Below are 224756 nucleotides of genomic sequence, written 5' to 3'. Positions count from 1 at the left end.
CGTGTAGCCTCCGACGATGGTGCGGAGGATGTAGAGCAGCTGCCACTGGTCCTGCTGGTCGCCGCCCGGCGAACCGAGGGCGACGACGGGCCTGCCGTCCTTCAGGATCAGCGTGGGCGTGAGCGTGGTGCGCGGGCGCTTGCCGGGGTGCAGGGTGGACGGTGCGCCGTCCTCGAGCCACGTCATCTGGAGCCGCGAGCCGAGGCAGAAGCCCAGTTCGGGGATGGTCGGGGAGGACTGCAGCCAGCCGCCGCTCGGCGTCGCGGAGACCATGTTGCCGGCCGCGTCGACGACGTCGATGTGGCACGTGTCGCCGCGCGTCTCGCCGCTGCGCGACACCGTCGGTTCGCCCACCCCGGCGAAGCCGCCGCTGCCGACGAGGGCGGGCGGCGTGTAGTCGGTGCGCAGCGGCGGGGTGAAGGGCTGCATGCCTGGCACGGTCCCGGGCCTGAACTCGAGCGACGCCTCATCGGTGATGAGGGCGCGGCGCCCGGCGGCGTACTCCGCGGAGAGCAGGTACTCCATGGGGACCTCGGCGTCACCGTAGTAGGCCTCGCGGTCGGCGATAGCGAGCTTCTGCGCCTCGAGGATGGTGTGGGCGCCGAGCGCCGTGGACGGGTCGAGACGGTCGTCGTCGAACCCGTCGAGGATCGCGAGGGTCTGCAGCAGGGCTGGGCCCTGTCCCCACGGGCCGGTCTTGGCGATGGTGTGGCCGCGGAACTCGAGCGTCGTCGCGTCCTCGTAACCGGCCTCGAAACCGGCGAAGTCCTCGGTGGTGATCACGCCCGCATGGTCGAGTCCCGAGGAGTGCCGGTGCGGCGTCGCGACGAAGGCGGCGGAGGCCTGCGCCACGAGCCCGGTGCGCCACTCGAGCCGGGCGGCGTCGATGCGTTCCGCCCTGCCGGCGCCGCCCGCAGCCGCGGCGACGAGGGAGCCGAGAACCCGGGCGTAGGCCTCGTTCCGGATGACCTCGCCCTCGCGCGGCGGCCGGCCCTCGGGCATCCAGAGGGCCGCGGACGTGGGCCAGTGCTCGGTGAAGAGATCCGCCACGGCGGCGATGGTCGCACCCACGCGCCCGACGACCGGGTGGCCGTCGCGTGCGTAGCCGATCGCGAACGCGAGGACGTCCGCGAGTTCCCACGTGCCGTGGTCGCGCAGCAGCAGGAGCCAGGCGTCGACGGCGGCAGGGACGGCCGCGGCGAGGGCACCCGCGCCGGGGACGAGCTCGAGGCCCTCGGCGAGGTAGTGCTCGCGGGTGGCGGCGGCCGGGGCGGGGCCCTGGCCCATGAGGACCACCGGGCGGCCCGGCTCCTCGGCGGTGGCGAAGACGCCGGTCATGTCGCCGCCGGGTCCGTTGAGGTGCGGTTCGACGACGTGCAGGACGAAGGCGCCGGCGACGGCGGCGTCGAACGCGTTGCCGCCGCGCTCGAGAACGGCCTGCGCGGAGGCGGTGGCGAGCCAATGGGTGGACGCGGTCATGCCGAACGTGCCCTGGAGGGTGGGCCGGGTGGTGAAGGAGGGTGGGGCCGTGTACGTCATTCTTGTCACTTCCGGGTGGTGTTCGTCGGGTCGAAGGCGTCGCGCAGGGCGTCACCGAACAGGTTGAAGGCGAGGCAGATCAGGGCGATCGCGACGCCCGGGAAGATGGCCGCGCTGGGTGCGCGGAAGAGGTACTGCTGGGCGTCGGAGAGCATGATGCCGAGGCTCGGGGTGGGCGGCTGGATGCCGAGGCCGAGGAAGGACAGCAGGGCCTCGCCGATGACCGCGACCGGCATGATCACCGTGGCCTGCACGATGATCGCGGAGGTGGCGTTGGGCAGGACGTGCCGCAGCATGATCCACGTCGGCGAGGCGTCCATGGTGCGGGCGCCGAGCACGAAGTCGCTCTCCTTGATGCGCAGCGTCTCGCCGCGCACCACCCGGATCATGGTGGGGATCTGCGCGATGCCGAGCGCGATCGCCGCGTTGCCGAGGCTGGGTCCGCTGATGGCGGCGAGGCCGACGGCGATGATGAGGAACGGGAAGGCGAGCGTGACGTCCGTGAGCCGGGAGATGACGGCGTCGAACCCGCGGGAGTAGCCCGCGAGCAGGCCGAGCGGCGTGCCGATGACCACGGCGAGGAGCACGGAGAGCACCCCGACCTGCAGCGAGGTCTGGATCCCGAACAGCAGGCGCGAGAGGATGTCCCGGCCGAGGTCGTCGGTGCCGAGCGGGAAGCCCTCGGTGAGCGGGCGCTGGAACGGGGTGGCGAAGTGCACCTCGGTGGGCGGGTAGGGCGCGAGGACCGGGGCGAGGAGCGCGGCCAGCACCACGAGCACGAGCATGATGCCGCCGGTGATGCCGAGTGGGTTGGAGCGCAGGGAGGACAGGATGCGGCCGCGGCCGGAGCCGAGGCCCTCGCCGCCCGTCCCTGTTCCGGCGGGCAGTGTCTCGACGGCCATCAGTTTGCTCCTCCGACGCGGATCTTGGGGTTGACCACCGAGTACAGGACGTCCACGGCGAGGTTGATGAGGATGTAGCTGACGGTGATGATCAGCACCACGGCCTGGATCACGGGGTAGTCGCGCGTGAAGACGGCGTCGAGCGTGAGCTTCCCGAAGCCCGGCAGCGCGAAGATGCGCTCGGTGACCACGGCACCCGAGATGAGGCCGCCGAGTTGCAGGCCCACGATGGTCACGACGACGATCAGCGAGTTCCGCAGCCCGTAGCGCACGAGCACGCGGCCCCGGCCGAGGCCCTTGGCGCGCGCCGTCCGCACGTAGTCCGTGGTCATGGTCTCGATCATCGACGCTCGGGTCTGGCGCATGATGACGGCGGCGAGCCCGGTACCGAGGATCAGGGCCGGCAGCGTGAGGTAGTAGAGGCCCCGCAGCGGGTCCGAGAGCACATCCACGTACCCGGAAGCGGGGAACCACCCGAGGGTCACCGAGAGGTACAGGATCGCGAGGATGCCGAGCCAGAAGTTGGGCACGGACAGGCCGATGAGGGCGAAGGCGTTCGCGATCCATTCGGGCCAGCGTCCGCGGAACCGTTCGGCGATCACGCCGAAGACGATCCCGACGACGATCGCCACCACGATCGCGTACGCCGAGAGCCACAGCGTGACGGGCAGCGTGGTGGCGATCAGCTCCGTGACGGGCGTGCCCGTCCGGGTGGACTCGCCGAAGTCGCCGCGGAACATGTTCCCCACGAACGCGAAGTACTGGGTGACGAGGGGCTGGTCGAGGCCCATCTCCGCCCGCACGGCGGCGAGCTGCTCGGGGGTCGCCTCCTCCCCCGCCATGGCGAGCGCGGGATCGCCGGGCAGCTGCCGCACCCCGATGAAGACCACGATCGAGGCGAGGATCAGGGTGACGGCCGACTGCCAGAGCCGGGTGACGAGATAGCGGCCCATGTCAGTTCTCCTCGGCGGACGGCTCGATGAAGGCGGCGCTGCTCAGGTGCACCACGCCGTCGGCGAAGGTCTCCACACCGGCCACGTCAGTGCTGTAGGCGGTGAGGTTCCGCTGCCGGTACAGGTAGATCAGGGGGTTGTCCTGCTGCACGAGCTCCACGGCCCGGCCGTAGAGGGCCGCGCGCTCCTCGACGTCGTTGATCTGGGCCGCGCTGGTGAGCAGGTCGTCCACGGCGGGGTTGCTGTAGCCGGAGTAGTTGTTGCCGCCCCCGGTCGAGAGGAAGTTGAACATGTTGCCGTGCGGGTCGATCCGCCCGGACCAGCCCAGCTGCAGGGCCTCGAAATCACCCTGGGACTGCACGTCCAGGAGCGTGGAGTACTCCACGGGCACCACGGTGAGCTCGAAGCCGCCGTCGGCCACGGCGGCCTGGAGCGCCTGCCCGTAGCGCAGGGTGTCCGGCGTGTTCGTCACCTGCATCCGCACGGGGTACGGGGTCTCCAGGCCGGCGTCCGCGAGGAGCTTCTTCGCGCCCTCCGGATCGTACGGCGGGCAGGCCTCACTCGCTGCGGAGGCGTACGGGCTGTCGGGTGAGATGGGCGAGCAGGCGGGCTCGAACCAGCTGTTGAACACGGTGTTGACGAGGGCCTCGCGGTCGATCGACATGGACAGGGCCATGCGGACCGCCTTCTCCTGCGCGAGCGGGGTGTCGATGCTGCCCGTGGGCTCCCCCACGCCCTCGGTGTTGCCCACGTTGACCGTGAGCCCCTGGTAGCCGAGGGAACCGACCTGCAGCACGCCGACGCCGTCCTCCTTGAGCAGCGCGTCGACGTCCTGCGGCGAGATGGTGTCGGCCACCTGCACGTCACCGGAGCGCAGGTTCGCGGCGCGGATGTTCGCGTCGGTGATGATCCGGTAGGTGATCGTATCCAGGTGCACGCTGTCGGCGTCGTAGTAGAGCGGGTCGCGCTCCACGGTGATGGACGTCTGCGGCACGCGGTTCACGAACTTGAACGGCCCCACGCACACCGGGCTGGTGCCGAAGTCGGCGCCCTGCTCCGCGATCGCCTTCGGCGAGAGCATCATGCCGGCGCGGTCGGCGAGCGCGGCGGTGAGCGGTGCGAACGGCTTCTCGTAGCTGATCTGGACGCGGTCTGGGCTGACGGCCCGGATCCCGCTGATCGGTCCGAGCTCGCTCCTGCGCGTGGAACCCTCGAGGGTGAGGTGGCGCTCGAGGGTCGCACGGACGGCATCGGCGTCGAACGGCTCGCCGTCCGCGAACACCGCGTCGGTGCGCACGGGGATGGTGACGGTCAGGCCGTCCTCGGAGATCTCCGGGAGTGCCGTGGCGAGCTGCGGGACGAGCTCGCCCTCCGCGTCGATGTCGTAGAGCTTCTGGCACATGGTCTGCATGACATAGCGCGTGTAGAGGGACGACGACGTCGTCGGATCCAGGCGGTCCGGCTCGGCGGAGAGCGCCATGACGAGGTCGCCGCCCTCCCGGACGGCGGTGTCCCCGACGGGCACGCCCGTCACGTCGTCTCGCACGGGTGCCGCCGGGAGCGGCTGCACCGGCTGGCAGGCGGTCAGGGCTGCCAGGGCGACGGCGGCCGCGGCGAGCAGGCGCACCTGCCTCCCGGGACGGCGGGGCATCGGGCCCCGGGGGTACTGCGGGTAGTGCTGCATGGGGTTCCTCACGGGAGGGCGGACGGAACTGCTTCTGCACTGCAACGGGTACTCAGATTGAATACAATCACGGGTACGACGATAAGCTTCGTATACATTCGTTTCAAGGTTATTACCGAAGGAAAACATCGTGAAGAAGAACAGGGTGGCGACGGACCGCCTGCATCTGTGGCTCATGCTGGCGCTCACCTTCTCCACGGGCGTGATCGACGCCGTCGGCTACCTGGGGCTCGACCGCGTCTTCACGGGCAATATGACCGGCAACGTCGTGCTCCTGGGCATGGCCTTCGCCGGCGGCGCGGACCTCCCGATCCTGCGGCCGGCCCTCGCCCTCGTCTTCTTCATGGTCGGCGCTGCGCTCGCCGGCCGGGTGCTGAGGAAGGCGCCGGAAGGATGGTCCGGTCGAACCTCGGGCACCCTGCTGGCTGTGACGGTCGGCCTGACGGCGCTCGCGGTGTACGTGGCGCTCGTGGACGTCCACGCCGAGGAGGTGCTCGGCAGCATCACGACGTCGGTGCTCGCCACCGTGATGGGCGTCCAGGCCGCGACGGCGAAGCGCCTCAAGGTCGCGGAGATCACGACCGTCGTGGTCACCTCCACGATCACCGGCCTCGCGTCGGACTCACGGCTCGCCGGCGGGAAGAGCCCGTTCTGGGCGCGCCGTGCCTCCGCGATCGTGCTCATCATGGCGGGTGCCGTGGTGGGCGCGCTGGCCCTCTCCGTGGGCCTCTGGCTCGGGGTGGCCGTGTCCGCGCTGCTCTCCGCCATCGTCACCCTCCTCGGCCACCTGCGCCACCGGCATGACCGCAGGGAAAACAGCGCAGAGAGCGCCAAGGAATCCGCACTACGGTAGAACCATGCAACAGGTCGACGGACAGTACGAATACCACCGCCTGGCCCTCTCGTGGCCGCGTCACCGATGGTGGAAACCGCTCCTCACGGCACTGCTCGGCTTCGTGTTCTACATCGTGTTCCTCCTGGTGGTCCTGGTGGCGGGCCTGGGCCTGGCGTTCCTCTCGCCCACGGGGGTGGGTCCCTACCTCGACGCCCTGACCGTGCTGGACCTCAGCAACCCGGTGATGTTCGCCTTCACCCTGGTGTCGCTCATCCTGATGATCCCGGCGCTCGCCCTCGCGGCGCTGATCATGGGGCCGAGACCCATCGGTCTGCTGTCCTCAGTGGCCGGCCGGATCCGCTGGCGCTGGCTCGCGATCTGCACGGGCGCCGCCCTGGCCGTCTTCCTCGCCAGCCTCGCCGTCTCGACCGGGATCGGGTTCTTCTTCCCCGAGGAGGCCGCCGCAGCACCCGTCCAGCAGGACACCACGATCCTCCTCGTCATGCTGGCGCTGTCCCTCCTCGCCGTCCCGTTCCAGGCCGCCGCGGAGGAGTACGTCTTCCGGGGCTTCCTGATGCAGGCCATCGGCAGCTGGCTGCGACACCCGGCCTTCGCGATCCTGCTCCCCGTGCCCCTGTTCGTCCTCGGTCACGGCTACGACCCGCTCGGCCAGACGGACGTGGCGATCTTCGCGATCTTCGCCGGCTGGATCAGCTGGCGCACGGGCGGGCTCGAGGCCGCGATCGCCGTCCATGCCATCAACAACATGACGATCTTCGTGCTCGGCGCCTTCGGACTCGTGGACGTGAACTCCACCGAGGGCTCGGTGGGCGGCCTGGTCGTGTCGGCCCTGACCATGGGGGTCACGGCCGTCGTCATCGTGCGCCTCGCGGACCGCCTGGGCATCGACCGCACGCGCACGGTCGCGCCGCAGCCGGTGGCGCAGCCGGTTGCTCCGTACCCCGGGGGGTGGGGCGCCTACCCCACGCTCCTGCCGGCGGACCCGGGCGTGCCGCCGTGGACGCGGGCGCCGGAGCCGGCGTCGCTGCAGACGCAGTCCCCGGCAGGGCCGCCCCTCGCGCCGTTCCGACCGCCCGTACACCGTTCCGCGGCCGGACCCGCCCCGAGCGCCGTCCAGAAGCCCGCACCTGCACCTGCTGCTGCACCTGCTCCTGCTCCTGCTCCTGCTCCTGCACGGGACCACGACGACGACCGCCACCCCTCCGGCCCTGCCCACCCGGGCGGGCCCGGCTATCCCCCGGGCGTCGCGCACCCCACCGGCCCGGGCCACCCCAAGTAGGACTGCGGGCCTGACCCGATCCTGACCGGGGTCAGTCCTCGATCCGCAGGCCCATGCTCTCGGCGAGGAAGGGCGCCAGCAGCTGCAGCTGGTACTCGTCGATGGTGGCGCCGCGCAGCCCGTCGAGCCCCTGGATACTGCGGAAGCTGCTGGTGCGCAGGTCCACGTCCCGGAGCTGCGCGCCGTCGAGGGTTAGCGTGCCGATGGTGCAGTCCGCCAGGGCGAGCCGCGTCGCCTTCGCGCCGGTGAGGTCCAGCTCCCCGATGATGCATCCGCTCACGAGCACGTCCGTCAGCCGCGCGCTGCGGAGGTTCACGTAGTCGAGCTTCCCGCCGTCGAGGTGGACGGCGTCGAACCGGCTGTCGTAGAGCTCCGCGGACCCCCAGCGCGTGCTCCGCAGCGATGTCTCCCGCCAGCTGCTGCGCGGGGCGCGGAGGACCGGGGCGAAGAGGTCCTCGAACGCGCACTCGATGATCCGGGCGCCTCGCAGCTCGGTGTCGTTCAGCGAGACCCCGTCGAGCACGCACTCCTGCAGGGTGATACCGGCGATCTCCTCGCCGTCGAGGGCCAGCCGCTCGTAGTGCTCGCCCTCGCGGTGGTCGCCGTCGAGCAGATGCGGCTCGTCCACGCGCGTCACGCCCTGCGGGGGCCGGAGGGACAGGCGCGGCGGGTTCGTCGTGCTGCGGGCAGGACGCGCTGGCATTCGCGACTCCGATCGTGGTCCGGGCCGCACGGGTCTGCGGTCAGAAGATCATTCCATCATCCGCCGTCGCCCGGACACTCCCCACGGGCCCGTCGATCACCTACAGTGGGTCACCCGGAGTCCAGCGGAGGGACGGCCGACCGGGACCGTTTACCGGCGACCCGGATCCCGCATCAGCAGTGGACCCGCAGAGGACGGAGCAATCATGCCGACACCGGAGAGCCCCAAGGGCACGACGCATGGGGAGGACACCTCGCTCCTGAAGGTCCTCGGGAACTGGGACGCCCTCGCCCTCGGGTTCGGCGCGATGATCGGTTTCGGCTGGGTGGTGCTCACCGGCGGGTGGATCGCCTCGGCGGGAACCGGCGGAGCGGTGCTCGCGATGGTGACAGGAGGAATCATCATGGGCGTCGTCGGACTCACCTACGCCGAGCTGACGGCCGCGATGCCGAAGGCCGGCGGCGAGCACAACTTCCTGCTGCGGGGCATGGGCCCGCGATGGTCCTTCGTGGGGTCCTGGGCCATCACCGGGGGCTACGTCACGATCGTCGCCTTCGAGGCCGTCGCCCTCCCCCGGACCGCGGAGTACATCTTCCCCGGTCTCAGCCGCATCCCGCTCTGGACCGTGGCGGGTGACGAGGTGCACCTCACGTGGGCACTCGTCGGCGCCGTCGCCGCGGTCGTGATCACGCTCATCAACATCCGAGGCGTCAAGATCGCCGGTGCAGCGCAGACGTTCGTCGTCGTCTTTCTCCTCGTCATCGGACTGATCCTGATCTTCGGCAGCATCACCGGTGGCTCGTCGACGAACATGCAGCCCTTCTTCACGGGCGGATCGGCGGGCTTCTTCGCCGTCCTCGTCGTCGTGCCGTTCCTGTTCGTCGGCTTCGACGTCATCCCGCAGTCCGCGGAGGAGGTCGACATCCCGGCGCGGCAGATCGGCCGGCTCGTCGTCGTCGCCGTCGTCCTCGCGACCATCTGGTACGTGATGACGATCCTGACGACGTCCTCCGCCATGCCGGCGGACGAACTCGCCGGTGCGGACATCGCGACGGCGGACGCGATGGGCGCGATGTTCGGGTCCGACGTGATGGCGAACATCCTGATCGCCGGCGGGATCGCCGGCATCCTGACCTCCTGGAACTCGCTGCTGCTCGGCGCATCCCGACTGATGTACTCGATGTCACGCTCGGGCATGCTCCCCCGATGGTTCGGCGTCCTGCACCCCCGCTACCGGACACCCGTCAACGCGCTGATCTTCATCGGTGCGCTGTCCTTCGCAGCGCCGTTCTTCGGCACGCAGATGCTCGGCTGGCTCGTCGACTCCGGTGCTCCCAGCATCGTCCTCGCCTACATCCTCGTGGCGCTCGTCTTCGTGATCCTGCGTCGGCGCGAACCCGCCATGGAGCGGCCACTGCGCATCGGCGGGGCCGGAAACGGTGGCACCGTGATCGGCTGGATCGCCGTCGTGCTCTGCGTCGGCCTGCTCAGCCTATACCTGCCCGGCATGCCGGCGGCGCTCACTCCGCCGCCGTGGATCCTGTTCGGTCTCTGGTGGGTGCTCGGCGTGATCTTCCTGCTGCGTATCCCCCGCGGGATCACACCGGGGCACGACGCCGAGGAGCGGCTGCTCCACAGCCTCGCCACCCGGCGCTGACCACGCCGGTGCCAGGGACCGGGGCGCCGTTCCCTCGCCCGGGCCACCGTGCTTTACTGGGTCATCCATCAAACCAGGGGGAGGGACGATCGATGAGCGACCGCGTGCAGTCCACGTACGACCCGCGCTACGAGGGCATCTACCAGCGCGGCGGTGCCACGGAGTCGGCCTCGCGCATGGCGACACCGGCGCCGCTCGCCCCCGCGCTGCCCGACGAACCGGCTCCGGCGGTCGAGACCTCCGCCATCCGCGAGGTGGCGGCTCCCGCGCAGCAGGTCGAGGCACCGCCACGGAACCCGTACGACCGATGGGCCTGGATCACCGCCGGCGTCCTCGCCGCGCTCGGGGTGTTCCTCCTCGCCGCGCCGTCGATCTACGCGCAGCAGTCCATGGAGGCCCTCACCGCGGGCCAAAGCTATGTCGCCCCGTGGTACGACAGGACGATCTTCGCCGCACCCGTGCTGCTGCTGCTCGGCATCACGACCGCCGTCGCCCAGCTCTTCGTGCTGTCCGTCCGCCACACCCTGAGCACCATGACCAGCCGCTGACCATCGGCTGAACATCCTCCGACCACCCGCTGCCCCGACGGAGGCCCCCGCTCCCGCACCGTAGGGTGGAGAGCATGGAATCACCGATCGAGACCTACCTGCGGACCATCCACCGGGAGATCTCGGATCTGAAGGACGGCAAGCCGTACAGCACCATCCCCGCCATGGCGAACGTGGACCCGGACAACTTCGGCATCTGCCTGACCACCGTGGACGGCTACATGTACGAGATCGGTGACACGCGCGAGGAATTCACCATCCAGTCCATCTCGAAGCCCTTCACCTACGGGCTGGCGCTCTCCGACCTCGGGATGGACGCCGTGGACGCGAAGGTGGACGTTGAGCCCTCGGGCAACTCGTTCAACGAGATCTCGCTCGCGCCGGGCACGGGCCGCCCCGCGAACGCGATGATCAACGCCGGCGCCCTGACGGCCACCTCCCTCGTGCAGTCCCGCGGCGGCAACCGGCGCTTCAAGCGCATCCTCAGCACCTACTCGCACTTCGCCGGACGCCAGCTCGGCGTCGACGAGGAGATCTTCCGGTCCGAGCTGGAGCACGGCCACCGCAACCGTGCCCTGGCCTATCTCCTGCGGTCGTTCGGCATCATCGAGGACGATCCGACACCCGTCATCGAGGACTACTTCCGGCAGTGCTCGGTGATGGTCAACTGCATCGACCTGTCCGTCATGGCGGCCACGCTGGCCAATTCGGGCCGCAACCCCCTGACCGGGGTCGAGGCCATGGACATCCTCGCCGTCGAGCGGGTCCTGTCCGTGATGACCACGTGCGGCATGTACGACGACGCCGGCACGTGGATCAGCACCGTGGGCATGCCCGCCAAGAGCGGCGTGGGTGGCGGGACGATCGCCGTCCTGCCCGGCCAGGTGGGGCTCGCCGTGTACTCGCCGCCGCTCGACGACCACGGCAGCAGCGTGCGCGGCATGGCGACGAGCCAGCGCCTGTCCCGTGACATGGAGCTGCACTTCGTGCGCGCGGCTCGGGCGGGCCGCTCGGCCATCCGCGCCAGCTACGACATCCTGGCCGCACCCTCGGGGATCCGCCGCACCGACGAGGCCATGGACGTGCTGCGCGAGCACGGGCACCAGGCGATGGTGATCGAGCTCAACGGCGACCTCCTCTTCGCCGGCACCGAGTCCATGGTGCGCGAGCTGAGCGGGCTCGACGACGACGTCGACTTCGTGGTCCTCGACCTGCGCCGCGTCGACGAGGTGGCCGACGTCTCCCTCCGCCTGCTCGGCGAGGTGCGCGAGAACCTCGCGAAGGTCGACTGCGACCTGGTGCTGATCGACGGCGAGGGCACCCTCGCCGAGACATTCAGGGACGTCGACCGTCCCGTCCCCACCTTCGACACCCGGACCGCCGCCGTCGAATGGTGCGAGAACGAACTGATCATGCGGTACGGCGGCGACCTCCTGCTCCCGTCGACGGTGGAGGTTGCGCAGTGCCCGGCGCTCAGCCCGCTCTCCGACGAGGACGTCGAGGCCCTCACCAGGCACATGGAGGACCGCACCTACGAGAAGGGCCACGTGGTGCGGCGCGTCGGGCAGACGTTCGGCGGCGTGTTCTTCATCCTCTCCGGGAGGATCGTCACCTCGGCACCCGGGCCCACCGGCGAGCGCCTCAAGCTGACCACCCTGAGCGCCGGGATGACGTTCGGCGAGCTGGCGCTCGGCAGCGACGACCGCCAGGAGACGACCGTCAAGGCCCTGGAGGACGTCCACGTCAAGGTGCTCACCGCCCAGGCCATCCGGACCGTGGAGAAGGAGGAACCGCGGCTCGCCGTCGAACTCTGGAAGGCGCTCACCCGGGACGCCTACTCGCGGGTGGACCTGTACCTGCGGGAGACGGCGGTGCGGATCCGCGACTAGCGGCCCTGCCGGGGTGTGCCGGACTCGGCCGCCGCCTTCAGGTTCCGCAGGGTGCGCCGGATGTTGCCGCGCTGGAACGCGGCGAACGTCGTCCCGCCGGTCGCCACGTAGTCGAACGCCTGCGCGGCGGCGTCGTGCCAGGGCCGGTCGTCCGTCCACGTCTCGGTGACGAGCGTGCCGCCGTCGTGCTCCTCGAAGGTGTACTGCCACGACGCGATGCGGGCGGGGATCCGGCGCTTCGTACCGCCGATCGCGTGCACGCGGAACGCGAACTCGCGCCCGGGCTCGGCCACGGTCACGGTGCAGCGCGTGGTCCAGCTGACGCGGCCGCGCGTGTTGGCGCCGTCGAAGACCGTGCCGACAGTGACGCCCGCCCTACCGTCCGTCGCCCCGGCCAGCACAGCGCCGCTGTTCTCGGGGCTCCACTCGCCCATCCTCGTGACGTCGCTGACCATGGCGTAGAGCGTCCCCGGCGACCGTGCGATCACCACACTGTCCGAGACCGAGATGACCCGCCCCACGTGTCCCCCTCGCTCGTTCCTCCGCCCGGCACTCCCCGGCACGCTGCGGGCCAGTCTACGGCCGGCGGCTGGGAGCCCGGCCGGGATCGGCGCCCTAGACTGGCGACGTGCGCGGCCGCCCGGGCCGGCGAGCAGGAGGGCTGGATCGATGACGGTGCTGATAGCGGGCTGCGGGGACCTCGGGACCGAGGTGGGGCTGCGGCTCGCCGCCGCGGGCGGGCGTGTGGTCGGCTTGCGCCGCTCCCCCGACCGGCTCCCCCGAACCATCGAGGGCGTGGCCGCGGACCTGACCCGGCCGCTGCCGCCGGTCCCGGAGGACACCGACGTCGTCGTCATCGCCACGGCGGCCGGCGAGCGCACCGAGGCCGCCTACCGCAGCGCCTACGTGGACGCGACGGCCAACGTGCTGGACGCCCTCGAGCGCGACGGCGTCTCACCGCGGCGCATCCTCTTCGTCTCCTCCACCGCGGTGTACGGGGACTTCGACGGCGCACTCGTCACGGAGGACTCACCCGCGCAGAGCACGACGCCGACGGCGCGGCTCGTGCGCGAGGCCGAGCAGGTGCTCCTGGACCGGTCGAACCGCGGGACGGTCCTCCGGCTCTCGGGGATCTACGGGCCGGGCCGGACGCGCCTGATCGACCAGGTGACCAGCGGGGCGGCCCTGCTGCCGGCGGAACCACAGTGGACCAACCGGATCCACCGCGACGACGCCGCGGCGGCGATCGTGCACCTCGTCACGGAGGTCGCGGAGCCCGCGCCGATCTACCTCGGCAGCGACGAGCTGCCCGTGGACCTCGGGGAGGTGCTGCGGTTCATCGCCGCCGAGCTCGGCCTGCCGGAGCCGCCCCGCGGCGAAGCGGCGCCGACCCGCGGCGGTGCGCGCCGCGTGGACAGCGGACTGCTGCGCTCCACGGGGTTCTCCTTCACCTACCCGACGTACCGGGAGGGCTACCGCGCCGTCCTTGCGGGGCAGGGCGTCAGGCACCCGTAGTCGCGGCGGCCGGGATGCGGGCGCGCGCCGTCAGGCGTCCGAGGCGCACGAGCGACCAGACGAAGATGCTCACCACGAGCAGGTTCCGGAACGTGAGCAGGACGGCGACGGCGGGGTTGAGCTCGTAGCGCAGGGCGTCGTAGAACACGGGGTACACGAGCGTGGTGAGGGCCGCGCAGCCGAGCATCGCGATCGCCGGGTAGCGCCACTCGGCGGCGCGGTCGAGGACCAGCCCCGCGGCGATCACGGCCGCGATCCACAGCATGAACTGCGGGGAGCCCACCTTGTTGAAGACCACGAGGGTGCTCACGAGCGCCAGCGACCCCGTGGCGAGCAGGGCGTCCGCACGGGCACCGCGGTGCAGCGCGATCGCGAGGAACGCGGCGACGAGGACGACGGTGAGGGCGAGCAGCGGTGTCATGAGGTCGCCGACGAGCCCGCTCAGCGCGCCCCGGACCTCCATGGTGTTGATGACCTCGTCCTCGAAGAAGTAGGCGCCCGAGGTCCCCGTGATCGCCTGCCAGACGCCGGGTGTGCTGAGGGGCGCCTCGAGCTGCATGCCGCGGGCGCCCTGCGCGCTGAGGAAGCCCGTGAGGTTGCGGACGTCTCCGGCCACGGCCACCACGGCGGCGATCCCGGCCGTCAGCGCGATCCCTGCGCCCAGGATACGCAGCCGTCCATGCCGGACCACGACGAGCGCCGCGAGCACGACGGCGGCCGGCCACACCTTCATCCAGGTGGCGGCGCTGAGCAGGAGCGATGCGAGGAACGGACGCGCGGCGACCAGGAGCAGCCCTGTGATGACCATCGGCGCCGTCAGGCCGTCGATCCTGCCGACCGCGACCGGCCCGAGCAGCGCCGTCGCCGTCAGCCACCAGTAGGCGGCGGTGGACGACGACGCGGTGCCCCGCCGGAGGAGGGCCGCCGTGCCGAGGGCGTTGAGGCCGGCGAACAGCACGAACCAGGCGAGCTGGTAGAGGTAGGGGCCGAACACCGTGGCGGCGATCATCGGCGCGAGCGCCCCGACGGGGTACACCCACGCCGTGTCGATGCCCTGCCAGGTGCCGTCGTCGAGCGCGAGGTAGGCCCACTCGCGGTAGAAGCGGATGTCGCTGAGCACTCCCCCGCCGAGGATGAAGGGCAGCAGCCGGGCAAGGAACCCGAGGTGGATGAGGCCGAAGTACAGCCAGACCGAGCGGGCGCTGCTGCGGATCTCCGGTCGGAGGAGGCGGATGCGCACGGGTGGCTCCTGGTCGGTCTGGGTGGCGGCAGCGCCATCGTCTCACCCGCCGCGCGGCCCGCGCCAATCCCCGACGACCTCGCGGGCCGCTCCCTGCGAGGCGGAGGTCCATGGGCCTACGCTGGGGCGAGACCGTGGCGTACGTCCGTGATCCCGAGGGGACCATGCTGCTCGTCATCCAGGCCCAGGCGCCGGCGGATCAGCCCGTCGAGGGCACGTAGCCGAGCATCTTGTCGACGACGCCGGGCAGCGGCCGGCCGTCCATCCAGAGCAGGAGGTTCCGCTCGAACTGTGCCGCGAGGTCGTCGAGCCAGGAATCGGCGTTGCTCGCCATGTGGGGGGTCACGAGCACCGAGGGCAGCGACCACAGCGGGCTCTCCTGCGGCAGGGGCTCGACGGCGAACGTGTCGAGCACCGCGCCGGCGAGCGTCCCGTCGCTCAGCCGGTCCACGAGGGCGCCCTCGTCCACAAGCCGGCCGCGCCCTGCGTTGATGAGGACGGCGGTGGACTTCAGGGCGGCGACGACCTCTGCGCTGAGGAGGTTCTCGGTCGCCGGCGTCAGCGGCGCCAGGAGGATCACGTAGTCGAACGCGCCGACCACGGCCGCCAGGTCCGCCGTCGCGTGCACGCGGCCGAAGTCGTCGTCGTGTTCCCTCGCGGTGCGTCCTGCACCCTCGACGCGCACTCCGACGGCCCGCAGCAGCCGGGCGGTGGCGCGGCCGATGCTGCCCGTCCCCACCACGAGCGCCCGGCTGCCGGCGACGTTGCGGCCCTCGCGCCACGCCCACCGCGCCTCCCGCTGGGCGTCGCGCAGCGGGCCGAAGCCCTTCGCGGCGTTCAGCATGGCGCCCAGCACGTACTCGGCCATCGGCTGGTCGAAGACGCCGTGCGCGTTGGTCACGACGACGTCGGAGGCCACCAGCTCGGGGAACAGGAGCTTGTCCACGCCGGCCGCCGCCACATGCAGCCAGCGCAGGGACCCGGCGGCGTGCCACGCGGCGGGCAGGGCACCGGAGAAGTAGTCCCAGAGGTACAGCACGTCGGCGCCGTCGAGCGCCCGGGCGAGGCCCTCCGCCCCGGTGACGCGCACGTCGGCGAGCCCGGCGACGCGCTCGAGCCCCCGCACCGGACGCCCGCCCTCCAGCACGGCGATCACGGGGCGGATCACGGGGCGCCTAGTCACCGGGCTGCTCCGCGCGGTGCCCGACGGGCCCGGGCTCGGCCGGCGTCTCCGCGGCGGGCCCGCCACCGCCCGCGTCGGGCGGGGCATGGGCAGGCACGGCGTCGGGGTTGCCGGACGCCACGCCGGTCTCCGGGCGGTTCTCGATCGAGAGGTCACGCAGGTACCGCAGGACGACGATCGCCACGGCCGTGGTGGGCACGGCGAGGAACGCCCCGACGATGCCGAAGAGCGTGCCGCCCGCCGTGACGGAGGCCAGGACGACGGCGGGATGGATCTCGAGCGTGCGGCCCACCAGGAGCGGCTGGATGAAGTTGCTCTCGAGCTGCTGCACGAGGATCACCAGTCCGAGCACGATCAGCGCCGTCACCCAGCCGTAGGCGAGGAACGCCACGAGGGTTGCCACGAGTCCGGAGACGATGGCTCCGACCACCGGCACGAAGGCGGAGAAGAACACGAGCACGGCCAGCGGGACGGCGAGCGGGATGTCCAGCAGCACGAGGCCCAGGCCGATGAACACGGAGTCCACCAGCGCCACGGTGGCCTGCGCGAAGATGTAGGAGGAGAGCGTCCGCCAGGTGCCGCTGGCGATCATCGAGGCGTGGCCGTAGGCCGCGGAGTTGGTCCAGCGGGACGCCCACGGCATGAAGCGGTCGCCGTCCTTGAGGCAGAAGAACGTGAACACGAGCGCCAGCAGCACCACGATGGTGGCCGAGGTCACCTCGCTGAGGCCCGCCGTGATCCCGCTGACGATGTTCCCCACGTTCGCCTGCAGCTGGGCCAGGGCGGTGTCCACGATCCCGTCGAGGTTCACCGCGTCGAGGTTGAGCGGCGGGCGGGCCACGAAGGCCGCGAGGTCCGCGACGTTGTCCCGGGCCAAGCCTGAGAGGTCGGTGATGCCGCTCGCGATGGCGGGGACGGTCAGTGCCCCGATCCCCACGACCACGCCGACGAACCCGAGCAGCGTGGCGAGGGCGGCGAGGACCTTGGGCAGGCCCCGACGCAGGAACCGGTTGACGGGCCAAAGGACCGAGGCGAGAAGCAGCGCGAACAGCGTCGGCAGGACGATCGACCACAGCGCCCGCGTCAGGTACCAGAGGATGACGAGGCCGGCGAGGACGATGATGCAGCGCGCCGTCCAGGCAGCGCTGGCCCGCAGGCCGTCGGCGAACGCGTGCGGGCGGAACCGCCGGGCCACGGAGGAACCGTGCGGCTCCGGGGCCGGTGCCTGCGGCTGCCGCCGCCGCAGGGGTCGGCGCGGGGCGGGTGTCTGATCGTCCGGGTTGCCGGATCCTGAGCGTGTCACGTAGCCATCCTGCCCTAGCCGGGCGCAACATCCGGTGTGCCGCTTGCCATCTGGCGGACAATTGGAGCATGAAGCGAGCATCCGGATCCGGCGGCGCCTGATGGTGCAGCAGGAGCGCGCGCGGTCCACGCGCACGGCGATCATCGGCGCCGCCGCCCGCATCTTCCAGGAGCAGGGCTACGGCGGCACCGCCCTGGCTGCCGTCGCCACCGAGGCCGGCGTCACCAAGGGCGCGCTGTACTTCCACTTCCCTGCGAAGGAGGACCTCGCCGTCGCCGTCATCGGGGAGCAGCACGCGATGGCCTCCGCCGAGGGTGCGCGGGTCCAGGCACTGGGCCGACCGGCGATGGAGACCATGGTCCTGGTCTGCCGCGGATTCACGCTGCAGCTCATCGAGCACCCGCTGATGCGCGCCGGCATCCGCCTGACCTTCGAGGCGTCGGCCTTCGGGCATGACGTCCGGCAGCCCTACCTGGACTGGTCGACGAGCTTCGCGGAGCTCGCACGCGCGGCGCAGGACGACGGCGACCTGCGCCGGGAACTCGATGCGGAGACGTTCGCCCGCCTGGTCGTGGGTTCCTACACGGGCGTGCAGATGGTGTCCGACATCCTGACGGGACGGCAGGACGTGCTGGAACGCCTCGGGGACCTGTGGCGGATGCTGCTGCCCGGCGTCATGGCCGCCGACCGGCAGGAGCGGGTGCCGCGGCTGGTGGATCTCTTCCTCGATTCGCCATAAACCGGTCATGCGGTTTGTTTTCCGCCGGTACACGGCTACAGTTGCTGCTGGCATGGTAGGGGCTCCGTGGGGGAAGCCCCCTGCCCGATCCGCAAGGGTCACGCCCGCGGGCGCCCACGGTAGCGAACGGCTTCACTGGGCGCCCGCTCCTTACCTCCCTGGAAGGGAGGGCCCTGACTAGAGTGGAACCATGCGCTACGTGAAACTCGGCTCCACCGGCCTCGACATCTCGCCCCTCGCACTCGGCTGCATGAGCTACGGCACCCCGGACCGGGGCAACCACGCGTGGACGCTGCCCGAGGAGGAGAGCCGGCCCCTGATCCGCGCCGCCGTCGACGCCGGGATCAACTTTTTCGACACCGCCAACGTCTACTCGGACGGCTCGAGCGAGGAGATCGTCGGACGGGCCCTGGCCGACTTCACGCGCCGCGAGGACACCGTCATCGCCACCAAGGTGCACGGGCGCATGCACGAGGGACCCAACGGAGCCGGCCTCTCCCGCAAGGCGATCCTCGCGGAACTGGACAACAGCCTCCGCCGCCTCGGCACCGACTACGTGGACCTGTACCAGATCCACCGCTTCGACCCCGCGACGCCCCTCGAGGAGACCCTCGAGGCCCTGCACGACGTCGTGAAGGCGGGCAAGGTGCGCTACATCGGCGCGTCCTCGATGTTCGCGTGGCAGTTCTCCAAGGCCCTCTACCTCCAGCGCCTGAACGGGTGGACGCGGTTCGTCACCATGCAGGACCACTACAACCTCATCAATCGTGAGGAGGAACGCGAGATGTACGGACTGTGCGCCGACCAGGGCATCGGCGTCCTCCCCTGGAGCCCGCTCGCACGCGGCAAGCTCACGCGGGCGTGGGACGAGACGACGTCGCGCTCGGAGTCCGACCAGTTCGGCAAGACCCTCTACGGCACCGTCGATGCCGACCGCCGCGTCTCCGACGCCGTCGGCACGGTGGCCGAGGCACGCGGCGTGACCCGGGCGCAGGTGGCCCTCGCCTGGGTGTCCCGCAATCCCGTGGTGTCGGCGCCGATCGTCGGCGTCGGCAAGCCGCACCACCTCGAGGACGCCCTCGCGTCGCTCGACCTCGAGCTGACCGGGGACGAGGTCGCGGCCCTCGAGGAGCACTACGTGCCGCACGCCGTCGTCGGCTTCTGACACCCGCGCCGGCCGCCCTACCGTGATAGGCCCCGCGTAGCAAGAGCTGGAGCGGCGTCGGTGGGGTGCTGTACGTTGTGACCACCCTGACCCGGAAGGCACAACGATGACCATTTCCAGACGGCAGATCCTCGGCGGCGCAGGTTTCCTCGCAGCGGCGGCGGCACTCAACGGCTGCGCCGGATTCGGCGGCGGGGGCGGAGGGGACGGCGGGGGCGGAGGGGGCGGAGGGGGCGACGGCGACGCCGACACCCTCACCTTCACCACGTGGGGCAGCCCGGCCGAGGAGGAGGGCTTCCGGAACGGCATCGCCGCCTTCGAGGCCGCGAATTCCGGCGCGAAGGTGGAGCTCAACCTCGTCCCCTACGAACAGATCTTCCAGAACATCGATGCGCAGCTGCAGGCAGGCACGGCCCCCGATCTGTTCCGCGTGGACTACGGCACCATCGGCGCCTACAGCAGCCAGGACCAGCTCCTGGACCTCAGCAGCTACTTCGACACCGCGGCCGCCGAGGAATTCCTGCCGTCGATGTGGCAGGCGGTGCAGTTCGACGGCAAGCCCTTCGGCGTCCCCCACCAGACGGACACCTCGGCCCTCGTGTACCGCACGGACCTCTTCGAGCAGGCCGGCATCGGGAGCGTCCCCGACAGCCTCGACTCCGCCTGGACGTGGGACGAGTTCCGGCAGGTGGCGGAGCAGCTGCGCGGGTCCCTCCCCGACGACCTCTACCCCTTCGTGTACAACTGGCAGCTCGGCGGTTCCACGCGGTGGCTGAGCTGGCTGTTCCAGGCGGGCGGACGCCTCTTCAATGACGACCTCACCGGGTCGGCCATCGACTCCGACGCCGGCAGGAAGGCGCTCGAGTTCACGCAGGGCTTCTTCACCGACGGCCTCGTGCCTCCCAGCAGTTCCGTGAAGTCCTCGACGTACGCCGACGACGCGTTCTCCGCGGGCACCACGGCCATGGCCTTCGTGGGCAACTTCGTCCTGCCCGGTCTCGAGGAGAACATCCAGGGCTTCGAGTGGGGCGCCACCTACCTCCCGCGCGACGAGCGCGGCGCCTGCGACCTCGGTGGCAACGCCCTCGTCGCCACCAGGAGCGCCCGCAACCCCGAGCTCGCGGCCGAGTTCCTGAAGTTCATGACGCAGCCGGACCAGATGTCCGACTTCTGCGCCCGCGCCATGGAGCTGCCCACCCTCAACAGCCTCGTCGGCACCGAACTGGACTACCAGACGCGGCCCGACATCGCCGGCATCTTCGTGGAGCAGGCCACCACGCTGGAGCCGGGTGACGTCCAGCAGCTCACCTCACCGGCCATGGCGACCATCAACCCGAAGCTCCGGGACCAGCTGGAGGCCGCCTTCACCCAGGGCCAGCCCGTGGAGCAGACGCTCGCCAACATCGCTGCGGCCGTCGACGAGGCAGCCGGCTGATGTCCGCCGACACCTCGGCCCGCGAGGAGTCGACCGGCAGCACCCCTCCACCGCCCTCCCCGGCGGCCACCTACACGGCCAGGCCCGGCAGGACCTCGCGGCAGCAGCGCTCCACAGGCGCTGCCGCGGGGTTCCTCGGCCCCAACCTGATCCTGCTCGGCATCTTCCTCTTCCTCCCGCTCGGCTGGGCGTTCCTCATCAGCTTCCAGGAGTCCAGCGGCTTCGGGGCCAGCGGCTGGGTGGGCCTCGAGAACTACCGGCGCCTCGTCACGGACCCCACGTTCTGGCAGTCGGCGCTCAACACGGCCGCCTTCACGCTGATCACGGTGCCGCTGAGCCTGGCCCTCGGGCTCGGTCTCGCCGTGCTCATGAACTCGGTGCTGCCCGGCCGGAAGCTGTTCCGCACACTGATCTACCTGCCCATGGTCATCTCGGGCATCGCGACGGCCCTCATGGGCGTCCTGCTGTTCGACGAGGCCACGGGCATCATCAACAAGCTGCTCCGGGAGGGCGGGCTCGCCACCGTCCCGTGGCAGTCGCAGGGTACGGCGGCCTTTACCTCGATCATCCTGGTGACCCTGTGGATCCGGGTGGGGTTCAACATGGTCATCTACCTCGCCGGGCTCCAGGGCATCTCGCCGGAACTGTACGAGGCCGCGCGGCTGGAGGGGGCGAGCTCGTGGCAGCAGTTCCGCTACCTCACGGTGCCGCTCGTGGGCCCGTCCACGTTCTTCCTCCTGATCATGGACGTCATCTATTCGTTCCAGGTCTTCGACACCATCTTCGTGATGACGGGCGGCGGGCCCGGGCGGTCGACGTCGGTGCTCGTCACCTACGCCTACGAGAACGGCTTCGTGACCCGCGACCAGAGCTACGCCGCGGCCATCGGGATCGTGATCTTCCTGGTCACGCTCGTCTTCACGGCCATCCAGTGGCGGGGCAACCGCTCGCGCGACACCGTCGGCTAGCCCTCCAGGACAGGACAGGATCCCCATGGCACACCCCCTTCCCGCCCGCGAGCGGGCAGCCGCCCCGGCAGGCTTCACACCCCGCGCCCGGCGCGTGTCACCCGCGCAGCGGGCCTCCGCGGTCGCGCGGTTGGTGACCGCCGCCGTCGTGGGCCTCGTGATGATGTTCCCGCTGTACTGGATGATCACGATCGCCTTCTCACCGAGCGCCGACGTCGTGAGCCGCGAGCTGCAGCTCTGGCCGTCCGAGTGGACCCTCGACAACTTCCGGACCATCTTCGGCACCTTCCCCGCGGCCACCTGGTTCGGAAATTCGGTGGTGGTCACCGCGATCATCACGGTCCTCACCGTCTCGGTGAACCTGCTCGCCGGCTACGCCTTCGCGAAGCTCGACTTCAGGGCCAAGGGCTTCGTCTTCCTGCTGGTCCTCAGCACCATGATGGTGCCCGTCCAGGTGCTGATGGTGGCGCAGTTCCGCCTCGTCACCGAGCTCGGGATCTACGGCACGTTCTGGGCGGTCATCTTCCCGTCGGCGGCGTCCGCCTTCGGGATCTTCCTCGCCCGGCAGTTCATCATCGCCATCCCGGACGAACTCCTGGAGGCAGCCAGGATGGACGGCGCCGGGACCGTGCGCATCTTCCTGCAGATCATCCTGCCCCTGTGCAAGCCGCTCATCGCCGTGCTGGTGCTGCTGACGGTGATGTACCAGTGGAACGACTTCGCGTGGCCGCTGATCGCCCTGAAGGACGCCCAGCTGTTCACGCTGCCCATCGGGCTGCTGTACCTGCAGGGTCAGTACGGCGCCGACTACGGGGCCATCATGGCGCTCGCGCTGCTCTCCATCACACCGATCATCATCATGTTCCTCGCGTTCCAGAAGTACTTCGTACAGGGCCTGGCGCGGAGCGGCATCCGCTAGGCCCAGCGCCGGAAGCCGCCCTCCGTGCTCAGCACCTGACCCACCATCCAGCGCCCCTCGTCGCTCAGCAGCCAGGCGATGAGCCGCGCGGGGTCGTCGGGTTCACCGAAGCGCCCCGACGGGAAGTGCGCGAGGACGTCCCGCAGGGTCTCGGGTGGCCGGTCCGCCGTGTCGTCGTCGAGGTAGCCGGTGTTGACCGGACCCGGGTTCACGGTGTTCAGCAGGATGCGCCGGTCCACGAGGTGGTCGGCGACGGAGGCCGTGAGTCCCGCGAGCGCCGCCTTGGACGCCGCGTATGCGATCTCCCCCGGCATGGGGCCGGTGACCTGCCCGGACGTCATCCAGATGACGCGCCCGCCCTCCCGGCCGTCGTGCTGGTCGGCGAAGTGCTGCGTCGCGAGGATGGTGGAGCGCGTGTTGACCTGCCAGTGCGCATCGAGGTCCTCCCAGGAGATCCCGTCGAGCCGGCCGTCTCCCCCGCTCCTCGCGTGGTTGCAGACCAGCCCGTCGAGATGGCCGAGCGCCGAGCGGGCCTCTCCGACGAGCAGCTCACCGCCGTCGTGCCGCGCGAGGTCGATGCTCGCGTGGGCCAGGCCCGCCCCGTCCCGCAGCCGGCCGCGCAGGGAGGCCACGACGTCGTCGATGCTGTCGGCACCCCAGGGCTGATCGGCGTCATGCGGTGCGTAGTGGTGCAGGAAGAGGCTCGCGCCCATGCCGGCGAGGCGCGAGGCGACGGCGTAGCCGATGCCCTTGCGCCGGCTGACACCGGTGACCACGAACGTGCGCCCTGCCAGCGAAGTGGAGTTCATGGCCTCCACCCTAGCCGCGGTGCTTCGCTAGGCTGGGACCGCCACCTCCCGTTCCGTCCCCAGGAGTCCCATGCGCCGCCTGCCGTCCCGTCTCCTGCTGCCGGCCGCATGGAGCGGCGCGGCGGTGCTCGCCCTCACGGGCTGCACGGGACCGGTGATCGGGCTGCTGGATCAGGAGCAGACGGAGCAGGACGTCCTGACCATCCGGACGGACCTCGACGGCATCGACCTCGACAGCACGCGCTTCCTGGCCGAACGCGACGGCGTCGAGTACTTCGCGGCGACGCCCGTGGACGGGACGGGCACCGAGGGCACCGTATGCCTCCTGGTCGAGGAGGGCATCGGGGTGGGTCTCGAATGCACGCCCCTCGAATCCGGGACGGCGGGCCCCAGCATCCGCGACAGCAGGGCCACCGTAGTCCTGCTGCCGGACGCGTTCGACAGGGATGCCCTCACCGCCGAGGGCTTCGAACTGCTGCACCCGAATCTCGCCCTGCGCCCGGCCGAGGCGGGCGCCTAGCATGGGAGGAGCAATCCGACCGAGGAGGAGCCATGGCCATTGCAGAGGATGACGGCGGCGAGCTGATCGTCGGGGACGTGACGCGAACCGGGGGCCGTGCCCTCGCCGTCGGGCTGTCCCACACCGCGGACGCGCAGGACCGGCCGATGATCAGGATCGGCTGGGTGGAACAGGACCAGCATCTCGAGATCACGGTCGACGAGGCGCGGGTGCTCCGGGACGAGCTCTCGCGCATCATCGAGGACGCGGGAGCCTAGGCCGAGACCTGCGTCTGCCCGACCGTGACCCGGTGGTCCTGCTCGCACTGGAACACGGCGATCGTCCCGGCCGGCACAGGCCCTTCGGCCGGCCACTGGCCCTCGTCGAGCTCGGTCAGGGCAGACCCGCAGCTGGGGCATCGGGTTTCCATCGCATACGTCCTCTCCTCGCAGGGGCGGGCAACGCCGCTCCACCCAGTACACACCGACGCGCGGCCCGCGGCCACCCTGCACCGCAGCGGTCTGAAGCTGGACGCGGCACGCCGGAGCCCTATCCGCGCCGGCGTACCGACCGGCGCAGGGCGACGACGACGAGCCCGGCGGCGGCGGCACCGAGCACCGCGGCCCCCCAAGGGAACGGCGGCCTGCCTGCGACGGCGCGCGTGGAGGGATCCTCGCCGGACCGCATGATGGGCAGCAGTTCGACGGCGTGCGAGGCCGCGGCGAGCGCGGAACTGGCCCGGTGGAGTGCCGGCGTCGCGGAGTCGGGAGCGCCGAGGAGCGCGCGGTCCACGGCGTCGCGGCAGCGGTCGAGGACCGACAGCGGCAGGGCGGCGACGACGTTGCCCGGCGGGCGGCGGGCGACCACCGGGTGGGCGCGTGTGGGGGCGATCCGCCGCACGAGTTCCCAGAGCACGCCGAGCACCTGCAGCTCCCGCCGGGTGACCCGGGCCTGGAGTCGCGGGAACAGGGCGTCCTCCTCGTCGCGGACGTCGTCGTCGAGGACCTCCGTGAGGCGACCGAGCACGTCCGCCCGCTCGGGAGACCCGTCCTCGAGCCCTTCGAGCTTGGTGACGAGTTCGTTGACCTCCTGGTGCTCGCGCTCCACCTCGAGCGTCAGCTCCTCGCCATCCGGGAGGACCCGGCGCATCACGGGCCACAGTACCGACTCCTCGGCGAAGGCGTGGGGGAACACCAGGCGGTAGATGTCCAGCAGGACCGCAGCCTGGTCCTCGCCGGTGGTCCCCCTCAGGCGCTCCATCAGCGCGCTGAGCCTCACATGGTCCCGCTTCTGCCGCACGAGCACGCTGAGGGGTCCGCCGAGCTGGTCCGTGGTCTGGTCTGCTACCGAGGTGTACAAGGAATCTCCTGGGACGGGGGGACATCGAGCTGTGCGGGGCACCTCTTCCATCTCTACCCGCCGGTGGACGATCCACACAGGTCAAATGGTGCTGGTTCCCCGGGGCCCCGGTGCCTATAATCGGGCGTGCTCGCAGCCGGGTGGATCCCGCTCCCGGGCGACGCACCGCGGGCCGGACGGAAGGACGCAGCACCATGGACCTCGTGGACCAGGCCTCGGCCCTCTATGCGCTGCCGCTCGACCGGTTCACGGAGGCGCGCAACGCCGCCGCGAAGCAGGCCTCGCAGGCAGGCGAAAAGGATCTCGCCGCCGTACTGCGCAAACTCCCCAAGCCCGCCTCCGCCGCCTGGCTCGTCAACCTGCTCGTCACCCGCCGCAGGGACGAGGTGGAGCAGGTACTGGAGCTCGGAGCCTCGCTGAAGGAGGCGCAGGCCGACCTCGACCGGGCGCAGCTCCACGCGCTCGGCCAGCAGCGCCAACGGCTGCTCGCCGCCGTCGCCCGCCAGTCGCTCGAGGCAGCTGCGGAGGCCGGGGTCGACGCCGGGTCCGGCGCCCTGCCCGGCGTCGAACAGACGCTGCGTGCCGCCCTCGCGGACCCGGCGGCAGCCGCGGCGGTGCTGACCGGGCGGCTCGTCCGCACACTGGAGGCGTCGGGCTGGGATCCTGTGGACCTGACGGGCGCCGTGGGCGGCCCGTTCACCGCGCCCGGGCAGGACGGCGACAGCGTGGACGACACGACCCCGGGCCACGAGCGGAGCCCGAAGAAGCCGGGCGCACGCGAGCGCAAGGAGGCCGAGGCACGTCTCGCAGTGGCACGCGACGCACTCGCGGAAGCCGAGGACGCCGCCGCGGATCTGCAGCGGAGATCGCAGCGCCTGGCGGTGCGGCGCGACGGGGTGGCCGCGTCGATCGAGGATCTCGAGGAGCGCCTGGAGGCGCTGCGCAGGGAACACGCCGACATCGATTCGGAGGCGGCCGACCTGGAACGGGCGGCCCGTGAGGCGGACGACGCCGTCGCCGGGGCGAAGGAGGAAGTGGACCGCGCCGCGGCGGACCGCTCAACCCTCGGTGACTGAACCGGCGCCGGCACACGCGGCGTAGACTGCGGAGCGCCATGTCGGCCGGGCCGGGGGAACGATATGAAAGAGCAGCAGGAACTGAGCAGTGTCAGCGACGAGCTGTTCGCGCTGCTGACCGGGACGGCCGATATCCAGGCCTTCCTCGACGAGTTCGCCGGCATCGCCGCGCGCCGGCTGTCGACGACGGGGGGACGTCTCCTGCGCGATCACACTGGTGCGCCGGCGGAAAGCGGGCACGCTGGCTGCGAGCGACGAGATCGCACGGAGAGCCGACGAGTTCCAGAACCGTTTCCAGGAGGGGCCGTGTCTCGAAGCGGCCGTGACGGGGACGACGGTGTACTGCTCCGACACGGCGCTGGACCCGCGCTGGCCCACCTATCTCGGCCGGCTCGACACCGGGCGCATCCGGTCGATCCTCGGGGTCCCCATCGCCCTCGGGGACGAGGGGCAGGCGGCGTTGAACGTCGATGCGGCTCAGCCCCATGCCTTCGACCGCGCGGGCAGCGAGGCGGCCGAGGCACTCGCCGTGTCCGCGTCCGCCTCCCTGCGGTTCGCGGTGCGGGCAGCGTACCTGGACGACCGGCAGAAGGACCTCGAGACGGCCCTGACGCGACCAGGCGTACGGCTCAGTCGAAGTGCGTGCTGACCGGGGCCTCGACGGTGCTCGCGAGGACGTCCGACGCGACGTCCCGGAGCCGCATGTTCCGCGCGCTCGAGGCCGCGCGCAGGAGCCCGATCGCCTCGTCCTGCGTGCACCCCCTGCGCGCCATGATCACTCCCGCCGCCAGGTCGATGGTCGTGCGGGACTCCATGGCAGCGGTGAGCTGTTCGGTCCTGTCGGTGAGCCCTGCGAGCCGGACCGTGAGTCCCAGCGGCGTGGCCGCCATGGCCGTGAACTGCTCCACCCGGTGGACCGCCTCCCCGGGGAAGGCACGGGGTTCACGCGCATAGTAGGTGAGGACGGCCGTCTCCGGGCCGTCCAGCGGGACCGGCACCCCGAGAGCGGAGCGGATGCCGCGCTGCAGTGCCGCTGCGCCGTAGAGCGGGAAGTCGGCGCTTCGCAGGAAATCCTCCACCTCCACCGTCCCGCCGTTGGCCGCCTGCACGGCGGGACCGTCGCCGAACCGGTACTGGATGGCGGTGAGGGTGCGTGCCGTCGGGCAGGTACCTGTGATCGCGGCCTTCGCGCGCTGCCGCAGGACGGTGACGCCCACCATGACACGCCCCGGATCTCCCGTAAGTGCCCCGGTTGCGAGCTCGACGAGCCGTTGGAGGAAGTCGTCGAGCCCCGTACTGGTCATCACCAGGTCCTGCAGGAGGTGCTGCGTGTGTTCGAGGGACCGGAGAGCGGGCCCTTCCTTCATCGCAGATCCCTTCGAAGCGAGACGCCGACCGGACAACTGCACCCATGGTACAAACCATGCTCCGGCCCGGCCATGGTGCCGACCCTGGATACCGGATGAGGAGATTTCCCACGCGCGGGCGCGGCCGCTATCTTGGAACCGGTCCAGTAGTGGGCTGGATCTTCCGTCGGTTCTGACCGGCACAGGATTTCTGAAGGCACACCATGAACTCCGAACCCACTCTCAACGACCTCGCCGCGGCTTTCGGCCGTATCCGCGGGTTGCTCCTCACCGAGGAAACCGTCCAGCACGCCGTGGACCTCCTCGCCGAAGCGGCGAGGGATCTCATTCCCGGCGCCACCGGTGCCGGCGTCTCCCTCATCCACCATGGCCGACGGACGAGCAGCGGCGCGACCGACGGATCGGTCCTGCGAGCCGACGAGCTGCAGTACGAACTCTCCGAGGGGCCCTGCCTCGACGCGTGGGCCACGAGCAGCCCCGCACGGGCCGACGACACGACCGCTCCCGGTCAGCGCTGGCCGCGGTGGGCTGCGGCGGCCGCCGAGATGTCGGTGCGCTCCTGCCAGAGCGTTCCGCTGATCCAGGGGCAGACCACGATCGGCGCCATGAAGGTCTACTCGACGGAGGCGCATGCCTTCGACGAGGCGACCGAGCGCGCGCTGTCGCGTTTCGCAGCCTCCGCCGCCGCCCTGCTCGGTCATGTGCAGACAACGGAGACGCCCCTGCGCATCCGGACCGAACTGGCCGGCGCCCTGCAGACACGTGACCGCATCGGCATGGCCAAGGGCATCCTCATGGCGCAGCGCGGCATCGACGACCGCGCGGCCCTGCGGGAGCTCGTCGCCCGTGCGCAGGAGGGCCGGCGCACCGTGGCAGAGGTCGCCCTGGAACTGACCGGCGGCCTGGACTCCTCCGCGTCCTAGGCAGCCGGACCGCCTCGCCACGGGCCGGGTGACGTCAGCGCAGGCCGGCTGCTGGGCCCACCAACCTGACGATGTTCCCGAGGAGCGCTGCGTTGAACTCGACGCCGAGCTGGTTGGGGATCGTCACCAGCACCGTGTCGGCGGCCTGCACAGCTGCGTCTGCCGCGAGCTGGTCGGCGATGACGTCGGGGGGCCCGATGTAGCTTCGCCCGAAGCGGGACCGTGCGCCGTCGAGGATCCCTACCTGGTCCGTCGTCTCCCGCTGAGCACGGACGCCGAAGTAGTACTCGTCCGTCTCGCTGACGATGGGCAGGATGCTGCGGCTCACGGAGACCCTCCCCGTCCCCTCGTGGCCTGCCTGCGCCCACGCCTTCCGGAAGACGTCGATCTGCTCGGCCTGCAGTTCGTTGAACGGCACGCCCGTGTCCTCGGTCAGCAGCGTCGAGCTCATCAGGTTCATGCCCTGCTCCCCCGTCCACCGGGCCGTCGCCCTGGTGCCCGAGCCCCACCAGATGCGCTCGGAGAGTCCGGGTGAGAGTGGATCGACGGGCAGCTTACCCGTGCTGCCCGTCATGCGGGGGTTGGCCTCCGCGATACCGTGCCCGGCGATCGCCGCGCGGAACAGGGCCGTCTTGTCACGGGCGAGATCGGCGTCGGTGGAGCCTTCCCCGGGTACGTAGCCGAAGCTGCGGAAGCCGTCCAGGGCTGTCTCGGGCGAGCCGCGGCTGATACCGAGCTGCAGCCGCCTGTTGCTGATGAGGTCGGTGACCGCGGCTTCTTCGGCCATGTAGAGCGGGTTCTCGTACCGCATGTCGATCACGCCGGTTCCGAGCTCGATCGTCTTCGTCCGTGCGGCCATCGCCGCCAGCAGCGGGAAGGGCGCGGAGTACTGCGGGGCGAAGTGGTGCACGCGCATGTAGGCGCCGTCGACGCCGAGCTCCTCCGCGGCCACGGCGAGTTCCACGGCCTGGACGAGGGCTTCGCGGGCCGTCGGGACGAGGGAGCCACGCACGTCCTGGTAGTGGCCGAAGGACAGGAATCCGATCTTCTTCATGGTTGCTGTAGCGCTGGGGAGCGTGTCCCCATTCCCGGGACCGGTGCCGCGCCGTTCATCCGGGAGGATGCGGCGCGACGGGATCCGGGACGGCCGGCTCCCCAGCGGCGTCGGGCAGCGCAAGGCGCTGGCCAGGACGCAGGCCCTCGGGCTCGACGTCGTCGTTGAGGTCGGCGATCTCCTTCCAGTCGGCGATACCGAGACGCGTCGCGATGCCGGACAGGGTGTCCCCCGCGACCACGGTGTGGGTGCGGCTCGGGGAGGGCAGCGGAATCGGGAGGACGGGCGGCAGGGTCGTCTCGGGAACACCGATCTTCACGAGGGGGCCGATGTCCGTGGCGAACGGCCAGCCCAGTCCCTCGTCGATCGACAAGGACCAGTTGAAGGCGCCCCGGAGCTCGGGATGGCGGGCAGCCACGGTCTTCCACGCGCCCTCGACGACGGCGCGGGTGGAGTAGTTGGCCGCATTGCCCAGGCCGAAGCCGACGCCGACACGGCCGGCGTCGCCCATCCGCGCCACCCATTCGTCGACGGAGCGCACGATGTAGTTCTCGGCGGAGAGGTCGGGGCCGTCGTAGTACTGGGGGCTGACCATGTCCAGGACGCCCGCGTCGATCATCGCCCTGCAGTGGACCATGTCGACCGCACGCCAGGGCGCCGGTGGGCTGGTGATCGCGAAGTCCTGCCCGTACATGGCCTTGAGCTGCCGGGAGACCCAGATCATCTGCTCGGTGTTGGGCTGCTGGTCGCCCTCGTAGTTGTTCCAGTCGAGCCCGTCGAATCCGCCGAGCTCGCCGTAGATGCGCTCGATGCTGTCCAGGAAGGTCTGGGCGCGCGCACGCGTGGAGATGTCCACGTTGGCCTGTGCGCCTCCGACCGTGAGGATCGCCGTGCGCGTCCTGCGGAACTCGGCCAGGTCCGCCGCGAAGTGGGTGGCCGCTCCGCGCCCGTCACCCGGATCGTTCCACTGCACGGCACCGGTGGTGCCCGGTGCGCCGCCCACCGGGGTGGCGTAGAACAGGAAGACGGTGTTGTAGTGCGCCGGGATCTCCTTGAGCCGGAGCGGCGAGCCCCAGTGCGTCCAGTAGCCGGCGACCACGCGGCTCGGCAGTGGCGTCATGACCTTGCTCCTGAATGTCGGGAGGGGCTTGTCGTGGGGATGGGTCAGGGAGGGAAGTGCGGCAGCCCAGGCTGCTCCAAGGACGAACGAGCGGCGGGTGACCATGTGCTGCCTTCCCGCCGCTCGTCCGTGTTGTCTGCCTGTCATCGTCCTACTTGGCGTCGTCACCCGCGCCGCAGGCGATGCCGTCCCCGTTGGAGTCGAGCCCGAGCGGGTCCTCCTCCGTGGCCAGGCCGTCGGGGATCAGGGCCCGGACATCCTCGCAGGTGTAGAACATGGCCATCTCCGGCCCGTCCATCCCCGCATGACCGGCGTGCTCGGCCACCAGCCGGGGCGGGATGGGCGGAAGGCACCGCCCGTCCGTGCCGTAGCCCGGTACGCATCCGCCGGCCAGCGCCGTGTCCGACACATCACCCGCCTCCAGGCCCTTGACCGTGTCGGAGGTCATCGTGATGCCCTGCGCCTGCTCAGGCCCGGGCTCGTTGACCTCCGCGGCCTCGGGAGCGACGTCCGCGATCGGGACGTCGGCCTCGGGGATCTGCGCATCCGGCCGGGCGTCCGCCGCCTGTACCGGGGGCGCCTCCACGCCCGGAGCGCCAGGGGCGCCTACGGCGGACTCGATTGCGCACCCGCTGAGCAGCAGCAGTCCTGCTGCTGCCGCTGCCATGATCTTTGCTCTCATCGGACATTCACCATCCTGGCGACGGAGGGGGTACCGCTGGCATCCAGGACCGTGAGCATGTACGGGCCGGGCGGCAGCAGCGCGGAGTTGGACGGCACGGAGGCACGACGCGTCGTGCCGGTGCCGGTGATGGGCAGGTCCACCAGGCGGGCGTTGGTGTCCGTCTGGTGGGTGGCCGACCCGACGGCGGTGAGCGAGGCGCTGACCACGTCACCGGTGACGCCGAGGTCGAACCCCGCACCGTAGGTGGTGGCCCCCGGAGCTGCCGTGATCGTCGGGCGCGTGCCCTTGAACAGGTAGCCCGGTTCGTAGACCGACACGCGCATCTCGAACGAGCCGTCGGCCGGGTTGGAGCCGAAGACCGCCACGCGACCGTCCATCAGCACCAGCGAGGAGGAGTGGTAGTTACGTCCCACCGGATCCGCCGCGACCGTGGTCCAGGCGTTGGTCGCGGGGTTGTACGTCGCCGCCCGCAGCACGTTGCCCGCACGGGGTCCCGTGCTGCCGTTGGAGGCAAGGACGGTCCGGTCCGGCAGCGTCGTGAGGTTGACGTACATCCGGCCCTCCGACCCGGGCAGCGCCGGTCCGGGAGTCCAGGCGGGGTTGGCCGAGTTGAGGTTGATCAGGTCGACGCTGTTGGTCGCCCCGCCTCGGTCGGTCGAGCCGCCACCGGCGATCATGAAGGTCTGGTTCTGCGCCGGAGGAAGCAGGACCGAGCTGGCCTGGTCACGCAGCTGCCGGTTTCGCAGGCCGGGGACGTCGCCGCTGGTGGCGTTGCGCCAGTTGTGGATGACCGACCCCGTGGCCGACGGCGAATTGCCGAAGGTGTAGCCACCCGTGAAGAACAGATTGCCATTGGCCATGAGGAAGAAGTGCGGGTAGGTACCCCAGTACCGGTTGGTCTGGGGGGTGGCCGCACGGGACTGCCACTGGTTGGTCGTGGCGTTGAACATCTCCACGGCCGTAGAACCCTTGGCCACGCCGTCGCGGTTATCGTAACCGCCGACGGACCAGATGTTGCCGTTCTCGAGCTTGGTCAGCGTCGGGTACCAGTGGCCCTCGATGGTGTCGTTGACCTTGGTGTAGCTGTCGGTGGCCGGGTCGAAGATGTAGGACTGCTTGGACCCCACGTATCCGACCGCATTCTTGTGGCCTGCGTAACCATCGGTGCCACCGCTGATGAGCACCCGGCCGTCCGGCAGGGTGACGTGCCCCGCGCAGAACATGTCGTAGGGCACCCGGATCTCCTTGAACGCCCCGGTGGAGGGGTTCCACACGGCGCTCTTGAAGGTGCCGGCGTCGAAGTCGCCGGTGTTGTTGCCGGAGCCCGCGAGCAGCAGGACCCTGCCATCGCGCAGCAGCGTCGAGTGGATCGCCCGGGCAGGCAGTGGGGCATTCGCGATGCTCCAGCGCCCTGTCGCCGCCAGGCCGGTGGCCGGTGGCGGGGTGGTGGGCGGCGGCGTCGTGGGTGTCGTCGTCGGCGGCGGCGTTCCGCCCGGCAGGGTGACCGTCGCGCCGACCGGCGCGTTGAGTTCGAGCCAGCGCTCGGACTCGCCGTGGCCGGACAGGACGTAGCCTCCGCCCGGGATGGCCATACCCGGCTGGCGCCTGCTGATCGAGGCGACCTTGCCGTCGGCTCCGACGGCGACCTCGAAGCCCCACATGTTGGCCGGGCTCGCGGTGCCGGTGTAGCGCACCAGGTAGTCGGCCTCACGCGCCACGTTGGTGCCGTTCAGGACATGTTTCGCCGTCCCGATCCGGATCTCGTTGGCGGCCGGCGGGGTCGTCGGCGGTGGGGTGGTCGGCGCCGGAGTCGGGCTCGGCGTCGGAGTCGGGGTCGGCGTCGGAGTCGGGGTCGGCGTCGGAGTCGGCGTGGGCGGCGGCGGCGTCGTCGTGCCACCACCCACCTGAACCGTCGCGCCGACCGGGGCGTTGGCGTCCAGCCAGGCAGCGGAGGCCTCATGTCCGGACAGCACGTAGCCTCCAGCCGGGATCGCCATGCCCGGCTGGTAGCGCGAGACGGCCGTGACCTTGTTGTCGGGTCCGACGGCCACCTCCACACCGTACGGGTTGGCCGGGCTCCGCGTGCCGGTGTAGCGCACGAGGGCTCCCGCCGCGCGGTAGATGTTCGTGCCGGTCAGGGTGCGGACGGCGGCTCCGATGCGGACCTCGTTGGCGGCCGGAGGGGTCGTCGTCGGTGGAGGCGTGGTGGTGCCACCGAAGTTTATGGTGACATTGGCCGCCGGGCTGCGGCCGGGAGGCCCGCCCCAGGTACGCACCCACTCCTCGTCGAGGACGTGCGCTTCAACGGTATACCCCGCCGTGTTCGGCAGGGTATAGGTACGCGTGCCCGGCAGCTCGTAGGCCCCGTCCCTGGTGGTCATCCGGTTGGCGACGACCCAGGAACTGCGCCAGGTGCCGTCCGTGCGGGTACCTGCGGCCGGTGTGGTCGACTCGGCTAGCAGGATCTTGCCCTCACCGTTCTCGGGGACCTGCCGGGTGAAGTCGGGGTGGTAGAGCCACCATTCGACCTTGACGATCGCACCGCGGGCGGGCTGGGTGGCCCGCGCGGTCGCCTCCAGTGGCACGGTGCCGCTGAGGGTGGCACCGGAGGCGGGTGCGGACATGCTGACGGCGACGCACTGCGTCCCCCAGGTACACGGCGCGGCACTCGCGGGCGAGACACCGACCAGACCGACCAGAAGCACGGTGGTCAGCACGGCCAGGCCCCGGACGCGGAGAGCCCGTAGAGCATTCATTCGATCCCTTTCTTTTCCCATGACGAATCAGCCACGGGTGTAGATGAGCCAGTTGTCGCCCGGGGCGGGCGACGCAGGGAATGGCTCGAAGGCCAGAGAGTAGACGGAGCTTTCCTCGAGGGCGTCCAGGAGCACGGCCTGTGCGGCGTCCTGCTCCGGGTTCCCCAGGGTGGAGCTGCGGAGGATCACCGCCTGGTAGCGCTCGTCATCGATGGCGGAGCGGATGCTGCCCTCGCCCTCGAAGTAGAGCTCGAACGTCGTCTCCCAGGCCAGGCCCGGAAGGTCGCTCGTGTGGTAGTCGAGGGCGTCGGTGGATGAGCTGATGTAGAGCCCCTCCCGGGGGTCGGACTCGATCGCCGCCACCACGCTCTGGACGTTGGTCCAGCGATACATCGCATCGGCACGCACCAGGGGGAACAACGCCATGATCATCACTGTGATCACGACGGGAGTGACCATCAGCGGGTAGCGGGAGAAGCGCGCCAGGCCCCACCCGACGGGGAGCGCGAGGAGCATGACCGAGTAGGCCAGGTGCTTCTCGAACGAGACCGCCTCACCCAGGATCATCTGGCCGATGGGCAGCGCCATCGACGCGAGCACCAAACCGGAGCCCAGGATCAGCAGCCGCCGGTCGCCGGCTCGGACCATGAGTACAAGTGACACCACTGCGAGCAGCAGGACGACGATCAGGTGATCGCCGACCAGACCCAGGAGGGTCCCCGTGGTGGTCGGGGACAGGGCGGTCCGATCGGTGGTGGTGAAGGCGACGTCCCGGGCGATGCTCTCCCCCCATGCCGCCCACAGGGTGGCCAGGATGCCGAGCGCCACTCCGGCGGCGACGAGTGCGCGACGCGCTCCGAAAACGCCCAGGACGAGCGTCGCTGCGAGCACGACCGGCACGAAGATGCCGGCCGTGTACTTGGTCATGGCGGCCAGGGCCAGCAGGGCGCCGAGCAGGACGGCCGAAGGGTAGCCCTTCCGGGTGAGGCCGATCCACAGACCCGCGGCGAGCAGGAAGATCACCGGGGCATCGAACGTGCCGAGCCAGCCGGTGAAGATCACCGGGCCGGACAGCATGAAGGTGGCCGCGGCCAGCAGGCCTGCGCGCTTGCCCCACAGGTGCCGCGCCGTGCCGTAGAGGGCCATAGCCGTGCCGAGTACGCACAGCAGGCTGAACGCCCGCACGAGGTAGAGGCCCCCCACGGAGTCCAGCAGCGCTGCCAGCACGGGATAGAGCGCGGGCAGACCCGAGAAGAAGGCACCGGCGTCACCGAGTGGACGGCCCTCGAACCAGTAGTCCAGATAAGCATTGCCCGCATTGATGTACAGCGCCTCGTCGATGAAGGCGGTGTTGCGCAGACGGACCGCGAGCGCGACGCCGTAGGCGAGGACGAGGCCCAGGAGCAGCCATTGCCTCTTCGCGCGGCTCATGGGCGGGCGGGCTGCTGGGGTGATCTGCGATGCTTCGGAACGCATCAGGGTCGCTGTGGTCATGGCTCCTGCTTGCTTGCTCGTGCCCGGTGGGTCAAGCCGAACCAGGCAGTGGGAATTTCTGTGTCAGCGGTGACGACCTGGCCGAAGCACAGGTTCTGCGCCCAGTAGTGCTCGATGATCAGGGGCAGCGCGTCCACGGTGAGGGCTTTGCCGTCGTGCAGGAGGAGGATCCCGCCGTCCGTCATGCCCTTGGATTGCTCGGCCACCTGCTCCGCGGTCGTGGCTTCGAAGTCCTTGGAGTCGACGGTCCACAGGACCTCGATCATTCCCCGGCCCTCGACGGCTGCCCTGAGTTCGGGGCTGGTGTTGCCGAACGGCGGGCGGAACATCGTCGGGGGTTCATGCCCGAGGTCGCGGTGCACGACCGTCGACGCGTCGATATCGGCGAGGGCCGCCTCCAGATCCATGGACAGCAGGTCGGGGTGGGTCATGCTGTGGTTGCCCAGCTGATGACCCGCAGTCTTCGTGCGCTCCACTTCGCGGGGGCGTGCCCGCTCCTGGACGCCGTTGTTGAAGAACACCGCAGGGACCTCGTAGTGGGCGAGCACGGCCAGGAGGTCCGAGGTGAACTCCGTGGGTCCGTCGTCGAACGTCAGCGCCACATAGCCGGCACAAGCGGTGGGAGCCGTCAGCTCCGGCAGGTGACTCATGTCCGCGGCCTCGGCCGGATTCTCGGACCGGGGAATGGGAATGGGTGGTAGTGGTTCCTGGCTCGCGCAGCCCATGACGGTCAGCACGAGCACCGCGACGGCGGCCCTGACACGCAGGGCCGCCGAGCGGCTCAAAACTCCTCCTTGGGGCGCAGCCGCGTCAACACGACGCCGGCCATGATGAACGCCACGCCGGAGACGATGATCCAGAACACATCCAGCCCGGTGGCTGCAAGTGCGGTGGCCGAGGCGCCGGTTGCAGCGAGACTTCCGTTTGCTCCGTACATTTGGTTTTCCTCCTCTCAGGTGATCCAGACGCGCGCCTCGCGGCGCACGGCTCCTAGCAGGGAACGCCAGTACACGATGAACATGGCGTTGTCATAGAGCCACAGAGGGACGAAGAAGATGGCCGTCCGGATCGACGCCCTGTCCTTGGTCCGGTACGCGGTGACGATGTTCTCCGCCATGAAGATGGGCAGGAGGAACCAGTAGTACGGATTGGGGGTGATGTCCCACAGCAGCCAGCTCAGGACCAGCGCGAGCAGCGCGGCCGGGAAGAGCAGGGAAGAGAAGAACGTGAACGCGACCCCACCCCAGGTGCGGCGGGTGATCTTGTTCCAGCCGTAGAGCCACAGCGACTCCATGGCCCCTCGGTACCAGCGCAGGCGCTGGACCTCGAGGTCCCGGATCGTCGGCATGACGTCGGTGACCACCGGGCAGCGCTTGGTGCTGGTGCAGTCGAAGCCGAGGTGCCTGATCGCGAGAGTCAACTCGTAGTCCTCGGTGAGCGAGTCCTCCATGTAGACGCTCCCGGCGGCGCCCGGAAGCGTCGTGCCGCGTGCGTCGGCGATCGCCCGGAAGACGTGCACGGGGAAGAGCGAGGCGGCACCGGACAGGACGTGCACCTTGCCACCCTGACGCCCCATGAGGCGGGTGCCACGGGCGTACTCGATGGCCTGGGCGCGTTCGATGAAGTTGTTGGGAGTCCGGGCGATGATGCATCCCGACACCCCGCCCAGGTTCGGCTTCACGTCGTAGGCCCACAGGGCGTTCTTGACGAAGTCGTTACTGAGTTCGCCGTCCGCGTCCTGGGCCAGGATGTAGTCCCCGTCGTCGAGCAGCGGCATGACCAGGGCCAGTCCCTGGTTGAGTGCGCCGGCCTTCTTGGCCTTGTTGCCCACCGTCTCCACCACCTGCGCGCCGGCCTCGCGGGCCAGTCGCACGGTGTCGTCGGTGCAGTTGTCCGCCATGACGATGACCAGCGCGGGTTCGATGGTCTGTGCGAACTGGCTGCGGACGGTCTTGACGATGCCGTCCTGCTCGTTGTGCGCCGGGATGAGCGACACGATGCGGGGCCCCGGCCGGTTCAGGCCGGACAGGTCCAGGCCGTGAGTTCCAGGGTCGACGGGGTGTTCGGTACCCCCGACGGAGAACTGGTCCGCTGTCAGTTGCACGACGGGCCTCCATGTTGAACCTCCGCGCAGCGGCTGCACGGGACCCTGGGCCGTTCCTGCTCCGGCCGGGGACTCTCCTGCGGTTCAGAGGCCCGGGCGGGGGGCGTAGCGGTAGTGGCAGTCATGACTGCGCTCCTCTTGAAGTGAGACCACGAGCCCAAGGGCTCGCGACGAGACAGAATGCGCTTGTGCGCAATCAGGAAAGCGCTTCACGACTGCCCTCTCGACAGCCGGACTACAGCTGATTGGACAATTGATTTGCGTTCACGACAAAGCTTGTGCCGGTTCTCCGACTCGATCACCAGTAGGTGCTACTCCACTTCCGTCGGGGACTACTTGCCCGACTGAACCGCTTTACTCGGTACGCCTGCGACGGCCCGACAAACGAATGGCAGTCCCTTCCCTGTCCTTTCCGGGTTATTTGCCCCGATACGCCTGGCGCCTCCTACTCGTATCCGCGTAGCCGAACCATCAATGGACAGGGGGCAATTCTTCCCTGGCGCTCGGAGTGTCGTTCATCACAAATGGGACGGACCTCGGGACGGAATGGTTCGAACCATTCCCGGCGTGAATAGGCGCCGGGTCACGACGTCGTTGCACGGTGCGACAGCGCAGGTGCCAGGGCTCCACGAGGACACACAGCCAGCGGCCGGCGGCAACTCGCAATGGGGCGGAGGGCAACGTCAACTGCGCCCTGACCTGCGCAATCGATCCGGCGCCGGCCCTTCATGGCCGTGATGGATGGACCCCTGCGGAGTGATCCTGAAGAAATTTCCTCAGTACTCGACGGCCAGACGGTGATGGGAGCACGGCCCCGATGAAACACCGAAGAGTTGAAGCAGGAGTACCCATTCAGGGCGCCCGCAATTGCGCAGTCGGCCCTATCGCGCGGCGACCACCGACCGACTCGGCGCTCGCTTCGGAGCCACGTCGTACATGCGTGATTCCATCGGGTCTTTCACCGAGAATGCGTTTCCGGTGGGTTGATTCCACCCCTGGGATTCACGGCCTCGATCGAGTGCATCGATTCACGGGACACGTGATTCATGCCAACCTTGGGGGTTTATCCGGGGTGCCGAATTCTGCCTCTTGGAGGATTGGTAGGAGCTGGAAGTACCGAAATGGGGGAATTGAAGGGGATTTGCGAGTAGTTCGAATTCGGGAACAGGTAGACGAAGTTGCTGATTCCGAGTGTGCTTGTCCTGACCCGTCTGATATCCCGCGCGGACGATCTCGCATCGGCTCCTCACTGTGTCCGGCGAGCACGCTCAGCAGGTGCGGCCGGACCGCTCCCCCGCCGGCGCCTCACATGCCTTCACGGTCGAGGATCGGGGCGGGCTACATCCTGGAGTTCCGCGACCCGGACGACATCGCACCCGAGCTGTTCGCGCGAACGCCTGGGGCAGTCGCCGGTGCTGCGGGGGCCTCCCGCAGAGCAGAATTAGCCATTGTGTTCTAAATCACAAAGAGTACAATAGAATACATGTTCCACAACGGCGGAGGCGCTCAGGACAACCACTCCCCCGGTGCCTACGTGCCGGCCGTGGACACGTCCGTGGTACACGGATGGATAGCGAGCCTCGCAGCCCCGAAGAACCTCTCGGCGTCGCTTCCCGCTGGTACCCCGCCGGGTGATGCTGCGGACCCCGATCCCGACGTGGCCTGCGCGTCCTGCGGCAGACCGACCACCGTTGCCGTCCCGGATGCAATCCCTGATGCCATCCCGGAGGGGCACGAGGAGGCGCTCATCTCGCACCTGCGGGCGCTCGAGGACCTGAAGAGTGCGATAGCGGCCGACCAGGCCCTCGCGGCCCTGGCGCTGGACACCGCTCGACGACGAGCGGAGGCAGCCGCCGGCGTGCCGGCCAATCAGCGCGGGCGGGGCGTAGGCGCGGAAGTCGCGCTGGCACGGCGCGAATCCCCGCACCAGGGCTCGCGGCTGCTGGGCTTCGCTCGAATCCTGGTGGCCGATATGCCACGCACGCTCAGGGCTCTGCAGACGGGTGTCCTAAACGAGTGGCGCGCCACGCAGATCGTCCGCGAGACCGTCTGCCTCAGCACCGGGAACAGGCACGCTGTGGATTCGGAGTTGGCGGCCGATACCGGCGCGCTCGATGGCGTCGGCACCCGGGGCCTGAGGAACAGGACACGCACGATCGCCTACCGCCTCGAGCCGGAGGCCGCCGTGGCTCGAGCCCGCAAGGCCGTCGGTGAGCGCCACGTCAGTTGCCGGCCCGCTCCGGACACCATGGCCTACCTGACAGCCCTGCTCCCCGCCGCCGACGCCATCAGCGCGTACTCCGCCCTGTCCCGCCATGCCGACGCCGAGATCGGCGGGGGCGGCAGCCACGGGCGCGGCCGCGGCCAGTTGATGGCCGACGCCTTCGTCGGACGTCTCACCGGTTCGCCCGCAGGAGTGGGGCGGACGGAGGTCCAGCTGATCATGACCGATCGCACCCTGCTCCAGGGCGACAGCGAGCCGGCCTATCTCCCCGGCTACGGAACCGTCCCGGCCCAGGTAGCCCGAGATCTCGTTCGGGGCGGCGCACAGAAGCGCATGGAGGGCACCGGTAACCCATCGGACGGAACGGAATCGACCGACGCCGCCCTTCAGGCGTGGCTGCGCCGGCTCTACACCGCCCCGGAGACCGGCCGGCTGGTGGCGATGGACTCCCGTGCCCGCCTGTTCCCACCCGGGCTTCGGCGCCTGATTGCCACGAGGGACGCGACCTGCCGCACGCCGTACTGTGATGCGCCGATCCGGCATGCCGACCACATCGTCCCGTGGCGCATCACCGGGACCACGGACGCCGACGGCGGGCAGGGCCTGTGCGAGAGCTGCAACTACGTCAAGGAAGCTCCCGGCTGGTCATCTCGGCCCCTGCCCGGCCCACGGCACGCGATCGAGTACCGCACCCCCACCGGGCACACCTACGTCTCCAACGCGCCTCCACTGCCCGGCTCGCCTCGGCTCCGGCGGACGCGGCCGTTCACCCACTCGGTGGTCGACTTCATCGTGGACCTCGTCGCCGCCTAGGGACCGGGCAGAGCAACGACCCGGCAGTCGTGCCTTCGCACGGCCGCCGGGTCGCGGGCGCTTACATCACGGAGGATCCCACCGCGGACGATCACCGCGTCAGAGCTTGACCGCCAGGACGTTGCACGGCGCCGACAGCAGGATGGTCTGCGCCGTCGACCCCATGATGAGCTTGCCGACCGGCGTGCGATGCCTCAGCCCGATCACGATCAGCTCCGCGGACAGTTCCTCCGCCGTGTCGACGACCTCCTCCGCCGCCGTCGCCTCCGAGATGCTGTGGCGGATGGAGTAGGGCACTCCGGTGGTGCTGAGCATGCCTTCCAGCTTCAAGACATCCTCGGAGTCGGCGTAGGCCGGGTTGACGAGGCGGTCGGCCCGCGTGGTGTTGATGACCACCAGCTCGGCCCCACGGCGTCGTGCCTCCTCCACCGCCTCGGCGACGGCGGCCTCCCCCAGGGCGTTGGGCACGTAGCCCACCACGATGGCGCTCATCGGTCGGTGTCCTTCCGGTCGGGGGTGCTCGAGGTCGTCGGAGCAGTTGTGGTCGTCGCCGCCGTCGCTTCCGTCGGAACTCCTTCGGACGGCTCCGCGGAACCGCGGACGACGTCCGACGCGTCGGCGTTCGCCGCAACCATCGCCTCGAACTGGCGCTGACGCCGCTTGAGCAGGAACGAGAGGGCGAAGATGACGATCAGGACCACGTAGATGGTCGCTGCGACCGGCGACTGGATGAGGGCCACCGGATCACCCTGCGAGATGGCGAGCGACCGGCGCAGCTGGCTCTCGAAGATCGGACCCAGGATCAGGCCCACCACCATCGGCGCGATCGGGTAGCCGAAGCGCCGCATGAAGAACCCGAGGATGCCGACGATCAGCAGGATGATCACGTCGATCGGCGTGAAGTTCACCGAGAACGCGCCCAGCACGGCGAACACAAGGATGCCCGCGTACAGGTAGGGCCGCGGGATCTGGAGGATCTTGACCCAGATGCCCACGAGCGGCAGGTTCAGGACGAGGAGCATGAGGTTGCCGACGTAGAGGCTCGCGATGAGCGCCCAGACGAGTGTGCTGTTCGATTCGAAGAGCTGCGGGCCCACCGGGATCTGGTACCGCTGGAACGCCACGAGCATCATGGCGGCCGTCGCGGTCGTCGGGATGCCGAGCGTCAGCAGGGGCACCAGCACGCCGGCAGCGGCCGCGTTGTTCGCGGCCTCCGGACCGGCGACACCCTCGATGGCGCCCTTGCCGAACTGCTTCTTGTTCTCGCCCTTGGCGAGCTTGCGCTCGGAGGCGTAGGACAGGAAGGTCGCGACGTCGGCGCCGCCGGCCGGGATGGTGCCCACCGGGAAGCCGATGAACGTCCCGCGGAGCCAGGGCCTCCAGGAACGGCGGAGGTCGTCCTTGCGGAGCCAGCTCGTCCAGCCGCCCGTCACCGGGATCACCTTGATGGGCCCGTGCCGCAGCCGAGAGGCCACGTAGAGCGCCTCGCCGACGGCGAAGAGCGCCACAGCCACGAGGACGACGTCGATCCCGTCCGCCAGGAACGGGCTGCCGAAGGTGTACCGCTGCTGGGCGGTCAGGGCATCGAAGCCCACGAGGGCGATGAACAGGCCGAGGCCGAGGGACGCGAGTCCGCGCAGCACCGACGAACCGAGGAGCGCACCGACCGTCAGGAAGGCGACGATCATCAGGGCCACGTACTCGACGGGGCCGATCTGCACGGCGAAGGCGGCGACGTACGGGGCCAGGAAGCTCAGCAGGACGGTCGCGATGGTGCCGGCGACGAACGAGCCGACCGCCGCGGTCGCGAGCGCTGCCGCTCCCCGGCCGGCCTTGGCCATCTTGTTGCCCTCGAGCGCCGTGACGATCGAGGATGATTCGCCGGGCGTGTTGAGCAGGATCGATGTGGTGGACCCGCCGTACATGCCGCCGTAGTAGATGCCGGCGAACACGATGATCGCCGCCGTCGGCTCAAGGCTGTACGTGATGGGCATGAGCAGGGCGACCGTCATGGCCGGGCCGATGCCGGGCAGCACGCCGACGGCGGTGCCGACGAGCACCCCGCCGAGTGCGAAGAGGAGGTACATGGGCTGCATCGCCGTGGCGAAGCCCTCCATCAGCAGGAAGAAGCTATCCACCGAAGACACCCAGCCCTTCGAGGAAGCCCGGAGGCAGGGAGACGCCGAGGAGGCCGCCGAACACGAACTGCACCACCAGGGCGAGGACGATCGCGGTCACGAGGTTCCGCCACCAGGGGCGGGCCCCGAGGGACCAGGCGGCACCGAAGAAGAGGATGGCCGCGGCGAGGGGCCACCCGAGCGGGACGATCAGGAACGCATGCAGCAGGACGAACCCGGCGAGCTTCCCGACGGTCAGCCAGTCGGTCTTCGCGTCGGGGTCCACGTCCTCGCCCTCGTCCGCGGAGCCGCGGTGGCCGCGGAGCACCTGGATCACCAGGCCCACGCCGACGGCGACGAGCAGCGCCGAGACGGCGTAGGGGAACGCGCGGGGTCCGATGTCGCTGGCCGAGGTGGGGGTCTGGATCCCCGCACCGGCCACGAATCCGACGACGCCGATGCTGACGATCAGGAGCGCGAAGACCAGCTCACCGATCGGCTTGCCGGGAGCGGTGGTGGTGCCGCTCCCGGGGTTGTTCTGGATGGAGGTACTCATGGGCTACAGCAGTCCGATGTCGGTGAGGGTCGTCTTGACGCTCGTGATGTCCTCGTCGAGGAAGGTCTGGAACTCCTCGCCGGACAGGAACGCGTCCGACCAGTTGTTCTCCTCGAGCGTGGCCTTCCAGGTGTCGGTCGCGTGCAGGTCGGTCACGAGCTGCGTGAGCTTCTCGGCCTGGGCCTCGTCGATGTTCCCGGGAGCGACGACGCCACGCCAGTTGGTGAGCACGACGTCCACGCCCTCCTCGGTGAGGGTCGGGGTGTCGGGCAGCTGCGGGGCGGCCTCGTCACCGGACACCGCGAGCGCCCGGAGCTTGCCGGCCTCGACCTGCTCCGCGTACTCGCCGACGCCGGAGACGCCGGCGTTGACCTTGTTGCCGAGCAGCGCTGCGAGGGACTCACCGCCGCCGGAGTAGGGGATGTAGTTGAGGCTGTCCGGGGAGATGCCGGCCTCCTTGAGGACCGAGCCGGCGAGGATGTGGTCCGCGCCGCCCGCCGAGCCGCCCGTGATGGAGACGCCCTTGCCCTTGGCCTCGATGTCGTCGAGGAGGTCCTGGATGGTCTGGTACGGCGAGTCCGCGGGGACCACGATCACGAGGGGCTCCTCGGTGAGCCGGGCGATCGGGGTGGTGTCCTCGATGCGGGTGGCGGCCTTGTTGGTCTCCACGGCCCCGACCATGACGTAGCCCATGACCATCAGCGTGTTCGGGTCGGTCTCGGTGGCGAGCTGGGCGAGGCCGTTGGTGCCGCCGGCGCCGCCGACGTTGACCACGGAGGCGTTGCCCACGAGGTCGTTCTCCTTGAGGTCGGCCTCCATGGCCCGGCCCGTCTGGTCCCAGCCTCCACCCGGATCGGCGGGAACCACGATGTTGAGTTTCTCGATGGTGCCTTCCGCGTCCCCGGCGGTGGTGCTCTCCGTCATCGAGCCGCAGGCCGAGAGGGCGAGCGCGGAGACGAGGGCGAGGGATGCGAGGGCCGAGCGGCGCGTCGTCGTGCGTTCGATCATCATGGTGTTCTCTTCCTTGAGATGTGATGGGGGTCACCACTGCTGGTTTCAGGCTAGGGAGGCTGCTGACGGACGGTAAAGCATGCGGTCGTAGTGCTCGTATTGGTCTTTGTGGTCCCACGGGCCAGGCAGGGTCCGACGCCGCCCCGGTGTGACGCGCCCAGGCGTGTCACACTATGGAGATGATCAGGTCGATGTCGCTTCGATCACAGCTGTTCCTCCTGCAGCTGGCCATCGTGCTCGTGATCGTCGCCGTCGCCGGTTCCACCGCCGTCGCCATGCAGCGCCAGCAGATCCGGGAGCAGTACCAGGACCGCATGGTGGGCGTCGCGCAGTCGGTGGCGCAACTGCCCTCGGTCATCGATGCTTTCGACGAGGCGGATCCCAGCGCGACGATCCAGCCCATCGCCGACCTGATCCGCCAGTCCACGGGCGTCACCTACGTGGTCGTCACGGACGAGGACGGCATCCGCTACTCCCACCCCAATCCGGAGCTCATCGGCCAGGTCGTCTCCACCGATCCGTCGGTGCCTCTCTCCGGTGCCACCTTCGTGGGCACGCAGACCGGCACGCTCGGTAAGTCCTGGCGCGTGAAGGTCCCCATCTTCGACAGCGACGGCGCCATCATCGGCACGGCGTCGGTCGGCACCCTGGAGTCCGAGCTCGACGCCGACCTCTACGAGGACCTCCCCCGCCTGCTGGCGTGGCTGATCGTGGCCGCGCTCGTCGGTTCGGCGGGAGCGATCTGGATCTCCCGGCTCGTCTGGCGGCGGATCTACCGCCTCGAACCGGAGCAGATCGCGTCCCTCCTGGAGACGCGCGACGCCATGATCCACGGCATCAGCGAGGGCGTGGTCGCCATTGACGAGCACCACCGGATCGCGCTGCTCAACGACGAGGCGAAGAGGCTGCTGGAGCTCGACGACGCCGCGACGGGCAGGCCGGCGGCGGACGTCATGGAACCGGCCCTCGCCCGGGTGCTCACCGACCCCGCCGACACGGACGAGACCGTCCTGTCCGGCGAGCGCGTGCTCCTCGCCCGTACGACGGACGCCCTCGTGGACGGCAAGCGCGTGGGCCGCGTCATGATCCTCCGCGACCGCACCGAGCTCTACCAGCTGCTCACGGACCTCGACGGCGAGCGCGACGCCACACAGGCACTGCGGGCCCAGGCCCACGAGTTCGCGAACCGGATGCACACCATCTCCGGGTTGCTCGAGCTCGGCCGCACGGCGCAGGCCGTCGACTTCATCTCCCGCTCCGGGCACGGCGGATCGCTCGTGTCCGGGAGCATCGCACCCGGCATCCAGGATCCGGACGCCGCGAGCCTGCTCATGACCAAGAGCACCATCGCAGCGGAGAAGGGCATCACCCTGACCATCGACGACACCTCGGTGCTCGAACCCGACGGCACCACCGACGTCGTCACAGTGCTCGGCATCCTCATCGACAACGCGATGGAGGCCGTGACCGGCAGCGGACGACCCGATGGGCTCATCGCGGTGCACCTCGCCGACGAGGACCACACCAGGATCACCGTGGCCGACAACGGTCCCGGCGTCGCCCCCGAGGACGTCGACGGCATCTTCTCCTCGGGCTACTCCACCAAGGACGGCGGCTCCACCGGGACGCGCGGCTTCGGCCTCGCGCTCGTGGACCGGATCGCCCGCCGCCGGTCGGGACACGTGGTCGTCGACGAATCCGACCTCGGCGGAGCCGAATTCACGGTCTGGCTCGCACCGTCGCTCGTCGACGCCCCGAGACCCCACCTGCAGGTGCCATGACCGCCGCGCCTGCCCCGATCCCCACCCTGGTGGTCGACGACGACCACGAGGTGGCCGGGATCCATACCGGGTTCCTGCTCGCGCACGGCGCGTTCGACGTCGTCGGCGCCGCGCACACCGGTGCGCGGGCGCTGGAGCTCGCCGAGACCCTGCGGCCGCGCCTCGTGCTGCTGGACATCCACCTGCCCGACATGACGGGCATCGACGTGCTGCGCGCACTGCGGAACCGGCCCGGCGACCCGCTGGACGTCATCGCCATCACTGCCGCCCGGGAGCTCGACACCGTCCGCGCGGCCGTCGCCGGCGGGGTGCTGCACTACCTCGTGAAGCCGTTCAGCGCTGCAGTGCTGAACCAGCGGCTGGATTCCTATGTGGCCTACCGCCGCGACCTCGACACCCACGCGGCGGACGGCTCGGCGGCCCTCGACCAGGGGCGTATCGACCAGCTCCTGCGCACGACGGCGGGAACCCGGGCGGGCGGAGCGCCGTCGGCCACCGCCACGATCACCACGCCCAAGGGCCTCTCCGCGCCGACGCTCGACGCCGTCATGCTGGACCTGCGCAGCCAGGGCCGCGGGACCTCGGCGTCCGACGTGGCCGAGCGCCTCGGAATGGCGCGCGTGAGCGCCCGTCGGTACCTGGAATTCCTCGTGGCGCGGGGGCAGGCGCGGATCGTCCCGCAGTACGGATCGGCGGGGCGTCCGGAGAAGTTCTACGTCTGGACGGACGGCGCCGCCCGCGGGTGAGCGGGCAGGAGGAATAACTGCCGACCAGGACGGTTGTGCTGGACATGAGCGAGAACAGGACGAACCGGACGGATGCCCGGCGCAGCACCATCGGCTTCATCGGCAGCGGCCATATCGGCTCGCAGCTCGCACGCCTCGCGGTCGGGCGCGGATACCAGGTCATCATGAGCAACTCCCGCGGCCCGGATACCCTCTCCGACCTGATCGGCGAGCTCGGCGACGCGGCGCGCGCCGGGACCACGCAGGAGGCGGCGACCGAGGGGGACGTCGTCGTCGTCACCATCCCGCTGAAGGCCCTCGACACCGTGCCGGTGGAGCCCCTCGTGGGCAAGCTGGTGATCGACACCTGCAACTACTACGAGTCCAGGGACGGCCGGATCGCCGAGCTGGACGACGAGCGCACGACGACGAGCGAGCTCGTGCAGCGCCACCTGCCGGGCTCGTCCGTGGTCAAGGTCTTCAACAACATCGCCGCCTCGCAGCTGACCACGGACGGGGCACCGGCCGGCACACCGAACCGCCGGGCGCTGCCCGTCGCGGGCGACGATTCGGACGCGAAGCAGGCAGTCGTGGAGCTCCTCGACGAGTTCGGCTTCGACGCGGTGGACGCGGGTCCCCTCGCCGAGGGCTGGCGCTACCAGCGCGACACCCCCGCGTACGGGACGGTGCACGACGCCGCAGGGATGCGCGAGGCGCTCGCGCAGGCCAGGCGCTACGCCGACATGTAGCCCCTGGCTCGGTCCTGCCCTGTCAGTTCCTGCCGCGCCAGATCCGCCGCCAGAAGGACGCCTTCGGAGGCTCGGGCGGCGCCTCGGCCTCGGCTGCCCGGCGGGCCGCTTCCCTTCGGTCGCGCCAGCGCTCCACCTCGGCGTCGACGTCGCGGAGCTTGGTGATGACGGGCGGCCCGCCGAGGAGCTGGCGCCGTGCGTCGATCACTCGGTAGTTGAAGTCGTCGAGGATCTCGCGGACCTGCTGCTCGGTGTACTGGCGGTCGAGTCGGCCGTCCAGTTCGGAGTCCTCCCTGCGCAGCATGATGGCCGCGGGGCCGAGCCCCGTGATGTTCTCGCGCTGGATCAGGCCCTTGACCCACCAGTCGGGGTCGTGCGCCTCGCCCAGTCCAGGGATGGGCTTGCCGGCGAGGACCAGGTTGTCGAAGTCGCCGCGGGCCACGGCGCGGTCCACGATCAGGCGGGCCCGCTTGACCTCGTCCTCGCCCTCACGCAGCGGTGCCATCTCGCCGTCGGCGGCGTCCTCGTCATCCTGCCGTTCCAGTTCGGCCAGCGCATCGCTCGCGTCCCCCGTCCCGCGGGCAGCCCGGACCTGGGCCGCCCTGCGCAGCCTCTCCTCGTTCTCCCGGAATCCGCTGATACCGCTACCCCTCCGCCTGGTGCTGCCGGTCCTCCCAGTATCCCGAGGTCGCAGGCGGCCCCGCAACCGATTCTCCCGGCGCCGGACCCTGGATCAGCCGGTCGGACGCTGGACCAGCCACGCCGTCGTGTCGCCCGGCAGCCTGCCGTCCTCGAGCGGTGAGCTGCTCAGCAGCACGGTCCCCTCGGGCAGGTCGACCGGCACGGACCCGAAGTTGGTGATGCTGTGCCAGCCGTTCGGACGCGTGAAGTGCAGGACGTCGTCGGACGGCTCGTCGACCCATGCGAAGTCCTCCTCCCCCTGCAGTTCGCGCCGCAGTGCAAGCGCCCGGCGGTAGAAGCTGAGGTGGGAAGACGGGTTTGCCTCCTGCACCTCGACGGCGTACTCGCCGAACCATCCGGGCTGCGGCAGGTGCGCGCCGCCGAAGCCGAAGCCGAAGGAGCTGCCGTCCCGCGTCCAGGGCAGCGGCACCCGGCAGCCGTCCCGGCCCACGTCGACCCCCTTGTTGCGGAAGAACGTGGGGTCCTGGCGGTCCTCGTCGGCGATGTCGGCGACCTCGTGCAGGCCCAGCTCCTCGCCCTGGTAGAGGTAGGCGGAGCCGGGCAGGGCGAGCATGAGCTGCGAGACGGCGCGCGCGCGGCGTTCCCCGAGCTCACGGTCGAGCTGCGGCTCGGTGCCGCCGCTCATGAGCCACGCCGCGCCGTCCTGGCCGTCCTCGTTCTCGGGGCCGGCGGGCGGCAGACCGTAGCGCGTGGCGTGCCGGACGACGTCGTGGTTGGAGAAGACCCACGTGGACGACGCGCCGGAGGACGTGGCCTCGATAAGGTTCTTCGTGATGATCTCGCGGAACTGGTAGGGGTTCCAGTCGGCCTTCAGGAGGTCGAAGTTGAACGCCTGGCCGAGCCCCTCGGGACTGGCGTAGCGGGCGCGGCGGTCCGCGTGCACCCACGCCTCGGCCACCGCGGTGCGCGGCGGCGTGTACTCGTTGAACACCGTGCGCCACTCGGCGAACACCTCGTGCACCTCGTCGCGGTCCCAGAAGGGGTGCTTCCCGCGGTTGTTGCCGCCCTCGGGTCCCAGCTCCGCCTTGGACGGCAGCGGCTCGCTCATGTCCTTCGTCAGGGCGTGGGCCACGTCCACGCGGAACCCGTCAACGCCGCGGTCGGACCAGAAGCGCAGGGTCTTCAGGAAGTCGTCGCGCACCTCCCTGTTGTCCCAGTTCAGGTCCGGCTGCTCGCGGGCGAAGATGTGCATGTACCACTGGCCGTCCTCCGTGCGCTCCCAGGCCGGGCCGCCGAACACGGAGTCCCAGTCCGAGGGCGGCTCGGCGCCGTCGGGGCCGAGCCCGTCACGGAAGATGTACCGCTCGCGGGCAGCCGATCCCCGGGGTGAGGCCAGCGCCTCCCGGAACCATGCATGGCGGTCGGAGGTGTGGTTGGGCACGATGTCCGCGACGAGCTTGATGCCGGCCGCGTGCAGCGCGGCGATCATGGCGTCGAAGTCCTCGAGCGTGCCGAGCTTGGGGTCCACGTCGCGGTAGTCGTCGACGTCGTACCCGCCGTCGGCGAGCGCCGACGGGTAGAACGGGCTGAGCCAGACGGCGTCCACGCCGAGCGACGCGAGGTACGGGATCCGGGATGTGATGCCCTTCAGGTCACCGATGCCGTCGCCGTCGGAGTCGGCGAAGCTGCGCGGGTAGATCTGGTACACGGCCGCCTGCCGCCACCAGTGCGGGTCCTGCATGCGCTCGGCGAGAGCATCGGCGGAGAGCTCCGCAGTGGCGTCGACGGCGGATTCGACGTCGGGATCGACGGTGGAAGTCACGGGGGCGGGCCTTTCGACGGTGGTTCGGAGAACGATCGGGGAAGGGTGCTACCTGGACGATCCGCGCATCACGCCCGAGATCACCCAGCGCTGTGCGAACAGGTACACCACCAACAACGGTGCCATCGCCATGAGGTACTACGCGAATGCCACCGGGTAGTCGGTATTGGATTGCCCCTGCAAGGTGAACTGTGCCAGCGGCGGTGTCCGGGCCGACGGTCCCGGGGGGAAGCATCAGCGCTAACCTGAAAATAAGTCCCCTCGTGTGAACGGAAACCCATGGACGCGGTCACCTCCCTCGCCCCCTCCAGCCCCGCCAGGGCGCTCGCGCGCGAAGTCCTCATCCGCGGCCCCATCTCGCGCGGCGACCTCGCGGCACGCCTCGGCCTGTCCGTCGCGAGCCTCACGCGCCTCAGCAAGCCCCTGCTCGACTCCGGCATGCTCCGCGAAGCGGACGGAGCCTCCGTCGCCTCGATCGGGCGGCCCATCCGCCCCCTGGAGATCAGCCCCGACTCCCACCGGTTCGTCGGCGTCAAGCTCACCGGGGACACCGCCGCCTCGGTCGCCACCAACCTGAAGTCCGACGTCGTCGGTGCGAGCGAACGGGCGCTGCCCGGCCACGACGTGCAGGACGTCCTCGGGGCCATCCTCGACGCCGTCGCGGACCTCGGCCCTCTCGACGGCCTCAGCGGCATCGGCATCAGCATCGGCGGCAAGGTGGGTCCCGACGGGATGGTGCTGCGCGCCCCGTTCCTCGGGTGGCGCGACGTCCCCCTCGCCGAACTCCTGCAGCAGCGGACCGGGCTGCCCGTCGCCGTGGAGAACGACGTCGTGGCGCTCACGGTCGCCGAGCAGTGGTTCGGCGCCGGGCGTGGGGAGCGGAACTTCGCCGTCCTGACGGTGGGTGCGGGTGTGGGCTACGGCCTCGTCATCAACGACGTGGTCATCGCCCCGCCCGACGCCGGCCTGGGCCTCGTGGGCCACTATCCCCTCGACCCGTCCGGGCCCCGGTGCATGGAGGGGCACCGCGGGTGCTCCTCGGCGGTGCTCACCATCCCCGCCATCCGCTCCCGGTTCGCCGCGACCACCGGGGAGCAGCTGTCGTACGCGGAGATCCTCGACCTCGCGGCAGCGGGCCATCCGGTGGCGGGCGCCGTCGTCGAGTCGGCCGGCCTGTCGCTGGGCCTGCTGGTCTCGGCGGTCGCGAACCTGACGATGGTGGACCTCGTGGTCCTCTCGGGTGAGGGCATGGACCTCGCGGACGTCGCGGAGACCGCGCTCCGGGACGCCATCGCCTACCACCGTGATCCCGAGGCCTCACCCCTCCGCCTGAGCCGCCGGCCCTCGGACTTCGCCCAGTGGGCGCGCGGTGCCGCCGCCGTGGTCATCCAGCGCATCATCCTCGGCACGCTGCACTAGGACGGGGCCCTCGGCGGGTCACGGAATGATTACGGCCCGGATGCTCTTGAACCGGACATGACAACTCTCGCAATCATCGGAGCAGGACGCGGCCTCGGAGCCGCAGTGGCACGGCGTTTCGGAGCCGAGGGATTCTCCGTCGCGCTCATCTCCCGCAACCAGGGCAAGCTCGACGCCCTCGCGGAGGATCTCGGCAAGGAAGGGATCCACGCTCGCGGCTTCACGGCCGACGTCCGAAACCCCGATTCCATCACCGCCGCACTCGAGGCGGCGACCGAGACCCTCGGCCCCATCGAGGTGCTGCAGTACAGCCCCCTCCCCCAGAAGGACTTCATGCGGCCCGTCCTCGAGACGACACCCGCCGACCTTCGCGGTCCCATCGAGTTCTCCATCTACGGACCCGTCGCCGCCGTCCACCAGGTGCTGCCCGGCATGCGGTTCCTCGGCGAGAACCGCGGCACCATCCTCTTCGTCAACGGCGGATCCGCAGTGAAGCCCGGACGGTCCGTCACGGGGACGTCGGTGGCGTTCGCCGGCCAGGCCGCCTACGCGCAGCTCCTCCACGAGGTGCTCGGCGAAGAGGGCATCCAGGTGTCGCAGCTCATCATCGGCGGACGGATCATCGAGGGCGACCCGGAGAAGGACCCGAACGTCCTCGCCGACCTCCTCTGGGGCCTGCACACCAGGCGGGACACATTCCGCCATCAAGTCAGCGCCGACTGACACCCCTCGCGCTCGCGTCCGGCCTCGCGCTACTTCCCGACGCCGTCCGCGAGTCCCTTGACGAAGTACTTCTGGGTGAGGAAGAAGAGCAGGATGACCGGGACGGCCGCGATGGTCATGCCCGCGAAGACCACGGGGTACTCGGTCCCGTGCTTGCTCATCAGGTTGGTCAGCCCGATGGGCAGCGTCTGCAGGTCTCCCCCGCTGGTGAAGACCATCGCGAACAGGTACTCGTTCCAGGTGAAGAGGATGTTCAGGATCACGCTGGAGACGAGGATCGGCTTGCACATGGGCAGGACGATGCTCCAGAACGCCCTCGCCTTGCCGGCCCCGTCCACGGCCGCCGCCTCGTCGATCTCCAGCGGCAGGTCGACCATGTACGCGCGGATCAGGAACGTGGTGAACGGGATCCGGAAGGCCACGTACAGGATCAGCAGCGCCCAGAACGTGTTGTAGAGGCCGAGCGCCTGGAACATCCGGACGAGCGGGATCAGCGCTACGGCGGGGGCCAGCATCAGGCCGCCGAGGATCAGCGCGAGGACCGTCCGGCTGAAGGGGATCTGCATCCGCGTGAGGCCGTACGCGGCCCAGGCGCTGATGAAGACGGTGGCGACCGTCGACGTCACGGTCACGAGGATGCTGGTCATCAGATAGCTGCTCACACCGCGGTTCCACGCCTTGGCGTAGTTCTCCCAGGTGAACTGGAGCGGCAGCGCGAAGGGGTTCCCGAAGAGCTCGCTGTTGGTCTTGAAGCCGTTCAGGACCATCCAGAGCAGCGGGTAGACCACGACGACGGCCAGGGCGAGCAGGAAGGACGCGACGAAGGTCCGCAGGATCACGCCGAGGACAGTCGATCGGCTCACCATTCCACTCTCCTCTTCCGTGTGATGGCCAGTTGCAGCAGTGCGATGCCGAGCGTCAGCACGAAGATCACCGTGGCGATGGCCGCCGCGTAGCCGAAGTCGTTCCGGCCGAACCCCATGCGGTAGAGCCACGTCACCAGGACCTGGCTCGAGTTGTTGGGACCGCCGCTGGTCATGACCATGACCTCGTTGAACACCTGGAACGCCCCCGAGAGCGTGACGATGATCATCAGTCCGGTCATCTCGCGGGTGAGGGGGACGGTGACCTGGAAGAACCGCCGGATCGGGCCGACGCCGTCGAGCGACGCCGCGTCGAAGAGGTCCTGCGGGATCCGCTGGATGGCGATCGCGAACAGCAGCGTGGAGTAGCCGAAGCCCTGCCACTGGCTCATCGCGATCACGGCCCAGATCGCCGTGCCCTCCTGCCCCAGCCAGGCCTGCGTCAGGGTGTCCAGCCCCACGCCCCTCAGGAGCGCGTTGAGGATGCCCAGTTCCGGTTCGTAGACGAAGTAGAACAGCAGCCCTGCGACCGTCAGGGAGATCGCGGACGGGACGAAGTAGATGGCCCGGAGCGCCCGCCGCCACCGCTCGGACCGCAGGCCCTCCACCAGCGCGGCCAGGAGCAGCGCACCGAAGACCTGGCAGGCCAGGGAGACGGCGGCATAGGCCGAGTTGTTGAACAGTGCGCGCCAGAACACCGGGTCGCCGACGAGCTTCTCGTAGTTCGCCAGCCCGACGAAGGTGGAGCCCCCTGCGTAGATGTCCCACTTCATGACGCTGTACTGCAGGTTCTGCAGCAGCGGGAGGTACACGAACACACCCAGCAGCAGGAGCACCGGTGCGACCCATGCCCAGCCGCGGGGCCTGCGGCGGCGCCGCACCGCTGCCTCCACGGCGTGGAGAGGCAGTGGTGCGGCCGCCGTCCTATTCGGCGCTGTCCGAAGCGGCGCGGACATTGCTCAGGACCTCTTCGGGGGTTTCGGATCCGGACACGAGGGCCTCGCCGCCGGCGAGCCATGCGTCGGCGACATCGGGCACGGTGACGGCGTCGAGCCAGCCGAGGAGGTAGCCGGCCTCGTTCAGCTGGGTGACACCCTCGACGACGGCGGGGCTCGCCGTCGCGTCCGACACGGCGCCGACGATCGTGCTCGGCTGGCTGTAGGGAGCACCGGCGAGCGTCTCGGCGTTGGCCTTGCTGGTGACGAACCGGAGGAAGTCGACGGCGAGGGCCTGGCGCGGGGACTTGGCGTTGACCATCATGCCCTCGGGTGAGCCCTCGAGCGCAGTGGGATCGCCCTCGGCTCCCTCGGGTGCCGGGAGCGCGAAGATCCCGAAGTCCTCGGCCGTGATCGCGGAGGACTCGGTGACCACCGAGTCGAACTCGAGGATCTCCTGGAAGTACATGGCGGCCTGACCGGACGACTGCGCCTGCTGCGCCGTCGAGTACAGCACGCCGTTGGAGTCGGTCCCGGTACCGGTGCAGTCCTGCACCACCGTCTGGAACTCCTCGAGCGACTTCACGTACCCCGGGTGGTCCCAGGTGGCCGTGGCGGGGTCGAAGTCCTTCTCGAGGACGTCCTGCGGGACGTTGTAGGCGAAGAGCTGCTGGAGGAAGTGCAGCCCGGGCCAGCCGTCCTTGTTCCCGAACGCCAGCGGCTCCACGCCCTGCGCCTCGAGCTTCGGGCAGGCGGCGATCAGCTCCTCGAACGTCGTGGGGACGGCGACGCCCGCCGCGTCGAAGACTGCCTTGTTGTAGCCCATGAACTTGCCGTTGTTGTAGAGGGGGACGGCGAAGTACTTCCCGTCCTTCGCGAACGCATCCAGCGACGCGGCCCCGAAGGTGCTCCCCCACTCGGAATCCGGCGCCAGCACGGAGGTGAGGTCCGTGGCCAGGCCGCCCTCGATGAACTTGTCCGCGTAGTCGCCGGTCCACGAGAAGTAGATGTCCGGGAGTGCGGACGAGGCGACGAGCGTCTTCGTCTTGTCCTTGATGCTCTGGTCGGTCTCCTGGATGATCTCGAAATCGACCTCCGGGTGCATGGACGTGTATTCGGCTGCCAGGTCCTCGAAGTACGGCGAGAGCGGCTCGCCGCCGAACTTCGTGAGGATCGAGAGGGTGCCCTCGTACTCGGGCTCGGCCGTGAGGTCGGCCGCCTCGACGTCGGTCCCCCCTCCGCAGGCCGTGAGGCCGATCATTACCGCAGCGGATACCGCGCACACTCTCAGTCGGACGTTGTTCATGGCCGAGCCTCCTTCATGGACCGGGACCTCCCCGGAAGCTTCCCTGCGGACGGCGGCTGCCCGATCGGCCCGCCCTTTCCACGTGGTGCGGATCACAGTAGCGCAACTTTGATACCGGTACCAGACTCTTCGGCACAAAGTTTGTCCGCACGCGTTCCGATACCTGGATCTCGCCGGGAATGGTTGACGCCCGCGAATTCACCGTGCAACGATGTGCTGGTGATACCGGTATCAACTGGTCACTCTCGCCTCTTTCGAAGGGATCGCCATGCTGAAGTTCGATGAGGACCAGTTCCTCACACGCGCCCAGAGTTTCCTCGCCCTCCAGCCGCAGATCGAGGACATCGTCGGCGGCCTCGGCGGCGTCGAAGCGGTCTTCCTCGTCGGGTCGGGAGGAACCTACGCCGCCATGTGGCCCTACGAACACCTGATGCGCCGCAGCACCACCGTCCCCGTCCGCTCGGCCATCGCCGCGGAACTGGTCCTCTCCGGCGATGCCCTGCTGAACGAGCGCGCGGTAGCCGTCTTCACCTCGGCGTCGGGCACCACCGAGGACGTCGTCCGATGCATCGAGTACTGCCGGGACCGCGGTGTCCGCACCGTCGGCTTCACGGGGATCGCGGACAGCCCGATCGCGCGGGCGGTGGATCACGCGCTCATCACCGAGCCGGACGCCTGGCCCTTCGATCTCGGCCTGCTGCTCTTCACCACGCGCTTCCTCTCGGAGCGCGGCGAGTTCGCCGGCTACGACAAGCTGGTTGACCAGCTGCCGGCCGTACCGAAGGCCCTCGTCGCCGTGGCCCGCCAGGCCGAACCGATGGCGGAGGCCTTCGCGGAACGCCACAGGGACACCGACTTCCACTTCGTGGTGGGCAGCGGGAACCTCTGGGGCCACGCGTACCTGTACTCGATGTGCATCCTCGAGGAGATGCAGTGGCTGCACACCACGAGGGTGCACGGAGCGGAGTTCTTCCACGGCTCGCTCGAGCTGATCGAGGAGGACACGAGCGTCCTGCTCTTCGTCGGCGAGGACGAGACGCGCCCCCTCATGGAGCGCGTCGTCGCGTTCTCCGAGAAGTACTCGAAGGCCACCACCGTCCTCGACACGGCGGACTACCCGCTGGAAGGGATCGACGACGAGTTCCGGGGCCTGCTCGGCCCGCTGGTCATGGACACGATCACGAGCCGGATCAGCAAGCACCTCGAGAAGCAGCGCGACCACTCGCTCGACCTGCGCCGGTACTACCGGGTCGTGGAGTACTGAGCCGGCCTCCGGCATGATCCCACCATCGGCCGGGTGCACGGCACCCGGCCGATGGTCCCTCCTTCGAGCAGCAAGGCACCCATGCGCGTTCTCGGCCTCGGCGACAACATCGTCGACCGCTTCATCGACCGCCGCACCTCCTATCCGGGCGGCAACAGCGTCAACTTTTCCGTCTTCGCGCGCCGCCTCGGGGCCGAGTCGGCGTACCTCGGCGTGTTCGGCGCCGACCGGTTCGGCGACCTCCTCAAGGAGTCCCTGCTGGCCGAGTCCGTTGACATCTCGCACGCCGTCACCCGCGACGGACCGAGCGGCTGGACCAACATCCGGCTCGAGGAGGGCGAACGGAGGTTCCTGGACTGGAACGGCGGAGGGATCACCCTGAGCGCGCCCTTGCGGCCGTCCCCGGAGGACCTCGACTACATCGGCCGGTTCGACGTCGTGCACTCGAGTGTCTATTCCGGCATCGAGGAGCACCTCCCGGCCGTTCGGGCCGCCGTCCCCCGCGTGAGTTTCGACTTCTCCGCCGACGACGACCGGCGCTCGGATGCCTATCTCGCCGCCGTGTGCCCCTCCGTGGATCTGGGCCAGTTCTCCTGCGCCGACCTCAGCGACCGCGAGTCGCGCGAACTCCTCCTGACGGCGGTCCGCCACGGCGCCGGCTCCGCGCTCGCGACGCGGGGCACCGACGGCGCCCTCTTCCTCGACGGGGGTGTGTTCCACGAGGGCGGCGCGGAGTTCGTCCCACCGTCGTCGATCGTCGACACGATGGGCTGCGGGGACGCGTACCTGACCGCCTTCCTCCTCGACCTGGTGGGGGCCGGCTGGTCCCGGGACCGGCGAGTGAATGCCGTGGACGTGGCGGCCGCGATGCGGACGGCCGCCCTGTACTCCGCGCGGCAGTGCACCGTGGAGGGGGCGTTCGGACGCGGCTGGCCGTTCTCGGAGGCGGACCCGGACGGCGCGCGGGCCGCGCTGGCCGACTCCGGCGTCCCGCTCCCTCGCTACCATTAGCCCATGGCGTCCGAGCATCCTTCCAGCAGCGCGCCCACCATCTCCGACGTCGCGGCGGAGGCCGGCGTCGGGCGGGCGACGGCGGCGCGCACGCTGGGCGGCTACGGGTCGGTCAGCGCCGTGGCCCGCGAGCGTGTCCTCGCCGCGGCCGAGCGCCTCGGGTACCGGTCCAACATCCTGGCACGGAGCATGACCACCGGCGTCACGAACTCGCTCGGGATCGTCGTCGCGGACATCGGCAACACCTTCTTCTCGGGCCTGATCCGCGGCGCCTCCGACGCGGCGAACGCGCGGAACCTCGACGTGATCGTCATCAGCACCTACGAGGACCTGGCGGCCGAGCGACACGCCGTGGGGGTCCTCCTCGACAAGCAGGTGGACGGCATCGTGGTGTCCTCCGCGGCGGTCGGCGCCCCAGAGGCAGAGCACCTCACCGAGGCGACCCGGCGCGGCACGCCGGTGGTGCTGATCGACCGGCTGATCCCCGGGCTGCATCTCGACGCCGTGGTCGTCGACAACCGGGCCGAGGCGCGGCGCGTGACCCGCGCACTCATCGAGGCCGGCCATCGGCGCATCGGGTTCCTGTGGGGCCCCACCACCGACGCCGGCATCGAGACCCTGGACGAACTCCTGACCGTCAACACGCGGAGCCTGTGGAGCGATGCCGAGCGGCTGCGCGGATACCTGGATGCGCTGCAGGATGCCGGGATCCCCTACGCGCCGGCCCTGGTCACCACCGGGATGAAGACGGAGGAGTCCGCGGCGAAGGCCGCCCATGCGATGCTCCAGTCGGAAGACCCTCCCACCGCTCTCTTCGCGTCGGAGGCGGAGGCGCTCATCGGCGCCCTTCACGCGGTCCAGGGCCTGGGTCTCTCCTACCCGGGGGACGTCTCCCTCGTGGGCTTCGACGACACGAGCTGGGCGACGGTCATGCAGCCGCCGCTGACCATGGTCGCCCAGCCCGTGGACGAGATGGGACGGCTCGCCGTCGACCAGGTGGTGTCGCGCATCGGCGCGTCCGAGTACGAGCCGCGCCTGCACATGCTCCCGGCAGAGCTCAGGACCCGCTCGTCCATCGGGCCGCCCCCGCGGATGCCCTGATCTCAGGACGCACCGGCGGAAAAGGGTCAGGCGAAGCGGCCCGGGCGGAAAGTCTCCAGCATCGGGTGCCTGCGGCCCGTCATGATCTCGCCCGCCAGCAGTTCGCCCGCGATCAGCCCGAGCGTCGCGCCGGAGTGCGTGAAGGCCACGAAGCAGCCGGGGACGGCGTCGAGCTCGCCGAGCACGGGCTCCCCGTCGCCGGGGACAGGCTTGCGCCCGATCTTCCACGACGCCGCCGTGAGCTGCGGCCGACCCTCGAGCAGGGCGGCCGCTTCGTCGGCCAGTTCGCCCACGACCTCCACGGGGATCGAGTACGTGCCGTCCGCGTCCTGCGTGATGCTCTGCTCGTACCAGTCGTGGTCGAGCGCGAGGGTATTGCCCGGGTTCGGCCGGACGGCCGCCCGCGGCGTGTTGAGGACCGCGCGGACAGGGTGCTCCACGGGAGCGGTCGTCACGAGCATGGACACCGGCGAGGCGTCGGGGATCTCCACCCCCAGCTCGGCCACGACGGCGGGGGTCTGCGGTCCGCAGGCGATGACGACGCCGTCCGCGGCGAAGGACCCGGCGGGAGTGACGGCACCGGCGGCGCGCCCCTGGTCGACCAGGACGCGGGCCGCGCCGGCGTTCGTCACGAGCTCGCCGCCACGGGCCGTGAACTCCCCCATCAGGAAGTCGATCAGGTGCGGCAGGCTCACCCAGCCCTCGCCGGGATTGAAGATCGCAACGGCCCCGACGGCCTCCGGACTGATACCCGGGGAGTGGTCAGCCACCGCGGCGGGCGCCACGAGGACCGAGTCATAGGCATGCGCCTTCTCGTACTCATGGCGTGCCACCGTGTCCTGGTCCGCGCCGTTACCCGCCCAGTGGAGTCCACCGTCGAAGCGGAGCCAGTCGCGGGTCGGATCGGCGGCGAACAGCGTCCGGTACCGGTCGATCCCCGCGATGCGCAGCTGGTGGTACGGCGTGGCCCGCTCGCCGGCACTGTTGAGCCAGGACAGCGACCTGCCCGAGGCTCCGCTCGCGAGGTCGGACTCCGTGATCAGGACGACGGACGCACCCTCCCGCAGGAGGTGCACCGCCGTCGAGACTCCGAGGATGCCGCCGCCGAGGACTGCGACGCGGCGTGCTGCGGGGGCCGTACTCATGGTCTGGTTCCTTCTCTCCGTGATCTTGCCGGGCTCGTGTGAGACCGGTCTCACTCCTCTCGTCGAATCTATCCCGGGCCCTCGTCCGGGACAATGGCGACAACACATCAACCAGCAACCGGAGGACTCATGAAGATTGCACTGCTCGGCGTCGGACGCATGGGATACGAACTCGGCGTGCACCTCCTCGCCGCTGGCCACGAAGTGACCGCCTGGAACCGGACGGCGGCCGCCGTCGGCCGGCTGCGCGACGCGGGGGCCACGCAGGCCGATTCGCCCGAGGACGCCGTCCGCGACGCCGACGTGGTGCTGACGGTCCTCTTCGGACCGGACACCGTGCGCGCCGTGGTGCTCTCCGGGCTGGAGATCCCCGCCGAAGCGGTATGGCTGGATGTCACCACGGTCTCCCCCGAGGACGCCCGCGAGTTCGCCGACTACGCCGCCGCGGCCGGCGTCCGCTACGTGCACGGGCCCGTGGTCGGGAGCCTCGCCCCCGCCCGGGCGGGCCAGCTGGGCGTGCTGCTCGGCGGTGCGCCGGAGGACGTCGACGTCGTCGAGCTGCTGGCCGCGCTGTGGGCCGACGCCGAACGGCTCCGCCGGGTCGCCACGCCGTCGGACGCGGCGACCGGCAAGCTGCTCGCCAACCTCGCGCTCGGCGTCACCCTGCAGGGACTCGTGGAGGCGCTGCGCCTCGGCCGAGCCAACGGCCTCGACGCCGCGGGCGTCCTGGACCTCCTCAAGGGCACAGGCCTCGGCGTCATCGCCGGCATGAAGGGGCCCGTCATCACCGACGGGACGTTCGGGGACACCCAGTTCTCGGCAGACCTCCTCGCCAAGGATGCGCGCCTCATGCTGCGCTCCACCCCCGATCCGCTGCCCGCCGTGACCGCCGTGCTGCAGTCCCTCACCGACGCCCAGCGTACGGGCTCGGGCGACGACGACATCGCTGTGATCACGAAGCCCGAACTGGGCTGAGCGGAAGTCCGAGCCGGGCCGGGCACGGCTGTCTGGACACCGGGCAGTCTGGGTACGTACGAAGTATGGCTACCCTCGACACCCCCGGTCCCGATGCACACCACCAGCGCCCCGACGGGGTCTCCGACATCACGGTCGAAGCCCTCGGAAAACTCTCCGAGGCCCTCGAGGTCCTGGAACACGCCCGCGGCTACCTCTACGGCTTCCACCGCCTCACCGGCACGGCCGACCTGAACCTCTCCGATGCCGAGGAGCTGTTCCGCAAGGCCGGCCACACCGGGATCGCAGACAAGCTGGCGAACGAGATCATCGGCCGCAACGTGATCGAGGGGCGGTGGACGTTCCAGATCGTGGAGGACTACGACGACCACTACTACGCCGAGTTCAAGGCCTTCGAGAAGGAGGCCCGCGATGCGCTCGTCGACGGCAAGCGCCACCTCTTCGAAGCGGAGATGAAGGAGGACCGCCGGTCCAAGGGCAAGGAGCACCACGAGGCCCTGCCACCCGAGGCCTGAGACCCGCTCCCGCGGCATGCCAGCAGCAGATGTGTACAAGCGTACGTAAGATGCGTACGCTTGTACACGAACGATGACGGCGGACGCGAGGAGCGGTGGATGCACACGGAGTATCTCCAGGACGACGGGCGGAGCATGCGGCAGCGCATGCTCGACGGCGACGACTACGTCGCCGACGACCCCGACCTCGCGGCGGCGAGTCGGCGCGCCATCCGGCTGGCGGCGCAGTACGCCTCCGTCTGGCCGGGCGACCCCGAGGCCGGCCGGTCGATCCTCACCGAGCTCCTCGGCTCCCTCGGAGAAGGTACGGAGGTCCGTGCGCCACTGGCCGTCGACTACGGAAGCCATCTCTCCATCGGCGCCCGCACCTTCATCAACTTCAATCTGACCGCCCTGGACGTCGCACCCATCACCATCGGCGACGACGTGCAGATCGGCCCCAACGTGCAGCTCCTGACCCCCACCCACCCCGTGTCGCCGGGACCCCGGAGGGCGAAGATCGAGGCAGCCCGGCCGATCACCATCGCGGACAACGTCTGGATCGGTGGAGGCGCAATCATCCTGGCCGGAGTCACCGTGGGCGAGAACTCCGTCGTGGGTGCCGGCGCCGTGGTGACACGGGACGTCCCGGCCGGCGTCGTGGTCGTCGGGAATCCCGCACGCGTCACCCGCGAGGTCGGACCATGACCGTCGAACGACGCCACGATCCTGAGGCCCGGTCGCGTCGTCACGATCCCGGCCGGCGCGACCGGCTGATCGACGTCGCCATCCGGGTACTCGCAGAGCATGGCGTCGCCGGCACCACACATCGCCGTGTCGCTGCTGCCGCGGACGTGCCCCTCGGCTCCATGACGTACCACTTCGACAGCATGGACGACCTCCTGCAGGCCGCCTTCACGCGGCTCGCCGAGCGCACGGCCGACGCGTTCGACCAGGCCCTGACGGAGGCCGAGACCGTCCAGGCGGCGGGCGACGCCGTCGTCGGCCTCATCGCCGGGCCGACGCTCAATGACCCGGAGACGATGCTCGCCGGCCTGGAGCTCTACGCCCTGGCGGCACGGCGGCCGGAGTTCCGCGCGATCACCGACGCGTGGATGGCGCGCAGCCGCGAGGCCCTGCACGCCCATTTCGACCCCGAGACCGCCTTCATGCTCGATGCGCTGATCGAGGGCACCACGTTGCACCGCGCGCTGTCGCTCGATCCCATGCCCGTGCGCACGGTCCGTGCGGCCGTCGAGAGGATCGTCCGACCATGAGTCTCCACGCGCCGACGCTGCCCGTGGAGTACACCGCGCAGCGGCTGGGCCGGGCGCGCTTCGCCGTGAGCGCGCTGTTCCTGACCAACGGGGCGATGTTCGCGAACATCCTCCCGCATTACCCGGCCATCAAGGACGGGCTGGAGCTCAGCAACGCCGCGTTCGGCGTCTCCGTCGCGGCGTTCCCCCTCGGGGCGATCACGGCGGGACTCGCCTCGGGCTTCCTCGTGCGCCGCTTCCGGTCCTCGCGGGTCGCGACGGTGGGCACGTGGCTCATCGGACTGTCGATCCTCCTGGCAGGCATCGCGCCGTCGTGGGCCGTCCTGACGGGCACCCTGTTCCTCGCGGGTGCCATGGACGCCATCACGGACGTGGCGCAGAACTCGCACGGGCTGCGGGTCCAGAAGCTGTACCGGCGCTCCATCCTCAACTCGTTCCATGCGGTGTGGAGCATCGGCGCCGTGCTGGGCGGCCTGATGGGCGCGACGGCGGCGGGTCTCGAAATCCCGCGCGGACTGCACCTGTCGGTGTCCTTCGTCCTCTTCAGCGCGCTCACCCTCGTGTGCTACCGGTTCCTCCTGCCCGGCCCCGAGCCGACCGAGCCGCAGCAGCCCGACGGCGCGTCCACCGCATCGGGCAGCCGTAGCGCCGGCCCGAAGCTGCTTGTCACGATCGGCACCCTCGCCGCGCTCGTGGTGATCGGCATCGCCGGGGCACTCGTCGAGGACGCCGGCAGCACATGGGCAGCCGTCTACCTGTCCGGCTCCCTCGGAGCGACGCCCACCATCGCGGGTCTCGGCTTCGTAGCCCTCGTCGCCTTCCAGTTCGTGGGCCGCCTCTTCGGCGACCGTCTCGTGGACCGGTTCGGCCAGCGTGCCGTGGCACAGGCGGGCGGGGCACTGGCGGCCATCGGCATGGGGGTGGCCCTGCTGTTCCCTTCGGTCCCGCTGACCATCCTCGGCTTCGGCCTGGCGGGTCTCGGCGTCGCCACACTCGTGCCCGCCGCCATGCACTCCGCGGACGAACTGCCCGGGCTCCGAGCCGGAACCGGGTTGACCGTGATCAGCTGGCTGCTGCGCCTCGGGTTCCTGTTCTCCCCGCCGATCGTCGGTGCCGTCGCCGATGCCTCCTCGCTGCGGGCCGGGCTGATCGTGGTTCCCCTGGCCGGCATCCTGACGCTACTGGCTTCCCCCGTCCTCCCGAAGCGGGTCCCGACTCGGCACCTCTGACGCTCGCGCCGTTCCCGAATATCCGGAGGATCTGCTAGACAGGGAGGATCACTCGTCGGACCCTGCAGTGCGGGTCGCAGTGACAGCACATCTGGGGGACGGGGAACACATGCGATTCGGGGAGATGCTGCGCCATGCGCGTACTGCCAAGGGACTCACGCAGGTCGAGCTGGGTTCAGGGGTGTACTCCACCCATTTCATCTCCCTGCTCGAGCGCGGACTGCGCCAGCCGACACCGGACATGGTGCAGCACTTCGCCTCGCGGCTGGGCATGGACGTGCAGACGCTGAAGTGGTGGGTCGAGCCGCCGGACGCCGAGGACCAGTCGGCCCTGGCCGGTGCGATGTTCGCCGTGAACTACGCGCGCGACCTGCAGGACAACGCCCTGGTGACGTCGGAGGCCGAGCATGCGGCCAACATCGCCTACGAGCAGCGCAATGCTCCCGCCTGGTGGGACATGTCCATGCTCCAGGCGCAGTCATTGATCGCCCTGCGGCGCATGGAGGAGGCGGAGTCCGTCCTGCTGCAGATGGAGAAGTCGTCGCTGACGATCGCCTCGGCCGAGCTGCGCTCCATCGTGCAGGGCCGGCTGTCCATGATCGCGCGCACCACAGGGCGCCTGTCCGAGGCCGTCGATCTCGCGCACCGGTCCATCGCGTCCGCGGCCGAGCTGCCGGAGCTGGCTCCGGCCCGCCTGGAGGCCGCCTTCATCCTCATCGCCGCGCTGGCGGTCAGGGGCGACCTCGACGAGGCCTGGGAGGTGGCGACGGCCCTCGACCTCACCGAGGGCGCCCCCTCCGTGCCGTCCCTCCAGGTCGCCCGCGGCGCCTGGGCCATCGGCAACGTCGCCTTCCGCCGCGGGGAGGTGGAGATAGGACAGGAGCAGCACGCCCTGGCGGCCAAACTGCTGCTGCCGCAGGCCGACCTCGAGACCTGGGCCGAGTTCCACAAGGCCAGCGCGCGCTTCAAGCTGCAGGTCGGCATCGTGGACGACTCCGTCCGCGAGTCCATCCTCAACGCCGAACGCGGTTTCACGCTCGTCGGCACGCAGCTCCAGCGGCTCGAGCTCAGCCTCGTCCAGGCCCGCTACGCCCTCTTCACCTCGGACCTGCTCCGGGGGAAGGCACTGCTGGACGACGTCGACGGGCACCGCGCCGTCCTCGATGTCGAATCGGTCGCCGAGCTGGAGGACTGCCTCGGCCAGTACCACGCCGCGAACAACGCCCCGCGACAGGCGGCCCGCCACCTCGCCGAGGCCGCACGCCTGCACTCGGACGCCGGGGCGGAGGAGAAGGCCCGCGAACTGCAGGAGCAGGCCCGCGCGCTGACGGGGTGAGCCCTCCCGTCCCGGATGACGTCGATATTGCGACGGGACCATGGACACCCTCCAGGGGCAGTCCTACGCTTTAAGCCGCACGATGACCCGGGGGAGGATTCGAGGGCCGTGCGGGTAGGACAGCGGCGGTGCCGCTGCTCGGTGCTGGGCCGGTCTGAGCGTCTCGACAACTCCTCGTATCCAAGGACAGGCACCATGAAAGGTACACGCACGTCCATCGCGGCGGCGGCACTCGCCGTCGCCCTCACCTCCTCCGCCGGCGCGGCGACCGCAGGGCCACCCGCGTCCACCGACGGGCACGATGACTGGGAGGCCACCGCGGGCGACTCCACCGATCGGGCCACCGGCCTGCTGTCGCCGCTCCGTGTCGCCGTCGGGCGCGATGGCACCGCCTACGTCTCCCAGAACTTCGCCGGCCTGCTCACCCGCGTGGGTGCCGACGGCGGGACCTCGACGCTGATCGAGCGCCCGGGTATCGAGATCGGCGGGGTCTCCACCCGGCACGGCAACGTCTACTACACCGAGAGCGCCGGCGGACCCGGCAGCCCCGTTCCATTCGTCGCGAACGTCAGCGTCCTCGAGGACGGCGAGACCCGCGTACTCGCCGACTTCGCCGAACTCGAGACGGAGAACAACTACGACGCCGACAACGAGTACGGGTTCCAGGACCTGCCCGAGGACTGCGCGGCCGAGCTGCCCGCGGACCTCCGCGAGTTTCTGTTGCCGCGCGGCGGTGATGTCTACTCGCACCCCTACGCCACGGTGGTGTCCGATTCAGGCCGGTACGTGTACGTGGCGGACGCCGGGGCCAACCTCGTCTGGACCGTGGACACCTGGCACGACGACGTCGACGCGACCGTCCTGGACCCCGTGCCCACGCTGGTCACGGCGGAGCTCCGGGATTCCCTCGCGGCCCAGGGGATCACGCTGCCCGAGTGCGTGCTCGGCTACACCTTCAACTCGGAGCCCGTCCCCACGGACATCGAGTTCGGGCCCGACGACATGCTGTACCTGACGTCGCTGCCGGGAGTACCGGAGGACCCCACGCTCGGTTCGGTGCGGAGCTTCGACCCGCACTCGGGTGAGATCGACATCGTCGTCTCCGGCCTGACGTCACCCACCGGGCTGGCGTTCGACCGCTACGGCAACCTCTTCGTCGCCGAGCTCTTCGCCAACCGGATCTCGATCGTCCCGTCGGGGAGCGACGAGGCGGAGCTGTTCACGGACGCGGCCCAGCCGGCGGACGTCGAGGTCAGGGGCGGGTACCTCTACTCCACCCGGAACGCCCTGCCGGGCGAGGGCGCACCGAGCGGCACGCTGGTGCGCACGAGCCTGGACTACGGCCAGGAATAGCGGGAACCGACGACGGCGCCGCAGACCCCGGGCGGGATGCGGCGCCGCCGCGCGTCACACGCCGGGGGTAGTGGGATCAGGTAGCGGGCCGGAAGCGCCGGATGCTGTAGGCGATGAAGGCCGCCGCGAGGAGGCCGGAGATGACGAGGCCGGAGCCCACGCTCCAGCCGCCGGGCAGCCACCACCGCTCAGCCAGCGGCCACCAGGACGGCACCGGGGGGTTCACGCCCCACAGCACGCCGAGCAGCACCAGGACGAGGGCGCCGGTGAAGCTGAGGACGATGTTCCGCGTGGTCTTCACGCCCTGCGCGGCGGCGGCGAAGGCCTTCCGCTTGACCGGCTGGAGCCAGCGCCGCGCCCACTCGTACTGCTGCGCGAGGACCGCGAGACCGGCCACCAGGGCCAGCAGGCCGGGCCCCGGAAGGACGAGGGCCGCCAGCCCGATGAGCACCAGCAGCCATCCGACCACCAGCCCGAGGACGCGGCTGGCGCCACGGGGCCGGGTCCGCCCGGCGAACCGGGCACCCCGCGGGCGATCGGGCCGGCCGAGTCGCACCATCAACGATTCCCAAGTAGGCTTAACACTCCTCAATCGTCGAACTGATCGACGGTGATGGCAACGCCCGATGCGCGAGAAGCCGCTCGCTTGCCACGACGAGGACCACAGGCTTCCCGCCCAGAGCGGGTCCACGAGAAGGAGATTCATCATGATCGGTTTCATCATCGCGGGGCTCATCATCGGCGCCCTCGCACGCCTCATCAAGCCCGGCAAGCAGAACCTCGGGGTGATCGCCACGCTGCTGCTCGGCCTCGTCGGGTCCGTCATCGGCGGCTCGATCGCGAGCCTCATCGGGACAGGCGACATCTTCGAACTGAACGTCTTCGGCTTCATCGTGTCCGTCATCGCCGCCGTGCTGCTGATCGGCGTCGCCGAATCGGTCGCCGGCCGCCGCCGCGTCACGCGCTAGGGCATTCAGGCACGACGGAAAGGGGCGGCTCCGGCCGCCCCTTTTCTGCATCCTGGGGCACGCCCCGGCATCCCCGCTCGTTCTCCGAAGTACATGTGCCCAACGTCCAGCTTGCAGGTGTAGCCTTGGCGCCAGATGGGGCACAGATCCGTTCGGAAGGCTCAATCATGAACAAGAACTGGCGCTGGCTTCCTGCCGGCATCGTCCCGGTCGTCATCGTCACTGCTGCCGTGAGCGGCTCCGCCGTCGCCGAAGCCCAGCCGCAACTGCCCGCCAAGACCGCGCAGGAGCTCCTCGAATTCGTCGCGACCAGCACCGACGACGCCTACTCCGGCACCGTGGAGCAGTCCTCCGATCTCGGCCTCCCCGATATCAGCATGGCCACCCCCCCGGGCCGCACCTCCGGCTCCGACCCCACCTCCACCGCCCTTGAACTCCTGACCGGCGAGCACACAGCCCAGGTGTACGTGGACGGCACCGAGAAGGCCCGCGTCCAGGTGCTCGACCAGCTGGCACAGCGCGACGTCGTCGTGAACGGGAACGACGCCTGGTACTACGACTCCGAGTCCAACGAGGCCGTGCATGCCGCCCTCCCCGACAAGGAGACCGTGAAGGCGGACCTCGAGGCCGAGCTGCAGCAGAAGACCGCCGAGTACCCCGAGCTCCAGACCCTCCCCCGCACGCCCGCCGAGGTCGCCGAGGTGTTCCTCGCCCGGATCGACCCCAGCACCGACGTGACGGTCGAAGGGACCAGCCGCGTCGCCGGCCGCAGCGCCTACGAGCTCGTGCTCACCCCGGAGGACGACGCCACGCTGATCGGGTCGGTCTCCGTCAGCGTCGACTCGGAGACCGGCGTCCCGCTGAACGTCACCGTCCTGGCCAGGGGCCAGGAGGAGGCCGCGTTCTCCGCCGGCTTCAGTTCGGTGGACTTCAGCGCCCCCGACGCCGACGTGTTCGCGTTCACTCCCCCGGCCGGCGCCACCGTCACGGAGGCCCCGACCGCGGACGAGCTGAAGGCGGAGATCGAGGGCGGACAGGATCTCAACCAGGCTCCCGCCGAGGCGCAGCAGCCGACGGTCATCGGTCAGGGCTGGAGCACCATCGTGGAGCTCCCTGCCGGGACTGCGGGCAAGCTGGGCATGAGCCCGGCCGGCGGCGATGCCGCAGGGATGGGCGAGATCATGGAGATCAAGCCGGGCATGGACCCCGAAGAGGTCGCCGGCGCCCAGGCGCTGCTGGAACAGGCACTCACCGAGGTCGACGGCGGTCAGGCCCTCCAGACGTCGCTCGTCTCGGTGCTGATCACCGATGACGGCCGGATCCTCGCAGGCGCCGTCGGCGTCGACCAGCTCGTCGCCGCCTCCCAGAAGTGATCGCCGGAGTACCCGCGGAGTCCGCACGAGCAGTGCGGGCCCGCGGGTGAGCGCCGGTGACCTCGCGATCGAGACGCGCGGCCTGACGAAGATCTTCAACCGTCAGCGCGCCGTCGACGGCGTCGACCTCGCCGTCCCCCGCGGCACGGTGTTCGGTTTCCTCGGCCCCAACGGGTCGGGGAAGACCACCACCATCCGCATGCTCCTCGGCCTCGCCGCGGCGACCAGCGGGGAGATCAGGCTGCTCGGTGGGGCCATGCCGAAGGACGCCCGCGCCGTCCTCCCGTGGGTGGGGGCACTCGTCGAAGGGCCGGCCATCTACCCGTTCCTCTCGGGGCGCGCGAATCTCCAGCGGTTCGACGCCGCCGACCGCCACACCTCCCCCGCCACCCGCAATGCGCGCGTGGACGCCGCCCTCGAGCGCGTCGGCCTCGGTCATGCGGCGAAGAAGCGCGCCCACGCCTACTCGCTGGGCATGAAGCAGCGCCTCGGGATCGCCAATGCGCTGCTGGCGCCCCGCGATCTGCTGATCCTCGACGAGCCCACCAACGGGCTCGATCCGCAGGGCACCCGCGAGGTCCGCAACCTCATCAGGTCCCTGTCCGACGACGGCACCACCATCTTCGTCTCCAGCCACCTGCTCGCCGAGGTGGAGCAGATGTGCACCAGGATCGCGGTGATGAGCGCAGGCCGGCTCGTGGCGCAGGGAACGCTCGACGAACTGCGGTCCGTGGGCACCGCCCGGGTCCGCATCGCCACGCCCGACCACGCCGACGCCCAACGCGTCCTCACCGGGCTCGGCCTGGTGCCCGAGATCCACGGGCGCGACGACGTCATCACCGCCGAGCTCTCGGTGCCCGGGCTGCAGCCGGAGACGGTGAACGCCGCCCTGGTCCGCGCCGACGTGCGCGTGCGGGGCTTCGAGGCGAGCGGTGCGTCCCTCGAGGACCGGTTCGTCGCACTCACGGGAGAGGGCTTCGATGTTGCAGGCTGAGCGGTCCCTCGGGCTGGAACTGGTGGTCTCCGAGATCACCGTGCTGTTCCGCCGGCTCCGCACATGGGCGATGATCGGGGCACTCGCGCTGATACCGATCCTCATCGCCGTCGTCGTGCGCGTGTCCTCCGACGGTGCGGAGAGCGGCCGCGGCCCGGCGTTCCTCAACAGCATCACGCAGAACGGCCTGTTCGTCTCGCTGACGGCGCTGACCGTCGCCATCCCGCTGTTCCTGCCGCTGACCATCGGCGTCGTGGCGGGTGACACGATCGCCGGCGAGGCCAACCTCGGGACGCTGCGCTACCTGCTGGTGGCGCCGGCCGGGCGGGTGCGGCTGCTGCTCGTGAAGTACGCGGGGGCGGCACTCTTCTGCTTCGTGGCCACCCTGACCGTCGTGGTCACGGGAGCGATCATCGGCGCGCTGCTCTTCCCGGTGGGACCGGTGACGCTGCTGTCCGGGGACACCGTCGGCATCCCCGGCTATTTCGGGCGGCTGCTGCTGCTCGCCCTGTACGTGACGGTGTCGCTCATGGGCCTCAGCGCCATCGGCCTGTTCATCTCGACGCTGACGACCATCCCGGTCGGGGCGATGGCCGCGACGGCCGCGCTGGCCGCCGTGTCACAGATCCTCGGGGCGCTCCCCCAGCTCGAGTGGCTGCGCCCCTGGCTGTTCACCAACTACTGGCTGGGGTTCGGGGACCTGCTGCGGCAGCCGATCGTATGGAAGTCGTTCGCGGACAACGTGCTGCTGCAGCTCGGGTACATCGCCGTGTTCGGGACGCTGGCCTACGGGCGGTTCAGCACGAAGGACATCCTGAGCTAGGCAGGCATCACCGGATCGTGGTGCCGGCCGGCTGCCCGATCAGTGCCAGGTCCTGCCGCGTGGGCAGACCCTCCCAGTCCGTGGCATCCGCGACGGCGAACGCACCGAGGGCGACGCCGCGCTCGAGGCGCTGCCCGAGCGGCAGGCCGTCCAGCGTCGCCGACAGGTACCCGGCCGAGAAGGCGTCACCGGCGCCGACCGTGTCGATGACCGGCACGGTCAGTGCGTCCCGGTGCTCGGTGGAGGTGGCGTCCCCCTGCCCGAAGGACCACGCCGTCGCCCCCTTCCCTCCGCGCTTGACGACCACCTCGCGGACGCCGAGGTCGCCCAGGTGCCGAACGGCGTCGTCCTCGCCGAGGTCCGCCGGACACACCAGGCGGAGTTCGTCCTCGGAGGCGACGACGACGTCCGCCTGCGCGGCCAGGCCGGACAGGACCGCTGCCGCGTGCTCCTCGGACCACAGCGTGGACCGGTAGTTCACGTCGAAGGACACGAGGATGCCGGCGGCCCTGGCCCGGGCGGCAGCGGCCAGGGTCGCCTCGGCCGCGCCGGGTGACAGGGCAGGGGTGATCCCGGTGAGGTGCAGGATCCTCGCGCCCGCATCCAGCGCTTTGGCCAGGTCCTCGGTGCGCAGCGCGGACCCAGCCGATGCCGCACGGTAATAGGCGACGCGGGAGAACCCCATGCCATGGGTCTCGAGCAGCATCATCCCGGTGGGGCGGGCCCCGTCGACGGTGACGGCGTCCGTCAGCACAGCCTCCGCCCGCAGGGTCCGCACCGCGAAGGCACCGATCTCGTCGTCGCCGAGGCGGCCCGCCCAGCGCACGGTATGGCCGAGGCGGGAGAGCCCGATCGCCACATTCGTCTCTGCGCCTCCGAGCGACATCGACATCGCCCCGCCCATCCGCAGCGGTCCCGAGGTGCGGATCGAGCCCATGGTCTCCCCGAAGGTCAGGACCTCCACGGGCTGCAGCACCGTCACTGCGGCGCGTCCCGGACGACGGCCAGGAAGTCCCGCGCGCGGGTCCGCAGGGCGTCCACGTCCCCTCCTGCGGCGGCGTCCCCGATCAGCGGCGACCCGACGCCGACCGCGAAGGCGCCCCTGCGGAGGTACTCCGCCGCGGCGTCGAGGTCCACACCGCCGACCGGGACGAAGGGGACGTCCGGGAACGGGTCCCGCAGCGCGGCCAGGTAGCCCGGCCCGCCCAGCGATGCGGGGAACAGCTTGATCGCCGATGCGCCGCCGGTCATCGCGGCGTAGGCCTCGGACGGCGTGAGCGCACCGGCCAGGACGGGCAGCCCGACGGCGACCGCGGCCTCGAGCGACGGACCGAACGCCGGTGTCACGACGAACTCGGCTCCGGCGTCGGCCACCCGCGTGACATCGTCGGCGGTGAGGACGGTGCCGGCCCCGATGCCGGCGTGAGCGCCCGCCTCGCGCCGGATGCGCGCGATGACGGCGGTGGCGTTGGCAGAGTTCAGCGACACCTCGAGATACGCCACGCCTTCGTCGATGAGCGTCATGGCTGTGCGGAAGCACGCGTCCTCGTCGGTGCCGCGGATGATCGCCAGCAGTCGGGCCGAGCCGAGTCCTGCCATCAGGGTCTGCGGTTTCATGGGTCCTCTCCCTACCATTCGGCGTATGCGCCGTCGTCGTGCCGCCAGACCGGTGAGCGCCAGGCGTGACCGCTCTTGTCCGCGCGGCGGACGGCGGCCTCGTCGATCTCGATGCCCAGGCCGGGCGCCGTGAGCCGTTCCACGGAGCCGTCGACGAACTTCAGCGGTGTCTTGTCGAGCACGTAGTCGAGCACCTCGGCGCCCTGGTTGTAGTGGATGCCGATGCTCTGCTCCTGGATGAGGAAGTTGGGGGTGGCGAACCCCACCTGCAGGCAGGCCGCGAGCGCCAGCGGTCCGAGCGGGCAGTGCGGGGCCAGCTGGACGTCATAGATCTCGGCGAGGGAGGCGATCTTCCGTACCTCCGTGATGCCGCCGGCATGCGAGAGGTCCGGCTGCGCCACGGCGATGCCCGCCTGGAGGACCGGGAGGAACTCCTGCCGGTTGTAGAGCCTCTCCCCCGTGGCCACGGGGATGGTGGTCGACGCCGTCAGGCCGCCGATCAGGTGCGAGTTCTCCGGCACCGTGGGCTCCTCGAGGAACAGGGGATGGAACTGTTCCAGGAGCGGGGCCACACGGCGGGTGTTGGCGAGGGTGAAGCGGCCGTGGAAGTCGACGGCGACGTCGCGGTGCGGACCGAGGACCTCGCGGGCGGCGGCGACGCGCTGCACGACGTCGTCGATCTCGGCGACGCTGGCGATGGGGCTCATGCGTCCGCTGGCGTTCATCTTGACCGCGGTGAGTCCCACGGCCAGCTGGGCGGCGACGGCGTCGGCGATCGCGGCGGGCTCGTCGCCACCGATCCACCCGTACATCCGGATGCAGTCCCGGACGTGGCCGCCGAGCAGCTGATGCACGGGGACGCCCAGGGATTTGCCGTGGATGTCCCAGAGCGCCTGGTCGAGCCCGGCGACCGCGCTGGCCAGGATCGCCCCGCCGCGGTAGAAGGATCCCTTGGTCATGACCTGCCACAGGTCCTCGATGCGGAGCGGGTCCGCGCCGATGAGCAGTTCGGACAGCTGCTCGACGGCGGTCCGGACGGTCTCCGAGCGTCCCTCCACGACGGGCTCACCCCAGCCGACGATCCCGCTGTCCGTCTCCACGCGGACGAACAGCCACCGGGGCGGGACGAGGAAGGTCTCAATCCTGCTGATGCGCACGAACCCTGCTTCCGTCGATGAACGCCGCGGCGGAGGAGACGAGCTCCAGCGGCGGGGAGCCGAGGTCGAGGGTGATCCCGGCTTCCGCGGCGCCGAGGTGCTCGAGCGCCGCGTACTGCGAGTCGAGCAGTGACGGCGGCATGTACTCGTGTTCCCGCAGGGAGATCCGGGCGGCCACGAGGTCCCTGGATCCGTAGGGGTGGACGAAGACGACGTCGGGAGCGGCGTCCCTCAGCAGGTCGCGGTACGCCCGCTTGAGGGCCGAGCATGCCACCACGACGCCCGCGCCGCTGTCGGCCAGTCGCTGCGCGACGGCGGCGAGCCAGGGCAGGCGGTCGTCGTCGGACAGGGGCGTGCCGGCCGCCATGAGGGTCCGGTTGCGCTCGGGGTGCAGGTCGTCGCCGTCGACGAACGGGACGCCGAGCCTACCGGCGAGGAGCGAGCCGAGGGTGCTCTTGCCGCAGCCCTGCACGCCCATCACCACCACCACGGGCGTGGAGTCGAGGTCCATGCCCTAGCCCTTCGTCGCGCCGGCGGTCAGCCCGGAGACGATGTACTTCTGGGTGAACAGGGCGATGACCATGATGGGGATGGTCACCACCACGGAGGCTGCCATGAGTCCTCCCCAGTCGATGCTGGCGTAGGCCACGAAGTTGAAGATCGCCACGGGAAGGGTCTTCGTGTCGGCTCCGGACAGGACCAGGGCGAACATGAAGTTGTTCCAGGAGAAGATGAACGCCAGGATGCTCGCCGTCGCGATCCCGCCGACGGACAGCGGCAGCGTGACCTTGAGGAAGGCGCCGATATGGGTCAGACCGTCCACCCGGGCGGCCTCCTCCAGCTCCAGGGGCATCGAATCGTAGTAGGACATGAGGATGTACACGATCAGCGGGAGCGCCACGAACATGTGCGAGAGGATCAGCACGCTGTAGCCGCCGACCATCGACAGGTTCGAGAACACGTAGTACCAGGGCACCAGCAGGCTGACGCCGGGGATGATGCGGGCCATCAGGACCACGAGTGCGGAGCGCCGCATGGCGAACCGGCTCATCGAGTACGCCGCGGGGATACCGATGATCAGGGACAGGGCGGTGGAGGCGAACGCCACCCAGAAGCTGTTGAACACGAAGGAGAGGTAGTTGTTCCGCCCGAGCACGGTCTCGTAGTTGGCCGTGGTCGGCGTGAACACGAGCGTCTTGGACGCGTCGTAGATGTCCACGTTCGTCTTGAGCGAGGCGAGGAACATCCAGACCAGCGGCGCGATGAACGCGGCCACGACGACGATGAGGGCCACCGCGCGGAACACCTTGTAGGCACGCGTGCCGAACGGCTTCCTGCGCCGGGCAGGGGCACCGGACAGGGCTGCCCGGTCGGATCCCGGCCTGATCAGTTTCGGTTCGGCGAGGCTCATTTCTGCACTTCCTTCCGGCGGCGGGTCAGGAGGAACATCACGGCGACGATGATGAGGAAGAAGATGATCAGCACCGTCGAGGACACGCCGTAGTCGTTGTAGTCGAAGCTGAGCCCGTAGGCGTAGACGTTGAGCGTCTCCACCTCGTGGAAGGATCCTCCGCCGCGACCCTTGGTGGCGTACAGGAGGTCGAAGGTCTTCAGGGCGTCGATGCTGCGCAGCAGGATCGCCACGATGATCGTGGGCATGAGCAGCGGGACGGTGACGAAGCGGAAGCGCTGCCAGGCGCTGGCGCCGTCGATCCTCGCCGCTTCGTCCGGCTCGTCCGACAGCGACGTCAGGCCCGCGAGCAGGATGATGACCACCATGGGGGTCCACTGCCAGATGTCGATGAAGATGACGGTCGGCAGGGCCGAGTACTGGCCGGACAACCAGGGCTGGGGTCCGATCCCGAGGAAGCCGAGCAGCTGGTTCGCGAAGCCGATGTTCGGATCGAAGATGAGCCGCCACATCATGCCCACGGCCACCGGGGTGGCGACGAGGGGAAGCAGGATCGCGACGCGCACCCACTTCTCGCCCTTGAACGGCCGCCAGAGCAGCAGGGCGATCGCCATCCCCAGGACCAGCTGGACGGTCAGGGCGACCGCCGTGAAGACGAAGGTCCGGGCGACCGCGGGCCAGAAGCGTTCGGTGTCCGTGAGGACGTCGGCATAGTTCTCGAAGCCGATGAACTCGGACTCGGCCCGGACGGATCCGGAGGCGTCGGTCAGGCTGAGGTAGAGCGTCCAGCCCAGCGGGAACGCGATGAGGACCGCGACGAAGATCATGGCCGGGGCGGCGAACAGCCATTTGCGGTGCTCGTTGGCCCAGTCGGAGTAGGACTTCCACGCGGTCTGCTTCTGCGGGAGTCTCTTGGGGGGAAGTGCGGCGACTGCCATGATCCACGTCCTATCGGCGGCGGGGAGCTTCGGTGCTGTGCGGTGGCGGCCGCCGTCGTCCCGGCAGGACGACGGCGACGGCCGGCAGGGAGTGCTATTCGCGCTCGTCGTCGAGGAACTGCTGGAACGCCTCGTCCGCCGCGTCGGCGGCCGCGTCGACGTCGCCGTCCGTGATGCCGACGACGATCGGGTCGCCGACGATCTCACGCGCCTCGCCGACGTTGATCACGAGCGGACGGTCGGCTCCCACGCCGTTCTCGGCGCTGACCTCGATCGCCGCCGCCAGGTCCTCGGGGTAGGTCTCGGTCCCGGCGGGGTCCTGCCACACCGAGTTCCGGGGACCCGGGACGCCCTCCTGCTGGATCTGCATGACCATGTCCTTGCTGGTTGCCCATTCGATGAACTTCCACGCGTTGTCCTGGTTGCCCGAGGCCTCGTTGATCCCGAGGCCCCACGAGGGCACGTTGTAGGGCTTGGAACCGGCGGGCCCGGCGGGCATCGGCGCGAAGCCGACGGTCTCCGCCACCTGCGAGTTCGCGGGGTCCGTGGCGTTCTGGTAGAGGCTGTCCGCCTCGGTGTAGAAGGCCGAGCCGCCCTGCGTGAAGATGGCCATCGCCTCGGGCCAGCTCATGTCGGTGCTCACGTTGGCGGGGCCGTACTCGTTGATCATCCGGCCGTAGTAGGCGTAGGCCTCCTTGGCCTCGGGTGAGTTGACGGCGGAGTTGCCCTCGTCGTCGATGAACTCGCCGCCGAAGCCGTACAGGAAGCTGGAGAACTGGGTGACGGCCGGCGACTTGCCGGTGCGGGCCACGAATCCGGCGATGTCGGGGTTCTGTTCCTTGATCTGCTTGGCGGCCGCTTCCAGTTCCTCGAGCGTCTTGGGCACCTCGAGCCCGGCCTTCTCGAGGAGGTCCTTGCGGTAGTAGAGGACCTCCCGCTCGGTGATCGTGGGGACACCGACCACCTGCTCCTCGAAGGTGGTGGAATCCACCGGGCCTTCCTGGAAGTCGTCCCACTGCCAGTCCGGGTTCGAGCTGACGCGCTCCGTGAGGTCCGCGAGGTAGCCGTTCTGGGCGAAGAGCTTGCCCTCCTGCAGCGGGCGGTACATCATGACGTCGATCTCGTCCGTGCCGGCGTTGAGCTGCACGTTGTACTGGGCCGAGAGCTGGTCCTCACCGAGCTGGGTTACCTCGACCGTCAGGCCGGACTCCTCCTCGAACTCGGGGATGGCCTCCACGATGGCGTCCGTCCAGACATGGTTGGCCAGCGTGACGCGGACCGTGTCGGAACCTGCATCACCCTCCCCGCCTCCGCCTCCGCCGCTGCAGGCCGAGAGCGACCCTGCGGCCAGGACGGTCGTCAGCACTGTCATTGCGAGGGCGCGCGAATTCCTGCGTTCCACGGTTTCTCCACTTCTCTTCATTGAGGAGCACCGGCAGTGAGCGGTGCTGGGAGTAGATGCGCGTTACATCTGCTGTAAGCCCTCACAGTAATCCGACAGATCATACTTTTGAACCCCTCGCGAGTCACTGATGTGACTTTGTTAGGCTCTGTCCATGTCCCAGACCCAGCTCGCGCCGGCAGCGGACCTGCATGCGACAACGGTGGACCGGCTGGGCCTCGCCGTGTGCCGCGGGGAGATGGCAACCGGCTCGATCGTGCGGATCGACGAGCTCGAGGAGCGGTTCGGGGTATCACGCTCCGTGGTCCGCGAAGCCCTCCGGGTCCTCGCGTCCATGGGCATGGTGGCGTCCCGCCGGCGGGTGGGCGTGCAGGTACGGCCCGCCACGGAGTGGAACCTCTACGATCCGCAGGTCATCCGGTGGCGACTGGCATCGCACGGCCGCGTGGCCCAGCTGCGGTCGCTGTCCGAGCTCCGCACCGCCGTCGAGCCCCAGGCCGCTGCGCTGGCCGCGATGCGCGCACCCCTGGCCAGTGCCAGCGAGCTGATGGGGCTGTCGGGCAAGCTGTGGGAGGCGGGCCGCAGCGGGGACACCGAGCTGTTCCTGAGGCTCGACATCCAGTTCCACCGCCTCGTGCTGTCGAGCTCGGGCAACGAGATGTTCGGGATGCTGGATTCGCTCGTCGCGGAGGTCCTCACCGGCCGCACCCACTACGGACTGATGCCGCAGCACCCCCACGAGGAGGCGCTGCAGATGCACGTCGATGTCGCCAGCGCCATCCAGCGCGGCGATTCCTCCGACGCGCACGCGGCGATGCTGGCCATCATGACCCGGGCGATGACCGAGATGAGCACGCTGTGGAACGAGGAAGCGCACAAGAGCGCCTCCTAGTCCCCTACCTCACGCGGCCGGGGTCTTCGCGTAGCGGTGGGAGCCGCCGGCCGCCGGCCGGGCCGCGGGCCACAGCACGTCCAGCGAGTGCAGCGCGTGCCTTCGTGCGATGGCGACGACGGCTGCCGCGCACGTCTCGGCGTCGCTCCCGGCGTCATGGTGCCTGAACGCGCCCAGGCCGAGGGCCTTCGCGACGTCCGGAAGCTTGTTGGACTCGAGGCCGAGGAGTCGCCGCGCCAGCTGGACCGAGCAATGGAACCCGGTCTCGGGCACGGGAAGGCCCGACTCCGCGCAGGCGCCCCGCAGCACCGATCGGTCGAAGGAGGCGTTGTGTGCCACGAACGGGTCCGCGCCGGCGAACGCCTGGATGCGCTGCAGGCTCTCGGGCCACCGGGGAGCCGTCCGGACGTCGGCGGGCCGGATGCCGTGGACCTCGATGTTCCGTCGCGCGAACTCGCCCACCGAGCGCGGAGGCTTGATGAGCCAGGACGCGGAGCCGACGACGACGCCGTGCTGTACCTTCGCGAGGCCGACGGCGCAGACCGAACCGCGCTTGCTGTTCGCGGTCTCGAAGTCGATCGCCGTGAAGTTGAGACCGTGCACTGTTCCCCCTGAAGACCCGGCCGCACGTTCTGCGGCCCTGAACAGCCTAGCGACAGTCACACCGGTCCCGAGACCGCCCCTCCTACAGCTCCGGCGCCCGCCTCGCCCAGCCCGTCGCCTGCTCGAACGCATAGGCCACCTGCAGCAGCTCGACGTCGCTGCCGTGCGGCATCACCAGCTGCAGTCCCACGGGCAGGCCACCCTCGCTGAAGCCCGCCGGCACCGAGACGGCAGGCAGACCCGTCGCCGAGATCAGGTACGCCGATTGCATCCAGTCCAGGTAGGTCTCGAACTCCACGCCGTTGACCGACGTCGGGTACCGCTCCGCGGCGTCGAACGGCAGCACCTGGGCGGTAGGGCTCGCGAACACGTCGTACCGGCCGAAGTAACGGCGCACGCTCGCGTCGAGCCGTGTCCGGGCCAGGGCGGCGTCCACCATGTCCTGCGCGGTCAGCTGCAGACCCTGCTCAACGTTCCAGCGGATCTCGGGCTTGATCGCATCGCCATGCTTCCGCACGAGCTCACCGAGACCCAGCACGAAGTCGAAGGCGCGCGTCGTGCCGAACACCTGATCGGCGTCCCGCAGGTCCGGCGCCGCTTCCTCGACGATCGCGCCGAGGTCGGTGAAGACCTGCAGCTGTCCCTCGAGGACACGCAGCACCTCGCGATCCACGGGGACGCCGAGCCCGAAGTCCGGCGACCAGCCGATCCGCACACCCGTCAGGTCGCGCTGCAGCGGTGCGGCGAACGAGCCCGTCACCGGGTAGGGGTAGGGCACGGCGGGGTCGGCTCCCGCGATCGCCGTCATGCCCAGGGCGATGTCCTCGACGTCGCGCGCCATCAGCCCGCTGCGGCCGAGCCATGCCCACGCGTTGCGCGTCGGCAGGGACGGGACCACGCCGATCGAGGGCCGATACCCGACCACGTTGCAGAACGACGCCGGGTTGCGGAGCGAGCCGCCCATATCGCTGCCGTCGCCCAGCGGCTGGATCCGTGCCGCGATCGAGGCTGCCGCTCCCCCGCTGCTGCCGCCGGCGCTCCGGGTGGTGTCGTAGGGGTTCACGGTGGTGCCGAACACCTCGTTGAAGGTGTGCGAGCCGGCGGCGAACTCCGGCACATTGGTCTTGCCCGTCGTCACGACACCGGCGCTCTTGAGGCGCCCGATGATGAGGTCGTCGAACGTCGGCACGAAGTCCCGGAAGACCGCCGACCCCTGCGTCGTCCGCACGCCCTTCGTGTTGTGCGTGTCCTTGTGCGTCATCGGCAGCCCGTGCAGCAGGGGAAGATCACCGCCGGACGCCGCGAGTTCGTCGGCGGCGGCCGCGAGCGCTGCAGCGCCCTCGCGGTCCTCCGTGACGACGGCATTGATCGTTCCGTTGACCGCGTCGATCCGCGCGAGGTGGGCGTCCAGCGCCTCCCGGGCGGACACCTCACGGCGGCGGATGGCGCCGGTCAGCTCGACGGCGGACAGGTCGGAGAGTTCACCGCTCACGCGGTGGTCCCGACCTTGGAGAGCAGCGCCGTCATCGCCGCCCGCACTCCCGTGGTGAGCGTCGGCTCGATCGCCGGCGCGAAGTACGGCGAGTGGTTGCCCGGGACCGGATCGTCGCCGTCGAGCAGGTCCTGCGGGTGGCCGCCGAAGAACCAGTACACGCTCGGCACACCGATGGCCTCGGCCAGGAGGCCGAAGTCCTCGCTGCCCATCACGGGCGGGGACTCGATGACGGCATCCTCGCCCAGCACCTCGCCCAGCACGGTCATCAGGTCCTCCGTGGAGGAGGGATCGTTGTAGCACTGCGGGAAGCTCGTGATCTCCTCGATGCCCGGCTCCGGCGCACCCGACGCAGCAGCCTCGGCGCTGATGATGCGGCGCAGCGATCCGAGGACGCGTTCGCGCACGTCGACGTCGAACGTCCTCACATTGAGCGTGAATTCGGCCGACGCCGGGATGATGTTCTCCTTCAGCCCTCCGTGGAACGTGCCGACCGTGACGACGGCAGACTTCATCGGGTGCACCTCGCGGGACACGATGGTCTGGATGCGCACGATCATGTGCGCGCCGAGCACGATCGGGTCGATCGACTGTTCCGGTTGCGAGCCGTGGGCCTGCTTGCCGTGCACGGTCACCTTCCAGGAGTCGGCCATCGCCATGGCCGTGCCCTTGCTGATGTTCACAGTGCCTGCGCGCCCGGGCCAGACGTGCTGCCCGTAGATGATCGACGGCTTCGGAGCCTTGTCCCACAGTCCGTCCTCCACCATGGCCTCCGCGCCCTCGCCGGTCTCCTCGCCCGGCTGGAAGATGAAGACCGCGGTGCCGGACCACGCCTCACGGCTCTCGGCGAGCAGCTGGGCGGCGGTGAGGCCCACGGTCATGTGGGTGTCGTGGCCGCAGCCATGCATCACCGGGACGTCGGTGCCGTCGGCGAGGTTGCCCGCCGCCGTGCTCGCGTAGTCGAGGCCGGTGTCCTCCGCGATGGGAAGTCCGTCGGTGTCCGCTCGATAGCCGACCACCGGGCCGTCGCCGTTCCGCAGGATCCCGACGACGCCGGTCCCCCCGCACATGAAGGTCTCGAGCCCTAGGTGGCCCAGCTTCTCGAGGATGAACGCCGCGGTGTGCGTCTCCTGCATGGACAGTTCCGGGTGGGCGTGGAGGTGCCGGTACAGCTCGTGCATGGCGGTGGTGTCGGCGTCGGAGAGATCGAAGACGGCGGTGTCGATGGTCATGGTGTCCTTTCGGGCGGGTCTGTCTGGGAGCCTAGTTGACGAGCGTGGTGGGCGTGGCGGTTGCCTTGCGCGAGCGCAGGAACCAGGCCAGCACGGCGGTGACCAGGACGACGATGCCGGTGGCCGGCTTGGCGAGTGCGGGAACCGCGGGTACCAGGACGAAGAGCACCACGACGGCGACGACGACGGCGATCACGGTGACGCGGGGCTGCTTCATGGTGACGACGAGTTGCACGAGCACCCCGCCGATGATGGCCGGGAAGATGTAAAGCCGTGCAACGTCGACGATGTCGGTGGGGATGATGCTGACCAGCCACGTCCCGAGGATCCCGACGAACAGGAGCATCGAGACGACGTGGACCATCGCCGCGCCGCAGATGGCCATGAGGGCCGCGAACTCACCGCGCTTGGTGCCGGCCTTGGCTCCGACCGCGGCCTGCGCCACGAGGGCCGAGGGCAGGAGCTTGTTGGCGATGTTGCCGATCATGAACGCCTGGTACATGGCGGCGGGGCCGAGCACCGGGTAGTAGGTGATGGGTTCCACGAACCAGAGCACGAAGAAAGCGGCGGCGACGGCGAGGTACGCGGTCCAGATCATCCCGCCGGTGATGCCCAGGTCGGTGGACAGGACGAGGTAGAGCGGGGCGGCGAGGGAGAGCAGGAGCGCAGTCCCCATGGTGATCTGGCCCCAGCGGGAGGTGGTGCGGTCGAACTCGGCGAGTGACGCGGAGGCGGTGACGGCAGTATCTGATGAAGACATGGTGGTTCCTTTCGGGTGAGGTACTGCCTAGGCGACGGGGGCCATGCCGGAGGTGTGGGCGATGTAGGCGGCGAACAGCCCGACGATGATCGAGATGCCGAGGCCCCACTCCCTCAGCCAGGTCGCGGAGGTCCTGTTCGCGAGGAGGATGCACACGCCCATGGTGACGGCCGAGACGATGACGGAGAGGATGTGGACGGGTGTCTTGCCGAGTTCGGCGATGCCGAGGCTCGCGAAGGCCCCGATCAGGGCGGCGGCCGGCACGATGGCCATCAGGGCGGGGTTGACCCGGCGCAGCTTGGTGTCACCTCTGCGCAGAATCGGCGTCAGCACGAGCGTCGCGATCATCCAGCCGGCGCCGGAGAGGCTCATGGCCATGAAGGCGACCACGAACACCGCCTGCGTGTAGTCCGGCCCGCCGAGGGTGGCGCCCATGGTGCTAGCAGCGAGGCTCGCTGAGGCCGACTCGGTGGCGGCGGATCCGACGAGACCGATCCGCACGAGGACGGCCGGCGTGCCGAACAGCGTGAGGAGGGCGATACTGACGAGCACCACTGCCAGCGATGGGCCGATCGCCGCGATGGCTCCGGCCCGGAAGGACGTCCGCAGTTCCTCCGCGGAGATGTCCGCCGCGGGGCCCGCTTTCCGGGCGGCCTTCATATAGATGAGGGACTGGACGATGATGGCGCCGAAGACGCCGACGGCGAGGATCCAGAGGACGGGCAGGTTGGCGATCGCAAGGATGTCCGTGGACAGTCCCTCGGGAGTCAGTGCGGTTTCCATGGGAGCTCCAGTAGGCAGGGCGGGCGGAGGTCGGTCGGTCAGGCGGTCAGGCGTGTGTCGCCGTCGAGTTGTCCGAGGGTCGCCACGAGCGCTTGTACGCCGACGGCGATGTCTTCGGTAGAGCTGAGCTCCTCGGGGCAATGGCTCTTGCCGTTCTTCGACGGGATGAAGATCATGCCCATGGGGGCGAGGGAGGCCATGTGCACGGCGTCGTGCGTGGCCCCGCTGGGGATCGGCATCCACGGGAGTCCGAGCCCGTCTGCGGCTGCGCCCGCGACGTCCTGCACACCCCGGTCCGCCTGGACCACCGTGTTGTCGGTGGACCACTGGAAGCCGACATCGACGCCGAGATCGGTCGCCTTCGCGGCGATCTCCGCGGTGAGCCGGCCCTTGACGCCGGACAGCCACGAGGAGTCGACGCTGCGGACCTCGCTGTACATGCGGACGAGGGAGGGCACCACGTTCGGTGACCGTGATTCCGATTCCACGCGGGTCGATGTCGCGACGCCGTGAGTGGGTGCGCCGCACCCCTCGGCGCGTACCGCTAGGACGGCTTCGGCTGCCGCGATCATGGCGTCCCGGCGGTCCTCCATCGAGGTGGTTCCCGCATGGTCGGCGGACCCGGCGAAGGTGGCGATGAAGCGCTCGATCCCGGTGATGGCGGTGACGATACCCAGGGGCAGCCCTCGCTTCTCGAGGGTGGGGCCCTGCTCGATGTGCAGTTCGACGAAGGCGTGCAAGGGGTCCTTCGCCCAGGGGACGTCCAGCAGCCGGGAGGGGTCGAGTCCGTAGTCGGCGTACGCCTGTCCGAGCGTGACGCCGCGGTAGTCGCGCCGCTCGAGGTCCGACGGCGTCAGTTCCTGCGCCGCGGAACGGCTTCCGAGGCAGCTGAGGCCGAACACGTTCGATTCCTCGCCGAGGAAGTCGACCACCAGCAGGTCCCGCTCGAGCTGCTTCCCGGATTCCTGCAGCAGCCGGGCGGCCTCGATGGACCCGAGGACGCCGACGATGCCGTCGAAACGCCCGCCGCCGTCCACCGTGTCGGTGTGCGACCCGGTGACGAGCGCCGGAGCGGACGGCGTGCGGCCCGCCAGGCGGCCCACGATGTTGCCGGCCGCGTCCACCTGGACGTCGAGTCCTGCTTCACGCATGCGGGCGGCGGTCCAGTCCCGCGACGCCCGGTACGGCTCGCTGAACACCTCCCGGGTCCAGCCCGGACGGTCGCCGTCGCGGAAGGCGGAGAGCTCCGCCACGCCGGTACTGAGCCGATCGAGGGTCTCGGAGGAGATCGTCTGGGACATGAATATCAGTCCTTCGTGCAATCGTTTGCGCATCCCGCTGCAGGAAGATCTGCGGGGCGAATGTGGTGCTCATCACACTACAAGTGGTGGGTTTCGTCAATGTTTCCGCGAGGTGAAAGCTTCACTCCACCCCTTTTTGGCCCTCGTCCGGCGCAAACCTTTGCGACAGTCACAGTGAGGGGCGATAGGCGCAGCCGCAGCAGTCCTAGACTCAGGGCGATGAAGGAAGATCCCAGCGGGCAGCCGGCACCGGCACGCCGCGTGACGCTCACGACCGTCGCTCGCCACGCACAGGTCCATGTCTCGACGGCGTCGAGGGCGCTGAGTGACGACCCGGCCGGCATCGGCGCCGACACCGTACGGCGGGTGCGCGACCTCGCGGCTGCCCTCGGGTACAGGCGCGATGTCGGTGCGGCAGGGCTCAGGACCGGGTCGTCCCGGTTGATCGGCGTCCTCGTTCCCCGTCTCACCGACCTCGTGCTCGCGTCGATCTACGAGAGCATCGACGCCGCGGCCAGTGCTGCCGGCTACGGGACCGTCGTCGCCAACACCCTGGATGACCCGGAGCACCGCCGTGTGCGCCTGGACGCGATGCTCTCGCGGCGGATCGACGGCGTCATCATCGGCGATTCTCACATCGGGGACACCGCCGCCCATGAGCTCCGGGCCCGCGGCGTCCCGTACGTCCTCGTCATGCGCAAACTCGAGGGGCACCTGTCCGTGACCACGGACGACTACCGTGGCGGGCAGCTCGCCGCCGAACACCTCCTCGGCCTCGGGCACCGTCGGGTCGGCGTGATCGCCGGAGACCAGCTGGCGAGTACGGGCCGGGAGCGCACACTCGGTTTCCGCCGGGCCTTCGAATCCGCCGGCCACCCCCTGCCCGACTCCTACGTCGTGCAGTCGACCTTCAGCACGCCCTCGGGGCTGGAGGCGGGCAACCGGCTCCTGCGGCTACCGGATCCACCGACGGCCATCTTCGCCGTCCACGACCTCCTCGCCCTCGGCGCCATGGGGGCCATCCGCGACGCCGGGAAGCGGGTCGGCGAGGATGTGGCACTCATCGGCTACAACGATCTCGACCTGGCTGCCACGCTTCCCGTTCCCCTCACGTCCGTGCGGAGCGATCTCAGGGCGATGGGGGCACTGAGTGTGGATGTCCTCCTGAGGACCCTCAGGGGTGAAGCCGCTCAGGGCGTGCTGCTGCCGCCGGAGCTCGTGGTGCGGGCAACCACCCCTGCCCTGCGGGCCTAGCGCAACTTCGCGGGCTGTTCACCTTCGGGTTCCATCCGCGCCACGCCCCCGTGGCCCGGTGTCGACAGCGTGGAGGTGACACCACCACTGCCTGACCAGGAGCTTCCATGAAGGCCATCGTCCGCGTCCTGTCCGTCCTCCTGTCCGCGGTCCTCGTGACCGGCTCCGCGAAGCCCGCCGTCGAGGACTTCCCCGCCACGGTCGACGGCGGCGCCTGGCCGGCCGGGCACGTGCAGGGCATCGCCGTCGACACCGAGAACGAGGTGGTCTACTACTCCTTCACCACGATGCTCGTGAAGACCGACCTCGAGGGGACCGTGCTCGGCACCGTCACCGGCTTCACCGGGCACCTCGGCGACCTCGACTTCAACGAGAAGGACGGTCGCGTCTACGGGTCGCTCGAGTACAAAGAGGCCGAGTCCTTCTACATCGCCATCTTCGACGTCGACCGCATCACCGGAATGGACATGGACGCCGAGACGGACGGCATCGTCACCGCCGTCCACCTCGACGAGGTGGTGCAGGACTTCACGGCGGACATGGACGGCGACGGCGTCTTCGACGGCAACATCGCCGACACCCCGGATCACCGGTACGGCAGCAGCGGGATCGACGGCGTCACCTTCGGCCCCGCGTTCGGCCGCAAGAACGGCAAGCAGCTGCTCACGGTGGCCTACGGCATCTACTCGAACACCGAGCGCGCGGACAACGACCACCAGGTACTCCTGCAGTACGACGTCACGCGCTGGAGGAAGTACGAGCGGCCCCTCACCCAGGAAGCCCCGCATGCCAGCGGACCGACGACCCCTGACGGCAAGTACTTCGTCCGCACCGGCAACACCACCTACGGCGTGCAGAACCTCAACTACGACGCCTTCACCCACACCTGGCTCCTCGGCGTCTACAAGGGCGTGAAGGAGCACTTCCCCAACTACTCGCTCTTCGCCATCGACGGCTCCTCCCGTCCCGTCCGCGGCGTCATCGAGGGCCAGCAGACCCTCGAGGAAGGCCTCCTGCTTCCCCTCCTCGAGCAGGGCCTGCACCACGAACCCACCGGGATCCGCGGCTGGAACTTCACCGCCGACGTCGGACTCGAGTCCCTTGGCAACGGCTACTTCTACATCGCCACCCAGGGCCGGGTCGTCGAGGACGGCGTGACCAGGCAGACCGCGGTCCTCGACCTGTTCCGGTGGACCGGGGCGCCGTCGTCGCCGTTCGAACTCGTGGCCCGGTAGCCCGCGACCAGCCGGGCACTGGTCCACGATTACCCTTTCAACCGCGCGTACTGCGCTTTCCCGACTCGACAACGTGTTCCTCGATCTGGCGACCTCGTGCGGAAATAGTACAGAATGCGATCATGGACATCACTGACAACGGACCGAACCCCAACGCGTTCGACATCGAGAGCGCAACGACGGCGAACGCTGATTACCGTCGCGTCGCCTGGACGGGCAAGCACCTGCAGGTGACGCTCATGTCGATCGAGCCAGGCAATGCGATCGGCCTCGAGGTGCACCACGGCACCGACCAGTTCCTGCGCATCGATGCCGGGAAGGGCCGCGTCAAGATGGGGCCCTCGAAGGACGACCTCTCGTTCCAGCAGGACGTCATGGACGGCTGGAGCATCCAGGTGCCCGCCGGCACGTGGCACGACGTCGAGAACACCGGGGACGAACCCCTGCGTCTCTACGCCGTCTACGCACCCACGCACCACGCCCAGGGCATCGTGCAGGAGACGGCGGACGACGCCGAGAAGGACGAGGAGCAGGGACGCGACGAGCCGCCGTCGTGGGTCGAGGAAGTCGACGACAAGGGCGAGGAGAGCGCCTAGCCACCGTCGTTCCCGATCCGGTCACGCAACCGCCGACCGTACCGGGAACGACGACGGAAATCAGTGACGGGGAGCGTCGATTCCTGCCTGCGCCTGGACGCGGCAGTTCAGTGCGGCGATCAGTGTGGCTGCATCGACAGGAACTGCCGGGTCGTACCCGGTCAGCTGGTGCACGCGGGCCAGCCGGTTGAGCACCGTGTTCCGGTGGCAGTACAGCTGCTGCGCCGCCCGCGACACCGACCCGGTGCTGACGTAAGTGAGGGCGGTCTCCACGAGACGGTCCGCCTCCGCGGCCGGGATGCGCGCCAACGGTGCAAGTACTGCCTCCGCGAGCACCTCGCCGAACTCGCCGAGTCGCTCGGCTGCCACCGGGCCCCAGGCCTGCCGGATGGTCTGGTGCCCGGGTGCGGCCAGGTCGAGGACGGCCACCGCCTCGAGCGCCACACGGACCATCGTCGGGACCTCAGCCAGGGATTCCGCCACGGGTGCCACGAAGCACCGGAGTTTGGTCAGCCAGGCCGGCACCGCCGGGCCCACCCTGCCGGACGGCGGACGCCGGTCCTCGAGGATGAGGATCAGGGCACCGTCGCGCTCGTGCAGGTACTCCTCCGCCTGCGCCTGGGCGACGCCGGCCCGGAACTCCTTGCGCGCGCTCTCCGCCCCGACCGCGACGACGAACGATCCCTGCGGCGACACCCCCAATGCTCGAGCGACCTGCCCCAGCAGTTGCGGGTCACGGCCGTCGGAGGACAACAGCCGCGACAGCAGGAACGCCCGCTGCTGTTCCTTCTCGTGGGCCATCGACGCGAGTTCGTCCATGTATCCGGCGTGCACGCGGGTCACATGGAACTCGACGGCTTCCCAGACGCGCACGGCGTCCTGGGTGAAATCGGAGAGGGACGCGGCGGGCACCCGTGCCAGCATCTCGGTCCAGAGAATGCGAAAATCCATGCGCACTGCCCGCAGCAGCGATTCCAGTGGAACGCCCTGGCCCGCCCGGCGATGACCGAGGGCATCCGACATCCGTGCCAAACGCTCCGGCACCGGCAGTCCGCCGATCATCCGCAGCAGCAACTCCATCGAAGCCACGGCGGTCTCGCGTAAATCCTGGTCCTGGACAGGCGAACCCGCGTAGCCCTCGATGTCCTGCACATCGATCAGGAACCGCTCGGCAATGCCGTCGATGTCCGCCAGGCAGCGGGACACGACATCGGACAGTACCGACCGCTCCTCGGCCGCCAGTGTGTCAGAGGATTTGGGCATTTGCCCATCCTAGGGCTGGAGTGTGTGCCATCCCTCCATTGTGGCTGCTGGTGACGGAGACCACACTGATAGGAATCGAATAGCCCCACCCACTCTAGGAAAACGATGCTCGACCTCAAGGTCACCAATGCACAGCTCTTCACGCTGAGCGATGACAGGCCCACCGCGCACTCGATGGGCGTCCTCGACGGATTCATCGTCGGGTTCGACGACGAGGTCACCGAACTTCCGGCGGAGCGGACGATCGACGCCGGCCAGGCCGTTGTCGTTCCTGGTTTTGGTGATTCCCACAACCACATGGCCTGGTTCGGGCAGTCCCTGCAAGAGCTCGACCTGAGCGGGTGCCGCACCCTCGACGAGGTCTCCGCGGCGGTGCAGAACTTCGGAGCGATGCTGCACGAGGGGCAGTGGCTCGTCGGTTCCGGCTATGACGACACCGTTCTCGGTGGCCACCCGCACCGCACGCTGCTGGACGCCGCCGCGCCGGGGCGTCCGGTCTGGCTGAAGCACCGGTCGGGCCATATGTGCTCGGTGAACTCGCTCGCCCTCGAGTTGGCCGGCGTCCTCGACGGCTCGGTGGAGACGCCGGAGGGCGGGAAGGTCGTGACGGATACCGGCGGCCCGACGGGGCTGCTCGAGGAACAGGCCCAGAAGCTCGTGACCGCGCTCGTGCTGCCCTATCCCGTAGCGGACCTTGCGGACGCCATCGCAGCGGCCAGCGAGGTGTACGCGTCCGAGGGCCTGACGCACGTCGTGGAAGCGGGCATCGGTGGCGGACTCATCGGGCGTAGCCCCGTCGAGCTCGCGGCCTACACCCTCGCCCGGCAGCAGGGCGAGCTGAAGACGCGCGTCCAGCTCATGGTGGCCAGTGATGCCCTGCATGCCGTGTCATCGCATGACGACGATGGCATCACCTTCGGACTGGACCTCGGCATCGCCACGGGATTCGGGGACGACGACGTGCGCATCGGTCCCATGAAGATCTTCGTGGACGGCTCCCTGATCGGCCGCACCGCTGCCGTGACGGAGCCGTTCTGCGACCATGCGCACGGCACCGGCGACTTCCAGCTCTCGATGGAGGAGCTGACCCGGCGCATCGTCGCCGCCCACCGCTCCGGGTGGACCGTCGCCGCACACGCCATCGGGGATGCCGCCGTCGACGTCGCCCTTGACGCCTTCGAGGCAGCGCAGCACCAGGTGCCCCGACCGGAGGTCCGCCACCGCATCGAGCACGCGGGCATCGTGCGCCCCGATCAGCTCGCACGATTCGCGGAACTCGGCATCACGCCCGTCCCGCAACCGCGTTTCCTGTTCGAGGTCGGCGACACCATGGCCGCAGCCGTCGGCCCCGACCGCGAGCCGTGGGTGTACCGTCACCGATCCTTCCTCGAACAGGGCGTCCGTGTCCCGGGGAGCTCTGACCGCCCTGTCGCTACCGGCGCCCCCCTGCTCGGCATGCAGTCGATGGTGCAGCGGCGCACCTCGTCGGGTGCCGTCGTCGCTCCCGGGGAACGCGTCGACGCCGAGACCGCCCTGCGCGCCTACACCGTGGACGCGGCCTGGGCCGCCGGTGACGAGCAGCGCCGCGGCACCCTCGCACGGGGCAAGCTCGCCGACTTCGTCGTCCTGTCCGAGCACCCCGCGCGGGTCGACCCGGACCGGATCGGAGCCATCGAGGTCCTCGCGACCGTCGTCGGAGGCGAGTGCGTCTTCGGCGAAGCATTCCTTTCATCCAGGACGGCCGTTCCCGTCCCCTCCCCGCAACCCTCCGATCAGGAAGTCTGACCATGCAACCCTCCGAGGCAAGCTCCACCGCACCGCCAGCCATCCCGAAAGTAAGCGGCGCGGACGCCGGCAGGATTGCCCGCGCCGCGTTCGTCGGCACCGCGCTCGAGTGGTACGACTACTTCCTCTTCGGCACCGCCGCGGCGATCGTGTTCAACCGCCTGTTCTTCACGACCCTCGACCCCACGGCCGCCACCCTCGCCGCCTTCGCGACCTTCGGCGTCGGCTTCGCCGCGCGTCCGCTGGGCGCCGTCCTCTTCGGTTTCATCGGGGATCGCGTCGGTCGCCGTCCGGCCCTGCTGATCACCATCGTGATGATCGGTTGCGCCACCGGGCTCATCGGCCTCCTGCCGGACTTCGGCAGCATCGGCCTCGCGGCGCCCATTATGCTCGCGATCCTGCGGCTAATGCAGGGACTGGCCGTCGGCGGGGAGTGGGGCGGCGCGATGACCATCGCCGTCGAACACGCGCCGATCGAGAAGCGCGGCCGTTATGCCGCGCTCGTCCAGGTCGGGTCCCCCGTCGGTACCCTGATGTCCTCCGGTGCCTTCGCGCTGGTCCTGCTGCTGCCCTCGGAGGCTTTCGACTCATGGGGATGGCGCCTGCCGTTCCTCGCCGCGTTCCCGCTGCTCCTCGTGGCCCTGTACATCCGGCTCAAGGTCGAGGAATCGCCGATCTTCCGTGAACTCGTCAAGCTCGAGGAACGCGCGAAGATCCCCGCCCTGGAGGTCTTCCGCCACGCGTGGGGTCGCCTGATCGTCGCCGTCGCCGCTGCTTTCCTCGGTGTCGGCGGGTTCTACGTCATGACCACCTTCGTCATCAGCTACGGCACCACCACGCTCGGCCTCGAGCGCGGACTGATGGTCAACGCGACGCTCGTCGCCGCCGTCTTCCAGATCGGCGTCGTGCTCGTCATGGGCCGCATCAGCGAGCGCGTGGGCCCCGGCCGCATGACCCTCATCGGCGGTCTGGTCACGGCTGCCGCCGCCTTCCCGCTGTTCTGGCTCATCGATACGCGGAACCCCGCGGCCATCGTCCTCGCCGTGACGCTCGGCATCGCGTTCCTGTCCATCGCCTACGCCGTCACCGGCGCACTGCTCACCGAACTGTTCCCTCCCCGCCTCCGCTACAGCGGCGTGGCGCTCGGTTACAACCTCGCCGGCGCACTGAGCGGATTCCTCCCGCTGATCGCCGTTGCGCTGCAGGGCGCCACCGGCGGCGGGTCCTGGACCGCGGCGCTGCTGCTCATGGTCGTCTCGCTCATCACCGCCGCCGGCGGTTTCTTCGGCGAGCGCCTCCGCGTGAAGGACAAGGCCATTGTTCAGTAGCCCGACAGCAGGCGTCCCCCTCGACGACGGGCAGCGCCGGCGGATCCTCGACGCCGTCGACGCCGCCTTCGACCGTCAGCTCGCCTTCACGGCCGAGCTCGTCCGTCACCCGTCCCTGAGGGCCCAGGAGTCCAGTGCCCAGGACCTCCTCTTCGGTGCCCTTCAGGAGCGGGGCCTCGAGATGGACCGGTGGCAGCTCGAGGAGGAGTCCCTGTCCGGCCATGTCGGGTACGGCCCCACCACCGTGGCGTTCGAGGACCTCACCAATGTCGTCGGCACCTACACACCGGAGGGGTCCGCGGAGGGTCGATCGCTGATCCTCAACGGTCATGTCGACGTCGTCCCCACCGGTCCCGAGGAGACGTGGTCGCGCAGCCCCTGGGACGCACCGGTCATCGACGGGTGGATGTACGGGCGCGGCGTGGCGGACATGAAGGCCGGGCTCGCGGCGAACCTCTTCGCCTTCGACGCGGTACGCGCCGCGGGCCTGTCGCCACAGGGACGGATCCACCTGCAGTCGGTCGTCGAGGAGGAGTGCACGGGCAACGGGTCCCTCGCGGCCCTGCAGCGCGGCTACACCGCGGACGCCGTCGTCATCCCCGAGCCGGAGGAGGACATGCTCGTCCGCGCGAACGTCGGCGTGATCTGGTTCCGGGTCCGTGTCTCGGGCCAGCCCACGCACGTGCGGGAGATGGCCTCGGGGTTCAACGCGATCGATGCCGCCTACCCCGTCATGCAGCAGCTCCGCACGGTGCAGGACCGCTGGAACGCGGACAAGGGCAACCACCGGTACTTCGAGGACCTCGAGCATCCGATCAACTTCAATATCGGCACCATCGCCGGCGGCGACTGGCCCTCGAGTGTCCCCTCCTGGTGCGAGTTCGACGTCCGGGCATCCCTCTATCCCGGGACCTCGGCCGCGGACGCCTGGCGGGAGATCGAGGACTGCCTGCGCTCGATCGAGAGCGAGGCGAATGTCTCCGCGGTGCGCACGGGATTCTTCTCCGAGGGCTACGTCCTCGAGGAGGGATCAGCGGCCGAACAGGCCCTGGCGGCAGCGCATCAGGACGTCACCGGCGCGGAACTGCAGAGCTTCACGACGCCGGGCTACCTCGACGGACGCGTGTTCTCGCTGTACGCCGGGATCCCCGCCCTGGTGTACGGGCCGACGTCGGAGTCCATCCACGGCTTCGACGAGCGCGTCTCCGTGGAATCCGTCCGCAACGTGACCAAGACGATCGCGCTGTTCATCGCCACATGGTGCGGGGTGTCCGAGACCGCCTGAGCTGCAGCTGACAAGAGGAGCCCTGCCGATGGCAGGGCTCCTCTTTCGTGTGAGGGTCAGGCCGTCGGCTGGTCGAGTTCCCCGACGCACAGCGCGCGGACCACGTCGGTCAGCACGTGCAAACCGTCCACGATGTCCTCGTCGGTGGTGTACTCGTGTTCGTTGTGCGAGATCCCGTCGACCGAGGGGACGAACAGCATGACGGTCGGGACGATGTCCTTCATGTTCGTGGAGTCGTGGCCCGCCAGGGTCTTGACCCGGGCGTGCTTCAGGCCCCGGTTCGCCGCGAGTTTCTCCGCCAGCTCGACGCCCTCGAACTGGTAGGGCGTGACCCCCCAGCAGTGCGAGCCGGTCTTCTCGATGCGCACCCGTGCGCGCTCCTCGATGACCCGGAGCTGCTCGTGCAGAGCCCTGTCGGCCTCGGCGAGGAGTTCCTCGTCGGCGGAGCGGAGGTCCAGCAGCAGCGTCACCCGGGACGCGACGACGACGGGCGAGTTCGGGTAGACGTCGAGCTGCCCGACCGAGGTGTGGAGGACGCCGTCCGGGAACCGGTCGGCGACGTCCCGGGCGGCGACCACCAGGAGCGACGCCCCCAGGAGGGCGTCCTGACGGTCCGCCATGATGGTCGAGCCGGTGTGGGACTGCTCGCCGTGCACCACGAACTCGTACTTGTTGGCTGCCCAGTTCGACTCGACGGCGCCGATCGTGACGCCGTCGCGCTCCATCCCGCGGCCCTGTTCGATGTGGATCTCGGCATAGTAGGCCGGGTTCGGTCCGTCGAGCGTGCCCTGGCTCGCCGTGGCTGCCAAGGCATCCCGGACGGGGACCCCGGAGGGGTCCTCGGTGGCGAGTGCGTCTTCGAGGGGCAGCTTGCCGGTGAAGACGGAACTGCCCATCATGGAGGGCTTGAAGCGGGCGCCCTCCTCGTTGAACCAGTTCACCACCGCCAGGTTGTAGCGCGGGGTGTCACCGGCGGCACGCCACTCCTCAGCGAGCGCGAAGGCCGCGTGGGCGGCAGCGAGCACCCCGTACGCGCCGTCGTACCGGCCGGCCGAGGGCTGGGAGTCGAGGTGCGAGCCGACGAGGACATAGGGTGCGCCGGGAACGAGCTCCAGGAGCCCGAACTGGTTGCCGATCCGGTCGAAGCGGACCGTGAAGCCCTCGTCGGTGAGCAGTTCGGTGAGCCAGGCCCGCTGCTCTCCGTCCGCCGGGGAGCCCGCCTGCCGCTCGACTCCCCCGCCGGGCGTAGCGCCGAAGGTGCAGAGCGTTGTGAAGTCCTGGAGGAAGACGGCGTCCCTCCCCTCGAAGGTCGACGGGTCCGGGTTGGCTACGGCTTCGTTGCCCATGGCTGTCCATTCTGACGCGGGATCGGGTGTCCATCCCATCGTCCCAGTGCCTACGCCCTGCGGGGATGGCGTTTCCCCACGGCCTGGAGTGGTGGCAGTGTGCTTTCACACATCATCTACCTCGGCCGAGTACGTGGTTCCACGTTCCTATGTCCCTGACGCTTATGAGGACCGAAGGCGTCCGCATCGCGCGGGACCATGGACCATGACTCCTCCAGAGATCCAGCCGTTCACCATCGACATCCCGCAGGACGACCTCGACGACCTGCAGCGGCGCCTGACGGCGGCCCGCTATCCCGCGCCGCTGCCGCCCGCAGCGAGCGAGTGGGGCGTACCGTCGGCGTGGGACCGCGGTGTGCCGCAGGACTGGCTGGCCGGCCTCGTCGACTACTGGCGGGACGGCTTCGACTGGCGCGCCTACGAGCAGCGGCTGAACGATGTCCCGCAGTTCACGACGACGATCGAGGGTCAACCGCTCCACTTCCTCCACGTGCGCTCCGAGGATCCTGACGCCGTACCCCTCCTGCTGGCGCACGGGTGGCCGGGCTCGTTCCTGGAATTCGTGGACCTGATCGGTCCCCTCACCGCGCCGGGAAGCCACGGCAGTCCGGGAAGCACGGCGTTCCATGTCGTGATCCCCTCGGCCCCGGGCTTCGCGTTCTCCAGTCCCCTCGCCGACGGCGGGTGGGACGACACCCGCGTGGCCCGTGCCTATGCGGAACTGATGACACGCCTCGGCTACGAGCGGTTCGGCGTGCAGGGTGGCGACTACGGCGCCGGGCTGGCCCCCGAGCTGGCGAGGGTGGCGCCAGACCGGGTGATCGGGGTCCATATCAACGGGACCACGGGCCCCATGCCGCAACTCCCGCTCGCCGAGGAGGACCTCGCGCGCCTCACCGAGCGGGAAAAACGTGCCGTCGCCGACATCGAGGCATTCATGTGGCAGCAGTTCGGCTACATCTCCATCCAGTCCACGCGCCCCGGTCTGATCGGCACGCTGCTCACCGACAGCCCCGTGGGGCAGCTGGCCTGGATCATGGACAAGTTCCAGGCCTGGACGTGGCCGGTGGAGCGGGACGTGCTCGAGATCCTCGACCGCGACCTGCTGCTCGCCAACGTCTCCCTCTACTGGTTCACGCGCACGGCGGGTTCATCGGCGCTGACCGTGTATGGGCAGTCGAGCGGGTGGGGCACGGCGAAGGAGAAGAGCGATGTGCCGATGGCGGTCATCAACTTCGCACACGACATCGCCATCCGCAGCTACGTGGAACGGGAGAACACGGTGACCCGCTGGACCGACGTCGACCGCGGCGGGCACTTCGCGGCGCTCGAGGAGCCCGAACTGCTGGTCGAAGACGTGCGGACGTTCTTCGGCGAGCTGTAGGGGCCTCACCTCGTCGGAAAGCGGACATCCCTGCGGCGCCGCCCGTCAGCGTTGAACGGTTCCGGCGTCGCCGTCGAGGGTGGAGTGCGTCCACCGGCCCCCGAGCATGGTCGCCGACACGGCGAGGGTCCGCAGCTGGTGGTCGTCGGCGGAGAGCGGGTCCAATTCGGTGACCACGAGATCTGCGACGGACCCCGGCCGAAGCACCATGTGCCCGTCGGTGGACGCGGCGAGTGCAACCGACGACAGCACGCGTTGCTCAGGGTGCCAGGGTGACCGCCCGTCCCGTGCACGGGACACGGCGGCGGCCATCGAGACCCACGGGTCGAGCTGCGCGACCGGCGCGTCCGAGCCGAGCCTGACCTCCGCGCCCGCTGCCACCAGGCTCCCGAAGGCGAAGGCCCGGTGTGTCCGCCCCGGCCAGTACCGATCCGCGACGTCGCGATCATCCATCGCGTGCTCCGGCTGGACGCTGGCAGTGATGCCGAGGCGCGCGAAGCGTCCGAAGTCGGCCTCGTCGACCAGCTGGGCATGCTCGATGCTTCCGCCGCAGCCCACCTCCTCGAACGCGTCGAGGGCGAGGGAGTTCGCCGCGTCCCCGATCGCGTGGACCGCCGGCACGAGGCCTGCCGACGACGCACGCCGGAGATAATCGACCAGCCGGTCGCGCTCGACCGTGCAGATCCCCCGGCCTTCACGGGCACGGTCGAGGCCGGGATACGGTGCGTGACAGAACGCGGTCCGGGTGTTCAGCGAACCGTCGATGATGATCTTGAACGGGCCCATCGTCACCAGGCCCTCCGTACCCTCGATGGCGTCCCCGGTGCGCAGGCCCCGCGCGATGACGGCGTCGAGATCGTGCGGGTACACGCCGGCCCGCACCCGCATGCCCCGAATGCCACCGGCCACACGGCGGGCCCACCGGTCGAGGGAGAGGGTCATCTCGAGGTCCACGATGCCGACGACGCCCCGGGCGGCCGCGGCGTCGACCGCCTCCGCCACCCAGCCGTCGAGGTGCTCGTCGGGAACCGAGCTGATGCGGGCGTTGACATCGAAGGCGGCCTGTTCGCGCAGCACCCCCGTGGGGTGGTCGGCGTGCCCGTGGAGAGCGAGGGCCCTGGTGTTGAGCCACGCCGCGTGCAGGTCCTTGCTGACGAGCACGACGGGCACGTCGGCCCCGACGGCGTCGAGCAGTTCCCGCGTCGGGGCGTCCGGCCACAGTCCGTCCTGGAAGCCGTAGCCGATCAGGGGCTGTCCGGCCGCCGGTGGCATCGAGCGCAGGCGTCCGGCGACCAGTTCTGCGGCGCCGGCGGCGGAGGTCGCCGAGGACAGGTCGAGGCGCTGACGCATGAGCGCCCACTGGCCCATGTGCACGTGCGAGTCCCAGAGACCCGGTGACACCCACCGTCCGCCGAGATCCACCGTCCGGGCCGCGCCGGGCTCCAGGCCCTCGCCCGCAGCCGTGATGATCCCGTCCTCGACGAGGAGGTCCACTGGCTCACCGGGGGTCCCGACCAGGCGCGCGGAACGAAGAAGGACGCCACCCACCGCGCTGTTCATCCTCGCCGTGCACGCCGCATCTCGCGGGCGAGGGCCGGGTTCGCGTAGTGCCCATCGTGCTCGAGCTCGTCGATGATCCGCCCGACCACCGCAGCATCCTTGTTCTGGCTGAGTTTCAGCCGCGCGTCGAAGCGGGTCACCACCAGGCGGATCCCCACGGTCCCCCGGGCCATGCGGCGCGATCCGTCGAGGTCCAGGGTCAGGGAGGAGGGTTCCGGCATGACGCCTTCGAAGGTGTCGACCAGTTTGCCGAGCATCAAGAAGTTCTCCTCGTCGGAGAGGATCTCCGGCTTCCCGTACAGGTGTGCGGTGACGTGGTTCCACGTCGGGACGATCTGGTCCTCGGGGTACCAGCCGGGCGAGATGTAGCCGTGCGGGCCCTGGACGATCACCAGCACCTCGTGGTCGCCGAGTTCGTGCAGCTGCTCGTCGGGGCGCCCGACATGACTGATGATGCTGATGCTGTCGTCGGACGTCTCCTCGAGCATCACCGGGTAGTGCGACGCCACGAGTCCGCCGGCCGGTGACGACACGATCGTCGCCCAGGGATTCTCGCGGACGAGTCTCTTGACCTCGCCGACGTCGGACAGGACGAAGTGTGGCGTGTGGCGCATGCCTGCCACTCTGTCACGGAACCGATTCGGGGTGGTGTTCCAGAACCCGACTGCCGCACTCCACCCTCGCCGTACCATCGGCCAGTCGATCCGCGAACCCCTCCGGGTCCACGAACGCCTGCGCGGCACTGAACTCTCTGCACGCGTTGATCGACTACTCGAGGCTGTCGAACTGCCTGCCTCGTGGGTTGGGCGGTACCCGCACGAGCTGTCGGGCGGCCAGCGCCAACGTGTAGCGATGTACTTTCGCACAGCCCCGACAAAACGGTAAGGCCGGCCCCGAGGGGCCGGCCTATTCGTTGTTCTCCTGCTCGAGCGTGTCGATCAGCCGATCGAGTCGCGCAGATCCTTCGCTGCCTTCGCGGGATCGTCGGCGCTGTAGATGCCACCGCCGACGACGGCGACGTCCGCGCCCGAGGCCTGGACGTCCTTGAGCGTGGCGAGCTTCACGCCGCCCGCGACAGAGAAGGCGACACCCGACTCCTTGCCGGCAGTGAGCAGGGTGTTGAGGTCATAGCCCTCTTGCGCCTGCTCGTCGAGACCTGCGTGGAACTCGACGAACTCGGCGCCCAAGGCGGTGACTTCCTTGGCACGGGCGGCCTTGTCGTCGACGCCGATGAGGTCGACGACGACGCCCTTGCCGTGGGCCTTGCCGGCCTTGATGGCTCCGGAGATGGTGGAATCGTCGGCGACCCCGAGGACCGTCACGAGATCGGCGCCGGCCTTGAAGGCGACGTCGGCTTCGAGCTCGCCGGCGTCCATCGTCTTGAGGTCCGCGAAGACGATCTTGTCCGGGTGGGCTTCCTTGATGGCGGTCACGGCGGAGAGGCCCGCGTTCTTCACCAGCGGGGTACCGAGTTCGATGATGTCGACGTACTCGGCGACCTTCCCGGAGAGCTCGAGGGCGTCTTCGACGGTCAGTACGTCCATGGCGAGTTGCAGTTTCATGAGGTGTCCTTTGATAGCCGGAATCGGTCGGTGGGTGCGGCGCGCACTATTCGAGGTTCGCGTGCCGGGGCCAGAGGTCTTTGGCAGGGGTGCCGTCGGCCTGCCAGAGGGTGTGGAAGACGGCGTCGAGCACCAGGAGAAGGGACTGCTCGAAGAGGCTGCCCGAGTACTGGCGCGAGGCCGTCCCGCGGTGGTCTGTCTTCTGCGCGGCCGGGATGACGATCACGCAGTCCGCGAGCTTCGCGAGTGTCGACTCGCCGTCGGTGGTCAGGGCTGCCACGCGGGCTCCGACGTCGCCGGCCGTCCTGGCCGCGGAGACAGCGCCCGCGGTCGTCCCGGAGCCGGAGGCAACTAGGAGCAGGTCGCCGTCGCCGATGGCCGGCGTCGTCGTCTCGCCCACCACGTGGACGGTCATGCCCAGGTGCATGAGGCGCATGGCGTGCATGCGCAGGGCGAGACCGCTGCGCCCTCCCCCGGTGACGAACACGCGACCGGCCTGCTGGATCTCGGTGACGAGTGAGGCGAGCTGGTCGTCCTGCAGGCCGTCTGCGGCAGCGACGAGTTCCTCGTGGAGCAGGCGCAGGCTGACGGGCACCGAGGGGTTGTCGGGTGCTGCGGTCATCGGTGGGGCTCCTGCCGTTCGGGGTTGGTCCGGACTCCAGTCCATCACCCCGGTACGCCCCGTCAGGACGCTTGCCCTACCCCGCTGAACCTAGGTTGCGCAGGGCTAGGCAGATCCGTGAACCACGCCACAGGTGTCAGGCGTTGGCCGGCAACGACGACGTTCCCTGCGCCAGGCGCGCGAGCGTGGCCTCGCTACTGGAGCCCGGGGCCCCGTAGTAGGTGCAGACGCTCTGGTCCGCCTCGCCCGGGACCAGGAGGGTCTGGTAGTGCAGCACGAATTCGCCGGCCACCGGGTGGTTGAAGCGGATCTCGCCCTGGTCCTTCTCGTGGACGTTCTGGTCGTCCCAGAAGCGGGTGAACTCGGGGCAGCCCTCGCGGAGGTCGGTGATGAGTTCGGCGAGCCGGCGGTCGTCCGGGAAGCGTCCGACGTCGAGGTGGAGCATCGCGGTGGTCTGCTCGCTCACCTGCTCCCAGTCCTGGTAGAGCTCCCGGGCCTTCGGGTCCAGCAGGATGAAGCGCGCGTAGTTGCGGTGGGTGGCCGGCAGTGCCTCGAAGTCGGTCATGAGCGCCCGGGCCAGGCGGTTGCTGGCGAGCACGTCCGTTCGGCGGCCTAGGATGATCGCGGGAACCGACTCCATGACGGACAGCAGGTCGTACAGTCCGGGCCGCACGCGCTGCGGCTCGTACGTGGGCGCGTGGTGTGGCGTCGGGGTGCCGCACAGGTTGAGGAGGTGGTTCCGCTCCACCGTGTCGAGCCGGAGGGCCTGGGCGATGGAGTCGATGATTTCGAGGGACACCGCACCCCCGCGGCCCTGCTCGATCCGCATGTAGTAGTCGGCGCTCATCCCCGCGAGCCGCGCCACCTCCTCCCGGCGGAGACCGGGCACGCGGCGCACCCTGCCGTCGAACGGAGCACCGAGGTCCGCGGGTGAAAGCCGTGCGCGTCGCGAGCGCAGGAAAGCTGAGATCTCTGCGGCCCGGTCCATGGTTGCCATTCTGCCGTACCTGATCGCGCCGTATCGGCGAGTCCCACGGCTGGACGAAGGAGAGATTCCTCTCCGCTGCCTCCTGCGGCCGGTAGCCTGAGGCAATGAAACCTCTGGCAGACCTCCCCCCGTACATCTACGGCACCACGCGGCTCGGGCACGACGACGTCCCCCGCGAGCAGCAGGCAGCCATGGCCCGCACGGCGATCGACGCCGGTCTCTGGCTCCACACCTCACGCCAGTACGACCACGCCCTCGAGGTCCTCGGTGCCGCCCTGGCCGAGGAGCCCAGCAAGATCCCGCCCGTCATCGTGAAGCTCGGCGGCGGCACGGCCGACGACGTCCGGGCGACGATCGCCGAGAACATCGAGCCCCTGGGCATCAGCTCCATCGACATCGGCCAGCTCACCGGTGCAGGCGCCTTCGCGGAGGACATGGTCACGGGCGGGCCCACCCTCGCCGATCTGCGGCGCATCAAGGACGAGGGCCTCGTAGGTCGCTTCGTCCTCGAGATCTTCCCCTGGACCTCCGAGGCGCCCCTCGCGGCGCTGCGGGCCGGGCATCTGGACGGGCTGATCGACGGCTATATCTTCTACCTCAATCCGCTGCAGCGCTTCGCCTCCAACGAGCTCTGGGACGAACTGCTGGCACAGGACAAGGCCATCATCTCGATGCGCACCGTGGCCGGCGCGCCCGTACATACCCTGCGCGACGTCCCCGGAGCTGCGTGGCAGCCCTACCTGCAGGAGCGTGCCGTCGAGGTAGCGCCGATCTTCGAGCGATCAGGCGTCGCGAGCTGGGCGGATTTCTGCATCCGGTTTGCCCACAGCACCCCGCAGGTGGTCTCCACCGTGGGCTCAACGAGCCGCGAGGAGAACCTGAAGGAACTGCTCTCCTTCAGCCAGGACATCACGCCGCTGCCGCAGGACATCGTGGACGAACTCTTCGCCCTGCAGCGCCGCTGGTCCGACGAGACGGACATCCACGCGGAGCCCTGGAGCATGTAGGGATTCAACTCGAACGACGAAGGCGGGCAGTCACCTGGGTGACTGCCCGCCTTCATTCGTCCTGGTGAGAGTTGCTAGCTGTCGCAGCCCCACCCATCGTTGTCACGGTCGAACTTCGGCTGGAAACCGGGCGAACCAGCCGCAATCGGAGCGGCACCCGCTGCGCGGACCGCATCACAATTCGCGTAGTAAGGCGCTGCCGGGGCAGGAGCCACCGGCGCGGGTGCCGGGGCGACCGGTGCGACAGGTGCAGGCGCCACCGGAGCGGGCACTACCGGAGCGGGGGCGACGACGGGCGGCGCGACCGGTTCCGGCACGACAGGTGCCGGGGCAGGAGCTACGGGCTCCACGACCGGAGCTGCTTCCTCGACCGGCTCCGCCGGAGCGGCGACCGATGGCGCCATCTGATTGGTCGGCGCGAGGATGCCGTTGCAATCGGACAGGATGCCCGCCATGGCGTCGTGCTCAGCCTGGGTGACCCACAGCGTGTAGGTCGCCTTGACGGAAATCTGCCGCGCCACGTACTCGCAGCGGTAGCCCTTGTTCGGCGGCAGCCAGGTGGCGGCGTCGCCGTCGCTCTTCTGCTGGTTGGTGGGGCCGTCCGTGGACTGCAGGTTCAGCGGATCGTTGGCGAAGGCGACGCGCTGCTCGGCGGTGAGTTGCTGCGCGCCCTTCTGCCAGGCGTCCGACAGCGCGACGACGTGGTCGATCTGCACCTTGGTGCTCGTCGTCTGTCCCCGCAGGAACGGGATCTCGGTCCCTGTGTACGGGTCGTCCAGCAGGCCCGACTGCACCTTGCAGGGCACCGAGTTGGCGTGGACGATGTCCGTCAGGTCGCGGTTGAGCATGTCGTTGCGGGTGTCGCACCCGTTGCGGTCGACGTCGGCCCAGGCCTGGCCGAACAGCTCGCGGTCGTACCCCGTCTTCGGAGCCCTGCCCTTGACTGGCAGTGTCTCCAGAAGCGCGAGCGCCGTGGTGTCGAAGGCCGGCTGGTCCGACGGCGCGCGGGGCGTGCCGGTCACGTCCGGGACCGTGTCGGAATCCAACGGGGCAACGTCCGACGGCGTCGGGCTCGCTGTCGGGGATGGCGTTGCGGACGGCGTCGCGGACGCCGTTGCCGTGCTGGACTGGCTAGCCTGCACGGCCGGTTCGGCGACAGCGGCCGAGTCCGAAGCCGGTGCAGTGGCACATCCTGCAAGGAGGGCGATAGTTGCCGCTCCCGCGAGGAGCGGCGCGGACCATGGCGCCATGTGACGCCTCGACCGTTTTTGGGCAGGCGGATGCTGAAACAGACTGATGGGAACCCCCGGAAGTATCGATGCCACCGCAGAGATGGGCGGCATCGTAGTGAGACAAGTGATTGCAGAATACAGGGCGCGTTGGTAGCACGTTGTCGAAACGTGGCCGTCAGGCCTGTCACGTGTTCGGGCAAGCGCCGTCAGCTTGCTGAATCGCTAAGGGATCGGAAGAAGTCTGGAACCGAAGGTTCGCCCACTACGAAGGACCTGGAAGCCGAAGACTTATCATCGACAAGTTTCGGTTCGCGACATCTCGATAAGAAGTATAAGAGTGTGCTAAAACTTGGATGTTATTCGCCTCGGCAACAACTCGTTTGAAGGGGCACCTCGCATTATCTCCAAGGGGAACGAATGAAGAAAATTACCGCAGGTCTCAGCCTCGTAGCAACCGTCGCTCTTTCTGGTCTCGCAGCATCGCCCGCGATGGCCGCGCCGTTCCAGAACTGCGAAGAGGCTCGGAATGCCGGTCAGGTCAACATTCCGTTCGGTTCGCCGTTCTACAACGAGAACTCTGATCGCGATAAGGACGGCGTCGCCTGCGAAGAAGGCGATCCGGCAAGCGTCCCAGCGGTTGGAACTCCCGCACCGGCACCGGCACCGGCACCGGCACCGGCACCTGCACCGGCACCCGCACCCGCACCCGCACCCGGCGTCGTCACACAGACCCCGCAGGTCGCACAGATGCCCGTCGGCGGTGCAGCAACCGGCGTCGCACAGGACACCACCGACAACACGGGCGCTCTTGCGCTGGGTGCCGGCTTCGTCCTGGCAGCAGTGGCCGGCGGCACCTTCGCGGTCCGTCGTCGCGGCGCCCAGGCGTAGCGAGACTCGCTTACTGAACTAGTCGGGATCACAGGAACCATGACGAGTTCACTTGGGAATCGCCGCAGAAGCGTTGTTGCTTCTGCGGCGATTGCCGTTGCCCTCCTCAGCGGATGCGCCGGACAACCAGCAGCCGACGTCTCAGCCCTGCAATCCGCCCCGTCTGCTAGCCCGTCAGCCGCTGCCCCGGCTGCTAGCCCGTCACCCGCTGCGACAGCAGCTGCCCAGGACACGCTGCCTACAACCGCCGGGCCACAGGTCTTGCCCGCCTCCCGGCCGGTGTTCCTCAGCGTTCCATCGGAGGGCATCGCAACAGATCTGATGTCACTCGGGCTGCAGGACGACCGATCGCTCGAGGTCCCTCCGGAAGACCCGGGGGCGCCCGCTGGCTGGTACAACCTCTCCCCTACACCCGGCGAACTCGGACCTGCGGTGATTCTGGGCCACGTTAACGCGACCGACGGTGGACCAGGAGTGTTTGCAGAACTGCGCGATTTGAAGCCGGGCGATACCATCGATGTCATTCGCGAGGACGGCTCGACAGCGACCTTCGAATTCCAACGCGGCGAGCAGTACGCGAAGGATGACTTCCCGACGCAGAAGGTCTACGGCAACACCGCAGGAGCCGAACTGCGCCTCATCACCTGCGACGGCTACGATCCCGAAACGGGCCTGTTCGACGACAACTACGTGGTTTACGCAACCCTTGCAGCTTAGGTTCAGCCACTAGCACCTCCCTAGGAGTGCCACTCGATCGCGCTGACAACCTGCTGTCCGGTGCGGCAGACAGCTGCCTCTGTGCTCGAGTCACCGCGGGAGAAAGCAGACTCCTACGAGCCACCCCTCAGAATGCTCGGTCGTCCAGTACGACACGACTGGGTTGTGCAGCGACGTGTGTGCGCCTGCCCGTACAGCAGGTACAGCTCGCTGATCGGCATGCCACCGAAGCGGGCACAAAGGCCGATAGCCATCCGGCGACTCTGTGCAAGCTCAGCTTTTGCTCAGCATTGACGACCGACAGAGGACGCGCGTGGAATGCGGAGAGGAAGTCCACCTTGGAGGCGACCTCACAGAATCAGCGCTCCCGACGGGGTCAGATCATCGGAAGCCTCCTTCGGCCGGATGCATGCCGCCTCCAGGACCGTCAGTGGCTCGATAAGCAGAACATCGGACTTGTGCTAGATCTTTGATGTCATCCTCTCTGCGGCTGCCTTTGGGCATCGAGTTTCAGGCAGAGCCACGTCCGGGGGGTGACAATCAAAACCAGCGGCATTGTTGGCCGGAGGACGCAGTCCCAGCCATCACAGCATCCGCATTCATACCTGCAGAAGAAGATCGATGAACCATTCTCATTTCCGCCGGCTCGCACCGGCAGCACTCCTGACCGTCGTGGTCCTAGCCTCGACGCTGACCGCTTGCACCGCGCCCGAGGCGTCCAGCGGGCCGGCAGCCGACTACCAGCCCGGCACCGTCGTGCGAGTGATCGACGGCGACACCCTCGTCATCAATTTTGACGGCGAAGACCAGACGGTTCGCCTCCTGAATGTGGACACGCCTGAGACGAAGGATCCGGACAAGCCCGTCGAGTGCCTCGGTCCGGAGGCCACCCAAAAGCTTGAATCGCTGACGCCTCCCGGAACAAAGGTCGGACTCGACTTCGATATCGAGCGGACGGACAAGTACGACCGCGTGCTGGCCGCCGTGTTCATCGAGGATCAGACCTTGGTCAACGCGGAACTCGCCCGGGCGGGCCTGGGCGTTCCAATCCTCATCGAGCCGAACAAGAAGTACTACGACGAGGTGCAAGCGGCGTACAACGAGGCCACGACAGCGAGCGTCGGACTGCTGGACGTCGCGGAGGGCTGCACCCTCCCGTCAGAGGCAGCCGAGGCCCTGGAGGAGCTCGCTGCAGCCGTCGAGGAACCGGTCGGTGAAACAGGAACAACAGCCGCTGCAACCGCCGCCGGCATCCTCGCAGCCCTGACGACCGCGAAAGCCGCCAGGGAAGCGCTCGAAGCAGGCAAGGACACCGTCCGTGTCCTCGCGCTCGGAGTAGACCGCGCTGCAGAATTGGCGCGTGAGCTGGACAGTCAGATCACCAAGGGCGAGGAGTCGCTGACTGCCGCAAACTCGAAAGCCTCCTCCCTCCAGGAGGCCGAGAAGGCTGCGCGGGTTGCAGCCGCTGAAGCAGAAGCAGCGAGGGTGGCAGAAGCCGCACGGGTCAAGGCTGAACGAATCCAGGCGGAAGCCGCAGAAGCCGCTCGGGTGGAAGCCGAACGAATCCAGGCAGAAGCCAACGCTCGTGCCGAAGCAGATCGCTTGGCAGCCGAAGCGGCGGCTGCCGCAGAGCAGGAGCGAATCCGGAACCTCCCGCCTGTGCCCGCGCCGTACACCCCGCCCGCTCAGCAGTACGTCCCTCCCGCTCCCCCTGCGGCCGGGAATCCCTACCCCGGCTACAACGGACCCCGTTGCTACGCGCCGGGCGGGAAGAGCTGGCGTCCCTGCTGAGCCTGAGGCGTGGTCACACGTCACCCGTCCTTCGAGGTGAGCACTCGTCGAACTATGCCTTCGGCCTTGGTGCCCGCAGGGCGCTGGCGGGCCATTGTGTGGGCTGGGTGCGAAGCCTATGATCCTGCCGGGGAAGGACTTGGTCTCGACCAACTTCGTGAGGGGCAATCCCATGACCGACTTCTTCACCATGAGACTCGGCGAGACTGCAGCGCCAGTGCCATCAGGGCCCGTTCTCTGCACCGGCTCGGCGAGCATGCGGCGCATCCACCGCTTCTTCCTGTGGGCGTACGGCGAGGCGCCCGGCCTGGTGAGATCCGTCGAACCTTGCGACACCGCCCGCGCCGCCTACGTGGGCGAGGTACTGGGGAACTTCGACAAGGTGCTTCATGTGCATCATGAAGGCGAGGACCTCCTCATGTACCCACGGCTTGCGGAGCGAGCACCGGGGTGCGCCCTGCATATAGAGCAAATGCTCGGGCAGCACAGGCAGGTCACGCAACGGCTCGAGAGTATCGAGCCGGTCCGCCTGGGCTGGATGGAGACAGCCGATGCAAGCGTGAGAGCGAACCTCGCTGATCGGTACGAGGAGCTATCCACTGTCCTCCAGGTGCACCTGCGCCGCGAGGTCACCGAGGTGATGCCCGCTGTGGACCGAGTGATGACCGAGAAGGAGGGGAAGGAGATAGGGAAGCACGGCGTGGAGACGTTCGACAAGAAGTTCCTGGTCGGGTACCTCGGGATGGTGCTGGCCACGAATCCGTCCGGCGAGCGCGAGAAGTTCTTCAGGGAGATCCCGCCGCCGGTCCGTCTCGCCTACCGACTCGTGGGGCGCCGAATGTATCGGAAGCAGTACGCCACGCTCTTCCCGGGACGAGTCATTCCCGACACGTTGTGAACCGCCCTGAAGGGGGCAGACTCCGGATAGAAGCGCCGACCACCCGAGGAGGATAGCGTGCCGAAGAAGGAGTCCCGAACCTTCATGGACAGGACGGACGCCGGACGGCGGTTGGGACACAGGCTCGCAGGGCTACGGGGTCAGGACGTGGTGGTGCTGGGTCTGCCCCGCGGCGGTGTTCCGGTCGCCTTCGAGGTAGCGAGAATCCTTGGTGCGCCACTGGACGTGATCGTGGTGCGGAAGCTGGGAGTTCCATTCCGGCCAGAACTTGCCATGGGCGCCATGGGGGAGGGCGGCACCCGGATCCTCGATGCGCACGTCCTTTCGCAGGCTCATGTCACGGAGGAGGACCTGCGAACGGTTGAGACGAATGAACGCGACCTCCTGGAGGAGCGCCGGACCCGGTACCGGCAGGGAAGAACCCGGACAGATGTCGACGGGCGTATCGTCGTCGTCGTGGACGACGGCATGGCCACCGGCTCCACTGCGCGGGCGGCATGCCAGGTGGCAAAGCAACTCCGCGCGGCACGGGTGGTCCTGGCGGTACCAGTAGCGCCGGCATCGACGGTGGCCTCGTTCACGGAGGCGGACGAGATCGTGAGCCTCGTTTCACCGCGGAGATTCGAGGCCGTGGGCTGCTACTACAACGACTTCTCAGCCACCGAGGACGACGAAGTGGTCAAGCTGCTCGACGCCGCGGCACGCTCACGGAGTGGTGTCGACGGTGGTTGTCCTGGTCCGCGCCAGGGGCAGTAGCAGGCCGAAGCCACCGGCATCCGGGCCAGCCTGGACACGGGATAGGGCTTAGGGCTTCGGACTCGTCAGATGGTAATCCTCTGCGCCTGCGGAACGTGCCGGATGGGTGGGGTACCCGGCCGCGATCTGACGCTTGACGGCGGGCCGCTCACCCGAAGGTGACCGGCCCGCCGTCGTACGCAGGAACTAGAACACGCGGATGGGAATCTCCGCCGGATCCATGAGCAGCGACTCGATCTCGTCGTCGAGCCGCACCAGCGTGATGGACGCCCCGGCCATGTCCAGGGACGTGCAGTACTCCCCCACATAGCTGCGGCCCACACTGATGCCCTGCTCCGCGAGGCGCTTGTGCGCCTGCCCGTACAGCAGGTACAGCTCGCTGATCGGGGTGCCGCCGAGGCCGTTGATCATGAGCGCCACGCGGTCGCCCTCCTTGAACGGCAGGTCCTTCACGATCGGGACGAGCATCTCCTCGACGATCTCATTGGCGGGCATCATCTTCCCCCGACGGCGGCCCGGCTCGCCGTGGATGCCCACGCCGATCTCGATCTCGTCCTCTCCGAGCTCGAACAGTGGGCTGCCCTTGGCCGGCGGCGTACACGCCGTCACCGCGACACCCATGGTGCGGGTCACCGCGTTCACCTTCTCGCCGATCCGGATGATCTCGCCGAGGTCCGCGCCCCGCTCGGAGGCGGCGGCCACGGCCTTGATGACGAAGAAGTTGCCCGCCACTCCGCGTCGCCCGATCGTGTAGGTGGAGTCCTCCACGGAAACGTCATCGTTGATGAAGAGCGTCTTCACCTCGATGCCGTCCGCCGAGGACATCTCCTCGGCCATCTCGAACACCATCTTGTCGCCCGTGTAGTTGTTCACCAGCAGGAGCACGCCCTTGGGCGACGCCATGAGCTTGGTGGTCTCGTAGACGTAGTCGAACGGCGGTGCCGCGAACACGTCGCCCGGACATGCGGCGTCGAGCATGCCCTTGCCCACGATCATCACGTGGGCGGGCTCGTGTCCGGAACCGGAGCCCTGGATGATGGACACCTTGCTCTCGTCCGGGCCGTCGGCGCGCATGATCAGGTTGTACTCGGGCACGTACTTCAGGGTGTCCGGGTTGGCGAGCGCGAGGCCCTCGAGCATCTCCGGGACGAACTGCTGCGGATCATTGACGAACTTCTTCATGGGGGCTCCACATCGTTGTGAGTTGGGACGGTAGAAGGAAGAGTCAGGGCCAGTCGGCCACGATGCGCTCGATGATGACGGCGACGGCCACCGCACCGGCGTCGGGCGAGCCGATGCTGCGCTCCCCGCTGTAGCTGGCGCGGCCGCGCTTCGCCTGCATGCTCGACGTCGCGTCCGCGCACTCGCGCACCTTCGCGGCGAACGCCGTGCGGCACTCCTCCGGCGAGGCGCCCGCGGCGAGCTGGTGTTCGAGCTCGTCGGTGGCGGGGATGAGGGCGTCGAGCAGGGTCTTGTCGCCGAGGTCGGCGTTGCCGCGCTTCTTGATGCCGTCGGTGGCACCGCGGAGCATGGCGACGACGGCGGCCCCGTCGATCGTCTCGGTGGTCTTCGCGGCTGCGGACGCCCGGAGAAAGGCCGTGCCCCACAGCGGCCCCGAGGTGCCGCCGATCCTGCTGGAGATGGCAAGCGCGATCTGCTGGAGGAACGTGGCGACGTCGTCACGCTTGAACGAGTCCCAGTCCGCCAGCACCTTCTCGAAGCCGCGGGCGAGGGAGTAGCCGAGGTCGCCGTCGCCCACCACGGCGTCGAGATCACCGAATTCCTTCTCCTTCTCGACGGCGGTCTGTGCCAGGGAGTGGACGACGTACTCGACGTCGTCGATCGTGGTGGTGCTCATGGGATCTCCGTTCCGGTCGACGATGCGTGGGAGGCGGACCGCGCCCTGGATGCATCGAGCAGGGCCTGCAGGGTGGCGAGGGTGACGACGCCGCGGACCCCGACGTCGTGCGGGTCCTCGAGGACCTCGGCCTGTTCGCCGTCCGGGTCACCGAGGGAGCTGACGACGAGCGCGGCGCCCGTGAAGTCCTCCTCGCGGGTGAAGCCGCTGACCGTCACAACGGTGGCCAGCCCGGCCCCGACGGCGGCACGCAGCCCGTTGCCGCTGTCCTCGACGACGATCGCGGCGTCGGCCGGCACTCCCAACTCCGACAGGGCCAGCAGGTAGATGTCCGGGGCGGGCTTCTTGGCGGGCACGATGTCGCCGGCGAACACGGCGAAGTGCGAGGCGAGCTGATTCCCGACGGCGTGCGCCAGGACGGCGCGGACCGCGGGTTCCGCGGAGGTGGAGGCCACGGCGAGGGTCCACCCGGCGTCGTGCGCTTCCCGCACGATGCGCGCGATGCCCGGCCGCGCCGGCATGACACCGCTCTCCACGAGTCCCTTGTAAATCTCGGTCTTCCGCTTGTGCCAGGCGAGGATCGCGGCGTCTGTGGAGGAGTCGTCGTCCAGGCTGAGCTCGGCGACCAGCGCGGGGGTGAGGATGCTGCGCATGCGCTCCTTGCCGCCGCCGATCTTCACTTTCTCGGCGTACTCGTCGACGCTCCACTGCACGGGCACGCCGAACTCGGAGAAGGTCCGGTTGAAGGCGGGCAGGTGGCCGTACTGCTCGGTGTCGGCGAGCACGCCGTCGCAGTCGAAGATGAGGGCCGGCATGGTCAGCGGCCGCCTTTGCCGGCGCTGCCGAACTGCTTGCAGAGGTCCGTGACCATCGCAACGACGTCGGAGCGGGTGTGCTTGAACAGCGACGGCGGGTCCCACTTGCTGTTCTGCTCGGCCTGCTTGAGGAACGCCAGGCTGGACTGCATGTACGTCTCCTTGAGCGCCGTGGAGATGTTGACCTTCGCGCAGCCGCGGGCGATGAGGTCGGCGAACTGCTCGGCGCTGAGGCCGCTGCCGCCGTGCAGGGCGATGGGGACGTTGCGTGCCTCGACGATCTGCGTGACACGCTCGGCGTCGAGCACGGGTGCGGCCTTGTAGCTGCCGTGGGCGTTGCCGATCGAGGGGGCGAACACGTCAATCCCGGTGGCGTCGATGAAGGCGAGGGCCACCTCGAGGCTCTGCTGCTTGGAGACGTCGTCGGACCCGTGGTCGTCCTCGACACCGGTGATGGCCTCGATCTCGCCCTCCACCTGCGCGCCGTAGCTGCGGGCCTCGGCGACGACGTCGACGGTCTGGCGCTGGTTCTCCTCAACGGGGAGGTTGGATGCGTCGAAGAGCACGGAGTTCCAGCCGGCCTTCAGGCATTCGGTGACGACGTCGCGGTCCGGGCAGTGGTCGAGGTGCAGGGTGACGGGCACCTCGATGCCGCGCGTCATCGACTGCCACATGTCGAACAGCACCCGCGAGCCGATGCTGCGCACGGTCTTCACCGAGGTCTGCAGGATCACCGGTGAGTTGGCCTCCACGGCGCCGGCGAGCACGCCCTCCATGGTGAGGTCGTTGAAGATATTGATGGCGGGCACCCCGTAGCGTGCCTCGAATGCCGGGTCGACGATGTCCTTCAGCGGTACAACGGCCATAGTGATTCCTCCTGGTCAGGCTGACCCCCACGCTAGGTGGGCGAGGCCGCGCTGGGTATGGGGGTTCTCCCGCCCTTCCCCTGGGGGTAATCACCACCTCGTCAGCAATGGATACGCGTGGTTGAGTGGGCCGCGGCCGTCCGGCCGCCCACTTCGACGACGAAGGACCCCCATGACTCCCGGATCAGTACTCGAAACCATCACGTCCAAAGAGGCCCGCCTCGTCATCGACGCCGCGGCAGCCAAGGCCGAGGAGATCGGCCAGCCCATGGACATCGCCGTGGTCGACGCCGGCGGAAACCTGAAGGCGCACGTGCGGATGGACGGCGCGAACATCGGCAGCATCACCATCGCGATCAACAAGGCCTACACATCTATCGCGTTCCAGTGCGAGACCGGCGACCTGCAGGGTGTCACCCGGCAGGACGGTCCCATCTACGGGCTGAGCGATGCCCACGGCGGCCGCCTCGCGGTGTTCCCCGGCGGCATTCCGCTCGTGCGTGATGGCAACATCATGGGCGCCATCGGCGTCTCCACGGGCACCATCGAGCAGGACCAGGAAGTCGCCTCCGCCGGCGCCGCCGCCTACCTGGAGTTCGCGATCGCCTGACCCTGGTGCGGGTCAGCGCGCTAGGACCGCTCATCCTCACGTGACGTGCCGGACTCGGCAATGCGCTTGATGGCGGCGAGCGTCTTCGGGATGCCGTCGAGCGCCTGCCGGGTCCGGTCGATGATCTGCGCGGGCGCATCATCCCCGAACTTCTCCTCGAACATGGCGATGCCGCCCGGCAGGAAATCCCAGGATTCGGTCAGAGTGGTTCCGGTGCCGGCCGGCGTCAGTGTGTAGCCCCAGCGAACCCTGTCGCCGCCGACCACCCAGGCGAACTCACGGCCGCGCTCTGCGGCCACGACTTGCGACCGGGTTTCCCAGGTGCGGTGCGGAAGTTCATTGCGCCCTGTGAACCAGGCGCCGACCTGGCCTGCACTGACGTCGTCCTCCCACCAGCACCGCGTACACACCGGACTCCACTCGCCGGTGCGGGTGATGTCGGAGACCAGGTCGTAGATGCTTTCCGCCGATGCCTGGATCGTGACGGACTCCTGGTGGCGGCGGATCTCTGTCTGGCTCATGCGTCCATTCTCACAGAAGATTCCCCTCGTCCTGCGGGGATCGGCTGCAGCGATTCGTGCCCGCATAGACTGGGTTCTCGCGCCGGCTACGGAAGGCCCCACATGTTGAACGCCGAACGAACCGGCACCGGAAAGCCACTCGTCCTCGTGCATGGGCTCGGCTCGAGCGTCCGCACCTGGGATCCCGTCCTCCCCCTGCTGCAGGAACAGCGCGAGGTCATCGCCATCGACCTCCCCGGGTTCGGCGGCAGCGAGCCGCTCGCGGGCGAGGTGACCATCGCGACCCTCACGGACGCCGTCGAGCAGTTCCTCGAGCAGGAAAACCTGCGCGACGCGGATATCGTCGGGAGCTCGATGGGTGCCCGGATCGTGGTCGAGCTGGCGCGGCGGGGTCACGCCGGCAACGTCGTCGCCCTCGATCCCGGAGGATTCTGGAACGACACGCAGGTGCGCATCTTCAACGGCAGCATCACTGCGTCCATCGCACTGGTACGGCGCCTCCAGCCCGTCCTGCCGTCGCTCGTCCAGCAGGCTGCGGGCCGGACCGCGCTGCTCGCCCAGTTCTCCGCGGCCCCCTGGAAGCTCGACCCGGAGCTCGTCCTGACCGAGCTCCGCGGATTCGCCACCTCGCCCAGTCTCGATGAAGCGCGTAAGTCGCTCGCGCACGGACCGCGCCAGGCAGGCGCGCCGCAGGGGACGATCAAGGGCACGCTGGCGTTCGGCTGGGGCCGATCGGACAGGGTCACCCCGCTCAGTGAGGCCGCCGTCGCCATGTCCCTCTATCCGGACGCCACCCTGCACGTCTTCGAGGACTGCGGGCACTTCCCGCACTGGGACCAGCCACAGGAGACAGCCCGGTTCATCCTCGACGCCACCGCCGCTGGGTCTTCGTAAGCATCCTCTGACCCGCACACCTGGTAAGCGTGCTGGTGGCGCCTCAGTACGTAGGCCTCCGCCGGCGTCGCCGCCTACCTGGAGTTCGCTATTGCCTGACGCTGGTGCTGCAATCCCACCAGCATGGTGCGGTTGCGTGCCCCGGTCTTCCGCAGCATGGCGCTCACGTGCTTCTCGACCGTCTTCACCGAGATGGCGAGGCGCGTAGCAATCTGCTTGTCCGCCAGCCCCTCGGCCAAAAGGTCGCGCACCTCGAGTTCGCGGGCCGTCAGTGATATCACCTCGCCCGTGTCCGCCGCACGACTCTCCGTGAGCCGCGTGAACATCGCCCCGTCCAGCAGGGCGTCGCCACGGGCGGCGGCGACGACGACGCGCGCCACCTCTGCCGGCGTGGAGGACAACGAGAGGAAGCCGCGCACGCCCGACGACGCGGCGGCCGCCAGGAGTTCGTCCGCGAAATGGTCGACGACGGCGACCACAGGCCGCTCGACGGTGTCCGCGTCCCTCACGCGGGCTTTGGCGTACCGGGACAGCAGGTGCTCGTCGAGGACGATCATGTCCGGCTGCAGGAGGGACACCGACTCGGTGAGGTCCTCGAGCGTCCCAAACTCGCCGAGTACCTGCACCGACGGCTCGGACGTCTCGAGCAGCCGGACGAGCCCGGCCCGGAGAAGGGGCTGGGTGCAGGCGACGAGGACCTTCCACCGTTCGCGGGAGGCGTCGCCGTTCGAGGAGTACGGCACCTGCGCCCGTATGCTCGTCCCCCAGCCCAGCGTCGACTCCACGTGGAGTTCGCCCCGCAGGTAGTGGGCCCGGGCTGCCATGCCGTGCAGACCGAGCCGGCTGCCCTTCAGGTCCGCACTCTCCTGGCCCTCGAACCCGCGGCCGTTGTCCTCGACGACGGCCGAAATGCCGGTGGTGTCGTAGAAGATGCCCACCCGGCACGCGGTGGCGCAGGCATGCGCCACCGCGTTGGCCACGGCCTCCTGGATGATCATGAAGAGCTGATGGGCGACCACGGGCGCCAGTTCGTGAGGATTGCCGGTCACAAGGAGCGTCACGTCCATCGGAGCGTTGGCGCTCACCCGGTCGAGTTCCTGGCGGACCGCTTCCTCCAACGAGCGGTCGGCCAGGCTGGAGGGGCCGAGTCCCAGCACGGTGCGGCGGGTCTCGAAGAGCGCCTCGTGGGCGAGCACCCGGGCGGCGTCGACGTGCTGGGTGGAGGGCGATCCGCCCGGCGTCGCCTTATCCGCGCGGTCGAGGTGCAGCAGGAGCGAGCCAAGGGACCGGCCGATGGTCTCGTGGACCTCCTGCACGGCACGCTCTCGTTCGCCAGCCACGGCAGCCTCGCGTTCCTTCGCGGCGGCGGCCTGGTGGAGCCGGGAGTTCATGATGGCGATGGCGGCGTGGTTGGCGAAGAGTTCCACGAGGGACGCGTCGGTATGGCTGAAGATGCGGCCGGGACCGTCACTGAAGATGGCGAACGTGCCGATGATGGTGCCAGCCCACGTGATGGGGACTCCGATGACGGCGCTCCCCCACCGAGGGTCCGCCGGGTCGATGTGGCCCGAGGGTACTGACGCGTAGCGGTCGAGGATGACGGTGCCGCGCGTCTTGACGATCTGCCCGGTGAGCCCTTCAGTCAGGGGGAAGGTCTGGCCCTCGCGGCAGCCGACGCCCTGGTCCACTTCCTTGCGGTAGTAGCCCTCGGCCTCGTGGACGATCGAGATCGAGCCGCTCTCGCACCCGAGGAGCGCCGCGGCGTGCCCGAGGACGCGTTCGAGGAGCGGGACCAGCTCGAACTGTCCGGCGAGGTCGCCGGCGAGGTCGGTAATGCGGTCCAGCTGTGAGGGCGGAGGGTTCTGCTGGCTCTGGGTGATGCTGGGCGTGGGAAGCTGCTGCATGTACGGCACCTGTCTCCTGCGACCGGGCGCGACGCTGCGCACGGGCCTTCAGGATAGCGGGCCGAGCATGAGCCTCAACCGGCTTCGACTACGTCCTCTACCGTTCGGGATCGTTCATGCGCCCATAACGCATGATCGAGCTCAGTCGGGTTCGTTTCCAGAGCCTCTGCAGCGGTAATCACGATCTGCCGCGCTTCTTGGGGGGTTACCTGACGTCCAGTGGCTTTGCTGACCGCAGCAACAATCCAGGTGTCTGCTTTGACGCCGGGCGTGCCGAGAAGCATGCAGAAGTACTCCCAGGTAACTGCACCGAGACCATGAACCTTGGTGTAGGCCTTTTTATGCTCTGAATTTGCCCCCTCCAGGTCATCCGCTTGCACGACGCCGACATCGACCAAATTTCGCGCTGCTTCCTGGATGGCCGACGCCTTCGTGCGCCCACTGATCATCTGGTCATTGAGTAGACCCTGAAGCTCAGCCGCATCGAGAGTAACCAGACGTCGTAGGTCGTTAGCAGGCGAGTCAGGTGAGACTGCGGATACGTACCTGCTTACGGAGCCGCGCACCCCGTTGGTCTCTGATCCGTACTTTGCTTGTATCGACAAAACCGCGTCGATGAGCGCGGCCTCGATAGCTCCGGCGCGTCCGCCGGGCCAAACAACCCACTCTTCTCGGGGGAACTCTTTCTCAATCATTGCTTGCAGTAGCTCTACGTCAGTCATTGTCAGCCTCTTCCTTCTACTGGTCACGGCGGTACTCAAAATCTGCAGGATCGTCTGCCAATCACTACGACTCGAGATGGAACTCCACGCGGTACTTCATAAACCTGATGTTTCTGGTCATCGTGAGCGCTCGTTTGATCCGAAGGTCGTCCGTTCGTGCGATGATCACGCCCTCGACCGTCTGTCCCGGTTCAAGCAACTCGTCCTGCACGTACCCCATGTAGCGCTGAATCTGACCCACGACTGCGTCGCTCGCTCGATCGCGCTTCAACTCAACTACAAGAAGGCGCCTTCGGTCCTTGCTAATCGCGAGGATGTCCATCGGCCCTGTATCGGAGGGGTACTGCTGGCCAACGGGAAGTCCAGCCTCTGTGTAGATGTCATATTCCTGGCCCAGTTGAGTGTTACTCCAGTTATGTACAAGGAAGTCCTCGAGTTGCTTCTCCATCTGAAAAGCAACTTCCTCAACGATGTCTACCGGAGCTAGCACATGGTCAGTGCTGGCAGTCGTCGTCAGGCTGGTCAGCTGGGCCAACTCTGATGCGTAGGGGGTGAGTGAAAAGACCGTCATCAACGAACTAGCTGATCGTGCCAACTCCGCTGACATCAGATCGCGGTCGAACGTACCTTGCCACTCGACGCGGCGGCGGTGCGGCAGCTCCGTGCCTGGGTGATACTCGTATCCCCCAGCTACCGTGCCAAATGCGTAAGCACGATCCGGTTTTGGGGCAAGCACCACGTCGCCGACGCTCAGCCCGGCGCATGCTACCCATAAATTTCCCGTTGCAAGGCCCGCTGCAATCTTGGTCTTCTCAGGATTGCGCTCCAGGAACACCTGCTTCAAGGCCGCATGGAACTCCTTCGGGTCCGACTCCAAATAGGGCTGGATGTCGTGGTCCCCGATGAAGTCGACGCCAAGATACCCGGCCTGAGTCATCTGCTCGGTGTAGATGCCTCGTTGTCCTTGACGGACTACCCAATAGTCGATCCTGATCACTGCCTTCCGTATGAAAATCAAAACCGGCACTCAAAGATCTTGAGCGAAACAGATCGCCGCAGATGTGTGAGTCTCAAATCCTGTGCAAACCTACGCGACGTGGCTGATGAAATAGGCCATCGGCACATATCTAGCCGTCGAACTGCTCGCATTCCTCAGCACCGCCGCTACTGCGCCACCGCGGCCGCCTCCGCAAAGACATCTGCCGGCATGCTGCGGTGCAGCTTCCACGTGATGGCAATCGGCTTCTCACCCGAGTGCTGAACGTAGTCCACCGCGCCGAGGCAGGTGTACGGCACAGCGAGTCCGGTCTCGTCCTCCGCGGTGGGCCGCGTGAAGATCAGCACGTGAGAATCGTGGCTCTTCCGATCGAGGTAGCGCCGTCCAGTCGGGCTTGCGGACGAAGTAGCGTTCTGCGATTCCCAGTGAAATAGCTCAGGGCTGATTGCGTAGTCCTTATACATCGTCGACGCTGAATGGTTCTTGTCGTCCTTGTTGAGCGTGACGAAGAAGGCATCCGTCGAGGTTTGAGGACACCAGGCAACGCCCTCGCGGTGCTGCACGTTCTTCCCTCCTTCGAGGGAACCGTAACTCAGCGCGGCGAGTATCTCCTCCCGGCGGTATGTCGCGTGCGACAGAAGTGGGATGTGCTGCAATCCCAAGCCAAGGCTCTTGCCCGCGTGACGCGACGTTGCCACCCCGAGCTCAATCAATTGCTCAATTTCGCTACACACGAAGCGGTATCGGCGAAGGTGGCTGAGGCCGGCGTCGTACGTGCTGAATCCGCCTCCGTCGTTCCAGAGTGTGTAGAACAGCATTCGCGCGAAGGTCTGCTCGCGCGGACCGAGGTCGGCGTAGGGCGGGCACGACGGATCAACGAGTTTTGTATAGGCCGCTCCGCGCTCGGGATCATCGACGTGCAGGAAGCGCACCATCCGACCGAGAAGCTTCTGCTCGTCCGGACTAGATAATGCAAGGATCTGCTGACCAGTGCCAGCTTCCGCGAGAGAGCCGATCAAGCCGGCCTGACGCAGGTAGCCGGTCCAGGAGTCCTTGGTGTTCCGATACAGCTGCTTAAGGTCATTGCCGGACTTCTCGAGATACGAAGCCAAGTTCGTCTCACCGTAGGACGCGATGTCCTGAACGAGTTGCGACCGACTGAACCGCAGCTGAGACCGGATGTTGTCGAGGACGACCTTCTGAGCAACACGATCGAGGATGATCTGCGATCCCGACGGAAGGTATGGGAGCTCGTCCTCCACCGCTTTCGCAAGTTGTTTCCGTCCGAAACCTGTGAGGGCTCGGTACCGGAGGTCGAACCGGAACTCACGGCGTTGTTGGCCGATGAAGTCCAACACAGTGAGTACGGACTTCCCTTCAGCTCTCCTAAGTCCACGGCCGAGTTGCTGGAGGAAAACCGTTGAGCTCTGGGTGGGACGCAGGAGGAGCACCGTGTCCACCTGCGGTAGGTCGAGGCCCTCGTTGAAAAGATCAACGGTGAAAAGACAATTGATCGTGGAGTCTCGCAACTGCGCGAGGGCGAGCGCTCGCGCTGCCTCGTCGGTACCACCATCGACAGCAAGCGAGCGAATCCCCGCTCGGTTGAAAACCTCCGCCATATAGTGCGCGTGCTGAACCGATACGCAGAACCCGAGTGCACGCATGTCGTCGGTATGAGTGACCTTTTCGCGCAATTCTCGAATCACCTTCGCTGCGCGGGCGTCGTTACCCGTGTAGAGGCGGTCCAGTTGCGCAACGTCGTAGTTGCCGCGCTTCCATTCCAAATGGCTGAGGTCGACGTCGTCTGACACTCCAAAGTAGTGAAACGGCACCAGGAGGTCAGCGTTCAAAGCATCCCAGAGGCGAAGCTCGCTTGCCGTCCGACCATTGAAGAACTGTTGAGCTACGTCTACGCCGTCGCCCCGTTCAGGAGTGGCAGTCAGACCGAGCAACTGCTGCGGGCGGAGATGGTCGATAAGGCGGCGATAGCTTGGCGCCATCGCATGGTGGAATTCATCAATGACCACGACGTCGAAGGAATCTGGTTCCAGCGCTTCGACTCCGCGTGAGGCGAGCGATTGTACTGAGGCGAAGACGTGGTTCCACTGCGTTGGCTTGTTGTCTCCCACGTAGAGCTCGCCAAATGCGCCATCCTGCATTACGGTGCGATAGGTACTCAGCGCTTGCTTCAAAATCTCCTGCCGGTGGGCTACAAAGAGCAGCTTGAGACGTCGACCCGCTGCTTCACAGAGACGCTGATAATCAAGGGCGGCGATGACGGTCTTGCCGGTGCCAGTAGCCGCGACCATGAGGTTCCGCGAGTGGCCCTTGAGTCGTTCAGACTCGAGATCCTCGAGCATCTCGATCTGGTGCAGGTACGGCTCTACCTCAAGCCCGGTTTCGGCCTTCGGGGCACCGGTGCGTCGACCGCCGTTGCGTTCGAGCGCAGCATCAAGTTTGGCGCCGTCCCGCTCCGGGTCGTAGGACTGGAAGGCGCGCTGTGCCCAGTAGCTATCAAAGGTCACCTCGAACTTCTTTAGGAGGTCTGGCGTGGCGACGGAGCTGAGGCGCACGTTCCATTCCAGCCCGTCGACCAGAGCTGCCTTGCTCAAATTCGAGCTTCCCACGTAGGCCGTGTCGAAACCGGTGTTTCGGCGGAACAGCCACGCCTTTGCATGTAACCGCGTCGCTTGCGATTCGTAGCTGATCTTGACCTCGGCGCCGTATCGAATCACCAACTCGTCAATCGCTCGGCGTTCAGTAGCACCCATATAGGTGGTCGCTATGACGCGAAGTTTCACCCCACGCTCGGCCAATCGCTCGAGAGTCGGGTGGAGTAGCCTGAGCCCGGTCCACCGAACGAAGGCACAGAGAAGGTCGACGGTGTTGGCGGACTCCATCTCAGCGCGCAGCTCCGCCGCCAAGTTCGGTTCATCTCTGCCGTTCGTCAGGAGCGCTGAGTCGGAGAGCGCCGTCGTGGGCCGCCGCAGGTCGCGCCGCTTCACTGACTCGGGCTTGTGTAGCGATAGGAGTTGTGACGGCCCCTGATCGATCGCCTCGTCCGCTGACAACGCCACTAGGAGTTGATTTGCTAGGGCGAGTCGGCTTTCTGGCTCAGCTTTCGACATCGCAACACTCAGCGCCCCGGCAAGGTACTGGGACACAGCGACAAGAGCATCGCTCTCGCTTAGCGGCTCCACTGTCGCTTCGAGTTCAGGCAGGCTAACCAAGCGCTCTAAGAGCGAGCGAGTAACGAGCGTTTCATAGAGGCCTTCGGCTAGTCTCTGCTGCGCCATTCCTCCAGTGATATTTTCCACCGTCACAGAGTATGCCGGAGCTGCAAGAACACCGGCAGATTGACATGCTGGAACGTACGCGGCGCTCGCATGAGCGTTAGCTTTCAGGGATGATCCTCCGATAATTGACCTTGCGTCAACCTAAGTTGACACAAGGTTGGAAAGTGGCACCCCAGTCAAGAGTTCGTCAGGAGAACAAGCGAACCACGTTCGTCGGTGCAGGTTCTTCGTGTAACTGTGCCGCTTCCGCTGTACCCATTCCGGCGCCAGGGGCCCAGTTTTGCAGGAACTGTGGGGCTATGCCCAAGTCGTTTGAACCCTTCAGATAGGGCGACTTCCCGTACTGCCTTTCTAGAAGCTGGCGAAGTAACAGCGAGCTTTCAGACTTGACTTCCACTGGCTCGGATTTCCGCCAGCCTCGGTAAGACACCTGCATCATGAGCGCTTTGCGCCGACTATCGGAGAGAAGTCCTAGCGCATACCCACGGGCGATGATGGCTTGTACAGATACGCCCCAGGTTGCTTTCATTGCCACAAAGCCGTTGAGTGACAGCGTCTCTGAGACTTCGCTCCGCATCGCACCTTCTGGGATCAGTAGGGCGCCCGCAAAGCGGTGCGCTTCTCGTTCCTTGATTTTTGCGCTTACGTCTGGCCGTTCCGCATGGAGCACTATGTGTCCCAGCTCGTGAGCTTTGGTGAAGCGCTCTCGATCCCCCAACATGCCTGATACGTAGCCAATGACGGGCCGGACTGAGCTTTTAGAGGCTCGCGATGCACCATCGTGTCCGTCGAGAATGCCGTCGTCGATTGAGGCAAGTGAGGCGACGACTATTCCTTTGCGCTCGAACGCTCTCGTGAGGTTCAAGATGGGATCCTCAGGCTCCAGCCTTAAGTGCGCCCGAACTCGTTGTGCCAAAGCTTCAATGTCATCTCCGTCAAGATCATCTTCAGCAGTAGGCAGTTCAGGGCGTGGGTAATCCGCGCTTTGACCGAGGTCGGTGGCTACTCGCTCGAGTTCTTCAAACCGTGCCGTGGCAGCATCTCGGCTGCTTGCGGAGGTTGTTGACAGCTTGCGGAAGGACAGCACACCTGAAGGCGGTGTGCTCGACACTTCGAAGAAGGAGGCTGGCGTCTTCGTAATTCTTGCTAGATCGAGAACGACAGCATCGGTGACGGACCGCTCTCCCCGCTCCATGAGGGAGATGAGGGGCTGGCTCAGTCCTGTGAGTTCGGAAAATTCAGTCTGATTGAGCGCGAGAAGTCGACGCAAAGTAGCTAGACGCTTACCCCGCTGCTCCGCCTTCACCTTCAAGCTCCTCGTCTGTATCGATAGCAATCATCAGGTCTTCTTCATGGTCCTCGCCGACGAAGCGAAGCTCCTCAAAAGCTGTCCGTGTGGGGGCGAGATCAAGGCTGAAGTCGATCGCGATTTGCCCCGAGTAGCGACCGGGTTCGAGCGGCCGGACTGCTCGCACGTTGAAAGCTCCATCAGCACCGGGAGACCACAACCGGAAGTAGGTTGTGAGTAGGCTTCACCTCGAAAAGCGCTTCCGGTCCAAGATCCAGCATGGGCGTATTCCGCCAAAAAGCTCGCCGAGTCGGACTGTTGCCGGCATGCGGCACTGTCCACGCAGGGGGTCTGCCGTCCTTCAAGAACCGCAGGGCAAGGTCGCCAGCTTCATTGCTCAGAGTTAGCTGACCCATGCGGTTAGGATTGCCACCCAGAACCCATACGTCGAGCCCCCATTCGGTGAGGTACTCGCGAACGCCGAGCCGCATGATTCCTGATTTTAGGAAAGACATTGCACCAGCGTGCATGTATCCGGACAAGTACTTGGAAGCGTCCGCGTCGGCCGTGGCGAGAGCTTCATGCAGTGGCTCGACGAGCGTCATCAACTCTTCGTGCAGGTATCTCGCCAGTACATCATCTGAGTTGACCATGGTCCACCTTTCTATAGGTGTAATAATATTACACAAAAAATCAGGCAAGTCTCGCCCGTCGCTACCTTCGCTTATCGATGCCGACCCCGGCGACGCCCTTGATCCTCCTCGAGGATGTACTTCACCCGGCCGAGGAAGATGATCGCGGCGTGGTCATGCTCTCCACGCAAAGCAGGGATAGATCTGACGTGCACACCCGGGACTGTGAAGACGTGTTCGTACTCAAGGGTTGTTCCCATAGCATCGGCCGCCAGTCGGTAACTCGTTCTGGCCGTCGGGTCGTTGGTCGCCACGTAGCGCACAACAGCGTGGCTCTCAGGGATTTCCTCGACGACTTCAATGAGTTGAACATGCTCAGCACCATCGCGGGAGGCTATGAATCCCTGCATGTCCCCTACCCCGTTTGGGGTGCCTGGCACACGGAACGATCTGACGATCGATGGATCTAGGAACAGGGCGGCCTCGGCTGGCCGAATGAACGCCCACACTTCAGCCGGCGATGCTGAGATGTGAGCGGAGTGTGAGACCCGGACAACCTGATCGCTAGTGCGCTGTATTAGCAAGCTGCATCTCTTTCTACTTGAGCATCACGGCTGTGGAAGCATTCGAGGCTACCCGTTCCGCACCTCCCGCTGCTATCGAACCTGTGGTTGAACCTACGGTCGAGGTGCAGCAACCGAGTGCTGAGCCTGCCGGCGGGAATCGCTGGTCGGCCAGGGTGAAGGAGTAGCCGCGCACGGACACGCAGTCGCCATTCGAGCCCGACGACAAGTTCGACCGACTCGTCCACAGGACGAACGAAGCTGAAGCGTTAGACCGATTCGTCCGCCGAACGCCGCTCAGCCATGTACGCGCAGCCAGGGGCGCCACCATCGGTAATCTTCGGCGTAGTTCAATCCCTACAATCTCATTATGACAACACGACGAATCGCACCGGCGGTTCTCGCGCCGCTCCAAGATGCCCTTACGGCAGCGTACTGGTGGAAGCGTGACCTGAGGATGTTCCTCGATGCATCAGTAAGAGACCGGGAGCTGGTGGCGCGGCTGGACTTCACGCAAGTAAAGCGTCAGGTTATTCGGGACCTCATTCGTAAGCTCGATGCAGATCAACACATCTATTTCGAGACGCTTCTCAATCTCCTGCTCGCAGTAGCAGACATTCAGGATCCCGGGTGGCTTAAGCGTGTTGAGGACGGGCAAGAGAAGTACGACGAGGCAGTAGCGGCCCTGGATACTCTGCGGTTATACGTGGAGCCATACCGCAAAATGCGTTCGCAATCAAACCAGGCCGAACAGCGCAGGATAGTCGCGCAGGAGCTCGCAGCGGCCCAGCTCGTAGTCACCGAGCAACTGAGCGAGCTCAACATCCTATTCGAGTCTCTGAGGGACCTTGACCGACAAGCACGCGGATACGCACTGGAGCGACTCCTGACCCGGCTCTTTAAGGTCTACGACATCGATGTGAAGGGACCCTTTCGCATCGAAGGAGAGCAGCTTGACGGCGCGTTCACCTTCCAAGGCACCGAGTACCTTCTAGAGGCAAAATGGAACAAGGCCCTCACACCCTTGGAGGATCTGGAAAAATTTCGGGGCAAGGTCGGCCGCAAACTCGACAACACCCTCGGCCTGTTCGTTTCCATCAACGGGTTCACGCCAAGCGGGGTCGAATTGTTCGGGAAGGGAGCCCGCCCAAACCTGATTCTCGCTGACGGAGGAGACCTGGCCGCCGTGATGCAGAACAAACTCTCATTACCCGAGCTCTTAATCAGAAAGCGGCAACGTGCCTCTAGAACAGGCGAGATCCTTGTCTCTGCATGGACTCTGATTGGCGAGTAGCGCATGGATGAACGAGTGACAGACACCAACCCCCTTCCCCCACACATGGATCTCATCCATTCCGCTCAGAGCTGGCTTGAAGCAGCACTTGCTGCCTGGGTAGCTGAGGACTACGGGAAGGTGGCTGTGCTCGCGCCGTTAGCTGTAGAGCACCTAGGCAAAGCAATTCTGTGGAGGAAAAACCCTGTGCTCCTAGTACCTCTAGGTCCCGGGTCGGAGCCCTCGCTGTTGAGCCTGGCGCTCAAACCCGATCTACACGACCCAAAGCTCAGAACCATAAGTCTCGATGTTCTCCTACAGCGACTTAGCGACATCCTCGACGACTTCCCCGTTGAAGCGGCCCGCAGGAAGCGCTTAGTCGCGACCAGGAACGGAGCTATGCATGTTGGATCTGCTCTCTCAAAGCTCGTCCTAGACGACTGCCTCAACCTGTGCTGGTACTTCTTGCAGCACCTAGAGCTAAATCCAAAGGCTTTCTATGATCAGTACTACACCGTAGCTGTCAGCCTGCGTGATCAGACGAGAACACGGATCGACAATCTGGTCATCTCCAAGCGTGCCGCCGCCCAAACTGTTCTGCGGAAGAGAAGCCTCGAGCTGGGGAGGGCTACGGCCAAGGCTGCCAACCAAATGCTAGAAGCTGATCGTTCAAACGCCCTCACCGGAAACGGTTTCGAGCTTCACCTCGAGGGAGCCGACTACACATGCCCGGTATGCGCCCACACAGGGCTTCTCTTCGGTCGAGTAGATGTTGACTCTGATGTCGAATGGGGAAGCGAACAAACCGGGAACGGTGAAATTGTCTCCTACATCGTGAGCGGCGAATGGATACTCACCCATCACCCTGAAGCTTTTGCGTGCAATGTCTGTCGGCTAGTCCTCCGCGGAACCGAAGAGCTTGCCGCCTTTGAGCTACGAACGAAGAGTGCAGTGGTTGACCAGGCCCTTCTGTCTGAAGACTTTGACCCTAGTCTTCACGAGTTCAAGGAGTATCTGCGCGACCACCCCGAATTTTAGCCGGACACTAGGGCATTGCTTGATGGAGGCATGGAACTGCAGATAGTTGAACACGAGTGAGGGGCGCTTCCTGACGGGAAGCGCCCCTCACTACGTCGCTCGCTCCTGCGCTGAGAACAAACGCTGTAAGACACGTTGCTGAGACAGAACCTGCCTGTCGACTCCCCCGCCGATACTGGAGTCCGACCACCCGTTGCCGAGTCGTCACATCCGCCTGATCAAAGAATGGCGGTCTCAACCGGTCAACGCACCACTACTTGGGCAGGATGAGTGGCCGAGGTGCGTGTGGAGTTCACGACGGAGCAGCAAGCGATCTGGGAGGGGTGGCGGGACGATGAATCGTTCCGCCAGGTCGGTCACCGGGTTGGGCAACCGGCACATGTGGTTCAGTACTTCCTGCGGGGTCATGGCGGCATCAAGCCGGATGTTCCTCGGCGGAACCGCCGGCACCTGACTCGTCAAGAGCGCGAGGAAATCTCTCGCGGCATTGCAGCAGGGTTGTCCATCCGCAGAATCTCCACGGGCCTGGGGAGGTCTCACTCGAGTATTTCGAGGGAGCTCGCGCGACACGGTGGACGAGCCGCCTATCGGGCAACAGCCGCCGAGCAGGCAGCCCATGTCCGGATGAAGCGACCGAAGCTGACCCGGCTCAAGCAAAGACCGGCGCTGCTGCAGGTCGTGAAGGCGAAGCTCATCCTGGGGTGGTCGCCCCAGCAGATCGCGGCCTGGCTGAAGCTGGCCTATCCCGAGGACCCATCCATGCGCCTGTCCCACGAGGGCATTTACCGGTCGATCTACTACGTCTACCGCCGTGAGCTCGACCGGGCATGTCCCAGCATCTGCGCTCTGGGAGCACTATCCGCAGGCCACGGAAGGCAAAGCAATCATTGGGCCGCGGCCGGTTGAAGAACATGGTGCCCATCACCGCTCGGCCGGCATCGATCGAGGACCGTGTCGAGGTGGGGCACTGAGAGGGAGATCTTGTCATGGGAAAGAGACCTTCCGCGGTGGCGACGCTGGTGGAGCGCACTACCCGGGCCGTCAAAGTCGTCCATCTCCCCGACGGATACAAGGCAGATGCCGTACGCGTCGCCTTAACTCAGGCGTTCAAGACGATTCCAGAGCCGTTACGCCGGTCGTTGACCTGGGACCGCGGCCGGGAGATGGCGGAACACCAGCAGCTCTCCACGGACCTGAGGATGAACGTCTACTTCTGCCCCCCCCCCCCCCCCGGGAAGCCCCTGGCAGCGCGGGTCGAACGAGAACACGAACAGAATGCTCCGCCAGCACCTCACGAAAGGCTCCGACCTCCGACGGTTCACCGCCAAAGACCTCGATGACATCGCGAACCTCATCAACGACCGTCCCCGGCAGGTTCTGAAATGGGCCAGCTTCAACGAGCTCTACCAAGCCCAGATCACCACCTTCAACCAGCCCGCGATACTCTCAAAATCACAGGTGGTGCGTTGAACGGTTGAGACCGCCGTCTTTTCTCGAGACCCTATAGAGCGGCAGCTACCACCCGGAATGAAGAGAATTTCCGATACGGCACCGAGGCAGCAAGTGGGCCACCCGAAGGCCGCGGAAGAAGCGTCAGTTGATCAACTTTTGCGGGGTACGGCTTCGATACCAATAAATCTGGGAAACGGGAAGACGACGGCGTCCTCAGTGCCTCGCAACTCCTCAAAATGGGAGAGCTTGAGGCCACTTCTTTGAAGCGCATCGAGGTATCTACTGAGCGGCCGATGTACGTGAGTTGCGGGCAGCGCAAACTCGTGTGTGCTGGTCTTGAAAGGCCCCTCAACCAGTGTCTCTTTTGAGTAGTCGAAGCCAAGGTTGCTTGCGTATCCCCAATACAAGGGCCAAAAGGCGGGGTGTGTGAACGTGATGAGAACTCTGCCGCCTTGACCAAGATGCGCAAGAGCCGCGCATACGTCGTCGACGCGGAGTGCATCCATCAGCACCATGTTCGCGACGACCAGATCAAATCGGGCCTCAGGATTATCCGCCGTCCACTCTTCGACGGTAGCAATTACGTAGTCACTTTTACCGTCGTGTTCGCGTGCGATGGCAATACTTGAAGCACTGGGATCAAGCCCTATGATTCTTCTGTCCGAACGCTGGAGGCTAGAAGTGAGGCGCCCTGTCCCGCACCCTACGTCGATGACAGTTCGTGCTTCGCCCAAGCGGTTGAGCACCCATGGCTCGAGCACAGAACTGAAGGATGCGTCACGGTCGGCAACAATTTGTTCGTCTCTCTCCGGTGCAATCAAGTCCCACTCACGAGTGACTTTGTCCTGACTCTTCTCTGAGAAGAATCGAATTTCTTCATTCACCCCGCGCCTCCGACATAGCGCGTCGCCTTATTAAGCGGAATAAGTCATCCGCGAGATGGATCGCTGGATCATCCTTCGAATCTATTGTTCTAATCGTGTGCGCGTTTCTTGTCCCGTGGCCGATCGCAACCCATGCATCGGACCTAGACTGGTTGACCAACGTGAATCGGCTTGCAAACTTGAATTCTTCGTCGCCGTAGTAATACGCAACTGCGCCCTTTTCCTCGAGATCCGAGCTAAGTTTATTCGCGCGAGGCATTACTAATGTGAGCGACTTTTTGGAGGCTTTGTCAAAGAGAGCATCGTGGGCTTTTCCCTTCACCCAACTCAGGTCGTTGGACGAGATTACACAGCGCTCCTGGGTGCGAAGCATTTTGGTCATGTGATTCAGAATCTTCTCGTCGCGCCGATGTCCGCGATAGCGAACAGGACGAGATCTAAGGGTGCCGATAATCTCCCATACCGCCGCCACGGCAGCAACGAGCAAGACAATGGAGCCTAGGACCAATTTCCAGGGAGTATCGAACACGCTTTTCAAGTCGTTGGCAAGCAAAACGCTTGCAACGACCGCTAAGAAGGCAGCCAGCTGAGTCAAGATTGTCCGCAACATGACCCCGACTCTACCGGCTGCCTCGTCAGATCATCTCAAGCTATACGACCACGACCAGTCCAGAAACCAACGATGAGGGTTATGAACTGGGCTCGCGCGACAGTAAGGAAATCCTCGAAGCGTTCGGCACATCGGCACAACCAGCGGAGACTAGAGAGCCTCCTTCAACGTGGGGCCAACGGCCCGATTGCGGATTAGGTAAGTCCGGGGCCGAGGTCCTCTTCGCGATTCGCAAACACCTCGCATATAGCGATGTCACGCCAAATCGCTGTCGCCCCACTCCTCGTGCCCGAGCGGCGCTTCGTTCAGCTCGTCTCGACGTGCTCGCCAGGCGGGAAGGACCTGGTCCATCAAAGCCACGAACTTCTCGCCGTGCCCGCGCTCGAGCAGGTGTGCGAGCTCGTGGACGACGATGTACTCCAGGCATCGCGGGTCCTTCTTCGCCAACTCCGGATTGAGCCAGATCGCCCGTGACGTTGTGACGCAGGTGCCCCACTTGGTCTTCATTCGGCGTACGACGAGTTTGTCCGCCTCGACCCCGAGGATCGGCTGCCACTTCTCCAGCAGCGCGGGCACGGCGGCCTTCAGCTCACGCCGATACCAACGATCGAGTGCCCCGAACCGCCCGGCGGCGTCGGTTCCGGGTGGAGTGATTACCCAGAGCGCGTTTCCCTTGGTCTCGACGCCATATGCACCGCTCGATTTGGACACTTCAAGGAGATACCGCTGCCCCCACACGTAGTGGGTCTCCCCCGAGACCATCCTGCGCTCCGTTTGCCTGTCAGCGTTCTGAAACTGCTCCTGCTGACGCTTGATCCACGGCAGACGCTGTACGACTGCGAGCCTGATCGCGTCCTCAGTCGTCCGCAGCGGAGCAGCGACCCGCACCCGGCCCACCGGGGGGTAAACGGAAATGTGCATGTTCTTGATGTCCTTATAGACGACATCAACATCAAGCCCGGAGATTGTCAGGTAGCTGCTAGCGGTACTCATCGTTGTTCTTCAACAATTCGATGAATTCCGCCAGGCAGTGTTCTTCGATGCCGGAGAGTTCTTTGCGTAGCTCACGGGCTAGCGCACGTTCCTTCATCCTGCCGGCACCAGTGTCGGCCCATCCGTGTTCCTTGCTCGATTGGATTCGCTGATGCAGTGCTTCGTAGTCGACGATCAGATCTACTGGATGCCACACGAAGTCCACGATGGCCCGACGCGCGGGTGTGCTCGCCCACTCCGGGTAGGTCTTGCCGTCTGCTGCCTCGCGGGTGCCCACCTTCTTCGTCAGCTCGATGAGCTTGCGGAGATACTCCGCGTAGTCCTCGGCGTCTTCCTTCTGTTTCTCGAGGAGTGCATCAAGGAGCTCGGACATGTGGTCGTAGTACCGCGGGTTCATCGCATGCTCGTCCACGATGGTTTTGCGGACGTTGTTAATGATCGTCTCCGCGGTGGCCGCGCTGCTGCCCTTGATTCCGGGTGGCAGCGTGTCTACCGCGCCCGGCCCACGCTCAACGATCAGTTCGACCAGAGACTTTTCTAGGTCGGCCACCTGTTCGACGGGCTTGGCGCTGATGTAGGTGTCGAGCAGTTGGCGCATCCCGGCCTCGTACTGCTTCATGTCGATGTTCTCGCCGGCCCCGGCCTCAACCTCGCTCTTGACGGCAGCATAGTGCGCAACCTCGTCCTTGATCGACGCTATCTCAGCCGCCGTGTAACCGGCCGCGTCCATATCACTGGCAACGGCTCCGAAGGCGCGTACGAGGGTGGCAACGGACTTGTAGAGCAGGACGCGTTTGGGCTCGTTGTCCTTGATCTGGCCTGCATCGCCGGGTGTGGACGCCACGAAGTAATGCTGGTATTCGCGAATTCCCTTGGGCGATGCGACCGGCTCGCACAGAGCACGGACGGCGTCGAGAGCATCTTCGAGGTCCTTGCGGTCCTGCTCGCTGCGGTCAGAGATCAGGCCCGCTACATCGTCGTCTTCGTACTCGCCGAAGGCCTCGGAGGTGTAGTTGGTGACGGTCCTGTCGAGTGACTTAAACAGGTTACGGTAGTCGACGATGTACCCGTAGGTCTTGTCGTCGCCGTCGAGACGGTTGACGCGGCAAATTGCTTGGAAGAGGCCGTGGTCGTACATCGTCTTGTCGATGTACAGGAATGTTGCACTCGGCGCGTCAAAACCAGTCAGGAGTTTGTCGACCACGATGAGCAGCCGCATTTGGCCGGGCTCTTTGATGAACTTCTTCTTTACGTCAGTCTCGAACTCATCAACGCGGCCGATGGCCTTGTCGGGATGCTCGCCGAAGTAATCAGCAAGCATCTGCCGATAGATCTCGTACTTGCGGAGATCTTCCGTGTCGCCCTCGCCCGCATCTTCCTTGGAGATCACAGTTGGGTTGGGCTTGTAGCTGGTAACAATCGCGACCTTACCCTTGAAGCCGCTTTTTACGAACGCCTCGTAGAACGTACAGGCCTGGTAAACCGAGTCGCTCACCAACATGGCGTTGCCTCGCCCGCTGAGCAACCGCGGTTGAGTCTCCATGTCCATGAGAATGTCCTGGACAATCTGCGCCGAGCGGGGCGCGGAGGAAAAGACCCTCTGCATCGTGCCCCACTTCTTTTTCAGCCGAGCCTTCGACAGGTCAGTGAGGTTCCGGGTCTTGGCATCGAACCACTTATCGACCGCGGCAGAGCCTTGCAGCTCCTGCTCGACCTTACGGGCCTCGTACTTCAGATCGAGTACGACGCCATCGCGGACGGCCTCGTCGAACTTATACGTGTGGATAAACGAGCCGAAGGTCTCGATGCTGGTCTTCTTGTCGCTCTTCAGCAGCGGTGTGCCGGTGAAGCCGATGAACATCGCCCCTGGCAGAAGGGCCTTCATGATGCGGTGCATCTTGCCGCTCTGGGTGCGGTGGGCCTCATCGACGAATACGAACATGTTGCCCTTGGCGCTGAACTCGGCCGGGATCTTGGTCTCGAGTTCCTTCGCGAAGTCCTCAGCGTCATTGTCGCGAGCTTCGTCATCGGTGCCGCGGAACTTATAAACCAGAGAGCACATAAGCGGCGGGTTTGATGTGTTGAGCATCGTAAGCATGTCCGCGCCCGACTGCGTACGGATGATCTTTTCGCCGACCCCGGAGAAGCCGCCCTCGATCTGCTCGTCCAGCTCCGTGCGGTCAGTGATTACAAGGATGCGAGCATTATGCTGGGTCTCCAGGATCCACTTGGCCAGCCACACCATCGTCAGGCTCTTGCCTGACCCTTGAGTGTGCCAGATCATGCCGCCCTCGCGCTTTCCGATCCGATCCTGGGCGGCCCGGACGCCAAAGTACTGATTGTGGCGCGGGGACTTCTTGACGCCCGCGTCGTAGACGATGAAGTCGTGAATTAGCTCCAGAAATCGCCCCTTGGCGCACATCTGGGTGATCGCGAGGTCGAGGTCAGCGTTCTGGCCTTCTTCCTTCCACCGCAACCAGTACTTTTCCGGAGTCTCAATCACCCCGTAGTGCAGCCCCTCAACATCATTGCCCGCGAACAGCAGCTGGATTGTCGTAAAGAACGGGCGGACGAAGTCATGACGCTGGTTGCCGATGTTCTGACGGATGCCACTGGCGACGCTCACCGTCGAGCGCTTCAGTTCGATCACACCAAGCGCGATCCCGTTCACGTAGAGCACGAGGTCGGGGCGCTTCGTGTGCTCGCCCTTGACCGTGACCTCCTCTGCCACGACGAAGTCGTTTTTCGCCGGGTGGGTCCAGTCAATCAGGTGAACTGACTTGGTGGTCTCGCCGACATCAGTCTTGACCTTCGCACCGTACCGGAGCAGCTCATAGACCTTGCGGTTCTGGTCATACAGCGAAGAGCCGCCGCCGTGGGCTGCGGCAGTCAGGAGCTGCTGCACCGCTCGGGAGACCAAAGCTTCGTCATACCCACGATCGAGCAGGGAAGCGCGGAGCTTCGCCTCGTCGACGTTGCGGTTGTCCTGATCCTTCAGGTTCCCGCCATAGCTGTACCCGAGCTTGTCCTTGAAGAGTTCGACGACTCGGCGCTGTGTCTCGCGCTCCTTCTGACCGACCGTGCTCATGCTTCCTCCGTCACTGGCAGGCGGGTGCGCCCCGTCAACAGCTGCTGCATCATCCCAACCTTCACAGCACGCGCAGACTCAAGCCGGCGCTCCAAAACTTCGATCTCAGCGTCAGCATTCTGCAAGACTTTGGCAATAGCAAGCTGCTCCTCCGTTCCCGGTAGGGACAGCGCGATGCTTGAGACATAACTACGAGTCGTGGCAAGTACCTTCGTACCTGCGGCCAACCGAAGCAAGGCGGCACGAAATGCGGGAATGAACTGGACGTATGCCTTGAAGCCATCCGCAAGCACAGACTTGTCAAACCGTGCGGCAATGGTATGAAGCCCCGGAACGACTCCCTCTGGTGGCACGTCCAAGATTTCTACCGATTTGCCTACTCCATCCGGATCTTCAGACGCATCAGCAAATATCAAGTCCCCAGGGATCAAACGACCAGCACGAGACGCGAGGCGTGATGCTGCCCTCGGCATGCTCTCGGTCGCCGCATCAAGAAAAACTGCACTGCGCGTGTGGATGTCACCATAGTGCAGGTAACGCAGAGGAGATTCTCGATCTAGTTTGTCGCGAGACAACGCAACGGTACGAACATAGGTGACGTGCTCGCCGAGAACGACCTCACGCCAGTCACCGGTGAAGCCGGGAAGCCGGGTGCGGCCGATGAGGAGTTCCTGCATCATGCCCTGCCTGACATCACGCTTCTTAGCGATCAGCCGCTCCAGTGCCGCTGCGAGGTCATCAGCATCCTGTAAGGTTTCGGCAATTTGACGCTGTGCAGCAAAGCTCGTCGGAAGGGCTACTCGTTCGGCATGAAGGTCGTTGCGATTTACCCCAGGCACGCCGCTTTTGCCACTATGTGTTGAAAAATCGACTCGCTGCAGTAGGTAGTAGACAAATTCCTTATCGTTGCCATGGAAATCAGAAACCCACAAGGTGGTGTTCAGGGGCCAAAAATCCGTGCGTTCAAGAAATACTTTACCGATAGTTCCATATCGGCCGGTTACTACCCCCGGTGCTTTAACCATGGCGCGATCATGCCATCCGCTCCTTCCGGAGGAGCTGATTACGGGAACTTCGCCCCGCCGTCGGAGGCGAGTGGGCAAGTCGAAGCCACGCTGAAGTGTTGCGACTTCCCCTAAGTTCGCTTTAGTCCACTCGATCAATGAGTCACGCCCATGGAAACAAGGTGTTGTGCGACTCGCGCGCTCAACTTTTCGGCAGTGGATTCGAGTTCGTTGGCTGTCGCCTGATATCGACCTGCGAGCACTGCCAACCGCTCGACCAAGATCTGCCCGAGCGCCGTCACCTCGCCGTAAATCTGCCCCTGGAGCGTGGCACCCCATTTCGCATCAACGACCAGGTCCTGGACCTCGACCTCGGTAAGTGTCTTGTACTTCGCGACGGCCTTCTCATTGAGCACAATGCTCGCATCCTTGAGCGCAGCCTTCGCCTTGGTCTCCGCTGCATATAACTTAATGACCTTGATGAGCGCGGCCATTTCGTCGGCGTCGCCCTTAGTAGCCTTGAGATCCTTGAGCGCAGCTTTCGCGCCGGCGTTGGTCAGCTTGCCCTCATCTTCGGCTACATCAAAGAGCAACCCTCCCTCAATGGCGTGTTCCTCAATAAACTCAGCGATCGCTAGGGATGCGGCATCTCGTGCCTCAGTCAAGCGGTCAAGCTCGGCCTGCTCGGCAGGGAAGTAGCGGGCGATCACGTACTCGGGCGGCAGGAGATCCATGACCCAGCGTTGCGCCGTCACACCAGTGCCGAAGACGATGTGGGCGTCTTCGTACTTGGGCTTGTCGTTCTTGTCCTTCCAAGTGCGTGCGGCACGCGGCTGGACGGCCTGGATCCATCCATCGCTGACGATCAGCGACAAGTCATCGTGCATGACGTCGTTCCAATAGCTCATAAGCTTCTCGTAGACGCCATACTCGTCGATCAACGGTCGTGGCCGGAACGCATGTAGGAGTGCCTCCGAGATGTCGTGGATGAGGCCAGCGGGTTTGGTGTCTGGTCTGATCGCCTCGAGCATCTCCCGTTTTCCTGCCCACCACTGCCTCACCGTGTTCCCTGTGTCGTGATCGAAGGCTTCGTACTCATCGGATCCCCTGACTGCGGTCTGGATCTCGTTCCGCGCGACTTTGAACTTCGAGTAGCCGTCGCGCAGCGGTGCGAAGAGTTCACTACGGAGGCTGGGGAACGCTTCCCAGTAGGGCTGGAGTAGCTCAAGGTCACGGTTCGGGATGCCACCGAGCATGTGGGCGCCGAGGTCCTGGACGTCCTCCGGCGCAGAGGCGTCGATGTAGCGCGGGATATTCAGGTTGTAGTCGTTCTTCGGATTAGCAATCTCACTGATCGGCACCATCCGGGAGTAACGCTCGATCTCTTTGCCGCTGGTGTAAGCGTCGACGATCTTGTGCATGTCCCGCGGGCGCAGTCTGTTCTTGGGGCCGTCCTTGGCTAAGCCCTTGCTCGCGTCGATCATGAAGACGCCGGTGCGCGCTTGAGCGTTCTCCTTATCGAGCACAATTAGGCAGGCGGGGATGCCGGTGCCGTAGAAAAGATTTGCAGGCAGACCGATAATCGCCTTGATATAGCCACGCTTGATCAGCTCGGTACGGATCCTCGCCTCGGAGTTGCCGCGAAACAACACTCCGTGCGGGAGGACAACGACACCTTTGCCTCGTGGCCGCAAGGACTTGACCATGTGCAGCAGGAACGCATAGTCGCCGTTCTTGTCAGGCGGCGTGTCGAATCCGTCGAAGCGACCATAGGAGGGATCGAAACCGTTGGTCCAGGTCTTGACCGAAAACGGCGGATTGGCCACCAAGTAGTCAAACGTATGGAGGTTGCCCTGGTAGTTGAACTTCGGATCTGCCAAGGTGTTGCCTTGGCGCAAGTCATGGGTTTCGTTGCCATGGAGGATCATATTCATGCGCGCAAGCGCCCAGGTGGCGTTGTCGTTCTCCTGGCCGTAGATTGTGAGCCCGTTCGGTGCTGCGTCGGCGACCTTGATCAGCAGCGATCCGGAACCACAGGTCGGGTCGTACACGGTGGTGGATTTTGGGGTGTCGGCGGGGATCTGGAGCAGCTGTGCCATTACGCGGGAGACCTCGGCTGGGGTGTAGAACTGGCCCTTGCTTTTGCCCGACTGCGTGGCAAAGTGCCGCATGAGGTACTCGTAGGCGTCGCCTAGGAGGTCATCCCCTTCGGCTTTGGATCCAGTGAAGTCCATGTCTTGGAAGATGCCGATCAGGTTCGAGACCTTGGCCTGCAACTCCTTGCCGGAGCCCAGCTTGGCGGGGTCGTCGAAGTCGGCGTTGTTGATGACGCCCAACAGGTCGTTCTCTTCGGCGAGACGCCGGATCGCGACGTTGACCTTTTCCCCGACGTCGGGCTTGCCTTTAAGCGAGATTAGGTAGTCGAAGGAACCGTCGTCGGGGACATAGATGAGCGTCGACTTATCTGCCTTCGCCTTATCGGAGACGTACTTCACGAACAGCAGCGTGAGGACGTAATCCTTGTACTGGCTGGCGTCCATCGACCCGCGCAGCTCGTCAGCGCTGCTCCACAGTGAGGAGTACAGATCAGATTTTTTCAGCGCCACAAATTGCTCTTTCTACTATTCGAATAGGTGGATCCCGTGTCCAGCGCAGACCTCCCTGACTCACCAACGCTGCTCAGGGCCTTTTGGGACATCGCTTCCCTCAGAGGCTGTGGACCCTCCGCTCTGGATTCAAGTGTCGACCTCGGTCGTCGAGAACATCCAGAGCCTGCCGACCTCCTGGACCGGCACGGAGCAGGCCCCCGGCAGTCTCGACAAGGTGCAGTGGAGGCTGGCTATGGCACGCCCTGGTGAAGTTCGAACTAGCTACTTTTCCCCTGGCTCGCAGCGGTTCTTTCGTGACGGAACTCCACCGAGTTGCGATCCAACTTGCAGGAGACGAGCCATGGCCCCACAACCAAAGAAGGATAGCTCACTGAGCTGCACAGGACGATCTAGGAGGTTGCGAACGACCTTTGAGGCTCAGTTGACGGGTTCGATTTTACAAACTGGCCCCTTGTCAGGCTAGAAGGCAAACTCGGAAAGCCGCAAACTTTCGGGCATTCAGTCGACCCTCCTGCCAGTCGAACTGCCTCATCACGAGTGGGAGCGCCTATGGGAGCGTAGTCATCCGGAGACGTTGCGGTTCAAGCGAAGACGTCCGCGCTGCAGGCAAACCACCAATGTACCCTCGCGCTCCGGCACACAGCATAAGGACCAACGCCGGCATGACAACATGCCACATGGTGCAATGCCAGATCGGCTCATTCCTTCGACGTCGTCGGCTGGTGACTGGGTGGGACGGATCCGCGGCGAGGCACTGAACCGGCTCGCCGCGGATGGGCTCCTGAAGCTCAGTCGCAACAAAGGCGCGCAGGTGGTCAGCTCCTCCCCCGCGGACATCGCCAGCCTGTGCGACGTGCGGGCCAGCTTCGAATCGCACGGAGTGCTGATCGATCCCGGATCTCACAAGGGACGATGCCGACGAACTCGCGTCGCTGTCGTGCGTCTGGAAGAGGTAGTCGCGGCGGGCGACAACACGAAGAGGACCGGATTCTGCCGCACAAACGCATCTCCTGGCGGCGCGGAATGCAGCGGGTGCGAACACCTCGACGGAGAAACGGGGTCGAATCCGAGCACCTTCGCCTGCGGGGTCAGGAGCCGACAGGCGCGCCCAGGGTGTCGGCCACCTCCCACCAGAGCCGGTTCACCTCGACGTACCGGTCGGTGGGGTCGAGCGGCTTCGCCCACGGCTTGTCGATGATGTAGTGGATGTTCTTCACCGACGCCGGATCCCAGACCGACGGGTGCTGGTGCTGCAGGGTCTTCAGCGCGTTGTGCACGTAGGGCAGCGGACGCCAGCGGTCGCGGTAGAACTCGTTGAGGAAGTCCTGTTCGGCGAACGGATAGTGCGACAGATCGTCCACGCCTGCCAGCCGCCCCACCATGTCGGCCAGGACGGCGTCGTCGGGCGACAGCACGAGGAAGCCGCCGTTCAGGTAGTTGTCCGTCGCACCCGGTTCGGTGACGTGGTCCCCGCCGCGGCAGTGCGTGTAGAAGCAGGTCTGGGGAGTCCAGCTCGCCGGATAGCTCGCGATCCGGTTGGGGTTGCACCGGCAGGCGTGGCAGGCGGCGATGGCGCCGTCAGTCAGTTCCAGCGAGAACAGCTCGTCCATGTTCCGGGTCACCAGCATGTCGGCGTCCAGGAAGACGACGCGCTCGAACTCCGTGAGGCCCCAGACGGCCAGCTTGGTCCACACCTCCGCGAACCGGGAGTTGGCGTAGCGGTCCGCTGATCCCCCGGCCGGCCGCAACGGTGCCACGTCGCGCAGGAGGCACCCGTCGTCCTGCAGGATGCGCCGGGCCTGCTCGTCGATCCCCTCGGTCACCATGACCACGAGGGGGATGGTGCTGCCGGAGGCCGCGAGCGACGCCCGCAGCGTCCGCACCCCGATCAGGTAGTCGGGTTGAGTCAGCAAGGTCACCCAGGCATTCATCGGTGGTGCTCCTGTCCTAGTGGCGGCGTCTGGTCAGTCGAGTAGCGCAACGGTGAATGCATTCGCGAACCTGTGCTCCGGGTCCAGCGTCTCGCGCACCCGGCGGAAGGCTTCCCACTGGGGGTAGAGCGCGGGCCAGTCGTACAGGGACTCGTCGAAGTACTTGCCCCAGTGCGGCCGGCCACCCTCCTCGGCCAGGGCCCGTTCCACTGCCCTGAGGAAGCTGTTCCCCTCCTCGGACAGCGAACCGTCGGCCGCGTAGTAGACCACGAAGCCGAAGTAGCAGGTGTCCTGGCCGTTGGACGGGCTCAGCCATCCCTCGGACGCGCCGGTGCAGCGGAGGATCACCGGGTAGTGCATGCGGGGGCGGGTCTCCGCATGCCAGTCCTTGATCTTCCTGATGACCGCTCCGGCCTGCGCGAGCGGGATGCCGATCTCCACGTTGATCTGGGGGGTCGCGATCCCCTTGCAGAACACCTGGTAGATGTCACCCGTGACGTCGGTGAAGTCCCGGAAGCGCGACACTGTGCGGAGCGACTTGCCGCTGTCCGCGACGCCCTTGCTGTCGTCGCGGAGGTGCTGCAGCGTTGCCTCGATCGTGCTGTTCATGGACGTATCGGTCGTCGCGTACTCCACGAGCTGACTGCCGCCGGCCCGGTACCGCGACACCTCGTCGTCGGACGCCTCGTTGGCGGTCCACACCTGGACCTGGTTCTCCTGCGGGAACCACCACGCCTTGACCAGGATGTTCTCCCGATTCCAGGTCCCCAGATCCGTCTCGAGAGTGCCGGCGCCGACGGCCTTCTTCACGCAGGTGTAGATCATCGACTCCCGTGCGCGCAGGGTCACGGCGGTGATCACGCCCAGTGAGCCGAGGCCGAGCTGGACGGCGGGGAAGTCCGGGTGGTCATGGTCGAACTCCGCGACAGTGCCGTCGGCCAGCACCATCCGGATCGCCAGCGCGGCGCCGGCGATCGAGCTCTGCTGCAGGCCTTGGCCGTGGGTTCCGGTGGACAGGGCACCGGCCAGCGTCTGCTCGGCGATCACCCCGGGTGAGGCGTCCAGCATCTGCCCCCGCGCGGTGAGGAACGCGTACACCTCGGCCAGGGAGGTCGAACCACCGAAGGTCGCGGTGTCATCGGTGCTGGAGATCAGGCCGCTCAGCCTGCTCAGGTCCAGGAGCGTGCCGGCCCCGTCCGCGACCTCGATCATCCTGCCGGGCGACATCCGGCTCCCGATCATCCGGACCCGGCCGTCACTGGTGGACAGGAAGTCGCACAGCTCCGCCTCGGTGGCTGGAGCGACGACCGAGCCGGGCAGGCCCAGCCGGGAGTTCCTGGCCCAGTTGCGGAGCCGGGTGTCCTCGCCGGTGAGCTCCGGCTCCTGGTGGGGGTAGGTGAGCTGTGTGATGGCCATGACGAGTCTCCTGTAGAAGTTCGGTTCTGCCTTCGAAGCCGCACCGACGGGCGCGGCTGATCCACCGGCACGGGTGTTTCCCGCCGCCGTCGTCGACGTCGTGAAGGGCGCCCACTGAAACCTCAGGCATACGCCGTGAAATGCGGGCCGAGAGTGTCGAGCCAGGCGACCGGATGCACGGCCACGGCGTCGGCGCCGGGCCGGGCCCACGCGGCCGCGACCGCCTCCTGCAGCGCCGCTCCGGTCCGGGCGAACGGATAACGGTCGAGCACCCAGCGGCGGTTCTCCGCGCGGACCGGCGCCAGGGCGTCGAGGTCCTGGAGCAGGGACGCCACCTGGTCGCGGATCAACAGCGGTCGCTGGTCCGGCACCCGCCACGCGCCGGGTGCCTCGAACAGCTCGTGCCCGCCGCCGCCGTCGTACCCGACCACGAGACAGCCTGACGCCAGCGCCTCGGCGACCGGCAGACCGTAGCCCTCGGTGTGTCCGAGGGCGACGAAGACCGCCGAGCCCGCCAGGGTGGCGGCCACCTCCGCCCGCGGGGCCTGGACCAGTTCCACCAGCTCCACCCCCGAGAGCCGTGGCTCGTCGGCCAGCAGCCGTTTCAGCAGCGAGGCCTCCCGCGGCCGCTTCTTGGGGAACCAGCTCACCCGGAGCTGCCCGGCGGCGCCGGGGGCGAACAGCTCTCCGTCGACCGGGTTGGGCACCACGCTCACCGGCAGGCCGGGCAGCGCGGCGGACAACACGTCGCGGCTCTCCGCGGACACCACCCAGATCGCGGGCGCCGGCGTCCACCCGGGGAAGTCCTCGCCGGGCGCGCCGGCGGCGAAGGTGTAGAAGTGGTTCTGGTTGAAGATGACCTTGCGCGCTCCGGGTGCCGGATCGCGGCCCTGGACGGTCGGTGTCTCCGGCAGCACCAGGAGGTCATCGGCGCCGATCGCAGTGGTGGCGCCGAACAGCATCGGCACGTCGTCGGCGATCCAGTCGGTGCGGTCGTCCGGATCGGGCAGCCACAACCAGGCCTCGTGGCCGCGCTCACGCAGCAGCCGGACGTGCTGGGTCATCACGTGCACGCCGCCGCTGTGGTGGCGCGTGGCGAAACCCGCATAGACGATCCGCCCCGGCGATCGTCCGGGAGTGCTCACCATGCCGGCGCGGTCAGGTACCAGGACGCGCCGCTCCCGGTGTTGTGGGCGGGGAACGAGTCCGGGCCGAGCCCGACGTCGGCCCGCCACCCGTCGCCCCACTTGGCGTCCAGGCCGTGGAGGATCTCCGCCCGGTTGCCCTCGGAGCTCTGACCGGTCCGGTTCATCGTCTGCCGCCGCAGGTGCGAGACGTAGGCGCCTTCAGTGACCACGCACCGCAGGCCGGCCGCCCGCACGCGGATCGCCAGGTCGATGTCTGCGCCGTAGCCGTGCCGCGGGAAGGTGACCTCGTCCAGTCCCCCCAGCTCGACGACGGAGGGCACGGCGAACGCTATGGCGGTGCCGTCACAGAAGTCGACGTCGCGCAGCACGTCGCGCGGGACGTACTCCGCAGCGGTGCTCGGAATCGCACGGGCCCGCTGGTGGAGCCAGAAATCGTCATAGCAGGCCGCCGCGAGCGCGATGTCGTCCGCTGTCGAGAAGGACGCGAGCAAGCCGTCGAGGAAGCCGGGCGACAGCCGGATGTCGTTGTTCAGCACCACGCAGACCGCATGGCCATCGCGCGACGCCGTCTGCAGGGCCCAGTTGGCGGCGCCGATCCACCGCAGGTTGCGCCCCGGGCGGTGGACCTCGATGCGCCCCTCGGGGAGGACGTAGTCACCGGCGTTGTCGACGACCACGATGCGCAGGGCCGGGTCGAGATCGCTCCCGTCACGGCACAGGTCACGCACCACCGCATCGGTCAGCTCCGGCGAACCGAACGCGGGGATGACCACCAGTGCCGACGCGACGCTCGTCGAGGGGGTCACTGCTCGGCGCGGGCGGCGCGGCCCTCGCGGTCGCCGTTCAAGGTGATGATCAACATCGGTTCCCGTCGGGTCAGGTGGACGTGTGCCACGGCAGCGAAGACTACGAAGTAGTTCTGCCAGGTCGGGCCAAAGGATGGCTCTTTCTTGTGTGATGTGCCCCACGCGGCCTACAGTAGATACATCGTGTCCGTACTAGTTGTACGTACTCCTCCGTCCGCGCACAGACCTCCCGTACAGAGAGAAGATTCGCCATGGCAGCCGAATCACTTCCGAAGTCCCGCATCCCCCTGTTCGACGGCATGAACCGCATCCCCGGCGGCCTCATGCTCATCCCCCTGATCCTCGGCTCGATCGTCGGGACCTTCGCCCCCGGTTTCCTCGAGCTCGGCAGCTTCACCACCGCCCTGTTCGCCGACTCGGCCCTGCCGCTGATCGCCGTCCTGATCTTCGCCACCGGCATGCAGATCACCGCCAAGGCCTCCGGCCCCGTCCTCGCGACCACCGGCGTCGTCCTCCTCTTCAAGACGATCATCCCCGCCGCCCTCGTCGCAGGTCTGGGCCTCCTGGTCGGCATCGACGGCATCCTCGGGATCTCGATCCTCGCCCTCCTGGCCAGTTTCGACAACAGCAACGGCGGCCTCTGGCTCGCCTTCACCGGCCGCTACGGCGACTACCGCGACCGCGGCGCCTACATGGCCTCCGCCATCAATGACGGCCCCTTCTTCACCCTGCTCTTCCTCGGCATCTCGGGCCTCGGCAACATCCCGTTCCTCACCCTGCTCGCCGCCGTCATCCCCCTGATCCTCGGATTCATCGTCGGCAACCTCGACGCCAAGTGGACCGAGGTGATGCGGCCCGTGCCGAACATCGTCATCCCGTTCTTCGCCTTCGCCCTCGGCACCGGCATCGACCTCCGCAACGTGATCACCGGCGGCCTCAGCGGCATCTTCGTCGGCATCGCCGCCACCCTCATCACCGGCACCCTCGTCTACATCGGCTACCGCTTGGTCCTCCGCCGCGGTATCAAGTCCGGTATCGGCATCGCCTCGGCCACCACGGCCGGCAACTCCATCGCCACGCCGGCCATCGTCGCCGCAGCGGACCCCAGCTTCTCCCCGTTCGTCGAGGTCGCCACGGCGCAGGTCGCCTCGGCCGTCCTCGTCACCGCGATCTTCGCGCCGCTGCTGGCCACCTGGGTGCTCAAGCGCCAGGGCGGACTGGACACGGACGACGCCGTCGGGGTCCTCCCGACCTCGGCCTCCGAGCTCCCGCCGGCAGGCGACCCGTCGGCGCCGACCGACCGTCCCCGTCGGACCGAGGAGAACGGCTGATCGTGGCGTCCTCAGCACCCATCGTCGGTATCGCGGCCGACGACGTCACCGGCGCCACCGACTCCGTGGTGCAGTTCTCCCGCACCGGCTGGTCCTCACGGCTGCTGCTGGGCGAACTGATCCCGAACTCGGTGGAGCCCGGCAGCGCCCTGGCGGTCAACACCGACGCCCGCGCCATGGACTCCGCCACCGCCCGTCAGGCCACGGCGAGCGCCATCAGGAACCTCATCACCGCGGGCGCCGACCGTCTGTACCTGAAGATCGACTCCACCATGCGCGGCAGCGTCCCGGCGCAGGTGGCCGGAGCGCTCGACGCGTGGCAGGAACAGCACCCTGGCTCCTTCACCGTCGTGTGCCCGGCCTACCCGGCGATGGGGCGCACCGTCGAGGACGGCCTGCTGCGCGTCCACGGCGGACCCGTTGAGGACTCCCCCGCCGGCCGCGACCCGGTCACCCCGGTTCCGACGAGCGAGTTCACACAACTCCTCCCCGGCACGACGACGATCAGCCTCAGCGGTTCCCCCGAGCGGGACGCGCAGGCGCTCCGCGACGCGGCGGGCGACGGCGTCGTGGTCGTCAATGCAACGTCCGACGACGACCTCCGCACCCTCGCGGCCGCGCTCGTCGTCGCCGGTCCGACGGCGATCCCCGCCGGGTCGGCCGGTCTGGCCGCCGCGATGGCGGCAGCGTGGGCCGACGCCGGAGCAGTACACGCCGCATCGGAACCTGCACCCGCGGCGCAGGGGCAGCGGATCGTCGTCGTCGTCAGTTCGCTGCACGACGTCGCCCGCGCCCAGACCGACCACCTCAAATCCCAGCTGGCCTCCACCGATCTCCGCATCCTGCAGCCCGATGAGTCACTTCTCGACCAGCCGGACCGGCTCGCGCGATGGGCCGCGGAGGAACTCGAGCTCCCGGAATCCCTGCCGCGGGTCGTGGTCATCATCTCCCCGGAAGCGGTCGGCGGTTCCGAGACCCTCAGCGGTGCCGCCATCGCCCGCTGTCTCGCGTCGGTGGTGCAGCAGACCCTGGCCCGTGCATCCGTCGGCGCCCTCGTGCTCGTCGGCGGCGACGGAGCCCGCGCCGTCCTCGACGCCACGCGGGCCCAGGCGCTGCGCATCACCGGCGCCATCCAGGAAGGCATCCCGGTCGGCGTCGTCGAAGGCGGCACCGCGGCTGGAAAGATTGTCGTCACGAAGGCCGGCGGCTTCGGGCCGGTCTCCGCCCTGCTCAACACCGTCACCGAACTCACCAGAACACTGACCACCACCCTCGCCCACCCAACGGAGGCATCCTCATGAGCATCCCCACCCTCGCCGTCACCCTCGGCGACGTCGCCGGCATCGGACCGGAGATCACCGCGAAATCCCTTCTCGGGCACGACGACGTCCGTCAGGAATGCAGGCCCGTCGTCATCGGCGACGAGGCCGCCATGCGCCAGGGCGTCACCAACGTGGGCGGCGACCCGGACAAGGTCCGCGTCCTGTCCTCGATCGAGGACGCGACCAACGAGCCCGGCATCATCGAACTCCTGCAGACCGGCCCTTCGCTGGCCGACGTCAAGCTCGGCGAGCTCAGCCCGGCCGCCGGCGACGGCTCCTACCGCTTCGTCGTCGAGGCCTGCCGCCTGGCCCGTGAGGGCAAGGTGCAGGGCATCGTCACCGCGCCGCTGAACAAGGCCGCGATGCACGCCGGCGGGCACAAGTGGCCCGGCCACACGGAGCTGCTCGCGCACGAGTTCGGCGTAGAGAACTTCAGCCTCGTCCTGTCCGCGGGCGACCTGTACTTCTTCCACCTCACCACCCACGTCTCCCTGCGGCAGGCCATCGAGGACGTCACGCCGCAGCGCACCACCAACGTCATCGAATTGGTCAGCGCGTTCACGAAGGCTCTCGGCAACCCGGACGAGCCGATCGGCCTCGCCGGGCTCAACCCGCACGCGGGCGAGAACCGCCTGTTCGGTGATGAGGACGCCGACATCCTCGCCCCCGCTGTCGCCGCCGCCCGCGAGAACGGCATCAACGTGCACGGGCCCATCCCTGCGGACGCGCTCATCCCCGCCGCGGTCAAGGGCAAGTGGAACATGGTCATTGCCTGCTACCACGACCAGGGCCACGCACCCTTCAAGGCGGTCTACGGCGACGACGGCGTGAACATCACCGTCGGCCTGCCAGTCGTCCGCGTCTCCGTGGACCACGGCACGGCGTTCGACATCGCCGGCCAGGGCATCGCCCGCGAGGCGAGCCTAGTGCTGTCGATGCGGCGAGCTGCTGCGCTGGCGCCGGGCTGGGATCACGTCTGGCGGACCGCGCAGAAGAAGTAGCTGCTCCCGGACCCCTAGGATCGGAACCATGACAAGCGACGAAGACCTCGATCCTCCCGTGCCCAGCTACCTAGAGGGCATCGAGCTCAAGCGGGTCCACGACGGGAAGATCCTTGAGGAGCACGACGACGACGCTTCGTCGCCCTCCGACGGCGCTGACACCTAGTTCCTCGACCAGCATCGTGAACCGGAGCAGGTCATCATGACGGGACCAGACGATACCCAGGAGCGTCCTCTGGATGCAGGGAACGGCGAGCCGCTGCACCTGCAGCTCCGCGGGCATCTGCGCGCGCAGATCCTGAATCACTCGCTGCCGCCGGGCACCTCGCTGCCCAGTGAGGCGCAGCTGCAGGTGCGGTACGGGGTGTCCCGGTCCGTGGTGCGTCAGGCCCTCGGCGCGCTGACCGATGAAGGGCTCATCGAGCGGGGCCGCGGGCGCGGCAGCACCGTTGCCCCGCGGCGCGAGCACCATCGGCTGGTGCACCGCACGTCCGGGTTGTCGGCCCAGCTGGGCAGCACCGGGGCGACCGTCGGCACCGAGGTGCTGTCACTCTCCCTGCAGGACGCCGATGCATCCACCGCGCTCCTCGGGACGCCACAGGTGCTCTCGCTCGAGCGGTTGCGGACGGCGGACGGCGTGCCGATCGCCGTCATCCACACATGGTTGCCGGCGCCTGCCTTTTCTGGTTTGACGGCGGACGAGTTGAGCGATGCGTCCCTGCATGCGGTGCTCGGTGAGAAGTACGGGGTGCAGATCACTTCCGGGAAGCGGCAGATCCGGGCGGTGCCGGGTGACGGTGACCTGCTGCGGTTGCTTCAGCTGGAGGCGTCGTCGCCCGTGCTGCTGCTGGAAGGCACGAGCTTCGACCAGGACGGACGACCGGTGGAGGTCTTCTCGACCTGGCACCACCCCGACCACGTGGTGTTCGACATCGACATCCAGCGGGAGCCCGCCGTGCAAGCTTCGGCGGACAGCCCGGTGCCGTCGTCTGCTGTTGACACCCCTGACGCGGTTGCCGACCGAGCCCGTCGGCTGGGCAGCGATCTGCTCCGCCTCGCCGACCAGCTCTCCGACACACGCCGCTGACCCGACGCCGTCCTCGCCATCGGCGTCGTCCTTTGTCTTGAATACGAGAGCCTTCCACGCGTGACCGGGTCTGGCCGACTTCAACCCGCTCCCTCGACGGGCAGTACCTGCTCGATGCTCGGGCCTGGTGGGGCCGGAGGCGTTGAAACTGAGTCAGCGAAGCTCTGCAGCATGGCTGCCCCGATCCAGAGAGTGAGGGCCAGCAGAACAAGACGCCCGAAAGCGCCCAGGCAGCTCGGCTGGTTCTTCCTCCGGGATCGATTGCGGGACCCGGGACGAGGGGCCCGACGGATGGTCGGCTGGGGAGTCGAAATCGGTCGACTTGCCGCAGCCGCCCGGCGAGCCGTCAGGACCGACGAGGCAGCGTCGGTGCGATCAAGTAGCGCAGTCGTGGCAACAACAGGGCTTGTCGGACCCGTCAGCAGGCCTTTCAAATAGTCATGAATGATGCCGACGGAGGCTTCCTCCAGCACCAGTGGCAGTGCGCGTACTGCGTCTACAAGTGCATCGACGCCGACAATGGTTACACCAGAGGCGGTGGTACCACTGAGGTCCGGTTGCCCCACCAGGCAGATCCAACCCTGTGTCAGGCTGCGGTGTTGCGGCTCGAGCAGAACAGAGACCGCGCTGCACTGATTGAGCACTGACGCGGTATGCCGGTGACGTGAGGAGCTGTTCTGACGGAGCTCTCCGTCCTGCAACCGGACATCACCGGACCAATTCTTCGCATCGATGATCAGCACACCGCCAGGGCCGATCACGACATGGTCGAGGTTCGCCCTGGGCCGACCTGGCCAGTGCACGTCATGAAGGATCTTCCACCCATGCAGTTCCAGTTGGCGCAGCTGCTCTCCTACCCGCGCTTCGCCCTCGGCCCCAGCCAGCCACGCCCGCTGGGCCCTTCTTGCATGCTCGAGCTTTGCCTCCAACTCAGATATCTGGTCACCAATCCTGCGCGCCTGCTCAGCAGCGCCCTGTCCTGCTTCCAAGTCTTCCCCCAAAATCTCCCTGCTGCACAAGCAGCCTAGGAGAATCCGGAGGCGGAAGTCGGAAGGAAAAGCGCAGGAGTGCCGAAGGGTTTGAGCGCTCCACGCCATAGACGACGTCGGATTCGCTTCCAGTTGTCTCCGGTACACCGACTCGATGGCACGACCGGCGATGACAGCCGACGGCTGTGGAGGAATAGTGCTCGACTCCTCCTCCACAAAGAGTCCGGCCCCTCTGAAATAGTACGGGTGTTCGATAAAATGAGTCATGGACATCGCACCGCTCGAGCATCCCGAGGGAACTGGTACTCCCTTGGAGTCGATGCGGTCGGAATTGGTCGCTTTCGCGCAGGACCTGAAGAGGCGTCACCTTCTTCTCAGCAAGCACGACGTCGTGCGAGCACTCGTGGACATCGAAGAGCTCTCGAAGGTCATCGATCATCTCCAGATCGTTGCCGCTCGAGCTGCGCAGGAACACGACGTCGCCGGCACCGGACAGCAGGACGCCCCTGGATCCCTCCTTGTGCGGGCGCAGCAAAGCCTGTCGACAGTGCAGGACGACGTCGCCGGGGGCGCCGGCGGGAGCACTTCAGCGGGCTCCGAACAGCGGAACAATGATGGGTTCCGCCCCGAATTCAAGACCTGCGCTGACTTCCTGCGGGCGAGGCTCGGCATCAGCCGCACCGAGGCGAACCGCCGATTGAGGCTCGCGGCAAGCCTCCTGCCCGGCGTCACTGCAACCGGCTCTGCCACTCCCGCGTTTATGAGCACCCTCGGTGCTGCAGCAAGCGCGGGCGAGGTCAGCGGACGCGCTGTTTCGATCGTTCATGAGGCGGTGCAACGGGTGCGGTCCTTCGCAACGCCGGTGCAACTCGATTCGATGGAGCAGCACCTCACGCGGCAGGCAGTCGAATCGGATGAAGACCTCCTGCGGGTCCTCGCGCGACGCTGGGAGGGCGTGCTCAACCAGGACGGACAGGAACCCACCGAGAAGGTCCTCAAGGCACGACAGGGTGTCTTCCTCAAGGGCAGACGCAACGGTCTGCACTTCCTGGAGATCGGCGCCACCGACGAGCAGTTCGAGCATCTGGTCACCGTCATGAACACCGCGACGAACCCGAGGGGAACATCGGCCACCCTTCAGAACAACGAGGATCCGACAAGCGATCGGGACCGAACCGACGGGATTGACGGCGAGAACGAAGAGGGTGACGCTGGTGTGGCTGACATCCACGGGGGCGATACAAACTGGCCGACACGCCCGCAGAGTCTCCTCGACGGGCTGGTCGCCGCATGCAGGATCGCTCTGTCGACCGACAGGCTTCCCGCAGCAGGCGGACACCGGCCCCAGGTCATGGTGACCATCAGCTATACGGACCTCGTGGGCCAGATGGAATGTGCCGGCCACGCTGTGTTCGGGCAGCAGATGAGCGCACGAAGCATCCGCACGCTGGCCTGTGATGCAGACATCATTCCGATGGTCCTCGGCGGACAGGGTCAGATCCTCGACATCGGGCGGGCACAGCGCCTCTTCCCCGCGCATCTGCGGCGGGCACTCGTTGCGAGGGACAAGGGCTGCGCGTTCCCGGACTGCTCCATCCCGGCAACCTGGTGCGAGGCGCACCACATGACGCCCTGGGCCAAAGGTGGAACAACGGGTATCAGCCAGGGCGTCCTCCTGTGCTCGCGACATCATCATGTGATCCACGAGGGGAAGTGGAACGTCGAGTCGAAGCACGACATCCCCTGGTTCACTCCACCGGGATACCTCGACCCGGATCGGAGTCCCCGAAGAAATACCTACTGGCAGGTGGAGGATGCCGTCCACGAGCAGCTTCGTGACGCCGAACGTGGACGATCTGCTGCAAGCGCCCCGCTGCTCTACTCGCCGACGGCCGCCCCCGCCACCCCAGCCGTCGCCGTCGTTCGCTAGAACACGATGACGCTGCGGGCACGCTCGCCCCGGCGCATCGCGTCGAACGCCTCGTTCACCTCGTCGAGGCCGATCCGATGCGAGATCAGCCGTCGTCTATCGGCGCTCCCGACGCGGTCGCCGATCGTGCCCGCCGGCTGGGTGCCGACCTGCTACGCCTCGCCGACGATCTGTCGGACAACAGTTCGAGATGACGGTGGAAGGCGAGCGTCCTAATCCCTGACGTTCTCCGTTGATGAGCTGACGGTCTGCGCGATGTCTCGCAGCAGAGAATCGTGCAGCTCGCGCGTGGCCGAGGCCAGACCTACTCCGGAGTAGATCGAATCGAGGCCTTTGAAGTCGGTGAAGATGCCTCCGGCCTCTCCCATGATGACCGGCATCGGAGCCACGTCGAAGGGTGAGACAGTGAAGTCGAGCAACGCGTCCGCCTGTCCGGTGGCGACGAGCGCGTAGCCGAAACCATCCCCCCACGTACGGATGATGCCGTCTTGGCCCTGGATCCGGGCTACGAGGTCCAATGGCCAGTCCTCGAGCCACGTCGAGAGGACGTAGGCCTCTTTCACTTCGCGGCGGCTCGAGGTGTTCACTTGCCTGCCCTGCCCATCGAAGCATCCGCGGCCTGACTGGGCGTAGACCAGACGATTCAGGCTGGGCAGGGCGATGGCGCCGAATTCGACTCCCTGGGCTGATTCGTACGCCAGGAGTGTGGAGTACAGCGGCACACCGTGGATGAAGGACTTGGTGCCGTCGATCGGGTCCATGATCCAGCGCCCGCCGGACGTCCCCTCCACCTCTGGGAATTCCTCACCCAGCAGGCCGTCATCGGGGAAGTGACGTGAGAGCTCGTCGCGGAGGTGTTGCTCCACGCTGCGGTCGGCCTCCGTGACGGGTGTTCCATCGTCTTTCTGTTCGACCCGGAAATGTGCTTCGTCGAACCAGGAACGAGCCATGTCCGCACCCGTCTCGAGGATGCTCAGGGCATTCTGGAACCGTACATCGATGGTCATGTCGCATCCCTCGTCGGAGTTCGTTGATTCTGCTGTGGCACGGGCCACTCCCGGGTGACCGAGAGCAGGTCTTCCAGGCTCTGACCGACATCCAGGAGCCACCCGTCTCTCCGGCGTCGCCCGACCACCTGGACACCGATGGGCATCCCACTGGGCGAGAACCCCATGCAGAGGCTCAGCGCGGGCTGACCGGTCTGGTTGAACCAGGCCGTGTAGTTGGCGTGGTAGAGCAGCGGCATGGTCGTGTCGGGGCTGAAGTGATCAGCGGGGAACTGATGGACACCCATCACCGGAGATACGAGCAGATCGAAGCGGGAACCGGCTGCCAGGAGGTGCACCGCCCGCGCAGAAAGGCGCTCCAGGCTGTCGTGGTAGTCAGCGGCGCTACGGGAGGGTGAGGAGGCCGCCCACCGAGCAACTGACGGAAGCAACTGCGAGCGGCGATCCGGAGGCGCCGAACGCACCTCGGCTTCACACCGTGTCTTGAGGCACAGGTCCAGGTTCATGAAATCGGCCTCGGTGAGGCCCGGCCTGTGCTCGGACAGGCGTGCACCGGCGTGGGACAGCAACTCGAGGAACCGTGCGAAAAGAGCGCGGGTCTCGGCATCCATCTGCGGCCCGTAGCCCGGCCACTCGATGACGCCGACGCTGAGTCCGTCCAGGTCAGCGGGTGCATGACGGGAAGGCGACTCCTTCCCGTCGTAGGGGAAGGACCATTGGTCGGATTCGTCGTTGCGGGAGACGACGTCGAAAATCTCCCGTACATCGGCGACGGTCGTGGCCATCGGACCGGCCGAACGCCAGTTGCTGGCAGGGGCATAGGGAATGGTGCCCTGCGTCGGCTTGAAGCCGACGATGCCACACTGTGCAGCCGGGAGGCGCACGCTGCCCGCGATGTCCGTCCCCAGGCCGACAGGAGTGACGCCATACGCAATGGCGGCAGCGGTTCCCGAACTGGAGCCTCCGGGTGACATCGCGGTGTTCCACGGATTCAGCGTGTCTCCGAATTGGGAGCTGTTGCCGGACGCGATCAGGCCGAGCTCGGACATTGCCGTCTTTCCTACGATCACCGCACCCGCCTCGCGCAAGCGGGCAACCGGCGCCGAGTCGAAGCGGGACAGATGACCCGGATGAATGGCGCTGCCATGCCATCGCGGCAGGCCGGTAACGTGGAAACTGTCCTTCACGACGACCGGGACACCATGCAATGGTCCACGCAATTGATCCATAGGGCCGGGCCCCGCATCGGCCCCGTCATCAGGGGCAGCCAGGTCCTCCACGATGCAGGTCATGGCGCGCAGATCCCGCATCGCTTCACGTGCGACTTCCACGGATGCGGACACCGGAGAGGAACGAGCCCCGGATTCGGAGCCATAGTTCTCACGCAACTCGGTCAGAGAGCGCGGCGGCACTACGGCCATGGTGGCTCCTCGTGCAGCGGGTCGAATTGAAGAGCGTATAGACAGCGGGTGTGCTGTAGATCCTATACTGGGCCGTAATTCCGCGAAACTCGCTGATAAGAGAATTCAATGGTCCATTCAGATGTACCAATTAGGGTCGATATCATCGTCGATCGCCTCTTGATGCTGATGGCTGAGCTGAATGACCGCGGTGAATCGCGGCTCCCGGACGAGCGCGCCCTGGCGTCACAACTCGGCGTGGCACGCGGAACCCTGCGCAAGGCTCTGGAGTGGCTGCAGAGCGAGGGAATCGTGGAACGCCGGGTGGGCCGCAACGGCGGGACACTGGTCCGCCAGGAGCATCCCGCGATGCGGCTGGACGGCCTGGACCCCCATGCCCCCTTCAAGGTGCACCGCCAGTTGCACCGGATCCAAGGCATCCCGGCGCTCCTGAGCGAGCAGGGAATCGTGTCGACCACTCGCGTCCTGAGAACCGAGGAACGCGGGGCCAACACCACGGAGACCGCCGGCCTCGGCCTTCCTCGTGGCGCGCGGGTCCTTGTCATCCTGCGCCTGCGCCTGGCCAATTCCGAGCCGCTCTCGTTGGAGCAGATGACGTTGCCGGCCGGACGGTTTCCGGACCTGCTCGATCGGTCGTTGAACTCGCTGTACGAGATGTTCGAGCGGGACTACGGCGTGACCCTGGCATCCGTGGACGAAACCATCAACATTTCCCGCGCGAGCGCGAGCGTCGCCCAGCTGTTGAAGATCACCATCGGCACTCCGCTGTTCGACATCGATCGGATATCCCGGGACGAGTCCGGTGTACCCGTCGAGCTGTCCCATGACCTGTTCAACGCCACCCTCACCACCCTCACCCACACTGCGAACCGATGCGCCGATGACACAGGGCTCAACGATGACGGGGAGCACCATGCGTCCGCTCAGCTCCACTAGAGATACCTGGCTGGACCGCTTCACGGGAACGTTCTCGCTCTCGCAGGCCCTTCCGGAACGGTCCCGAACCCTGCCCGTCGTCGACGGCACGCTGCGGGGCATCGGTCAGATCTTCCTGATGAACAATCCGCTCTCGGGCCTGCTCCTCGTCGTGGCGGTGGCATCGGTCTCGCTGTGGAGTGCACTGCTGTTCCTGGGCGGATCGTTGGTGGGCACCCTGACGGCGCTGCTGCTGGGTCTGCCGCGGGACAACTGGCGGGCCGGGCTCTATGGATTCAACGGTGCGCTGGTCGGCATCCTGGGGGCGGTTTTCCTCGCAGGCGACTGGAATCCACGGATCGCGGTCTTCACCCTGCTGGCAGCTGCAGTGAGCACGCCCATCATGCACACCACCATCATCGTCTTCGTCGAGAAGCTGGGCGTTCCCGCCCTGTCGGTCACCTTCGGGATCCTGGGGTGCTTGCTACTGCTGCTGACCCCCGCCGTCGCCTACGGACGCGCCGACCCCGCCCTCGTTGTTCCCGTCGAACGACTGGCAGTCCCACCCGACCCCGTCCTGCGGAGTGCGGCCGATGGCGACGGCGTCCCGATCGGCGAAGGCCTGGTGAACGCAACACTGCGGGGTCTGAGCGAGGTTCTCCTGCTGGACAGCCTCCTGGCGGGAGTACTGGTGATCATCGCCATCGCGGTGTGCTCACCCATCGCGGCCGGACTCGCCGTTACCGGTTCACTCACCGGCGCATTGACCGCCATGGCCATGGGAGCGGATGGACACGAGATCTACCTGGGCCTGTGGGGCTACAACGGTGCGGTGGTGGCAGTGGCCCTGGGCGGGATCGCCCTGGAGGCGCAATGGCGTTCGATCGCCCTCGCGATCGCCGGGGCCAGCGTCTCCGCGCTTCTCTTCGGCGCCCTCAGCGAGTTCCTGGGGCCTTACGGCCTCATACCGCTCAGCCTCCCTCTTGCCATGGTGATCATCGGAACCTCCCTGGCAGCGCAGGGGATGTCGCGAGTGCACGACGTCGCCCCCGCGGACTACACCACCGCAGAACAACGGCTTCGGAGCCATACCTAACCATCAGAGGAGAACGTCCATGCCTGTTCAGGAACGACTTTCGGAGTTCGCACGGATGCATGACCTCAAGGAGATCCAGTGGTCCGACCCCATCCCCCAATTGCCCTCCCCCAGCTGGTGGGCCTCTGACAACACGCTCATCCGTGGCGACAGCGAGGAACATGGCCGAGTCATCGCCAAGGTGATGAGTCGCCATGCGTGGTCCTGGCGCAACCGCCACAGCATGATGCAGGCAGCGGTGGCGGCCGGCGAGAACGGAATCGGCCCCAAGGTCCACGCCTTCGACCAGGAGACCGGCATCCTCCTCGTGGAGGATCTGGCGAACGACTGGCGCGTGGTTCGCCTGGACTACTACGCGGACCCTCAGTTCCGCGCGAACCTCCTCAGCAAGCGTCGGGCCTTCGCCGCACTCGATCTGGACCTCGCCCCCCGCAGCCCCATCGCGGAGCTCAGCCAGCTCGAGGAGGAGTGCCGCGATCGGGGCGTGGCCCTCGACCCACGGGTCACGACCGCGATCGAACACCTGCTGCGCTTCAGGGAGGTGCTGCTCGAGTACCGCAAAGGCGTCGAGTTCCGGCCCTCGCAGGGCGAAGCGACCTCATCCAATCTCATGGTGCACCGGGACGGCGAGGTCAGGATCGTCGGCTGGGGCTCTGCCGCACAGCTGTCCCAGGTCCATGACACGGCCCTCCTGGTCTCCGAGGCATGCCCCACGGTGCTCAGCTCGGAGTCGCTGATCCGGGAGGTGATTCCCGAGGCCACGTCGAAGGACATCGCCGTGGTACAGCTCATCGCTCTCATCGAGCACCTGCGGTGGTCCCTGCTCGCCTCCCTGCGCGCGGCCACCGACCCGGACGAGAACCTCGACTCCATCAAGTACGGACTCTGGCACATGACCCTCGCTGAAGTCGCCCTTGCCGACCGTCACTTCATGACCGAACTAGAAAAGGAACTGGCCTCATGACTACCCAGACCGACGTCGAAACACTCTCGGACAGCTCCGGCCGCAACCCGGAATGGGCAGGGTCCGCACCGACCGTGAACCCGGTGCCAGGGGGCCTGACGAACCACAACTTCCGGCTCTCGATCGCCGGGACCGGGCACGAGATCTTCGCCAAGATCCCCGGTCCAGGCACGGAGGCGTTCATCGACCGTTCGGTGGCCAACGCGGCCGCCCGCCAGGCGGCGGAGGCCGGCATCAGCCCCCGGGTCCTGTTCTTCGACGCCACGACGGGGATCGAGTATTCCGAGTTCCTCGGGGAGGGTTATCGGACCGCGACGACTCTCGACTTCCAGAGCATGGAACTCCTGGAAAAGATCATCGACATCTATCAGGCGTGGCACCGGACGCCGCCGCTACCCCAGACCAAGACCATGCTGGACATGGTGGACGAGCACCTGGACCAGGTCCGCGGTTCTGCGATCGCCCTGCCCTCCTGGGCAGACGACGTCGTCGAGGCCTATGGTCGCGCGGCCGAGCGCTTCCGGGCCTCCGGGCTGACCCTTGTCCCCGCGCACAACGATCCGATGCCGGGCAACTTCCTGCTCGGAGACGACGGATCAGTGAAGCTGGTCGATTTCGATTACGCAGCGAACAACGAAGTGACGTATGAGCTTGCTCTTCTCTTCACCGAGATGTTCACCAGCGTGGACGATACCCGGGTCCTCGTCCGTCGCTACCGGGGCAAGGACGACGAACCGTTCTTCGCCCGTGTCATGGTGTGCAGGATGATCGCGGACACCAAGTGGGGACTGTGGGGCCTGATCAACAATGCGGTCCGGGACGAGGAATTCGACTACTACAAGTACGGCACCTGGAAGCTCTACCGGAGCTTCCTCGTCTCGAAGCACCCACAGTTCGAAGAGTGGCTGGATCTGATCTGATGGTCAGCGCTGACGACCGGGACGGGCTCCTGCGTACCTTCAGTGCATTCTCAAAGATCGGAGCGAAGAACGGTGGCCTCCATCGCCTGACCGGGACACCGGAGGATGGTGCAGCCCGGAGCCTCCTGACGTCCGACTTCCGGGAACGCGGCTACACGGTGGCGCGTGACGCGGTCGGGAACCTCTTCGGGTTCGTCCTCCCACCGGGCGAACGGCCGACGATCCTTCTCGGCTCACACCTCGACTCGCAACCGGACGGCGGACGATTCGACGGACAGACCGGTGTGGTGATCGCACTGTGGGCAGCACGCATTCTCGAGCCGAAGATCCGGTCGGGCGAGCTGCCGTTCAATCTGGGCGTCGTGGACTGGACGAACGAGGAAGGCGCCCGGTTCCAGCCGAGCGTGCTCGGTAGCAGCGTCTTCACCGGCCGCATCCCGGTCCGGGCTGCCCTCGACGCGGCAGATTCCCGCGGGGCCACGCTCGGAGAAAGCCTGGCCGCGATCGATGCCCTGGGTACCGACGAGGTCCCCCTCCCCGCGGCCTACCTCGAGGTCCACGTGGAGCAGGGGGGAATGCTGGAACGGGAAGGCGTGGACATCGGCATCGTGGAGGGCGCATGGGGTGCCCTGAAACTGGACGTCCAGGTCACCGGCGTGCAGACACACACCGGTCCGCCCCCCATGGCGGAGCGCGTCGACGCGCTGTACGCGACAGCACTGTTGGTCATCGCTGCACGCAAAATGGGTGTTGATCAGTCCGGGGGTCGACTCCACACGACGGTCGGTTCTCTCCGGATCACTCCCGAGTCCCCGAACTGCACCCCGTCCGAAGTCCACTCCAAGGTCGAGCTTCGGTCCGACGACCCCGCGATCCTCATCGCTGCGCGGGCCGAGCTCGAGACGGTCCTGGCGGAGATCGGCCGGATGACAGGGGCGAGCCTGGTCGTCACTGCCGAGTCGCTGCGTGAGACAACGCGCATGTGGCCGAAGGGCCCTGAGATCCTGGAACGGGCAGCAGGCCGCTGTCAGTTGTCGAGCCGTCGCATGAAGACCGTCGCCGGCCACGATGCCCTCGTCATGAACACCGCGGTACCGAGCATGCTCTTCTTCCTCCCCAGCGTCGCCGGACACACCCACAACCGCCACGAGATGACGGAGGATCAGGACCTACTGAATGGACTCAGCCTGATGGTCGAGGCGGTGGAGACATTGGGGACAGTATGACGTCGGCCTAACTGAGCCTGCCGCTCCAGGGACTCCTCCCACTGGCGGTCCATCAAGAGTTCGAGGAGGGTGTCGGTCAGTTGGTCGGAACCACGCTCCTGGCTCGCCGCGGCCCTGTGCAGCAGAAGGCCGCAGCGAGCCAGCAAGCGCGCTAGCGTCCGCCGACCAGGTGCCCTCCCTGAATGACGGCGTCGATGGATGCCTCGGGGTCGGCGAGGACCGTAACGTCGTCGAGAGGGTTCTCGTTCACGATCAGCAGGTCGGCGAAGGCACCGGGAGCGATGACGCCCAGTTTGCCCTCGAGCCCGATCAGTTCCGCTGCTGTGAGCGTCGCCGAGCGCAGGACCTCCTGCGCCGTCTGTACCTGGGCACGGATGCGGAATTCGGAGCTCTGGTGGATCTGCATCGCGCCCAGGAGATCCGAACCGAAGACGATCTTCACGCCACCCTTGTTGGCCCGGTCCAGTGCCTCGAGTCCGGCGTGCAGCACGGTGTCCACCTTCTCCCGGCTGGCAGCGGGAAGGCCTGCCGCCTCCCCGTCGGCCTTCAGCCGCTCGTACGTGATGAGGGTAGGCACGAGGAACGCGCCCTTCTCGACGAACAGCCGGACGCTTTCGTCGTCGATCAGGTTTCCGTGCTCGATGCACTTCACCCCGAGTCGGAGCCCGCGGTTCACGGCCCGCGCTGTGTAGGCGTGCCCACAGACGTAGCGGTTGGAGCCTTCGGCCTCCTCGACGACGGCGAGGATCTCGCTCTCCGAGAACTGGGTGGAGTCCACGCGGTCCGTGGGAGAGGCCACTCCCCCGGACAGCATGATCTTGACGTGATGGGCACCAGTGCGGAGCTGGTCCCGCGCGGCCTTGCGGACGGCGTCGACGCCGTCGCACACGACGCTGATGGAGGGGCAGCACTGGTGCGGGTCGATGAGGCTCGCCCCCATGGACCGCATGTCCCCGTGTCCGCCGGACTGGGACAGTGCCTTGCCGCCGAAGATGACCCGGGGGCCCTCGAAAAGACCTTCCTCCACGGCCATCGCGACGCCGAAGTCGGCACCGGCGACGTCGCGCACCGTCGTGAACCCGCGGTGCAGCATCGCCTTCATGTTGCGGGCCGTATGCGCTGCGACGTAGGTGGGCGACCATTCGGCCATGGCACCGAGGTCCGCTGTCGCCGCCGTGACATGGACATGCCCGTCGATGAGTCCGGGCATCACGTACTTGCCGCCGGCGTCGATCGTCTCTCCCGCCACGCGATCCGCAGGCACCTCGGCTGCCGGGCCGACCCAGGAAATGATGCCGTCCTCCACCAGGATGCTCTGATCCGGTGTTGCACTCCCATCCGCGATGTCGAGGACCGTTGCGTTGGTGATGTGCAAATGTTGGGTCCCGGGCATGGTGCTCCTCGATCGACAATGTGGCGTGCGCCTCAGTCGATCATCACAACATCACGGCTTGAATGCAACAATCATTGCAACACCAAAGGAGCGGCATGCAGCAGATCGCGGAGTGGTTCGACGGCCTGGCCCTTGGCCGCAAGCCGAGTCCCGGGATCGACGCGGTGCTGTCGATCCTGCGCAGCGACACCGGACGCGCATCCTTCATGTCCACCCAGGACCTTGCCACACGGGCCCACGTCAACGTGGCCACGGTGGTGCGCGCGGCACAGTTCCTCGGCTTCTCCGGCTGGTCCGCATTGAAGTCCGAACTCCGCCACCGCTACCTTGCTTCCCTCACCGCGGAGAAGTTGCTGACCGAGCGGGCAGCGGCACCCTCAGGACTCACGAGTAGCTCTGTCTCCAACGATGTGAACAACCTGTCGCGCCTGTCGCACAGCATCGACTCCCAGCAGGTCGCCCGCGCGGCCGCCATTATCGGATCGGCCGAACGGACGATCGTCCTGTCCACCGGCAGCTACGCAGCGGCCGGATTCCAGCTCGCACACGTCGGTCAGTGGATGGGACGCGACGTCGAGCTCCACACCGCGTCCGGGACCGCCCTGGTCAACCGCCTGCGCATGCTCCGACCCGGTGACTGCCTGGTGAGCTGCAACCTGTGGCGGGCAAGCAAGTTCGTCCTCGAAGTGGTCCGGGTCGCAGCCCGGCGCGGAATCCGGATCGTGGCGATCGCGGACCGGCAGACCGCCATCACGGACCTCGCCGAGGAGGCCCTGCTGGTTCCGAGCGAGGGCACCACCTTCATGCCTTCCATCATCGGAGCCGTCGCGACGGTGCAGGCGCTCCTCGCGGAACTGTCCGTGATCGATCCCGCGCGGACCATGGCCGCGCTGCAGGACACCGAAGGTCTGTGGGGCGAGCTCGACCTCGTGGATCCTGCCTGAGGACGGACGAGGCGCCTGCTCAGGCATGTTTCAGTTGCATGAAGTATTGCAACAGCTATTGCAAAGCGATCTGGATCACAGCAGACTGCTCTGAAGCACCGGCGTTCCGGCCGTGCTTCAGTGAGAGGTTCCCCCATGCAACCCGTTCACGTCCTCATCCTCGTGGGCTATATCGTGCTCATGGTCCTGATCGGGGCCTGGTTCAGTCGCAGGAAGAACGTATCCAGCGGCGACGACTTCATCCTGGCGGGCAGGTCCCTTCCAGCACCGGTGCTGGCCGGCACGCTGCTGGCGACCTTCGTCGGTTCCGGGTCGATCATCGGAGGTGCGAGTTTCGTCTACACCTACGGTCCCGTCGCCGGCATCTTCTTCTTCGCCGGCACCGTGGTCGGGATCGTCTGCCTTTACTTCATGGCCACGAAGGTCCGCCGGCTTTCGCACCACACGATTCCCGAGATGCTCGAGGTGCGCTTCGGGAAACCCGTCCGCGTCATCGCCACGGTGATCATCCTCGTGGCCTTCGTCGGCATCACGGCGTACCAGTTCACCGGTGCCGGCACCATTCTCAGCATCATCACTCCCCTCAGCCCCGCACAGGGCACGATCGTCGCCGCTCTGCTGATCACGTTCCTGGCCCTGGGCGGCGGATTGAAATCCGTAGCCTGGACCGACTTCATCTCGGTCATCGTCATCGTGGTCGCCCTTGTCGGCACACTCGCCGTGGTGTTCATCACCGATGTCGGCGGGATCGGCGGATACGTGGACCGCCTCGACCCGGCTCTCGCCTCGCTGACCGGCACGCTCACACCCGTGCAGCTCCTCGGATACTTCCTCCCCCTGTTCCTGCTCATTCTCGGCGACCAGAACATGCACCAGCGCCTGGCCGCCGGCCGCGACGAGGGAACCGCGCGCAAGGCGACGATCGGCTTCTTCGGCGGTGCCATCCTCCTCCTGGGCACGATCATCCTGCTGGCATCGTCGTCGTCATTCCTCCTGCCCGACATCGAGCCCGGCCAGGCCATCCTCGGAATCGCCGGCACCGACCTCGTCCCGCACGGTATCGGTGGACTCCTGCTCGCCGGCGCCTTCGCACTGATCGTCACCACGGGCTCGTCCTACCTGCTGACCTGCTCCGGGAACATCGTCTACGACCTGGTGTTCCAGCGCCGCGGCAGCTCGAAGGACTCACGGAAGGCGCTGAAGCTCGGACGCTGGGCGGTTCTCGCCGTCACCGTCTTCGCCTACGTTCTCGGCCAGTTCTTCCCGAGCGTCCTCGCGCTCCAGATGTATGCCTACACGATGTACGGAGTGGCGATCACCCCCGTAGTCCTCGCCGCTCTGTTCTGGAAGCGCGCCACCTCGTGGGGCGCCATCGCCGGCATGGTGGTCGGCGGCATCGCAACGGTGGTGTGGGAATCCACAGGCCGGTCCGCCGAGATCAACGCCGTCGTCGTCGCGCTTCCCCTCGCGGTGTCCGCGCTGGTGATCGTCAGCCTGGTCACGCCTCGGGCGGCAGCGCACGACGACGACGCAACGGATAGCCGCCTGCCCTCCCCTGCGGGAGAGACGACGGCGCGCTAGCGGGCGGCGAGCATCTTCGCCCGGCGACTGGCGAGGACCTGCGCCGTGATCACGATGGCCAGGGCGAGGACGAACATCGCGGAGCCGATCACGTTTGCCTGCGCCGGGATACCCCTAGTCGCCGCGACGTAGACGAACTTGGGGAACGTATCCACGTTTCCCGAGTTGAAGTTCGTGATGATGAAGTCGTCGAAACTGATGGCGAACGCCAGCAGCGCGGCGGCCACGATGCCGGGCAGCAGCAGCGGGAAGGTCACCCGCCAGAAGGCCTGGAGCGGCGACGCGTAGAGATCCGAGGCGGCCTCCTCAAGGTTCGGATCGAGGCTTGCAACCCGGGCCTTCACGGTGACCACCACGAACGAGATGCAGAACATCGAGTGGGCGATGATGATGGTGCCCATGCCCAGGCTCGCGCCGACGTTCAGGAACTGCGCCAGCAACGAGGCTCCCAGCACCACCTCCGGCGTCGCCAGCGGCAGGAAGATGAGCATGTTCGCCGTCGCGTTGAACTTGAACCGGTACCGCACGAGTCCGACGGCGATCGCCGTGCCGAGGATCGTGGCGATGACGGTGGCGGTCGCACCGATGCGCAGACTGTTGGCCAGCGATTCGCAGACCGCCGGCGCCCCGCAGGGGTTTCGCCAGTTGTCCAGGGTGAACCCCTGCCAGGTGAGGTTGGCCCGACCGGCATCGTTGAAGGAATAGGCGAAGACGTAGGCGATGGGGACCAGGAGGAAGACGAAGGCCGAGCCGCCGATGACGGGGATGAGCCAGCGCCCGATAGTGTGCCGCATGCCGCCTCCTCAGATGATTTCTTTGGTGCCGACGCGCCGGACGTAGAGGATCACCAGGAACAGGATGATCAGCATCAGGACGAAGGACAGGGCGGACGCGGCGGGGTAATCCACGACCCGGAAGAAGAGCGCGTCGATGACCTGACCGATCATGGTGGTGTCCTGGTTGTTGCCCAGGAGGGCGGCGTTGATGTAGTCGCCGCTGGCCGGAATGAAGGTCAGCAGCGTTCCCGCGATCACCCCGGGCAGGGACAGCGGCAGGGTCACCGTCCGGAAGGTCGTGATCGGACTGGCGTAGAGATCATTGCCCGCCTCGATCAGCCGGGTGTCCAGCCGCTCCAGGTTGGCGTAGATCGGCAGGGTCATGAACGGCAGGAAGTTGTACGTCAGTCCGCACACCACGGCGAAGGCGGTCGCCGTCAGCCGCCCGTCCTCGGGGACCAGGCTGAGCGCCTGCAGGACTGCCACCACCGGCCCCTCATCGGCGAGGATCTGCTTCCAGGCCTGGGTGCGCAGGATGAAACTGGTGAAGAACGGCGCGATGATCAGCACCAGCAGGATGCCCTGCAGAAGCCGGTGCCCCCGCAGCCGCACCGCCACCAGGTAGGCCATGGGATAGCCGATCAGCAGCGCCGCGACGGTGGCGATCAACGCGAACCCGAAGGAGCGCAGGAACTCGGACCAGTAGCGGCCCAGCACATCGGTGTAGTTGCTGAACTGCAGCGCCGGCGCGAACTGGCCGATGTCGGCTCCGGGCGGCTTGGTGTACAGCGAGGTGGCAAGCAGCGAGAAGACCGGCAGCACGAAGAACAGCAGCATGAAGACGAAGCCGGGCAGGATCAGCAGGTAGCCCACCCGCCCGCGGCGCCTGTCCGCCCTGGTTTCCTCGGTGCCGCGCACGTCCCTGGGTGGCTTCGACCGCGCTTTCTTCGGCTCGGCGTCGAGCACTGCCATCAGCCGTCGTCCTCTCCTGCGCCCGCGAGGACGTCCTCGTCCCCGTCGAGACCGAACGCATGGTCGCCATCCCAGTTCAGCACGACGTCGTCACCGGGGCGGGCCCTCTGGACCCCGTGGTTCTGGTTGAACACGCCCATCCGGCCCACGCCCGGCACCTCGACCACGTACTCGGTGCTGACCCCGGTGAAGGCGGCCTCGAGAACGCGCCCGGGCAGCGAGTTGAGGGCACCGGTTCGTGCCTCCTCCGGCAGGAGCATCGTGAGCTTCTCGGGCCGGATCCCCACCAGGGCCCTGCCCTGGTGGCTGGTGGCGCGTTCCTTGAGCAGGATCAACCGGTGACCGTTGGCCGCGACCACGATGGCGTCGCCGCGGTCCTCGACGATCTCGCCGAGGAGCAGGTTGGATTTCCCGAGGAAGTTGGCGACGAACGCCGTCCGCGGCAGCTCATAGAGATCCTGCGGTGCGCCGAGTTGTTCCACGTGGCCGCCATTCATCACAGCCACGGTGTCCGCCATGGTCATGGCTTCCTCCTGGTCGTGCGTCACGTGGACGAAGGTCAGCCCGACCTCCGTCTGGAGCGCCTTCAGCTCGGACTGCATCTGCCGGCGCAGCTTCATGTCCAGTGCACCGAGCGGCTCATCGAGCAGCAGCACGGCGGGCTGATTGACGATCGCCCGGGCCAGCGCGACGCGCTGCTGCTGGCCGCCGGAGAGCTGGGCAGGACGGCGGGAGGCCAGGTGCGCGAGCTCCACCAGTTCCAGCGCCTCCCGGGCCCGTTTCCGGGCGTCCTTGACCTTGCGGCGCTTGAGCCCGAAGGACACGTTGTCCAGCACATCCATGTGCGGGAACAGCGCGTAGTTCTGGAAGACGGTATTCACCGGCCGTTCGTGCGCACTGCTGCTGGTGATGTCCTTGCCGCCGATGCTGATGGTTCCCGACGTCGGCTGCTCCAGGCCTGCCACCATGCGGAGAGTCGTCGTCTTGCCGCAGCCGGAGGGGCCGAGCAGGGCGAAGAACGATCCGGCCGGGATTGTCAGATCCAGCTGATCGACCGCCACGAAATCGCCGAACCGCTTGGTGATCGCGCTGAGTGTCAGGTCCGCACCGCCGGGCTCCGCGTCGGAGGTCGGCGATTCAACTCTCACCTGCGCCTGGGTCATCAGATGCCGATCGCCTTCTGGAACTCGTTCGTGTACTCGGTCTCCTCGTCGGCCGAGAGTGCCCGGATGACCTGGACGTTGGAGAGATACTCGTCGGTCGGGAAGATCAACGGGTTGTCGACCAGGCTCGGATCGATGGCTTCCATTGCCTCGCGGGCACCTTCGACCGGGCAGATGTAGTTGACGTAGGCAGCGACGGTGGCCGCATTCTCCGGCTCGTAGTAGAAGTTCATCAGCGCCTCGGCGTTGGCCTTGTGGGTGGCGCCGACGGGGACCATCATGTTGTCGGACCAGAGGGCGCCGCCGGCTTCGGGAATGGCGAACTCCCACTTGTCGCCCTCCTCGAAGTTCAGCTGTGTGATGTCTCCGGACCAGCCGATCACGGCGAGCGCGTCGCCGGAGATGAGGTCCTGCTTGTAGGAGTTGCCCTTGACCTGGCGGATCTGGCCGCTGGCGATCTGCGCCTGCAGGACGTCGAGTGCATTCGCGAACTCGTCGCTGCCCCAGTCGCCTTCGATGTCCACGCCGTTCTCCAGCATGAGCAGCCCCATGGTGTCTCGCATCTCATCCAGCACCTCCACGCGGCCCTTGAGCTCGGGCTTCCACAGGTCCGAGACGTTCTTCAGCCCGCCGGGGACGGCTTCCCTGTTCCAGGCGATGCCGGCGAAACCGGACTGCCAGGTGAGCGAGTTCTTGCGGCCCGGGTCGAAGTCCACCGTCTGCAGATTCGGGAGCAGGTTCTGCAGGTTCGGGATGTTGTCGTGGTTCAGTTCCTGGGTGTAGCCGAGCCGGATCATCCTGCCGGCCATCCAGTCGGTGAGGGTGACGATGTCCTGGCCGATGTCCTGGCCGGCGTCGAGTTGTGCCTGCACCTTGCCGAAGTAGGTGTCGTTGCCGTCGATGTCCTCGGAATAGGCCACATCGATGCCCGTCGCGGCCGTGAAGGCATCGAGCGAGGGGTAGGTCTGGGCGTCCTCGTCGTAGTCCAGGTACAGGGTCCAGTTGGCCCAGTTCACCAGCTTCTCGCTGTCGGAGAGGTCCTCCACAGCCGGGGCGGTGCCGGCAGCGGTTCCCCCCGAACCTCCCGTGCCGCAGGCGGCCAGCATCCCGGCCAGGCCGAGCCCACCCGCACCGGCCAGCATCCTGCGCCGTGACAGCTGAGTTGAGACCAGACGACGCAGGTTCGGGTCCTCGGGCAGGCGCTTCGACATGGCTACTCCTGATCGACCTATGCGGTTGTGTGTCGATGACACTTCCAGACGCGGCGTACCAGAACAAGGGTTCAGTTGTAAAATCCGTGTTTCACCACCGAAAGTGCAGCCGACCCTGACAGTTACCGCGTATTCCGCAGGTGAAGGGGTTGCGCCGCCTGTACGGGCCGGATTCAATGACTACACCGGCGGACCAGCCGCCAGCCAGGACCACCGGGAGGTGGATGCGTTTGATCGTGCAGCCGGGAATCACGTCCGCACCTCCGGTCAACGGCGTCGTCGACGAGGTGTCGAAGGCCATCATCGAGCAGTTGCAGGAAGACGGGCGGAGATCCTATGCCGCCATCGGCAAAGCGGTGGGGTTGTCCGAAGCGGCGGTGCGCCAGCGGGTGCAGAAGCTGACGGACAGCGGCATCATGCAGGTGGTCGCCGTCACCGACCCGCTGCAGCTGGGGTTCTCCCGCCAGGCCATGCTCGGTATCCGGGCGGACGCAGATCTGCTCCCGGTGGCTGACCTGATCTCGGCTTTCGAGCAGGTGGATTACTGCGTTGTGACAGCCGGGTCCTTCGACATCCTGGCCGAGGTCATCTGCGCGAACGACCACGATGTCCTGCGGATCGTCAACGAGATCCGCGGCGTACCCGGTGTCGTCAGCACCGAAACGTTCATGTACCTCTCATTGCGCAAGCAGGAATACAACTGGGGAACCCGATGACACAGACCGCCACGTCCCGAACGTCCACCACACCGCGCGGGAACGACCGCCAGCAGGCGGCACGGGACCACCTGTGGATGCACATGGCACGCCACGGCGACCTCGTGGGCGGGGGAACCGTGCCGGTCATCACCCGCGGCGAAGGGCACCTCCTCTACGACGATCAGGGCCACGAACTGATCGATGGATTGTCCGGACTCTTCGTGGTGCAGGTCGGCCACGGACGCGAGGAACTGGCGCAGGCCGCGGCCCGGCAGGCCAGGGAACTGGCCTTCATGCCGCTGTGGTCCTACGCTCATCCGTCCGCGATCGACCTGGCCGAACGCCTCGCCCACTACGCCCCCGGGGACCTGAACCGCGTCTTCTTCACCACCGGCGGCGGCGAGGCGGTGGAAAGCGCCTGGAAGCTGGCGAAGAACTACTTCAAGCTCACGGGCAAGCCGAACAAGACCAAGGTGATCTCCCGGTCCGTCGCGTATCACGGCACCCCCCAGGGGGCATTGTCGATCACGGGCATCCCCGATATGAAGGCCCCGTTCGAGCCGCTGGTCCCCGGCGCCTTCCGTGTCCCGAACACCAACCAGTATCGGGCTCCCGCCGGCCTGGAGGATCCCGAGGCGTTCGGCCGCTGGGCGGCGGACCGGATCGGGGAGGCCATCGAATTCGAGGGCCCGGACACGGTTGCCGCGGTGTTCCTCGAACCGGTGCAGAATTCCGGTGGATGCTTTCCGCCTCCTCCGGGCTACTTCAGGCGAGTGCGCGAGATCTGCGACGAGTTCGACGTGCTGCTGGTCTCCGACGAGGTCATCTGCGCATTCGGCCGGATCGGCTCGATGTTCGCCTCGGAGGACTTCGGCTATGTGCCGGACATGATCACCTGCGCCAAGGGGATGACCAGCGGTTACTCCCCCCTCGGTGCCATGATCGCCTCCGACCGCCTGTTCGAGCCGTTCAAGCATGGCGACACCACCTTCTACCACGGCTACACCTTCGGCGGGCACCCGGTGTCGGCCGCCGTCGCCATGGCCAACCTGGACATCTTCGAGCGCGAGGGCCTGAACGACCGCGTCAAGCAGAACGCGCCGGCCTTCCGATCGACCCTGGAGAAGCTCCTGGATCTACCCATCGTCGGCGATGTCCGCGGCGAGGGGTACTTCTATGGGATCGAGTTGGTGAAGGACAAGAAGACCAAGGAGACGTTCACCGCCGAGGAGTCCGAACGCCTGCTGCGCGGCTACCTCTCCCCTGCCCTGTTCGATGCCGGCCTGTACTGCCGGGCCGACGACCGCGGCGACCCGGTCATCCAGCTCGCGCCGCCCCTGACCGTCGGGCAGAAGGAGTTCGACCAGATCGAGGGGATCCTTCGCTCGGTGCTGGTCGAGGGCCTGAACCACCTGTAGGAGCGGCGCGCTCCTGCCGCTGGAGGCGGTGGATCAACAGCGCCACGTGAAGCGAGGTGCGGGACTCGGCGTCGTCGAGCCGCACGCCGAGCCGCTGCTCCAGCTTCGCCAGCCGGGCGTAGAGTGTCGGCCGGCTCAGGTAGCTCGTCCGCGCCAGTTCCGACTTGTTGCCGCCGCTCTCCAGGTACTGCTGCAGCAGGTCCAGGTCACCGCCGTCGCCCGTCGCCGACGCGTCCTCCAGCAGCCCGGCCAGTTCCGCCTCCACGAAGGTCTCCACGCGTGGATCGTGGCGCAGCAGCGAGAGCAGACCGCGCAACCGGACGTCCGTGGAGCGGTAGAACCGGCGGCTTCCGCGCCGCAGCGTGCTTGCTGCCTCCGCCACCTGCGCCGCCTCGTCCAGCCCTGCCGCTGAATGCAGCAGTCCCGGGTGGGAACGGCCGACGCCGACGGTCCAGGTCAGCTCCTGACTGCCGGCGGCGGCGCGCTCGAGCAACTCCCCACCCAGTCGTTCGAGCAGCGGATCCTCGAGCTGCCGGGCCGGCAGCGCGAGCAGCACGGCCACCGAGCCCGTCTGCAGACTCGCCGCGAGCGCCGAGCTCTGCGACGAGGCGAGCACGCCGGTGACCAGCTCCAGCAGTGCACGTTCGCGCCGCTGCAGGGCGATCGGTTCAGGACCGGCGGGCCGGTCCAGCCGCAGCACGATCGGCACGTACGACGGCGCCGCCCGCAGCCCGAGCGCGCCGGCCCGGGCCAGCGCATCGGTTTCCGTCAGGAAGCGCGGCTGCCGCAGTTCGTGGAGCAGACCGGCCTGCGCCTGCTGGCCGAGGCCGCGCTGATCACGCTCGGCCATCCGGTTGATGGACAGCGCCTGGCCGGCCCGCTCGAGCACCATGGCGGTCTCGCCGTCGTCGTCGGAGGGAAACGGAACGACCAGTCGCCCCCAGCGCTGCCCGCGCAGGCCCACCGGGGTCTGCAGCCAGCCCTCGGCTCCGGTGCGGACTGTCTCCTCACGGAAGTGGGTGGCCCGGGAGCGCCCTTCCCAGTCGCGCAGCAGCTCCCCGGCGGGTACGTCCGCGGCAGCGAAAGCGACCACCAGGTGGGAAAGGTCCTCGAGGACCACCGGTGTGCCGAGCAGCTGGGCGGTCCGGGCCACGATCTCGCCGGCCTCGGCGCTCTCCAGGCTCAGTACCGTGAAGACCTCGTGGACGTGCCGGGCCTGCTCCACCTGGTCCAGCTGGGCGGCCACGATGAGACGGTGCACCACCTCGGTCACCTCGACGAAGCGCACCCGCCGGGGCACGAGCACCACCGGGAGGAGGGCCGTAGTCGCCGCTTCGCGCAGCGCGGCCCGGGCTTCGGGCCGGTCGTCGGTGATCTCGACGACGACGCCGGCGGCGCCGAGTGCTGCCAGCCCGGCCAGGTAGCCGCGGGCATCGCGCGCCGATCGTCTGAAGGCAAGCCCGGTGGTGAGGACGAGCTCACCACCCTCGAGCAGCCCGGACAGGCTCTTCAATTCGGCGACATGGACCCAGCGGACGCGATTCTGCAGCCGGTCCTTGCCGGCGAGTACTTCCGGCTGACCGGCCCGGACCACGGGCAGCTGAAGGATCCGTTCCACACTCAGGTGCATTGACAGAGTGTAAGCCGGCACGGGGATATCCTGACGGTCTGCCACTGCAGCCGCGGGAGTGGCGGCGCGAGGATGGGGAGCACCCATCAACAGCACCGGGAGCGCGCTCATGCAGACCACGCAGCACTGGATCAACGGCGGCTACACGGCAGCGTCCGGCGACGGCCGGGTCGCGGACGTGTCCAACCCGGCCACCGGCAAGGTGTCCTCCCGCGTAGCACTGGCGAGCCCCGCCCGCGTCGACGAGGCCGTCGCCGCGGCTGCTGCGGCGTTCCCGGCCTGGCGGGACACCTCGCTGGCACGGCGCGTGCAGATCATGTTCCACTTCCGGGAACTGCTCAATGCCCGCAAGGGCGAACTGGCCGCGATCATCACGGCCGAACACGGCAAGGTACTCGATGACGCCCTGGGCGAGGTGGGCCGGGGACAGGAGGTCGTGGAGTTCGCCTGCGGGATCCCGTACCTGCTCAAGGGCGGCTACACCGAGAACGCCTCCTCCAGGGTCGACGTCCACTCGCTGCGCCAGCCGCTCGGGCCGGTGGCCATCATCTCGCCCTTCAACTTCCCGGCCATGGTGCCGATGTGGTTCTTCCCGGTCGCCATCGCCACCGGCAACACCGTGGTGATCAAGCCCAGCGAGAAGGACCCGACCGCCCTGAACTGGATGGCCGAGCTGTGGAAGGAAGCCGGCCTGCCGGACGGCGTCTTCAACGTGGTGCACGGCGACAAGGAAGCCGTGGACAGGCTGCTGGACCACCAGGACATCAAGTCGGTCTCCTTCGTCGGCTCGACCCCCATCGCGCAGTACGTCTACCGGAGGGGAACAGCCGCGGGTAAGCGGGTGCAGGCCCTGGGCGGCGCCAAGAACCACATGATCGTGCTTCCCGACGCGGACCTGGATCTCGCGGCCGACGCCGCCGTCAATGCCGGCTTCGGCTCCGCCGGTGAACGCTGCATGGCCATCTCGGCGCTGGTCGCCGTCGGCGGGATCGCCGATGAACTGGTGGAGAAGATTGCCGAGCGCGCCGCCACGCTGCGGGTCGGGGACGGCTTGCGCGGCACCGACATGGGACCGCTGGTGACCCATGAGCACCGCAGCAGGGTGGCCGGCTACATCGACGCCGGCGAGGCGGACGGGGCCACCGTGGTGGTGGACGGACGGACGGTGGAGGCCGACTCCGAAGGGGACGGGTTCTTCCTCGGCCCCACTCTCTTCGACCACGTCACCCCGGAGATGTCGATCTACACGGACGAGATCTTCGGACCGGTCCTGTCCGTGGTGCGCACCGGGACCTACGACGATGCCCTGGCGCTGATTAATGCGAACCCTTACGGCAACGGCACCGCGATCTTCACCAACGACGGCGGCGCCGCCCGCCGCTTCCAGAACGAAGTGGAAGTGGGCATGGTCGGCATCAACGTACCGATCCCCGTACCCATGGCCTACTACTCCTTCGGCGGCTGGAAGAACTCACTCTTCGGCGACAGCCATGCCCACGGCAGTGAGGGCGTCCAGTTCTTCACCCGCGGCAAGGTGGTCACGACCCGCTGGCTGGACCCCAGCCACGGTGGGCTCAACCTCGGCTTTCCACGCAACGCCTGACCGGCCCGCTGGACCAACCGTCGTCGTTCCTTCGAAGGAGAATCCCATGACCGCCGTAACCGGGACGCGCGTCAGCGACACGGAGCTGGCCGCGGGCCGGCGCGCCTACGAGCTGGACCGCAAGCACGTCTTCCACTCCTGGTCGGCCCAGGAACTGATCACGCCGATGACCGTCACCCGGGCTGAAGGCTCCTACGTCTGGGACGGCGAGGGGAACCGCCTGCTGGATTTCTCCTCGCAGCTGGTGAACACCAACATCGGTCATCAGCATCCGAAGGTGATCGCCGCCATCCAGGAGCAGGCGGCGACACTGTGTACGATCGCGCCGCAATTCGTCAACGGAGCACGCTCGGAGGCGGCCCGGCTGATCGCGGAGCTGACGCCGGGAGATCTCGACAGGATCTTCTTCACCAACGGCGGTGCGGACGCGATCGAGCACGCGATCCGGATGGCGCGGCTGCACACCGGCCGGTACAAGGTCCTCTCGGCCTACCGCTCGTACCACGGCGGAACCGCGCTCGCCGTCAATGTCACCGGGGACCCGCGCCGGGTGCCCAACGACTACGGCACTGCGGGCACGGTGCATTTCCATGCGCCGTTCCTCTACCGCACGCAGTTCCATGCCTCGACGCCGGAGGAGGAGAGCCAGCGGGCGCTGGCCCACCTCGAGACGACCATCGAACTGGAGGGCGCGTCGAACATCGCGGCCATCGTGCTCGAGTCCATTCCGGGCACCGCCGGCATCATGGTGCCGCCACCGGGATACCTGAAGGGTGTGCGGGAACTGGCAACGCGCTACGGCATCGTGTTCATCGCCGACGAGGTGATGGCCGGTTTCGGGCGCTCCGGCAGGTGGTTCGCGGTCGATCATTTCGATGTGGTGCCGGACCTGCTCGCCTTCGCCAAAGGAGTCAACTCCGGTTACGTGCCGCTTGGCGGTGTCGCTATCTCGGCAGAGATCTACGCGACCTTCGCGGAACGTGCCTATCCGGGCGGGCTGACCTACTCCGGGCACCCGCTGGCCACCGCCGCGGCGGTGGCCACCATCAACGCCATGAAGGACGAGGCGATGGTGGAGCATGCCGCGGCCCTGGGCGAGACGGTTCTCGGCCCCGGTCTGGCCAGGCTCGCGGAGCGGCACCCGTCCGTGGGTGAGGTGCGCGGCCTGGGCGCTTTCTGGGCTGTCGAACTCGTGAAGAACAGGCGGACGCGGGAACCGCTGGCCGCGTACGGCGGGTCCAGCCCCGAGATGAACGAGGTGCTCGCAGCCTGCAGGGCCGGCGGACTGCTCCCGTTCGCGAACTTCACCCGTATTCATGCGGTGCCACCCCTGAACACCAGCGCCGAGGATACACGCGCGGGCCTGGCCATCCTGGATGAGGCGTTGTCCGTCGCCGACCGTTTCGCCGAGGACTGACCTACGGTCGGAGCCCCTCCAGTCCCGCAGCCTCCGCCGGCTCCCGGTACGCCGCGGCCAGACTCGCCACCGTGTGGTGCGCATTCAGCCCGCTCGGGTTCGGCACCACCCACAGCTCCGCCCCGCCGATCGTCTCGGGCTGGAGCCCGACTGCAGCCTTGGGCCTGTCGAAGCCGAGCCGGTAGGCGGTGATCCCCGCCACTGCCACCACGCGTGGGCCTGCGTCAGCAACCCTGTCGGCGAGCCGGGCGGCGCCGTCACGCAGTTCGTCGGTACTGAGCTCGTCGGCACGGGCCGTAGCCCGGGAGACGACGTTGGAGATGCCGACACCGCGGGACAGCAGGTGGCGCCGATCCGCGTCGGTCATCCCGTCCCCGGCCCGGATCAGGTATTCGGTGATGCCGGCGGCAGCGAGCGCAGGATAGAAGCGATTCCCGGGGCGGGCGAAATGCGACCGGCTCGCCGCGGCCCACAAGCTCGGGTTGATTCCTACGAAGAGCAGGCGCAGGTCCGGACCGATCAGGTCCGGAAGGACGGCATCCTGATAGCTCAGCAGCTCAGCACGCGTGAAACCCACACTGTCAGTCTTCCACGGTCGCCGGGATCCGCGCCGCGACGCCGTCGAGCAGCAGTTCCAGCGCGAACGAGAAGTTCACCTCGTCGTCGACGGCGGCCATCTCGGCCGCGAACGCGACAGCGTTGGGGAACCGCTCCGGCGAGGCTGCCGCGTACTCGGCGGCCCAGGCTGCGTCGTCCCGTGCTGACTGCTCGCCGAGCGACTTGATGCCGGCGCTGAACCCCGTCCATGCCAGCATGAAGTCCGCGCACGCCCGGTACACGCGCACAGCATCGGCGTCGCTGAACCCCGCGCCCCGCAAGGTGGCCAGCATGGTGTCGATGAAGGTCATCTCCGCCTCCTGCCGGGTGACCCGGACGGAAGCGAGGATCGCGATCTGCGGATGCGCCAGGTAGGCCCGCCGGCCCCGGGTGATCAGCTCCCGCACAGTGTCCCGCCACTGGTCCGACGGCGTGAAGTCCCGCAGCGCTTCGGCGATCAGCCGGTCGGCGAGCGCCAGCATCAGCTCGTCCTTGTCCCTGAAGTGCCGGTACAGCGCCGTCGGATCCGCTCCCAGCGCGCGACCTATCCGACGGAAGGTCAGGGCGCCGTCGCCCTCCTCGTCCACGAGCTGCAGGCACACATCGATGATCCCGCCGCGCGTCAGCCCCTGTGCACGCTGCCGTCCGTCCCTGGTGCCGGCAGGCGCCGACGGCGTGCCGCGCTCCCTCACCGATGCCTCCCGGAACAGACCACGGGACCATCATGCGGACCGCCCGCTCGAAAAGTCAACGCCGTTGACAGATGACCCGGTATCGAGTTCGATGAACCCAATGATCACTGCCGCAGCGCCTGAAGTGCCGCGTCCTCCCGCCGGGGCGGGGGCCAGACGTGAGCGCTGACGTGGTGTTCTTCTCCGGCCGGATCTTCGACGGGCAGCAGGTGCACCCGACGGCGACGGCCGTGGCCGTCACCGGCAACCGGATCACCGCCGTCGGAGCCGATGAGGAGATGCTGGCCGCGACCGGCAACGCGGTAGAGATCGACCTGGCCGGCCGGATGCTGACCCCCGGGTTCACCGACGCCCACGTCCACCCGGCGATCGGCGGACTGGAGCGGCTCTCCTGCGACCTCTCCGGACTCAGCGGCCAGGGCGCCGTCCTTGCCGCCATCCGGGCGTACGCCGCGGGCAGCGACAAGCCCTGGATCACCGGCGGCGGCTGGCACGGCTCCGACTTTCCCGGCGGCTGCCCGACCAGTGCCCTGCTCGACGCCGTCGTTCCCGACCGGCCCGCCTACCTCGTCAACGCCGACCATCACGGCGCATGGGTCAACTCGAGGGCGCTCGAACTCGCCGGAATCGATGCGCGCACTCCCGACCCCGCCGACGGGCGGATCGAGCGCAACGCTGACGGCTCCCCCGCCGGAACGCTGCATGAGGGCGCGATGGACCTGGTCAACCGGCTTGTGCCGCCGGCGACGGCGGAGGAGTTCCGGGAGAGCCTGCTCGAGTCCCAGCGTTACCTGCATTCGCTCGGCGTCACCGGCTGGCAGGAGGCGATCCTGGGCGACTACGCCGGCTACGGCGACGCGGGTGCCGCCTACCGCGACCTCGCAGCCGAGGGATTGCTGACCGGCAGGGCCACGGGCGCGCTCTGGGTTCCGCGGACCACCACCGCTGACACCATCGGCGCCCTGGTCGACGACTTCCGGGAACGCCGGCGGCTCAACGCCGAGGCCGGGTTCGCCACCGTGAGCGCGAAGATCATGGTCGACGGTGTCGCGGAGAATTTCACGGCCGCGATGGTGGACCCGTACCTGCGCCCCTGCCGCTGTGCGCAGAACGGCGCGACCGGTGGCGGTAGCGAGGGCAGGAGGTCCGATGACGACCGGGGCCTGATGTACCTGCCCCAGAACGTGCTGAACCTGGTCGCCGCGGCGCTCGACGCGGCCGGTTTCGATCTGCACCTGCACGTGATCGGCGACCGCGCGGTGCGCGGCGGGCTCGACGCCGTCGACTACGCCCGCCGGGTGAACGGCCGCGGCGCCGCCGGCACCGGTGCCGGCGGCGGGCGCCATCACCTGGCGCACATCCAGCTGATCCAGCCGCAGGACGTACCCCGCTTCGCGGCGCTGGACGTCACGGCCAATGCCCAGGCGCTGTGGGCCTGCAACGACGATCAGATGACGGAATTGACCGTGCCGTTCCTCGGGGAGGAGCGTGCCGGCCGGCAGTATCCGTTCGGTTCACTGATCGCCGCCGGCGCGCGCCTGGCCATGGGTTCGGACTGGCCCGTCTCGACGCCGGATCCGTGGCAGGCGATCCATGTCGCCGTCAATCGCAGCCATCCGGACTTCCCGGACGCGCCGGCGCTGATCCCCGCCGAAGCAGTGGATCTGCGGGCGGCGCTGGCGGCGTACACCTCGGGCTCGGCCTGGCTGAACCGGTTCGACGACGGCGGCACGATCGCCCCCGGCAAGCTGGCGGACCTGGTGGTGCTGAGCACCGACCCGTTCGACCTCGACCCTGGCGACCTGCACACCGTTCACGCCGACCTCACCATGGTGGACGGTCAGCCCGTGCACAGCCGCGACCGCCAGGAGTCGGTGACATGAGCCCCAGCACCACCTACGACGACGCCGAACGGCAGGTCCCGCCGGCTCGGACCGCCGCTGCCCTGGCCGATGCCTCCACCGAACCGTACTGGCTCGACGATCCCGCCCGCCCGGACGCCCTGCCCGCCCTGGCCGGCGACGCGACCACGGATCTTGCCGTGGTGGGTGGCGGTTACACCGGCCTGTGGACGGCGTTGATGGCCAAGGAACGCGACCCGGACCGGCGTGTGGTGCTGCTCGAGGCCCGCCGGATCGGCTGGGCCGCCTCCGGCCGGAACGGCGGATTCTGCGAAGCCAGCCTCACCCACGGCGAATCCAACGGGGAACGGCACCTGCCCGGAGAAGCCGCACGGCTCGCCGAGCTGGGCCAGGAGAACCTGCGGCAGATCGCCGAGACCATCGAGCGTTACGGCATCGACTGCGGCTTCGAATGGACCGGCACGCTCTCCGTCGCCACCGAGGATCACCAGGTTGCATGGCTGGCCGCCGAGGAGGGCAAGGATCCGGACGTGGTCTTCCTCGACCAGGAGGCCGTGCGCAAGGAGGTCCGCTCCCCCCTGTATCGCGCCGGTCTCTGGGACAGGAAGGGCACCGCGATGCTCAATCCGGCCCGCCTCGCCTGGGGACTGCAGCGCGCGGCCCTGGCCGCCGGTGTCGAGGTCCATGAGCACACCCCCGTGCGCGGGCTCAAGGCCACCACAAGCGCAGTGCGGCTGACCACCGACGGCGGCACCCTCACGGCAGAGCGGGTCGCACTCGCCACCAACGTCTTTCCGTCTCTGCTCAAACGCACTCGTCTGCACACCGTCCCGGTGTACGACTTCGCGCTGATGACAGAGCCGCTGACGGCGCAGCACCTGCAGTCCATCGGATGGCACAACCGGCAGGGCCTGGCGGACCTGAACAACCGCTTCCATTACTACCGGCTTGCCACGGACCCGCAGGGCAGGGACCGGATCCTCTTCGGCGGCTATGACGCCGTCTACCACTTCGGCCGGACCATGAAGCCTGGGTATCTGCAGCGGCCGGAGACCTTCACGCGTCTGGCGGCACATTTCCACGCCACCTTCCCGCAGCTCGACGGCGTGAGATTCACGCATACCTGGGGCGGGGCGATCGACACCTGCAGCCGGTTCTTCTCCTTCTTCACCACCGCGCACGGCGGCCGGGTGGCCTATGCCGCCGGTTACACCGGCCTCGGCGTCGGCGCCACCCGCTTCGGCGCGAATGTGATGCTGGATCTGCTCGCCGGCACCCCGACCGAGCGGACCGAGCTGCAGATGGTCCGGAAGAAACCGCTGCCGTTCCCTCCCGAGCCGCTCGCATGGCTCGGAATCAAGGTGACCACCGCCGCGATGGTGCGGGCCGACCGCAGCCGTGGCCGCCGCGGGCTGTGGCTGAAGCTCCTGGACAAGCTCGGGATGGGTTTCGATTCCTGATGGCCGTCGAGCAATCCCCACGGCACCCTGCCCCACAACAGTCCGACCCCGCAGCACGGAGTATTGGAGTCCAGATGCATCAGTTCATCGACGGCGACTACCGTGAAGGCTCCGGAGAAGAAGCCAAGCGCATCAACCCCGCCACCGGGGAGACCGCCGAAGTCATCCGCTACGCCGACCCCGACGACGTCGACACCGCCGTCGCCGCCGCCAAACGCGCCTTCGGCACCTGGTCCCGGCTGGCCCCGGCCGCACGTTCGGAGGCCATGCTCGCACTCGCCGCGGAACTGGAGTCGCGCGCCGACCAGCTCGCTGGCCTCGAGACCGCGCAGACCGGCAAGTCGATCCGCATGTCGGCCGGGTTCGACGTCCCCGGCACCATCGACAACACCTCCTTCTTCGCCGGCGCCGCCCGGCAGCTGCAGGGCCTGGCCGCCGGCGAGTATGCGGCGGACCAGACCTCCATGGTCCGCCGGGAACCCATCGGCGTCGTGGGTTCCATCGCACCCTGGAACTATCCGCTGCAGATGGCCGGCTGGAAGATCCTCCCCGCCATCGCCGCCGGCAACACCATCGTGCTCAAGCCGTCGGAGCTCACTCCGGGCACCTCGCTGATCCTCGCCGAAGCGGCCAAGGCGGCAGGCATCCCCGACGGCGTGATCAACATCGTCACGGGCACCGGCACAGTGGCCGGCGAACACCTGGTGCGGCACCGCGACGTCGTCATGACCTCTTTCACCGGGTCCACCGCCGTCGGCCGGCGCATCATGGCGATGGCCGCCGAATCCGCCAAGAGGGTGCACCTGGAGCTCGGCGGCAAGGCCCCGTTCCTGGTCTTCGACGACGCCGACGTCGAGGCCGCTGCGCACGGCGCGGTGGCCGGCTCCATCATCAACGGCGGCCAGGACTGCACCGCAGCCACCCGCGCCTACGTCCAGCGCCCCCTGTTCGAGGCCTTCACCCACCGCGTCGCCGAACTCATGGAGCAGGTGGTGCTCGGGGACCCGACACTGGACGGCACAGATCTCGGCCCGCTGATCACGCACGCGCACCGGGACAGGGTGGCCGGCTTCGTGGAGCGTGCCCGCGGGTACGGCGCCCGGATCCTCTGCGGTGGAGAGGCACCCGGCGGGGACCTCGCGGCCGGCGCCTTCTACCGGCCGACCCTGGTCGTGGGTGCCGCACAGGACTCGGAGATCGTCCAGGACGAGGTTTTCGGGCCGGTACTCACCGCGCTGCCCTTCGACTCCGACGACGAGGGCCTCGCCCTGGCCAATGACACCCGGTACGGCCTGGCCGCTTCCGCGTGGACCCGCGACCTGGGCCGGTCGCTGCGTGCAAGTGCCGAGATCCAGGCCGGTTGCGTGTGGATCAATGAGCACATCCCGATGATCTCCGAGATGCCCCACGGCGGGTACAAGGCCTCAGGCTTCGGCAAGGACATGTCGATCTACTCGCTGGAGGACTACACCAACGTCAAGCACGTGCTGATGAGCCGGGACCGGACGGCCCACAAGGAGTGGCAGGACACCGTCTTCCGCGTGAAGCCCTGACCAGCTGAGGAGTCACCGTGACCACCAACGGAAACGTATCTTTCTGGTACGCCGAATCCGGCCTGCCTGTCAGCAGGCCCGCCCTCGACTGTGATATCACGGCTGACATCGCCATTGTCGGCGCAGGCTACACCGGGCTCTGGACTGCGTACTATCTCAAGCGGGCCCGTCCCGATCTCCGGATCGCCGTCCTCGAAAGCCGCTTCGCCGGCTTCGGCGCATCCGGCCGGAACGGCGGCTGGTTGACCAACAGCATCACGGGTGGCCGCGGCTCCTATGTGAAAAGCCATGGGCGAACAGCCGTCGGTCGGTTCCAGACGCTGTTGAACGACACCGTCGATGAAGTGGTGTCGGTGGCAGCTGACGAGGGAATCGAGGCGGACTTCCACAAAGGGGGCGAGCTCGGCGTGGCTCGCAACCCGGCACAACTGTCCAGGTTGCGAGCCCTCGCCGCCGCCGAAGCGCAGTGGCCGGAGTCAGGAGCGATCCTGCTGTCGAAGCAGGAGACCCAGGACCGGGTGAACATCGCCGGGACCCTGGGAGGGCTCCACCACCCGCATGCGGCCAGGATTCATCCCGCCAAACTGGTGCGAGGACTGGCGCGGACGGTGGAAGCCCTGGGGGTGCGCATCTATGAGGACACCGCGGTGACGGAGATTTCGCCGCGATTGGCCAGGACGGACAAAGGAGACGTGCGAGCGACCTACGTCCTGCGCGCCACCGAAGGCTTCACGGCGAATCTGAAGGGGTCGCATCGGGAGTGGTTGCCGATGAATTCGTCCATGATCGCCACAGAGCCCCTCGGCAACGAGGTGTGGGCGGACATCGGCTGGAACAACTTCGATGTGGTCGGGGACATGGCCCATGCCTACATGTACGCGCAGAGAACCGCGGACGATCGGATCGCCATCGGTGGCCGCGGGGTGCCCTACCGTTTCGGGTCCAGGACGGATTCCGACGGTGCGACCCAGGCCGTGACGATCCAGAGACTGACCGCGATCCTGCACGACATGTTCCCTGCGACCCGCGAGTCCCGGATCGACCACGCCTGGGCCGGCGTGCTCGGCGTACCGCGTGACTGGAAGGCAACCGTAGGACTGGACCTCGCCACAGGTCTCGGCTGGGCGGGCGGATATGTAGGTACCGGTGTGACAGCAGCCAACCTGGCTGGTCGGACCTTGCGGGACCTCGTGCTGGGGTCGGACAGTGAGCTGGCAGCGATGCCGTGGGTCAACCGCAAAGTCCGCAGATGGGAGATGGAACCGGTGCGTTGGATCGCGGTCAAGACGCTCCATGAGGCCTATTACGCGGCAGACCGGGCCGAGAACAGCCGGCTGCAGTCGACGTCCCGGATCGCCAGGGCAGCGGATCTGATCTCTGGACGTGCCTGATCCACGACCCACCTAGGCCGGCGGCCGCGATCGCCGTCGTCGTCCTCGACAGACACCGCTAGAACACGATAACGATGCGTGCCCGCTCGCGGTGGGCGCGTCGCGTCGAACGCCTCGTTGACAGCGCACCGGGAGCTCTACGCCCGCGTCACCTTCTGCGTCCCCGCGAGCACCTGGAAGGACGCCGACAGGCTGGAGGTCGCTACCGGGTCTGTGCGGTCCGACAGCACGTACCAGTCCATCCGCACGCCCTGCGGGCGGACCTCCAGGATCGAGTACCCGTGGGAGTCGAAGTCGAGGTACTTCACGTGCGGGTTGTTCGTCCGGAACCGGGCCTCGACGGACAGGGAGGCGGTGCGCGGCGGCACCCCGAGGATGTCGTCGAGGTTGTCACTGGTGACGGACGTGCACACCAGCTCCGTCCCTACCGATGCACCCGTGACCGGATAGGTCTTCCGGTCGGCCGGCAGGTCGCATGCCCAGCCCGAGTGGATGTCACCGGTCAGGAACACGGTGTCGGTGATCCCGTTGTCGCCCAGGTGCCGCAGCACGCGCGACTGGTCGGCGGTGTAGCCGTCCCACTGGTCGATGTTGTAGGGCACGCCGTCGAGGGTCGCGGAGCCCATCAGCTTCTCCATCCCCTCCACGGCCGTGGTGGGGAGTGTGGGCGGGAAAAGGACCGGCGTGATCATGACCGGATTCCCGACGAGCTTCCACTGAGCCTGCTGTGTCGACAGCCCGTCGAGGAGCCACTCCATCTGCGCCTCGCCCGTGATGCTCCGGTCCGGACTGCCGATGGAAGGATCCGTGGTGGACGGCGCCTGCTGGTCCCGGTAGGAGCGGAGGTCCAGCATCGAGATGCTCGCCAGCGACCCGAGCTCCAGCCGGCGGTAGAGTTGCCCGCCGGCCTCGTACCGCACCGGCATCCACTCGGCGTAGGCCTGCATCGCGGCCGCGCGCCGGTCCGCCCAGGCGCCTTCCGCCCCCTCCGTGTGGTTCTCGGCGCCACCCTCCCAGGCGTCGTTCGTCGACTCGTGGTCGTCCCACGTCACCACGAAGGGAACCGCGGCGTGCAGGGCCTGCAGGTCGGCGTCCTCCTTGTACTGGGCGTGCCGACGCCGGTAGTGCTCGAGGGTCGTCATCTCCACGGCCGGGTCATGGGGACGGACGACGACGTCGCGTGCCTGGTATTCCCCGGGCGCGTACTCGTAGAGGTAGTCGCCCAGGTGCAGCACGAGGTCGAGGTCGCCGCGCGCGGCCAGATGCCGGTAGGACGAGAACCAGCCCGCCTGGAGGTTGGCGCAGGACACGACGCCCACCCGCAGCAGATCGACGGCGGCACCCTCCGCGGGAGCCGTACGGGTCCGCCCGACCGGCGACTGGTCCCTGCCGCTCATGAAGCGGTACCAATAGCTCGTGGCCGGCTGCAGCCCGCGCACGTCCACCTTGACGGTGTGGTCCCGCTCGGGGCCGGTCTTCGTGGTGCCGCGCGCCACGATGCGGCGGAAGTCCGCCGTCGTCGACACCTCCCAACGCACCGGCACCGCCGGGCCCTTGCCCGAGCCGGGCTTCGCATCCCGGGCCGGCGTGATCCTGGTCCACAGCAGGACGCCGTCCGGCACGGGATCGCCGGAGGCGACACCGTGGCCGAAGGTGCCGGTGGCGGCCACGGCCGGGCTGGTACGGGCGGTGGCGACAGGGGCGACGGTCGCCCCGGCGACGGCGAGGACACCGGTTGCGGTCAGGACGGTGCGGCGGGTCATGGAGGTCATAGGTCGATCTAAGCGCGGTGCTGCGCTCCCTGATGGCCGTGGGCACGTTCCTGGCGGAGAATTCGCCCGACGTTCACCCGTTCGGCACCGGTGCCCGCAGGAGGGCTGCGGTCACGCTCCGGCCGAGCCGGCTTCCTGCCGATCCCCGACGTGCGACCGGGCCGACCCCCAGGACTCCAGCGCGGCCCGGACGTCCGCGCGCCGCTCGGAGGTGACGGCGACCCGGTAGGCCTGCTCCACGACATCGTCGATCAGGACCCTGCCGCCGGAGGACGCCGATTCCACCGCGGCCTCGACCATGGCCAGGCTCAGGATGTTCGAGTGCACCTCGCCCGAGGGCACGTCGCCGGACCGCAGCGACGACACGAACTCCACCAGCGCACCCGCAATCTCCTCATCGTGGGACACCGGCGTGAGCGGCGATGAACCCGACTGCACCTCGGCGACAGGCGCTCCATCCCCGTCCCAGGCCGCTGATCCACCGGCACCGTTCACCCGCCAGCTGCCGTTCCACGACGTCTCCAGGCCGTCCGCGCACCAGCTGCCCGTGTACACGTAGCGTGTGCCGTCGCTCATGGTGAACACCGCCGTGGCGGCGGCATCACCGCTGTACCAGCTCCACGACGGATTGAACTCCTCGCAGTACACGGACACCGGCTCCTGAACCAGCAGGAACCGCACTGCATCGAACTGATGGATGGCCATGTCCACCAGCAGCACGTGCGCCATCTCCTCCCGGAACCCCCCGAAGCGCGGTGCCTTGAAGAACTCGGTGGTCACCACCCCGACATCGCCCAGCCCGTCCGTGATCGCCTTCAGCTGCGTCAGACCGCGGAAGTACCGGCGCGACTGGCTGATCATCAGCAGCTGGCCGCTGACCTCCGCGGCAGCAGCCAGGGACAGCCCCTCGGCGACGGTCGGCGCTACCGGCTTCTCGCACAGCACCGGCAGCCCGGCGAACATCGCCTCGACGTTGACGGGATGATGTGCACCCGGCACCGTCACATTCACGACGGCGTGGGCGCCGGTCGTCAGCGCGACCTCCGACACGCTGGTACCCAGCGCCACGCCGTCGAGCCCGAACTCCCGGACTGCCTCCTGCGCGGTCGCCAGGTCCAGGTCCACGAGGCCTACCAGCTCGACGTCGTCGTTGGCCTGCAGCGTCCGGATCCAGGCCCTGCCCATACCCCCGGCGCCCACCTGCACGACGCGCAGCGGTCCCGGCTCATCGATCGTTGCGAAGGAGATCAATTGTTCATCGCCCCCTGGTAGCCGTGTCCGGCATAGAAGTCCTCGGTCTCGTAACGCAGCAACACCGGGTCGGTGCGCTCCGAACGCAGGGTTCTCGCCCACTCGACCCCGTTGGCGATGACGCGGCGTACATCCTTGTGGTGGTAGACGGGGTAGTCCTGGTCACCAGGGCTGAAGAAGAAGATCTTCCCGAAGCCGCGCTTGAAGGTGCAACCGCTCCGGAACACCTCACCGCCGCTGAAGGTGCTGAGGAAGACCAGCTCGTCGGGGGCGGGGATGTCGAAGAACTCGCCGTACATCTCCTGCTCGGGAATGATGAACGGGTGGGGGACGCCCTGGGCGATCGGGTGGGATGGATCGACCGTCCACACGATCTCCCGATCACGCTCCGAGCGCCAGCGAAGCGTGCACGAGGTCCCCATCAGCTTCCCGAAGATCTTCGACCAGTGGCCGGAGTGCAGGACCAGCAAGCCCATACCCGCGAGCACATGGCGGTGCACGCGCTCGACCACCTCGTCGGAGACCTCGCCGTGGGCGGCGTGTCCCCACCACACCAGCACGTCGGTGGACTGCAACACGTCCTCGGTGAGGCCGTGCTCGGGATCATCCAGAGTGACGGTGCGGACCTGCGCACGCTCCCCCAGGTTCTCCTCGATGCCCTCGCGGATGGTGGTGTGCATGCCGTCCGGGTAGATGGCGGCGACCTCGGGCTGCTCCTTCTCGTGGCGGTTCTCGCCCCAGACGAGGACGCGAAGCGGCTCGGTGATGTTCATGGTGTCTTCCTTACGTGAGAGGTGTCCAGCCGGCCGAGCCGGCGCTCTTGGCAGCGTCGGCCTGGCCGCGGCCGGCGTGCTCCGGAAGTGGAGAACATCGCAGGGCGGGATGGTGGGACCGCCCGACGCGACCAGCCGGAAGTAAAACGCTTAACCGGCTGGCATGAAAAGGAGTCTTCCGCCGCCGCCCGTGCTTGTCAAGGGGTGGTCAAAGCGCTTTACCATAGCCGCAGGGTAGAAAGTCGACACCTACCTCACGTTGCCCGAGGGAGGAAGGTCACCGATGGCCACCATGCAGGACGTCGCGCGTCTGGCGAACGTCTCGATCGCTACCGTCTCGTTCACCATCAACAACACGAAGCCCGTCGCGCCTGCTACCCGTGCCAAGGTCGAAGCGGCCATGCACGAGCTCGGCTTCCGGCGCAACATCGTGGGGCGCGCCCTTGCGAGCAAGCGGACGCGGATCATCGCACTGCTGTTTCCGGCGCTGGAGCATTCGTTCAGCGGAACGGTCGTGCAGTTCTTCACCAGCGCCGCGGCCGCAGCTCAGGAACTCGACTACTCCCTGGTCCTCTGGCCGATCAACAACGATGCGGGGCAGACCACCGAGCTGACCTCCAGCGGCCTCGTCGATGGTGTCGTCCTGATGGAGGTCCAGCTCGACGATCCGCGCGTCGGGGAGCTCACCAAATCGGGGACGCCCTTCGTGCTCATCGGACGCACCCGCGACCCGCGCGACCTGACCTACGTCGACATCGACTTCGAACAGACGCTCGCTATGGCCGTTCGACACCTCTCGAGTCAGGGGCATTCCGTGATCACGCTGCTCGACGATTCCGTGGGTAGCCGTCAGCTCGAGACGTTCGGCCCCGTCAGCCGGTCACGTCAGAGCTTCGAAGCCGAGATGTTGCGCCTCGGGCTGACCCCCTCGGCGTTCAGCTGTGAGGCGAGCCCGAGAGCGGGCGTCGAAGCCGCCCGTGAACTGGTTCACTCATTCCCGAGCACGACAGCCGTGATCGTCCAGAACGAGCTGGCCGCCACGGGTTTTGTCAGTGGTCTGAGACACCGCAGCATCGACGTACCCCGCGATGTGTCCGTGCTCTCCGTCGGATCGTCCGCCGAGATGGCAGCTATGGCGGATCCGCAGCTCACCGTCCTGTCCTCACCGAGTACGGAGCTGGGGCGCATGGGAGTAGAAGCTCTGATCGATCAGTTGGAAGGCCGCAATTCAGGTTTGCGCCAGGAGTTGGTGATGTGCAGGCTCGAAGAGGGACAATCGACGGGCCCCGCGCCTTCTCCCTCAGGTCGGCCGTAAGGCACCGTGCAGTGCCGGCTGGGCCTCGGGATCGGCGGGCCAGGCGGCCTCCTGTGACGCCAGGTCGAGGGCGGAACCCAGCATGAAGCTGTCCTGCACGGTCACCGCGACGACCTCGTCGTTCGCGGCGAAGCCCTGCTAGAACACGATCACGCTCCGCGCCCGCTCACCCCGGCGCATCGCGTCGAACGCCTCGTTGACCTCCTCCAGGCCGATGCGATGCGAGATGAGCCGGTCCACGGGCAGCCGCCCCGCAAGATACAGCGCCGCCAGGCGGGGGAAGTCCCGCCCCGGCACAGTGGAGCCGTAGTTCGAGCCGATGAGCGACTTGCCGCTCTCCGCGAGCGCCAGCGCGTCGATGGACACCGGGCGGCCCTCTGGCGGCAGGCCCACGATGATCGCCTTGCCGCCCGCCGCGATGAGTGAGGGGAGGGACTCGATGGTCTGGACACGCCCGATCGCCTCGAACGCATACGCGGCGCCTCCCCCGGTGATTGCTGCAACCTCGTCCGCGAGGTTGTCCGACGGCACCAGCGTGTGGGCGGCTCCGAACTCCTTAGCGGCCGCGAGCTTGTCCTCGCTCAGATCGACCGCGATGATCGGGTTCGCGCCGACGAGCCGCAGCGCCATGATGATCGAGAGCCCCACCCCGCCGGTGCCTACGACGACGGCGGACGACCCGGCCTCCACTCCGGCGTCGTTCACCACCGCCCCGAAACCGGTGGCGACGGAGCAGCCGATGAGGCTGGCGACGTCGAACGGGACCTCTCGTGGGATGCGGATGGCGCCGGATTCGGGCACGACGGCGTACTCGCTCATGGACCCGACGGTCAGGTACGGGTAGGCGCGGTCACCGTCGAGGGTGAGCGGGCTGCTGCCGTCGGGCAGGAGGCATTCCTCGGAGCGGCTGCCCGTGCACACGTAGGCCTTCCCCGACAGGCAGGCGGTGCAACGCCGGCAAGGGTAGAACCAGGAGAGGATCACGTGGTCGCCCACCGCGACGTCGATGACACCGTCGCCGATCGCCTCGACCGTGCCGGCGCCCTCGTGGCCCATCACCGTGGGCGAGGGCAGGGTCCAGTCGCCGTCGAGCACGTGGCGGTCCGATCCGCAGACCCCCGAGGCACCCATCCGGACCAGGACGGTGCCAGGACCGGGATCGGCAACCTCGACCGTGGTCAGGTCGAGGTTCTGCGAACCGATGCGGTGGACGGCGGCGCGTGAGGCGCGGCTCATGCGCGCCCCTCGATCGTCTCCGCAGGGGCGTACCCGCCGACGCCGCGGCGGACGTAGAGCACCCGGGCGAGCACGTAGTACACGATCGCGCCGACGATCGCGGCGGGGAAGGACGCCGTGATGTAGCTGAAGACGGGCTGGGTGGTGAGCATCACCGGGTTGTAGATCAGCAGGTAGAAGACGGCTCCTACGGCGACGGCGGCGAGCCCTGCCCAGTTGATGCCGCCGGAGAAGTGGTACGCGCTCTCACCCCGGTGCCGGTAGAGGTCCTCGAGTGCCACGCGCTGGCGGCGGAGCAGGAAGTAGTCGGCGATGATCGCTCCGCACATCGGCGCCAGGAAGGCACCGCTGAGGGTCACGAAGGTCATGAACCGCAGGTACATGAAGCCGGGGAAGAACGCGAGGATGGCCGGCAGCACGAAGAACCCCGCGCACAGCCATGCCCACCGGACCCGGGAGAGCAGGTTGCCGCTGGCCTGCCGGATGGCGAGCACCGTCGAGTAGACGATGGAGGCCGTGCTGGTGATGTTGGCGAACGCGATGAACAGCAGGATGAAGGCGCCGAGGATCGGCCCTCCGAACGGCAGCATCCACACCGTCGGATCGGAGTCGCCGAGCGTCAGGGCCGCGGCCATCCCGACGATCTGCGCGATCAGGGTGGCTCCGAGCAGCCCGAGGTACGAGGGCCAGAGGGCGGCTCCCGGCGTCTTGGTCAGGCGTGCGAGCGAGCCCATCACCGGATACCAGGACACGCCCACGCCCACGTTGAACTCGACCGCGAGGGCGAAGTTGACGCGGTCGTCCTCGAACGGAGCAAGCGGTGCCGCGCTGACCAGCGTGTCCCACGACGTGTTGAGGACGAGGAAGACCATGAGGAACACGGTCACCACGATCAGGCCCGGGGCGATGAACTTGTTGAACCGGCCGATGGTCACCGGGCCGCGCGACAGGATCCACCAGGAGACGGCGATCGCCACGAGCGCGAAGAGGGTCACCATGAGGCTCTCCGGGCCGAAGTCGGTGCCGAAGGTCGAGTTGGACACCTGCGTGACCGCCCTGCCCACCATGATCGCCAGCAACGAGGACCAGCCCATCTCGGTGATGAGGATGACGGTGAAGACCAGGATGCCCACGCCGAGCAGCCCGAAGACCGGCCGGAGGATGGTGTACTGCTCCACGCCGTAGCGCTGGCTGGCGACGACGCTCGCCAGGATCATGAAGCCGAGGCCGATCGCGTTGCCGATGACCATCGCGGCGATGCCCTGCTGGAAGCCGACGAGCAGCGCCGTCGACCCGCCGACGAGGAACGCCCAGGTGGCGATGGCGAGGCTGATGTTGACGCCGGTGAAGTCGGCGCCGTTCCAGATGCGCTCGCCGCGGAGCAGCGGCAGCGATCCGAGCGAGCCGCCGTTCCCGCCGGCGGCGTCGGTGGTCTTCCCCTGGTCGCGGTCCGTGCTCACAGCACCAACACCAGGAACCCCAACAGGGTGATCCCGAGGACCACCAGGGTGTACAGGCCGAGGTGCTTGCCCGACAGCGCGTCCCGCGACGGGTCGCCCTGCTCGTGGGCCTGAACCTCTTCGAGCCTTCGACGTAGTGCGGCTGCCGTAGCTGCGTCTGCAGAGTCCATAGTTCCCACCTTCATCGACGGTCATGCGGTTCGGGTCAATAGTTGCGCCCATCATGGGGGCGTCAACGGGTCGGTATCCGTAAACTGAGTGCTGAAACTTCATGTTGACGACTGCTCGAAAAGGGGTGGGCTGTGCCCGGGTTGGCAGTGCTTCAGGCCCTGGGGGTCACGGACGCCGTCGAGGAGAACCTGCGGCGCATCGACACGTATGCCGCCCGCGCTGCCGAGCAGGGCGCCGGGATCCTCGTGACTCCCGAACTCTTCGCCACCGGCTACGCTCCCGCGGTGGTCTTCGACTCCGATGGGCAGGGTATCCGGGCCGAGTTGGCGGATATCGCCCGCCGGCACGGCATCGCTCTCGTCGGATCGACGGTCGACGCCACTGCTGATGCGCGGCATATCAGCGCCTCGCTGTTCGACCGGCAGGGCGCCGAACTGACCCGCTACCGGAAGGCACATCTGTTCGGAGCTGAGGAACAGTCGGTCTTCCAGCCCGGACACGATCTCCCGGAACTGGTTCCCCTGCTGGGACTGACCGTGGCGCTCGGCATCTGCTACGACATCGAGTTCCCGGAGTTCGCGCGCAGTGCGGCGCAGCGGGGCGCAGACGTGCTCCTCATCCCCACGGCCGTGCCGGCCACGGGCGACGTCGGCGGTCGCGCGCCGGAGCACACCTACAACGCCGATCGCATCTCGACCCTGCTGGTGCCGGCGCGAGCCCTGGAGAACGGCGTCTACATCGCCTACGCCAACCACACGGCTCCGGACTTCACGGGGTTGAGTTGCATCGCCGGCCCGTACGGGACGTTCCTCGGGATGGCGGGACACGGCGAGGAACTGATGTTCGCCGACCTCGACCACGCGGAGGTCCAGCGCGCCCGGGAGCTCAACACCTACCTGATCTGCCGGCGTCCTGAGCTCTTCATCTGAAGCTCCCGGGCGTCGCCGCCACCAGCGATGGCGACATCCGGCCGGCATGGTGCATGGGAGTCCGCCGGCTCGCTCGACAGCTGCCCCGTCGTGAGGTCGCATCCCTAGAGCCGACCGGCGTCCAGCCAGTTCTCGGGTGACGGGACGAGCAACTCCAGCTCGGCCCACAACCCCTCGGGCAGGTCCGCGGTGGCCGCCTCGATCGTCGGTCCGATCCGGCCCGTCTTGCTGATACCGAGGACCGTCGTGCTGACGCGCGGCTCGCGGATCGAGAACTGGATGGCTGCCGTCGTGAGGTCCGTCTGCCAGCTGCGGCAGACCTCGCGCATCCGGGTGATCGAGGCAAGCGTTGCGGCTGCCGCCGGACGGTATCCGTACACCGTGTTGGTGCCGGTGGAGTCGGCCAGGATGCCGCCGCCCAGGACCGCGGCATTGATGACCGCCATGCCGAGTTCGGTTGCGCGCGCGATGATGTCCCCGGCACTGCGGTCGACCAGGGTCCACCGGTTGTGCACCAGGAGTACGTCGAAGACACCGAGCTCGAGGTGTCGCGCCAGTTCGTGGACATTTCCGCCGGCAAGTCCCAGGCAGCCGATCTCGCCACTTTCACGCGCTGCCACGAGTGCGTCTACGGCCCCACCCTTGGCCGTCAGCTCGTCGAAATCATGGAACTCGGGATCATGCAGGTGCACGACGGGCAGTGGGTCGATGCCGAGCCTCTGCCTGCTCTCGCCCAGCGATCGTCGGACTCTGTCTCCGCTGTAGTCGCTGCCCTTCGCGTCGACCTTCGTCATGACGACGACGTCGTCGGGCAGTCCTCCGTATTCGGCGATGCCTTTGCCGATCCGGGCCTCACTGCGGCCGTCGGAGTACCCGTTCGAGGTGTCGATGGTCCGGATATCGCTGTCGAGGATCGCGCAGACGAGGTTGATCGCATCACGCTCTGCGACCTCGTAACCGAACGTGTCAGGCATGCTGCCGAGCGGTGCCCCTCCCAGCGTGATCGGGCTGACCTTCAGGCCGGTCGATCCGAGGTGGTTCAACTCCCAACGCGCGGTCATGCGGCGTTCACCCCGTGGACGGACGCCGTCGCCACCTGCGGGACGCACCGCCGGGCAGCCGGCAGGCGGGCATGCCGGCGGTGCTCTTGATGTCTCTGAGGGCGGGCGAGGAGAGCGGAGGACGTCATCATCGGATCCTTCGAAAGGGGACGGTGGTCAGGAGGGGCCGGCTTCAACATGATCATCATCTATACGTCGCTGCGCGGCATTCCGTCCGAACTCTACGAGCCGGCGCGTGTTCCTGCTGCAGTTCATCGGTACGCGGCGGGCCTGCGCAGAGCGGTACCGGCAGGATCACCGCCCGGCGTAGGCCGCCCGGTGACGCCCCCGGGAATGCTGGTTGTCCGAGGGTCTTGCTACATTCTGACCAGCACGGGATCCATCCCCGCGCACCACCGATGCCGGGGGCCCCATGTTCTTGCTCGACCCGACCGCACCGGCCCTCACGCCGGACCTGGTCTTCTCCGCGACCGACCTCGTCGCGGCGAGCGAGTGCGAATACCGGACCCTGCGCATCCTCGACGAGAAGCTCGGCCGCACATCGAAGGCGGAGTTCGCGGTCGACGAGCTGCAGCGGCTCGCCGGGGCTCTCGGCGACGTCCACGAACTCAGGGTGCTGGAGGACCTGACCGCCCGGTACGGACCGTGGAACCCGAAGCGGAACACCGGGGTGTACCGGGTGGAGCGGGGTGACACGATCGACCGCGCCGCACTGCTCGCCAAGCACGAGGAGACCGCCGCCGTCCTCACCGGCGGTGCCGACGTCGTCTTCCAGGCCACCTTCTTCGACGGCGAGTTCCTCGGCTACGCGGACTTCCTCGTCCGGCAGCCTCTTGATGGTGCGCATGCCGGGCGCTACGCGGTGTGGGACACCAAGCTCGCGCGGCACGCCAAGGTCGGTGCGCTGCTGCAGCTGGCGGCCTACGGCGACCAGCTGATCCGCCTCGGCCTCGAACCCGCCCCGCAGGTCACCCTCGTGCTCGGCGACCTCGAGCACAGCGTCCACTCGCTCACCGATCTGCTGCCCGTCTACCGCGAACGCCGGGACCGGTTCCGCGCCCTCTCCGGAGCACACCGCGCCGCCGACAAAGTCGTCGAATGGGGCCAGGGCGGCGTCGTCCACTGCGGGCGCTGCGACTACTGCGCCGAGCAGGTCACCCTGCACCGGGACCTGCTGATGGTCGCCGGCATGACGTCGTCACGGCGCAAGGACCTGATCAGCAGGGGCATCACCACGATCGACGCGCTCGCCGAACTCCCGGACGCCGACACCCGCGGCCCCCTGCTGCGGCTGCGGGACCAGGCGCGCATGCAGACGGGCACCGCCGTCGTCGACGGCTCGCGCACGTTCGTCAAGGACGGCCTCGAGCGCACGATCGGCTACCGGGTGCTCGCCGAGCACACACTCGCGACGCTGCCCGCGCCGAGCGGCGGCGACATCTTCTTCGACTTCGAGGGCGACCCGCTCTGGCAGGACCAGGCCACCGGCAGCTGGGGCCTGGAGTATCTCTTCGGTGTCATAGAGCCGGCCGACGCGGACGACGCCCCGGTGTTCCGACCCTTCTGGGCGCACTCCTGCTGGGACGAACGGCAGGCGTTCCTCGACTTCCTCGACTACGTCGAGAAGCGACGCAGCGCCCACCCGGACCTGCACATCTATCACTACGCGCCCTACGAGAAGGCGGCCCTGCGGACCCTCTCGCTCCGGCACGGTGCCGGCGAGGACATCGTCGACGACTGGCTCCGCAGCGGCCTGCTCGTGGACCTGTACGCGACGGTCCGGCACTCGCTGCGGGTCTCCGCGTCCTCCTACTCCATCAAGGAACTCGAGCCCCTCTACATGGGCGATCACCTCCGCACCGGAGACCTGGCCGACGCCGGCGCCTCCGTCGTCGCCTACGCGCAGTACTGCGCGGCGCGGGACGACGGCGACGAAGCGGCCGCCGCGACGATCCTCGCCTCCATCACCGACTACAACGAGTACGACTGCCTCTCCACGCTGCGCCTGCGCGACTGGCTGCTGCAGCTGCCCCGGCCCGACGCACCGGAAGGGACCACCCCGTCCGACAGCTCGCAGGACGCGCCGACGAGACCCGAACCGAAGCCTGCGGACGAACCCACCCCGGACGAGATCCGGCTGCGCGACCACCTCGCGCAGCGCGCAGGTGACCGGCCGACGGCGGAGGACCAGGCCATCGCGATGGTAGCCGCCGCCACCGGCTACCACCGCCGCGAGCGCAAGCAGTTCTGGTGGGAGCACTTCGACCGGCTCGAGAACGACCGGGACAGCTGGTCCGACCAGCGGGACGTCTTCGTCGTGGAGTCCGGGACGGTACTGGAGGACTGGGCGAAGCCGACGCCCAGGGCCCGGACGGAGTCCCGGACGATCCGGCTGCGCGGCGTCCTGCCCGATGGCTCCGACGTGCGTCCGGGATCGACGTGGTTCCGCATGTACGACGCCCCGCTACCGGATGGCGTGCAGGTCCCGGCGGACAGCCGGCTCGGCCGGGGTGGGTGTTTCGGAACGGTGGTCGAACGTGTCGAGGCGGATCCCGACGTTCCCGGCAGGACGCTGATCACGGTCACCGAGAAGTCGTCGGCCACCGTTCCGCCCTACCGGCACCTGCCCGCTGCCCTGACACCCGACCAGCCAATCGCCACGGTCAGCCTGGAGGCGTCCCTCGCCGAGCTGGCGAACACGGTCGGCGCAGCACTGCCGGATCTCCCGCGGCACCCCGGCCTCGACGTCCTGCAGCGCTCCGCGCCGCGCCTGACGACGGGGAACGCCCTGCCGCTCGTCGCGCACGACGACGTCGGGCAGGCCGACTACGTCACTGCCGTCACGGACGCCGTGCTCGATCTCGACTCCTCCTACCTCGCCGTGCAGGGCCCTCCCGGCACCGGCAAGACGTATGTGGGCTCGCGCGTCATCGCGCGCCTGGTCGAGAAGGGCTGGAAGGTCGGCGTCGTGGCGCAGTCCCACGCCGTCGTCGAACACTTCCTCACCACGGCCGTCGCCGCGGGCGTGGACCCGGAGCGGATCGGCAAGAAGCTGCAGCAGGACCATCCAGTCCCCTGGCCGCACACGTCCGACGACGCCATCGGCGCCCTCCTGGCTGGGGACGCCGGGTGCCTCATCGGCGGGACGTCGTGGTTCATGACCGGCAAGCTCGTACCGCCCGGGTCGCTGGACCTGCTCGTGATCGACGAGGCCGGACAGTTCTCGCTCGCCAACACGCTGGCCGTCTCGCGGGCGTCGTCGCGCCTGATGCTGCTGGGCGATCCGCAGCAGTTGCCGCAGGTCACGCAGGGCTCGCACCCGGAACCGGTCGACGAGTCGGCCCTGGGCTGGCTGTCCGCCGGTCATGCGACGCTCCCCGCGAGCCTCGGGTACTTCCTCGCCGACTCCTGGCGCATGCATCCGCACCTGTGCGACGCCGTGTCCCGGCTGAGTTACGACGGCAAGCTCGACGCCGCTCCGGCTGCCGCGGCCCGCCGGCTGGAGGGGCTGCCGGCCGGGGTCGACGTCGTCCTGGTCGACCATGCCGGCAATGTCGTGGCCTCGGACGAGGAGGCCGCGGAGGTCGTCGTCCAGGCGCGCCGGCATCTGGGCCTGACCTGGCATCCCGGCGGGACCGAGCCGCCCCGGCCGCTGGCCCCGACCGACGTGCTGGTGGTCGCCGCGTACAACGCGCAGGTGCAGCGGATCCGCGCCGCCCTCGACGCCGCAGACCTGCGGGACATCCGGGTGGGGACGGTCGACAAGTTCCAGGGGCAGGAGGCCGCGGTGGTGCTCGTGAGCATGGCCTGTTCGTCGGTGTCCGAGGCGCCCCGCGGCGTGGAGTTCCTGCTGAACCGCAACCGCATCAACGTGGCCATCTCGCGGGGGCAGTGGCGGGCCGTCGTCATCCGCTCCCGCGAACTGACCAACTTCATGCCCACACGCCCCTCCGGCCTCGAGGAACTGGGCGCGTTCATCGGGCTCGGGGACGGGACCGCGACGGCCGCCGAAGTCCGCTGACGGGCCCGACACGCCTAGGCTGGGCCTCACCACTGCCCCGCCAGCAAGGAGAGCCATGACCTACGAACTCCGCACCTACACCGCATCGCCGGGCAAGATGGACGCCCTGATGCGCCGGTTCCGCGACTCCACCATCGATCTGTTCATCGAGCACAACATGAAGAGCCTGGGCTACTGGACGCCCGTCGGCTCCCCCGACGTCCTCGTCTACCTCCTCGAGCACGACGGCGACCCGACGGCGAACTGGAAGGCGTTCGGCACGGACCAGCGCTGGATCGACGCGAAGGCCGCATCGGAGACGGACGGGCCGCTGGCCGCGACCATCGAGTCCGTGATGCTGGAGGCGACCGACCTCCATCCGATCGCCGCCGCGCGCTGAGCGTCAACCGGTTGAGGGCGGCGTCACGCGCAACACCGGTGCCACGTCCGCGTCACGCATGCCGCCGACCGTTCCGTCCGGGCGCCCGCGGATCTACAGTGGGGCATGGCCGGGATCGTCATCCAGCTTCTCGGGCCGCCCTCCATCACGCACCCCGATGGAGAGGGCCGTCAGCCGCGCGGCCGGAAGTCCTGGGGCCTGCTCACCCACCTGCTCCTCCACGCGACCCCGACCGCCCGCAGCCATCTGGCATCGCTGCTGTTCACCGGTGCCGATGATCCCCTCGGCACCCTCCGCTGGCACCTCGCCGACCTGCGGCGCGTGCTCGGCCCGGACGCTGTTCTCGGCGGGAACCCCGTCACCCTGAGGCTGCCGCCCGGGTTCCGGCTCGACACGGACCTCGGCGCGGGGCCGCTCGCCGAGATTCCCGCGGAACTGCTCGACGGACTCGACTTCACAGACCACCCGCCTTTCGACGCGTGGCTGACCATGGAGCGGCACCGGCTGCGGCACGCGGTGGAGACGCTCGTGTACGAGGGCGGTCTGGCGGCGCTCGCCGACGGCGACACCGCGACGGCGATCCGGCTCGGTGCCCGGGCGGTGGAACTCGATCCCCTGAATGCCGACTTCCACACCCTGCTGGTCCGCTCGCTCGTGGCGGCGGGCGACCGCACCGCCGCGCGGACGGCTGCCGCCCACTGCGGGGACGTCTTCGGTGAGCAGCTGGGGTCGGGCCTGCCCGCCGAGGTGCAGCACGCCCTGGCCGCCCCGGACACCAGCACCGCCGGCCTCCCCGCCACGCCCACCGCCGTCGCGTCCTATCTCGAAGCGGCCGAGGCCTGCCTCTCCGCCGGCGCGACCGCCACCGCCCTGACCCACCTCCGCGTCGCCGGCAACCTCGCGGAGCGCCTCGGCGACCGGACCCTGCAGGCGGAAGCCCTGCTGGGCCTGGCCGGAGCGCTCATCCACGGAGCCGGAGGTCGGGGCGCGGAGGTCGCCGACCTGCTGCACCGCGTCCTGTCCCTGGCGGGCGACGGCCCTCCCGCCATCCGGTCAGCGGCGTACCGTGAGCTCGGCTTCCTCGCCGTGCAGCGCGGCTTCCCCGACAGCGGCGCCAAGTGGCTGGCCCGCGCGACGGAGGCTGCGGACGGCCTGCCCGATGAAAGGGCGCGGGCGCTCGGCATCGCAGGGATGCTCGCGACAGACACCGCCGACTATCCAGGTGCCGTCGTCGCCCTCGAGGAGTCGCTGCGCCTCAGCGCCGGTCTCGGGCGGACACGGCAGGAGGCATTCTCACGGGCCATGCTCGGCCGGGTCCACCTCCTGACCGGGCACCGCGATCGCGCCGCCGTCGAGCTCGACACCGTCCTGGCGCTCGTCGCCGGCGAGCACTGGACCGCGTTCACGCCGTTCGTCGAAGCCCTCCGCAGCGAGGTGCACCTCGGCACCGGGGACGATTCGGCGGCCGAGGACATGGCGGACCATGCGATGGCCCTGGCGACGTCGCTCGGAGACCGCTGCTTCCTCGACGCCGCAGCCCACGCGAAGGCGCAGGTGCTGCTCGCCCGTGGAGACGCCGGTGCGGCAAGCACCTGGATCCGCCGCGGCGTGCAGCCCAACCCCTGGTACCGCTGGTTCCGGGGCCGGAACCTCGACCTCGCCAGCACGGCCGCGCTGGCCACCGACCCGCACCAGGCACTGGAGTTCGCCCGGGAGCTCGGGGAGCGATCCAGCCGGTACGGGCACCGCGAACTCGTGGTCCGCGCCTACTCGGCGCGTGCGGCACTGGGGGACGAAGCCGTCCTGCCGGCGATGGCGTTGCTGGCGAGGGGCATCGAGAACCCCCTGCTGACCCAGGACCTCGCGGCCCGGCACCACCTGTAGGAGTTCACCGGACCTGGGAGGGGATGTCGTCACACGCTCGTGCACACGGCCGGTGGCAACACTGGAGCCGTCAGAGAGACACCGGGGGACGCAGCCCGGATCCAGCACAGGAACAGGAACCACCATGACTGATACGACCACCACCACCGACGCGGACAGGGCGCTGAAGGCCAAGCACCGCGCCATGTGGGCGCAGGGGAACTACGCCGCCATCGCAGCCGACATCGTCCCGAGCCTCGGTCTGGACCTCGTCGGGGCCCTCGGCATCACCCGCGGCCAGCACGTGCTCGACGTCGCGGCCGGGACCGGCAACGCTGCGATCCCCGCGGCGGAGCGTGGCGCGACCGTGACGGCGTCGGACCTGACGCCCGAACTGCTCGACATCGGGCAGCACCTCGCACAGGAGCGTGGCGTGACCCTCGACTGGCGCGTCGCCGACGCCGAGGCCCTCCCGTTCGACTCGGGGTCCTTCGACACCGTGATGTCGTGCCTGGGCGTCATGTTCGCGCCGCATCACCAGCTAGCGGCCAACGAGCTGGTGCGGGCCTGCCGGTCGGGCGGCAGCATCGGGCTGGTCAGTTGGACGCCGGAAGGATTCGTCGGCCAGATGTTCGCAACGATGAAGCCCTACGCACCGCCGCCGCCTCCCGGGGCGCAGCCTCCACCGCTGTGGGGCAACGAGGACCATGTCCGGTCGCTCCTCGACGGTCAGGTGACGGATCTGCGGGCCGAGCGGCGCGTGGTGCGGGTGGACCGCTTCCACGCACCGGAGGAGTTCATCAACTACTTCAAGGCCAATTACGGGCCCACGATCAGCGTCTACAAGTTCATCGGCGACGACGCGGAGAAGGCGGCAGCGCTCGACGCCGACCTGGCGGCGCTCGTCTCCCGGTTCAGTGCAGGCACCGGCAGCACCACTGTCGACTGGGAGTACCTGCTGGTCACGGCGAGGCGGACCTGAGGAAGCGCCCGTAGCGCTCGCGGGAACGATGATGCCCGGCACGTTGTGCCGGGCATCATCGCCTGTGCGCTCAGGGCGGTCCTGTTCCCCGAGCTGGATGGCCACAGGCATTTGTTGCGTAGTGCAACTACCTCTTCGGTGGGGCGTACGGTGCCCCTGAGACGGTTGGGGCCGTAGGGTCAGCAGACCAGCACCACCAACGCCTCAGGAGCATTCAATGAAGAAGTCCTCGATCGCCCTCGCTACCGCCGCGGTTGCCGGCATGTCCATCCTCTCTGCCTCACCGGCTCTCGCCGTCGGCCTGCCGTTCAACAACTGCTCCGAGGCCGCGGCCGTCGGTGTCTACAACATCCCGGCGGGCACTCCTGGCTACCAGGCCGGGCTGGACGCCGATAACGACGGCTTCGGCTGCGACGCGGCAGGGACACCGGCATACAACCCGGCCATCGTCGACCGCATCGTCGCCGAGAACACTGCCGTCACGCAGCCGGTTGCTCCCCAGCCCGTGCCGCCGCAGGTAGGGCAGATGCCGGTCGGTGGTGCTGACACCGGTGTGGCTCAGACGCCTCAGGACGACACCTCAGGCTCCCTGGCGCTTGGTGGCGGGCTTCTCCTCGCCGCGGTCGGTGGCGTCTATGCCGTGCGTCGTCGGGCAACCGCCACCAACTGATCCCTTCGCCCTGATCACGACCATGCCCGGCACAACGCGTGCCGGGCATCGTCGCGTTCGAGCTGCGTCGCCTGAGCCGCGTCAGCCCGCGGTCTCATCCTCCGAGCTGTTCTTCCGGCGGGAGAACAGAAGCGCACCGCCGAGCAGGGCGAGCAGAACGCCGGCGGCTGCGGGCAGCAGGACGTTCGCCCCCGTCTGCGCCAGGTCGCCGCTCGGCCTGAAGACGCCGCTGTCGTCCGTCCCGCCGCCGGTACCGTCACCCGTTCCGCCACCGATGCCGCTGTCACCACCGGTGATCGGGGCGTCAGTCGGGTCGTCGGTCGGCTCATTCGCGGGTTGGTCCGTCGGCTCGCCGGCCGGTTCCGTCGTCGGGTCGGCCGTGGGCTCGTCGGTGGGGGTGGAAGTCGGGGTCGGCGTCGGGGTCGGCGTCGGCGTCGGCGTCGGCGTCGGCGTCGGGGTCGGCGTCGGGGTCGGCGACGGGGTCGGGGTCGGCGACGGGGTGGGCGCCGGCTCGATGGCGAGCTCGATCCCGAACAGGGTCGTCGTCCCTGACACCTCGTTGCCGACGGCGATCATGGGCTCCCCGGTCGGCGAGCCCGCAGCGGGGATGAAGGTGAGGCCCTCGGGGCCGAGGTCGCCCGCCAGCGGCAGGGTGGTCGGGTCCTCTTCGACGGAGTAGGCGAAGTCCCTGTTGTTCACGTAGGTGACGAAGGCGCTGGTGCCCGGGTCGGTGATGTCGTACACCGCGATGCCGCCGACGCGCTCGAAGCCGATGAACGCGTAGGTGCGGCCGTCCACCTCGCCGATGGTGAGGTTCTCGGGCTCCGGGCCCTTGTCGTCGCTGCGGCCCTCGACGTTGGTCTCGGAGTGGTTGGAGTTGAAGAAGCCGGGATTCGCGGCGGCGGTGATCTGCTCGAAGTCCTCCCCCGAGTCGAACACCTGCTCGCCGTCGGTGGTCCAGATGGAAAAGCTGCGGCTGCCGAATGCGTAGAGCTCGTCGTAGCAGCCCGCATCGGTCAGTCCGCTGGCCGTGCTGATGTTGAGGCGGCCGAGGTCCGCGTCACCGGTCAGGCCCAGGAGAGGGCTCGTCGCACAGAGCGGTGCGAGGCCGTCCGTGCCGAGGTCCTTCACCCGGGCGGGCTCCACGTAGCTGCCCCACTCGCGGGCATCGCCCTCGTTCGCGGTGACGAGGTAGGTCCGGCCGCCGGTAGTGTAGGCGTTGATGCCGTCCGGCATGTACAGGCCCTTGAGACCCTCGAACGTGCGGATGTTCACGGTCGGCGCGTCCCGCGGGTCCCGGTCCGACGCGTCGAGGCCGTTGCCGGGCAGGCCGTGGTCCTTAGCGCCGAGCGACCAGATGTCCGTGACGGTGGCGGACGCGAGGTCGACGACGGCGACGGCATTCGCCTCCTGCAGCGCGGCGTAGGCGGTACCGCCATCGATCGCGATGTATTCCGGCTCGAGACCCTCGGAGACGGGCCGTGCGGAGCCCTCGATCCCCGCAAAGATCCGGACGCCGTCGGGCAGTGCCCTGGTTCCGCCGTTGACGGCTGACTCGTACGCCCCGAATCCTGCGGTGCGGACGGCCTCCTGGACCGGCGCTGCCACCGTGGCCGGCAGGGACACGACGCTGACCGACCCCTCGGGGTCGACCTCGTACGCGTCGTCCGGCTCGCCCTCGTTGGCGACGACGGCGAGCCCGCCGTCCTCCGAGATGCTCAGCATGTCCGGCTGCGCGCCGACCTTCACCGTGCCGAGAGCTTCGCCGCTACCCGCGGCATCGAAGAAGACGAGCGATCCGTCGGCGGTCTTCGTCGTGTTCTCCAGCGCCATGATGCCGAGGCCGTCGGGCCGGATGGCCACGGAGTTCGCGACGCCGGCGCCCGTGATGGTGAAGAGCCTCGACGGCGCTGTGGGGTCGGCGACGTCTAGCACGTCCACCGCGCCCAACTGCGCGTTCACCACGAAGAGCCGCTTGCTTGCGGCGTGATAGGCCACGATCTCCGCGGCGGACTCGTCGAACACCCCGCTCTCGTAGGAACCGATCGGCGTGAGGCCGAGGGCCGCGCCGTCGGCGGAGTAGCTGATCGGCGCGGGGACGACGGCGGCACTCGCGGGCACTGCCAACAGCAGGGTACCGGTGAGGGTCGCGGCGGCGACGGCGGCGTGCGCGCGCGAGCGGCGGGCGGGACTGGACGGAGTCATGGTTCTCCCGAACGGACGAGGTGGGGTGCCAACCTCCCCTGTCTACGAATAAGACATGGCGGCGCGGTGAACGCGCGGGGGTTCCGCAGTGTCCATGACGGGACCAGTTGGCGAGAGGGCCCGCCGGTCGCCGTTGTCGCCACGCTTCCTTCGGGCGCGCGCGCCGCGATCCGGGTAGCGTGCTTCCGGCCGCCGACGGCCGGCGGTACGTTGGTCCGGTGGACGACGTCGAGCTTGCGGCAGGTTTGGTACAGGATGCGTCTCGACGTGCGCTCGAGATGCGGTCGAACGGGGTGGACATCGAGCAGAAGACCTCGAGGGCCGACCTGGTCTCGGCCGCCGATCGTGCAGCGGAGGCACTCATCAGGGACCGGCTCCGGGACGAGCGCCCCGAGGACGGCGTGCTCGGCGAGGAAGGATCCTCCGTGGCATCACGGAACGGCCGCCGCTGGGTCCTCGACCCCGTGGACGGGACGTTCAACTTCCTGTGGGGGCTCCCCACCTGGTGCTCTGCCGTAGCTCTCGACGACGACGGCGTGCTCCTCGCAGGAGCCGTGTACGTACCCGCCACCCGGGAGACCTAGGTGGCGGGCCAGGGCCGGGGCACGACGCTGAACGGCAGCGCCGTGGAGCCACTGACCGACACACCGCTGCGTGACTGCAGCGTTGCCTCCTACCTGGACCGGTCCGACGTCTCCGACTCCTCGATGATGGCCGTGCTGTCGCGGATCATGGACGGCGCAGCCACCTTGCGCATCAGCGGCGCGGGAACCGCCGACCTCGCCGACGTGGCAGCGGGCCGGATCGGCCTGTGGATGCAGCCGGACTGCGCCGATTGGGACTGGTTGCCGGGCCGCGCGCTCGTGGAGGGGGTCGGCGGGAGGACCAGGATCGTCGAACACCTCGGCAGGCGGTGGCACCTCGCCGGTTCGGGGGCCGCCGTCGACGAAGCGGCGCAACGGCTCCTGACGGCGGGCTGAACCCGGGGCACCCCCGCGCGGCGGCACGACGTGACAGGATACTGCGATCACACGACGTTCGGCGTGTACATCGAGTGAGGGAGCGACCATGGACACCCCTGATCCTCGCGAGACCCTGGCGCAACGGCTCCGGGATTTCTTCGCGTCACGCGCGAACGTGCGTGAGGTCCGCATGTTCGGCCTCCAGTCGTTCATGGTCGACGACCGCCTGGCGGTCGGTTCCGGCCGGAACGGGGACCTGCTCGTCCGCACCGACCCGGCCGACCACGAGGAGCTGCTGCGACGAGGCGGGACAGCTGCGCGCATGGGCGGCGACCGGCCGATGGGTCAGGGCTGGCTCACCGTGCCGAGCGGGAGGATCGACGACGACGCGGACCTCGCGTTCTGGATCACGGTCGGCATGGACTCCCGCAAGGCGCCGGACTGAGGCGCACGCAGCGTTCGTCAGCGCCTCAGCAGCATCCGCCGGTCCCGCCAGGCCGCCGTCGACCACAGCGCCCACACCACCAGCACGGGCTGGAAGAACAGGCGGGCGAGCCTGGCACGGTCGGTGTCGAGCCCGAAGGCGCTGACGCCGTCGACGTACTGGGCGATATTGCCCGGGAAGACCGCCACGAAGAACGCCGCGACCACCCAGCCGACCGGTACGCGGCGCCTGCCGGCGAGGACCAGTGCGGCGCCGAGCACCAGCTCGACGACGCCGGACACCACCACGACGGGATCCGTTCCGAGCGGAAGCCAGGCGGGGACCTGCGCTGCGAACGCCGACCTCGCGAAGGTCAGGTGGGCCGAGCCCGCGAACAGCAGGAACGCACCGAGTACCACGCGGGCGACGGTCCGCACCGGCGAGGCGCGGGAAGGGGACGTGTAGGAAGGGGACGTGTGGGAAGGGGACGTCATGCAGCGCACAATAGCCGCGATGTGCAGGACTCGGATAAAGTCAGGGTGCTGCCGTCCGCAGTCCCAAGCATCGTCGAGCCCGCCAGGGTAGGAGTGCATCCCGTGAGATGTACTCCGCCAGGGCGGGGAACTGCAGGGACATGACGGCAGGTTGCCGCCCGCCCCACGAAGGAGACCGCCATGGCCGCCCGGAACCGTACCAACGACCGACTCCGCATGACCCTCGCCCTGCTCGCCGCCCACCAGGCCGCGGGCACCGCCGTCGCCCCCAGCGAACTGATGGCGCAGGCTGTCGCCCAGGTCCCGTTCGACGCCAAGGAAGCCGAGCTCCTCTCCGGCGGCGTCCCCCGCGGTTTCAAGGCCCTGACGACGGCGACGTCGAAGCTCGTCAAGGCCGGCTGGCTCGTCAAGGGCCGCAGCGGCTGGACCGCCACCGACGAGGGCGTCCGCGCGGTCCACGCCTTCACCGACCCCGAGCAGTTCATCAACGCCATGATCAGTGGCGCTCCCGTGCCGGAGACCGCTGCCGAGGCTCCGGTGCACGCGCCGGTGGCCCCCGAGCAGCTGGGCGAGGAGGCGCAGGCCGCGCAGGCGGATGTCGATGTGGATCCGACGGAGGTCGCTCAGGCCAAGGCAGCTCTCGTCGAGGACCCCACGCCCCCGGACGTCACCCCGACCCTCGAGGTGACGCCCGACGGCGTCATCTCGCCCGCGGAGGGGACGGCCGACGACGCCTGGCACGACCAGCCCCAGTCCGTCGCTCTCTCCGGCGACTTCGACCCGCTGTTCGGCGAGGCCGGGCACTGGAGTTCGGACCTCCGCGAACTGCAGCTCGACTACGACGCCGCAGGGAACGTCTGGCAGCAGACCCTCCAGCTGCCCGCCGGCACCTACCAGTTCAAGATCCTCGTCAACGGGTCCTGGGCGGAGAACTACGGCCGGTTCGGCGTGCGTGACGGCGCGAACCACGAACTGCACCTGCTCTCCGACACGTCGGTGACCTTCCTGTTCGACTACGCCACGAAGGACATCGAGACCTCCTAGGTCCGGGTCCCCCGGCCCCGCCTGCTTGCCCTCGGGCCTGCAGGCGGGGCCGTCGTCGTTCCGGGGGCTAACGGTGATCGGCCAGCGACACCGCGGGACGCCCGGGCGGCAGGGCCTCGGACCGCAGGATCTGCAGCGCCAGCAGGCACGTGGCCTGACCCTCGAGCGATGTCAGTGACACCCGCAGTAGGCCCTCGAGTTTCCCCAGCCGCTGGGCGAGGGTGTTGCGGTGGATGAACAGCTTCGCCGCCGTGCGGCCGGGCTGCGCATCGTGCTCGAGGAACGCCTCCAGCGTGCCGAGCAGGTCCACCGCGTGCGCGGCGTCGTATGCGAGGACGGGTGCCAGGAGCTTGTGGGCACCGGCCCGGGCACCCGAGGATGCGGTCGACGCGATCAGCGCGCGGATCCCGAGGTCCGGTGCGCGCACCGGCGCCCGGACCTCCCCGACCGTCGTCCCCGCCTGATGGATCCCCAGGCGGAGTTCGTCGATGGTGTGGCAGGGCCCCTTGAGCACGAGGGGCTGGCCGGGGAGCTCCCGGACGCAGGCCTCGAGCAGACCCGCCGCGGCGTCCTCAGCACCCGCGCTGCCGAGCGGTCCCTGGGCGAAAGCGTAGAGGACGCCCGCACGGACCTGCACGCGCACGTCGAGGAACCGCGACTGCAGCAGGAGCCGGATCCGCCACGCGTTGGAGAGGTTTCGGCGCCCGGCGGTCGCGGCCAGCACGAGGGTGGGCTCGCGCACGTCGAGGCCGGTGGACCGGAACGTCGCGGTGAACTCCTCGAGGGCGACGCCGGCCCAGTCGGGCACCTGGTCGAGGAGGGTCTCGAGCTCCCGCTCCTTGTGGGTGGTGGTGTGCAGCGCCGTCTGCAGCTGCACGGCGATGATCGACGCGGCCGGTGCGAGCAGGGTGTCCACCGGGTGGTCCGACGTCGCGTCCCGCACGATCAGCTGGAACGAATCGCCGCTGCCCATGGGCAGGGGGATGCTGCCGCGACCCGCCCCCGGCACCTCCGTGAGGTCCGCGGCGGTCCAGACCGAGGCCGACGGCGAGCGCGCGATGACCACGCCGGCGGCGTCCACGATGGCGAGATGCCCCTCGGCGGCCTGCGCCGCGGCGTCGAGCACCACCTGCAGGTGCGACCCGGAGGCGGCGAGCTGCGCACACTCCTGTGCCAGCTCCCACGACCTGTTCACGGCCGTGAAGCGCTCCACCTCCAGCACGTTCGTCACATGGCGATGGACCTGCAGGAACGGCACCGACTGCGGGATCTCCAGCAGCGGCACGTCGAGCTCCGTCGCCGCCCGGACGAGACCGGGTGGGATGAGCCGGTGCGCCGTCCCCGTCCCGAAGGCGATGGCCGCCACCCGGACGCGGACGAGGCGCTCCACGTAGGCGGTCCAGGTCCGCTGGTCCTCGATGTTCAGCCCGATCCCGTTGGTCAGCAGGACCACGGCGCTGCTGAGGAACGGCGTGGGATCGATGGTCTCGGCGGGAGCGCACCAGCTGATGTCCCAGGCCAGCCGCTCCACCGATGACGGCGTGTGGAGGCGCAGCTGCAGGGCATCGGCAGCCAGCAGATCGGCAACGATCATGGGGTCCTCCTGTGTGCATGTGCCCTCCGAAGGGAGAGAAGCGAGGGCGCGCGCCCACTATATCGGTCCGCCGACGCTCTCTAGGGTTGTCGCATGACGGACGCTCCCCGGCGCACGACGCCGATGATCAATTCGGACATGGGCGAATCGCTCGGCCTGCACTCCTTCGGCAACGACCCCGCGCTCCTCGGGACCGTGGACGCCATCAACGTGGCCTGCGGTTTCCACTCGGGGGACCCGGACACCATGGCGGAGACCGTCGCGGCGGCCCACGCGCAGGACGTGCTGATCGGCGCCCACCCCGGGCTCCCGGACCTCGTGGGCTTCGGGCGGCGCGAGATGAAGCTGACCCCCCAGGAGGTGGAGCACCTCGTGCTCTACCAGGTGGGTGCGCTCAGCGCCTTCCTGCGGCGCGAGGGCGCACGCCTCAACCACATCAAGCCCCACGGGTCCCTCTACGGGATGCTGGCCCGCGACCCGGACCTGATGAGGGGCGCCGCCCGGGTGGCCCGGCTCTTCGACGTCGCCGTCTACGGCATCGCCGGCACCGCGCACCAGAGCGTGTGCGAGGAACTCGGTGTGCCCTTCGTCGCCGAACTGTACGTGGACCTCAACTACGGGCCTGCCGGCGAACTCCTCATCCAGCGCCGGCCGGAGCCGACGGACCCCGCCGCGGCCGCGCGCCGCGTGACGCGTGCCCTCACGGACGGCGTCGTGGAGGCCTCCGACGGCTCGCTCCTCACCATCCCGTTCGACAGCATCTGCGTCCACTCGGACGCCCCCAACTCCCCCGAGGTGGCGGCGGCTGTCCGCTCCGCCCTCGATGCTCCCTGACGACCCGACCCTCAACCCGACCCTCAACCCGAAAGGACCCCCGTGGCCGACATCGTCTCCCCACTGCCCGGCATCTTCTACCGCAAGCCCGGGCCCGACAAGGACCCCTACGCGAACGAGGGTGACGCCATCGAGGCGGGCCAGACCATCGGGGTGGTGGAGATCATGAAGCAGTTCTCGGAGATCCGCAGCGACGTGGCCGGCACCCTCGAAAGCTTCGCCGTCGAGGACTCCGGGACCGTCAACCCCGGCGACGTCATCGCCACGGTGTCCGAGGGCTAGCGGATGGAACGCCTCCTGATCGCGAACCGCGGCGAGATCGCTGTCCGCGTCATCCGGGCGGCACGGGAACTGGGCCTCGAGACCGTCCTCGCCGCCAGTGAACCCGACGCCGACTCCTACGCGGCGTCGCTCGCCGACGACGTCCGGGTGGTCGGACCCGCGCCGGCCGCGAAGAGCTACCTCGACGGCGCCGCGGTGCTCAAGGCCGCGGAGGCCGCCGGGTGCGACGCGGTCCACCCCGGTTACGGCTTCCTGTCCGAGAACCCGCGCTTCGCCCGCTCCGTCCTCGATGCCGGCCTCACCTGGGTGGGCCCCTCACCCGACGCCATCGACCTGATGGGCAACAAGTCCCGCGCACGGCAGGCCGCCCGGGAGGCCGGCGTGCCGACCCTGCCCGGGAGCGACGGCGCGCTGGAGCCCGACGTCGACCCCCTCCCCATCGCGCGGGAGATCGGCTACCCGCTGGTGGTCAAGGCGTCCGCCGGTGGTGGAGGCCGCGGGATCCGGCTCGTGACGCAGGAGGAGGACCTGGTCAGGACGGTCGACGTCGCCCGCGCCGAGGCCCAGGCGGCGTTCGGCGACCCCGCCGTGTACCTCGAGCAGTTCGTCTCCCGCGCTCGCCACGTCGAGGTGCAGATCCTCGGCGACGGCGAGCGCGTCATCCACCTCGGCGACCGGGACTGCTCACTGCAGCGCCGCCAGCAGAAGATCATCGAGGAGGCCCCCGCCCCCCTGCTGCCCGACGCCGTCCGCGACACCATCCGCGCCTCGTCCATCGAACTCGGCCGCCAGTGCGACTACTCCGGCCTCGGCACCGTCGAATTCCTCTACGACCCGGACCGGGAGCAGGCGGCCTTCATCGAGATGAACACCCGGCTGCAGGTGGAGCACCCGGTCACGGAGATGGTCACCGGCCTCGACCTCGTCCGGGAGCAACTGCTCGTCGCGTCCACCGGCAGGCTGCGGCTCAGCCAGGAGGACGTCACCTTCCGGGGCCACGCCTTCGAGTTCCGGATCAACGCCGAGGACCCGTCGCAGGGCTTCCTGCCGAGCCCCGGCACCCTGGCGCGCCTCGACTGGCCCGGCGGGCCGGGGGTACGGATCGATTCCGGCGTGGTCGCGGGATCCGCCGTCGCACCGTTCTACGACTCGCTGCTCGCCAAGCTCGTGGTGTGGGACGAGACCCGCACCGACGCCATCCGGCGGTCCGCGCGTTCACTCGGGGAGGTGCGGATCGAGGGCGTCAGGACCACCCTGCCGCTCCTGTCGACGGTCCTCCACCGGCCCGAGGTACGCGACGTGACCCACCACTCGAAGTTCATCGAATCGACCCCCGACCTCCTCGGAGCTGACGCATGAGCCACGCACCCCAGCACCTCGACGCCGCCCGCTACACGTGGGGCGGCGACGAGTTCCTCTTCGTCGAGATCTCCGAGAGCATGAGCCTCGCCGCCAACTTTAAGGCGAACGCCATGGCGGCGCGGCTCGCGGCGCGCGCGATCGACGGCGTCGTGGACATCTGTCCTGCCAATGCCTCCCTGCTGCTGCGCTTCGATCCCGACACGGTGCCGCCGGACGAGCTGGAGGCGCTCGTGCGGCAGGTCGAGGAGGAGGTCGCCCGGCTGAGCGAGCAGACCCTCGAGACCCGGATCATCGAGATCCCCGTCTGGTACGACGACCCCTACACCCGCGAGACCGGAGCCCGTTTCCGCAAGGGCCACCAGCGGCCCGACGGCACGGACCTGGACTTCGCGGCCGAGGAGAACGGCCTGTCATCCCCGCAGGAGTTCATCCGGAAGCACCACGAATCGCCGTGGCTCGTGTCCATGGTGGGCTTCGTGGCAGGGTTGCCCTTCATGTTCCAGATCGTCCCGCAGGAGGAGCAGCTCGAGGTCCCGAAGTACCTCAGCCCGCGCACCGACACTCCCCCACTGACCGTCGGCCATGGAGGCTGCTTCGCCTGCATCTATTCGGTGCGGGGCGCCGGCGGCTACCAGATGTTCGGTATCGCCGCCGCTCCGATCTTCGACCCGGCGCAGAAGCTCGAGGACTTCTCGGACTTCATGATCTTCTTCCGGCCCGGTGACATCGTGAAGTTCAAGCCCGTCGGCGAGGACGAGTACAGGGCGATCCAGGCGGAGGTCGACGCCGGGACGTTCACCTACCGCCAGGTACCCGTGACCTTCGACCTGCAGAAGGCACTGACCGACCCCACCGCGCACAACCGGGACATTCTGGAGAAGCTCAATGGCCTTTGACATCCTCGAACCCGGCCTCGCCACCTCGGTCCAGGACCGGGGCCGGTTCGGCCACTACAACGTCGGCATCCCGCAGGGCGGGGCGATGGACCAGCTGTCCGCCTCGATGGCGAACGCCCTGGTGGGCAACGGCCCGGGCGACGCCGTCCTCGAGTGCGCCTATCTCGGCCCGACATTCACCACCGACACCGACGCCGTCATCGCCGTGGCGGGCGCGCCCGTGCAGGTGAAGGTGAACGGGACGACCGTGGACCAGTGGACCCGGCTGTCGCTGGCCGCCGGGGACGAGGTGTCCTTCGGGATGCTCTCGGCGGGCACGCGCTACTACCTCGCGGTCCAGGGCGGCATCGACGTGCCCGAGGTCCTGGGCAGCCGCAGCACCTACACGCTCGGCGCCCTCGGCGGTTTCCAGGGCCGCACCCTCAAGGCCGGCGACACGCTCCCGGTGGGTGCCTCCTCCGGCTCCTCGTCGCTGGACACCATCCCCGAGGAACTGCGGCCCGTCTACGCGAAGGAGGTCACCGTGCGCATTCTGCCGGGCCTCTACGACCACCGCCTCACCGCCGAGGGCATGGAGACCCTCGTGAGCACGGCGTGGAAGCTGACGCCCGTGGCGGACCGCACGGGCCTGCGCTACTCCGGCCCGGACCTCGAGTGGAGGCCGCGCACGCAGCCGTTCGGCGCAGGGTCGGACCCCTCGAACATCGTGGACGCCGGCTATGCCATCGGATCGATCCAGGTGCCCGGCGGCAAGGAGCCGATCGTGCTGCACCGCGACGCCGTCTCCGGCGGCGGCTACGCGATGGTGGCGACGGTCATCAGCGCCGACATGGACGTCGTCGCCCGGAGTGCACCCGGCACCCTGACGCATTTCGAGCCCGTGACGATGGAGCAGGCGCTCGCCGCGCGGGCGGACGCGGCGAAGGTGCGGCACGCCGTCTGGGGGGCCGCCTGAAGGGGCTTCGCGTCAGCCGGCCCGGAGCCCCCGCCCCGCCGGGCTGATGACCGACGCGCTGCTCTCGCGCACGAACAGTTCCGAGGGGTGGCGCACCGAGCCGACCTCCTCCCCGTTCATCACCCGGCGGAGCATCCCGACGGCGGTCCTGCCGATCTCGAGCATCGGCGAGCGCACCGATGTCAGGGGGATGGGCAGCTGCGCGGCCAGGGACGTGTCGTTGAATCCGACGACGGCGATGTCCTGGCCGACGACGAGCCCTCCGGCGCGGAAGGCGCCCATGGCCCCGATCGCGGCGAAGTCATTGACGGCGAAAACCGCCGTCGGGGCGTCCCTGCCGAGGCGCAGCAGCTCCTCGCCCGCCCGGCGGCCGCCCTCCGTGTCGAAGCGTGAGGGCAGGATGCGGTCCGCCGGCACCTCTCCGCCCAGGTCGCGCCAGCGTTCGACGAAGCCTGCCGTCCGGTCCACGCCGGTGCTCGCGTATGTCTCGCCCGCGATGATCGCGACGGAGCGGTGCCCCGTGCTCCACAGGTGGTCCGCGACGAGCCGGCCTCCGCCGGTGTCGTCGCAGGTGGACGACGGGAAGCCCGGGTAGCGGCGGTTCATGAGGACGAAGGGCACGTGCCGCTTCGCGAGGTCGTCCACCAGGCTGCTGCCCGCGTGCACGTCGCCGAGGATCAGGCCGTCCACGCGCCGCGCCAGCATGATCTCGGCCTTGCGGCGCTGCTCGTCGAGATCGTCATGGGAGTTCATCACGAAGGTGGAGTGGCTGCTCTCGGCAGCGGCCTCCTCGACGCCCTCGTACATGGTGGCGAGGACGATGTCCGAGAGGCGGGGCACGATGACGCCGATCGCCCGCGTGCGGCGGGTCCGCAGGCTGGTCGCCTGCGGATCGGGCGAATAGCCTCTCAGCTTCGCGAGATCGCGCACCCTCGTGGCGGTCTCCTTCGACGCAGCTCCCCGGGCGACATCCGTGTCCGAGTGCAGCACCCGGGAGACCGTGGAAACGTGGATGCCGAGTTCCGCTGCGAGGTCCTTCAGGGTGACCACCGCGTGTCGCCTACCTGCTGGATCCACGGTCCTACCCCCTTCCCGATGGTGCTCATGTTTCGGGTGCGTGAAATCTCGGGCGATCCATTGACGAGATACAGGTCACATCCTATGGTTTTCCTCATTCAACCCAAACGTTTGGGTTTCGTCCAGTTCCACGCAGGTCGCATCGCGCAGAACCCCTGGCACCCGCCCCGGACTTCTGCTTTCCGTCACACTCGCCCAAACGATTGGGTAAGGAGGAAGCACCGTTGGAATCCCTCACCACCGGCCACGTCGTACTGCTGGCGACGGGCGGCACGATCGCCTCCCGCGTCCACACCGCCGACGGATCGACCGTGGCCGCCGACGCAGGGGGCGCCGTCCTCGCCGCGGCCGGGACGAACGCCTCGGTCGAGGTCGTGGACCTCATGCAGAAGGGCTCGTACCTGCTCACCTTCGACGACATGCTCGCTGTCTGCGCGGCCATCCGTACCGCGCTCGAGTCCCCGGAGACGCTCGGCATCGTCGTCACGCACGGCACCGATTCGATGGAGGAGACCGCCTACCTCGCCGACCTCCTCCACGACGATCCGCGGCCGGCGATCTTCACCGGTGCCCAGCGCGCCGCCGACAGCGCGGAGCCGGACGGCCCGGGGAACCTGCGTGCCGCACTCACGCTCGCGGCATCCCCGGAGGCGCAAGCCAGGGGCGCGCTCATCGTGTTCGACGGCGAGGTCTTCCCCCTCCCGGCGACGAGGAAGTCCGAGACGACGGCGCTCCATGCGTTCAGCAACCCGGACCTCGGATCCGCAGGATCGGTCTCGGCCGACGGCGCGATCACGCTGGGCCCTGCCCTGCGGCGGCCGGCGCCGCTCGCCATTCCCCCGGCCGGGACGGGCACCCGCGTGGACGTCGTCGCCTGCTACCCGGGCGCCGACGCGACCCTCTTCACCGCCGCGATCGCCGCCGGCGCCCGCGGGATCGTCCTCGAGGCCACCGGGCTCGGGAATGCCAACGCGGAGCTCAGCGACGCCGTCCGCGAGGCCGTACGGGACGGCGTCGTCGTCGTCACCAGCACCCGCGTGCATGCAGGACCGGTGCGGGGGGTCTACGGTGCCGGCGGCGGAAGGACCCTCGAGGACGCCGGAGCCGTCCCGTCCGGGCTGCTCCGTCCCTCCCAGGCCCGCATCCTCCTGCAGGCATTGCTCGCCCTCGGGCTGTCCGCCGAGCAGGTCGCCGGGGAGATCCGGCAGCGGGGCGACCCTGACGTCCTGGCTCCCGCTCCGCCCGCCTGACCCCTCCCCGATTTCACCCATCCCAGGAAAGGCCGACCCCATGACGAAAGACATCCAGATCGCCTTCGGCGTTGACGTCGATGCAGTTGCCGGAATGCTCGGTTCCTACGGGGGCGAGGACTCGCCCTGCGACATCTCCCGTGGGCTCTTCAGCGGGGATGTCGGCGGCCCCCGCATCCTCCGCCTCTTCGAGAAGTACTCCCTTCCCTCCACCTGGTTCGTCCCGGGCCACTCGCTCGAGACGTTCCCCGACCTCACCCGCATGATCGTCGACGCGGGGCACGAGATCGGCGTCCACGGCTATTCCCACGAGAACCCGATCGCCATGACCCGCGAACAGGAGACGGCGATCCTCGACCGGTCGATCGAGCTCATCGAGCAGGTCTCGGGGCGTCGCCCCACCGGGTATGTGGCGCCGTGGTGGGAGTTCTCCCCCATCACCAACGAGATCCTGCTCGAGCGTGGCATCAAGTACGACCACTCCCTCATGCACAACGACTTCGAGCCCTACTACGTGAGGGTCGGGGACAGCTGGACGAAGATCGACTACTCCAAGCCCGCCGAGGCCTGGATGAAGCCGCTCGTCCGGGGCCAGGAGACCGACCTCGTGGAGATCCCGGCGAACTGGTACCTCGACGACCTCCCGCCGATGATGTTCATCAAGGCGGCACCCAACTCGCACGGGTTCGTCAACCCGCGGGACATCGAGCAGATGTGGCGGGACCAGTTCGACTGGGTCTACGCCGAGATGGACTCCGCCGTCTTCACCATGACGATCCACCCCGACGTCTCGGGCCGGCCGCAGGTCCTGCTCATGCTCGAGCGCCTCATCCAGCACTTCAACTCCCACGAGGGCGTCACCTGGCACACGTTCGATCAGATCGCCGACTCGTTCCTGGCACGCAATCCCCGAAAGGAATCGAACTGATGTCCATCAAAGAGGCGGGCGTCGACCTTTCGACGCCGACGGGCAATGAGCAACGCACGTTCCCGGTGTTCTCGAAGAAGAAGACCAGCACGGCGACCGTCCTCGCCCTGCTCGCCTGGACCGTGGCGGTCTTCGACTACGGCCTGTTCGGTACCCTGCTGCCGGCCATGCAGGAGGAATTCGGCTGGACGGCACCGGAGGCCTACGCGGTCAACACCTGGATCGCCGTCGGAACAGCGATCGTGTGTTTCGGCATCGGTCCCGTGATCGACCGCCTCGGCCGCAAGAAAGGGATGATGCTCACCGTCGGCGGTACCGCCGTCGTCTCTGGCGTCACAGCCTTCATCCCTGCCGGCCTCGGCGTCATCAGCAACTCGCTCCTCGTCTTCGTGCGCTCCTTCGGCGGCCTGGGCTTCTCCGAGCAGGCCGTCAACGCCACCTACATGAACGAGGTGTACCAGGTCACCGAGGACGAGCGGAAGCGCAAGCGTCCGGGCTTCCACTACTCCTTCATCCAGGGCGGCTGGCCGCTGGGCTTCCTCCTCGCGAGTGCCCTCGCCCTGGTGTTCCTGCCGATCTTCGGCTGGCGCGCCCTGTACCTCATGGCCACCATCCCCGCGATCATCATCGTCCTGCTCATCAGCAAGAAGCTGAAGGAGACGCCGCAGTTCGAGCTGCACCAGCGCCTCACCGAACTGGAGAAGGGCGGCAAGAGCGACGAAGCCCACGCGCTCGCCGGCGCCTACGGCGTCGAACACTCCTCCACCTCACCCCTCAAGCGCATCTGGGAAGGCGAGTTCCGCCGCAACACGATCGTCTTCTCGCTCGCCTGGATCCTCAACTTCTTCGGCATCGCGATCTTCAGCGTCCTCGGCACCTCGGTGCTCGCGAACGCCAAGGGCGTGGAACTCTCCGACGCCTTCTGGATGCTGATCGTCATCAACCTGCTCGCGTACTTCGGCTACGTGTTCCACGGCTGGATCGGCGACAAGGTGGGTCGGAAGCGGACCATCATCGTGGGCTGGATCATCTCGGGCCTGTCCTTCGCCGTGATGCTGAGCCCGCTGGTGTCCAGCCCGTTCCTGATCATCCTCACGTACGGCACCGGCCTGTTCTTCCTGGTGGGCCCCTACGCCGCGATCCAGTACTTCATGGCCGAGTGCTACCCCGTGAGCTGCCGTGCCACGGGCCTCGCGTTCATCGGTGCCATGAGCCAGCCCGGGACGATCATCGGCGGCGCCCTGTTCACGCTCGTCGCCGCTGCGGCAGGCACCGGTGCTGCCGCCCTCTGGGTGGGCGCGGTGGGCACGCTGCTCTCCGGTGTCCTGATGATCGCGGCGCGTCCCGTCGCAGCCGTGGCCCTCGAGGAACCGCATGCAGCAGTCTGAGGTAGCCATCGTCACGGGTGCCGCCAGCGGTATCGGCCGCGCCCTCGCCGTCCACTACGCCGGCCGGGATGTCCGGACCGTCATCGGCACCTTCCCCGGCGACCCGCACGACCCGGAGGAGACCCTCTCCGGCGTGCGGGCCGTGGGCGGTGATGCCGTCATCCACGAGGTCGATGTGCGTTCCACGGAGTCCGTGGACGCCTTCGCCCAGCGCGCCCTGGACGAGTACGGGCGCCTGGACTACGCCGTCGCGAATGCGGGCATCCTGCGCAACGCCCCGCTGAACGAGCTGACGGACGACCTCTGGGACGCGATGCTCGACGTCGACCTGACCGGCGTCCTCCGGACGCTGCGCTCGGCATCCCAGCGGATGAGCGGCCCCGGTGCGCTCGTCGCCGTGTCCTCGATCGCCGGGGGTGTCTACGGGTGGGAGGAACACGCCCACTACGCCGCGGCGAAATCGGGGGTCCTCGGGCTCATCCGCAGCGTCGCCTCGGAACTGGGGCCGCGGGCGATCCGCGCCAACGCGGTGATCCCGGGTCTCATCGAGACGCCGCAGTCCCTCGACCCCGTCAACTCGCTCGGTCCCGAGGGCCTCGAGCGGGCGGGCAGGGACATCCCCTGGGGCCGGGTCGGCAGGCCGGAGGAGGTCGCCGACGTGATCGGCTTCCTGACCTCCGACGCATCGCGCTACGTGACCGGCCAGTCACTCGTCGTCGACGGTGGCCTGACCATCAAGATGCGCGCATGACGGGCGGCACCGGCGCTCCCCTCGCGGCGGGGCGCCGGGGCGTCGTCGTGACCGGTGGTGGCAGCGGCATCGGGGCGGCGATCGCCGAGGCCTTCGCCGCCCAGGGCGACCGGGTGGTGGTGATGGACCGCGTACCCGGTCCGGGGATCATCGAGGTCGACGTCGCACGCGAGGAGAGCGTCCGGAGTGCCTTCGCCGAGGCGCGGGACGGGATCGGGACCGTCGACGTCCTGGTGAACAGCGCCGGGCTGCTCACCGAGTCGCCGCTCGAGGACATGAGCCTCGCACAGTGGACGGAGACCATCTCCGTGGACCTCACCGGCGTGTTCCTCTGCTGCCGCGAGGTCATCGGCCCGATGCGGAACCGGCGGTGGGGGCGCATCATCAACATCTCGTCCCAGCTCGGCATCAAGGGCGGCACCGGGCTGAGCCACTACAGCGCCGCGAAGGCGGGGGTGATCGGCATGACCAAGGCGCTCGCGCTCGAGGTCTCGGCGGACAACGTGCTCGCCAACTGCATCGCCCCCGGGCCCATCGAGACCCCGCTGGTCGACGGCATCTCCGAGGACTGGAAGGCGGCGAAGCGGAAGGAGCTGCCGCTGCGCAGGTTCGGCGTGCCGGCCGAGGTCGCTCCCACCGCGCTGCTGCTGGCGAGCGATCCCGGGGGCAACCTATTCGTCGGCCAGACCCTGGGCCCCAACTCGGGCGACGTAATGCCATGACGGCCCGCTTCCCGGACGCCTGATGTGCGGTGCGTGCGGCCGCACCGTCGTCGCGGATCCGGTCCTCGGGCCGGTCCGGACGACGCGCGACCTGCTGCTCGTGGCGCAGGCCGTCAACACGATCGTGTCCGGGCTGCCGGGTGGGTCCGTGGTGCGCGTCGCCGGAACGGGCTGGGTGGTCGCGGGCCGCACGGGAAGCAGCACCGCCTGCGACACGGTCGGGCAGCTCTGGTCCGCCCTGGTCGATGTGCAGGCGCGGACGCCGCAGGGCGCGTCCCGTCTGGCCGATGCCCTGGCCGTCGCACTGCCGGCGTCGTCCGCGCTCGGTGACCGCGTGGTGCGTGCAGGGCTCTCCGCCGCACGCTCCTCGCCCGCAACCCGGCAGCCTTCGCGCAGCATTGGCCAAGGACACGCCGGACGGTAGCTGAAGCACCGCATCACGGAGCACGATGGACGCACGGGCATCGGGTGGAGGGGCAGCACAGGACATGGGGACACAGGATCGCGAGTGGTTCCGCGAGCGGGGCGAACCGGCAGGCACGGTGGGCCGTTCGCCGTCGGGCCGGATCCCGCAGTGGGCGCTCGACGACGCGACCGGGCGACCGTCCGCCCCCTCCGCGTGGCGTGCGGCTCCGCCCGCCGGGCCGGGCCGGATCGCGCGACGCCGACGCGGCCGCGGTTCACGGCGGCCTTCCGGTTCGCGACTCACGCTGCGCCTCTCGACCGTTGCCGTCCTCGCGCTCGTCGTGTTCCTGTATGCGACGCCGTCGCTGTTCGATCGTTTCGTGCTCCCGGCCGCCCTGCCGTACCTGCCCGGCGCCAATGTGCCGCCGCGCGGCGTCGAGGCAGGTCCGGTGCCGCTCGGCACACCACCCCCCGCACCGGCGTCGGCGGCGTACCGGCTTCTCGAGTCACCGATCGAGGAGCAGCAGTGGATCGGCTACGACCCCTGCCGGCCCGTGCACTTCGTGGTGCGGCCGGACAATGCTCCTGCCGGGTCGGAGGGCCTGGTGCAGGAGGCGGTCGCGGAGGTGTCAGCAGCGACAGGGCTGCGCTTCGTGGACGACGGCACCACGACGGAGGGACCGAGCGAGGAGCGCGACCTCTACCAGCCGGAGCTGTACGGGAAGACCTGGGTGCCGGTCCTGATCAGCTGGACGAGCCCCGCCGAGATCCCGGCACTCGCGGGCGACATCGCCGGGCTCGGTGGCAGCGACTACGCCCGGAGGCCGGGACAGCCCCTCGTCTATGTCGGCGGCCAGGTGCAGCTCGACGCGCCCGACGCCGCCGACACCCTGCTCTTCCCGGACGGTCGCACCTACGTGAAGGCGACGATCATGCACGAGCTCGCGCACGTCGTCGGGCTCGACCACGTGGACGACCCGAACGAACTCATGTACGCCGAGAATCTCGGCCAGACCGCCTTCGGCCAGGGGGACCGCGCCGGGCTGGCGCTCCTCGGATCGGGGCCCTGCGCGCCCGGGCTGTGACCTGCCTCCCGCACGGCGGGCCGCTGTCAAGACCAGGCGGTGTGGGGCGGTGATCGGATTCCTCCGTAGCCCGGTCACCGCGTAGATTTATGCAATGAGCAACGATGCCCCTTCGACAGTCATCCGTCCGTTCGATCCCGACGGCGGCGGCGAGCAGCCTGCCGAGGCACTCGAGGCGCTCATAGCGAAGGTCGAGGGCGAGGTCGCCGAGCTCCAGTTCACGCGGTTCACCAATGACGACGCCGTCGCCCTCGGGCAGTTACTCGTCCAGCTGGGAGTGGGGCGCAACCTCCCGATCGCCGTCAGTATCTGCAAGCCGAACCACATCCTGTTCCGGGCCGCGCTCGAGGGCGCCACACCCGACAACGACTTCTGGCTGGACGCGAAGAGCCGGACGGCGGAGCGGTACTCGGTGCCGTCGCTGCTGGTCGGGCTGCGGGCGCGTCGCAACGGTGGCGGGATCGGCGACAACCCGATGTTCGACTCGGCGACGTACGCCGCCCACGGCGGCTCGTTCCCGTTCTACATCAGGGGCGTCGGTCCCGTGGCGACCGTGACGGTGTCCGGCCTGCCGCAGCTCGAGGACCACCGGCTCGTCGTCGAGGCGCTCCGGACGTTCCACGCGGCCGAGGGGCTGTAGGGCCCTGCCGGGCGGCGCTCCTGGAGGGAACGCCGCCCGGCGATGCCGGGCAGGCCCTAGAGGGAGGCCTGAATGGCATCCGCGATCGGCGTCTCGCCGTTGTTGAACCGGATCGTCCTGTCGACGGTCCCGAGTTCCCCGAGAACCACGGCAGCCACCTGGGCCACGTCCTCGCGGGTCACGGAATCCTGTTGGGGCTCGTCGGAGACCTCGATCCTGCCGGTGCCGGGCTCGGTGGTCAGCGAACCGGGGCCGAGGATCGTCCAGGCGAGCCTGGAGTTGCGCAGGTGCTCGTCCGCTGCGGCCTTCGCCTCTGCGTAGTGGAAGAAGCCGTTGTCCTCGGGCACGCCGTGATCCTTGCGGGAGCCGATGTAGGACACCATGACATAGCGGCCCACCGAGGCCGCTTCCGCAGCATCGATCGAACGGATCGCCGCGTCCCGGTCCACCGCGTAGGTGGCCTCGACGCTGCTGCCGCCCGCACCGGCCGACCAGACGACGGCATCATGTCCACGGAAGACGTCGGCCATCTGTTCCACCGACAGCTCGGACACGTCGGCCACGACGGGGGTGGCGCCTGCCTGCTCCACATCTGCCGAATGGTCCTGGTTGCGGAAGATCGAGCTGACCTGATGGCCCTGGCTGCTCAGGATCTTCGCGAGGTGCAGTGCTACTTTGCCGTGCCCACCGATGATGGCTACGCGTGACATGAAAACTCCTTCTGATCGACGGATACCTTGTCCCCGACGCTAGTCCCCCCGCGCGGGCGATGGCCACCGGTCGTGCGATGTTCAGCCGCCGGCGCAGGCCTATTCCCGATCGTCGGCAGGGTGTCGGGGCGCGACGGTCCGAGCGGGGCGAGGAAGGCGACTACCGCAGGTAGGATGCCCCGTTCGCGTCCACCACCGTGCCGCTCACCCATACCGGAGCATCGGTGGCGAGCCAGGCGACTGCCTGCGCGATCTCCTCCGGCGTCGCAACCCGGTCGAACGGACTCTGTGCCCGCACCGCGTCGCCACCGGGCCCGTCGAGGACGGTCCTGCCCATGTCCGTCTCCACGAATCCCGGAGCCACCGCCGCCGCGAAGATGCCATGCGGCGCGAGACCGACGGCGAGGGACTGCGTCATCGCATGCAGCGCCGCCTTGCTGGCCCCATAGGCCGGGGTGACGGGTTCTCCGCGGTAGGCACCGCGCGAGCCGACCGAGATCAGCCGTCCACCGTCCGGTCCCGCCGGCCGATCCAGGAGGTGACGGGCCACCAGCCAGGCCAGGTTCGCAGGGCCCATCAGATTCACGTCGAGTGTGCGCTGCCACGCCTGCTGCCAGTCCTCGTACGACGTGGTCCCGATGGGATGTGCCTCGAAGATGCCGGCATTGTTCACCAGCACGTCGATACCGCCGAGGTCGTCCACCACGCCGTCGACGATGCGCCGGCACGCCTCCGGATCCCCCACATCACCGACGACGACCACGTGCCCGGCACCGGGAAGAGCGTCCCGGGCCAGCCTCGCCGCCGACGTATCACGTCCGGCATGCACAGCGATCCGGTGACCCCGTCCCGCCAGCTCCCGCGCGATGGCCGCACCGATCCCACGGCTCGCTCCTGTCACCAGAATGCTCAGTGTCATGCAGCAGACGCTACATCCTGCACGCCTGCCGCTGCCGAGGATGGGCACCTGTGGACCCGGAGCCCGATGTCGGGGGAGGTCCTTGCTACGCTGCAAGGCATTGCCCGTGCTTCTGCCGTGAAGGACCCGGATGGACCTGTTCAGTGCGCACCTCGACAAGGGGATCCTCCGCCTGCGGTGGAACCGGGGCGTCGAGATCACGCATGCGGCCGCCGTGGCCGCCGCCCGTGCGCTCGCCGAGTTCCACGGACCCACCAATCTCCCGCTCCTCGTCCACATGCACGGCATCTCCGGGATCACCCCGGAGGCACGCGTGGGCATGGTGTCCTACCGGGGCTTCACACGGGTGGCACTGGTAGGTGCCGACGCCGTCGACGAAGTGATGTCGGGCTTCTCCCACCGCTCCCCCACCGCCACCCGGTACTTCACGTCCGAGACCGATGCCCTCGCCTGGCTGCGGGACAGCAGCAGACCGGACCGTCCCGGCACGATAGCGCTCCGGGAACGCGAGGCGCCGGTCGACGGGCTCCGTTGACCGGTCTCGGCACCAAATGCCAGAGTGACACCATGAGCACCGAGAACACCGGAAACGGCGACGTCCAGGTCAGCAACAACGAGGGCAGGAGCCGCTACATCGCCACCCTCGACGGCGAATCCGCAGGCATCGCCGCCTATGAACGCTCCGGCGAGACCATCGTCTTCACGCACACCGTGGTCGACGAGGACATGGAGGGTCACGGCGTCGGCAGCACCCTGATCCGTCACGCCCTCGACGACGCCCGGGACCAGAAGCTCACCGTGGTACCGCAGTGCGAGTTCGTCGCGGCGTTCATCGACGAGCACCCGGAGTACCAGGACCTGGTGGGCTAGGCGGCCCTGCCGGCCCTGGCTCCGAGCGCGACGTCGATCAGCACCTCGGCCGCGCGCCGCGCCTGCTGTGCAGCCTCGGCTGTCCCCGCGATGGCCGCCGTCGTCTGGGCGCCCTCGGCGAGGATCGAGAGCTGCGGCGCGAGGTACGCCGGCGCACCCGCGTCATCGGCCAGTGCTCCGACGTACTCCTGGAAGGACGCCTTGTGCTCGCGCGCGTACCGCGCCACCTCGGGGTCCACCGCACCGAGTTCTGCGAAGCTGTTGATGAAGCCGCATCCCCGGAACGAGTCATCGCAGAACCACCGCGCGAGGTAGTCGAAAATCGCGAGAAGGCGCTCGCGGGGTCCGGCCACCTGATGGACCGCCGCCTCCAGCCCCTCCGCCCATGACCGGTGACGCCGCTCCAGCACCGCCATGACGATGCTGCTCTTCGACGGGAACTCCTGGTAGAGCCTCTTGAGCGAGACGCCGGCTGCCGAGCGCAACTCATCCATGCCCACGGCCTGGATGCCCCGTGCGTTGTACAGCTCGTCGGCCGTCGCGACGATGCGCGTGCGCGCCTCGGTGAGATTCATCCATCCATTCTACTTGAATAGAGAACGATCGTTCTATACGCTGTGATCAGCAGGCGAGAACGACCGTTCTCGCCGCTCGAGGAAAGGACCAGATCATGGGTTTCATCAAGGTCGGCACCGAGAACAGCACGGACATCGAGCTCTACCACGAGGACCACGGCACGGGTCAGCCCGTCGTCCTGATCCACGGCTATCCCCTCGACGGCGGCTCCTGGGAGAAGCAGACGGCCGCTCTCCTGAACGCCGGTTACCGGGTCATCACCTACGACCGCCGCGGCTTCGGCAAGTCCAGCAAGCCCACCACGGGCTACGACTACGACACCTTCGCCGCGGACCTGAACACCGTGCTCGAGACCCTCGACCTGAACGACGTCGTCCTCGTCGGCTTCTCGATGGGCACCGGCGAGGTGGGCCGCTACATCGGCACCTACGGCGAGGCACGCGTCGCCAAGGCCGCGTTCCTCGGCTCGCTCGAGCCCTTCCTGCTCCAGACCGACGACAATCCGTCGGGCGTCCCCTCCACCGTGTTCGACGGCATCCGGAGCGCGGCGATCGAGGACCGCTACGCCTGGTTCAGCAACTTCTACAAGGACTTCTTCAACACCGATGCCTTCCTCGGGAACCGGCTCAGCGAGGAGGCACTGCAGAACGCGTGGAACGTCGCCGCGGGGTCGTCCTGGTACGCGTCCTTCGCCGTCGTCGACAGCTGGCTGACCGACTTCCGCTCCGATGTCGAGAAGGTGACCGTGCCGTCCCTGATCGTCCACGGCACGGAGGACCGCATCCTGCCGATCGACTCGACCGGTCGCGAGTTCACCAAGCGCCTGCCGTCCGCCGAATACGTGGAGATCGAGGGCGCACCGCACGGCCTGCTGTGGACCCACGGCGCCGAGGTCAACGAGATCCTCCTCCGCTTCCTGTCCAAGTAGCAGCCTTCGACGGCTGATTCACGCGAAGGGCGCCGGATCATCCGGCGCCCTTCGTCGTTCCGCGGAGCGGATCCACCGCGGACGCAGGGTCCTAGAGCTGGATGCCACGCGTGAGGGCGCCGTCGATCAGGATGTTGGCGCCGGTGGTGCGGCCGGAGCGGGGACTGGCGAGAAACACGACGGCGTCGGCCACCTCCTGCGGTGTGCCCATACGGCCCGTCGGATTGAGCCCCATCGCTGTCGCGAAGAGTTCCGGGTTTCCCTGCTCGATGCCCTCCCACACTCCACCGGCGTGGTAGGTGTTGCCCGGCGAGACGGTGTTGGCGCGGATTCCCTGCCCGGCGAGCTGGAAGGCCAGTCCTGCCATGTACCCGATGAGTGCGGTCTTCACGGTGCCGTACGGGCCGGACGCGAAGTCCACCTCCCGGCCGGAGACGCTCGAGATCGCGGTGATCGACGGGATCCTGCTGCGTTCGAGGTGTGGCAGTGACGCCTTGACGAGGCCCACCGTGCCGAGCAGGTCCACCCGCAGGCTCGCCTCCCAGTTCTCCGCGGTATCCGCGATCGCGAGGGCGCTGACGTTGCTCACGACGGCGTCGATCCCGCCGAAGTCCGCAGCCACGGCTTCGACCCATGCGCTCACCGCCGGGCCGTCGCCGACGTCGAGCACGTACCCCTTGACGCGGCCGGACGAGGTGGCGAGTGCTGCCTCCGTCACCTCGACATCGTCGGCGTGACGGGCACAGAAGGCGACGTTCGCGCCCTCGGCGGCGAAGGACTCGACGATCGCGCGGCCGATGCCCTTCGTTCCGCCGGTGACGAGTGCGGTCGAGCCGCTGAGGTACAGGTCCATCGATGTCCTTCGGTCGGGGGCGGGTTGTTTCGGGGGGGGGGGGATCGTCAGGTCGAAAGGTGGAGGTCCGGGCACATGATCCGCGGTCGGGACGCGGCCGGTTCGACTCAGCGCAGTTCCGCGGCCTGCCGTCGGAGGTGCGCATGGAGTCCGCCGTAGGCATCGACGGCGGGGAAGAGTGCCTTGGGTGCCTTCACGATGACGCTGTAGTTGGCGTCGACGGCGTTCGCTATCGGTGCAAGGGCTGTCTGTGTGAGGAGCTGGTAGGCATCGAGCTGGTGCAGCCCGAAGAGATCGCTGAACCAACGGACCATCTCCAGCTGCCCGATGCGCCACGAATCCTCCATGGGGCGCGAGGAGCCGACGGCCATCCAGTGGTAGTCGGTCTCGAGCCGCGGCCAGCCCGGAGCGCCACCCTTGATGAGTTCGACGATGATGGTCGAGTGCATGGCACCCTCGACGGCGGTGCCGCAGGCCTCGCCCTCGCCCTGGCGGTAGTGGCCGTCGCCGATGGAGAACAGCGCGCCCTCGACGTTGACCCCGAGGTACACGGTGGTACCGGGCTTCACATCCGGTGCGTCCATGTTGCCGCCGAACCGTTCGGGGACGAGAGCCGAGCGGACCTCACCTCCGGGAGGCGCGACGCCGATGGTGCCGAGCATCGGCTCGAGCGGCAGTGCGACCTCGAAGTCACCGAGTCTCGACTGGAATCCGACGGTCCGCCGCTCGGTGTCGACGTGGTAGATCCAGGTGATGTCCGGCAGTGGTTCCTGCAGGGTGGCGGTGCGATCGGTACTGGTGAGCCCGCCGAAGAAAGGGATGGTGGCCGAAGCCCCGTAGGAGCGGGCCGGCGTGAGGTCGACGACGTGGAGTGCGAGGGTGTCGCCGGGCTCGGCACCCTCCACGTAGAACGGTCCGGTCTGCGGATTGACGAAGGCGAGGTCGACCTTCTCCCCGGAGACGTCGTCCACCGAGGTGAGCGCGTTGTTGAAGGCGTCCTCGGACCAGAGCCGGAGCGCCGTACCGGGCCGGACGGTCAGCACGGGGGCGCTGCCGCCGAAGGTGTACACGAGTTGGTCACGCCGCGGGTGGTACTCGATGATCTCCATGACCGGATGCTACGGTGCGGCCCCGGGCCGGACAAGGGTCCGGTCCCCGGCATGCGTCCGCATCCGGGACTCATGCCGGGTCGTGGACGGCGGCGTCAGCTCGCTACGGAGAGTGACGTCAGGACCGAGTCGAGGCGTTCGTAGCCTTCGCTGACGCCGACCTCCATGCCGCTGCCGATCATCGCGTCGCGGGTCTCGCCGGTGAGGAACACCGACCGGCCCGAACACCTCGTCCGACCGCCGCCCAGATCCTCGAACGTCATGCTCTCGAGGCTCACCTGGTGGGGTGCGCCGTCGAACTCGAAGGTCTGGATGATCCGCTCGGGTGCGATCACGGTGTGGAAGATGCCACGGAATCCGTAGGCTCCGCCCTCGTCGTCGCGGTGGACGTAGGAGTAGGCGCCGCCGGTGACGGCAGAGAACTCACGGATCTCCGTGGTGATGCGGTGGGGTCCGAGCCACTGGCGGACGAGGTCCGGTTCCGTGAAGGCACGAAACACCAGGTCACGGGGGGCGTCGAACTCCCGGACGATGTCCACGTACGGCTGGCCGGGTTCGGCTGTGATGGTGGTGGGATTGCTCATGGCTGATCCTTGCTGTGCTGGTCCTTCAGGGTTGCGAGGACGCCGTCGAGCCTGCGGTACTGCCGCTCGGCCTCGAGGCGGTAGGTGTCGATCCAGCCGGTCAGTGCCTCGAGGGCGGCGGGGTCGAGGTGACAGGGACGGCGCTGCCCGTCCCGGGTACGCGTGATGAGTCCGGCCTGTTCGAGCACCTGGATGTGCTTCGAGACGGCCTGCTTGGTGATGGTGAAGGGTTTCGCCAGTTCGTTCACGGTGGCCGAGCTGCGCGACAGCCGCGCGACGATGGCCCTGCGTGCCGGATCGGCGAGCGCAGAAAAGGCGGCATCGAGATCGTCGTCCCGCATGATCCACCTCCTCGTTGATAAACCATTCGGTTGATTAACTGAGTGTAGACCCGTCCGGCGGCAGCGACAAGAGGACGACGGCGCGCTGGAAGGTACTGCTGGGGCGGTACGGCACGGAGAATGAACGGTCAGTGAAGCTCCGTGCCCGGTTGTCGCCGCGTCGGCGGGCCGCGCCACCGCGCATTCACTAGGCTGTGGAGGGCGGTCTCGGCCGGCCACCCGGTGGCAGGTCCGGAGGTCGGCACAATCACTCAGCAGCGTGCGGGAAGGAGGCCGGCAGGGATGACCGGCACTGTCGACTCGCGGAAGCAGCCTCCTGCGCGCCGCCGGCCCTCACGCCGCGTACGCCGCATGAGGACCCTGTGGATCACCGCTGTTCTTCTGCTCGCAGCCCTGGTCGCCGTCGTCGTCCCCCGGTCGGCGGTCGATGCGCCTCTCGGCTCCGACGGGCCCGGGACCCTTCCGACCGCTCCCGTCGCGGCGGCACCGGCATCCCTCGAGGAGGCGATCACCGCCATCCTCGACGACGCCGGGGACTACCGGGTGGGGGTTGCGCTCTCCGACGTGCCTGGTGGTGTCGCCCGGACGTTCGGGGACGAGGACCGGTTCTTCGCCGCGAGCACGGCCAAGATCATCACCGCGGCTGCGTTCTACCGTCTGGTGGAGCAGGGAGAAGCGAGCCTCGATGACGCGCTGGGCGACTACGACGCCGCCTTCCAGCTCGAGGCCATGGTCAACAACAGCAGCAATGACGCCTGGCTCCTGCTCATGGACGCGGTGGGATACCCGCAGCTCACCGCGTACGCCGCGTCCCTGGGGATCGACTACGAACCGGAGGAGAACCTCCTCACCGCCGCGGACATGGCTCTCGTGCTGCGCGACCTCTCGGCGGGGGAACTGCTCGACGAGGCAGACACCGCCGAACTCCTCAGCTACATGCAGGACACCAATGACGAGACCCTCATCCCGGCCGGTTCGCACCCCGACATCACGGTGCAGCACAAGTACGGGCAGGTGGAGGACGACCTCCACGACGCCGCCCTCCTGACCTATCAGGGCACCACCGTGGCGTTGGTGATCTACACGGAGGCTGTGGGTGACGGCGACGAGGCCGAGCAGACGGAGCTGATCCACGAGATCACGCAGGCCGTCGAGGACTCGCTGTTCCAGCTCGGCGGGTGATCGGTCCGCGCCTGCGGATCCGGCTGCATCCCTGCAGTCCTACGCCCTGCCGCGGAGGATCAGGTTCCAGTAGACCTTCGGGAGGATGACACGCTCGGCGACGAAGGTGAGGCGCCGCTCCTTCGCGAGGTTGTTCCAGCCCGGCACGGTGGGCATGGGTGAGTACTTGTCGTCGAACTCCGAGAACACGACGGTGTTCCGGCTGACCACGAAGGGGCACGCCGAGTAGTGGTTGTACTCGGCGGTGGGCTTCTTCCCCTTCAGCACGGCTTTCAGGTTCTTCGCGAGCACCTTCGTCTGCATCCGCAGGGCGGCGCCCGACTTCGAGTTGAGGGTCGACGCCGCATCGCCGAGCGACCAGATGGTGGGGAAGCGCGTGTGCCGCAGGATGACTGGGTCCACCTCGACGAAGCCTCCGGGGTTGCCGGCCGCCGGCAGCTCCGTGGTCTTCAGCCACTCCGGTGCCGACTGGGGCGGCACCGCGTGGAGGACGTCGTAGCCGAGCGTCTCGGACGCGCCGATGACGCTGTTCTTCAGGTCCACCGTGCGGCCCTCGGGGTCCACGGATGCGAGCTCGGTGCTGTACCGGACCTCGATCCCGTACTCGTCGATCTTCCGGCCCAGTTCCTCGTCGATCAGCTCCATGCCGAAGATCGTCGGCGTGGACACGGCGAGGACCACCCGGATGTCCTTCAGGACGCCCTGGCGCTGCCAGTGGTCGCACGCGAGGTACATGGGTTTCTGAGCGGCACCGTCGCACGATGCGGGTCCCGGCGGCTGCGTGAAGACGACGGTGCCGTGGGTCAGGTCCCTGAAGAGCTTCCAGGCCTTCGGTGCGAGCTCGTACTCGTAGTTCGAGGCGCCGTGCGGCCCTTCCA

General features: G+C 68.1%; 209 protein-coding genes and 3 pseudogenes (2 of these 212 running past the window's edge). 104 read left to right on the top strand and 108 right to left on the bottom strand.

Annotated elements, in window-relative coordinates; translation table 11 throughout:
- The 4 genes in view from AC4D2O_RS05160 to AC4D2O_RS05145 are tightly spaced (at most 5 nt apart) and all read right to left on the bottom strand, a layout consistent with a single transcriptional unit that may run on beyond the window.
- Positions 1–1539, bottom strand: partial view of a gamma-glutamyltransferase family protein gene (locus AC4D2O_RS05160; RefSeq protein ID WP_490905548.1) — the 5' portion only. The gene continues 270 nt to the left of window position 1, outside the view; the window shows 1539 of its 1809 coding nt (coding positions 1–1539); its start codon is at positions 1537–1539; the stop codon falls past the left edge of the window.
- Between the two features lie 5 nt (positions 1540–1544).
- Positions 1545–2441, bottom strand: coding sequence for an ABC transporter permease (locus AC4D2O_RS05155; RefSeq protein WP_490905547.1), 897 nt, complete (start codon positions 2439–2441; stop codon positions 1545–1547).
- Positions 2441–3394 carry an ABC transporter permease gene (locus tag AC4D2O_RS05150; RefSeq protein WP_490905546.1) on the bottom strand — a complete coding sequence of 318 codons (954 nt, stop codon included), beginning with the start codon at positions 3392–3394 and terminating at the stop codon, positions 2441–2443. Before AC4D2O_RS05150 ends, AC4D2O_RS05155 begins: the two co-directional genes overlap by 1 nt.
- Position 3395: 1 nt before the next feature.
- Positions 3396–5078 (bottom strand): ABC transporter substrate-binding protein, encoded by a 1683-nt coding sequence (locus AC4D2O_RS05145; protein ID WP_490905545.1) that lies wholly within the window; start codon positions 5076–5078, stop codon positions 3396–3398.
- 130 nt (positions 5079–5208) lie between these two features.
- On the opposite strand from AC4D2O_RS05145, the gene AC4D2O_RS05140 reads away from it, so the two are divergent.
- Both AC4D2O_RS05140 and AC4D2O_RS05135 read left to right on the top strand, forming a co-directional pair.
- A complete protein-coding gene (locus AC4D2O_RS05140) occupies positions 5209–5931 on the top strand; it encodes a YoaK family protein (protein WP_490905544.1) in 723 nt (240 codons plus the stop codon).
- 4 nt (positions 5932–5935) lie between these two features.
- Positions 5936–7213 (top strand): CPBP family intramembrane glutamic endopeptidase, encoded by a 1278-nt coding sequence (locus AC4D2O_RS05135; protein WP_490905543.1) that lies wholly within the window; start codon positions 5936–5938, stop codon positions 7211–7213.
- Positions 7214–7244: 31 nt separating this feature from the next.
- On the opposite strand, the gene AC4D2O_RS05130 is transcribed toward AC4D2O_RS05135, so the two are convergent.
- The gene (locus AC4D2O_RS05130) at positions 7245–7916 is read right to left on the bottom strand and encodes a pentapeptide repeat-containing protein (protein ID WP_490905541.1); all 672 of its coding nucleotides are present in this window, start codon (positions 7914–7916) and stop codon (positions 7245–7247) included.
- Between the two features lie 205 nt (positions 7917–8121).
- Here AC4D2O_RS05130 and AC4D2O_RS05125 point away from each other — a divergent pair, with 205 nt between their 5' ends.
- From AC4D2O_RS05125 to glsA, 3 genes are all read left to right on the top strand, one after another.
- Positions 8122–9573: an APC family permease gene (locus AC4D2O_RS05125; protein ID WP_490905540.1), complete on the top strand. Its 1452-nt coding sequence runs from the start codon at positions 8122–8124 to the stop codon at positions 9571–9573.
- A gap of 92 nt (positions 9574–9665) precedes the next feature.
- The gene (locus tag AC4D2O_RS05120; protein WP_490905539.1) at positions 9666–10121 is read left to right on the top strand and encodes a hypothetical protein; all 456 of its coding nucleotides are present in this window, start codon (positions 9666–9668) and stop codon (positions 10119–10121) included.
- Between the two features lie 74 nt (positions 10122–10195).
- Positions 10196–12010: a glutaminase A gene (glsA, locus tag AC4D2O_RS05115; protein WP_490905537.1), complete on the top strand. Its 1815-nt coding sequence runs from the start codon at positions 10196–10198 to the stop codon at positions 12008–12010.
- Here the strand turns inward: glsA and AC4D2O_RS05110 are convergent.
- Entirely contained in the window at positions 12007–12531 is a 525-nt protein-coding gene (locus AC4D2O_RS05110; protein WP_490905536.1) for an SRPBCC family protein, read from the bottom strand. The two genes, glsA and AC4D2O_RS05110, sit on opposite strands and share 4 nt — an antisense overlap.
- A gap of 148 nt (positions 12532–12679) precedes the next feature.
- Here AC4D2O_RS05110 and AC4D2O_RS05105 point away from each other — a divergent pair, with 148 nt between their 5' ends.
- On the top strand, positions 12680–13525 hold the full coding sequence (locus AC4D2O_RS05105) for an SDR family oxidoreductase (RefSeq protein WP_490905535.1): 846 nt from the start codon (positions 12680–12682) through the stop codon (positions 13523–13525).
- Here the strand turns inward: AC4D2O_RS05105 and AC4D2O_RS05100 are convergent.
- The 3 genes from AC4D2O_RS05100 to AC4D2O_RS05090 form a co-directional block, all read right to left on the bottom strand.
- Positions 13512–14765 (bottom strand): glycosyltransferase 87 family protein, encoded by a 1254-nt coding sequence (locus AC4D2O_RS05100; protein ID WP_490905534.1) that lies wholly within the window; start codon positions 14763–14765, stop codon positions 13512–13514. The two genes, AC4D2O_RS05105 and AC4D2O_RS05100, sit on opposite strands and share 14 nt — an antisense overlap.
- A 199-nt stretch (positions 14766–14964) precedes the next feature.
- Positions 14965–15948, bottom strand: coding sequence for a D-2-hydroxyacid dehydrogenase (locus tag AC4D2O_RS05095; protein ID WP_490905533.1), 984 nt, complete (start codon positions 15946–15948; stop codon positions 14965–14967).
- Positions 15941–17251 (bottom strand): AI-2E family transporter, encoded by a 1311-nt coding sequence (locus AC4D2O_RS05090; RefSeq protein WP_490905532.1) that lies wholly within the window; start codon positions 17249–17251, stop codon positions 15941–15943. The genes AC4D2O_RS05095 and AC4D2O_RS05090 overlap by 8 nt, the downstream gene beginning before the upstream one ends.
- A 100-nt stretch (positions 17252–17351) precedes the next feature.
- Between AC4D2O_RS05090 and AC4D2O_RS05085 the strand changes: the two genes are divergently transcribed.
- The 5 genes from AC4D2O_RS05085 to AC4D2O_RS05065 all read left to right on the top strand — a co-directional run bounded on the left by AC4D2O_RS05085 (position 17352) and on the right by AC4D2O_RS05065 (position 22477).
- Positions 17352–17990, top strand: a complete 639-nt coding sequence (locus tag AC4D2O_RS05085) for a ScbR family autoregulator-binding transcription factor (RefSeq protein WP_490905531.1) — start codon at positions 17352–17354, stop codon at positions 17988–17990.
- Between the two features lie 190 nt (positions 17991–18180).
- Positions 18181–19155, top strand: coding sequence for an aldo/keto reductase (locus tag AC4D2O_RS05080; protein WP_490905530.1), 975 nt, complete (start codon positions 18181–18183; stop codon positions 19153–19155).
- 106 nt (positions 19156–19261) lie between these two features.
- Complete coding sequence (locus AC4D2O_RS05075; protein ID WP_490905529.1) at positions 19262–20590, top strand: ABC transporter substrate-binding protein; 1329 nt, start codon at positions 19262–19264, stop codon at positions 20588–20590.
- The gene (locus AC4D2O_RS05070) at positions 20590–21558 is read left to right on the top strand and encodes a carbohydrate ABC transporter permease (RefSeq protein WP_490905528.1); all 969 of its coding nucleotides are present in this window, start codon (positions 20590–20592) and stop codon (positions 21556–21558) included. The genes AC4D2O_RS05075 and AC4D2O_RS05070 overlap by 1 nt, the downstream gene beginning before the upstream one ends.
- Positions 21559–21583: 25 nt before the next feature.
- Positions 21584–22477 (top strand): carbohydrate ABC transporter permease, encoded by an 894-nt coding sequence (locus tag AC4D2O_RS05065; RefSeq protein WP_490905526.1) that lies wholly within the window; start codon positions 21584–21586, stop codon positions 22475–22477.
- Here the strand turns inward: AC4D2O_RS05065 and AC4D2O_RS05060 are convergent.
- Positions 22474–23286, bottom strand: a complete 813-nt coding sequence (locus AC4D2O_RS05060) for an SDR family oxidoreductase (RefSeq protein ID WP_490905525.1) — start codon at positions 23284–23286, stop codon at positions 22474–22476. The genes AC4D2O_RS05065 and AC4D2O_RS05060 overlap by 4 nt on opposite strands.
- Before the next feature lie 70 nt (positions 23287–23356).
- Here AC4D2O_RS05060 and AC4D2O_RS05055 point away from each other — a divergent pair, with 70 nt between their 5' ends.
- The gene (locus AC4D2O_RS05055; RefSeq protein ID WP_490905524.1) at positions 23357–23806 is read left to right on the top strand and encodes a hypothetical protein; all 450 of its coding nucleotides are present in this window, start codon (positions 23357–23359) and stop codon (positions 23804–23806) included.
- A gap of 32 nt (positions 23807–23838) precedes the next feature.
- A complete protein-coding gene (locus tag AC4D2O_RS05050; protein WP_490905523.1) occupies positions 23839–24063 on the top strand; it encodes a hypothetical protein in 225 nt (74 codons plus the stop codon).
- On the opposite strand, the gene AC4D2O_RS05045 is transcribed toward AC4D2O_RS05050, so the two are convergent.
- Entirely contained in the window at positions 24060–24215 is a 156-nt protein-coding gene (locus AC4D2O_RS05045) for a hypothetical protein (RefSeq protein WP_490905522.1), read from the bottom strand. The genes AC4D2O_RS05050 and AC4D2O_RS05045 overlap by 4 nt on opposite strands.
- A 119-nt stretch (positions 24216–24334) precedes the next feature.
- Positions 24335–25144 (bottom strand): hemerythrin domain-containing protein, encoded by an 810-nt coding sequence (locus AC4D2O_RS05040; protein ID WP_490905521.1) that lies wholly within the window; start codon positions 25142–25144, stop codon positions 24335–24337.
- A 194-nt stretch (positions 25145–25338) separates the two neighbouring features.
- Between AC4D2O_RS05040 and AC4D2O_RS05035 the strand changes: the two genes are divergently transcribed.
- Positions 25339–26220 (top strand): hypothetical protein, encoded by an 882-nt coding sequence (locus tag AC4D2O_RS05035; protein WP_490905520.1) that lies wholly within the window; start codon positions 25339–25341, stop codon positions 26218–26220.
- Here the strand turns inward: AC4D2O_RS05035 and AC4D2O_RS05030 are convergent.
- Positions 26203–26433, bottom strand: coding sequence for a hypothetical protein (locus AC4D2O_RS05030; protein WP_490905519.1), 231 nt, complete (start codon positions 26431–26433; stop codon positions 26203–26205). The two genes, AC4D2O_RS05035 and AC4D2O_RS05030, sit on opposite strands and share 18 nt — an antisense overlap.
- Positions 26434–26437: 4 nt before the next feature.
- Here AC4D2O_RS05030 and AC4D2O_RS05025 point away from each other — a divergent pair, with 4 nt between their 5' ends.
- Positions 26438–26869, top strand: a complete 432-nt coding sequence (locus AC4D2O_RS05025; protein ID WP_490905518.1) for a GAF domain-containing protein — start codon at positions 26438–26440, stop codon at positions 26867–26869.
- Here the strand turns inward: AC4D2O_RS05025 and AC4D2O_RS05020 are convergent.
- Positions 26850–27587 (bottom strand): GAF and ANTAR domain-containing protein, encoded by a 738-nt coding sequence (locus AC4D2O_RS05020; RefSeq protein WP_490905517.1) that lies wholly within the window; start codon positions 27585–27587, stop codon positions 26850–26852. The genes AC4D2O_RS05025 and AC4D2O_RS05020 overlap by 20 nt on opposite strands.
- Positions 27588–27790: 203 nt before the next feature.
- On the opposite strand from AC4D2O_RS05020, the gene AC4D2O_RS05015 reads away from it, so the two are divergent.
- Positions 27791–28510 carry a GAF and ANTAR domain-containing protein gene (locus AC4D2O_RS05015; protein WP_490905516.1) on the top strand — a complete coding sequence of 240 codons (720 nt, stop codon included), beginning with the start codon at positions 27791–27793 and terminating at the stop codon, positions 28508–28510.
- A 34-nt stretch (positions 28511–28544) separates the two neighbouring features.
- Here AC4D2O_RS05015 and AC4D2O_RS05010 read toward each other — a convergent pair whose 3' ends face one another.
- The 8 genes from AC4D2O_RS05010 to AC4D2O_RS04975 form a co-directional block, all read right to left on the bottom strand.
- The gene (locus AC4D2O_RS05010; RefSeq protein WP_490905515.1) at positions 28545–29564 is read right to left on the bottom strand and encodes an LLM class flavin-dependent oxidoreductase; all 1020 of its coding nucleotides are present in this window, start codon (positions 29562–29564) and stop codon (positions 28545–28547) included.
- Positions 29565–29619: 55 nt separating this feature from the next.
- Positions 29620–30684, bottom strand: coding sequence for a LysM peptidoglycan-binding domain-containing protein (locus tag AC4D2O_RS05005; RefSeq protein ID WP_490905514.1), 1065 nt, complete (start codon positions 30682–30684; stop codon positions 29620–29622).
- 151 nt (positions 30685–30835) lie between these two features.
- A complete protein-coding gene (locus AC4D2O_RS05000) occupies positions 30836–31366 on the bottom strand; it encodes a hypothetical protein (RefSeq protein WP_490905513.1) in 531 nt (176 codons plus the stop codon).
- Positions 31363–34125 carry a galactose oxidase early set domain-containing protein gene (locus AC4D2O_RS04995; protein WP_490905512.1) on the bottom strand — a complete coding sequence of 921 codons (2763 nt, stop codon included), beginning with the start codon at positions 34123–34125 and terminating at the stop codon, positions 31363–31365. The genes AC4D2O_RS05000 and AC4D2O_RS04995 overlap by 4 nt, the downstream gene beginning before the upstream one ends.
- A 27-nt stretch (positions 34126–34152) precedes the next feature.
- On the bottom strand, positions 34153–35619 hold the full coding sequence (locus AC4D2O_RS04990) for an ArnT family glycosyltransferase (RefSeq protein ID WP_490905511.1): 1467 nt from the start codon (positions 35617–35619) through the stop codon (positions 34153–34155).
- On the bottom strand, positions 35616–36404 hold the full coding sequence (locus AC4D2O_RS04985) for a polysaccharide deacetylase family protein (RefSeq protein ID WP_490905510.1): 789 nt from the start codon (positions 36402–36404) through the stop codon (positions 35616–35618). Before AC4D2O_RS04985 ends, AC4D2O_RS04990 begins: the two co-directional genes overlap by 4 nt.
- Positions 36401–36556, bottom strand: a complete 156-nt coding sequence (locus AC4D2O_RS04980; RefSeq protein ID WP_490905509.1) for a hypothetical protein — start codon at positions 36554–36556, stop codon at positions 36401–36403. Before AC4D2O_RS04980 ends, AC4D2O_RS04985 begins: the two co-directional genes overlap by 4 nt.
- A 15-nt stretch (positions 36557–36571) precedes the next feature.
- A complete protein-coding gene (locus AC4D2O_RS04975; RefSeq protein WP_490905508.1) occupies positions 36572–37723 on the bottom strand; it encodes a glycosyltransferase family 2 protein in 1152 nt (383 codons plus the stop codon).
- 1483 nt (positions 37724–39206) lie between these two features.
- Between AC4D2O_RS04975 and AC4D2O_RS04970 the strand changes: the two genes are divergently transcribed.
- On the top strand, positions 39207–40760 hold the full coding sequence (locus AC4D2O_RS04970) for an HNH endonuclease (RefSeq protein WP_490905507.1): 1554 nt from the start codon (positions 39207–39209) through the stop codon (positions 40758–40760).
- A 99-nt stretch (positions 40761–40859) separates the two neighbouring features.
- On the opposite strand, the gene AC4D2O_RS04965 is transcribed toward AC4D2O_RS04970, so the two are convergent.
- Genes AC4D2O_RS04965 through AC4D2O_RS04950 form a run of 4 tightly spaced genes read right to left on the bottom strand, consistent with a single transcriptional unit; the run spans position 40860 to position 44444 of the window.
- On the bottom strand, positions 40860–41252 hold the full coding sequence (locus tag AC4D2O_RS04965) for a universal stress protein (RefSeq protein ID WP_490905506.1): 393 nt from the start codon (positions 41250–41252) through the stop codon (positions 40860–40862).
- Positions 41249–42898 (bottom strand): tripartite tricarboxylate transporter permease, encoded by a 1650-nt coding sequence (locus tag AC4D2O_RS04960; RefSeq protein WP_490905505.1) that lies wholly within the window; start codon positions 42896–42898, stop codon positions 41249–41251. Before AC4D2O_RS04960 ends, AC4D2O_RS04965 begins: the two co-directional genes overlap by 4 nt.
- Positions 42891–43433, bottom strand: a complete 543-nt coding sequence (locus AC4D2O_RS04955; protein ID WP_490905504.1) for a tripartite tricarboxylate transporter TctB family protein — start codon at positions 43431–43433, stop codon at positions 42891–42893. Before AC4D2O_RS04955 ends, AC4D2O_RS04960 begins: the two co-directional genes overlap by 8 nt.
- A gap of 3 nt (positions 43434–43436) precedes the next feature.
- On the bottom strand, positions 43437–44444 hold the full coding sequence (locus AC4D2O_RS04950; protein WP_490905503.1) for a Bug family tripartite tricarboxylate transporter substrate binding protein: 1008 nt from the start codon (positions 44442–44444) through the stop codon (positions 43437–43439).
- 191 nt (positions 44445–44635) lie between these two features.
- Between AC4D2O_RS04950 and AC4D2O_RS04945 the strand changes: the two genes are divergently transcribed.
- From AC4D2O_RS04945 to AC4D2O_RS04935, 3 genes are read left to right on the top strand one after another with little or no spacing between them, the layout of a single operon-like run.
- Positions 44636–46225: an ATP-binding protein gene (locus tag AC4D2O_RS04945; protein ID WP_490905502.1), complete on the top strand. Its 1590-nt coding sequence runs from the start codon at positions 44636–44638 to the stop codon at positions 46223–46225.
- Positions 46222–46971, top strand: a complete 750-nt coding sequence (locus AC4D2O_RS04940; RefSeq protein WP_490905501.1) for a response regulator — start codon at positions 46222–46224, stop codon at positions 46969–46971. Before AC4D2O_RS04945 ends, AC4D2O_RS04940 begins: the two co-directional genes overlap by 4 nt.
- A 44-nt stretch (positions 46972–47015) precedes the next feature.
- Positions 47016–47699 carry an NADPH-dependent F420 reductase gene (locus AC4D2O_RS04935; protein WP_490905500.1) on the top strand — a complete coding sequence of 228 codons (684 nt, stop codon included), beginning with the start codon at positions 47016–47018 and terminating at the stop codon, positions 47697–47699.
- A 22-nt stretch (positions 47700–47721) separates the two neighbouring features.
- Here AC4D2O_RS04935 and AC4D2O_RS04930 read toward each other — a convergent pair whose 3' ends face one another.
- The 3 genes and pseudogenes from AC4D2O_RS04930 to AC4D2O_RS04920 form a co-directional block, all read right to left on the bottom strand.
- A complete protein-coding gene (locus tag AC4D2O_RS04930; protein WP_490905499.1) occupies positions 47722–48405 on the bottom strand; it encodes a DnaJ family domain-containing protein in 684 nt (227 codons plus the stop codon).
- Positions 48406–48432: 27 nt separating this feature from the next.
- Positions 48433–50082 carry a glycoside hydrolase family 13 protein gene (locus AC4D2O_RS04925; RefSeq protein WP_490905850.1) on the bottom strand — a complete coding sequence of 550 codons (1650 nt, stop codon included), beginning with the start codon at positions 50080–50082 and terminating at the stop codon, positions 48433–48435.
- A gap of 129 nt (positions 50083–50211) precedes the next feature.
- Positions 50212–50382: pseudogene (locus tag AC4D2O_RS04920) on the bottom strand (carbohydrate ABC transporter permease); the annotation flags it as partial.
- Between the two features lie 60 nt (positions 50383–50442).
- Here AC4D2O_RS04920 and AC4D2O_RS04915 point away from each other — a divergent pair.
- On the top strand, positions 50443–51582 hold the full coding sequence (locus tag AC4D2O_RS04915) for an ROK family protein (protein ID WP_490905498.1): 1140 nt from the start codon (positions 50443–50445) through the stop codon (positions 51580–51582).
- Positions 51583–51639: 57 nt separating this feature from the next.
- Complete coding sequence (locus AC4D2O_RS04910; protein WP_490905497.1) at positions 51640–52305, top strand: SDR family NAD(P)-dependent oxidoreductase; 666 nt, start codon at positions 51640–51642, stop codon at positions 52303–52305.
- 29 nt (positions 52306–52334) lie between these two features.
- On the opposite strand, the gene AC4D2O_RS04905 is transcribed toward AC4D2O_RS04910, so the two are convergent.
- From AC4D2O_RS04905 to AC4D2O_RS04895, 3 genes are read right to left on the bottom strand one after another with little or no spacing between them, the layout of a single operon-like run.
- Positions 52335–53171 (bottom strand): carbohydrate ABC transporter permease, encoded by an 837-nt coding sequence (locus AC4D2O_RS04905; RefSeq protein ID WP_490905495.1) that lies wholly within the window; start codon positions 53169–53171, stop codon positions 52335–52337.
- Complete coding sequence (locus tag AC4D2O_RS04900) at positions 53165–54124, bottom strand: carbohydrate ABC transporter permease (RefSeq protein WP_490905494.1); 960 nt, start codon at positions 54122–54124, stop codon at positions 53165–53167. Before AC4D2O_RS04900 ends, AC4D2O_RS04905 begins: the two co-directional genes overlap by 7 nt.
- A complete protein-coding gene (locus tag AC4D2O_RS04895) occupies positions 54093–55364 on the bottom strand; it encodes an ABC transporter substrate-binding protein (RefSeq protein WP_490905493.1) in 1272 nt (423 codons plus the stop codon). The genes AC4D2O_RS04900 and AC4D2O_RS04895 overlap by 32 nt, the downstream gene beginning before the upstream one ends.
- Positions 55365–55677: 313 nt before the next feature.
- Between AC4D2O_RS04895 and AC4D2O_RS04890 the strand changes: the two genes are divergently transcribed.
- The 3 genes from AC4D2O_RS04890 to AC4D2O_RS04880 all read left to right on the top strand — a co-directional run bounded on the left by AC4D2O_RS04890 (position 55678) and on the right by AC4D2O_RS04880 (position 58785).
- On the top strand, positions 55678–56673 hold the full coding sequence (locus AC4D2O_RS04890) for an SIS domain-containing protein (RefSeq protein ID WP_490905492.1): 996 nt from the start codon (positions 55678–55680) through the stop codon (positions 56671–56673).
- An 81-nt stretch (positions 56674–56754) separates the two neighbouring features.
- Entirely contained in the window at positions 56755–57684 is a 930-nt protein-coding gene (locus AC4D2O_RS04885; protein ID WP_490905489.1) for a PfkB family carbohydrate kinase, read from the top strand.
- Positions 57685–57687: 3 nt separating this feature from the next.
- Positions 57688–58785, top strand: a complete 1098-nt coding sequence (locus tag AC4D2O_RS04880; protein ID WP_490905488.1) for a LacI family DNA-binding transcriptional regulator — start codon at positions 57688–57690, stop codon at positions 58783–58785.
- A gap of 26 nt (positions 58786–58811) precedes the next feature.
- Here AC4D2O_RS04880 and AC4D2O_RS04875 read toward each other — a convergent pair whose 3' ends face one another.
- Positions 58812–59930 (bottom strand): NAD(P)/FAD-dependent oxidoreductase, encoded by a 1119-nt coding sequence (locus AC4D2O_RS04875; protein ID WP_490905487.1) that lies wholly within the window; start codon positions 59928–59930, stop codon positions 58812–58814.
- 129 nt (positions 59931–60059) lie between these two features.
- Here AC4D2O_RS04875 and AC4D2O_RS04870 point away from each other — a divergent pair, with 129 nt between their 5' ends.
- From AC4D2O_RS04870 to AC4D2O_RS04840, 7 genes are all read left to right on the top strand, one after another.
- On the top strand, positions 60060–60905 hold the full coding sequence (locus AC4D2O_RS04870; protein ID WP_490905486.1) for an NAD(P)-dependent oxidoreductase: 846 nt from the start codon (positions 60060–60062) through the stop codon (positions 60903–60905).
- 65 nt (positions 60906–60970) lie between these two features.
- Complete coding sequence (locus AC4D2O_RS04865) at positions 60971–61420, top strand: hypothetical protein (protein WP_490905485.1); 450 nt, start codon at positions 60971–60973, stop codon at positions 61418–61420.
- A gap of 99 nt (positions 61421–61519) precedes the next feature.
- The gene (locus AC4D2O_RS04860) at positions 61520–62107 is read left to right on the top strand and encodes a sugar O-acetyltransferase (RefSeq protein ID WP_490905848.1); all 588 of its coding nucleotides are present in this window, start codon (positions 61520–61522) and stop codon (positions 62105–62107) included.
- Positions 62104–62676, top strand: coding sequence for a TetR/AcrR family transcriptional regulator (locus AC4D2O_RS04855; RefSeq protein ID WP_490905484.1), 573 nt, complete (start codon positions 62104–62106; stop codon positions 62674–62676). The genes AC4D2O_RS04860 and AC4D2O_RS04855 overlap by 4 nt, the downstream gene beginning before the upstream one ends.
- A complete protein-coding gene (locus AC4D2O_RS04850) occupies positions 62673–63905 on the top strand; it encodes an MFS transporter (RefSeq protein WP_490905483.1) in 1233 nt (410 codons plus the stop codon). The genes AC4D2O_RS04855 and AC4D2O_RS04850 overlap by 4 nt, the downstream gene beginning before the upstream one ends.
- A gap of 109 nt (positions 63906–64014) precedes the next feature.
- Positions 64015–65241 (top strand): helix-turn-helix domain-containing protein, encoded by a 1227-nt coding sequence (locus AC4D2O_RS04845; RefSeq protein WP_490905482.1) that lies wholly within the window; start codon positions 64015–64017, stop codon positions 65239–65241.
- A 195-nt stretch (positions 65242–65436) separates the two neighbouring features.
- The gene (locus AC4D2O_RS04840; protein ID WP_490905481.1) at positions 65437–66594 is read left to right on the top strand and encodes a ScyD/ScyE family protein; all 1158 of its coding nucleotides are present in this window, start codon (positions 65437–65439) and stop codon (positions 66592–66594) included.
- Between the two features lie 76 nt (positions 66595–66670).
- Here AC4D2O_RS04840 and AC4D2O_RS04835 read toward each other — a convergent pair whose 3' ends face one another.
- The gene (locus AC4D2O_RS04835) at positions 66671–67153 is read right to left on the bottom strand and encodes a PGPGW domain-containing protein (protein ID WP_490905480.1); all 483 of its coding nucleotides are present in this window, start codon (positions 67151–67153) and stop codon (positions 66671–66673) included.
- Between the two features lie 148 nt (positions 67154–67301).
- On the opposite strand from AC4D2O_RS04835, the gene AC4D2O_RS04830 reads away from it, so the two are divergent.
- From AC4D2O_RS04830 to AC4D2O_RS04815, 4 genes are all read left to right on the top strand, one after another.
- Positions 67302–67562 carry a GlsB/YeaQ/YmgE family stress response membrane protein gene (locus AC4D2O_RS04830; protein WP_490905479.1) on the top strand — a complete coding sequence of 87 codons (261 nt, stop codon included), beginning with the start codon at positions 67302–67304 and terminating at the stop codon, positions 67560–67562.
- 167 nt (positions 67563–67729) lie between these two features.
- The gene (locus AC4D2O_RS04825; protein ID WP_490905478.1) at positions 67730–68935 is read left to right on the top strand and encodes a LolA family protein; all 1206 of its coding nucleotides are present in this window, start codon (positions 67730–67732) and stop codon (positions 68933–68935) included.
- A gap of 46 nt (positions 68936–68981) precedes the next feature.
- Positions 68982–69929 carry an ABC transporter ATP-binding protein gene (locus AC4D2O_RS04820; RefSeq protein WP_490905477.1) on the top strand — a complete coding sequence of 316 codons (948 nt, stop codon included), beginning with the start codon at positions 68982–68984 and terminating at the stop codon, positions 69927–69929.
- Positions 69916–70752 (top strand): ABC transporter permease, encoded by an 837-nt coding sequence (locus AC4D2O_RS04815; protein WP_490905476.1) that lies wholly within the window; start codon positions 69916–69918, stop codon positions 70750–70752. The genes AC4D2O_RS04820 and AC4D2O_RS04815 overlap by 14 nt, the downstream gene beginning before the upstream one ends.
- A 7-nt stretch (positions 70753–70759) precedes the next feature.
- Here the strand turns inward: AC4D2O_RS04815 and AC4D2O_RS04810 are convergent, their stop codons facing one another.
- The 7 genes from AC4D2O_RS04810 to AC4D2O_RS04780 all read right to left on the bottom strand — a co-directional run bounded on the left by AC4D2O_RS04810 (position 70760) and on the right by AC4D2O_RS04780 (position 77277).
- Entirely contained in the window at positions 70760–71734 is a 975-nt protein-coding gene (locus AC4D2O_RS04810) for a sugar kinase (protein ID WP_490905475.1), read from the bottom strand.
- Entirely contained in the window at positions 71731–72369 is a 639-nt protein-coding gene (locus AC4D2O_RS04805; protein ID WP_490905474.1) for a bifunctional 4-hydroxy-2-oxoglutarate aldolase/2-dehydro-3-deoxy-phosphogluconate aldolase, read from the bottom strand. Before AC4D2O_RS04805 ends, AC4D2O_RS04810 begins: the two co-directional genes overlap by 4 nt.
- Before the next feature lie 11 nt (positions 72370–72380).
- A complete protein-coding gene (gene dgoD, locus AC4D2O_RS04800; protein WP_490905473.1) occupies positions 72381–73526 on the bottom strand; it encodes a galactonate dehydratase in 1146 nt (381 codons plus the stop codon).
- Entirely contained in the window at positions 73507–74037 is a 531-nt protein-coding gene (locus AC4D2O_RS04795) for a gluconokinase (protein WP_490905472.1), read from the bottom strand. The genes dgoD and AC4D2O_RS04795 overlap by 20 nt, the downstream gene beginning before the upstream one ends.
- Before the next feature lie 3 nt (positions 74038–74040).
- A complete protein-coding gene (locus tag AC4D2O_RS04790; RefSeq protein ID WP_490905471.1) occupies positions 74041–74937 on the bottom strand; it encodes a carbohydrate ABC transporter permease in 897 nt (298 codons plus the stop codon).
- Positions 74934–75875 carry a carbohydrate ABC transporter permease gene (locus AC4D2O_RS04785; RefSeq protein WP_490905469.1) on the bottom strand — a complete coding sequence of 314 codons (942 nt, stop codon included), beginning with the start codon at positions 75873–75875 and terminating at the stop codon, positions 74934–74936. The genes AC4D2O_RS04790 and AC4D2O_RS04785 overlap by 4 nt, the downstream gene beginning before the upstream one ends.
- A gap of 94 nt (positions 75876–75969) precedes the next feature.
- A complete protein-coding gene (locus tag AC4D2O_RS04780) occupies positions 75970–77277 on the bottom strand; it encodes an ABC transporter substrate-binding protein (RefSeq protein ID WP_490905468.1) in 1308 nt (435 codons plus the stop codon).
- A 154-nt stretch (positions 77278–77431) separates the two neighbouring features.
- Here AC4D2O_RS04780 and AC4D2O_RS04775 point away from each other — a divergent pair, with 154 nt between their 5' ends.
- A complete protein-coding gene (locus AC4D2O_RS04775) occupies positions 77432–78169 on the top strand; it encodes a FadR/GntR family transcriptional regulator (protein ID WP_490905467.1) in 738 nt (245 codons plus the stop codon).
- A 9-nt stretch (positions 78170–78178) separates the two neighbouring features.
- On the opposite strand, the gene AC4D2O_RS04770 is transcribed toward AC4D2O_RS04775, so the two are convergent.
- The 6 genes from AC4D2O_RS04770 to AC4D2O_RS04745 form a co-directional block, all read right to left on the bottom strand.
- On the bottom strand, positions 78179–78772 hold the full coding sequence (locus AC4D2O_RS04770; protein ID WP_490905466.1) for a 3'-5' exonuclease: 594 nt from the start codon (positions 78770–78772) through the stop codon (positions 78179–78181).
- Between the two features lie 82 nt (positions 78773–78854).
- Positions 78855–80264, bottom strand: a complete 1410-nt coding sequence (locus AC4D2O_RS04765; protein ID WP_490905465.1) for an amidase — start codon at positions 80262–80264, stop codon at positions 78855–78857.
- Positions 80261–81496, bottom strand: coding sequence for an amidohydrolase (locus tag AC4D2O_RS04760; protein WP_490905464.1), 1236 nt, complete (start codon positions 81494–81496; stop codon positions 80261–80263). Before AC4D2O_RS04760 ends, AC4D2O_RS04765 begins: the two co-directional genes overlap by 4 nt.
- 31 nt (positions 81497–81527) lie before the next feature.
- Entirely contained in the window at positions 81528–82256 is a 729-nt protein-coding gene (locus AC4D2O_RS04755) for a hypothetical protein (protein WP_490905463.1), read from the bottom strand.
- Between the two features lie 27 nt (positions 82257–82283).
- Positions 82284–83039: a DUF5058 family protein gene (locus AC4D2O_RS04750; protein ID WP_490905462.1), complete on the bottom strand. Its 756-nt coding sequence runs from the start codon at positions 83037–83039 to the stop codon at positions 82284–82286.
- Between the two features lie 38 nt (positions 83040–83077).
- The gene (locus tag AC4D2O_RS04745; RefSeq protein WP_490905461.1) at positions 83078–84340 is read right to left on the bottom strand and encodes a M20 family metallo-hydrolase; all 1263 of its coding nucleotides are present in this window, start codon (positions 84338–84340) and stop codon (positions 83078–83080) included.
- Between the two features lie 219 nt (positions 84341–84559).
- On the opposite strand from AC4D2O_RS04745, the gene AC4D2O_RS04740 reads away from it, so the two are divergent.
- The 3 genes from AC4D2O_RS04740 (at position 84560) to AC4D2O_RS04730 (ending at position 87425) form a co-directional block, all read left to right on the top strand.
- Positions 84560–85594 (top strand): LacI family DNA-binding transcriptional regulator, encoded by a 1035-nt coding sequence (locus AC4D2O_RS04740; RefSeq protein WP_490905459.1) that lies wholly within the window; start codon positions 84560–84562, stop codon positions 85592–85594.
- Between the two features lie 107 nt (positions 85595–85701).
- A complete protein-coding gene (locus AC4D2O_RS04735; RefSeq protein WP_490905458.1) occupies positions 85702–86829 on the top strand; it encodes a hypothetical protein in 1128 nt (375 codons plus the stop codon).
- A 122-nt stretch (positions 86830–86951) separates the two neighbouring features.
- The gene (locus AC4D2O_RS04730) at positions 86952–87425 is read left to right on the top strand and encodes a cupin domain-containing protein (protein WP_490905457.1); all 474 of its coding nucleotides are present in this window, start codon (positions 86952–86954) and stop codon (positions 87423–87425) included.
- Positions 87426–87485: 60 nt separating this feature from the next.
- On the opposite strand, the gene AC4D2O_RS04725 is transcribed toward AC4D2O_RS04730, so the two are convergent.
- Entirely contained in the window at positions 87486–88688 is a 1203-nt protein-coding gene (locus AC4D2O_RS04725; RefSeq protein ID WP_490905456.1) for a PucR family transcriptional regulator, read from the bottom strand.
- Between the two features lie 105 nt (positions 88689–88793).
- Between AC4D2O_RS04725 and AC4D2O_RS04720 the strand changes: the two genes are divergently transcribed.
- From AC4D2O_RS04720 to AC4D2O_RS04710, 3 genes are read left to right on the top strand one after another with little or no spacing between them, the layout of a single operon-like run.
- Positions 88794–90473: an amidohydrolase gene (locus AC4D2O_RS04720; RefSeq protein ID WP_490905455.1), complete on the top strand. Its 1680-nt coding sequence runs from the start codon at positions 88794–88796 to the stop codon at positions 90471–90473.
- A gap of 2 nt (positions 90474–90475) precedes the next feature.
- Positions 90476–91801, top strand: coding sequence for an MFS transporter (locus AC4D2O_RS04715; protein ID WP_490905454.1), 1326 nt, complete (start codon positions 90476–90478; stop codon positions 91799–91801).
- Positions 91791–93086: an ArgE/DapE family deacylase gene (locus tag AC4D2O_RS04710; protein WP_490905453.1), complete on the top strand. Its 1296-nt coding sequence runs from the start codon at positions 91791–91793 to the stop codon at positions 93084–93086. The genes AC4D2O_RS04715 and AC4D2O_RS04710 overlap by 11 nt, the downstream gene beginning before the upstream one ends.
- Before the next feature lie 56 nt (positions 93087–93142).
- Here the strand turns inward: AC4D2O_RS04710 and AC4D2O_RS04705 are convergent, their stop codons facing one another.
- Positions 93143–94432, bottom strand: coding sequence for a M20 family metallo-hydrolase (locus AC4D2O_RS04705; RefSeq protein WP_490905452.1), 1290 nt, complete (start codon positions 94430–94432; stop codon positions 93143–93145).
- Positions 94433–94637: 205 nt separating this feature from the next.
- Between AC4D2O_RS04705 and AC4D2O_RS04700 the strand changes: the two genes are divergently transcribed.
- Positions 94638–95816: an epoxide hydrolase family protein gene (locus AC4D2O_RS04700; protein WP_490905450.1), complete on the top strand. Its 1179-nt coding sequence runs from the start codon at positions 94638–94640 to the stop codon at positions 95814–95816.
- A gap of 45 nt (positions 95817–95861) precedes the next feature.
- Here AC4D2O_RS04700 and AC4D2O_RS04695 read toward each other — a convergent pair whose 3' ends face one another.
- Positions 95862–97376, bottom strand: a complete 1515-nt coding sequence (locus AC4D2O_RS04695) for an amidohydrolase (RefSeq protein ID WP_490905449.1) — start codon at positions 97374–97376, stop codon at positions 95862–95864.
- Positions 97373–97990: an FMN-binding negative transcriptional regulator gene (locus AC4D2O_RS04690; RefSeq protein WP_490905448.1), complete on the bottom strand. Its 618-nt coding sequence runs from the start codon at positions 97988–97990 to the stop codon at positions 97373–97375. Before AC4D2O_RS04690 ends, AC4D2O_RS04695 begins: the two co-directional genes overlap by 4 nt.
- On the opposite strand from AC4D2O_RS04690, the gene AC4D2O_RS04685 reads away from it, so the two are divergent.
- A complete protein-coding gene (locus tag AC4D2O_RS04685) occupies positions 97989–98261 on the top strand; it encodes an ATP-binding cassette domain-containing protein (protein WP_490905447.1) in 273 nt (90 codons plus the stop codon). The genes AC4D2O_RS04690 and AC4D2O_RS04685 overlap by 2 nt on opposite strands.
- A 53-nt stretch (positions 98262–98314) precedes the next feature.
- Here the strand turns inward: AC4D2O_RS04685 and hxlA are convergent, their stop codons facing one another.
- The 3 genes from hxlA to AC4D2O_RS04670 all read right to left on the bottom strand — a co-directional run bounded on the left by hxlA (position 98315) and on the right by AC4D2O_RS04670 (position 100548).
- Entirely contained in the window at positions 98315–98938 is a 624-nt protein-coding gene (gene hxlA / locus AC4D2O_RS04680; RefSeq protein ID WP_490905446.1) for a 3-hexulose-6-phosphate synthase, read from the bottom strand.
- Positions 98939–98984: 46 nt separating this feature from the next.
- Positions 98985–99560: a 6-phospho-3-hexuloisomerase gene (gene hxlB, locus AC4D2O_RS04675; RefSeq protein WP_490905445.1), complete on the bottom strand. Its 576-nt coding sequence runs from the start codon at positions 99558–99560 to the stop codon at positions 98985–98987.
- Between the two features lie 136 nt (positions 99561–99696).
- Positions 99697–100548: a helix-turn-helix transcriptional regulator gene (locus tag AC4D2O_RS04670; protein ID WP_490905444.1), complete on the bottom strand. Its 852-nt coding sequence runs from the start codon at positions 100546–100548 to the stop codon at positions 99697–99699.
- Between the two features lie 104 nt (positions 100549–100652).
- Here AC4D2O_RS04670 and AC4D2O_RS04665 point away from each other — a divergent pair, with 104 nt between their 5' ends.
- Positions 100653–101555: an aldo/keto reductase gene (locus tag AC4D2O_RS04665; RefSeq protein WP_490905443.1), complete on the top strand. Its 903-nt coding sequence runs from the start codon at positions 100653–100655 to the stop codon at positions 101553–101555.
- A gap of 74 nt (positions 101556–101629) precedes the next feature.
- Here AC4D2O_RS04665 and AC4D2O_RS04660 read toward each other — a convergent pair whose 3' ends face one another.
- The gene (locus AC4D2O_RS04660) at positions 101630–102577 is read right to left on the bottom strand and encodes a GmrSD restriction endonuclease domain-containing protein (protein ID WP_490905442.1); all 948 of its coding nucleotides are present in this window, start codon (positions 102575–102577) and stop codon (positions 101630–101632) included.
- Positions 102578–103204: 627 nt separating this feature from the next.
- Between AC4D2O_RS04660 and AC4D2O_RS04655 the strand changes: the two genes are divergently transcribed.
- The 5 genes from AC4D2O_RS04655 to AC4D2O_RS04635 all read left to right on the top strand — a co-directional run bounded on the left by AC4D2O_RS04655 (position 103205) and on the right by AC4D2O_RS04635 (position 107837).
- The gene (locus tag AC4D2O_RS04655) at positions 103205–103675 is read left to right on the top strand and encodes an excalibur calcium-binding domain-containing protein (RefSeq protein WP_490905440.1); all 471 of its coding nucleotides are present in this window, start codon (positions 103205–103207) and stop codon (positions 103673–103675) included.
- 39 nt (positions 103676–103714) lie between these two features.
- The gene (locus tag AC4D2O_RS04650) at positions 103715–104392 is read left to right on the top strand and encodes a class F sortase (RefSeq protein ID WP_490905439.1); all 678 of its coding nucleotides are present in this window, start codon (positions 103715–103717) and stop codon (positions 104390–104392) included.
- A gap of 762 nt (positions 104393–105154) precedes the next feature.
- Positions 105155–106183, top strand: coding sequence for a thermonuclease family protein (locus AC4D2O_RS04645; RefSeq protein ID WP_490905437.1), 1029 nt, complete (start codon positions 105155–105157; stop codon positions 106181–106183).
- 172 nt (positions 106184–106355) lie between these two features.
- A complete protein-coding gene (locus tag AC4D2O_RS04640; protein WP_490905436.1) occupies positions 106356–107081 on the top strand; it encodes a hemerythrin domain-containing protein in 726 nt (241 codons plus the stop codon).
- A gap of 57 nt (positions 107082–107138) precedes the next feature.
- Complete coding sequence (locus tag AC4D2O_RS04635; RefSeq protein ID WP_490905435.1) at positions 107139–107837, top strand: phosphoribosyltransferase; 699 nt, start codon at positions 107139–107141, stop codon at positions 107835–107837.
- 186 nt (positions 107838–108023) lie between these two features.
- On the opposite strand, the gene dhaK is transcribed toward AC4D2O_RS04635, so the two are convergent.
- The 4 genes from dhaK to AC4D2O_RS04615 are packed head-to-tail and all read right to left on the bottom strand — an operon-like array spanning position 108024 to position 111376.
- On the bottom strand, positions 108024–109019 hold the full coding sequence (gene dhaK, locus AC4D2O_RS04630; protein WP_490905434.1) for a dihydroxyacetone kinase subunit DhaK: 996 nt from the start codon (positions 109017–109019) through the stop codon (positions 108024–108026).
- Between the two features lie 43 nt (positions 109020–109062).
- Complete coding sequence (gene dhaL / locus AC4D2O_RS04625) at positions 109063–109695, bottom strand: dihydroxyacetone kinase subunit DhaL (RefSeq protein ID WP_490905433.1); 633 nt, start codon at positions 109693–109695, stop codon at positions 109063–109065.
- Positions 109692–110510 (bottom strand): HAD-IA family hydrolase, encoded by an 819-nt coding sequence (locus AC4D2O_RS04620; RefSeq protein ID WP_490905432.1) that lies wholly within the window; start codon positions 110508–110510, stop codon positions 109692–109694. Before AC4D2O_RS04620 ends, dhaL begins: the two co-directional genes overlap by 4 nt.
- 2 nt (positions 110511–110512) lie before the next feature.
- Positions 110513–111376, bottom strand: a complete 864-nt coding sequence (locus AC4D2O_RS04615) for a class II fructose-bisphosphate aldolase (protein WP_490905431.1) — start codon at positions 111374–111376, stop codon at positions 110513–110515.
- 172 nt (positions 111377–111548) lie between these two features.
- Between AC4D2O_RS04615 and AC4D2O_RS04610 the strand changes: the two genes are divergently transcribed.
- Positions 111549–111986: a GlcG/HbpS family heme-binding protein gene (locus AC4D2O_RS04610; protein WP_152815321.1), complete on the top strand. Its 438-nt coding sequence runs from the start codon at positions 111549–111551 to the stop codon at positions 111984–111986.
- Between the two features lie 20 nt (positions 111987–112006).
- Here the strand turns inward: AC4D2O_RS04610 and AC4D2O_RS04605 are convergent, their stop codons facing one another.
- Positions 112007–112507 carry an SRPBCC family protein gene (locus AC4D2O_RS04605; protein WP_490905430.1) on the bottom strand — a complete coding sequence of 167 codons (501 nt, stop codon included), beginning with the start codon at positions 112505–112507 and terminating at the stop codon, positions 112007–112009.
- A gap of 102 nt (positions 112508–112609) precedes the next feature.
- Here AC4D2O_RS04605 and AC4D2O_RS04600 point away from each other — a divergent pair, with 102 nt between their 5' ends.
- Positions 112610–113401, top strand: coding sequence for an alpha/beta fold hydrolase (locus AC4D2O_RS04600; protein ID WP_490905429.1), 792 nt, complete (start codon positions 112610–112612; stop codon positions 113399–113401).
- Between the two features lie 74 nt (positions 113402–113475).
- On the opposite strand, the gene AC4D2O_RS04595 is transcribed toward AC4D2O_RS04600, so the two are convergent.
- The 8 genes from AC4D2O_RS04595 to AC4D2O_RS04560 form a co-directional block, all read right to left on the bottom strand.
- Positions 113476–115305: a hybrid sensor histidine kinase/response regulator transcription factor gene (locus tag AC4D2O_RS04595; RefSeq protein ID WP_490905428.1), complete on the bottom strand. Its 1830-nt coding sequence runs from the start codon at positions 115303–115305 to the stop codon at positions 113476–113478.
- Positions 115306–115379: 74 nt separating this feature from the next.
- Positions 115380–116027, bottom strand: coding sequence for a DUF8548 family protein (locus tag AC4D2O_RS04590; RefSeq protein ID WP_490905427.1), 648 nt, complete (start codon positions 116025–116027; stop codon positions 115380–115382).
- Positions 116028–116091: 64 nt separating this feature from the next.
- Complete coding sequence (locus AC4D2O_RS04585) at positions 116092–117024, bottom strand: endonuclease NucS domain-containing protein (protein WP_490905426.1); 933 nt, start codon at positions 117022–117024, stop codon at positions 116092–116094.
- A gap of 167 nt (positions 117025–117191) precedes the next feature.
- A complete protein-coding gene (locus AC4D2O_RS04580) occupies positions 117192–120320 on the bottom strand; it encodes a DEAD/DEAH box helicase (RefSeq protein ID WP_490905847.1) in 3129 nt (1042 codons plus the stop codon).
- Positions 120321–120507: 187 nt separating this feature from the next.
- On the bottom strand, positions 120508–121626 hold the full coding sequence (locus AC4D2O_RS04575; protein ID WP_490905425.1) for an ImmA/IrrE family metallo-endopeptidase: 1119 nt from the start codon (positions 121624–121626) through the stop codon (positions 120508–120510).
- Positions 121604–121795, bottom strand: a complete 192-nt coding sequence (locus AC4D2O_RS04570; RefSeq protein ID WP_490905424.1) for a hypothetical protein — start codon at positions 121793–121795, stop codon at positions 121604–121606. Before AC4D2O_RS04570 ends, AC4D2O_RS04575 begins: the two co-directional genes overlap by 23 nt.
- Before the next feature lie 13 nt (positions 121796–121808).
- Complete coding sequence (locus tag AC4D2O_RS04565; RefSeq protein WP_490905423.1) at positions 121809–122261, bottom strand: hypothetical protein; 453 nt, start codon at positions 122259–122261, stop codon at positions 121809–121811.
- A gap of 71 nt (positions 122262–122332) precedes the next feature.
- Positions 122333–122824 carry an SRPBCC family protein gene (locus AC4D2O_RS04560; protein WP_490905422.1) on the bottom strand — a complete coding sequence of 164 codons (492 nt, stop codon included), beginning with the start codon at positions 122822–122824 and terminating at the stop codon, positions 122333–122335.
- A 349-nt stretch (positions 122825–123173) separates the two neighbouring features.
- Here AC4D2O_RS04560 and AC4D2O_RS04555 point away from each other — a divergent pair, with 349 nt between their 5' ends.
- The 3 genes and pseudogenes from AC4D2O_RS04555 (at position 123174) to AC4D2O_RS04545 (ending at position 126584) form a co-directional block, all read left to right on the top strand.
- Positions 123174–124097: a restriction endonuclease gene (locus AC4D2O_RS04555; RefSeq protein ID WP_490905421.1), complete on the top strand. Its 924-nt coding sequence runs from the start codon at positions 123174–123176 to the stop codon at positions 124095–124097.
- Between the two features lie 15 nt (positions 124098–124112).
- The gene (locus AC4D2O_RS04550; RefSeq protein WP_490905420.1) at positions 124113–125114 is read left to right on the top strand and encodes a hypothetical protein; all 1002 of its coding nucleotides are present in this window, start codon (positions 124113–124115) and stop codon (positions 125112–125114) included.
- Positions 125115–125393: 279 nt separating this feature from the next.
- Positions 125394–126584: pseudogene (locus AC4D2O_RS04545) on the top strand (IS30 family transposase).
- A 131-nt stretch (positions 126585–126715) separates the two neighbouring features.
- Here AC4D2O_RS04545 and AC4D2O_RS04540 read toward each other — a convergent pair.
- From AC4D2O_RS04540 to AC4D2O_RS04495, 10 genes are all read right to left on the bottom strand, one after another.
- Positions 126716–127450 (bottom strand): class I SAM-dependent methyltransferase, encoded by a 735-nt coding sequence (locus AC4D2O_RS04540; protein ID WP_490905419.1) that lies wholly within the window; start codon positions 127448–127450, stop codon positions 126716–126718.
- Entirely contained in the window at positions 127443–128060 is a 618-nt protein-coding gene (locus tag AC4D2O_RS04535; protein WP_490905418.1) for a hypothetical protein, read from the bottom strand. The genes AC4D2O_RS04540 and AC4D2O_RS04535 overlap by 8 nt, the downstream gene beginning before the upstream one ends.
- Positions 128061–128315: 255 nt before the next feature.
- Positions 128316–129053: a M48 family metallopeptidase gene (locus tag AC4D2O_RS04530; protein WP_490905417.1), complete on the bottom strand. Its 738-nt coding sequence runs from the start codon at positions 129051–129053 to the stop codon at positions 128316–128318.
- Positions 129040–132141: a type I restriction endonuclease subunit R gene (locus tag AC4D2O_RS04525; protein ID WP_490905416.1), complete on the bottom strand. Its 3102-nt coding sequence runs from the start codon at positions 132139–132141 to the stop codon at positions 129040–129042. The genes AC4D2O_RS04530 and AC4D2O_RS04525 overlap by 14 nt, the downstream gene beginning before the upstream one ends.
- Positions 132138–133304: a restriction endonuclease subunit S gene (locus AC4D2O_RS04520; protein ID WP_490905415.1), complete on the bottom strand. Its 1167-nt coding sequence runs from the start codon at positions 133302–133304 to the stop codon at positions 132138–132140. The genes AC4D2O_RS04525 and AC4D2O_RS04520 overlap by 4 nt, the downstream gene beginning before the upstream one ends.
- Positions 133301–135751 carry a type I restriction-modification system subunit M gene (locus tag AC4D2O_RS04515; protein WP_490905414.1) on the bottom strand — a complete coding sequence of 817 codons (2451 nt, stop codon included), beginning with the start codon at positions 135749–135751 and terminating at the stop codon, positions 133301–133303. Before AC4D2O_RS04515 ends, AC4D2O_RS04520 begins: the two co-directional genes overlap by 4 nt.
- A gap of 1091 nt (positions 135752–136842) precedes the next feature.
- Positions 136843–137685, bottom strand: coding sequence for a glycosyltransferase family 8 protein (locus tag AC4D2O_RS04510; protein ID WP_490905413.1), 843 nt, complete (start codon positions 137683–137685; stop codon positions 136843–136845).
- Between the two features lie 33 nt (positions 137686–137718).
- Complete coding sequence (locus AC4D2O_RS04505) at positions 137719–139101, bottom strand: D-arabinono-1,4-lactone oxidase (protein WP_490905412.1); 1383 nt, start codon at positions 139099–139101, stop codon at positions 137719–137721.
- Positions 139102–139223: 122 nt separating this feature from the next.
- Entirely contained in the window at positions 139224–140249 is a 1026-nt protein-coding gene (locus tag AC4D2O_RS04500) for a glycosyltransferase (RefSeq protein WP_490905411.1), read from the bottom strand.
- Entirely contained in the window at positions 140243–141055 is an 813-nt protein-coding gene (locus AC4D2O_RS04495; protein WP_490905410.1) for a glycosyltransferase, read from the bottom strand. The genes AC4D2O_RS04500 and AC4D2O_RS04495 overlap by 7 nt, the downstream gene beginning before the upstream one ends.
- A 251-nt stretch (positions 141056–141306) precedes the next feature.
- Between AC4D2O_RS04495 and AC4D2O_RS04490 the strand changes: the two genes are divergently transcribed.
- The 5 genes from AC4D2O_RS04490 to AC4D2O_RS04470 are packed head-to-tail and all read left to right on the top strand — an operon-like array spanning position 141307 to position 145796.
- Complete coding sequence (locus AC4D2O_RS04490) at positions 141307–142386, top strand: 2-keto-3-deoxygluconate permease (RefSeq protein WP_490905408.1); 1080 nt, start codon at positions 141307–141309, stop codon at positions 142384–142386.
- 2 nt (positions 142387–142388) lie between these two features.
- On the top strand, positions 142389–143687 hold the full coding sequence (locus tag AC4D2O_RS04485; RefSeq protein ID WP_490905407.1) for a four-carbon acid sugar kinase family protein: 1299 nt from the start codon (positions 142389–142391) through the stop codon (positions 143685–143687).
- Positions 143684–144709 carry a 4-hydroxythreonine-4-phosphate dehydrogenase PdxA gene (gene pdxA / locus AC4D2O_RS04480; RefSeq protein WP_490905406.1) on the top strand — a complete coding sequence of 342 codons (1026 nt, stop codon included), beginning with the start codon at positions 143684–143686 and terminating at the stop codon, positions 144707–144709. The genes AC4D2O_RS04485 and pdxA overlap by 4 nt, the downstream gene beginning before the upstream one ends.
- A gap of 28 nt (positions 144710–144737) precedes the next feature.
- Positions 144738–144875: a hypothetical protein gene (locus AC4D2O_RS04475; RefSeq protein WP_490905405.1), complete on the top strand. Its 138-nt coding sequence runs from the start codon at positions 144738–144740 to the stop codon at positions 144873–144875.
- Positions 144876–144911: 36 nt separating this feature from the next.
- Entirely contained in the window at positions 144912–145796 is an 885-nt protein-coding gene (locus AC4D2O_RS04470) for a GntR family transcriptional regulator (protein WP_490905404.1), read from the top strand.
- Positions 145797–145876: 80 nt separating this feature from the next.
- Here AC4D2O_RS04470 and AC4D2O_RS04465 read toward each other — a convergent pair whose 3' ends face one another.
- Positions 145877–147052 carry a nuclease-related domain-containing protein gene (locus tag AC4D2O_RS04465; protein WP_490905403.1) on the bottom strand — a complete coding sequence of 392 codons (1176 nt, stop codon included), beginning with the start codon at positions 147050–147052 and terminating at the stop codon, positions 145877–145879.
- Between AC4D2O_RS04465 and AC4D2O_RS04460 the strand changes: the two genes are divergently transcribed.
- Complete coding sequence (locus tag AC4D2O_RS04460; RefSeq protein ID WP_490905401.1) at positions 147051–148715, top strand: HNH endonuclease signature motif containing protein; 1665 nt, start codon at positions 147051–147053, stop codon at positions 148713–148715. The genes AC4D2O_RS04465 and AC4D2O_RS04460 overlap by 2 nt on opposite strands.
- 212 nt (positions 148716–148927) lie before the next feature.
- On the opposite strand, the gene AC4D2O_RS04455 is transcribed toward AC4D2O_RS04460, so the two are convergent.
- Complete coding sequence (locus tag AC4D2O_RS04455) at positions 148928–149722, bottom strand: inositol monophosphatase family protein (RefSeq protein WP_490905400.1); 795 nt, start codon at positions 149720–149722, stop codon at positions 148928–148930.
- The gene (locus tag AC4D2O_RS04450; protein WP_490905399.1) at positions 149719–151143 is read right to left on the bottom strand and encodes an amidase; all 1425 of its coding nucleotides are present in this window, start codon (positions 151141–151143) and stop codon (positions 149719–149721) included. The genes AC4D2O_RS04455 and AC4D2O_RS04450 overlap by 4 nt, the downstream gene beginning before the upstream one ends.
- Before the next feature lie 108 nt (positions 151144–151251).
- On the opposite strand from AC4D2O_RS04450, the gene AC4D2O_RS04445 reads away from it, so the two are divergent.
- Genes AC4D2O_RS04445 through AC4D2O_RS04425 form a run of 5 tightly spaced genes read left to right on the top strand, consistent with a single transcriptional unit; the run spans position 151252 to position 156264 of the window.
- Complete coding sequence (locus tag AC4D2O_RS04445; protein ID WP_490905398.1) at positions 151252–152079, top strand: GntR family transcriptional regulator; 828 nt, start codon at positions 151252–151254, stop codon at positions 152077–152079.
- The gene (locus AC4D2O_RS04440; protein WP_490905397.1) at positions 152042–153154 is read left to right on the top strand and encodes an urea transporter; all 1113 of its coding nucleotides are present in this window, start codon (positions 152042–152044) and stop codon (positions 153152–153154) included. The genes AC4D2O_RS04445 and AC4D2O_RS04440 overlap by 38 nt, the downstream gene beginning before the upstream one ends.
- A gap of 19 nt (positions 153155–153173) precedes the next feature.
- The gene (locus tag AC4D2O_RS04435) at positions 153174–154118 is read left to right on the top strand and encodes a hypothetical protein (protein ID WP_490905396.1); all 945 of its coding nucleotides are present in this window, start codon (positions 153174–153176) and stop codon (positions 154116–154118) included.
- Positions 154115–155038 (top strand): phosphotransferase, encoded by a 924-nt coding sequence (locus AC4D2O_RS04430; RefSeq protein WP_490905395.1) that lies wholly within the window; start codon positions 154115–154117, stop codon positions 155036–155038. Before AC4D2O_RS04435 ends, AC4D2O_RS04430 begins: the two co-directional genes overlap by 4 nt.
- Positions 155020–156264: a Zn-dependent hydrolase gene (locus AC4D2O_RS04425; RefSeq protein WP_490905394.1), complete on the top strand. Its 1245-nt coding sequence runs from the start codon at positions 155020–155022 to the stop codon at positions 156262–156264. Before AC4D2O_RS04430 ends, AC4D2O_RS04425 begins: the two co-directional genes overlap by 19 nt.
- A 151-nt stretch (positions 156265–156415) precedes the next feature.
- Here AC4D2O_RS04425 and AC4D2O_RS04420 read toward each other — a convergent pair whose 3' ends face one another.
- On the bottom strand, positions 156416–157657 hold the full coding sequence (locus AC4D2O_RS04420; RefSeq protein ID WP_490905393.1) for a metal-dependent hydrolase family protein: 1242 nt from the start codon (positions 157655–157657) through the stop codon (positions 156416–156418).
- A 95-nt stretch (positions 157658–157752) separates the two neighbouring features.
- On the opposite strand from AC4D2O_RS04420, the gene AC4D2O_RS04415 reads away from it, so the two are divergent.
- Positions 157753–158601, top strand: coding sequence for a MurR/RpiR family transcriptional regulator (locus AC4D2O_RS04415; protein ID WP_490905392.1), 849 nt, complete (start codon positions 157753–157755; stop codon positions 158599–158601).
- A 135-nt stretch (positions 158602–158736) separates the two neighbouring features.
- On the top strand, positions 158737–160182 hold the full coding sequence (locus AC4D2O_RS04410; protein ID WP_490905390.1) for a sodium:solute symporter family protein: 1446 nt from the start codon (positions 158737–158739) through the stop codon (positions 160180–160182).
- Here AC4D2O_RS04410 and AC4D2O_RS04405 read toward each other — a convergent pair.
- Genes AC4D2O_RS04405 through AC4D2O_RS04390 form a run of 4 tightly spaced genes read right to left on the bottom strand, consistent with a single transcriptional unit; the run spans position 160179 to position 164304 of the window.
- Positions 160179–160976, bottom strand: coding sequence for an ABC transporter permease (locus tag AC4D2O_RS04405; RefSeq protein ID WP_490905389.1), 798 nt, complete (start codon positions 160974–160976; stop codon positions 160179–160181). The genes AC4D2O_RS04410 and AC4D2O_RS04405 overlap by 4 nt on opposite strands.
- A 9-nt stretch (positions 160977–160985) precedes the next feature.
- Complete coding sequence (locus AC4D2O_RS04400; protein WP_490905388.1) at positions 160986–161930, bottom strand: ABC transporter permease; 945 nt, start codon at positions 161928–161930, stop codon at positions 160986–160988.
- Positions 161930–163093, bottom strand: coding sequence for an ABC transporter ATP-binding protein (locus AC4D2O_RS04395; RefSeq protein WP_490905387.1), 1164 nt, complete (start codon positions 163091–163093; stop codon positions 161930–161932). Before AC4D2O_RS04395 ends, AC4D2O_RS04400 begins: the two co-directional genes overlap by 1 nt.
- The gene (locus tag AC4D2O_RS04390; RefSeq protein WP_490905386.1) at positions 163093–164304 is read right to left on the bottom strand and encodes a polyamine ABC transporter substrate-binding protein; all 1212 of its coding nucleotides are present in this window, start codon (positions 164302–164304) and stop codon (positions 163093–163095) included. Before AC4D2O_RS04390 ends, AC4D2O_RS04395 begins: the two co-directional genes overlap by 1 nt.
- 248 nt (positions 164305–164552) lie before the next feature.
- Between AC4D2O_RS04390 and AC4D2O_RS04385 the strand changes: the two genes are divergently transcribed.
- Entirely contained in the window at positions 164553–165020 is a 468-nt protein-coding gene (locus AC4D2O_RS04385; protein ID WP_490905846.1) for an Lrp/AsnC family transcriptional regulator, read from the top strand.
- Positions 165017–166420: an aspartate aminotransferase family protein gene (locus tag AC4D2O_RS04380; protein WP_490905385.1), complete on the top strand. Its 1404-nt coding sequence runs from the start codon at positions 165017–165019 to the stop codon at positions 166418–166420. The genes AC4D2O_RS04385 and AC4D2O_RS04380 overlap by 4 nt, the downstream gene beginning before the upstream one ends.
- Here AC4D2O_RS04380 and AC4D2O_RS04375 read toward each other — a convergent pair.
- A complete protein-coding gene (locus AC4D2O_RS04375) occupies positions 166320–168050 on the bottom strand; it encodes a PucR family transcriptional regulator (RefSeq protein ID WP_490905383.1) in 1731 nt (576 codons plus the stop codon). The genes AC4D2O_RS04380 and AC4D2O_RS04375 overlap by 101 nt on opposite strands.
- A 109-nt stretch (positions 168051–168159) precedes the next feature.
- Here AC4D2O_RS04375 and AC4D2O_RS04370 point away from each other — a divergent pair, with 109 nt between their 5' ends.
- A complete protein-coding gene (locus AC4D2O_RS04370) occupies positions 168160–169653 on the top strand; it encodes a CoA-acylating methylmalonate-semialdehyde dehydrogenase (protein WP_490905382.1) in 1494 nt (497 codons plus the stop codon).
- 46 nt (positions 169654–169699) lie between these two features.
- Positions 169700–171070: an aspartate aminotransferase family protein gene (locus tag AC4D2O_RS04365; RefSeq protein WP_490905381.1), complete on the top strand. Its 1371-nt coding sequence runs from the start codon at positions 169700–169702 to the stop codon at positions 171068–171070.
- A gap of 1 nt (position 171071) precedes the next feature.
- Here the strand turns inward: AC4D2O_RS04365 and AC4D2O_RS04360 are convergent, their stop codons facing one another.
- Together AC4D2O_RS04360 and AC4D2O_RS04355 are read right to left on the bottom strand one after the other, a co-directional pair.
- Positions 171072–171647: a mismatch-specific DNA-glycosylase gene (locus AC4D2O_RS04360; protein WP_490905380.1), complete on the bottom strand. Its 576-nt coding sequence runs from the start codon at positions 171645–171647 to the stop codon at positions 171072–171074.
- A 4-nt stretch (positions 171648–171651) separates the two neighbouring features.
- Positions 171652–172359, bottom strand: coding sequence for a TetR/AcrR family transcriptional regulator (locus AC4D2O_RS04355; RefSeq protein ID WP_490905379.1), 708 nt, complete (start codon positions 172357–172359; stop codon positions 171652–171654).
- A 158-nt stretch (positions 172360–172517) separates the two neighbouring features.
- On the opposite strand from AC4D2O_RS04355, the gene AC4D2O_RS04350 reads away from it, so the two are divergent.
- The 4 genes from AC4D2O_RS04350 to AC4D2O_RS04335 all read left to right on the top strand — a co-directional run bounded on the left by AC4D2O_RS04350 (position 172518) and on the right by AC4D2O_RS04335 (position 178625).
- Complete coding sequence (locus AC4D2O_RS04350) at positions 172518–174242, top strand: amidohydrolase (RefSeq protein ID WP_490905378.1); 1725 nt, start codon at positions 172518–172520, stop codon at positions 174240–174242.
- Positions 174239–175681, top strand: coding sequence for an NAD(P)/FAD-dependent oxidoreductase (locus tag AC4D2O_RS04345; RefSeq protein ID WP_490905377.1), 1443 nt, complete (start codon positions 174239–174241; stop codon positions 175679–175681). The genes AC4D2O_RS04350 and AC4D2O_RS04345 overlap by 4 nt, the downstream gene beginning before the upstream one ends.
- A gap of 74 nt (positions 175682–175755) precedes the next feature.
- The gene (locus AC4D2O_RS04340; RefSeq protein WP_490905376.1) at positions 175756–177234 is read left to right on the top strand and encodes a gamma-aminobutyraldehyde dehydrogenase; all 1479 of its coding nucleotides are present in this window, start codon (positions 175756–175758) and stop codon (positions 177232–177234) included.
- 17 nt (positions 177235–177251) lie between these two features.
- Positions 177252–178625, top strand: a complete 1374-nt coding sequence (locus AC4D2O_RS04335) for an NAD(P)/FAD-dependent oxidoreductase (protein ID WP_490905375.1) — start codon at positions 177252–177254, stop codon at positions 178623–178625.
- A 137-nt stretch (positions 178626–178762) separates the two neighbouring features.
- Here the strand turns inward: AC4D2O_RS04335 and AC4D2O_RS04330 are convergent, their stop codons facing one another.
- From AC4D2O_RS04330 to AC4D2O_RS04320, 3 genes are all read right to left on the bottom strand, one after another.
- Positions 178763–180397, bottom strand: a complete 1635-nt coding sequence (locus AC4D2O_RS04330; protein ID WP_490905374.1) for an alkaline phosphatase D family protein — start codon at positions 180395–180397, stop codon at positions 178763–178765.
- A 111-nt stretch (positions 180398–180508) separates the two neighbouring features.
- On the bottom strand, positions 180509–181648 hold the full coding sequence (locus tag AC4D2O_RS04325; protein WP_490905373.1) for a Gfo/Idh/MocA family protein: 1140 nt from the start codon (positions 181646–181648) through the stop codon (positions 180509–180511).
- A complete protein-coding gene (locus AC4D2O_RS04320; RefSeq protein WP_490905372.1) occupies positions 181645–182421 on the bottom strand; it encodes a ThuA domain-containing protein in 777 nt (258 codons plus the stop codon). The genes AC4D2O_RS04325 and AC4D2O_RS04320 overlap by 4 nt, the downstream gene beginning before the upstream one ends.
- Positions 182422–182704: 283 nt before the next feature.
- Here AC4D2O_RS04320 and AC4D2O_RS04315 point away from each other — a divergent pair, with 283 nt between their 5' ends.
- A complete protein-coding gene (locus AC4D2O_RS04315) occupies positions 182705–183736 on the top strand; it encodes a LacI family DNA-binding transcriptional regulator (protein WP_490905371.1) in 1032 nt (343 codons plus the stop codon).
- 138 nt (positions 183737–183874) lie between these two features.
- On the opposite strand, the gene AC4D2O_RS04310 is transcribed toward AC4D2O_RS04315, so the two are convergent.
- The 3 genes from AC4D2O_RS04310 to AC4D2O_RS04300 are packed head-to-tail and all read right to left on the bottom strand — an operon-like array spanning position 183875 to position 186602.
- Entirely contained in the window at positions 183875–184972 is a 1098-nt protein-coding gene (locus AC4D2O_RS04310) for an alcohol dehydrogenase catalytic domain-containing protein (RefSeq protein ID WP_490905370.1), read from the bottom strand.
- A complete protein-coding gene (locus AC4D2O_RS04305) occupies positions 184969–186432 on the bottom strand; it encodes a purine-cytosine permease family protein (protein ID WP_490905369.1) in 1464 nt (487 codons plus the stop codon). Before AC4D2O_RS04305 ends, AC4D2O_RS04310 begins: the two co-directional genes overlap by 4 nt.
- Entirely contained in the window at positions 186429–186602 is a 174-nt protein-coding gene (locus AC4D2O_RS04300; protein ID WP_490905368.1) for a hypothetical protein, read from the bottom strand. The genes AC4D2O_RS04305 and AC4D2O_RS04300 overlap by 4 nt, the downstream gene beginning before the upstream one ends.
- A gap of 132 nt (positions 186603–186734) precedes the next feature.
- Between AC4D2O_RS04300 and AC4D2O_RS04295 the strand changes: the two genes are divergently transcribed.
- Positions 186735–187532 (top strand): nitrilase-related carbon-nitrogen hydrolase, encoded by a 798-nt coding sequence (locus AC4D2O_RS04295; RefSeq protein ID WP_490905367.1) that lies wholly within the window; start codon positions 186735–186737, stop codon positions 187530–187532.
- A gap of 104 nt (positions 187533–187636) precedes the next feature.
- Here the strand turns inward: AC4D2O_RS04295 and AC4D2O_RS04290 are convergent, their stop codons facing one another.
- The gene (locus AC4D2O_RS04290; RefSeq protein WP_490905366.1) at positions 187637–188593 is read right to left on the bottom strand and encodes an aldo/keto reductase; all 957 of its coding nucleotides are present in this window, start codon (positions 188591–188593) and stop codon (positions 187637–187639) included.
- A 412-nt stretch (positions 188594–189005) separates the two neighbouring features.
- Between AC4D2O_RS04290 and AC4D2O_RS04285 the strand changes: the two genes are divergently transcribed.
- The 5 genes from AC4D2O_RS04285 (at position 189006) to AC4D2O_RS04265 (ending at position 196508) form a co-directional block, all read left to right on the top strand.
- Positions 189006–192614 (top strand): TM0106 family RecB-like putative nuclease, encoded by a 3609-nt coding sequence (locus tag AC4D2O_RS04285; RefSeq protein ID WP_490905365.1) that lies wholly within the window; start codon positions 189006–189008, stop codon positions 192612–192614.
- A gap of 55 nt (positions 192615–192669) precedes the next feature.
- Positions 192670–192993 carry an NIPSNAP family protein gene (locus AC4D2O_RS04280; protein ID WP_490905364.1) on the top strand — a complete coding sequence of 108 codons (324 nt, stop codon included), beginning with the start codon at positions 192670–192672 and terminating at the stop codon, positions 192991–192993.
- Positions 192994–193098: 105 nt separating this feature from the next.
- Positions 193099–194877 carry an AfsR/SARP family transcriptional regulator gene (locus AC4D2O_RS04275; protein WP_490905363.1) on the top strand — a complete coding sequence of 593 codons (1779 nt, stop codon included), beginning with the start codon at positions 193099–193101 and terminating at the stop codon, positions 194875–194877.
- Positions 194878–195001: 124 nt separating this feature from the next.
- Positions 195002–195838 (top strand): class I SAM-dependent methyltransferase, encoded by an 837-nt coding sequence (locus AC4D2O_RS04270; RefSeq protein WP_490905362.1) that lies wholly within the window; start codon positions 195002–195004, stop codon positions 195836–195838.
- 217 nt (positions 195839–196055) lie between these two features.
- Complete coding sequence (locus AC4D2O_RS04265) at positions 196056–196508, top strand: excalibur calcium-binding domain-containing protein (protein WP_490905361.1); 453 nt, start codon at positions 196056–196058, stop codon at positions 196506–196508.
- Between the two features lie 81 nt (positions 196509–196589).
- Here the strand turns inward: AC4D2O_RS04265 and AC4D2O_RS04260 are convergent, their stop codons facing one another.
- Positions 196590–198713, bottom strand: a complete 2124-nt coding sequence (locus tag AC4D2O_RS04260; protein WP_490905360.1) for a choice-of-anchor I family protein — start codon at positions 198711–198713, stop codon at positions 196590–196592.
- Between the two features lie 179 nt (positions 198714–198892).
- Here AC4D2O_RS04260 and AC4D2O_RS04255 point away from each other — a divergent pair.
- Both AC4D2O_RS04255 and AC4D2O_RS04250 read left to right on the top strand, forming a co-directional pair.
- Positions 198893–199693 (top strand): annotated as a pseudogene (locus AC4D2O_RS04255) (inositol monophosphatase family protein).
- An 88-nt stretch (positions 199694–199781) separates the two neighbouring features.
- Complete coding sequence (locus AC4D2O_RS04250) at positions 199782–200120, top strand: TfoX/Sxy family protein (protein WP_490905359.1); 339 nt, start codon at positions 199782–199784, stop codon at positions 200118–200120.
- 17 nt (positions 200121–200137) lie between these two features.
- On the opposite strand, the gene AC4D2O_RS04245 is transcribed toward AC4D2O_RS04250, so the two are convergent.
- Positions 200138–200593 (bottom strand): DoxX family protein, encoded by a 456-nt coding sequence (locus AC4D2O_RS04245; RefSeq protein WP_490905358.1) that lies wholly within the window; start codon positions 200591–200593, stop codon positions 200138–200140.
- A 180-nt stretch (positions 200594–200773) separates the two neighbouring features.
- On the opposite strand from AC4D2O_RS04245, the gene AC4D2O_RS04240 reads away from it, so the two are divergent.
- Positions 200774–201637: a pullulanase X25 domain-containing protein gene (locus AC4D2O_RS04240; protein WP_490905357.1), complete on the top strand. Its 864-nt coding sequence runs from the start codon at positions 200774–200776 to the stop codon at positions 201635–201637.
- 67 nt (positions 201638–201704) lie between these two features.
- Here the strand turns inward: AC4D2O_RS04240 and AC4D2O_RS04235 are convergent, their stop codons facing one another.
- Positions 201705–203231, bottom strand: a complete 1527-nt coding sequence (locus AC4D2O_RS04235) for a PucR family transcriptional regulator (RefSeq protein ID WP_490905356.1) — start codon at positions 203229–203231, stop codon at positions 201705–201707.
- A gap of 93 nt (positions 203232–203324) precedes the next feature.
- Between AC4D2O_RS04235 and pxpA the strand changes: the two genes are divergently transcribed.
- The 5 genes from pxpA to AC4D2O_RS04210 are packed head-to-tail and all read left to right on the top strand — an operon-like array spanning position 203325 to position 207560.
- The gene (gene pxpA, locus AC4D2O_RS04230) at positions 203325–204065 is read left to right on the top strand and encodes a 5-oxoprolinase subunit PxpA (RefSeq protein ID WP_490905355.1); all 741 of its coding nucleotides are present in this window, start codon (positions 203325–203327) and stop codon (positions 204063–204065) included.
- A gap of 42 nt (positions 204066–204107) precedes the next feature.
- Positions 204108–204347 carry an acetyl-CoA carboxylase gene (locus AC4D2O_RS04225; RefSeq protein WP_104049356.1) on the top strand — a complete coding sequence of 80 codons (240 nt, stop codon included), beginning with the start codon at positions 204108–204110 and terminating at the stop codon, positions 204345–204347.
- A gap of 3 nt (positions 204348–204350) precedes the next feature.
- Positions 204351–205706 carry an acetyl-CoA carboxylase biotin carboxylase subunit gene (locus AC4D2O_RS04220; protein ID WP_490905354.1) on the top strand — a complete coding sequence of 452 codons (1356 nt, stop codon included), beginning with the start codon at positions 204351–204353 and terminating at the stop codon, positions 205704–205706.
- The gene (locus tag AC4D2O_RS04215) at positions 205703–206605 is read left to right on the top strand and encodes a 5-oxoprolinase subunit B family protein (protein ID WP_490905353.1); all 903 of its coding nucleotides are present in this window, start codon (positions 205703–205705) and stop codon (positions 206603–206605) included. The genes AC4D2O_RS04220 and AC4D2O_RS04215 overlap by 4 nt, the downstream gene beginning before the upstream one ends.
- A complete protein-coding gene (locus AC4D2O_RS04210) occupies positions 206595–207560 on the top strand; it encodes a 5-oxoprolinase subunit C family protein (RefSeq protein ID WP_490905352.1) in 966 nt (321 codons plus the stop codon). Before AC4D2O_RS04215 ends, AC4D2O_RS04210 begins: the two co-directional genes overlap by 11 nt.
- A 12-nt stretch (positions 207561–207572) precedes the next feature.
- Here the strand turns inward: AC4D2O_RS04210 and AC4D2O_RS04205 are convergent, their stop codons facing one another.
- On the bottom strand, positions 207573–208610 hold the full coding sequence (locus AC4D2O_RS04205) for a LacI family DNA-binding transcriptional regulator (protein WP_490905351.1): 1038 nt from the start codon (positions 208608–208610) through the stop codon (positions 207573–207575).
- Between the two features lie 251 nt (positions 208611–208861).
- On the opposite strand from AC4D2O_RS04205, the gene AC4D2O_RS04200 reads away from it, so the two are divergent.
- The 8 genes from AC4D2O_RS04200 (at position 208862) to AC4D2O_RS04165 (ending at position 215806) form a co-directional block, all read left to right on the top strand.
- Positions 208862–209887: an asparaginase gene (locus tag AC4D2O_RS04200; protein WP_490905350.1), complete on the top strand. Its 1026-nt coding sequence runs from the start codon at positions 208862–208864 to the stop codon at positions 209885–209887.
- 40 nt (positions 209888–209927) lie between these two features.
- Complete coding sequence (locus tag AC4D2O_RS04195; RefSeq protein WP_490905349.1) at positions 209928–210815, top strand: polysaccharide deacetylase family protein; 888 nt, start codon at positions 209928–209930, stop codon at positions 210813–210815.
- A complete protein-coding gene (locus tag AC4D2O_RS04190; RefSeq protein WP_490905348.1) occupies positions 210815–212203 on the top strand; it encodes an MFS transporter in 1389 nt (462 codons plus the stop codon). The genes AC4D2O_RS04195 and AC4D2O_RS04190 overlap by 1 nt, the downstream gene beginning before the upstream one ends.
- Entirely contained in the window at positions 212190–212954 is a 765-nt protein-coding gene (locus tag AC4D2O_RS04185) for an SDR family NAD(P)-dependent oxidoreductase (protein WP_490905347.1), read from the top strand. The genes AC4D2O_RS04190 and AC4D2O_RS04185 overlap by 14 nt, the downstream gene beginning before the upstream one ends.
- Entirely contained in the window at positions 212951–213676 is a 726-nt protein-coding gene (locus tag AC4D2O_RS04180) for an SDR family oxidoreductase (protein ID WP_490905346.1), read from the top strand. The genes AC4D2O_RS04185 and AC4D2O_RS04180 overlap by 4 nt, the downstream gene beginning before the upstream one ends.
- Positions 213677–213698: 22 nt before the next feature.
- Entirely contained in the window at positions 213699–214100 is a 402-nt protein-coding gene (locus AC4D2O_RS04175; RefSeq protein WP_490905345.1) for a hypothetical protein, read from the top strand.
- 64 nt (positions 214101–214164) lie between these two features.
- Positions 214165–215166 carry a zinc metalloprotease gene (locus tag AC4D2O_RS04170; RefSeq protein WP_490905344.1) on the top strand — a complete coding sequence of 334 codons (1002 nt, stop codon included), beginning with the start codon at positions 214165–214167 and terminating at the stop codon, positions 215164–215166.
- A gap of 94 nt (positions 215167–215260) precedes the next feature.
- Positions 215261–215806: a heme-degrading domain-containing protein gene (locus AC4D2O_RS04165; RefSeq protein WP_490905343.1), complete on the top strand. Its 546-nt coding sequence runs from the start codon at positions 215261–215263 to the stop codon at positions 215804–215806.
- 56 nt (positions 215807–215862) lie between these two features.
- Here the strand turns inward: AC4D2O_RS04165 and AC4D2O_RS04160 are convergent, their stop codons facing one another.
- Positions 215863–216516, bottom strand: coding sequence for an SDR family oxidoreductase (locus tag AC4D2O_RS04160; RefSeq protein ID WP_490905342.1), 654 nt, complete (start codon positions 216514–216516; stop codon positions 215863–215865).
- 160 nt (positions 216517–216676) lie between these two features.
- A complete protein-coding gene (locus tag AC4D2O_RS04155) occupies positions 216677–217435 on the bottom strand; it encodes an SDR family NAD(P)-dependent oxidoreductase (protein ID WP_490905341.1) in 759 nt (252 codons plus the stop codon).
- Positions 217436–217565: 130 nt separating this feature from the next.
- Between AC4D2O_RS04155 and AC4D2O_RS04150 the strand changes: the two genes are divergently transcribed.
- Complete coding sequence (locus tag AC4D2O_RS04150; protein ID WP_490905340.1) at positions 217566–217970, top strand: SpoIIAA family protein; 405 nt, start codon at positions 217566–217568, stop codon at positions 217968–217970.
- A gap of 32 nt (positions 217971–218002) precedes the next feature.
- The gene (locus tag AC4D2O_RS04145) at positions 218003–218305 is read left to right on the top strand and encodes a GNAT family N-acetyltransferase (RefSeq protein WP_490905339.1); all 303 of its coding nucleotides are present in this window, start codon (positions 218003–218005) and stop codon (positions 218303–218305) included.
- Here the strand turns inward: AC4D2O_RS04145 and AC4D2O_RS04140 are convergent.
- Entirely contained in the window at positions 218302–218880 is a 579-nt protein-coding gene (locus tag AC4D2O_RS04140; protein WP_490905338.1) for a TetR/AcrR family transcriptional regulator, read from the bottom strand. The genes AC4D2O_RS04145 and AC4D2O_RS04140 overlap by 4 nt on opposite strands.
- Positions 218881–218975: 95 nt before the next feature.
- Here AC4D2O_RS04140 and AC4D2O_RS04135 point away from each other — a divergent pair, with 95 nt between their 5' ends.
- Positions 218976–219809 carry an alpha/beta fold hydrolase gene (locus AC4D2O_RS04135; protein WP_490905337.1) on the top strand — a complete coding sequence of 278 codons (834 nt, stop codon included), beginning with the start codon at positions 218976–218978 and terminating at the stop codon, positions 219807–219809.
- A gap of 91 nt (positions 219810–219900) precedes the next feature.
- On the opposite strand, the gene AC4D2O_RS04130 is transcribed toward AC4D2O_RS04135, so the two are convergent.
- The 4 genes from AC4D2O_RS04130 to AC4D2O_RS04115 form a co-directional block, all read right to left on the bottom strand.
- Positions 219901–220662 carry an SDR family NAD(P)-dependent oxidoreductase gene (locus tag AC4D2O_RS04130; RefSeq protein ID WP_490905336.1) on the bottom strand — a complete coding sequence of 254 codons (762 nt, stop codon included), beginning with the start codon at positions 220660–220662 and terminating at the stop codon, positions 219901–219903.
- Positions 220663–220769: 107 nt separating this feature from the next.
- Positions 220770–221771: an acetamidase/formamidase family protein gene (locus AC4D2O_RS04125; protein WP_490905335.1), complete on the bottom strand. Its 1002-nt coding sequence runs from the start codon at positions 221769–221771 to the stop codon at positions 220770–220772.
- 95 nt (positions 221772–221866) lie between these two features.
- Positions 221867–222355, bottom strand: coding sequence for an SRPBCC family protein (locus tag AC4D2O_RS04120; RefSeq protein ID WP_490905334.1), 489 nt, complete (start codon positions 222353–222355; stop codon positions 221867–221869).
- Complete coding sequence (locus AC4D2O_RS04115; protein ID WP_490905333.1) at positions 222352–222696, bottom strand: ArsR/SmtB family transcription factor; 345 nt, start codon at positions 222694–222696, stop codon at positions 222352–222354. The genes AC4D2O_RS04120 and AC4D2O_RS04115 overlap by 4 nt, the downstream gene beginning before the upstream one ends.
- Positions 222697–222978: 282 nt before the next feature.
- Here AC4D2O_RS04115 and AC4D2O_RS04110 point away from each other — a divergent pair, with 282 nt between their 5' ends.
- Entirely contained in the window at positions 222979–223878 is a 900-nt protein-coding gene (locus tag AC4D2O_RS04110; RefSeq protein WP_490905332.1) for a serine hydrolase, read from the top strand.
- A 39-nt stretch (positions 223879–223917) separates the two neighbouring features.
- On the opposite strand, the gene AC4D2O_RS04105 is transcribed toward AC4D2O_RS04110, so the two are convergent.
- Positions 223918–224756 carry the 3' portion of an NAD(P)/FAD-dependent oxidoreductase gene (locus AC4D2O_RS04105; RefSeq protein ID WP_490905331.1) on the bottom strand. The gene runs 313 nt beyond the window's last position, so 839 of the gene's 1152 nt are visible here — the last part of the coding sequence; the start codon falls outside the window, past its right edge; the stop codon is at positions 223918–223920.

The sequence above is a fragment of the Arthrobacter sp. TJ-238 genome, from assembly GCF_058269215.1.
The sequence above is the reverse complement of the archived record's forward strand: the minus strand, read 5'-3'. Positions and strand labels throughout refer to the sequence as shown.

What these genes read in the sequence shown, in the direction of transcription:
- AC4D2O_RS05155 (WP_490905547.1), bottom strand. Translation starts at nt 2,441, where the DNA reads ATGGCCGTCGAGACACTGCCCGCCGGAACAGGGACGGGCGGCGAGGGC.
- AC4D2O_RS05150 (WP_490905546.1), bottom strand. Translation starts at nt 3,394, where the DNA reads ATGGGCCGCTATCTCGTCACCCGGCTCTGGCAGTCGGCCGTCACCCTG.
- AC4D2O_RS05145 (WP_490905545.1), bottom strand. Translation starts at nt 5,078, where the DNA reads ATGCAGCACTACCCGCAGTACCCCCGGGGCCCGATGCCCCGCCGTCCC.
- AC4D2O_RS05135 (WP_490905543.1), top strand. Translation starts at nt 5,936, where the DNA reads ATGCAACAGGTCGACGGACAGTACGAATACCACCGCCTGGCCCTCTCG.
- AC4D2O_RS05130 (WP_490905541.1), bottom strand. Translation starts at nt 7,916, where the DNA reads ATGCCAGCGCGTCCTGCCCGCAGCACGACGAACCCGCCGCGCCTGTCC.
- AC4D2O_RS05125 (WP_490905540.1), top strand. Translation starts at nt 8,122, where the DNA reads ATGCCGACACCGGAGAGCCCCAAGGGCACGACGCATGGGGAGGACACC.
- AC4D2O_RS05120 (WP_490905539.1), top strand. Translation starts at nt 9,666, where the DNA reads ATGAGCGACCGCGTGCAGTCCACGTACGACCCGCGCTACGAGGGCATC.
- glsA (WP_490905537.1), top strand. Translation starts at nt 10,196, where the DNA reads ATGGAATCACCGATCGAGACCTACCTGCGGACCATCCACCGGGAGATC.
- AC4D2O_RS05105 (WP_490905535.1), top strand. Translation starts at nt 12,680, where the DNA reads ATGACGGTGCTGATAGCGGGCTGCGGGGACCTCGGGACCGAGGTGGGG.
- AC4D2O_RS05085 (WP_490905531.1), top strand. Translation starts at nt 17,352, where the DNA reads ATGGTGCAGCAGGAGCGCGCGCGGTCCACGCGCACGGCGATCATCGGC.
- AC4D2O_RS05080 (WP_490905530.1), top strand. Translation starts at nt 18,181, where the DNA reads ATGCGCTACGTGAAACTCGGCTCCACCGGCCTCGACATCTCGCCCCTC.
- AC4D2O_RS05075 (WP_490905529.1), top strand. Translation starts at nt 19,262, where the DNA reads ATGACCATTTCCAGACGGCAGATCCTCGGCGGCGCAGGTTTCCTCGCA.
- AC4D2O_RS05070 (WP_490905528.1), top strand. Translation starts at nt 20,590, where the DNA reads ATGTCCGCCGACACCTCGGCCCGCGAGGAGTCGACCGGCAGCACCCCT.
- AC4D2O_RS05065 (WP_490905526.1), top strand. Translation starts at nt 21,584, where the DNA reads ATGGCACACCCCCTTCCCGCCCGCGAGCGGGCAGCCGCCCCGGCAGGC.
- AC4D2O_RS05060 (WP_490905525.1), bottom strand. Translation starts at nt 23,286, where the DNA reads ATGAACTCCACTTCGCTGGCAGGGCGCACGTTCGTGGTCACCGGTGTC.
- AC4D2O_RS05055 (WP_490905524.1), top strand. Translation starts at nt 23,357, where the DNA reads ATGCGCCGCCTGCCGTCCCGTCTCCTGCTGCCGGCCGCATGGAGCGGC.
- AC4D2O_RS05050 (WP_490905523.1), top strand. Translation starts at nt 23,839, where the DNA reads ATGGCCATTGCAGAGGATGACGGCGGCGAGCTGATCGTCGGGGACGTG.
- AC4D2O_RS05045 (WP_490905522.1), bottom strand. Translation starts at nt 24,215, where the DNA reads ATGGAAACCCGATGCCCCAGCTGCGGGTCTGCCCTGACCGAGCTCGAC.
- AC4D2O_RS05035 (WP_490905520.1), top strand. Translation starts at nt 25,339, where the DNA reads ATGGACCTCGTGGACCAGGCCTCGGCCCTCTATGCGCTGCCGCTCGAC.
- AC4D2O_RS05020 (WP_490905517.1), bottom strand. Translation starts at nt 27,587, where the DNA reads ATGAAGGAAGGGCCCGCTCTCCGGTCCCTCGAACACACGCAGCACCTC.
- AC4D2O_RS05015 (WP_490905516.1), top strand. Translation starts at nt 27,791, where the DNA reads ATGAACTCCGAACCCACTCTCAACGACCTCGCCGCGGCTTTCGGCCGT.
- AC4D2O_RS05010 (WP_490905515.1), bottom strand. Translation starts at nt 29,564, where the DNA reads ATGAAGAAGATCGGATTCCTGTCCTTCGGCCACTACCAGGACGTGCGT.
- AC4D2O_RS05005 (WP_490905514.1), bottom strand. Translation starts at nt 30,684, where the DNA reads ATGACGCCACTGCCGAGCCGCGTGGTCGCCGGCTACTGGACGCACTGG.
- AC4D2O_RS05000 (WP_490905513.1), bottom strand. Translation starts at nt 31,366, where the DNA reads ATGAGAGCAAAGATCATGGCAGCGGCAGCAGCAGGACTGCTGCTGCTC.
- AC4D2O_RS04995 (WP_490905512.1), bottom strand. Translation starts at nt 34,125, where the DNA reads ATGAATGCTCTACGGGCTCTCCGCGTCCGGGGCCTGGCCGTGCTGACC.
- AC4D2O_RS04990 (WP_490905511.1), bottom strand. Translation starts at nt 35,619, where the DNA reads ATGACCACAGCGACCCTGATGCGTTCCGAAGCATCGCAGATCACCCCA.
- AC4D2O_RS04980 (WP_490905509.1), bottom strand. Translation starts at nt 36,556, where the DNA reads ATGTACGGAGCAAACGGAAGTCTCGCTGCAACCGGCGCCTCGGCCACC.
- AC4D2O_RS04970 (WP_490905507.1), top strand. Translation starts at nt 39,207, where the DNA reads ATGTTCCACAACGGCGGAGGCGCTCAGGACAACCACTCCCCCGGTGCC.
- AC4D2O_RS04965 (WP_490905506.1), bottom strand. Translation starts at nt 41,252, where the DNA reads ATGAGCGCCATCGTGGTGGGCTACGTGCCCAACGCCCTGGGGGAGGCC.
- AC4D2O_RS04955 (WP_490905504.1), bottom strand. Translation starts at nt 43,433, where the DNA reads ATGAGTACCTCCATCCAGAACAACCCCGGGAGCGGCACCACCACCGCT.
- AC4D2O_RS04950 (WP_490905503.1), bottom strand. Translation starts at nt 44,444, where the DNA reads ATGATGATCGAACGCACGACGACGCGCCGCTCGGCCCTCGCATCCCTC.
- AC4D2O_RS04945 (WP_490905502.1), top strand. Translation starts at nt 44,636, where the DNA reads ATGTCGCTTCGATCACAGCTGTTCCTCCTGCAGCTGGCCATCGTGCTC.
- AC4D2O_RS04940 (WP_490905501.1), top strand. Translation starts at nt 46,222, where the DNA reads ATGACCGCCGCGCCTGCCCCGATCCCCACCCTGGTGGTCGACGACGAC.
- AC4D2O_RS04935 (WP_490905500.1), top strand. Translation starts at nt 47,016, where the DNA reads ATGAGCGAGAACAGGACGAACCGGACGGATGCCCGGCGCAGCACCATC.
- AC4D2O_RS04925 (WP_490905850.1), bottom strand. Translation starts at nt 50,082, where the DNA reads ATGCAGGACCCGCACTGGTGGCGGCAGGCGGCCGTGTACCAGATCTAC.
- AC4D2O_RS04915 (WP_490905498.1), top strand. Translation starts at nt 50,443, where the DNA reads ATGGACGCGGTCACCTCCCTCGCCCCCTCCAGCCCCGCCAGGGCGCTC.
- AC4D2O_RS04910 (WP_490905497.1), top strand. Translation starts at nt 51,640, where the DNA reads ATGACAACTCTCGCAATCATCGGAGCAGGACGCGGCCTCGGAGCCGCA.
- AC4D2O_RS04905 (WP_490905495.1), bottom strand. Translation starts at nt 53,171, where the DNA reads ATGGTGAGCCGATCGACTGTCCTCGGCGTGATCCTGCGGACCTTCGTC.
- AC4D2O_RS04900 (WP_490905494.1), bottom strand. Translation starts at nt 54,124, where the DNA reads ATGTCCGCGCCGCTTCGGACAGCGCCGAATAGGACGGCGGCCGCACCA.
- AC4D2O_RS04895 (WP_490905493.1), bottom strand. Translation starts at nt 55,364, where the DNA reads ATGATCGGCCTCACGGCCTGCGGAGGGGGGACCGACGTCGAGGCGGCC.
- AC4D2O_RS04890 (WP_490905492.1), top strand. Translation starts at nt 55,678, where the DNA reads ATGCTGAAGTTCGATGAGGACCAGTTCCTCACACGCGCCCAGAGTTTC.
- AC4D2O_RS04885 (WP_490905489.1), top strand. Translation starts at nt 56,755, where the DNA reads ATGCGCGTTCTCGGCCTCGGCGACAACATCGTCGACCGCTTCATCGAC.
- AC4D2O_RS04880 (WP_490905488.1), top strand. Translation starts at nt 57,688, where the DNA reads ATGGCGTCCGAGCATCCTTCCAGCAGCGCGCCCACCATCTCCGACGTC.
- AC4D2O_RS04875 (WP_490905487.1), bottom strand. Translation starts at nt 59,930, where the DNA reads ATGAGTACGGCCCCCGCAGCACGCCGCGTCGCAGTCCTCGGCGGCGGC.
- AC4D2O_RS04870 (WP_490905486.1), top strand. Translation starts at nt 60,060, where the DNA reads ATGAAGATTGCACTGCTCGGCGTCGGACGCATGGGATACGAACTCGGC.
- AC4D2O_RS04865 (WP_490905485.1), top strand. Translation starts at nt 60,971, where the DNA reads ATGGCTACCCTCGACACCCCCGGTCCCGATGCACACCACCAGCGCCCC.
- AC4D2O_RS04860 (WP_490905848.1), top strand. Translation starts at nt 61,520, where the DNA reads ATGCACACGGAGTATCTCCAGGACGACGGGCGGAGCATGCGGCAGCGC.
- AC4D2O_RS04855 (WP_490905484.1), top strand. Translation starts at nt 62,104, where the DNA reads ATGACCGTCGAACGACGCCACGATCCTGAGGCCCGGTCGCGTCGTCAC.
- AC4D2O_RS04850 (WP_490905483.1), top strand. Translation starts at nt 62,673, where the DNA reads ATGAGTCTCCACGCGCCGACGCTGCCCGTGGAGTACACCGCGCAGCGG.
- AC4D2O_RS04845 (WP_490905482.1), top strand. Translation starts at nt 64,015, where the DNA reads ATGCGATTCGGGGAGATGCTGCGCCATGCGCGTACTGCCAAGGGACTC.
- AC4D2O_RS04840 (WP_490905481.1), top strand. Translation starts at nt 65,437, where the DNA reads ATGAAAGGTACACGCACGTCCATCGCGGCGGCGGCACTCGCCGTCGCC.
- AC4D2O_RS04835 (WP_490905480.1), bottom strand. Translation starts at nt 67,153, where the DNA reads ATGGTGCGACTCGGCCGGCCCGATCGCCCGCGGGGTGCCCGGTTCGCC.
- AC4D2O_RS04830 (WP_490905479.1), top strand. Translation starts at nt 67,302, where the DNA reads ATGATCGGTTTCATCATCGCGGGGCTCATCATCGGCGCCCTCGCACGC.
- AC4D2O_RS04825 (WP_490905478.1), top strand. Translation starts at nt 67,730, where the DNA reads ATGAACAAGAACTGGCGCTGGCTTCCTGCCGGCATCGTCCCGGTCGTC.
- AC4D2O_RS04815 (WP_490905476.1), top strand. Translation starts at nt 69,916, where the DNA reads ATGTTGCAGGCTGAGCGGTCCCTCGGGCTGGAACTGGTGGTCTCCGAG.
- AC4D2O_RS04805 (WP_490905474.1), bottom strand. Translation starts at nt 72,369, where the DNA reads ATGAAACCGCAGACCCTGATGGCAGGACTCGGCTCGGCCCGACTGCTG.
- AC4D2O_RS04795 (WP_490905472.1), bottom strand. Translation starts at nt 74,037, where the DNA reads ATGGACCTCGACTCCACGCCCGTGGTGGTGGTGATGGGCGTGCAGGGC.
- AC4D2O_RS04790 (WP_490905471.1), bottom strand. Translation starts at nt 74,937, where the DNA reads ATGAGCCTCGCCGAACCGAAACTGATCAGGCCGGGATCCGACCGGGCA.
- AC4D2O_RS04785 (WP_490905469.1), bottom strand. Translation starts at nt 75,875, where the DNA reads ATGGCAGTCGCCGCACTTCCCCCCAAGAGACTCCCGCAGAAGCAGACC.
- AC4D2O_RS04775 (WP_490905467.1), top strand. Translation starts at nt 77,432, where the DNA reads ATGTCCCAGACCCAGCTCGCGCCGGCAGCGGACCTGCATGCGACAACG.
- AC4D2O_RS04760 (WP_490905464.1), bottom strand. Translation starts at nt 81,496, where the DNA reads ATGACCATCGACACCGCCGTCTTCGATCTCTCCGACGCCGACACCACC.
- AC4D2O_RS04755 (WP_490905463.1), bottom strand. Translation starts at nt 82,256, where the DNA reads ATGTCTTCATCAGATACTGCCGTCACCGCCTCCGCGTCACTCGCCGAG.
- AC4D2O_RS04750 (WP_490905462.1), bottom strand. Translation starts at nt 83,039, where the DNA reads ATGGAAACCGCACTGACTCCCGAGGGACTGTCCACGGACATCCTTGCG.
- AC4D2O_RS04745 (WP_490905461.1), bottom strand. Translation starts at nt 84,340, where the DNA reads ATGTCCCAGACGATCTCCTCCGAGACCCTCGATCGGCTCAGTACCGGC.
- AC4D2O_RS04740 (WP_490905459.1), top strand. Translation starts at nt 84,560, where the DNA reads ATGAAGGAAGATCCCAGCGGGCAGCCGGCACCGGCACGCCGCGTGACG.
- AC4D2O_RS04735 (WP_490905458.1), top strand. Translation starts at nt 85,702, where the DNA reads ATGAAGGCCATCGTCCGCGTCCTGTCCGTCCTCCTGTCCGCGGTCCTC.
- AC4D2O_RS04730 (WP_490905457.1), top strand. Translation starts at nt 86,952, where the DNA reads ATGGACATCACTGACAACGGACCGAACCCCAACGCGTTCGACATCGAG.
- AC4D2O_RS04725 (WP_490905456.1), bottom strand. Translation starts at nt 88,688, where the DNA reads ATGCCCAAATCCTCTGACACACTGGCGGCCGAGGAGCGGTCGGTACTG.
- AC4D2O_RS04720 (WP_490905455.1), top strand. Translation starts at nt 88,794, where the DNA reads ATGCTCGACCTCAAGGTCACCAATGCACAGCTCTTCACGCTGAGCGAT.
- AC4D2O_RS04715 (WP_490905454.1), top strand. Translation starts at nt 90,476, where the DNA reads ATGCAACCCTCCGAGGCAAGCTCCACCGCACCGCCAGCCATCCCGAAA.
- AC4D2O_RS04705 (WP_490905452.1), bottom strand. Translation starts at nt 94,432, where the DNA reads ATGGGCAACGAAGCCGTAGCCAACCCGGACCCGTCGACCTTCGAGGGG.
- AC4D2O_RS04700 (WP_490905450.1), top strand. Translation starts at nt 94,638, where the DNA reads ATGACTCCTCCAGAGATCCAGCCGTTCACCATCGACATCCCGCAGGAC.
- AC4D2O_RS04695 (WP_490905449.1), bottom strand. Translation starts at nt 97,376, where the DNA reads ATGAACAGCGCGGTGGGTGGCGTCCTTCTTCGTTCCGCGCGCCTGGTC.
- AC4D2O_RS04685 (WP_490905447.1), top strand. Translation starts at nt 97,989, where the DNA reads ATGCCTGCCACTCTGTCACGGAACCGATTCGGGGTGGTGTTCCAGAAC.
- AC4D2O_RS04690 (WP_490905448.1), bottom strand. Translation starts at nt 97,990, where the DNA reads ATGCGCCACACGCCACACTTCGTCCTGTCCGACGTCGGCGAGGTCAAG.
- hxlA (WP_490905446.1), bottom strand. Translation starts at nt 98,938, where the DNA reads ATGAAACTGCAACTCGCCATGGACGTACTGACCGTCGAAGACGCCCTC.
- hxlB (WP_490905445.1), bottom strand. Translation starts at nt 99,560, where the DNA reads ATGACCGCAGCACCCGACAACCCCTCGGTGCCCGTCAGCCTGCGCCTG.
- AC4D2O_RS04670 (WP_490905444.1), bottom strand. Translation starts at nt 100,548, where the DNA reads ATGGACCGGGCCGCAGAGATCTCAGCTTTCCTGCGCTCGCGACGCGCA.
- AC4D2O_RS04665 (WP_490905443.1), top strand. Translation starts at nt 100,653, where the DNA reads ATGAAACCTCTGGCAGACCTCCCCCCGTACATCTACGGCACCACGCGG.
- AC4D2O_RS04655 (WP_490905440.1), top strand. Translation starts at nt 103,205, where the DNA reads ATGAAGAAAATTACCGCAGGTCTCAGCCTCGTAGCAACCGTCGCTCTT.
- AC4D2O_RS04650 (WP_490905439.1), top strand. Translation starts at nt 103,715, where the DNA reads ATGACGAGTTCACTTGGGAATCGCCGCAGAAGCGTTGTTGCTTCTGCG.
- AC4D2O_RS04640 (WP_490905436.1), top strand. Translation starts at nt 106,356, where the DNA reads ATGACCGACTTCTTCACCATGAGACTCGGCGAGACTGCAGCGCCAGTG.
- dhaK (WP_490905434.1), bottom strand. Translation starts at nt 109,019, where the DNA reads ATGAAGAAGTTCGTCAATGATCCGCAGCAGTTCGTCCCGGAGATGCTC.
- dhaL (WP_490905433.1), bottom strand. Translation starts at nt 109,695, where the DNA reads ATGAGCACCACCACGATCGACGACGTCGAGTACGTCGTCCACTCCCTG.
- AC4D2O_RS04620 (WP_490905432.1), bottom strand. Translation starts at nt 110,510, where the DNA reads ATGCCGGCCCTCATCTTCGACTGCGACGGCGTGCTCGCCGACACCGAG.
- AC4D2O_RS04615 (WP_490905431.1), bottom strand. Translation starts at nt 111,376, where the DNA reads ATGGCCGTTGTACCGCTGAAGGACATCGTCGACCCGGCATTCGAGGCA.
- AC4D2O_RS04610 (WP_152815321.1), top strand. Translation starts at nt 111,549, where the DNA reads ATGACTCCCGGATCAGTACTCGAAACCATCACGTCCAAAGAGGCCCGC.
- AC4D2O_RS04605 (WP_490905430.1), bottom strand. Translation starts at nt 112,507, where the DNA reads ATGAGCCAGACAGAGATCCGCCGCCACCAGGAGTCCGTCACGATCCAG.
- AC4D2O_RS04600 (WP_490905429.1), top strand. Translation starts at nt 112,610, where the DNA reads ATGTTGAACGCCGAACGAACCGGCACCGGAAAGCCACTCGTCCTCGTG.
- AC4D2O_RS04595 (WP_490905428.1), bottom strand. Translation starts at nt 115,305, where the DNA reads ATGCAGCAGCTTCCCACGCCCAGCATCACCCAGAGCCAGCAGAACCCT.
- AC4D2O_RS04590 (WP_490905427.1), bottom strand. Translation starts at nt 116,027, where the DNA reads ATGACTGACGTAGAGCTACTGCAAGCAATGATTGAGAAAGAGTTCCCC.
- AC4D2O_RS04580 (WP_490905847.1), bottom strand. Translation starts at nt 120,320, where the DNA reads ATGGCGCAGCAGAGACTAGCCGAAGGCCTCTATGAAACGCTCGTTACT.
- AC4D2O_RS04565 (WP_490905423.1), bottom strand. Translation starts at nt 122,261, where the DNA reads ATGGTCAACTCAGATGATGTACTGGCGAGATACCTGCACGAAGAGTTG.
- AC4D2O_RS04555 (WP_490905421.1), top strand. Translation starts at nt 123,174, where the DNA reads ATGACAACACGACGAATCGCACCGGCGGTTCTCGCGCCGCTCCAAGAT.
- AC4D2O_RS04535 (WP_490905418.1), bottom strand. Translation starts at nt 128,060, where the DNA reads ATGTTGCGGACAATCTTGACTCAGCTGGCTGCCTTCTTAGCGGTCGTT.
- AC4D2O_RS04530 (WP_490905417.1), bottom strand. Translation starts at nt 129,053, where the DNA reads ATGAGTACCGCTAGCAGCTACCTGACAATCTCCGGGCTTGATGTTGAT.
- AC4D2O_RS04525 (WP_490905416.1), bottom strand. Translation starts at nt 132,141, where the DNA reads ATGAGCACGGTCGGTCAGAAGGAGCGCGAGACACAGCGCCGAGTCGTC.
- AC4D2O_RS04510 (WP_490905413.1), bottom strand. Translation starts at nt 137,685, where the DNA reads ATGAATGCCTGGGTGACCTTGCTGACTCAACCCGACTACCTGATCGGG.
- AC4D2O_RS04505 (WP_490905412.1), bottom strand. Translation starts at nt 139,101, where the DNA reads ATGGCCATCACACAGCTCACCTACCCCCACCAGGAGCCGGAGCTCACC.
- AC4D2O_RS04500 (WP_490905411.1), bottom strand. Translation starts at nt 140,249, where the DNA reads ATGGTGAGCACTCCCGGACGATCGCCGGGGCGGATCGTCTATGCGGGT.
- AC4D2O_RS04490 (WP_490905408.1), top strand. Translation starts at nt 141,307, where the DNA reads ATGGCAGCCGAATCACTTCCGAAGTCCCGCATCCCCCTGTTCGACGGC.
- pdxA (WP_490905406.1), top strand. Translation starts at nt 143,684, where the DNA reads ATGAGCATCCCCACCCTCGCCGTCACCCTCGGCGACGTCGCCGGCATC.
- AC4D2O_RS04475 (WP_490905405.1), top strand. Translation starts at nt 144,738, where the DNA reads ATGACAAGCGACGAAGACCTCGATCCTCCCGTGCCCAGCTACCTAGAG.
- AC4D2O_RS04470 (WP_490905404.1), top strand. Translation starts at nt 144,912, where the DNA reads ATGACGGGACCAGACGATACCCAGGAGCGTCCTCTGGATGCAGGGAAC.
- AC4D2O_RS04460 (WP_490905401.1), top strand. Translation starts at nt 147,051, where the DNA reads ATGGACATCGCACCGCTCGAGCATCCCGAGGGAACTGGTACTCCCTTG.
- AC4D2O_RS04465 (WP_490905403.1), bottom strand. Translation starts at nt 147,052, where the DNA reads ATGACTCATTTTATCGAACACCCGTACTATTTCAGAGGGGCCGGACTC.
- AC4D2O_RS04455 (WP_490905400.1), bottom strand. Translation starts at nt 149,722, where the DNA reads ATGACCATCGATGTACGGTTCCAGAATGCCCTGAGCATCCTCGAGACG.
- AC4D2O_RS04450 (WP_490905399.1), bottom strand. Translation starts at nt 151,143, where the DNA reads ATGGCCGTAGTGCCGCCGCGCTCTCTGACCGAGTTGCGTGAGAACTAT.
- AC4D2O_RS04445 (WP_490905398.1), top strand. Translation starts at nt 151,252, where the DNA reads ATGGTCCATTCAGATGTACCAATTAGGGTCGATATCATCGTCGATCGC.
- AC4D2O_RS04440 (WP_490905397.1), top strand. Translation starts at nt 152,042, where the DNA reads ATGACGGGGAGCACCATGCGTCCGCTCAGCTCCACTAGAGATACCTGG.
- AC4D2O_RS04435 (WP_490905396.1), top strand. Translation starts at nt 153,174, where the DNA reads ATGCCTGTTCAGGAACGACTTTCGGAGTTCGCACGGATGCATGACCTC.
- AC4D2O_RS04430 (WP_490905395.1), top strand. Translation starts at nt 154,115, where the DNA reads ATGACTACCCAGACCGACGTCGAAACACTCTCGGACAGCTCCGGCCGC.
- AC4D2O_RS04420 (WP_490905393.1), bottom strand. Translation starts at nt 157,657, where the DNA reads ATGCCCGGGACCCAACATTTGCACATCACCAACGCAACGGTCCTCGAC.
- AC4D2O_RS04415 (WP_490905392.1), top strand. Translation starts at nt 157,753, where the DNA reads ATGCAGCAGATCGCGGAGTGGTTCGACGGCCTGGCCCTTGGCCGCAAG.
- AC4D2O_RS04410 (WP_490905390.1), top strand. Translation starts at nt 158,737, where the DNA reads ATGCAACCCGTTCACGTCCTCATCCTCGTGGGCTATATCGTGCTCATG.
- AC4D2O_RS04405 (WP_490905389.1), bottom strand. Translation starts at nt 160,976, where the DNA reads ATGCGGCACACTATCGGGCGCTGGCTCATCCCCGTCATCGGCGGCTCG.
- AC4D2O_RS04400 (WP_490905388.1), bottom strand. Translation starts at nt 161,930, where the DNA reads ATGGCAGTGCTCGACGCCGAGCCGAAGAAAGCGCGGTCGAAGCCACCC.
- AC4D2O_RS04395 (WP_490905387.1), bottom strand. Translation starts at nt 163,093, where the DNA reads ATGACCCAGGCGCAGGTGAGAGTTGAATCGCCGACCTCCGACGCGGAG.
- AC4D2O_RS04390 (WP_490905386.1), bottom strand. Translation starts at nt 164,304, where the DNA reads ATGTCGAAGCGCCTGCCCGAGGACCCGAACCTGCGTCGTCTGGTCTCA.
- AC4D2O_RS04380 (WP_490905385.1), top strand. Translation starts at nt 165,017, where the DNA reads ATGACACAGACCGCCACGTCCCGAACGTCCACCACACCGCGCGGGAAC.
- AC4D2O_RS04375 (WP_490905383.1), bottom strand. Translation starts at nt 168,050, where the DNA reads ATGCACCTGAGTGTGGAACGGATCCTTCAGCTGCCCGTGGTCCGGGCC.
- AC4D2O_RS04370 (WP_490905382.1), top strand. Translation starts at nt 168,160, where the DNA reads ATGCAGACCACGCAGCACTGGATCAACGGCGGCTACACGGCAGCGTCC.
- AC4D2O_RS04365 (WP_490905381.1), top strand. Translation starts at nt 169,700, where the DNA reads ATGACCGCCGTAACCGGGACGCGCGTCAGCGACACGGAGCTGGCCGCG.
- AC4D2O_RS04345 (WP_490905377.1), top strand. Translation starts at nt 174,239, where the DNA reads ATGAGCCCCAGCACCACCTACGACGACGCCGAACGGCAGGTCCCGCCG.
- AC4D2O_RS04340 (WP_490905376.1), top strand. Translation starts at nt 175,756, where the DNA reads ATGCATCAGTTCATCGACGGCGACTACCGTGAAGGCTCCGGAGAAGAA.
- AC4D2O_RS04330 (WP_490905374.1), bottom strand. Translation starts at nt 180,397, where the DNA reads ATGACCTCCATGACCCGCCGCACCGTCCTGACCGCAACCGGTGTCCTC.
- AC4D2O_RS04320 (WP_490905372.1), bottom strand. Translation starts at nt 182,421, where the DNA reads ATGAACATCACCGAGCCGCTTCGCGTCCTCGTCTGGGGCGAGAACCGC.
- AC4D2O_RS04315 (WP_490905371.1), top strand. Translation starts at nt 182,705, where the DNA reads ATGGCCACCATGCAGGACGTCGCGCGTCTGGCGAACGTCTCGATCGCT.
- AC4D2O_RS04310 (WP_490905370.1), bottom strand. Translation starts at nt 184,972, where the DNA reads ATGAGCCGCGCCTCACGCGCCGCCGTCCACCGCATCGGTTCGCAGAAC.
- AC4D2O_RS04300 (WP_490905368.1), bottom strand. Translation starts at nt 186,602, where the DNA reads ATGGACTCTGCAGACGCAGCTACGGCAGCCGCACTACGTCGAAGGCTC.
- AC4D2O_RS04290 (WP_490905366.1), bottom strand. Translation starts at nt 188,593, where the DNA reads ATGACCGCGCGTTGGGAGTTGAACCACCTCGGATCGACCGGCCTGAAG.
- AC4D2O_RS04285 (WP_490905365.1), top strand. Translation starts at nt 189,006, where the DNA reads ATGTTCTTGCTCGACCCGACCGCACCGGCCCTCACGCCGGACCTGGTC.
- AC4D2O_RS04280 (WP_490905364.1), top strand. Translation starts at nt 192,670, where the DNA reads ATGACCTACGAACTCCGCACCTACACCGCATCGCCGGGCAAGATGGAC.
- AC4D2O_RS04275 (WP_490905363.1), top strand. Translation starts at nt 193,099, where the DNA reads ATGGCCGGGATCGTCATCCAGCTTCTCGGGCCGCCCTCCATCACGCAC.
- AC4D2O_RS04270 (WP_490905362.1), top strand. Translation starts at nt 195,002, where the DNA reads ATGACTGATACGACCACCACCACCGACGCGGACAGGGCGCTGAAGGCC.
- AC4D2O_RS04265 (WP_490905361.1), top strand. Translation starts at nt 196,056, where the DNA reads ATGAAGAAGTCCTCGATCGCCCTCGCTACCGCCGCGGTTGCCGGCATG.
- AC4D2O_RS04260 (WP_490905360.1), bottom strand. Translation starts at nt 198,713, where the DNA reads ATGACTCCGTCCAGTCCCGCCCGCCGCTCGCGCGCGCACGCCGCCGTC.
- AC4D2O_RS04250 (WP_490905359.1), top strand. Translation starts at nt 199,782, where the DNA reads ATGGACACCCCTGATCCTCGCGAGACCCTGGCGCAACGGCTCCGGGAT.
- AC4D2O_RS04245 (WP_490905358.1), bottom strand. Translation starts at nt 200,593, where the DNA reads ATGACGTCCCCTTCCCACACGTCCCCTTCCTACACGTCCCCTTCCCGC.
- AC4D2O_RS04240 (WP_490905357.1), top strand. Translation starts at nt 200,774, where the DNA reads ATGGCCGCCCGGAACCGTACCAACGACCGACTCCGCATGACCCTCGCC.
- AC4D2O_RS04235 (WP_490905356.1), bottom strand. Translation starts at nt 203,231, where the DNA reads ATGATCGTTGCCGATCTGCTGGCTGCCGATGCCCTGCAGCTGCGCCTC.
- pxpA (WP_490905355.1), top strand. Translation starts at nt 203,325, where the DNA reads ATGACGGACGCTCCCCGGCGCACGACGCCGATGATCAATTCGGACATG.
- AC4D2O_RS04220 (WP_490905354.1), top strand. Translation starts at nt 204,351, where the DNA reads ATGGAACGCCTCCTGATCGCGAACCGCGGCGAGATCGCTGTCCGCGTC.
- AC4D2O_RS04215 (WP_490905353.1), top strand. Translation starts at nt 205,703, where the DNA reads ATGAGCCACGCACCCCAGCACCTCGACGCCGCCCGCTACACGTGGGGC.
- AC4D2O_RS04210 (WP_490905352.1), top strand. Translation starts at nt 206,595, where the DNA reads ATGGCCTTTGACATCCTCGAACCCGGCCTCGCCACCTCGGTCCAGGAC.
- AC4D2O_RS04195 (WP_490905349.1), top strand. Translation starts at nt 209,928, where the DNA reads ATGACGAAAGACATCCAGATCGCCTTCGGCGTTGACGTCGATGCAGTT.
- AC4D2O_RS04190 (WP_490905348.1), top strand. Translation starts at nt 210,815, where the DNA reads ATGTCCATCAAAGAGGCGGGCGTCGACCTTTCGACGCCGACGGGCAAT.
- AC4D2O_RS04185 (WP_490905347.1), top strand. Translation starts at nt 212,190, where the DNA reads ATGCAGCAGTCTGAGGTAGCCATCGTCACGGGTGCCGCCAGCGGTATC.
- AC4D2O_RS04180 (WP_490905346.1), top strand. Translation starts at nt 212,951, where the DNA reads ATGACGGGCGGCACCGGCGCTCCCCTCGCGGCGGGGCGCCGGGGCGTC.
- AC4D2O_RS04175 (WP_490905345.1), top strand. Translation starts at nt 213,699, where the DNA reads ATGTGCGGTGCGTGCGGCCGCACCGTCGTCGCGGATCCGGTCCTCGGG.
- AC4D2O_RS04170 (WP_490905344.1), top strand. Translation starts at nt 214,165, where the DNA reads ATGGGGACACAGGATCGCGAGTGGTTCCGCGAGCGGGGCGAACCGGCA.
- AC4D2O_RS04165 (WP_490905343.1), top strand. Translation starts at nt 215,261, where the DNA reads ATGAGCAACGATGCCCCTTCGACAGTCATCCGTCCGTTCGATCCCGAC.
- AC4D2O_RS04160 (WP_490905342.1), bottom strand. Translation starts at nt 216,516, where the DNA reads ATGTCACGCGTAGCCATCATCGGTGGGCACGGCAAAGTAGCACTGCAC.
- AC4D2O_RS04155 (WP_490905341.1), bottom strand. Translation starts at nt 217,435, where the DNA reads ATGACACTGAGCATTCTGGTGACAGGAGCGAGCCGTGGGATCGGTGCG.
- AC4D2O_RS04150 (WP_490905340.1), top strand. Translation starts at nt 217,566, where the DNA reads ATGGACCTGTTCAGTGCGCACCTCGACAAGGGGATCCTCCGCCTGCGG.
- AC4D2O_RS04145 (WP_490905339.1), top strand. Translation starts at nt 218,003, where the DNA reads ATGAGCACCGAGAACACCGGAAACGGCGACGTCCAGGTCAGCAACAAC.
- AC4D2O_RS04140 (WP_490905338.1), bottom strand. Translation starts at nt 218,880, where the DNA reads ATGAATCTCACCGAGGCGCGCACGCGCATCGTCGCGACGGCCGACGAG.
- AC4D2O_RS04135 (WP_490905337.1), top strand. Translation starts at nt 218,976, where the DNA reads ATGGGTTTCATCAAGGTCGGCACCGAGAACAGCACGGACATCGAGCTC.
- AC4D2O_RS04130 (WP_490905336.1), bottom strand. Translation starts at nt 220,662, where the DNA reads ATGGACCTGTACCTCAGCGGCTCGACCGCACTCGTCACCGGCGGAACG.
- AC4D2O_RS04125 (WP_490905335.1), bottom strand. Translation starts at nt 221,771, where the DNA reads ATGGAGATCATCGAGTACCACCCGCGGCGTGACCAACTCGTGTACACC.
- AC4D2O_RS04120 (WP_490905334.1), bottom strand. Translation starts at nt 222,355, where the DNA reads ATGAGCAATCCCACCACCATCACAGCCGAACCCGGCCAGCCGTACGTG.
- AC4D2O_RS04115 (WP_490905333.1), bottom strand. Translation starts at nt 222,696, where the DNA reads ATGCGGGACGACGATCTCGATGCCGCCTTTTCTGCGCTCGCCGATCCG.
- AC4D2O_RS04110 (WP_490905332.1), top strand. Translation starts at nt 222,979, where the DNA reads ATGACCGGCACTGTCGACTCGCGGAAGCAGCCTCCTGCGCGCCGCCGG.